At 60.8% G+C, this 166,897-nt stretch carries 164 protein-coding genes, 4 tRNA genes, 2 pseudogenes and 1 riboswitch (1 of these 171 cut by a window edge); of the genes and pseudogenes, 80 read left to right on the plus strand and 90 right to left on the minus strand.

The window, feature by feature from the left end:
* The 3 genes from N5D61_RS17560 to N5D61_RS17570 form a co-directional block, all read left to right on the plus strand.
* Positions 1–115: the 3' portion of a cysteine dioxygenase gene (locus tag N5D61_RS17560; protein ID WP_279893681.1), read on the plus strand. 494 nt of this gene lie to the left of the window's left edge; 115 of the gene's 609 nt are visible here — the last part of the coding sequence; its start codon lies off the left edge, out of view; the stop codon is at positions 113–115.
* Positions 112–1,692 carry a rhodanese-related sulfurtransferase gene (locus N5D61_RS17565; protein WP_279893682.1) on the plus strand — a complete coding sequence of 527 codons (1,581 nt, stop codon included), beginning with the start codon at positions 112–114 and terminating at the stop codon, positions 1,690–1,692. The genes N5D61_RS17560 and N5D61_RS17565 overlap by 4 nt, the downstream gene beginning before the upstream one ends.
* Positions 1,693–1,823: 131 nt before the next feature.
* Positions 1,824–2,834 (plus strand): ABC transporter substrate-binding protein, encoded by a 1,011-nt coding sequence (locus tag N5D61_RS17570; RefSeq protein WP_108237164.1) that lies wholly within the window; start codon positions 1,824–1,826, stop codon positions 2,832–2,834.
* A gap of 131 nt (positions 2,835–2,965) precedes the next feature.
* On the opposite strand, the gene N5D61_RS17575 is transcribed toward N5D61_RS17570, so the two are convergent.
* From N5D61_RS17575 to N5D61_RS17590, 4 genes are all read right to left on the minus strand, one after another.
* Positions 2,966–3,041 (minus strand) — tRNA-Gly (locus tag N5D61_RS17575).
* 4 nt (positions 3,042–3,045) lie between these two features.
* Positions 3,046–3,121, minus strand: a tRNA-Glu gene (locus N5D61_RS17580).
* Positions 3,122–3,234: 113 nt separating this feature from the next.
* Positions 3,235–3,310: transfer RNA gene (locus N5D61_RS17585), tRNA-Gly, on the minus strand.
* A 2-nt stretch (positions 3,311–3,312) separates the two neighbouring features.
* Positions 3,313–3,388 (minus strand) — tRNA-Glu (locus N5D61_RS17590).
* A gap of 263 nt (positions 3,389–3,651) precedes the next feature.
* On the opposite strand from N5D61_RS17590, the gene N5D61_RS17595 reads away from it, so the two are divergent.
* On the plus strand, positions 3,652–4,425 hold the full coding sequence (locus tag N5D61_RS17595; RefSeq protein WP_177411023.1) for a hypothetical protein: 774 nt from the start codon (positions 3,652–3,654) through the stop codon (positions 4,423–4,425).
* A gap of 108 nt (positions 4,426–4,533) precedes the next feature.
* Here the strand turns inward: N5D61_RS17595 and N5D61_RS17600 are convergent, their stop codons facing one another.
* Complete coding sequence (locus N5D61_RS17600) at positions 4,534–5,016, minus strand: GAF domain-containing protein (protein WP_279893683.1); 483 nt, start codon at positions 5,014–5,016, stop codon at positions 4,534–4,536.
* Positions 5,013–5,906 (minus strand): ATP-binding protein, encoded by an 894-nt coding sequence (locus N5D61_RS17605; protein WP_279893684.1) that lies wholly within the window; start codon positions 5,904–5,906, stop codon positions 5,013–5,015. The genes N5D61_RS17600 and N5D61_RS17605 overlap by 4 nt, the downstream gene beginning before the upstream one ends.
* 102 nt (positions 5,907–6,008) lie before the next feature.
* Here N5D61_RS17605 and N5D61_RS17610 point away from each other — a divergent pair, with 102 nt between their 5' ends.
* Complete coding sequence (locus N5D61_RS17610; RefSeq protein ID WP_279893685.1) at positions 6,009–8,345, plus strand: response regulator; 2,337 nt, start codon at positions 6,009–6,011, stop codon at positions 8,343–8,345.
* Between the two features lie 46 nt (positions 8,346–8,391).
* On the opposite strand, the gene N5D61_RS17615 is transcribed toward N5D61_RS17610, so the two are convergent.
* Both N5D61_RS17615 and msrB read right to left on the minus strand, forming a co-directional pair.
* Complete coding sequence (locus tag N5D61_RS17615) at positions 8,392–8,877, minus strand: glutathione peroxidase (RefSeq protein ID WP_108237172.1); 486 nt, start codon at positions 8,875–8,877, stop codon at positions 8,392–8,394.
* Positions 8,878–8,963: 86 nt separating this feature from the next.
* Positions 8,964–9,362 (minus strand): peptide-methionine (R)-S-oxide reductase MsrB, encoded by a 399-nt coding sequence (gene msrB, locus N5D61_RS17620; protein WP_108237173.1) that lies wholly within the window; start codon positions 9,360–9,362, stop codon positions 8,964–8,966.
* Positions 9,363–9,553: 191 nt separating this feature from the next.
* Between msrB and N5D61_RS17625 the strand changes: the two genes are divergently transcribed.
* Complete coding sequence (locus N5D61_RS17625; protein ID WP_108237174.1) at positions 9,554–10,765, plus strand: pyridoxal phosphate-dependent aminotransferase; 1,212 nt, start codon at positions 9,554–9,556, stop codon at positions 10,763–10,765.
* Between the two features lie 220 nt (positions 10,766–10,985).
* Positions 10,986–11,873 carry a protease HtpX gene (gene htpX, locus N5D61_RS17630; protein WP_108237175.1) on the plus strand — a complete coding sequence of 296 codons (888 nt, stop codon included), beginning with the start codon at positions 10,986–10,988 and terminating at the stop codon, positions 11,871–11,873.
* Between the two features lie 81 nt (positions 11,874–11,954).
* On the opposite strand, the gene N5D61_RS17635 is transcribed toward htpX, so the two are convergent.
* Positions 11,955–12,611: a thiopurine S-methyltransferase gene (locus N5D61_RS17635; protein ID WP_279893686.1), complete on the minus strand. Its 657-nt coding sequence runs from the start codon at positions 12,609–12,611 to the stop codon at positions 11,955–11,957.
* Between the two features lie 104 nt (positions 12,612–12,715).
* Between N5D61_RS17635 and N5D61_RS17640 the strand changes: the two genes are divergently transcribed.
* On the plus strand, positions 12,716–13,483 hold the full coding sequence (locus N5D61_RS17640) for a class III extradiol ring-cleavage dioxygenase (RefSeq protein WP_279893687.1): 768 nt from the start codon (positions 12,716–12,718) through the stop codon (positions 13,481–13,483).
* A gap of 134 nt (positions 13,484–13,617) precedes the next feature.
* On the opposite strand, the gene N5D61_RS17645 is transcribed toward N5D61_RS17640, so the two are convergent.
* Both N5D61_RS17645 and N5D61_RS17650 read right to left on the minus strand, forming a co-directional pair.
* A complete protein-coding gene (locus tag N5D61_RS17645) occupies positions 13,618–15,279 on the minus strand; it encodes a DEAD/DEAH box helicase (protein WP_108237178.1) in 1,662 nt (553 codons plus the stop codon).
* Between the two features lie 393 nt (positions 15,280–15,672).
* On the minus strand, positions 15,673–16,428 hold the full coding sequence (locus N5D61_RS17650; protein WP_279893688.1) for a spermidine synthase: 756 nt from the start codon (positions 16,426–16,428) through the stop codon (positions 15,673–15,675).
* Between the two features lie 205 nt (positions 16,429–16,633).
* On the opposite strand from N5D61_RS17650, the gene N5D61_RS17655 reads away from it, so the two are divergent.
* Positions 16,634–17,983: a 3-deoxy-7-phosphoheptulonate synthase class II gene (locus N5D61_RS17655; protein WP_279893689.1), complete on the plus strand. Its 1,350-nt coding sequence runs from the start codon at positions 16,634–16,636 to the stop codon at positions 17,981–17,983.
* A gap of 64 nt (positions 17,984–18,047) precedes the next feature.
* On the opposite strand, the gene N5D61_RS17660 is transcribed toward N5D61_RS17655, so the two are convergent.
* Both N5D61_RS17660 and N5D61_RS17665 read right to left on the minus strand, forming a co-directional pair.
* Complete coding sequence (locus tag N5D61_RS17660) at positions 18,048–19,316, minus strand: winged helix-turn-helix domain-containing protein (protein ID WP_279893690.1); 1,269 nt, start codon at positions 19,314–19,316, stop codon at positions 18,048–18,050.
* 174 nt (positions 19,317–19,490) lie between these two features.
* A complete protein-coding gene (locus tag N5D61_RS17665) occupies positions 19,491–19,724 on the minus strand; it encodes a DUF1127 domain-containing protein (protein WP_108237316.1) in 234 nt (77 codons plus the stop codon).
* 97 nt (positions 19,725–19,821) lie between these two features.
* Between N5D61_RS17665 and N5D61_RS17670 the strand changes: the two genes are divergently transcribed.
* Positions 19,822–20,676, plus strand: a complete 855-nt coding sequence (locus N5D61_RS17670; protein ID WP_279893691.1) for a LysR substrate-binding domain-containing protein — start codon at positions 19,822–19,824, stop codon at positions 20,674–20,676.
* Positions 20,677–20,679: 3 nt separating this feature from the next.
* Here the strand turns inward: N5D61_RS17670 and N5D61_RS17675 are convergent, their stop codons facing one another.
* Positions 20,680–21,426: a sulfite exporter TauE/SafE family protein gene (locus N5D61_RS17675; protein ID WP_177411025.1), complete on the minus strand. Its 747-nt coding sequence runs from the start codon at positions 21,424–21,426 to the stop codon at positions 20,680–20,682.
* A 241-nt stretch (positions 21,427–21,667) separates the two neighbouring features.
* On the opposite strand from N5D61_RS17675, the gene N5D61_RS17680 reads away from it, so the two are divergent.
* The 3 genes from N5D61_RS17680 to N5D61_RS17690 all read left to right on the plus strand — a co-directional run bounded on the left by N5D61_RS17680 (position 21,668) and on the right by N5D61_RS17690 (position 23,879).
* On the plus strand, positions 21,668–22,141 hold the full coding sequence (locus N5D61_RS17680) for a MarR family transcriptional regulator (RefSeq protein ID WP_108237184.1): 474 nt from the start codon (positions 21,668–21,670) through the stop codon (positions 22,139–22,141).
* 274 nt (positions 22,142–22,415) lie between these two features.
* Positions 22,416–22,835: an organic hydroperoxide resistance protein gene (locus tag N5D61_RS17685; protein ID WP_108237185.1), complete on the plus strand. Its 420-nt coding sequence runs from the start codon at positions 22,416–22,418 to the stop codon at positions 22,833–22,835.
* A gap of 24 nt (positions 22,836–22,859) precedes the next feature.
* Entirely contained in the window at positions 22,860–23,879 is a 1,020-nt protein-coding gene (locus N5D61_RS17690) for an alpha/beta hydrolase (protein ID WP_108237186.1), read from the plus strand.
* A 131-nt stretch (positions 23,880–24,010) separates the two neighbouring features.
* Here N5D61_RS17690 and efp read toward each other — a convergent pair whose 3' ends face one another.
* Positions 24,011–24,580: an elongation factor P gene (efp, locus tag N5D61_RS17695; protein ID WP_108237187.1), complete on the minus strand. Its 570-nt coding sequence runs from the start codon at positions 24,578–24,580 to the stop codon at positions 24,011–24,013.
* Between the two features lie 87 nt (positions 24,581–24,667).
* Complete coding sequence (gene earP, locus N5D61_RS17700; RefSeq protein ID WP_279893692.1) at positions 24,668–25,801, minus strand: elongation factor P maturation arginine rhamnosyltransferase EarP; 1,134 nt, start codon at positions 25,799–25,801, stop codon at positions 24,668–24,670.
* 112 nt (positions 25,802–25,913) lie between these two features.
* Here earP and N5D61_RS17705 point away from each other — a divergent pair, with 112 nt between their 5' ends.
* The 5 genes from N5D61_RS17705 to N5D61_RS17725 all read left to right on the plus strand — a co-directional run bounded on the left by N5D61_RS17705 (position 25,914) and on the right by N5D61_RS17725 (position 28,523).
* Positions 25,914–26,306 (plus strand): hypothetical protein, encoded by a 393-nt coding sequence (locus N5D61_RS17705; protein ID WP_108237189.1) that lies wholly within the window; start codon positions 25,914–25,916, stop codon positions 26,304–26,306.
* Between the two features lie 23 nt (positions 26,307–26,329).
* The gene (locus N5D61_RS17710; protein WP_279893693.1) at positions 26,330–26,812 is read left to right on the plus strand and encodes a transcription elongation factor GreAB; all 483 of its coding nucleotides are present in this window, start codon (positions 26,330–26,332) and stop codon (positions 26,810–26,812) included.
* A 121-nt stretch (positions 26,813–26,933) separates the two neighbouring features.
* Complete coding sequence (locus N5D61_RS17715) at positions 26,934–27,140, plus strand: hypothetical protein (protein ID WP_108237191.1); 207 nt, start codon at positions 26,934–26,936, stop codon at positions 27,138–27,140.
* A gap of 190 nt (positions 27,141–27,330) precedes the next feature.
* The gene (locus tag N5D61_RS17720) at positions 27,331–27,861 is read left to right on the plus strand and encodes a DUF1003 domain-containing protein (RefSeq protein ID WP_279893694.1); all 531 of its coding nucleotides are present in this window, start codon (positions 27,331–27,333) and stop codon (positions 27,859–27,861) included.
* Between the two features lie 122 nt (positions 27,862–27,983).
* Complete coding sequence (locus tag N5D61_RS17725) at positions 27,984–28,523, plus strand: PaaI family thioesterase (protein ID WP_279893695.1); 540 nt, start codon at positions 27,984–27,986, stop codon at positions 28,521–28,523.
* An 11-nt stretch (positions 28,524–28,534) separates the two neighbouring features.
* Here the strand turns inward: N5D61_RS17725 and N5D61_RS17730 are convergent, their stop codons facing one another.
* Positions 28,535–28,873: a DUF202 domain-containing protein gene (locus N5D61_RS17730; RefSeq protein ID WP_279893696.1), complete on the minus strand. Its 339-nt coding sequence runs from the start codon at positions 28,871–28,873 to the stop codon at positions 28,535–28,537.
* On the minus strand, positions 28,870–29,274 hold the full coding sequence (locus tag N5D61_RS17735) for a DUF202 domain-containing protein (protein WP_279893697.1): 405 nt from the start codon (positions 29,272–29,274) through the stop codon (positions 28,870–28,872). Before N5D61_RS17735 ends, N5D61_RS17730 begins: the two co-directional genes overlap by 4 nt.
* Positions 29,275–29,572: 298 nt before the next feature.
* Between N5D61_RS17735 and N5D61_RS17740 the strand changes: the two genes are divergently transcribed.
* Positions 29,573–31,057 (plus strand): diguanylate cyclase, encoded by a 1,485-nt coding sequence (locus tag N5D61_RS17740; RefSeq protein ID WP_279893698.1) that lies wholly within the window; start codon positions 29,573–29,575, stop codon positions 31,055–31,057.
* A 4-nt stretch (positions 31,058–31,061) separates the two neighbouring features.
* Here the strand turns inward: N5D61_RS17740 and N5D61_RS17745 are convergent, their stop codons facing one another.
* The gene (locus N5D61_RS17745) at positions 31,062–31,844 is read right to left on the minus strand and encodes a DeoR/GlpR family DNA-binding transcription regulator (RefSeq protein WP_279893699.1); all 783 of its coding nucleotides are present in this window, start codon (positions 31,842–31,844) and stop codon (positions 31,062–31,064) included.
* Positions 31,845–31,998: 154 nt separating this feature from the next.
* Here N5D61_RS17745 and N5D61_RS17750 point away from each other — a divergent pair, with 154 nt between their 5' ends.
* A complete protein-coding gene (locus N5D61_RS17750) occupies positions 31,999–32,793 on the plus strand; it encodes an SDR family NAD(P)-dependent oxidoreductase (protein ID WP_279893700.1) in 795 nt (264 codons plus the stop codon).
* A 139-nt stretch (positions 32,794–32,932) separates the two neighbouring features.
* On the opposite strand, the gene N5D61_RS17755 is transcribed toward N5D61_RS17750, so the two are convergent.
* On the minus strand, positions 32,933–33,874 hold the full coding sequence (locus N5D61_RS17755; protein WP_279893701.1) for a sensor domain-containing diguanylate cyclase: 942 nt from the start codon (positions 33,872–33,874) through the stop codon (positions 32,933–32,935).
* Between the two features lie 292 nt (positions 33,875–34,166).
* Positions 34,167–35,456, minus strand: a complete 1,290-nt coding sequence (locus tag N5D61_RS17760) for a serine/threonine transporter (protein WP_279893702.1) — start codon at positions 35,454–35,456, stop codon at positions 34,167–34,169.
* Between the two features lie 368 nt (positions 35,457–35,824).
* Between N5D61_RS17760 and N5D61_RS17765 the strand changes: the two genes are divergently transcribed.
* On the plus strand, positions 35,825–37,120 hold the full coding sequence (locus tag N5D61_RS17765) for an MFS transporter (protein ID WP_108237200.1): 1,296 nt from the start codon (positions 35,825–35,827) through the stop codon (positions 37,118–37,120).
* Positions 37,121–37,147: 27 nt separating this feature from the next.
* Positions 37,148–37,921: a substrate-binding domain-containing protein gene (locus tag N5D61_RS17770; protein WP_108237201.1), complete on the plus strand. Its 774-nt coding sequence runs from the start codon at positions 37,148–37,150 to the stop codon at positions 37,919–37,921.
* Here N5D61_RS17770 and N5D61_RS17775 read toward each other — a convergent pair.
* Positions 37,907–38,815 carry a LysR family transcriptional regulator gene (locus N5D61_RS17775; RefSeq protein ID WP_279893703.1) on the minus strand — a complete coding sequence of 303 codons (909 nt, stop codon included), beginning with the start codon at positions 38,813–38,815 and terminating at the stop codon, positions 37,907–37,909. The two genes, N5D61_RS17770 and N5D61_RS17775, sit on opposite strands and share 15 nt — an antisense overlap.
* A gap of 121 nt (positions 38,816–38,936) precedes the next feature.
* Positions 38,937–39,791, minus strand: coding sequence for a LysR family transcriptional regulator (locus N5D61_RS17780; RefSeq protein ID WP_279893704.1), 855 nt, complete (start codon positions 39,789–39,791; stop codon positions 38,937–38,939).
* Between the two features lie 74 nt (positions 39,792–39,865).
* Here N5D61_RS17780 and N5D61_RS17785 point away from each other — a divergent pair, with 74 nt between their 5' ends.
* Positions 39,866–40,897: a DMT family transporter gene (locus tag N5D61_RS17785; protein ID WP_279893705.1), complete on the plus strand. Its 1,032-nt coding sequence runs from the start codon at positions 39,866–39,868 to the stop codon at positions 40,895–40,897.
* Positions 40,898–40,917: 20 nt separating this feature from the next.
* On the opposite strand, the gene N5D61_RS17790 is transcribed toward N5D61_RS17785, so the two are convergent.
* On the minus strand, positions 40,918–41,493 hold the full coding sequence (locus tag N5D61_RS17790) for a TetR/AcrR family transcriptional regulator (protein WP_108237205.1): 576 nt from the start codon (positions 41,491–41,493) through the stop codon (positions 40,918–40,920).
* Positions 41,494–41,635: 142 nt separating this feature from the next.
* On the opposite strand from N5D61_RS17790, the gene N5D61_RS17795 reads away from it, so the two are divergent.
* From N5D61_RS17795 to N5D61_RS17830, 8 genes and pseudogenes are all read left to right on the plus strand, one after another.
* Positions 41,636–42,337 carry a glutathione S-transferase gene (locus N5D61_RS17795; protein ID WP_279893706.1) on the plus strand — a complete coding sequence of 234 codons (702 nt, stop codon included), beginning with the start codon at positions 41,636–41,638 and terminating at the stop codon, positions 42,335–42,337.
* A 563-nt stretch (positions 42,338–42,900) separates the two neighbouring features.
* Positions 42,901–43,053, plus strand: a pseudogene (locus N5D61_RS17800) (general stress protein); the annotation flags it as partial.
* Positions 43,053–43,229, plus strand: a complete 177-nt coding sequence (locus tag N5D61_RS17805) for a hypothetical protein (protein WP_279893707.1) — start codon at positions 43,053–43,055, stop codon at positions 43,227–43,229. The pseudogene N5D61_RS17800 and the gene N5D61_RS17805, both read left to right, overlap by 1 nt.
* Positions 43,230–43,479: 250 nt before the next feature.
* Positions 43,480–43,671: pseudogene (locus N5D61_RS17810) on the plus strand (general stress protein); the annotation flags it as partial.
* 210 nt (positions 43,672–43,881) lie between these two features.
* Positions 43,882–44,433 (plus strand): ATP-dependent Clp protease proteolytic subunit, encoded by a 552-nt coding sequence (locus tag N5D61_RS17815; RefSeq protein WP_279893708.1) that lies wholly within the window; start codon positions 43,882–43,884, stop codon positions 44,431–44,433.
* 841 nt (positions 44,434–45,274) lie between these two features.
* On the plus strand, positions 45,275–46,876 hold the full coding sequence (locus N5D61_RS17820) for a hybrid sensor histidine kinase/response regulator (protein ID WP_108237318.1): 1,602 nt from the start codon (positions 45,275–45,277) through the stop codon (positions 46,874–46,876).
* A gap of 172 nt (positions 46,877–47,048) precedes the next feature.
* Positions 47,049–47,273, plus strand: a complete 225-nt coding sequence (locus N5D61_RS17825; RefSeq protein WP_108237208.1) for a DUF6555 family protein — start codon at positions 47,049–47,051, stop codon at positions 47,271–47,273.
* A 231-nt stretch (positions 47,274–47,504) separates the two neighbouring features.
* Positions 47,505–48,266: an SDR family NAD(P)-dependent oxidoreductase gene (locus N5D61_RS17830; RefSeq protein ID WP_108237209.1), complete on the plus strand. Its 762-nt coding sequence runs from the start codon at positions 47,505–47,507 to the stop codon at positions 48,264–48,266.
* A 105-nt stretch (positions 48,267–48,371) separates the two neighbouring features.
* Here the strand turns inward: N5D61_RS17830 and N5D61_RS17835 are convergent, their stop codons facing one another.
* Positions 48,372–49,295 (minus strand): LysR family transcriptional regulator, encoded by a 924-nt coding sequence (locus tag N5D61_RS17835; protein ID WP_279893769.1) that lies wholly within the window; start codon positions 49,293–49,295, stop codon positions 48,372–48,374.
* A 237-nt stretch (positions 49,296–49,532) separates the two neighbouring features.
* On the opposite strand from N5D61_RS17835, the gene leuC reads away from it, so the two are divergent.
* Both leuC and leuD read left to right on the plus strand, forming a co-directional pair.
* The gene (gene leuC / locus N5D61_RS17840) at positions 49,533–50,954 is read left to right on the plus strand and encodes a 3-isopropylmalate dehydratase large subunit (RefSeq protein ID WP_108237210.1); all 1,422 of its coding nucleotides are present in this window, start codon (positions 49,533–49,535) and stop codon (positions 50,952–50,954) included.
* Between the two features lie 2 nt (positions 50,955–50,956).
* A complete protein-coding gene (gene leuD, locus N5D61_RS17845; protein WP_279893709.1) occupies positions 50,957–51,562 on the plus strand; it encodes a 3-isopropylmalate dehydratase small subunit in 606 nt (201 codons plus the stop codon).
* 137 nt (positions 51,563–51,699) lie between these two features.
* On the opposite strand, the gene N5D61_RS17850 is transcribed toward leuD, so the two are convergent.
* From N5D61_RS17850 to N5D61_RS17860, 3 genes are all read right to left on the minus strand, one after another.
* A complete protein-coding gene (locus tag N5D61_RS17850) occupies positions 51,700–51,891 on the minus strand; it encodes a hypothetical protein (RefSeq protein WP_108237212.1) in 192 nt (63 codons plus the stop codon).
* Positions 51,892–51,953: 62 nt separating this feature from the next.
* Entirely contained in the window at positions 51,954–52,838 is an 885-nt protein-coding gene (locus N5D61_RS17855) for a manganese catalase family protein (protein WP_279893710.1), read from the minus strand.
* Between the two features lie 277 nt (positions 52,839–53,115).
* A complete protein-coding gene (locus N5D61_RS17860) occupies positions 53,116–53,616 on the minus strand; it encodes a ferritin-like domain-containing protein (protein WP_108237214.1) in 501 nt (166 codons plus the stop codon).
* Between the two features lie 236 nt (positions 53,617–53,852).
* Between N5D61_RS17860 and N5D61_RS17865 the strand changes: the two genes are divergently transcribed.
* From N5D61_RS17865 to N5D61_RS17880, 4 genes are all read left to right on the plus strand, one after another.
* Complete coding sequence (locus N5D61_RS17865) at positions 53,853–54,368, plus strand: DUF4142 domain-containing protein (RefSeq protein WP_279893711.1); 516 nt, start codon at positions 53,853–53,855, stop codon at positions 54,366–54,368.
* 209 nt (positions 54,369–54,577) lie between these two features.
* Positions 54,578–55,918, plus strand: coding sequence for an iron-containing redox enzyme family protein (locus N5D61_RS17870; RefSeq protein ID WP_279893712.1), 1,341 nt, complete (start codon positions 54,578–54,580; stop codon positions 55,916–55,918).
* 5 nt (positions 55,919–55,923) lie between these two features.
* On the plus strand, positions 55,924–56,910 hold the full coding sequence (locus N5D61_RS17875; protein ID WP_279893713.1) for a class I SAM-dependent methyltransferase: 987 nt from the start codon (positions 55,924–55,926) through the stop codon (positions 56,908–56,910).
* Complete coding sequence (locus tag N5D61_RS17880) at positions 56,907–57,443, plus strand: hypothetical protein (RefSeq protein ID WP_279893714.1); 537 nt, start codon at positions 56,907–56,909, stop codon at positions 57,441–57,443. Before N5D61_RS17875 ends, N5D61_RS17880 begins: the two co-directional genes overlap by 4 nt.
* Before the next feature lie 47 nt (positions 57,444–57,490).
* Here the strand turns inward: N5D61_RS17880 and N5D61_RS17885 are convergent, their stop codons facing one another.
* Positions 57,491–57,988, minus strand: coding sequence for a CinA family protein (locus tag N5D61_RS17885; RefSeq protein WP_279893715.1), 498 nt, complete (start codon positions 57,986–57,988; stop codon positions 57,491–57,493).
* 193 nt (positions 57,989–58,181) lie between these two features.
* Here N5D61_RS17885 and N5D61_RS17890 point away from each other — a divergent pair, with 193 nt between their 5' ends.
* Positions 58,182–59,402, plus strand: a complete 1,221-nt coding sequence (locus N5D61_RS17890; protein ID WP_279893716.1) for a glutathione-dependent formaldehyde dehydrogenase — start codon at positions 58,182–58,184, stop codon at positions 59,400–59,402.
* 97 nt (positions 59,403–59,499) lie between these two features.
* Here the strand turns inward: N5D61_RS17890 and N5D61_RS17895 are convergent, their stop codons facing one another.
* From N5D61_RS17895 to N5D61_RS17905, 3 genes are all read right to left on the minus strand, one after another.
* The gene (locus tag N5D61_RS17895; RefSeq protein ID WP_347881581.1) at positions 59,500–59,892 is read right to left on the minus strand and encodes a response regulator; all 393 of its coding nucleotides are present in this window, start codon (positions 59,890–59,892) and stop codon (positions 59,500–59,502) included.
* Positions 59,893–59,946: 54 nt separating this feature from the next.
* Positions 59,947–61,335 carry an ATPase domain-containing protein gene (locus tag N5D61_RS17900; protein ID WP_279893717.1) on the minus strand — a complete coding sequence of 463 codons (1,389 nt, stop codon included), beginning with the start codon at positions 61,333–61,335 and terminating at the stop codon, positions 59,947–59,949.
* 192 nt (positions 61,336–61,527) lie between these two features.
* Positions 61,528–61,887 (minus strand): response regulator, encoded by a 360-nt coding sequence (locus N5D61_RS17905; RefSeq protein ID WP_108237222.1) that lies wholly within the window; start codon positions 61,885–61,887, stop codon positions 61,528–61,530.
* 179 nt (positions 61,888–62,066) lie between these two features.
* Here N5D61_RS17905 and N5D61_RS17910 point away from each other — a divergent pair, with 179 nt between their 5' ends.
* On the plus strand, positions 62,067–62,300 hold the full coding sequence (locus tag N5D61_RS17910) for a hypothetical protein (protein ID WP_108237223.1): 234 nt from the start codon (positions 62,067–62,069) through the stop codon (positions 62,298–62,300).
* A 149-nt stretch (positions 62,301–62,449) separates the two neighbouring features.
* On the opposite strand, the gene N5D61_RS17915 is transcribed toward N5D61_RS17910, so the two are convergent.
* Together N5D61_RS17915 and N5D61_RS17920 are read right to left on the minus strand one after the other, a co-directional pair.
* Positions 62,450–63,778, minus strand: a complete 1,329-nt coding sequence (locus N5D61_RS17915; RefSeq protein ID WP_279893718.1) for an ATP-binding protein — start codon at positions 63,776–63,778, stop codon at positions 62,450–62,452.
* Positions 63,775–64,458, minus strand: a complete 684-nt coding sequence (locus tag N5D61_RS17920; protein WP_108237225.1) for a response regulator — start codon at positions 64,456–64,458, stop codon at positions 63,775–63,777. The genes N5D61_RS17915 and N5D61_RS17920 overlap by 4 nt, the downstream gene beginning before the upstream one ends.
* A gap of 275 nt (positions 64,459–64,733) precedes the next feature.
* On the opposite strand from N5D61_RS17920, the gene dsbG reads away from it, so the two are divergent.
* Positions 64,734–65,480: a thiol:disulfide interchange protein DsbG gene (gene dsbG / locus N5D61_RS17925; protein ID WP_108237321.1), complete on the plus strand. Its 747-nt coding sequence runs from the start codon at positions 64,734–64,736 to the stop codon at positions 65,478–65,480.
* Between the two features lie 123 nt (positions 65,481–65,603).
* Positions 65,604–66,173, plus strand: a complete 570-nt coding sequence (locus N5D61_RS17930) for a TetR/AcrR family transcriptional regulator (protein ID WP_279893719.1) — start codon at positions 65,604–65,606, stop codon at positions 66,171–66,173.
* Between the two features lie 54 nt (positions 66,174–66,227).
* On the opposite strand, the gene fabF is transcribed toward N5D61_RS17930, so the two are convergent.
* The 18 genes from fabF to mtnA all read right to left on the minus strand — a co-directional run bounded on the left by fabF (position 66,228) and on the right by mtnA (position 89,782).
* Positions 66,228–67,502 (minus strand): beta-ketoacyl-ACP synthase II, encoded by a 1,275-nt coding sequence (fabF, locus tag N5D61_RS17935; protein WP_279893720.1) that lies wholly within the window; start codon positions 67,500–67,502, stop codon positions 66,228–66,230.
* A gap of 40 nt (positions 67,503–67,542) precedes the next feature.
* Positions 67,543–68,349, minus strand: a complete 807-nt coding sequence (locus tag N5D61_RS17940) for an SDR family oxidoreductase (protein ID WP_279893721.1) — start codon at positions 68,347–68,349, stop codon at positions 67,543–67,545.
* A gap of 179 nt (positions 68,350–68,528) precedes the next feature.
* Positions 68,529–68,861, minus strand: a complete 333-nt coding sequence (locus N5D61_RS17945; RefSeq protein ID WP_279893722.1) for a helix-hairpin-helix domain-containing protein — start codon at positions 68,859–68,861, stop codon at positions 68,529–68,531.
* Between the two features lie 198 nt (positions 68,862–69,059).
* Positions 69,060–71,054: a nucleoside-diphosphate sugar epimerase/dehydratase gene (locus N5D61_RS17950; RefSeq protein WP_279893723.1), complete on the minus strand. Its 1,995-nt coding sequence runs from the start codon at positions 71,052–71,054 to the stop codon at positions 69,060–69,062.
* A gap of 103 nt (positions 71,055–71,157) precedes the next feature.
* Positions 71,158–72,183, minus strand: a complete 1,026-nt coding sequence (locus N5D61_RS17955; RefSeq protein WP_279893724.1) for a glycosyltransferase family 4 protein — start codon at positions 72,181–72,183, stop codon at positions 71,158–71,160.
* A complete protein-coding gene (locus N5D61_RS17960) occupies positions 72,180–73,148 on the minus strand; it encodes an SDR family oxidoreductase (RefSeq protein ID WP_279893770.1) in 969 nt (322 codons plus the stop codon). Before N5D61_RS17960 ends, N5D61_RS17955 begins: the two co-directional genes overlap by 4 nt.
* Before the next feature lie 68 nt (positions 73,149–73,216).
* Positions 73,217–74,590, minus strand: coding sequence for a phosphomannomutase (locus tag N5D61_RS17965; protein ID WP_279893725.1), 1,374 nt, complete (start codon positions 74,588–74,590; stop codon positions 73,217–73,219).
* Positions 74,591–74,895: 305 nt separating this feature from the next.
* Positions 74,896–76,335, minus strand: coding sequence for an MBL fold metallo-hydrolase (locus tag N5D61_RS17970; RefSeq protein WP_279893726.1), 1,440 nt, complete (start codon positions 76,333–76,335; stop codon positions 74,896–74,898).
* A 140-nt stretch (positions 76,336–76,475) separates the two neighbouring features.
* Entirely contained in the window at positions 76,476–76,715 is a 240-nt protein-coding gene (locus tag N5D61_RS17975) for a lipopolysaccharide assembly protein LapA domain-containing protein (RefSeq protein WP_108237234.1), read from the minus strand.
* 18 nt (positions 76,716–76,733) lie between these two features.
* Entirely contained in the window at positions 76,734–77,033 is a 300-nt protein-coding gene (ihfB, locus tag N5D61_RS17980; RefSeq protein WP_108237235.1) for an integration host factor subunit beta, read from the minus strand.
* Positions 77,034–77,291: 258 nt separating this feature from the next.
* Positions 77,292–78,977 carry a 30S ribosomal protein S1 gene (gene rpsA / locus N5D61_RS17985; RefSeq protein WP_108237236.1) on the minus strand — a complete coding sequence of 562 codons (1,686 nt, stop codon included), beginning with the start codon at positions 78,975–78,977 and terminating at the stop codon, positions 77,292–77,294.
* 122 nt (positions 78,978–79,099) lie between these two features.
* Positions 79,100–79,789 carry a (d)CMP kinase gene (cmk, locus tag N5D61_RS17990; RefSeq protein WP_279893727.1) on the minus strand — a complete coding sequence of 230 codons (690 nt, stop codon included), beginning with the start codon at positions 79,787–79,789 and terminating at the stop codon, positions 79,100–79,102.
* Positions 79,786–81,993 carry a bifunctional prephenate dehydrogenase/3-phosphoshikimate 1-carboxyvinyltransferase gene (locus tag N5D61_RS17995; protein WP_279893728.1) on the minus strand — a complete coding sequence of 736 codons (2,208 nt, stop codon included), beginning with the start codon at positions 81,991–81,993 and terminating at the stop codon, positions 79,786–79,788. The genes cmk and N5D61_RS17995 overlap by 4 nt, the downstream gene beginning before the upstream one ends.
* A 28-nt stretch (positions 81,994–82,021) precedes the next feature.
* Positions 82,022–83,134 carry a histidinol-phosphate transaminase gene (gene hisC, locus N5D61_RS18000; RefSeq protein ID WP_279893729.1) on the minus strand — a complete coding sequence of 371 codons (1,113 nt, stop codon included), beginning with the start codon at positions 83,132–83,134 and terminating at the stop codon, positions 82,022–82,024.
* A gap of 174 nt (positions 83,135–83,308) precedes the next feature.
* A complete protein-coding gene (gene pheA, locus N5D61_RS18005; RefSeq protein ID WP_108237240.1) occupies positions 83,309–84,403 on the minus strand; it encodes a prephenate dehydratase in 1,095 nt (364 codons plus the stop codon).
* A complete protein-coding gene (gene serC / locus N5D61_RS18010) occupies positions 84,403–85,488 on the minus strand; it encodes a 3-phosphoserine/phosphohydroxythreonine transaminase (protein ID WP_108237241.1) in 1,086 nt (361 codons plus the stop codon). The genes pheA and serC overlap by 1 nt, the downstream gene beginning before the upstream one ends.
* Before the next feature lie 117 nt (positions 85,489–85,605).
* Positions 85,606–88,401, minus strand: a complete 2,796-nt coding sequence (gyrA, locus tag N5D61_RS18015) for a DNA gyrase subunit A (protein WP_279893730.1) — start codon at positions 88,399–88,401, stop codon at positions 85,606–85,608.
* A gap of 304 nt (positions 88,402–88,705) precedes the next feature.
* Entirely contained in the window at positions 88,706–89,782 is a 1,077-nt protein-coding gene (gene mtnA / locus N5D61_RS18020) for an S-methyl-5-thioribose-1-phosphate isomerase (RefSeq protein WP_108237243.1), read from the minus strand.
* Positions 89,783–90,009: 227 nt separating this feature from the next.
* On the opposite strand from mtnA, the gene N5D61_RS18025 reads away from it, so the two are divergent.
* From N5D61_RS18025 to N5D61_RS18045, 5 genes are all read left to right on the plus strand, one after another.
* The gene (locus N5D61_RS18025) at positions 90,010–91,338 is read left to right on the plus strand and encodes a TRZ/ATZ family hydrolase (RefSeq protein WP_279893731.1); all 1,329 of its coding nucleotides are present in this window, start codon (positions 90,010–90,012) and stop codon (positions 91,336–91,338) included.
* 68 nt (positions 91,339–91,406) lie between these two features.
* On the plus strand, positions 91,407–92,105 hold the full coding sequence (gene ubiG, locus N5D61_RS18030) for a bifunctional 2-polyprenyl-6-hydroxyphenol methylase/3-demethylubiquinol 3-O-methyltransferase UbiG (RefSeq protein WP_279893732.1): 699 nt from the start codon (positions 91,407–91,409) through the stop codon (positions 92,103–92,105).
* Between the two features lie 3 nt (positions 92,106–92,108).
* A complete protein-coding gene (gene mupP / locus N5D61_RS18035; protein WP_108237246.1) occupies positions 92,109–92,780 on the plus strand; it encodes an N-acetylmuramic acid 6-phosphate phosphatase MupP in 672 nt (223 codons plus the stop codon).
* A gap of 73 nt (positions 92,781–92,853) precedes the next feature.
* Positions 92,854–93,603, plus strand: coding sequence for a YciK family oxidoreductase (locus tag N5D61_RS18040; RefSeq protein WP_279893733.1), 750 nt, complete (start codon positions 92,854–92,856; stop codon positions 93,601–93,603).
* A 243-nt stretch (positions 93,604–93,846) separates the two neighbouring features.
* Positions 93,847–94,773: a GGDEF domain-containing protein gene (locus tag N5D61_RS18045; RefSeq protein ID WP_279893734.1), complete on the plus strand. Its 927-nt coding sequence runs from the start codon at positions 93,847–93,849 to the stop codon at positions 94,771–94,773.
* Between the two features lie 6 nt (positions 94,774–94,779).
* Here the strand turns inward: N5D61_RS18045 and N5D61_RS18050 are convergent, their stop codons facing one another.
* The 7 genes from N5D61_RS18050 to N5D61_RS18080 form a co-directional block, all read right to left on the minus strand.
* Positions 94,780–95,574, minus strand: coding sequence for an iron-containing redox enzyme family protein (locus tag N5D61_RS18050; RefSeq protein WP_279893735.1), 795 nt, complete (start codon positions 95,572–95,574; stop codon positions 94,780–94,782).
* Between the two features lie 35 nt (positions 95,575–95,609).
* The gene (locus N5D61_RS18055) at positions 95,610–98,087 is read right to left on the minus strand and encodes an EAL domain-containing protein (protein WP_279893736.1); all 2,478 of its coding nucleotides are present in this window, start codon (positions 98,085–98,087) and stop codon (positions 95,610–95,612) included.
* Positions 98,088–98,359: 272 nt separating this feature from the next.
* Positions 98,360–100,183 (minus strand): ABC transporter ATP-binding protein, encoded by a 1,824-nt coding sequence (locus N5D61_RS18060; protein ID WP_279893771.1) that lies wholly within the window; start codon positions 100,181–100,183, stop codon positions 98,360–98,362.
* A gap of 10 nt (positions 100,184–100,193) precedes the next feature.
* A complete protein-coding gene (locus N5D61_RS18065) occupies positions 100,194–100,796 on the minus strand; it encodes a DsbA family protein (RefSeq protein WP_177411026.1) in 603 nt (200 codons plus the stop codon).
* 36 nt (positions 100,797–100,832) lie between these two features.
* Positions 100,833–101,804, minus strand: a complete 972-nt coding sequence (locus N5D61_RS18070; protein WP_279893737.1) for a rhodanese-related sulfurtransferase — start codon at positions 101,802–101,804, stop codon at positions 100,833–100,835.
* A 278-nt stretch (positions 101,805–102,082) separates the two neighbouring features.
* Complete coding sequence (locus N5D61_RS18075; RefSeq protein WP_108237254.1) at positions 102,083–102,379, minus strand: BolA family protein; 297 nt, start codon at positions 102,377–102,379, stop codon at positions 102,083–102,085.
* A gap of 12 nt (positions 102,380–102,391) precedes the next feature.
* A complete protein-coding gene (locus N5D61_RS18080) occupies positions 102,392–102,916 on the minus strand; it encodes a DUF2059 domain-containing protein (RefSeq protein WP_108237255.1) in 525 nt (174 codons plus the stop codon).
* A gap of 237 nt (positions 102,917–103,153) precedes the next feature.
* Between N5D61_RS18080 and N5D61_RS18085 the strand changes: the two genes are divergently transcribed.
* The 3 genes from N5D61_RS18085 to N5D61_RS18095 all read left to right on the plus strand — a co-directional run bounded on the left by N5D61_RS18085 (position 103,154) and on the right by N5D61_RS18095 (position 105,536).
* On the plus strand, positions 103,154–104,548 hold the full coding sequence (locus tag N5D61_RS18085) for a class II fumarate hydratase (protein ID WP_108237256.1): 1,395 nt from the start codon (positions 103,154–103,156) through the stop codon (positions 104,546–104,548).
* Entirely contained in the window at positions 104,541–105,155 is a 615-nt protein-coding gene (locus N5D61_RS18090) for an NAD(P)H-dependent oxidoreductase (protein WP_108237257.1), read from the plus strand. Before N5D61_RS18085 ends, N5D61_RS18090 begins: the two co-directional genes overlap by 8 nt.
* 159 nt (positions 105,156–105,314) lie before the next feature.
* The gene (locus N5D61_RS18095; protein WP_279893738.1) at positions 105,315–105,536 is read left to right on the plus strand and encodes a DUF6316 family protein; all 222 of its coding nucleotides are present in this window, start codon (positions 105,315–105,317) and stop codon (positions 105,534–105,536) included.
* A 3-nt stretch (positions 105,537–105,539) separates the two neighbouring features.
* Here N5D61_RS18095 and N5D61_RS18100 read toward each other — a convergent pair whose 3' ends face one another.
* Positions 105,540–106,130 carry a DTW domain-containing protein gene (locus N5D61_RS18100; protein WP_279893739.1) on the minus strand — a complete coding sequence of 197 codons (591 nt, stop codon included), beginning with the start codon at positions 106,128–106,130 and terminating at the stop codon, positions 105,540–105,542.
* Between the two features lie 13 nt (positions 106,131–106,143).
* Complete coding sequence (locus N5D61_RS18105) at positions 106,144–107,037, minus strand: LysR family transcriptional regulator (protein WP_108237260.1); 894 nt, start codon at positions 107,035–107,037, stop codon at positions 106,144–106,146.
* A gap of 256 nt (positions 107,038–107,293) precedes the next feature.
* Here N5D61_RS18105 and speB point away from each other — a divergent pair, with 256 nt between their 5' ends.
* The 3 genes from speB (at position 107,294) to N5D61_RS18120 (ending at position 110,378) form a co-directional block, all read left to right on the plus strand.
* Positions 107,294–108,244, plus strand: coding sequence for an agmatinase (gene speB / locus N5D61_RS18110; protein ID WP_108237261.1), 951 nt, complete (start codon positions 107,294–107,296; stop codon positions 108,242–108,244).
* A gap of 235 nt (positions 108,245–108,479) precedes the next feature.
* Positions 108,480–109,859 (plus strand): sodium:solute symporter, encoded by a 1,380-nt coding sequence (locus N5D61_RS18115; protein WP_108237262.1) that lies wholly within the window; start codon positions 108,480–108,482, stop codon positions 109,857–109,859.
* A gap of 234 nt (positions 109,860–110,093) precedes the next feature.
* Entirely contained in the window at positions 110,094–110,378 is a 285-nt protein-coding gene (locus N5D61_RS18120) for a hypothetical protein (protein ID WP_108237263.1), read from the plus strand.
* A gap of 147 nt (positions 110,379–110,525) precedes the next feature.
* On the opposite strand, the gene N5D61_RS18125 is transcribed toward N5D61_RS18120, so the two are convergent.
* From N5D61_RS18125 to rmuC, 3 genes are all read right to left on the minus strand, one after another.
* A complete protein-coding gene (locus N5D61_RS18125) occupies positions 110,526–110,651 on the minus strand; it encodes a PA1414 family protein (RefSeq protein WP_256601618.1) in 126 nt (41 codons plus the stop codon).
* Positions 110,652–110,857: 206 nt separating this feature from the next.
* Positions 110,858–112,309, minus strand: a complete 1,452-nt coding sequence (locus N5D61_RS18130) for an NCS1 family nucleobase:cation symporter-1 (RefSeq protein ID WP_279893740.1) — start codon at positions 112,307–112,309, stop codon at positions 110,858–110,860.
* Positions 112,310–112,665: 356 nt separating this feature from the next.
* A complete protein-coding gene (rmuC, locus tag N5D61_RS18135) occupies positions 112,666–114,030 on the minus strand; it encodes a DNA recombination protein RmuC (protein ID WP_279893772.1) in 1,365 nt (454 codons plus the stop codon).
* A gap of 1,079 nt (positions 114,031–115,109) precedes the next feature.
* On the opposite strand from rmuC, the gene N5D61_RS18140 reads away from it, so the two are divergent.
* The 3 genes from N5D61_RS18140 (at position 115,110) to N5D61_RS18150 (ending at position 117,546) form a co-directional block, all read left to right on the plus strand.
* On the plus strand, positions 115,110–115,334 hold the full coding sequence (locus N5D61_RS18140; RefSeq protein WP_108237266.1) for a hypothetical protein: 225 nt from the start codon (positions 115,110–115,112) through the stop codon (positions 115,332–115,334).
* A gap of 275 nt (positions 115,335–115,609) precedes the next feature.
* A complete protein-coding gene (locus tag N5D61_RS18145) occupies positions 115,610–116,101 on the plus strand; it encodes a hypothetical protein (protein ID WP_279893741.1) in 492 nt (163 codons plus the stop codon).
* Positions 116,102–116,241: 140 nt separating this feature from the next.
* A complete protein-coding gene (locus N5D61_RS18150; RefSeq protein WP_279893742.1) occupies positions 116,242–117,546 on the plus strand; it encodes an outer membrane protein transport protein in 1,305 nt (434 codons plus the stop codon).
* A 104-nt stretch (positions 117,547–117,650) separates the two neighbouring features.
* Here N5D61_RS18150 and N5D61_RS18155 read toward each other — a convergent pair whose 3' ends face one another.
* The 18 genes from N5D61_RS18155 to N5D61_RS18240 all read right to left on the minus strand — a co-directional run bounded on the left by N5D61_RS18155 (position 117,651) and on the right by N5D61_RS18240 (position 134,511).
* Positions 117,651–118,202, minus strand: a complete 552-nt coding sequence (locus N5D61_RS18155) for a redoxin domain-containing protein (protein ID WP_279893743.1) — start codon at positions 118,200–118,202, stop codon at positions 117,651–117,653.
* Between the two features lie 197 nt (positions 118,203–118,399).
* Positions 118,400–119,608, minus strand: a complete 1,209-nt coding sequence (locus N5D61_RS18160; RefSeq protein ID WP_108237270.1) for an MFS transporter — start codon at positions 119,606–119,608, stop codon at positions 118,400–118,402.
* Between the two features lie 158 nt (positions 119,609–119,766).
* Entirely contained in the window at positions 119,767–120,498 is a 732-nt protein-coding gene (locus N5D61_RS18165; RefSeq protein WP_279893744.1) for an adenosylcobinamide-GDP ribazoletransferase, read from the minus strand.
* Positions 120,499–121,071, minus strand: a complete 573-nt coding sequence (cobC, locus tag N5D61_RS18170) for an alpha-ribazole phosphatase family protein (protein ID WP_279893745.1) — start codon at positions 121,069–121,071, stop codon at positions 120,499–120,501.
* Positions 121,068–122,120: a nicotinate-nucleotide--dimethylbenzimidazole phosphoribosyltransferase gene (gene cobT / locus N5D61_RS18175; protein WP_279893746.1), complete on the minus strand. Its 1,053-nt coding sequence runs from the start codon at positions 122,118–122,120 to the stop codon at positions 121,068–121,070. The genes cobC and cobT overlap by 4 nt, the downstream gene beginning before the upstream one ends.
* Positions 122,117–122,638, minus strand: coding sequence for a bifunctional adenosylcobinamide kinase/adenosylcobinamide-phosphate guanylyltransferase (gene cobU, locus N5D61_RS18180; protein ID WP_279893773.1), 522 nt, complete (start codon positions 122,636–122,638; stop codon positions 122,117–122,119). The genes cobT and cobU overlap by 4 nt, the downstream gene beginning before the upstream one ends.
* Positions 122,638–124,110 (minus strand): cobyric acid synthase, encoded by a 1,473-nt coding sequence (locus N5D61_RS18185; RefSeq protein ID WP_279893774.1) that lies wholly within the window; start codon positions 124,108–124,110, stop codon positions 122,638–122,640. Before N5D61_RS18185 ends, cobU begins: the two co-directional genes overlap by 1 nt.
* Positions 124,111–124,112: 2 nt before the next feature.
* On the minus strand, positions 124,113–125,117 hold the full coding sequence (gene cobD, locus N5D61_RS18190) for a threonine-phosphate decarboxylase CobD (RefSeq protein WP_279893747.1): 1,005 nt from the start codon (positions 125,115–125,117) through the stop codon (positions 124,113–124,115).
* Positions 125,110–126,018 (minus strand): adenosylcobinamide-phosphate synthase CbiB, encoded by a 909-nt coding sequence (cbiB, locus tag N5D61_RS18195; RefSeq protein WP_279893748.1) that lies wholly within the window; start codon positions 126,016–126,018, stop codon positions 125,110–125,112. Before cbiB ends, cobD begins: the two co-directional genes overlap by 8 nt.
* Entirely contained in the window at positions 126,015–126,665 is a 651-nt protein-coding gene (bluB, locus tag N5D61_RS18200; RefSeq protein ID WP_108237277.1) for a 5,6-dimethylbenzimidazole synthase, read from the minus strand. The genes cbiB and bluB overlap by 4 nt, the downstream gene beginning before the upstream one ends.
* Before the next feature lie 32 nt (positions 126,666–126,697).
* The gene (locus tag N5D61_RS18205; protein WP_279893749.1) at positions 126,698–127,993 is read right to left on the minus strand and encodes a cobyrinate a,c-diamide synthase; all 1,296 of its coding nucleotides are present in this window, start codon (positions 127,991–127,993) and stop codon (positions 126,698–126,700) included.
* Positions 127,990–128,601, minus strand: a complete 612-nt coding sequence (gene cobO, locus N5D61_RS18210; RefSeq protein WP_279893750.1) for a cob(I)yrinic acid a,c-diamide adenosyltransferase — start codon at positions 128,599–128,601, stop codon at positions 127,990–127,992. Before cobO ends, N5D61_RS18205 begins: the two co-directional genes overlap by 4 nt.
* Before the next feature lie 105 nt (positions 128,602–128,706).
* Positions 128,707–128,904: riboswitch (cobalamin riboswitch) on the minus strand.
* Positions 128,905–129,042: 138 nt separating this feature from the next.
* Positions 129,043–129,582, minus strand: coding sequence for a C40 family peptidase (locus tag N5D61_RS18215; RefSeq protein WP_108237325.1), 540 nt, complete (start codon positions 129,580–129,582; stop codon positions 129,043–129,045).
* 208 nt (positions 129,583–129,790) lie between these two features.
* Positions 129,791–130,480 carry an NlpC/P60 family protein gene (locus tag N5D61_RS18220; protein ID WP_108237279.1) on the minus strand — a complete coding sequence of 230 codons (690 nt, stop codon included), beginning with the start codon at positions 130,478–130,480 and terminating at the stop codon, positions 129,791–129,793.
* A 66-nt stretch (positions 130,481–130,546) separates the two neighbouring features.
* The gene (locus tag N5D61_RS18225; protein ID WP_256601705.1) at positions 130,547–131,326 is read right to left on the minus strand and encodes an NAD-dependent protein deacylase; all 780 of its coding nucleotides are present in this window, start codon (positions 131,324–131,326) and stop codon (positions 130,547–130,549) included.
* Positions 131,327–131,328: 2 nt separating this feature from the next.
* Positions 131,329–132,033 carry a DnaA regulatory inactivator Hda gene (gene hda / locus N5D61_RS18230; RefSeq protein ID WP_108237280.1) on the minus strand — a complete coding sequence of 235 codons (705 nt, stop codon included), beginning with the start codon at positions 132,031–132,033 and terminating at the stop codon, positions 131,329–131,331.
* A 307-nt stretch (positions 132,034–132,340) separates the two neighbouring features.
* Entirely contained in the window at positions 132,341–133,414 is a 1,074-nt protein-coding gene (locus N5D61_RS18235) for an AI-2E family transporter (RefSeq protein WP_108237281.1), read from the minus strand.
* Positions 133,415–133,455: 41 nt separating this feature from the next.
* Positions 133,456–134,511: a DUF2066 domain-containing protein gene (locus N5D61_RS18240; RefSeq protein ID WP_279893751.1), complete on the minus strand. Its 1,056-nt coding sequence runs from the start codon at positions 134,509–134,511 to the stop codon at positions 133,456–133,458.
* Between the two features lie 312 nt (positions 134,512–134,823).
* On the opposite strand from N5D61_RS18240, the gene purM reads away from it, so the two are divergent.
* From purM to N5D61_RS18260, 4 genes are all read left to right on the plus strand, one after another.
* Complete coding sequence (gene purM, locus N5D61_RS18245; protein ID WP_108237283.1) at positions 134,824–135,882, plus strand: phosphoribosylformylglycinamidine cyclo-ligase; 1,059 nt, start codon at positions 134,824–134,826, stop codon at positions 135,880–135,882.
* Positions 135,883–135,890: 8 nt separating this feature from the next.
* Positions 135,891–136,544, plus strand: a complete 654-nt coding sequence (purN, locus tag N5D61_RS18250; RefSeq protein WP_279893752.1) for a phosphoribosylglycinamide formyltransferase — start codon at positions 135,891–135,893, stop codon at positions 136,542–136,544.
* A 32-nt stretch (positions 136,545–136,576) separates the two neighbouring features.
* Positions 136,577–137,293 carry a DUF3108 domain-containing protein gene (locus N5D61_RS18255; protein ID WP_279893753.1) on the plus strand — a complete coding sequence of 239 codons (717 nt, stop codon included), beginning with the start codon at positions 136,577–136,579 and terminating at the stop codon, positions 137,291–137,293.
* Positions 137,294–137,639: 346 nt separating this feature from the next.
* On the plus strand, positions 137,640–137,828 hold the full coding sequence (locus N5D61_RS18260; protein ID WP_108237285.1) for a hypothetical protein: 189 nt from the start codon (positions 137,640–137,642) through the stop codon (positions 137,826–137,828).
* Positions 137,829–137,886: 58 nt separating this feature from the next.
* On the opposite strand, the gene N5D61_RS18265 is transcribed toward N5D61_RS18260, so the two are convergent.
* The 7 genes from N5D61_RS18265 to N5D61_RS18295 all read right to left on the minus strand — a co-directional run bounded on the left by N5D61_RS18265 (position 137,887) and on the right by N5D61_RS18295 (position 146,347).
* Positions 137,887–138,429, minus strand: coding sequence for a DUF2058 domain-containing protein (locus tag N5D61_RS18265; RefSeq protein ID WP_108237286.1), 543 nt, complete (start codon positions 138,427–138,429; stop codon positions 137,887–137,889).
* Between the two features lie 37 nt (positions 138,430–138,466).
* On the minus strand, positions 138,467–139,300 hold the full coding sequence (gene mazG / locus N5D61_RS18270) for a nucleoside triphosphate pyrophosphohydrolase (protein ID WP_108237287.1): 834 nt from the start codon (positions 139,298–139,300) through the stop codon (positions 138,467–138,469).
* 94 nt (positions 139,301–139,394) lie between these two features.
* Entirely contained in the window at positions 139,395–141,638 is a 2,244-nt protein-coding gene (gene relA, locus N5D61_RS18275; RefSeq protein WP_108237288.1) for a GTP diphosphokinase, read from the minus strand.
* Between the two features lie 161 nt (positions 141,639–141,799).
* On the minus strand, positions 141,800–143,155 hold the full coding sequence (gene rlmD, locus N5D61_RS18280; RefSeq protein WP_279893754.1) for a 23S rRNA (uracil(1939)-C(5))-methyltransferase RlmD: 1,356 nt from the start codon (positions 143,153–143,155) through the stop codon (positions 141,800–141,802).
* Complete coding sequence (cysM, locus tag N5D61_RS18285; protein WP_279893755.1) at positions 143,155–144,057, minus strand: cysteine synthase CysM; 903 nt, start codon at positions 144,055–144,057, stop codon at positions 143,155–143,157. Before cysM ends, rlmD begins: the two co-directional genes overlap by 1 nt.
* 177 nt (positions 144,058–144,234) lie before the next feature.
* Complete coding sequence (locus N5D61_RS18290; RefSeq protein ID WP_279893756.1) at positions 144,235–145,614, minus strand: histidine kinase sensor domain-containing protein; 1,380 nt, start codon at positions 145,612–145,614, stop codon at positions 144,235–144,237.
* Positions 145,607–146,347, minus strand: coding sequence for a response regulator transcription factor (locus N5D61_RS18295; protein ID WP_279893757.1), 741 nt, complete (start codon positions 146,345–146,347; stop codon positions 145,607–145,609). Before N5D61_RS18295 ends, N5D61_RS18290 begins: the two co-directional genes overlap by 8 nt.
* Before the next feature lie 238 nt (positions 146,348–146,585).
* Between N5D61_RS18295 and N5D61_RS18300 the strand changes: the two genes are divergently transcribed.
* From N5D61_RS18300 to N5D61_RS18315, 4 genes are all read left to right on the plus strand, one after another.
* Positions 146,586–149,339, plus strand: coding sequence for a response regulator (locus N5D61_RS18300; RefSeq protein ID WP_279893775.1), 2,754 nt, complete (start codon positions 146,586–146,588; stop codon positions 149,337–149,339).
* 104 nt (positions 149,340–149,443) lie between these two features.
* Positions 149,444–150,427, plus strand: a complete 984-nt coding sequence (locus tag N5D61_RS18305; RefSeq protein ID WP_279893758.1) for a 2-hydroxyacid dehydrogenase — start codon at positions 149,444–149,446, stop codon at positions 150,425–150,427.
* Between the two features lie 69 nt (positions 150,428–150,496).
* Positions 150,497–150,934, plus strand: a complete 438-nt coding sequence (locus N5D61_RS18310; protein ID WP_108237330.1) for a hypothetical protein — start codon at positions 150,497–150,499, stop codon at positions 150,932–150,934.
* Positions 150,931–151,332 (plus strand): META domain-containing protein, encoded by a 402-nt coding sequence (locus N5D61_RS18315; protein WP_279893759.1) that lies wholly within the window; start codon positions 150,931–150,933, stop codon positions 151,330–151,332. The genes N5D61_RS18310 and N5D61_RS18315 overlap by 4 nt, the downstream gene beginning before the upstream one ends.
* Before the next feature lie 42 nt (positions 151,333–151,374).
* On the opposite strand, the gene N5D61_RS18320 is transcribed toward N5D61_RS18315, so the two are convergent.
* Positions 151,375–151,842: a TlpA disulfide reductase family protein gene (locus N5D61_RS18320; protein WP_108237294.1), complete on the minus strand. Its 468-nt coding sequence runs from the start codon at positions 151,840–151,842 to the stop codon at positions 151,375–151,377.
* Between the two features lie 102 nt (positions 151,843–151,944).
* On the opposite strand from N5D61_RS18320, the gene arsC reads away from it, so the two are divergent.
* From arsC to N5D61_RS18405, 17 genes are all read left to right on the plus strand, one after another.
* On the plus strand, positions 151,945–152,298 hold the full coding sequence (arsC, locus tag N5D61_RS18325; protein ID WP_108237295.1) for an arsenate reductase (glutaredoxin): 354 nt from the start codon (positions 151,945–151,947) through the stop codon (positions 152,296–152,298).
* Positions 152,295–152,900 carry an NAD(P)H:quinone oxidoreductase gene (gene wrbA, locus N5D61_RS18330; RefSeq protein ID WP_279893760.1) on the plus strand — a complete coding sequence of 202 codons (606 nt, stop codon included), beginning with the start codon at positions 152,295–152,297 and terminating at the stop codon, positions 152,898–152,900. Before arsC ends, wrbA begins: the two co-directional genes overlap by 4 nt.
* Positions 152,893–153,306: a DUF2069 domain-containing protein gene (locus N5D61_RS18335; protein WP_279893761.1), complete on the plus strand. Its 414-nt coding sequence runs from the start codon at positions 152,893–152,895 to the stop codon at positions 153,304–153,306. Before wrbA ends, N5D61_RS18335 begins: the two co-directional genes overlap by 8 nt.
* Before the next feature lie 63 nt (positions 153,307–153,369).
* On the plus strand, positions 153,370–154,041 hold the full coding sequence (locus N5D61_RS18340; protein ID WP_108237298.1) for a DNA-3-methyladenine glycosylase I: 672 nt from the start codon (positions 153,370–153,372) through the stop codon (positions 154,039–154,041).
* 92 nt (positions 154,042–154,133) lie between these two features.
* Positions 154,134–154,817, plus strand: coding sequence for a GntR family transcriptional regulator (locus N5D61_RS18345; protein ID WP_256602001.1), 684 nt, complete (start codon positions 154,134–154,136; stop codon positions 154,815–154,817).
* Positions 154,818–154,988: 171 nt separating this feature from the next.
* A complete protein-coding gene (locus N5D61_RS18350; protein WP_279893762.1) occupies positions 154,989–155,939 on the plus strand; it encodes a 4-hydroxyproline epimerase in 951 nt (316 codons plus the stop codon).
* The gene (locus tag N5D61_RS18355; RefSeq protein WP_279893763.1) at positions 155,936–157,069 is read left to right on the plus strand and encodes an FAD-binding oxidoreductase; all 1,134 of its coding nucleotides are present in this window, start codon (positions 155,936–155,938) and stop codon (positions 157,067–157,069) included. Before N5D61_RS18350 ends, N5D61_RS18355 begins: the two co-directional genes overlap by 4 nt.
* Positions 157,062–157,298 (plus strand): (2Fe-2S)-binding protein, encoded by a 237-nt coding sequence (locus N5D61_RS18360; protein WP_279893764.1) that lies wholly within the window; start codon positions 157,062–157,064, stop codon positions 157,296–157,298. The genes N5D61_RS18355 and N5D61_RS18360 overlap by 8 nt, the downstream gene beginning before the upstream one ends.
* Positions 157,295–158,575 carry an FAD/NAD(P)-binding oxidoreductase gene (locus N5D61_RS18365; RefSeq protein ID WP_279893765.1) on the plus strand — a complete coding sequence of 427 codons (1,281 nt, stop codon included), beginning with the start codon at positions 157,295–157,297 and terminating at the stop codon, positions 158,573–158,575. The genes N5D61_RS18360 and N5D61_RS18365 overlap by 4 nt, the downstream gene beginning before the upstream one ends.
* 70 nt (positions 158,576–158,645) lie before the next feature.
* Positions 158,646–159,389 carry an AraC family transcriptional regulator gene (locus N5D61_RS18370; protein WP_108240048.1) on the plus strand — a complete coding sequence of 248 codons (744 nt, stop codon included), beginning with the start codon at positions 158,646–158,648 and terminating at the stop codon, positions 159,387–159,389.
* 305 nt (positions 159,390–159,694) lie between these two features.
* Positions 159,695–160,474, plus strand: coding sequence for a transporter substrate-binding domain-containing protein (locus N5D61_RS18375; RefSeq protein WP_256602005.1), 780 nt, complete (start codon positions 159,695–159,697; stop codon positions 160,472–160,474).
* Positions 160,475–160,557: 83 nt separating this feature from the next.
* Entirely contained in the window at positions 160,558–162,327 is a 1,770-nt protein-coding gene (locus N5D61_RS18380) for an aconitase X (RefSeq protein ID WP_279893766.1), read from the plus strand.
* Complete coding sequence (locus tag N5D61_RS18385; RefSeq protein WP_108240051.1) at positions 162,320–162,985, plus strand: amino acid ABC transporter permease; 666 nt, start codon at positions 162,320–162,322, stop codon at positions 162,983–162,985. The genes N5D61_RS18380 and N5D61_RS18385 overlap by 8 nt, the downstream gene beginning before the upstream one ends.
* Positions 162,986–162,994: 9 nt before the next feature.
* Entirely contained in the window at positions 162,995–163,645 is a 651-nt protein-coding gene (locus N5D61_RS18390; RefSeq protein WP_279893767.1) for an amino acid ABC transporter permease, read from the plus strand.
* A complete protein-coding gene (locus N5D61_RS18395) occupies positions 163,638–164,360 on the plus strand; it encodes an amino acid ABC transporter ATP-binding protein (RefSeq protein WP_108240053.1) in 723 nt (240 codons plus the stop codon). Before N5D61_RS18390 ends, N5D61_RS18395 begins: the two co-directional genes overlap by 8 nt.
* Positions 164,361–164,470: 110 nt before the next feature.
* Positions 164,471–165,508, plus strand: coding sequence for a proline racemase family protein (locus N5D61_RS18400; RefSeq protein ID WP_108240054.1), 1,038 nt, complete (start codon positions 164,471–164,473; stop codon positions 165,506–165,508).
* A 226-nt stretch (positions 165,509–165,734) separates the two neighbouring features.
* On the plus strand, positions 165,735–166,652 hold the full coding sequence (locus tag N5D61_RS18405; RefSeq protein ID WP_279893768.1) for a dihydrodipicolinate synthase family protein: 918 nt from the start codon (positions 165,735–165,737) through the stop codon (positions 166,650–166,652).
* Positions 166,653–166,897: the final 245 nt, after the last annotated feature.

Genomic DNA, 166,897 nt, shown 5'->3' on the forward strand with positions numbered 1-166,897 from the left:
CGTCAAGCGTGCCGTTTTCCAAGCGGACGGCAGCGAAAAGCTGTTCATTTCCGGCTACTCCAACGCTTATCTCCCCAACATTTGGGACCTGTCCAAAGAGAACCCCGCCCGATGAATTACAGCACCCGTTCGTTTACCGATATCCGCGCCGCGCTGCTGGCCCGTGAAGAGGTCGCCCTGGTCGACGTCCGCGAGGAGGCCCCCTTCGCTGAAGGCCATCCGCTTTTCGCAGCCAACATTCCTCTTTCGAAGCTTGAGTTGGAGGTGTTTTCGCGCATCCCGCGTCGCGATACCGCCATCACGTTGTATGACGATGGTGAGGGGCTGGCACAGATCGCGCTGATTCGACTGAAGGACTTGGGCTACGGCAACGTCAGGTTGCTGGAAGGCGGATTACAGGGCTGGCGCGATGCAGGTGGCGAGTTGTTCATCGACGTCAACGTACCGAGCAAAGCGTTCGGCGAACTGGTCGAGCATCATCGTCACACCCCTTCGCTTGCAGCCGAAGAAGTCAAACAGTTACTTGATGACAAGGCCGACGTCGTGGTGCTCGATGCCCGCCGTTTCGACGAATATCAGACCATGAGCATACCCGGCGGTGTCAGCGTACCTGGCGCGGAACTGGTGCTGCGTGCCCGCGAACTGGCGCCTGACCCGCAGACGCGCATCATCGTCAACTGTGCCGGGCGTACACGCAGCATCATTGGCACCCAGTCATTGGTCAACGCCGGGCTGCCCAATCCCGTCTGCGCATTGCGCAACGGTACCATCGGCTGGTTGCTCGCCGGGCAGGCATTGGATCATGGCCAGTCTCGACGCTTTCCTGCCGTCAGTGACCGCACCCTTGAGCTCGCGAGCGCCGACGCTCGCAACGTGGCAGACAAGGCTGGTGTGAAGCGCGGGAGCCTGGCCGATCTGCAGGCCTGGCAGGCCGATGCCACACGCACCACCTACCTGTTCGACGTGCGGACCCCTGAGGAATACGAGGCGGGTCATCTGCCGGGCGCTCGCTCGACCCCAGGCGGCCAGTTGGTTCAGGAAACCGATCACTACGCCAGCGTGCGCGGCGCCCGGATTGCGTTGCTGGACGACAACGGCGTACGCGCCAATATGTCAGCCTCCTGGCTCGCGCAACTGGGCTGGGAGGTGTATGTGATCGATGGCCTCATGCTTTCCGAATTCAGCGAAACGGGCGCCTGGCATGCACCGATTCCGACGCCTTGGCAGGTAGAGGAAATCAGCCCGCAGACCCTGCGCCAGTGGCAGGAACAGGGTCGGGTGGCCGTGCTCGATTTCACCGCCAGCGCCCAGTACGTCAAACACCACATTCCCGGTGCCTGGTGGACGCTCCGCGCCGACCTCTCCAGCGCCCTGCGCAAGATTCCGGCGGCCGAGCACTACGTGCTGACGTGCGGCAGTGGCAAGCTGGCCCGCCTTGCCGTGCCGGAAGTCGAGGCCCTGACCGGTAAGCCGGTGTTTCTTCTCCAGGGCGGAACCGCCAGTTGGATCGCGGCCGGGTTCGACGTCGAAAGCGGCGAAACTCACCTCGCGTCCCCGCGCATCGACCGCTATCGCCGTCCTTACGAGGGCACCGACGCACCGCGTGAAGCGATGCAGGCTTACCTGGATTGGGAGTTCGGTCTGGTGGAGCAACTGGGCCGCGACGCAACCCATGGATTCAAGGTGATCTGATTCCGGCACTCCTCCGTGGTCGTCCGCCAGCCGGACGGCCACAGGCACCGAGCCCGTTCAACCCATCATGCCGACCCCTTCTCCAGGCGGAGGCAGCATTTCTGATTTTCTAACGCCTGGAGACGCGCGTCATGTCCGCCCCGAATCATCCATCGCTGCGAGCCAAACGGCTACTGCTCAGCGCCCTGCTCGCCCTGTCGTTCACTCCGTCCACCCACGCTGCGCAACCCCTGCAGCCGCTGCTGGTGGCCAACCAGAAATCGGCCCTCAAGGTTTTGCTGGAGGTGTCCGGCGAGCTGAAAGACGTCCCTTACGATATCAAGTTTTCCGAGTTTCCGTCCGCCTCGCCGTTGGGCGAGGCCTTGAACGCAGGTGCGGTCGATGTCGGTGCGCTGGGCGATGCTCCTTATGTCTTCGCCCTCGGCGCCGGGGGACCGCTGAAGGTGATCAGCATCACTCATGTCAAAGGGCGTTACACCACGGCGCTGATCGTGCGCGACGACTCGCCGATCAAGTCCGTCGCGGACCTCAAAGGCAAAAGGATCGTCACCGGGCGCGGCTCGATCGGCCATTACCTGGCGATTCGCGCTCTTAACGAAGCGGGTCTGAAAACCAGCGACGTCAGCTTCGTTTACCTGCTGCCGAGCGAATCGCGCCTGATCCTGGACAACGGCGACGCCGACGCCTGGGCCACCTGGGCGCCCTATACCACGGTGGCGACACAGAACGGCGCACGCATCCTGCCCAACGGACCGGACCTGCTGACCAATCATTCCTACCTCGCAGCCACCAGCGCGGCCATCAGCGAAAAACGCGCACAGCTGGATGACTTCGTCGTACGACTGGACCGCGCCTATCGCTGGGTCAATGCCCATCCCAGGGAGTACGCGGTGGCCCAGACCAAGGTCACCGGCCTGCCTGTCGAAGTGCATCTGGCCATCAATCAGGACACCCGAATGGAACGCGTCAGCATCGACGACGGCGTGATCAAGGGACTACAGAACACGGCGAACATCTACGAGCGCGAGGGGATACTGAACAAACACGTCGACGTATCCCACGGCTTCGATCCTGGATTCAACGCCATCCGCTTGGCTGCCGAGCAGGCCGCAGAGAATACCGATTCACACGCGGCGCGTTGAGCGATCGACAACGGGAGAGATGTACGCTGGCCGAAGAGGGTGGCAGTGCGGGTTCTGCGACCCCCTTCGGCCAGGGCAGTTATCGCGAACAAACGAAAACGCCGCTCTGTTGAGCGGCGTTTTCGTGAATTTGGAGCGGGAAACGAGACTCGAACTCGCGACCCCGACCTTGGCAAGGTCGTGCTCTACCAACTGAGCTATTCCCGCAATATGGCGTCCCCTAGGGGACTCGAACCCCTGTTACCGCCGTGAAAGGGCGGTGTCCTAGGCCACTAGACGAAGGGGACACAGCCTGAAACACCATGGTGTTGCGTTTCAGATCCAGAGGTACCTGACGATACTTTCTGGTTTCACTCAGCTTCGCTTCGGCCAGATGACCAAGAGCGAAACTGCTTAAAATTGGAGCGGGAAACGAGACTCGAACTCGCGACCCCGACCTTGGCAAGGTCGTGCTCTACCAACTGAGCTATTCCCGCATTGGCGTCCCCTAGGGGACTCGAACCCCTGTTACCGCCGTGAAAGGGCGGTGTCCTAGGCCACTAGACGAAGGGGACACGCTACAACATTCACTCCTTACTGCGCTTGGCTAGGTGCTTTACGCTGTAAGTGGCGCGCATTCTATGGATGGTTGGGGAGGTCGTCAAGCCCTCAATGAAAATTTATTCAAATCAATGACTTCCCCCTCTAATTCGTTAATGAATGGCCGATACACGAGAACGGGCAGGCAGCTTATTAATAGGTGCGCCGATGACGAGCCTTCCCGCAATAATGCATAGCCACTACACTCGGCGCACATAACTTGATCGAGGCTTGTACGGTGACTCCACTCATTATCACCCTGATGGTTGTAACAGGCATCGTACTCCTGATCGCGATCGGCTATTTGAACCATGTTGCCGAAAGTAAGAAGGTCGAACGCGCGCGCACCCTCGTGGAACTCAACGATCGCTTGCGCCGCTGTAGCGAGTTGTCCGAAACCTTCCCCGGCCAATTGATGAGCCCCGCGCTCAAGCTTTTGCTGGTGCGTCTGGAACTGAACGTGGTCAAGCGCCTGATCGCGCTCGAGCGCCGCAACAACCCCGGCATTCTGGAGCACGCCACCGAGTTGGAAGCGATGGTCGCTCAAGGCGATAACATCAAGGTCAATAATCCGGTGAGCCCGATTCAGACCGAAGCCAAGGCCAAGGACGTGCGTTTTCTGCTGGAGGCGATGCACGGCCAGGTTACCCGCGCGGCGCACGACGGCTTTCTGCAAACCGCCGAAGCGAAGCACTGGATTCGTGAAATCCGCAACATGCTGGTCTTGCTGCATATCGAGTTCTTCAACAACCTGGGGCAGCAGGCGCTGAGTCAGGATCAACCCGGTCAGGCGCGGCTCGCGTTCGAGCGTGGCGTGCAATACTTGAAGAATCAGCCTGAGCCTGCGCCCTGGAAGACTCACTTGCAGGCGATGGAGCGTCAACTGGCGAAGGTCAATGCCGTGGTGCTCGACCAGATTGCGCCCAGCGATGACGACCACAACGAATTGACCCAAGGCTTGAAGGCGGACGACGCCGATGCCGAATGGAAGAAGAAGGCGATTTACGACTGACCGCCTGATCGACATAGGGGGGGCGGCTCAGCTGCTCCCCTACGGACGCTGTCAAACAGCGTCTGGGCGCGGCTTCGACCGTGAGCGCACCCCGCCGCCCAGCGGACCTCAGCAGTCCGTCAGTTTCAGAAAGATCGCTGCCAGTGCTTCGATTCCCACCTGATCCGCTTCGCTGAAGCGCGCCACACTTGGGCTGTCCAGATCCAGCACGCCAATCAGACGGCCTGCCTTGATCAATGGCACGACCAATTCGCTGTTCGACGCACTGTCGCAGGCGATGTGCCCAGGAAACTCATGCACGTCCAGCACCCGCTGAGTCTCGCGAAGCTGTGCCGCCGTGCCGCAGACGCCTTTGCCAAACGGAATGCGCACGCAGGCGATTTGCCCCTGGAATGGGCCGAGCACCAACTCCTCGTTGCGGTTAAGGTAGAAACCGGCCCAGTTCAGATCCTCCAGTTGCGTGTAGAGAAAGGCGGAGAACTGCGCGGCGTTAGCGATGAAATCGCGCTCGTCCGCCAGCAGCGACTCCAACTGTGCCGCCAGCAGGCTATAACCCTCGAGGCCCTGCCCTGCTGCATTCAAATCGATCATGGATGTTGCTCCAGCATTTTCAAACCAACCCAATAACGGGCGAACTGATAGGCACAGCGGCCGTTGCGGTTGCCACGCCCTGTGGCCCAGCGCACGGCCAGAATGTCGAGCGCGTCGTCACGCTGCCATTGCAACCCGGCCTTGCCCGCCAGCTCGCCGATCCAGTGCTCGACCACGTTCAGGTAGTGCTCCTGGGTGAACGGATAGAAGGACAGCCAGAGACCGAAGCGGTCGGACAGGGCAATCTTGTCCTCGACCGCCTCGCTCGGGTGAATTTCACCGTCGTCGCCCCGCTGCCAGTGAGCGTTGTCGCTTTCCTTTTCCGGCACCAGATGGCGGCGGTTCGAGGTGGCGTATAGCAATACATTGTCGGGGGCCTGTTCCAGCGAGCCATCCAGCACGCTCTTGAGCACGCGGTAATCGCCCTCACCGGATTCGAACGAGAGGTCGTCGCAGAACAACACGAAACGCTGCGGCAGCTTCTGCAGCTGCTCGACGACACGGGGCAGATCGCCCAGGTGGTCGCGCTCGATCTCGATCAGGCGCAGGCCGGCCTCGGCATGCTCGGCCAGCAAGGCACGCACCAGGGAGGATTTACCCGTTCCTCGGGAGCCCCACAGCAAGGCATGGTTGGCGGGCAGGCCATCGATGAATTGCTGGGTATTGCGCCCCAGTTGTGCGCGTTGCTGGTCCACGCCGATCAAATCCGACAGACGCATGTCCAGCGTCACCTCCAGTGGCAGCAGGTAACCGCCACGGCCCTCGCGCACCCAACGGGCAGCCAGCGACCGCGTCCAGTCCACTGGCTCGCGCACGGCAGGCAACAGTGGCTCCAGCCGCGCCAGTACCGATTCGGCGCGTTCCAGAAAAGCGTTCAACCGAGAATCCACGTTGTCTCCTTGATTTAACTGGTTAAAGCCGGTCGGCGATCAGCTATGCTTGCCCCGCGATGGACACACGAAGTACGAGTGCCCCCTGGATCAAGTGCCCTTATGGATATACCGATCACTCAACGACTGTCGTTCAAACAGGCCCGCCTGACCGTCTTGATCGGCTTTGTGCTGGGAACCCTGTTCAGTCTGTTCCAGATTGCGATCGATTATGCCAGCGAAGACGCCTCCATCGATCGTGAAATTCGCTCACTGCTGCAAATCAGCCACAATCCCGCCTCGCGCATCGCCTATAACATCGATGCAGAACTCGCACAGGAACTGATCTCGGGCCTGTTGCACTCGCCCGCCGTGGTTCGCGCACGGCTGATCGACAACAACGGGGTCTTGCTCGCGGCGGTGTCGCGCCCGATGACCGAGAGCTCCTACCGCATGCTCAGCGACTCCCTGTTCGGCGAAAGTCGCCATTTCGAAGACGTGTTGCAGCTGGACCACATGCCCCATGAACCCATTGGCAGTCTGCAGTTGGACGTCGACACGTTCGCGTTCGGCAGTCACTTCCTGCAGCGGGCCGAAATCACACTGCTCAACGGTTTTGCCCGCAGCCTGGTGTTCGCCGGCATTCTCATGGGCCTGTTCTACCTGACGTTGACCAAACCGCTGACGAAAGTCATCCGCGCCTTGTCGAGCCGGGACTCACGCAGCCCCCAACAGGCTCCCCTGCCCTGCCCGCCCGGTCATGAGCAGGACGAAATCGGCGTGCTGGTGCAGGTAACCAACCAGCAGTTCGAAAACGTCGCCCTGGAATTCGGCCGCCGAAGGGAAGCGGAGGACCGTCTTACCGATCACCTCAACGAGCTGGAAGACGTGGTCTCGGCCCGCACCCAGGAGCTCAAGGCCAGCAATGCCCGTCTCAGCCAGTCCAATGAAGAATTGCAGGTGGCACGCAGCACGGCGCTGGACATGGCCCACGCGCGCTCGGCATTTCTGGCCCACATGAGCCATGAGATCCGCACCCCGCTCAACGGGCTGCTGGGGATGCTCGCGCTGTCGCTGGACGGCCCTTTGAGTGCCGAACAGCGTCAGCAACTGTCGATCGCCCACGACTCGGGCAAAGTGCTGGTGGAGTTGCTCAACGACATTCTCGACCTTTCGAAATTCGACGCCGGGCAACTGGAGCTCGAATCCATCCCGTTCGACTTGGCCAGCTTGGTCGAGGACACCGCCAACCTGCTGTCGCAGAACGCGGCCGCCAGCGTCGAACTCACCTGCCTGATCGACCCGGACTTTCCCTCACTGGTGCTCGGCGATCCGACGCGAGTACGACAGGTCGTCAGCAACCTGCTGTCAAACGCGCTGAAATTCACGCGCGTCGGGCGCGTTGACGTTCGCCTGAGTCAGCATGCCGGAAAGGCACGCATCGAAGTCTGCGACACCGGGATCGGCATCGCGCAGGAGGCGCAGGCGAAAATCTTCCAACCCTTCACTCAGGCTGAAGCCGCCATCACGCGCCAATACGGCGGCACGGGCCTGGGCCTGACGTTGACCCACAACCTCTGCGGGGCGATGAACGGCCAATTGAACATCGATTCCACCCCTGGGGTGGGCAGCCGGTTCTATGCCGATCTGCCGCTGCCCGCCCACACGCCAGCGCCCGTGTGGCCAAAGCTCAAAGGCCGGGTGGTGGTGGTCAGTTCGGTCAACAGCGGCCTGACGGAACTGCTGAGCAAGCTCTTGCCGGAGTGGGGCATTCATTGTCGGCACTTTTCCGCCTATGACCCCCAGCCAGACGTACAACCCGATCTGTTGATCACCGATTGCCCGGAATGCCTGATCGGCATCCGTCCGGCGACTCAGACACCCATTCTCCTGGTGACCGCGTACGGCAACTTCATGCCCGCCAGTCAAGTGACAGCCCTTGCGCCGCTGCAGCAACAGGCGCGACCGCTTTCCCGCACCGTGTTGCATCAAGCGTTGTCGCGCATCTTGCAAACCGATGGCCTGCTGCCTGCCGATCATCCGAGCGGCCCGCTGACCGTCGCACAACCGGCGCGCATACTGCTGGTGGAAGACAACCCGGTGAACCAGCTGGTGGCCAAGGGCATGCTGAGCAAACTGGGGTGCGAGGTCATCGTCACCAGCCATGGGGGCGAGGCGTTGCAGCAACTGGAACGCAGCCATTTCGATCTGGTGTTGATGGACTGCAACATGCCGGTGATGAACGGTTACGACGCGACCCGCAGGATCCGTCAAAGCGGAAAGTGGCCCGATCTGCCGATCATTGCCTTGACCGCCAATGCCCTCCCCGAGGAGCGCGAACATTGCCGGGCCGCGGGCATGAACGACTATCTGGCCAAACCGTTTCATCGGGAAGAACTGATCGCCGTGCTGGATCAATGGACGGCAGCCGCACGGCCCAAGCCGCAGCCCACCAACTGAGAGACATCACCTTACCGAGCTTTAGCAGGGAACCGCGGCTGCGTTGTCACCTCAACAGCGCTTCGATATCGGACGTCAGCTCTTCAGGCTTGGTCAGCGGTGCATAGCGCTTGACCAGCTTGCCATCCTTGCCGACCAGAAACTTGGTGAAATTCCACTTGATGCGTTCGGAACCCAGCAGGCCGGGGGCTTGCTTCTTGAGCTGGACAAACAACGGGTGGGCATTGCTGCCGTTTACGTCGATCTTCTTGAACAACGGGAAGCTGACCCCATAGTTCAGCTCGCAGAATTCCGAAATCGCGCCTTCGTTCCCCGGCTCCTGCTTGCCGAACTGGTTGCAGGGAAAGCCCAGCACCACCAGACCTTGATCCTTGTAACGCTGCCACAGCGCTTCGAGGCCTTTGTATTGAGGGGTGAACCCGCATTGACTGGCCGTGTTCACCACCAGCACTGCCTTGCCCGCGTAATCGGCGAGGGTTTTCTGCTCGCCTTTGATCGTCTGCACCGGGATGTTCAGCAAATTGTCGCTCATGGCAAGGCCTCGAAAAGGATCAAACCGCCAAACTAACGTGCCGCTGCCCACCGCGCCATTGCATTGTGCGCGGTGATATCCCGGCATCAGGCGTCACGGGGGACCAGGTCCAGGCACACCGAATTGATGCAGTACCGCAACCCTGTCGGCGGCGGCCCGTCCGGAAAGACGTGGCCCAGGTGTGCGTCGCATTTGGCACAGACCACCTCGGTGCGGATCATACCGTGACTGATGTCCCGGACCTCCACCACGGCGCTGCCCTCGATGGGCGCGTAGAAGCTGGGCCAGCCACAGCCGGAATCGAACTTGGTCGAGGAGTCGAACAACGGCTCGTTGCAGCACACGCAATGGTAGACGCCCGGCGTCTTGGTCATGTTGTACTTGCCGGTGAACGGCCGCTCGGTGGCCTTCAGGCGGCAGACTTGATACTGCTCTGGATCGAGCATTTCCTTCCATTCTTCGAGGGTTTTTTCAAGCTTGTCCACGGGTGTACCTCCACACTCAAAAAGCCCGAACTGTGTCTTTTCCACACATCGGGTGGCACGTATGATTGCGCCTTCGTCAGTCGCCAGTCTGTCACCGGCCTTGCAGGCATACAAATTCATTTTGATGGCGTCGTGCTCATAGATTCGCCTTCTTGACTGACGGCGGATCGTTCTCTTCGGGATCAATCACCATGCAGTTCAGCAAATCGAACAAGCTCGCCAACGTCTGTTACGACATTCGCGGGCCCGTGCTCAAGCACGCCAAGCGCCTGGAAGAGGAAGGCCATCGCATCCTCAAGCTGAACATCGGCAACCCGGCGCCGTTCGGTTTCGAGGCGCCAGACGAGATTCTCCAGGACGTCATCCGCAATCTGCCGACCGCTCAAGGCTACAGCGACTCCAAAGGCCTGTTCAGCGCCCGCAAGGCGGTCATGCAGTACTACCAGCAAAAGCAGGTCGACGGTGTGGGTATCGAAGACATCTACTTGGGCAACGGCGTGTCCGAGCTGATCGTGATGTCGATGCAGGCGCTGCTGAACAACGGCGACGAGGTGCTGGTGCCGGCCCCGGACTATCCGCTGTGGACCGCTGCCGTGGCCCTGTCCGGCGGCAATCCGGTGCACTACCTGTGCGATGAGCAGGCCAACTGGTGGCCCGATCTCGACGACATCAAGGCCAAGATCACGCCCAATACCAAGGCGATGGTGATCATCAACCCGAACAACCCCACCGGCGCGGTCTATTCCAAAGAAGTGCTGCTGGGCATGCTGGAAATCGCTCGCCAGCACAATCTGGTGGTGTTCTCCGACGAAATCTACGACAAGATCCTGTACGACGACGCCGTCCACATCTGCACCGCATCGCTGGCACCGGACCTGCTGTGCCTGACGTTCAACGGCCTGTCCAAGTCCTATCGCGTGGCAGGCTTCCGCTCCGGCTGGATCGCCATTTCCGGTCCGAAACACAATGCCCAAAGCTACATCGAAGGCATCGACATCCTGGCCAACATGCGCCTGTGCGCCAACGTGCCAAGCCAGCATGCGATCCAGACCGCGCTGGGCGGCTATCAGAGTATCAACGACCTGATCCTGCCCCCCGGCCGCCTGCTGGAGCAGCGCAATCGGACATGGGAATTGCTCAACGACATCCCGGGCGTGAGCTGCGTCAAACCTATGGGGGCGCTGTATGCCTTTCCGCGGATCGACCCCAAGGTCTGTCCGATCCACAATGATGAAAAATTCGCGCTGGACCTGCTGCTCTCCGAAAAGCTGCTGATCGTGCAGGGCACGGCGTTCAACTGGCCATGGCCGGACCACTTCCGTGTGGTGACGCTGCCACGGGTCGATGACCTTGAAGCAGCGATCGGCCGGATTGGCAATTTCCTCAAGACCTACAAGCAGTAAACTCGAATGGCGCGGATCGTGCTCGCTTCCCCGGGCGCGCACGATCCTGAGCGCACGCCGCCCGACCACTGCACCCCCTGCCCTCTCGCCGATGGTCCATACTGACCGAGGCGCTGAAAACGACACAGTTTGAAATAGTCGGCCGGTTGAATACACCCCGACATCACCTTATATACCCCGCAACGCGTTACACATTCTTCACGAGGAGAAACTCCAGATCATGATGCGCATCTTGCTGTTTTTGGCCACTAACCTTGCGGTCGTGCTGATTGCCAGCATTACCCTGAGCCTTTTTGGCTTCAATGGGTTCATGGCGGCCAACGGGGTTGATCTCAACCTCAATCAGCTGCTGATTTTCTGCGCCGTATTTGGCTTCGCCGGCTCGCTGTTCTCGCTGTTCATCTCCAAATGGATGGCCAAGATGAGTACCGGGACCGAAATCATCACCCAGCCCCGCACGCGCCATGAACAATGGCTGCTGCAAACCGTCGAGCAGTTGTCCCGCGACGCAGGCATCAAAATGCCGGAAGTCGGTATTTTCCCGGCCTACGAAGCGAACGCCTTCGCCACCGGCTGGAACAAGAACGATGCCCTGGTTGCCGTGAGCCAGGGGCTGTTGGAGCGGTTTTCGCCGGAAGAGGTGAAAGCGGTACTCGCTCACGAGATCGGCCACGTGGCCAACGGCGACATGGTGACGCTGGCGCTGGTCCAAGGCGTGGTGAACACCTTCGTGATGTTCTTCGCGCGGATCATCGGTAACTTCGTCGACAAAGTGATTTTCAAGAACGAAGAAGGCCGTGGCATCGCGTTCTATATCGCGACCATCTTCGCCGAGATCGTGCTGGGCTTCCTGGCCAGCGCCATCGTGATGTGGTTCTCGCGCCGCCGCGAATACCGTGCCGACGACGCTGGCGCCCGCCTGGCCGGTACCGGTGCGATGATCAGTGCACTCCAACGCTTGCGCTCGGAGCAAGGCGTTCCAGTGCAGATGCCGGACAGCCTGACCGCTTTCGGCATCAACGGCGGCTTGAAACACGGCCTTGCGGGCCTGTTCATGAGCCACCCACCGCTGGAAGAGCGCATCGAGGCGCTTCGCCGCCGCGGTTGATTACAGCGTCGGATGAAAAAGGGCGACTTCGGTCGCCCTTTTTCATGGCCCGTTTCATCGCCAGTCACGGGAGGTTTGGAGCTAACGCCTGAACAGTCGGTAGGCATGCTCCATCAGGTGCGTGGCGCCCGCCTGTTTGAACTTGGCACTTTTTTCCAACACGTCCCATTCTCCCACCTGCTTGACCCGCCACTCCGGGGAAAGCAGTTGCTGCACCTCGTCTTCGTCCAGCGCAAACGGTGGACCGGCGATTTGCGATTGATCGTAATCCAGCGTAATCAGCAGCCCACGAGAGTCTTGAGCCATCAGACGCTTCAACTGCTCGACGTATCGCCAGCGCATCTCTGCAGGTAGAGCAATCAACGCGGCCCGGTCATAGAACGCTGTGCAGTCGCCGACGTCCTCCGGTTGCAGAGCAAAAAAGTCACCGCACCAGATCTCACAGGCGCCATAGCGATAAACCGTAAAGGCCCCGCGTACCTCAGTCTCCGGCGTCAGCCGGGCCTCGCTGAACCAGGCGGCGACCGCTTTCTCGGACAACTCTGCACCGACCACATGATGGCCCTGGTCCAGTAGCCAGTGCAGGTCGATGGTTTTTCCGCACAACGGCACCAGTACCCGCTCGCCAGGCTTGACCTGCAACTCGGGCCACAGCCGGGTGAGGTAAGGATTCACTTCCGCTTGGTTGAAGCCAATCTGATTGATCGCCCAGCGCTCTAGCCAAAACTCCGGCCCCATAAATACTCCCGATACGTCGATCAAACGGCACAAAAACTTATATTAGATTTAGATCAATGTTCTGCCTGATCATGGTGACATCTTATACGCACAGGACGCCCGACATGCTCCCAAGCCTGTTCATCTCTCACGGCTCGCCCATGCTTGCGCTGGAACCTGGCGAAAGCGGCCCGGCACTGGCCCGGCTCGCGGCCGAGCTGCCACGCCCGAAGGCAGTGGTGATCGTTTCGGCGCACTGGGAGAGCGAAGATCTTCGTGTCAATGGCAATCCGCACCCTGAAACCTGGCACGACTTCGGTGGGTTTCCACCTGCGTTGTTTGCCGTTCAGTACCCGGCGCCCGGCCAGCCGGAGATGACTCGTCGGGTCATGGAGCTGCTCGCGGCTGCGAACCTTCCGGCTCAGATGGACACGCGTCGGCCCTTCGACCACGGGGTGTGGGTGCCTCTCTCATTGATGTACCCCCAGGCCGACGTGTCGATCGTGCAGGTGTCATTGCCGTCGCGCATGGGCCCCGAACTGCAGACCCGCGTCGGCCGGGCGCTCAGCCTTTTGCGGCAAGAACAGGTACTGGTGATCGGCTCCGGCAGCATCACTCACAACCTTCGGGAGCTGGATTGGCACGCCGGGCCGGAAAGCATCGAGCCTTGGGCTCAGATGTTTCGGGACTGGATGGTGGAAAAGCTCACCGCGGACGATGAGGTCGCCTTGCACGATTACCGCCGCCTGGCTCCGAACGCCGTGCGCAATCATCCGAGCGACGAGCACTTGCTGCCGCTGTATTTTGCTCGGGGCGCTGGAGGTACGTTCAGCATCGCCCACCAAGGCTTCACCATGGGCGCACTCGGCATGGATATCTACCGGTTTGGGTAAGGCGCTGAGCCGACGCTGACGCTGGCAGCAACGCTCCACTGCTCTCGCAAGACACCCTGACGCCACGGAAAATCAGACAAAAAAATCCCCGGACACTCCGGGGATTTTTATTCAGACGACCCGCCTGTTGCGGATCAGTCTTCGCGGTAGCGGCGCAGTTTCAGCTGCTTGCCAGCGACACGGGTGTCCTTCAGCTTGGCCAGCAGACGCTCCAGGCCTTCCTCTGGAAGCTCGACGAGGCTGAAGCTGTCGCGCACCTGGATGCGACCGATGGCTTCGCGAGCCAGGCCGCCCTCGTTGAGGATAGCGCCGAGCAGGTTCTTGGCGGCGATACCGTCACGCGCACCGAGCGCGGTACGGCAGCGGGCGCGGCCTTCAGCCAACGGCACCGGCGCGCGACGCTCGCGGTCGCCACGATCAGGACGGTCGCCACTGCGCTCACGCGGCGCACTGTTCGGTACCAGCGGACGCTCTTTCTCGATGGCTGCCAGATTCAGCGCCTGACCATTGGTTGCCTTGCGCAGCAGCGCGGCCGCCAACGCACGTGGGCTGCAGCCGATATCGGCGGTCAGGCGGTCGAGCAGTTCGCCATGGCTGGCTTCGGCATCGGCCACCAGTGGCGCGAGGCTGTTGGTCAACTTCTTGATGCGCGCATCGAGAACGGCTTGCGAGTCCGGCAGGCGAACCTCTGCAACGCGCTGACCGGTCACACGCTCGATCACTTGCAGCATGCGGCGCTCGCGCGGCGTGACCAGCAGCAGGGCACGGCCTTCGCGACCGGCACGGCCGGTACGGCCGATGCGGTGAACGTAGGACTCAGGGTCGTACGGCATGTCGACGTTGAACACGTGGGTGATACGCGGGACGTCCAGGCCGCGGGCAGCGACGTCAGTGGCGACGACGATGTCCAGACGACCATCCTTGAGCGAGTCGATGACGCGCTCGCGCTGGTTCTGGGCGATGTCGCCGTTCAGCGCAGCGGCTTTGTAGCCCTTGGCTTCCAGCGCGCTGGCCAAGTCGAGAGTGGCCTGCTTGGTGCGCACGAACATGATCAGGGCGTCGAAATCCTCGACTTCCAGCAGGCTCAGCACGGCCGAGGTCTTCTGGTCGGCGTGAACCAGCAGGTGAGCCTGCTCGATGGCGGTCACGGTCTGGGTCTTGCTCTGGATCTTGACGTGTTTCGGATCCTTGAGGTGACGCTCGGCGATCGCGCGGATCGACTGCGGCAGCGTGGCCGAGAACAGAACGGTCTGACGGCTCTCCGGCATGGCGTTGAAGATGACTTCAAGGTCATCCATGAAGCCCAGCTTGAGCATTTCGTCGGCTTCGTCCAGCACCAGATGATTCACCGTGGCGAGGACTTTTTCGTCGCGACGCAGGTGGTCGCACAGACGACCCGGCGTGGCGACAACGATTTGCGCGCCGTTGCGGATGGCCTTCAGTTGCGGACCCATCGGGGCACCGCCGTAGACGGCTACGACGTTCACGCTTGGCATCTGCTTGGCATAGGTTTCGAACGCGGTGGCCACTTGCAGGGCCAGCTCGCGGGTCGGCGCGAGGATCAGCGCCTGGGGTTCCCGTTTGGCCGGGTCGATGCGGTTCAGGATGGGCAGTGCGAAGGCGGCGGTTTTACCGGTACCTGTCTGCGCCTGACCGATCATGTCGTGACCGGCGAGAATGATCGGGATCGATTGTTGCTGAATCGCCGACGGCTCTTCGTAGCCGGTCGCGATGACGGCAGCAACAATATTCGGATTAAGGTCAAGAGCGGCGAAGCCGCCGGTTTCCTGGGTCATGGGTCTGCCTCTGAGTGCATCCGCAAAGACCCATGCTTCAAAGCTGCGCGTGCCGTGTAAGACCCGAAGGTCACCCTGGCTGCTTTGTCGGCGGGGATTTGCGAAAACGTATGGATGAATGGATCGTCAAGGATAGCTCGTGAGAGAACCGGTTTACGGAGAGAGCTCCGCAAACGTACGTCTTGACGACGGCCCTATGAAAGACCGGCGCGCACTATACCGGAATTGCCGAAAAAAGTGAGGATTTTTTTCAGCACAACCAGGCGTTGCGTCCAACTGTCACAGGCCCTGCGCAAACCGATCTCGGTGTCGCTTCCCTGAAATGTGCGAGCAGGCACAGGAAGCAGCTTAAACGTTTCACCTCGGGACGGCAGCGTCCACCCGTCGCGACGTTCAAGTCGCAACGCGCAAGGTCTTGATCAATGGCAACAGCGAGTAGCCCAGTTGAGGAGCCAGTGCTTCGGCGCGCAGCATCAAGGCATCGATATCCAGGGTCTGGTCCAGGTCGTGAGGCACGATCAAAATCACATTGCCCTCCTTGACCGGCAGTTCCCAGTAATGGCGGTGATAGAGCCCGCGAAGCAGCGCCGCGCCCAACGGTTTGCCGTCATCGGACGCCCATTGGTTGATGATCAGCCAGCCACCAGGGTTCAGGTGCTGTTGACACTGTTCCAGAAATCCCCACGCCAGGTGCCCTACCGCCGGGCCGGTGTCGGTGTAGAGATCGACGAAAATCAGGTCGGCGTTTTCCGCCGAAGGCAACAATTCGAGGGCATCGCCCACGCGTATGTAAAGCCGCGGGTCATCGGCCAGGCCCATGTACTCCATCGCGAGCCGGGGCACATCCGGGCGCAGTTCGATGGCCTCGACATCTTCCAGTGGCAGGAACCTGAGGCATGCCTGCGTCAACGTCCCTGCACCGAGCCCCATGAAGAGCGCGCTCTCGGGGGCATCGTGGCACAGTGCGCCAATCAGCATGGCGCGGGTGTAGTCGTACTCCAGCCAGCTCGGATCGGCCGTGAACGTACAGCTCTGCTCAATCGCATCGCCGAATTCCAGGAAGCGATAGTCCTCCACTTCCAGCACGCGGATCATGCCGAAGTCATCATGAACTTCGGCCAGTACGCGCTCTACACGCTCCTGGTTCATTACTGCTCTCTGCCGTTTGCCATCAGAACGCCCGGCTCGACCCACAGTGGCCATCAACACCGCCACCGGTCGCCGGACTGCTGCAAGGGATCGCACGACGATCCCGAAGACGCGGGATTGTCAGCCATGCACCCCTGGCAGGTCACGCAAATTATCGGGGCGGCTGCTACCATGGCGGCTCCTTTGCCTTGATTCCGAGTCGACGATGAGCCACCCGTGGAGCCCCGATAGCTGGCGGACCCTGCCAATCCAGCAACAACCTCAATATCCCGACACCGAGCATCTGCTGCGTGTCGAACGGACGCTGGCCAGCTACCCGCCACTGGTGTTCGCCGGAGAAGCTCGAGAACTGCGTCGACAATTTGCCGAGGTCACCGAAGGCCGCGCGTTTTTGCTGCAGGGGGGCGATTGTGCGGAAAGCTTCTTTGAGTTTTCCGCCGCGAAGATCCGCGACACTTTCAAGGTGCTGCTGCAGATGGCGATCGTCATGACCTTCGCTGCGGGCTGCCCGGTAGTGAAGGTAGGACGGATGGCCGGTCAATTCGCCAAGCCGCGCTCAGCCAACGATGAAACCGTGGATGGGATCACGTTGCCGGCTTACCGTGGCGACATTGTCAACGCGATCGGCTTCGACGAGAAAAGCCGAGTGCCGGATCCGGAACGTCTGCTGCAGGCCTATCACCAATCCACCGCCACCTTGAACCTGCTGCGCGCCTTCGCACAGGGAGGCTTCGCCGACCTGCACCAAGTGCATCAGTGGAACCTTGATTTCATTGCCAACTCGGCATTGTCGGACAAGTACAGCCAACTCGCCGACCGTATCGACGAAACCTTGGCGTTCATGCGCGCTTGTGGCCTGGACACCTCGCCGCAACTGCGGGAAACCAGTTTCTTCACGGCGCACGAAGCGCTGTTGTTGAACTACGAAGAAGCCTTCGTGCGCCGCGACAGCCTGACCAACGATTTTTACGATTGCTCAGCGCACATGCTGTGGATCGGCGACCGCACCCGCCAGTTGGACGGCGCACACGTGGAATTTCTACGGGGGGTGAAGAACCCGATCGGTGTGAAAGTCGGCCCGAGCATGAACACCGACGATCTGATCCGCCTGATCGACCTGCTCAACCCGGAGAACGACCCAGGTCGCCTTAACCTCATCGCCCGCATGGGCGCCAACAAGGTAGGCGATCACCTGCCGGGGCTGATTCGCGCTGTCGAACGGGAAGGCAAAAAGGTGCTGTGGAGTTCCGATCCGATGCATGGCAACACCATCAAGGCCAGCAGCGGCTACAAGACCCGTGACTTTGCGCAAATTCTGGGGGAGGTGAAGCAGTTCTTCCAGGTTCATCAGGCCGAAGGCACTTACGCGGGCGGCATCCACATCGAGATGACCGGGCAAAATGTCACCGAATGCATCGGTGGCGCGCGCCCCATCACCGAAGACGGCCTGTCTGACCGATACCACACCCACTGCGATCCACGGATGAACGCCGATCAGTCACTGGAACTGGCGTTTCTGATCGCCGAAACGTTGAAGCAGGTGCGTCGTTCTTGACGTCAGCTTCCCCAACGGGATCGACACAAGACGCGCCCACCGCCACAGGCAGCGAGACGGTGGCTTAGGCATGGACCAGAGAGCGTGGGGCGTGGAAAAGACCGCTGTCGGCCCACGCAGTCCGTAGCCGTGCACCGCTCGTCCGCTGGCAGTTGATCAGCACCTCCGGCAATCCTAGCCAGTCAGCCAGGGTCCTGAGGTGCGAAGCCAGCGCCCGCAAGCCCTCGGTATCAAGACCCGGATCTTCCTCATGCACGGCATGCACCGCGAGCCGTCCCGCGGCACGTTCAGCTCGCAGATCGACCCGCGCCGCGATGCGTTCATGGTGCAGAAACGGCAGCACGTAATAGCCATAGACCCGCTTATGGGCAGGGGTGTAGATCTCCAGCCGGTAGTGAAAATCGAACAGACGCTCGGTCCGGCCCCGCTCCCAGATCAGAGAATCGAAGGGCGAAAGCAAAGCGCTGCTGTGGACCTTTCGAGGAATTTTCAGGTCAGGCAGCGCATAAGCGGGCTGCTTCCAGCCTTGCACCTGAACCTGCTCGATGGCGCCCTCCTCCCTCAGCGTGGCCAGCCCCGCCTTCGCCGGGGCCGGGTCCAAACGAAAATAATCGCGTAGGTCTTTCTCGGTGCCCACCCCCAGTGCGCGGACAGCGTGGAGCAGCAAACCGCGCTGGGCCTGGGCTTCGGTCAATTCCGGCTGGGCAAGAATGGAAGGTGGCAGCACCCGCTCTGGCAAATCGTACAGCCGCTCGAACCCCCGGCGCCCCGCCACGGTGACTTCCCCGGCGGCGAACAGCCACTCCAGCGCGTGCTTTTCATCGCTCCAGTCCCACCAGGGCCCGGCCCGCTCTTGTCGAGTACTGAGGCTGCCGGCGCCCAACGCGCCCTGATCGCGGACCGCTTGCAGCACCCGAGCGATGGTGGGTTGCTGCTCTCGACCGAACCTGGCCATTTGTTGATAGATGCCTTCGCCTTGGGCGGCACGCCGCATCCGCCAGCGCAACAGCGGGTACAACTCGACGGGAAGCAAAGACGCCTCATGGCCCCAATACTCGAAGAGCCTGCGATGCCGCCCTTGGCTCCAGGCCGCTTGGTCGAGCAGCTTTTGCGGGTAGTTGCCCAGGCGAGAGAACAGCGGCAGGTAGTGCGAACGAACCAGCGCATTGACCGAGTCGATCTGCACGACGCCGAGGCGTTCGATCAGTTGGATGACATGACGGGCCGTAATGACTGCAGGTGGCTGCCGGCCGTTGAAACCCTGAGCGGCCAAGGCAACGCGACGGACTTGTTTGAGTGACAATTGCTGTTGAGTCGGCTGGGCGGCGGGCATTCAGGACCTCCGGGTCGAAGCTGCCACGCTACCTGATCCTGGCATCCCTGGGTACCTGTGCGGCGGGTCGGTAGCCCGCCAAGTGCGTCGGTGGGGGTCAATTGCAGCAACGCGGCATGCCGCAGCAATGTCATCGGCATCGCTGTTGGCAAGCCGCGCTCTGCGGGGCACGCTTCAGCGTTTGAGTGGATCGTCCCAGAAGGGCCGTTCGGACTCTTCCGCCACATCCGCCCTAGACAGACCAAGGTCTTTCAAGGCGTCGTCGCTCAAACTGGCCAGTTGTACACGTTCACGGTGCAGCCTGTGCCAGCGCGCGAGTTGCTCGACGACTGCATGCCAACCGCGCTCCAGCGCCGAATCGCGAGACAGGGTTTTCAGGACCAGCACATAACCTTTTTGACGTTTCATCATCTTGCCCTCCAAGTGGGGATGGGCAAATTCTCTCGCCAGGATTAAGATCAATCCAACGAATGTTTCTGATGCACTGCATCTGGGAGATTGATCCATGGCCACCTACCCCAGCATCGACAGCGAGCTGCTGCGCACCTTCGTTGCCATTGCCGATCAGGGCGGTTTCACCAAAGCGGGCGAAGTCGTCAATCGCACGCAGTCGGCCGTCAGCATGCAAATGAAGCGGCTGGAGGATGACGTCGTTCAGCGTCCTCTCTTTCAGAAGGACGGTCGGGTGCTGAATCTGACGGCAGAGGGGCAGGTGTTGCTGGGCTATGCAAGGCGCATCCTCAAACTCCACAGCGAGGTGTTCAATACCCTGCGCGAGCCGCATATGGTGGGCACCGTAAAAATCGGCACGCCGGACGATTACGTCATGCGTTTCCTGCCGGGGATTCTCTCGCGATTCGCTCAGGCCTATCCGCTGATACAAGTGGAGGTTCACTGCGAGTCGTCAGCCCAGTTGCTGCAACGCCAGGACCTTGACCTGAGCATCGTGACCCGCGAGCCGGGCAAGGAGATCGGGCAGATTCTGCGTCAGGAACGCTTCGTCTGGGCTGAGGCGGCAGGTTTTTATCCGCATGAACAGACGCCGATACCGTTGGCCATGTTCAACAGCGACTGTTTCTGCCGACTCTGGGCCAGCAACGCGCTGGACGCCTCAGGCCGCGAATACCGCATCGCTTACACCAGCGCCAGCCTCTCGGCGATCATGGCAGTGGTCAGCGCAGGGCTCGCCGTGACAGCGCAACTGGAAAGCCTCATTACCTCGGACCTGAGCGTGATCGGTGAAGCCGAGGGGCTGCCCCAACTACCCGCGGCGAGCATTGTGCTGTTGCGCAATCCCAACAACCCCTCGCCCATCACCGAATGCCTGGCCGAACATATTGCCGAGGGATTCAAGGTCTAGACCTCAGAGCCTGAAGCACAGCATGACGGCGCAGATCACCAGAAAGCCGCAGAACAGCGAACGCAGCAGACGCTCCGGCAGACTGTGTGCCAGAGCGACGCCCCAGCTGATGCTCGCCAGGCCGCCGATCGCCAATGGAATGCCCATCAACCAGCTCACGTGGCCGTGGGATGCGTAGGTGGCCAGGGTAATCACGGTAGCGGGCGCTGCCAGGGAAAGCGCCAGCCCTTGTGCGACCACCTGGGAGGCGCCGAACACGCTCGTCAGAATCGGCGTGGCAATCACGCCGCCTCCTACGCCGAACAGACCTGCCGTCACCCCCGACCCCACGCCAAGCGCCCACAGCCAGTGCCGATGACGCAACTGGGTGCCCGTGTTGCCCTTATGCCAATACATCTGCGCCAGATTGAACAGCGTGAGCACGATCAGGAACCCCACGAACCCCATGCGCATGCTGTGAGCTTCGACCCGCACGGCCCATAACGAGGTCAGCCAAGAGACAATGAAGCTGGGCCCGATCAACATCAATGCGTTGCGGGCCGAAATCCGATTGCGCTGGTTGTACCGCCAGAGGGCCGCCAACACATTCGGGAGCACCATGAGCAGCGCGGTGCCCTGCGCCAACTGCTGATCGAGGCCGAACAACACACCGAGTGCGGGAATCGCCACCAAGCCACCCCCAATCCCGAACAGACCACCCAGCGTCCCCATGGCCGCCCCCAACAGCAGGTACATCACAACATCGACAATCACACGCGACCCTCGGCCTGAATCCAGCGCGCATGCTACGCAGTCTCCGAAGTCGAATAAACGGCTACAGGGCTTTCCGCTCTCACGGATCGTGGAAAGTCGATTCACGGACTGTGAAGTAAAGAGCTCGCACGAGCGTGATAGAAAGACGTCGCCGAATCGATTAGCAAAATTATTTGGCGCATTAAAGATCATGACGCTAAATTAGCCCTCATTATCGATCACCCCGAGGACACCCTCAATGAATGCCGACCCAAGCTGCACCACGGCGGGTGCTGGCAGTTGCGAAGAGCTGCTGCTGGACAACCAGCTCTGTTTCGCCCTGTATTCCACCTCGCTGATGATGACCAAGGTCTACAAGCCGCTGTTGCAGGAACTCAACCTGACGTATCCGCAGTACTTGGCCATGCTGGTACTGTGGGAACAGGATGGTCTCACCGTAGGGGAAATCAGCACACGCTTGTTGACCGATCCAGGATCGCTGACCCCGCTGCTCAAGCGACTCGAAAGTGAGGGCTTGATCAGCCGGAACCGGAGCAAGGATGACGAGCGGGTGGTCCTGCTGACGCTGACTGACCAAGGCAAGGCCTTGCATGAAAAGGCCCGCCGCATTCCCCACTGCATTCTGGCCGCGAGTGGCATCAGCCTCGACCAGTTGCAAGCGTTGCAAAAGGATCTTCTGGGGCTGCGCGGAAATCTCCACAACAGTCTGTAACGCGACCCTCCTTCCCTGCCCCGTCCAAGGCCAGCGCTCTGCTGGCCTTTTTCGTTTCCAGGCGGCAGCACAGGCGCAAGCCGTACTTATAAAATTTTTTTCTTCTTCTAAATCAGTCAGTTATTCAAAAAACAGGGGATTTACAGAAAAAAAACGAAAAATTACCTTGCGCACTAAACATTAGCGCATTACATTTCATCTCACTTGCTTAGCGCACAAACATTTAGCGCAGAGCTTACCGGCTTCAACCCATACCATTCAGTGAGGAATGATCATGAAAGCACTCTATACCGCAGTCGCAACCGCAACCGGTGGCCGTGATGGCCGTGCTGTCTCCAGCGACAAGATTCTCGACGTCAAACTGGCTACGCCCAAAGAACTGGGCGGTGCCGGTGGTGAAGCCACCAACCCAGAGCAACTGTTCGCGGCGGGTTACTCGGCCTGCTTCATCGGTGCACTGAAATTCGTTGCCGGTCAGAGCAAACGCAGCATTCCTGCCGATGCCTCTATCACTGCCCACGTCGGCATCGGGCAGATCCCTGGCGGTTTCGGTCTGGACATCGATCTGAACATCAGCCTTCCAGGCCTTGACCAGGCGGACGCACAAGCGCTGGTCGATGCCGCCCACCAGGTCTGCCCTTACTCCAACGCCACTCGTGGCAACGTTGACGTCCGTCTGCACGTGACTGTCTGACCTACCGACCTCAAGGAGAAAAACATGAACACATTCGGCAAAATCATGGCGGGTTCGCTTCTCGCCCTTTCGATCGGCAATGCCTTTGCAGCAGGCGATGGCGGCGTCGAGCACAACACTCAAGCATTCCTCGATGCCTTGAACTCAGGCACGGGAAAACCCATCGAGCAGTTGTCGCCCAAAGATGCCCGGGCGGTACTGACCGGCGCACAGGCTGGGGTCAAACTGACACTGCCTAAAGCCGATGTCAGCCAGAAGACCATCAAGGCCGATGGGCAGGACATCAGCCTGACCATCGTGCGGCCCGCCGGCGTAAAAGGCACGCTGCCTGTGTTCATGTTCTTCCACGGCGGCGGCTGGGTGCTGGGCGATTACCCAACCCATGAGCGTCTGGTGCGGGATCTGGTGGACGGCTCCGGTGCGGTGGCGGTCTTCGTCAACTACACCCCTTCGCCGGAAGCGCACTACCCGACCGCGATCAACCAAGCGTATGCAGCGACCAAGTGGGTGGCTGAGCATGGCAAGGAAATCAACGTCGACGGCAAGCGTCTGGCAGTGGCGGGTAACAGTGTTGGCGGTAACATGGCGGCAGTCGTCAGCCTGATGGCCAAAGACAAAGGCACCCCGTCGATTCGCTACCAAGTGCTGCTGTGGCCTGTGACGGACGCCAACTTCGATACCGGTTCGTACAACCAGTTCGCTGAAGGCCATTTCCTCACCCGCAACATGATGAAGTGGTTCTGGGACAACTACACCACTGATCCGAAGCAACGCGCCGAGATCTACGCTTCTCCGTTGCGCGCTACCACGGATCAGTTGAAGGGACTGCCACCTGCGCTGGTGCAGACTGCGGAAGCCGACGTGCTGCGTGATGAGGGCGAGGCCTATGCTCGCAAACTGGATCAGGCAGGCGTCGCGGTCACCGCCGTTCGCTACAACGGCATGATCCACGACTACGGGCTGCTGAATGTCATCAGTCAGGTGCCGGAAGTGAAATCGGCAATGCAGCAGGCGGCCCAGGAACTGAAGGTTCACTTGAAGTGAGGTAAACGGGCCGGACAGGCCGGACGGTACTGTCCGGCTTGCTCACCCGACCTTCAGAGCAGACCCGAAAAAAATCCACAAAAAAGCCCGACGCGATGGTCGGGCTTTTTTGTATGCGCAATCAGCGCATATTACTTCTTGGTGCGGCCCTTGAAAGAGCTGTCGCGGGTGTCGATATCGATCCACTCGTCGATTTCGATGAAGTCAGCGACCTGAATTTCAGTGCCGTTGGCCAGTTTGGCTGGCTTCATGACTTTACCGGAAGTGTCGCCACGGGCCGAGTTCTCGGTGTAGGTCACTTGACGGCTGATGGTGGTCGGCAGTTCTACGGAAACCAGACGGCCTTCGAAGAAAACGGCTTCACAGACGTCCTGCATGCCTTCTTCGATGAACGGCAGAACAGCTTCGATATCCTCAGCGTTCAGCTCGTACATGGTGTAGTCAGTAGTGTCCATGAACGTGTAGGAATCACCGCTGATGAAGGACAGAGTGGCTTCTTTACGGTCCAGGATCACGTCGTCCAGCTTGTCGTCGGCGAAGTAGACGGTTTCAGTCTTGTAGCCGGTCAGCAGGTTTTTCAGCTTGGTCTTCATGATCGCGCTGTTACGACCCGACTTGGTGAATTCAGCTTTCTGAACCAGCCAAGGATCGTTGTCGATACGCAGCACGGTACCGGGTTTAAGCTCTTTACCAGTTTTCATTACGAGTATCCGAATTTGGATTGAAGTTCTTTCTAAGCCCTGTACGAAAAGCCACTTTTCGTACAGGGCTTACTACAAGGCCGCGTATCATAGCCAATTTCGGTAAAAGTGCACCAGCGCAGTCGTCAGATCGTCCTGCAAGGCTCGTTCCAGGCACCAGCGCTCGGCATGGCTCGCCAGTTCCGCGCGGTGTTCCTCCAAAGCGGGCCAACTGTGTGCCATGTCGTGACCCGCATTCCAATCGCGCCAGACGTCAGTCAGCGCCCGTGCCGCAGTGTCCGAAAGGCCGGTCAGGTAAAGCTCCAGGAAAGCGTCCAGCTTGGCCCAGTGGGCATCGTCGTCTTGTGCATAGATATGCCAGATCATGGGTCGCCCAGCCCATTGCGCGCGTACGAACGAGTCCTCGCCACGCACCACGTTGAAGGCGCAACACCAGAGCAAGCGGTCATAGTCCTCCTGACGCACGAAGGGCAGGACTTGAATCGTCAGTCGCTCGCGCACATGCAGCGCCCCGGCTTGCAGGCCGTCGCTGCCCAACCAGCGCTCGACGTCGCCGAGGATGCGCCCTTCCGGCACCAGAAGGTGCGTGGGCGGAAAATCCTCTGCCAAGCGGTCCAGCCACGACCCCAACTGCGGGTGCTCGTAGGCAAACAGTGACATCAAGCGGGCCTGCGGCTGTGGATAAATGCCCAGGCCGGCCAGGAAAGCCTGCCGCGCTGAGGGGTCTTGCTCGAAAGCGTGACGCTGTTCGATCAGGCCGGCCTCCCGCAACAACCCCCCGGTAGTAGGACGAAACCCCGGGAAGAAGAAGAATTTCTGGATGCCGCTCGACTGCAGCGACGGCAGACCGTGACAACCGGTGACCCATTCCTCCGCACTGAGGTAGTCGAGGTTCAGCCACAGAGGCTTCGGATCGCGGTTTTTCATCGCCTCGATCTGCATGGGCGGCAGATGACAACCGAAGGCTTCGATCACAACGTCGGCAGGCTCGACCGGTTGCCAGTCCTTGGCCCACACGCGCACCTCTACCCCCTCGCAATACTGCTTTGCCGCACCGGCATCGGCGTCAGGACACAGCCGGACGAAGGCCGAGAGGTCATCGATCCACAACCGCACGTTCATCTCGTGCTCGGCGACCAACTGCCGGGCCAGACGCCAGGTCACGCCCACATCACCGAAGTTATCCACAACGGTGCAGAAAATATCCCAAGAGGCTTTCATCCCGGCTCCTCAAGGATGCTCAAAAAAGCGGATTGTCCGTCATAACGACGCGGAATCGCCAGCCCGGTCATGCGACAATCCGGCCACGTCCACCGCAATCGGGAAGTCTGCCATGTACGTCAACCACCGCACATTGTCCGTCACGATCAAGCCGCTCACGCTCGTCTTGTCCATTGCCGCAGGCATCTGGCTCGGGGGCCTGGCTGTGATGCTCACGGGCTGGTCGATCTACACGATGCTGCCTGCCGAAAAGGCCCAGGCGCTCAATGACGCAGCCAACCGAATGACCCGTCCCGTCGAACAGACCCAACCTGAAAGCGACAATCCGATGTTCGACCAATACCGCCAGCGGCTGCGCGACAGCGAGGCGCGTCAAGCCCAGGAAGCGGAAGACGCCGAGCGCGCGCGCAGTTTCAATGGCCCGAAATGCCAATTCTGGATGCAGCAGAACCAGACCGCTCCCAGCGAGAAAAGCCGCGCCGCCATTTATCAATTCTGCGGCTGATGGCATTGAACAGGTACGCCCCCATGAATAAGCAACGGGTCCTGGAAAGGATTCTCGATCGCCTCGAAGTGGACCTGGACGTCGCCATTCGCGCCGCCCAGACGGCCTATGAGGCGGCGACCCATGAAGAAAACATCGCCGAGAACAAATACGATACCTTGGGTCTGGAGGCGTCCTACCTGGCAGCCGGTCAGGCGCGGCGCGTCGAAGAGATACGTCAGGCGCTGGCGCTGTATCGGCAGATGACACTCAAACCCTTCGATGGTGAACGGGGCATTCAGCCGGGTGACCTCGTCGCCTTGGCCTCAGCGAATGGAAGTGAACAATGGCTGTTCCTCGGCCCAGATGCCGCCGGCCTCAAACTTCAAATGGATGACAGGTGGATCACCGTCATCACACGCCGTGCGCCACTGGGGCAAAGCCTGTTGGGCAAACTCGACGGCGATGAAGTGGACGTTATGGTGAACGGCAGCCGGCAGAGGTTCGAAATTACCCAGGCACTGTGATCGATCGAACAATTTCAGGGTTGAAGGCCCCCGGTTTTTGTGGGTAAGGTGCACCGTCGCATCACAAAGGTGCACCCGGAATATGGAGCCGGGCACAAGGATTTAACCAAGGAGATATTTCATGACGAACGTCATCACCTTCCCTGACGCCCATGAACGTGATCGCCTAAAGTCCAGTGACCGCCATGGGTTGACGTATTTGAATGAAAAAGAACGCCACCTCATCGACTGCCTGCGCATGACCAGTCATGCCGGCCGCCAGTATGTCTACGACTACGCCAACATCATGCACCGTTCCAAGCCACTCTACCCCGATCGCCGGGATTGAGCCGCACGCCGTCTCAGGCTGCCTTGCTTGGGGCCCGCGGCGCACGCTCCCATCATCAACATCGCCACACCCGGCGGGCACCGGTAGGTGACAGCACTGATGCGCCATGACGTTCAGCGCCGGGTCAGTACAAAGCCAGCGGGCACGGGCCTATAGTGGGCAAACCTCTTTCTGATATCAGGAATGTTCCATGCCCGCCGTACCTCCCGAAGCCCCCGCCCAAACCGACCACCTGCGCTTTCACAAGGCCCACGCCCATCTGGCGCCGACGTTCGGCACTGACGCGTTCGCACTCAAGGCCGAAGCGTTTGCACGATTTTTTGGCACGCCCACGTTCCTGGGGGCGCAGACCTTGGTGGTACTGCTCTGGGTGGGCGCCAACCTCAGCGGCCTGGTGAGCTTCGATGTCTATCCGTTCATTCTTTTGAATCTGGCCTTCAGTCTCCAGTCGGCCTACGCCGCACCGCTGATTCTACTGGCTCAGACCCGCCAGGCCGCGCGGGACAAAGCCAGTGCCGAGGCCGACGCCCAGCACCGTGAAGCCCTCGCGGTGGCCAATGAAGAACGAATGGCCCGGGCTGCCCAGAACACGGCGCAGATGCTCGAATTGCTGGAGCAGAACACGCGGCTCACCGAAATGACCAAAGTGCTGACAGAGCGAGTCGAAGCCCTCACTGCCGATATGCACAAACATGTGTTCCGGGAGAACGGTTCCGCGTAATTGAACGCTTTGGTCACTGCATGGACATTTATGATATTGCGACCGTCATGAATGCACGGGATTATGGGTGTAATTTTTGACATCCTGCGGCTCGTGGGATGCCTTTTCCCGGAGCGCAGTCCATGCAAAACACCTCTCGCGAAGAAACCCTGGCCCTTTGGCACGAACAGGAACACGCCATGCGCGCCCGACTGGGCAAGGCCGGGAGCATGAGCCTGAGTGAGGTCGCCACGCTCACACCCCAGGCGTTTTTCGACGGCATCGGCAATGGTATCTACCCTCATCCACCCATCGGAGAATTGATGGACTTCGTGCCCATCGAATGGACGCCTGGTCGCTTCGTGTTCCAAGGCACACCCGGCCCGCAGCATTACAACCCGCTGGGTATCGTCCACGGCGGGTACGCCGCGACGCTGTTGGACTCCTGCATGGGCTGCTCGATTCACACGCAACTGAAGAAGGGCCAGGGGTACACCACCCTGGACCTGCGCATTAGCTACATCCGCGCCTTGACCGACAAGACCGGGCCGATTCGCGCCGAAGGCACGGTGGTGCACTTGGGTCGGTCGACCGCGCTGGCCGAGGGAAAGATCTACGACGCCGACGGTCGCTTGTTCGCGACCGGGACCACCACCTGCATGATTCTGGACATGAACCGCTGACAAGCCGTGGATTACCCGTATAGCACCCCATAAACTCCGACCAAACCGAGCACGATCACCGTGCTTCCCAGCACCACGACCTCACGCAGCGGCGCGGGAATCCGCTCCTGCTTCAGGCCCTTGGCGCTTTTGCGATAGCGGGCATTGAGGCCGATCTGGATAAGGATGCCCGCCGCCAGCGAAACCATGATCGGCAGCAGCGCTATCAAGCCAAAACGCGGAATCCAGCGCAGAAACAGGGTGCACACCACCAGCAGCGTCATCAACGTCCGACGCCAGGCCAACAGCGTACGCTCCGGTTGCAGACCAGGATCGTCATGGCTCAAGGTTAGCGGGGCGCGGCGGCTCATGGGGTGCCGTAAAGCAGGAACACGATCAGCCCCGCCGCCACCAGCGCGCCACCCAGCGAAAGAATCGGCACCAGTACCGGCAATGGCAGTGGCCGACGCAACCGCATGGCCCGCTCGACCTTCAGCCAGCGAACGCAGGCGCTGGCGCTCACCAGCATTGCCAGCAGCAACAGCGACAGCGCCACGGCCCTTCGCAAGCCAGGGGTGAAGACATCCCCCGTAAAGGCCTCCACCGCAATGCCACCGGCCAGAAACGCCAGCGCGGTGCGGATCCACGCCAGGAACGTACGCTCGTTGGCCAACGTGAAGCGAGGGTCGGGCTCGCAGCCACCGCCCAAGAGGGCGGCAGACACGCGATCGCGATCGGGAGCTGGGATTTTGCCGGAATCCGGAGAGTTCATGTTGCACCGAGGTCGGGTAGATGGCGTCGATCATACCGGTCATCACGACCGATGGCCCACTTTGACTGCGACATGGGTGTATCCATGGCCGCAGGGTGCTGTGACGCACGATTTTTCCCTTCAAAATCCCCGACTTGTCCTACGCTCTGTGTCAGACGGTCGCTGTTGCGATACCGTGTTAGCGGACCCATTAGCGTCCGTCCCACGGCGGGTCTGAAATCGTAGACGTCAGCGAGGGTTGGGTTTGAGACAAGTAGAAGCGACGGACTTCGACGCCAGAAATAGGCGCCTGAAGCGCATGCCTGTGCTGTGGCTGACAGGTTTTTTCACCGTTTTGGTGTGTTTCTCCATTACCAGCATCACCCTGTGGCAGCTGCGCCAGTCGCGCGCCCACGAGCTGGACATCGCCGAAATCAACGCTGCCAACCTGTCACGCTCGATGGCACAGCAGGCAGACGACACCTTCGATCAGGCCGACATTCCTGTCGTCGGTATCGTCGAGCGACTGTCCTATGACGGCCTCGGGGCGGCCAGCAGTTCGCGCATGCACGACTACCTGCGCGCCACCGCGGCCAGTGTCGAACAGATTCAAGGGCTGTTCATTTACGACAAGGACGGCAACTGGGCCGGCACGTCCATGAACCACATCCCCTCCGATGCCAACAACGCCGACCGCGAATATTTCCAGTTTCACAAGGCGATCGACAGCACCTTGCCTCATATCGGTCAGGCCATCCGCAGCCGCAGTACCGGCGACTGGATCATCCCGCTTTCACGGCGCGTGAACGACTCGGCCGGTCATTTCGCCGGGGTGGTGCTGGCGACCATCGACCTGTCCTACTTCGACCGCTTCTTCGACCGCTTCGATATCGGGCATCGGGGCGTCATCACGCTGGCGCTGGCCGACGGCACGGTGCTGACCCGTCGACCTGCGCTGGAAAACGTCAGGGGCGCGTCAATCGCCGATGGCGAACTGTTTCGCACGTATCTGAAGGAGCATTACGAGGGCACCGCCACCGTACGCTCGATCCTAGACCACCAGCTACGCATTTATGGCTACAAGCGCCTGGACCGCTACCCGCTGGTTGTGATGGCCGGGCTGTCGGAGGAGGAAGTGCTGGACGAGTGGCGGCAGTACGCGTGGCGCTCACTGGCGATCATTGTCTGCGTGGTGGTCGCCAACCTGCTGTTCGGCGTGCTGCTGTTTCAACAGATCCGCTTTGGGTTGAACGCCGAATCGCAGCTGCGCATTGCCAGCCATTCGTTGGAAAAGCTGGCGCTGCAGGACGGCCTGACCGGGTTGGCGAACCGACGTCACTTTCAAGAGATTCTCGGACTGGAGTTCGCCAACGGGGGGCCTAACCTGCACCCTTTGAGCCTGATCATGATCGATATCGACTTCTTCAAGAGCTATAACGACAACTACGGGCATGTCGCGGGGGACAAGTGCATCGTGGCGGTGGCCGAATGCATTCGCAGCAACCTCAACCGTACCGGCGACCTGGCGGTCCGGTACGGCGGAGAAGAGATGGCCGTGTTCCTGCCTTACAGCGAGGCGCAAGGCGCGTACGCCCTGGCTGAGAAAATTCGCGTGGCGGTGCTGACCCGAGGGCTCGAACACCAAGGCAACCCCGGCGGTGTCGTCAGTATCAGCCTGGGCGTTTACGGCTGTGCTGCCCAGGCGTGTCCGACCATGGAGACGTTTATCGAGCGGGCGGACGCCGCGCTCTACAGGGCCAAACACGAAGGCCGCAACCGCACAGTGCTGTGGCAGGAGGCGTGAGGGCTCAGTGGCCCGCCTGAGCCTTGACGAGCTGCGCGACCTTGCCTCGAAACAGCTCCAGGCGGTCCTCCGGCGCATCATGCTCCACCACCAGGGCACCGACGTCCTCGCAGGATGCCACCTGATAATGGGCGATGCTGGCCAGTTTTTCGTTGATCACCGCGACCACCACTTGCCCGCTGCGCGCCACGACCGCACGCTTGAACTCGGCCACATCCAGGTCGAACGCAGTCACCCCTTTCATGGCATCCAGCGCGCAAGCGCCAAGAAAGCACAGATCGAAGTTGAAGTGCGTCAGTTGCTGAATCGTCGTGTGCCCATAGGTGCTCCCGGCCACCGGGCTGAGCCGCCCACCTAGCAGGATGACCTCGACACAGGGGAGTTTCATCAACTCCACCGCGATGACCGGCGCATTGGTGGTGACGGTCAGCGTCATCTGCGGGTCAATGGCCCGGGCGATAGCCAGGTTGGTCGAACCGCCGTCGATGAAGACGTGTTGTCCCGCACTGATAAGCCCCGCGCCCGCCACGCCCAGGGTACGTTTACGCTGAGGTTCATGCTCGATCCTCGCGCTGATCGGACCGTCGGACGCCAATGAAATCGCTCCGCCGTACACCCGCTTGCAGACCCCAGACGCCGCCAGCGCACCCAGATCACGACGAATGGAATGCTCCGACACCTTGAATTCGGCGGCCAGATCAGCCGCAATCACTCGGCCATGCATCGCCAGACGCTCAGTGATCAGACGTTGACGTTCGCTCGGGAACGCTTCGGGGTTGGCAGACATAACGGCCCTCGATATCAAGCGGAATCGATCAGAAACGAGCAGGATCATCGAGGGCACGCCTCGAGATGTCAAACGTCATGGCGGATGAAGTCGCCTGAACCCCCGTTCACTGGCGCACTCCCATCTTTCTCTAGATCCCGACAGAGGTTTCAACATGAAAATCGATCTGACCGGCAAAACGGCGGTTGTCACAGGCTCTACGCTGGGTATCGGCTACGCCATTGCCAAGGGCCTGGCCGAAACGGGCGCCGACGTGATCGTCAATGGTCGTAAACAAGAGGCCATCGACGCGACGATCGCGCGCATCAAGAAAGAAGTGCCTGAGGCACGATTGCGAGGGGTCGCCACGGATGTCGGCACCACCGAAGGCTGCGAAGCATTGGTCAAGGCAGTCCCTCAGGTCGACATCCTGATCAATAACGTGGGCATCTACGGCCAGCAGGACTTTTTCGACACCCCGGACGAGGTCTGGCAGCGGTTCTTCGACGTCAATGTGATGTCCGGTATTCGCTTGTCTCGCGCCTACGCCGAGGATATGGCCAACCGGGGGTGGGGACGCATCGTGTTCATTTCTTCGGAATCGGGACTGAACATTCCCTCGGACATGATCCACTACGGCTTCACCAAGACCTCCAACCTGTCGATCTCCCGGGGCCTGGCCAAACGTCTGGCAGGCACGGGGGTGACGGTGAATGCCGTTCTACCGGGGCCGACGCTGTCCGAAGGGGTGGCCGACATGCTCAAGGATGAAGTGGAGAAATCCGGAAAAACGCTGGAAGAAAGCGCAGCTGCCTTTGTGAAGGAACATCGCCCGACCTCGATCATCCAGCGTGCTGCGACGATCGAGGAGGTGGCGAACATGGTGGTTTACGTGTCGTCGACACAGGCCTCTGCGACAACCGGCGCAGCCTTGCGCGTGGACGGCGGTGTGGTGGATACCATCGCCTGACAGCGGGCAGTCACCGTCGGTGACCAGGGGACCACACGCGTGATACCCCTGGCCTTTCCCGGCGATATCAAGGTGCCTATTCCTCCTCTTCTTCCTCGTCGTCCACCAGGGTGAACAGGGTTTCAATGCACTCCGCTCGTTAGAACTCGCCATACTCGGCGCGCATACGCCCGTTGCGCTTGACGTGGTAAAGCAGGCCATCGACTTTCTCGACGAAGGAAAGCGCGCTTTCGCCCGCAGAGGGCACAACGGTGCCGACGCCGAGGCTGAGTGTCAGCAGCGGTGACACCTCGGATTTCTCATGGGCAATCTGCTGCTGACGAACCAACTGCATGCACTTTTCCGCTACGCGATGCGCTTTGTCTTGAGCGGTTTCGGGCAACAGCCAGACGAACTCTTCGCCACCGATGCGGGCGATGAAATCGGCCGGGTCGTTGGCCGCCTCCGACAGCGCCTTGGCAACGGTGCGCAGCGCTTCGTCACCCCTGATATGGCCGTAGTGGTCGTTGTACTGCTTGAAGTAATCGATATCCATCATGATCAGTGTCAACGGCTGGCCGGTCTCCTGAGCGCGCGTCCATTCGCGTTCCAATACGGTGTCGAACATCCGCCGGTTGGCAATGCCGGTCAGGCCGTCCTGGTAGGAAAACGCTTCAAGCTGCTTCTGCAGGCGACTGAGGTGCTCTTCGGTTTTCTTGCGTTCGCTGATGTCGAACATGAAACCGATCAAAGCTTCAACCTCACCATCCTTGCGCACGACATGCACCACGTCGCGGATCCACACGTATTCGCCATCCTTGGTCAGAGCCCGATAGTCCGCTTCATGATCGACCCCGGCCTTGGACTGGGAGACGCAAAAGTTGACCACGTAATCCCGGTCATCCGGGTGCATGCGCTCCACCCAGTCATTGATCCCCATCCAACTCCCCTGCTCCCACCCCAGCAGGCTTTCAATCTGCGGCCCGATATAGCTGAAGGTGAGTGTCTGCCAATCGATACGCCATGGGATGGCCTTGGTTGACTCAAGGAGTGTCTTGTACACGTCGCTGTCAGTGCCTGACGGCAGGGATTCATCACTCATGGACGATCACGCTCGCTCAGTGAAAAGGAGTGATGACAGCATGTTGCCATCCTTCAGGGCGCGCAAGTATGGCGTCCCCGGGTTGCGAGCGCCGAATACGGCTTTGGGCTTGCCGCCTGATATCGTAGGAGCGCACTTGCCCGCGGTGGCTGGTCGTGATTCCACTAATCGTTGCTGACGACACTCAATCGCGGGCAAGCGCGCTCCTACAACGTATGTGCAAGTGCGTTTCAGTGCTCCGAGACTCGGTGAGCAAGGCGGCAGTGACGCAGGGGCACTGCCGCGCAGCGGGTCAAGCGATCAGCGAGTAGACCAGTGCCGAAATCGACACGAGACCGACGCCGACGACGAAGACGTTGGACAACGTGCCCGCGTACCGACGCATGGCAGGCACCTTACGCACGGCGTACATGGGCATCAGGAAGAGCAGCGCGGCGATGACCGGGCCGCCCAGGGTTTCGATCATCCCCAGAATGCTCGGGTTGAGGGTGGCTACCAGCCAACAGACCACGAGCATGAAGCCTGCCGTGAGGCGATCCAGCGCACGGGGCGAAGGCTGACGACCCGCCTTGATCACCAGGCCTTTCAGGCCTTCGCTGGCGCCGATGTAGTGGCCCAGGAACGACTTGGTGATCGCCACGAAGGCAATCAGTGGCGCGGCGAAGGCGATGGTCGGGTTACTGAAGTGATTGGCCAGGTAGGACAGGATCGACAGATTCTGCGCCTTGGCTTGCGCCAGTTGGTCGGGTGACAGGGTCAACACGCAACTGAAGACGAAGAACAACACCATGACCACCATCAGCAGATGGGCGCGGGCCAGGATCTGCGCGCTGCGCGTGTCGGCCTGCGCGCCGTACTGACGCTTCTGATCGACCGCAAACGCCGAAATGATCGGAGAATGGTTGAAGGAGAACACCATGACCGGGATCGCCAGCCACAGCGTGTGCACGAAGGCCGAGGGCGCAGGGATGTGGGTGGCCGTGGCGAGGATACCGCCGGTCCAGTGGGGAACGAGGAACAGTGCCAGGAACAACAAGGCGGCGATGAAGGGATAGACCATCAGGCTCATCGCCTTGACGATCATCTGCTCGCCGCATCGCACGACAGTCAGCAGCCCCATGATCAGCAAGAAGGCCAGCAGCGCGCGAGGCGGGGGCTGGATGTGCAATTGATGCTCCAGAAAACTGCCGACGGTGTTGGTCAGCGCCACGCTGTAGATGAGCAGAATCGGAAACACCGCGAAGAAGTACAGCAGGGTGATCAGGGCGCCGGCCTTTTTGCCGAAATGCTGTTCCACCACCTCGGTGATGTCCGCGCCTTCCCGACCGGACAGCACGAAACGGGTCAGGCCACGGTGGGCATAAAACGTCATGGGGAATGCCAGCACCGCCAGGATCAACAACGGCCAGAAGCCACCGATGCCTGCATTGATGGGCAGAAACAGCGTGCCTGCGCCGATGGCGGTCCCGAACAGACCAAGCATCCAGGTGGTGTCCTGGCGCTGCCATTGGGGGGTGCTCGTCGTTACGCACTCGGGCGCGGTGTCGAGGCGTGGCTCGACGCTGTTGGCCTGATCGTTCATCCGGTCGATTTCTCCGTTGCCGGTGATAGCTACAAGGTCAAAAGCGCGTCGAAAAGCTCGGCAGTCAGCGCTCCTGACCGGTTCTCTACAAGGAAAGGGGCGCGATTGTCCGGGATTGGCGTGCAGAATCAAAGGCTTGTCGGAGTAACGGTCATCGTGCTTGCTGGGCGTGGCATGTTCTGGGCAAGCGGCCACCTAATTCACGACGTGGGCTTGGAACGAGGCTGCCCTTTCCAAGCACCTGCGACAATTGATCGCAGATGCGCATCAATCGATGAAAAATCAACGTTTATCGCTGGGCTCTTTTTCCTTGAAAATCTCCGGTTACAAGCGCTTACAAAACACTCTAAAAAACGCTGGAGAACAATATGTCTCACCCAAGCCTATCTGCTAAAGGGACGTCCAAGGCCGGAATGGTCTTTCGGGTCACGTCCGGCAACTTCCTCGAACAGTTCGACTTCTTCCTCTTCGGCTTCTACGCCACACAGATCGCCGCCGCCTTCTTTCCGGCGACCAACGAATTTGCCTCGCTGATGATGACCTTCGCGGTGTTCGGAGCCGGGTTCCTGATGCGCCCGCTCGGCGCGGTGATCCTCGGGGCGTACATCGATGACGTCGGCCGTCGCAAAGGCTTGATCGTCACGCTGGCGATCATGGCCAGTGGCACTTTACTCATCGTGTTGGTGCCGGGGTACTCGACCATCGGCCTCTGGGCACCCGCGCTCGTGTTGCTGGGGCGGTTGCTCCAGGGCTTCTCCGCGGGAGCGGAAATGGGCGGCGTGTCGGTCTACCTGGCCGAAATGGCGACGCCAGGCCGCAAGGGCTTCTTCGCCAGTTGGCAGTCCGCGAGCCAACAAGTCGCCATCGTCGCGGCGGCGGCCCTGGGTTACATGCTCAACCTGTGGCTGGCACCCGCGGCCCTGTCTGAGTGGGGCTGGCGGATTCCGTTCGCCGTCGGGTGCCTGATCATCCCGTTCATCTTTCTTTTGCGCCGCAGTCTGCAGGAAACCGAAGCATTTGAAGCCCGCACCCATCGACCGACGATGAAAGCCGTGTTCGCTACGCTCTACAGCAATGCCGCCATCGTGATCCTGGGCATGCTGATGGTGGCGATGACCACCACTGCGTTCTACATGATCACCGTCTACGCGCCGACGTTCGGCAAATCGGTCTTGCAACTCTCGACCAGTGACGCGCTGATCGTCACCCTGCTGGTGGGCGTTTCCAATTTCTTCTGGCTGCCAATCGGCGGCGCCTTGAGCGACCGCTTCGGCCGCAAACCCTTGCTGATGGCCATGTCGCTGTTGACCTTGCTGACGGCCTATCCAGCCCTCTCGTTTCTCGCGCAAGCCCCCAGCTTCTCGCACATGCTGGAGGTGCTGTTGTGGTTTTCGTTCCTCTACGGCCTGTACAACGGCGCGATGATTCCAGCCCTGACGGAAATCATGCCTGCCGAAGTCCGGGTCGCGGGCTTCTCGCTCGCATACAGCCTGGCGACCGCGGTGTTCGGGGGCTTCACCCCCGCCGTCTCCACTTGGCTCATCCACACCACCGGCGATAAAGCCGCGCCTGCGTACTGGATGATCTTCGCCGCCGCCTGCGCGCTCGCAGCAACGCTGGTGCTCTACCGCCGCCTGGCGACCCGTTCTCCCGTCGCTGCATGACCCCTGTTTGAAATGAAGGAAGTCGTTATGAAACCGTTGATGAAACCCCTCACTGCCTTGCTGATGGCAGGCGTATTCAGTGCCGCAGCGCAGGCAGAAGAATTGACCGTCATGACCTCGGGAGGCTTTACCGCGGCTTACCAGGGGCTGGCGCCGCAATACGCGAAAACCACTGGCGACACCCTCAAGACCGTTCTGGGCCCGTCCATGGGCAAGGCGCAGGAAGCCATCCCGAATCGCCTGGCTCGGGGCGAGCACGCCGACGTAGTGATCATGGTTGGATACGCGCTGGATGAGTTGATCAAGCAAGGCAAGGTCGACCCGGCTTCCCGCGTCGAACTCGCGGATTCGCGGATCGGCATGGCCGTCAAAGCCGGGGCTCAGAAGCCTTCGATCGCAACGGATGCAGAACTCAAACAGGTGCTGCTGTCTGCCAAATCCGTCGCTTATTCCGACAGCGCGAGCGGCGTCTACATCCAGAACCAGTTGTTCAAGAAGCTGGGGGTCGAGGCACAACTGGCGCCCAAGAGCAGCATGATCGAACGCATCCCGGTCGCCTCTGTCGTGGCCAAGGGTGATTACGAAATCGGCTTCCAGCAGGTCGCCGAATTGCTCCCGATTCCGGGTATCACTTTCGTTGGCAAGATTCCGGAAGACGTTCAGTCGGTGACTCGCTACGCGGCGGGCATCCCGAAAAACGCCGAGCATCCGGCCGAGGCGAAAAAGCTGCTGGCTTACCTGGCCTCCCCTGAAGCGCAAGCCACCGTGCGCGCCACCGGCCTGGACTCAGTGCCTCGCTAAACGCTCGGGCAGTTCCCGAATCAAGCGTTCCAGCTCCAGCGCCGCGGGTGTCAGCGTACGCCCGCGGCGTTTCAACAAGCCCATCTGACGCACCACTTCCGGCTCGGTCAGCGCCACACTGGCGAGTATGGGGTGAGGGGGAACGGGCATCGCAATCGACGGCACTGCCGCCACGCCCAGCCCCGCCTCGACCAGCCCCAGCACCGTGGTCACATGCCGTGCTTCGCAGATACTCTCCTTCGCGGCCCTCAGGCCGGGCAACGCGCGGTCCATCACCAGCCGGTTTCCCGACGAACGATCAAGCGTGATGTAGTCGTGCTGGTAGGCCTCGGCCCAAGTGACCGACGTTCGCCCCGCCAAGGGATGATCATTGCGACAGGCGATGACGTAACGCTCTTCCATCAGCAGGTCGAATTCCACCTCGGGCGCGAGATTACCGGTGAAACTCACGCCCAGATCCGCCTCGCCCGATGTCACGGCCGCGCTCACCTCATTTGCAGAGGCGTCGATCAGCTTGAGCTTGATCTTCGGGTACTGCGCATTGAAGCTGCGAATCGCATGGGGCATGAAGTAGTACGCGGCGGAAGGCACGCAAGCGATGGTCAGCGTTCCGGTGCGCAACGCAGCGCCCTCCCCCACACTCAACAGTGCCAGATCGAGATCGTCCAGCAGGCGTTCGACCTGTGGCAGAAAAGCCCGTCCGACGTTGGTCAACGAGACCTTGCGCGTGGTTCTTTCGAACAGCTTGACGCCCAAGGCCGACTCAAGCTTCTCGACGCGTCGGCTCAGCGCGGATTGGGTGATCCCAATCGAATCGGCGGCCCGTCGGAAACTGCCTTGTTCCACGACGCCGCGAAACGCCACGAGGTCGTTCAAATCAAAGTGGATGCTCACCCGCTGCTCGGCTCTTTTGATCGCACATGAGCATCAATGGTAGTGGATCGAGGATGGCGTCGCCAAACCGGTCGCACTGGGGATTGAGCACGCAGGCGGATTCGTAGAAAGGTTCCATCCGTTACAACCGAAATGACTGCTGCATGGCGCGCGAAAGTAACCCCACCGCTTCGTCCTCTCGGCAGCCAGGATGGCGCACGAAAACGATGTCGTAATCGGGAATGGGTGGCAGGCCCTCGAGAATCTGCATGTGCGAAGTCACCTTGGCCCGGTCGATCAGGCTGATCGCCAAACCCGCTTCGACGCAGGCTTTCACCGCCTGATTCGAATGGCTTTCGAGAACGATCCGCGATGATCGACCCGACATTTTCAGCGCGTCGGTCATCGCTTCGCGATAAGGACAATCCACAGCGTGAACTGCCAGGGGTAACGGGTCGGTAAGCGTCAGGGCGGAATGCGTCGGCCCCACCCAGACGGGTGTGGTCGATGTCAGATGCACGCTGTCAGCCTCCAGCGTTCCCTTGGGCTGCGCGACGACAGCCGCTTGCAATTTGCCCCGCCGGACCCTGTCTCGCAATGCGGAACTCGGGCCAGTCTGCAGCTCCAGGACCACGTTCGGCCAAGCGGCGTTGAACGCTGGCAGGATGTCCCGAATGACATGGGCGGCGTATTCGTCCGGGACGCCCAGTGTGATCCGTCCCGCGAGGCGGGTGCCCTGCAGCTCGGCCACGGCCTGGTCATGGGTGCGCAACAGTTCAGTCGTCGAGAGCAGCAGACGTTTGCCGAGTACGGTCAGAGAAACCGACTGATTGTCACGATTGAGCAGCCGTCCTCCTGCGACCGCCTCAAGGCGCTGGATGTGAACGCTGACCGCCGCCGCGCTTTTATGCAGGTGCTCGGCCGCCGCGCTGAATTTCCCGATGCGCACGACCGCATGAAAGGTCCGCAGCAGATCGATGTCGAGGATGGCTGTCATGATTCAATATCCGTAAATAACTTCTGCATGATATTTTGATTTATTAGATTACGCCTGTTTTGTAGCCTGTGGAAATGAACACATTCCCACAAGCACGACACGACGATCTCGCCCCTCCGTCCAAACACCGGCGGCTGCCGCTGCCCCTATTAGAGGCTGGGCTTCTGCTGACTTGGAGCTCCGGGTTCATCGGCGCACGATTTTCCATCGATTACGCCCCGGCCTTACTCGTGGTGTTCTGGCGTTGCATCGTCGTGTGCCTGGTGCTGCTGCCCTTCGTCTACAAAGCGCTGCTGAACACCCCACCGCGGGTGCTGCTGTGCAATGCGGGGATCGGCCTGCTGGCGATGGCCGGGTACCTGACCGGCGTGACGCAGGGGATCCAGCTCGGCGTTCCCGCAGGTCTGGCGGCACTGTGCGCGGACCTGTTACCGCTGGGGATGGCGGTGCTGGCTGCCGTGTTTCTCGGCGAGCGACTGGTGCGTCAGGTTTGGCTGGGCCTGATCATCGGATTGGCCGGCGTGATCTGGGTCACCCAGGGTGCCTTGGCGTTGGGCGATGCGCCGTTGTGGGCCTACGGATTGCCAGTGGCCGGCATGCTGTCGTTGGCGATTGCGACCTTATGGCAGAAAAAAGCGGGCACATCGCTGTCGATGGGTTTGCTGCCTAATCTCTGGTGGCAATGTTTCGTCTCCAGTTTCGCCTTTGCCGCCATTCAGGGCAGTCAGGGCAGCCTGGCCCCCATTCCCACCGCGGGTTTTGCGCTCAGCGTGCTATGGACAGTCGTCCTGGCGACCTTCGGCGGCTACGGACTGTACTGGGTCTGCCTGCGCCGGAGCACGGCGACTCGCGTCGCCAGCGTGCTGTACCTCAGCCCTTCTATCACCTTGCTGTGGGCCTGGGCGATGTTCGATGAAGCGTTGTCCTGGCAAATGGCGTCCGGCATGGCGATAAGCGCGGTGGGCATTTGGCTGGTCGTGCGCGGCGAAGCCCGACCCGCCCAGGCAGCGCCGGCCCCTTCGGCTGCGCCGCCTTCCCCCCCAAGCAGTCAGTTGCAGGTTACGGCTCGCGCCCCGGCAGTGGCCGAAGCGCAGCGAGGGCCGTGAGCGCCTGGGCGCCTGGGCGCCTACGCGGAGGGGCCAACGGGAATCAGGCCCGCTTCCTGGTAGCTCAGGATCAGATCGTCGAACACCTCGACATTCGCTTGTGTGCGCGCAATCAATTGCGCTCCGGCCACGGCCGTGTAGATGGCCCTGGCGCGTCGCGCGCATTGCTGGGGGTCGCCCAAACCGGCTCGCGCCAGCACCTCGGCAAGCCACTTCACGTTCACTTCTGCAAACGCCTGGACCTCCTTGGAAACCTGTTCAGGCAGGTCTTCATGTTCCGCCGCCATGAAGCTGGACAGGCACAGCCTGTTCTCGTCCTTCAGCGTTTTGCGGAAGACCGAAGGGTAGCGCTGCAAACACTGGTAAGGATCCGCTTCATCGGCCCCGATGGCCTCTAGCGCTGCCTGAGTGTCTTGCCAGTAACGCTGCGCCACGGCAGCACCCAATTCGGCCTTGCTGGGGAAGTGGTAGTAGATGCTGGCGTTCTTGATGCCGACCTCATCGGCAATGCTACGGAAATTGATCCCACTGTAGCCGTGTAACTGCGCCGCTGATTTTGCGGCAGCCAAGATGGCTTCTCGGGCGTTTTCGCTCACAGGCCCCCCTCATGCATGACTGGTTGAATTGACGCGAGTCTACGGGAAAATGATTTACCTGCCAATTGACAGGTAGGGTATTGACGCGGGCAATTTAAATGCGCACTCTGCTACCTACCAATTGACAGGCAGGTACCACCCCATGACATCCTCATCACCCTCTCTGGAAGCATCGAACGCTTCTCTGCTCACCATCTACGACTGGTTCGACGGCCCTTACCCGGCACGAGTACGCATCGCCCTGGCGGAAAAAGGGCTGTTATCGAACACTCGGTTCGTCTCGATCAACCTGTGGACGGGCGAGCACAAGACGCCGGAATTTCTTGCGATCAATTACTCCGGCACCCTGCCCGTCCTGGCTTTGGGAGACGGCACGCTGATCGCGGAGTGCACCGCCATTACCCAATACTTGGATGCCTTGGACGGCAACCCCACGCTCACCGGCGCAACCCCCCTGGAAAAAGGGTTGATCCACATGATGACCAAACGCGCCGAGATCGAAGTGTTGGATGCGGTGAGCGTCTATTTCCATCACGCTACACCTGGACTGGGCCCTAAAGTCGAGCTTTACCAGAATGCCGAATGGGGCGAGAAGATGAAGGAAAAAGCCGTCAGGGGCATGCGCTATTTCGACGGCTTGCTGCAGACTCAGGCTTATGTGGCCGGGCCTACTTTCTCGATGGCGGATATCGCGTTGCTGGGCGGGATGATTTTCGCTTCGCTGGTGAAGCTGCCGATCCCTGAGGAATGCCAAGCGTTACGGGCATGGCACGCCAAGGTACGGGAGCGCTCCAGCGTTCAAACTTGGCGGGCGATGGTCTCGCGAGGTGCGCCGGCGGACTGAACCGCGTCACGCCAACCGCACTCTGCTCGGGCGGAGTGCGGCTAACGCTCGATTGATGTCGACGTGATGCAGAAAAGGGAGCCGCTTGCTGGAGGCGGCTTGCGCCGAGACGCACAATCACAGTGAAGGTGGCCACGCGACTCAGGTCTCTGATTCAGCGCACGCGGACATTACCGTTCGGCCTATCGACCAGTCCTTTCAAACATGCCCTTCAACGAGCGACGTTCGTTCGCCAATTCAGCGCAACATGTCTCCTGACGAACCTGGCCTGTCAATAAACAGACTGGGGAATATTTAGCGCACTCACTTGGCACTGGATACTTACACAACATGGCGATATACAACCATTCAAAATCTTGGAAAAACTTATACAAAGCCGCCAATCGAATAGGCTATTTGTACAACTTTTAAATGAAAATCGCCGTTCATCGGCCTTTTCAAAGTTTATAAACGTCATTTCGCTTCCGCTGTTATCGGAAACAGTATCCATCGTGCGTGATGGACGACAAATGAAACCTAAACAGCATGAGGGGTCTATGATGACTACTAGTAACAAGAATCCAGGCAACTTCGCTAACGATCGTCAGAAAGCGTCTGAAGCCGGCCGCAAGAGAGGTCAGGCATCTGGAGGAAATTTCGCCAACGATCGTGAAAAGGCATCTGAAGCAGGGAGAAAAGGCGGACAGCATAGCCACGGCGGTGGCCGATCCTCCTGATGAAAGCTGACGCTTCTCCTGCACTGACCAAACAACGATTTTTTGGAAAGGGCGACGATCACATCAACTACCGGCGTTTGAAAGTGGCCACGGAAGTTATCAACGGCTCACTGAGCAGTCATTATGATGCGACGGAAAAATCACTGCTCAGTGCGCCAGGGATGCCCAATTCCTGAACGAGAAAGTCATGTGCGAGAGAAGCATGCGTCTCAACAACAGGTACAAGGCCGTTATTACACGACGATCATAGCGCGCGACTGCCAGATAGACGGCCGTGTGAGTGATCGCACTTCGGCTCACAGCGAATTGATGACGGTGCATGGGTTTATCAGCCTACGCGTTGGGTCACGGTCAAAAGTGCAACTCAATCATTCTTTGTTGAGGTAAATGAAAATGACACAAGATAAAAAAAGCAGCATGTCGGACAGTGAGTCGAGCAGTAAAGGCGGCCAGACCCCTGGCGGCAACTTCAAAAACGACCCTGAACGCGCCTCGGAGGCGGGCAGCAAAGGGGATCAGAACAGCGGGGGCAATTTCGCCAATGATCGCGAGAAAGCGTCCGAAGCCGGTCGCAAGGGCGGACAGCACAGCCAAGGCGGCGGGCGCAGTAACTCCTGATTCATGCGCAGGAGAGCCATACTCTCTTGCACGCTGAATTGACGAGATGCCGCGACGACGCCAGACGCACCTGGAGGTCCGTTGCGGCATTTTTTGAGTGCTGTTCGATGTCCGATCCACCCGTCATATCATCCGACCCAATCAATACGCCATCGTCATTCAGGCCCTGACCTTGCCGTCCTGACTTGTCGTCGTGAACAGGAGGCACGCATGACTGTTCATATCATCAACTTCACCGGCCCTATCAATTCGTCCACATGCGGCCAAGTGATTGAAAAAGCATCGCTGGCCATTGAACGCAATGCATCTTCTCTGGTGCTGAACATTGCCACCATGGGAGGAGAATGCAGCTATGGATTCACTTTCTACAACTTTCTGCTTTCATTGCCTATCCCCGTGCACACCCACAACCTGAGGACCGTGGAATCGATGGGCAATATCATGTTCCTTGGCGGCAAGCGACGCACAGCCTGTCTGCACAGCAAGTTTCTATTCCATCCTTTCCATTGGCATTTGAACGGTTCGATCGACCATTCCCGAATGTCAGAATATGCAATGAGTCTGGACTATGACCTGATGCTCTATGCGCGGATTGTGGCTGAGCGAACGTCCGGAGGGCAGGAATCGCTTGAAACCGAAACTTACCTGAAGGCATCGCCCCGCATACTCGACCCGCACCAGGCATTGCGCAGCGGGATGATACAGGGTATCGAACTGCCCCAGATAAACGGCGCCTGCGTGAGCTACGGAATTCACAGTTAATTCGGAGCGTGCGGAAAGTGCTGTTAAATGAAACCACAGCACGACAATTGAACTACCCTCCATTTGGCAACTTCCGATCAATGTGATCCATTCGGCTGACGCTTGCCGACACATTCGCGCTGGATAAAACTGACCATCTACTCAATTCCTTCGGAAATGGAGACCGAAAAGTTGAACACGAGGTCACGACGTCAACAGGAAAGTTTACGGCACGCCCGCGACTGGCATTTGAGCATGGCTTTGCGAGCGAAGCTGGAAGGTAAAACAAGCGAAGCCGACTTTCATATGCGCTATTACCACTTGCTGGGGCCTGCGGTTGAGATGGAAGACGAGTCGTCTGATTCCTCCGCCCAATTCCCCCCAGGGACGCCCCACGACGACCACACTCAGTGGTAAAACATCACGTTAACGAAACAGGGCCGGGGTGGCGTCGACTGCCACGGCCTGCACGGGCGGGCGACGCCCACCCCCCCTCTGCGCCGAGAGCAAACCCTGGCTGACGGCCGCAGAGCCTCGGTCGGAACGGCACCCGCGCTGCCCCATCGACCATGCCCGCTCACCACAAGGGCGGGTGTTATCCCTCGTCGTCGAGGACGTCGAACAGAGCCTGTCTTTTCTCGGTAACCGGGCTGCTCATACCTCGGGTGAACCCGGCACAACCGACTCGGTCATAGCTTTCGTGCCAGTACTGCACGGGTTGAAAGGCTCATGGGTCGGGATTCGAAGGCGAGGTCGCGCGAGACTTGCCCTACAGCTCCCAGCATGACGCCACCCACTCGGTGCGAATGATTCGCTGCCGGTCAGCGGCTTAATCCCATCAATGTTTTGAGTGAACATGAGCATGTCGAAAGAAAAAGCCCGAGTCGATAACGCCGCCACCGGCGACATCAGCCATTCGGGGAAAAACATCTTTTTCGCAGCGGTCGAAACCACCCGCATGCCCATGATCGTGACCGATCCGAACAGGGACGATAACCCGATCATCTTTGCCAACCGGGCGTTTCTGGAGATGACGGGGTATGAACAAGACGAGATCCTCGGCCATAACTGTCGCTTCCTGCAGGGGCCGGACACGGACCGGTCGGTGGTCGCCGAGATCCGCCGGAGCATTGAAGAACGCGTCGACGTGTCGACCGAAATTCTGAATTATCGCAAAGACGGCTCGTCTTTCTGGAACGCGCTCTTCATCTCGCCGATCCTGAATGACGACGGCGAACTGATCTATTTCTTTGCCTCCCAGCTGGATGTCAGCCGTCGACGCGATGCCGAGGACGCACTCAGGCAAGCTCAGAAAATGGAAGCGCTGGGGCAACTGACCGGAGGCATCGCCCATGATTTCAACAACCTGTTGCAGGTGATGGGCGGCTATATCAACCTGATCGGCACGGGCCTGGACAAGCCGGTGGTCGATCGCGACCGGCTGCAGCGAAGCGTTCACCACGCCAAATCCGCCGTGGATCGCGCCAGCACCCTGACCAAGCAACTGCTGGCCTTCTCGCGCAAGCAAAAGCTGCAGGGCCGGGTGCTCAACCTTAATGTGCTGGTGCATGAATCCTATTCGTTGGCCGAGCGCACGTTCGGCCCCGACATCACGATTCGCACTGACCTGGAACCCAGTCTCAACAACTGCCGTATCGATCCCACGCAGGCGGAAGTTGCCCTGCTCAATGTATTCATCAACGCACGAGACGCCCTGATCGGTCGGCCCAACCCGACCATTTCGATCGAGACGCGAAATGTGGTGGTGAATGACTACGCCACCGTGTCCTACGACGGGTTGCTGCCTGGCCGTTACGTCAGCATCGCCATTACCGACAACGGGATCGGCATGCCCGCCAGCATCAAAGACCGCGTCATGGACCCGTTTTTCACCACCAAGGAAGAAGGCAAGGGATCTGGCCTAGGCCTGTCGATGGTGTACGGTTTCGCCAAGCAGTCAGGTGGCGCCGTGCGCATTTACACCGAAGAAGGCGTAGGCACCACGCTTCGGCTGTACTTCCCGGTCGACGACGCGGGTGTCACTCAGATCGACAAGCCGCGTGTGCCAGCCAGCCGTGCGGGTAGCGAACGGATCCTGATCGTCGAGGATCGGCCGGACGTCGCGGAACTGGCAAAAATGGTCCTGGAGGATTATGGCTATGTGGCGGACATCGTGCTCAATGGCCGGGAAGCGTTGAAGAAGTTCGAAAGCGGCGAACGGTACGACTTGCTGTTTACCGACCTGATCATGCCGGGCGGCATGAATGGCGTGATGCTCGCTCGCGAAGTGCGCCGGCGGCATCCGAAAATCCGCGTGCTGCTCACCACTGGCTACGCCGAAAACTCCATCGAGCGCACAGACATGGGTGGCTCCGAGTTCGACGTGATTTCCAAGCCGTGCATGCCTGAAGACCTGGCGCGCAAAGTCAGGCAAGTGCTGGACGGACCGAGCGGCATCGCCTGAAACCTGGGCCAGCCGCCTGCAATCCTGCACTTGCGGGACACTCGGTTGAGTGGTCCCGCCGGGAAGGTGACGGTCAATTGACCAGTTGTCGCAACCCACTGTTTTAAAAATGGAATCTTTTCATTTCAGCAGCATCTTTGATGTGGACGTTCACCACACAAGGAGCTGGTTTATGGCGCAGGAACATCATTACCGAATCGATTATTTGCTCGACGGCGCTTACAAGACCTTCTTCATCCGCACGTCAAAAATGGACAACGCCGAAGCTTGGCACTGGGCGGCGGTGGATGCTGGGTTCGGCCAGATCCCCAAGTACCGCAGTGATCCGGTCGAACGGTTCACCAAGCCCAAGGCGGAGCGGTGCGGCATCTCAAACGTCGAATGGTCCAAGGCGTGACCGGGCCGGCGAGGCAGAAAGACAGCGAGTGCGGCAAGACTTTCTGCGCAACGAGGAAGATCGCCCCGCCCTGCGTGAGGCCCTTGACGCCTCAATGGCAAGCGCCGTTGAAACGGCCGACCTAACCTATCGTATAAATTGACCGGTTCGCGGGACTCGGCGACCTTTCAAGCCACGCTCTCGTGTCTTCACGAGAACTCAATGCGACCTTGAATTCAGAGGAAACCGGTCATGCAAGTCACCGACAATACAATCTTCATCACAGGCGGCGGGTCTGGTATCGGCCGCGGTTTGGCCGAGGCGTTCCACAAGCTGGGCAACAAGGTCATCATCGCCGGCCGTCGCAAAGCAGTCCTCGAGGAGGTCGTGGCAGCCAACCCTGGCATCGAGTCGATTGAACTGGACATCAATGACCCGGTGAGCATCCAGAATGTCGCCAAGACGCTGATCGCGCGTTATCCGGCGCTCAACGTGCTGATCAACAACGCAGGGATCATGCCCTTCGACGACGCGGCCGGTGAAATCGATGAAGCGACCATGATTAGCACGGTCACCACCAACCTGTACGGCCCGATTCGAATGACCTCAGCCTTGATCGACCATCTGAAGGCCCAGCCTCGTTCGGTGATCATCAATAACACGTCAGTACTGGCCTATGTCCCGCTCGCGGGCAATGCGGTCTACTCAGCCACCAAGGCGGCATTGCATTCCTACAGCCTGTCCCAGCGCTTCATGCTGCGCGACACCTCGGTGACGGTTCAGGAAATCGCGCCACCGTGGGTCAATACCGACCTGATCCACAAGGGCGACGATCCGCGCGCCATGCCGCTCGATGCCTTCATCGAGGAAACGATGGCAGGCCTGGCCACCGATGCGCACGAGGTGGTCGTGGAGGCCATTCGTCCACTCAGGGACAATCCGGGGTCCAAGGAACACGCCCTTATCCACGGTTTCAACCAGTCAGTGGTCGACAATCCCATCCCTGTCGGCTGATCCCTCTGCGTGATACCGAACGCCAGGCACATTGCCTGGCGTTCGCATTCATGCCCCGAGTCGATTCGCGCTGTTGTCGGCTCAGACTGGGTGGGCCGCCCGGTATCAAACGGCCTGGTGTTTCGGGGCCGCCAACACCATCTCATCGCACTTGGCCGCCAAGTAGCTGCGCAGCTTGTGAATGGCCGGCGTCAGAAAGTGACGGTGGGCACAGACCATCTGCAACGGCGCCGGCTGGCCGACTCCGGCCGGAAAAAGCTCCACGAGGTTTCCGGCCCTGAGATCGGCGGTGACATCGATCCTCGATTTGTAGACGATCCCGGCCCCTGCCACGCCCCAGCGGCGGACGATATCCGCGTCATCGCTGATGCGGTCGCCGGTGACCGCCACGGTCTTGATGCCTTCGGGCGTGTGGAAGGTCCAACGTTCGTATGTCTGTTCGCTCATCACGAAGCGGAGGCAATTGTGGTTGGCCAGGTCCTCCAGCACTTCGGGCATGCCGTGCCGGGCGATGTAATCGGGCGACGCACATACGGTGCGGGTGTTCAGCGGCGCCAGGGGCAGGGAAATCAGACTCGAATCGGCCAGTTGGCCGTAACGAATGCTGACGTCGATCTGGTCCGTGAAAAAGTCGGCCATCTGGTCGCTGATCCGCAACTGCAACTGGACCCCGGGATGAAGCTGCTGAAACTCGTTCAGCCAGGGCAACAGGACATTGCGGCCAAGGTCCGAGGGCATGGATAAGCGGATCGGCCCTGCCAGGTCGTGCCGTCCCTCATCCAACACCGTTTCGCCGTTCGTCAGTGCATTCAACGCCGCTTCAGCGTGTGGAAGGTAGCGTTCGCCATCGTCCGAAACGCGCAGTCGCCGCGTCGAACGGACGAACAGTCGAACGCCCAGACTCCCTTCCAGTCGTTGTATGGCTGCGCTGGCGAATGCCGGCGATGTGTCCAGAAACCGGGCGGCCGCTGAAAAGCTGCCCAACTTGACGGTGGTGACGAAAACCTGAAGGTCATCCAGGCGCACGATTTTCTTCATGACAGCGAAAGAGGTTCGAGGTGAGGACTGATTTCGAGGGTATCCCATGCTGCCGAGGATTGCCTTGCCTTTTTCATAGCGCATCGCAGGTGCACTGAGGCGTTCTTCATCGACCACGAAACGTGGCTTGTGCAATCACTCGCCAGCCGTTGATGGGGTTTCGCTGCAACCTATCCTGTGGGCCTCAATCCGTGATTCTGCACCCCACAATGAGCACAGTGACCTGCGATGACCTGCCCTCGGACCCTTTACCAGAAACACATCGATAGCCACACCGTCTGCACACTGGACGATCAGGGGCATGTGTTGCTCTATATCGATCGCCAAGTGGCCAACGAATACACCAGCCCCCAGGCGTTCAGCGGCCTGCGGGAAGCCGGTCGAAGCGTGTGGCGCCCCGCTTCGACCCTTGCCGTGGTCGACCACGTCAACCCGACCGCACCTGACCGCGTTGCCGAGATGCCCGATGCCGGCGGCGCGCTGCAGGTGTCCTATTTCGAAGAGAATTGCCGTGACTTCGGGATCGAGCTGTTCGACGTGTTGGACAAGCGCCAAGGCATCGAGCATGTGGTCGCCCCTGAACAAGGTTTCATTCTTCCCGGCATGGTGGTCGCGGCCGGCGACAGCCACACCACGACCTATGGCGCCTTGGGCGCGTTTGGCTTCGGCATCGGGACGTCCGAAATCGAACACCTGCTCGCCACGCAGACGCTGGTCTACAAGCGCCTTAAGACGCTGCGCGTGACGGTGACAGGCAAGTTGGGTGATGGGGTGACGTCGAAGGACGTCATCATGGCGCTGATTGAAAGGATTGGCGCATCCGGGGCGACCGGGTACGCCATGGAGTTCGCCGGTCCGGTCATCGATGCCCTGAGCGTCGAGGCACGGATGACCCTGTGCAACATGGCGGTGGAAGCCGGCGCGCGAGGTGCGTTCATGGCACCTGATGAAAAGGTCTTTGCCTACCTCAAGTCCCGCCCACGGGCTCCCCAAGGGGCCGTCTGGGAAGCCGCCGAAACGAAATGGCGGGAATTGTTCACTGATGAGGAGGCGGTGTTCGACCGCGAAGTGCAGATCGACGTCAGTGCCCTGACGCCCATGGTGACCTGGGGCACGAGCCCGGATCAGGCTGCGCCGGTGGGCGGTACCGTCCCCGATCCGGCCTCGGTCGAAGACCCGATACTGCGTCAGGGCATGCAGCGCGCGCTGACCTACATGGGCCTGACAGCCGGGCAGCCCTTGAGCGAAGTGGAGATCAGCCATGCGTTCATCGGTTCATGCACCAATGCACGCATCGAGGACCTACGGGATGTCGCCCGCGTCGTGAGGGGCCGTAAAGTCGCGCCGACGGTGCGCGCGATGATCGTTCCGGGGTCGACCCTCGTCCGCACTCAGGCGGAAGAAGAAGGACTGGCACGCATCTTCATTGACGCAGGGTTCGAATGGCGCCAGTCGGGATGTTCGATGTGCCTGGCGATGAACGACGACGTGCTTGCTCCAGGCGATCGCTGCGCATCGAGTACCAACCGGAATTTCGAAGGCCGCCAGGGCGCGGGCGCACGCACGCATCTGATGAGCCCTGCCATGGTCGCGGCCGCCGCCATCCGCGGTCGCTTGACCGACGTCCGTCTGCTCGCCGAGGAGGCCTGAATATGCAACCGTTTGACACCGTCACTGGCGCCGCTGCCCCGCTGCTCGCCGCGAACATCGACACCGACGTGATCATGCCCAAGCAGTTTTTGAAAGGCATTGATCGCAGCGGCCTGGACAACGGGGTGTTCTTTGACATGCGGTTCTTGAAATCGGGTGCGCCAAACCCCGATTTCGTGCTCAACCAGCCGCAATGGCACGACGCCCGTTTCCTGGTAACCGGGCCGAACTTCGGCTGCGGCTCCAGCCGGGAGCATGCCGTATGGGGCTTGAAGCAATTGGGCATCCGTGCGCTCATCGGCACGCACTTCGCCGGCATCTTCTTCGACAACTGCCAGCGCAATGGCGTGCTGGCCATCGAGCTGCCAGAACGCGAGTGGCGCCAGCTCGCTCGTACCGTCAGCGAACAAAACCCGGCCATCAGCGTCGACCTGCCCCGTCAGCAGATACGACTAGGCGACGGCTCGCAGATCGACTTCACCATTGACGCCTTGCGCAAGCAGTCACTGATGCAAGGCCTGGATGCGATTGGAAGCACGCTGCAACGCGCGGCGCAGATTCGGGAATTCGAGGCGTCCTATCATGCCGCGCATCCATGGTTGAGGTAAGGTCGAAGGCGGTTCGCTCTGAATCAGCCTGAAAAAAAGCCCGCGAACGAGGCGGGCTAAAGGAGATGAATCAAGGTCGAGACGCGCGCGCCGGGGTCAGCTCAACGCCCGGAGACCGCTCATCCGCGCGACGCTATCTAGTGGATATCCAACGCTCGTGGATTGATCTTGTGCAGCAGGCCTGCGCGAAACTGCTGAATGAATAACGCTGTTTTCATCCCTTTTCCCAACACCGCCGCTTCAGCTTCGAAACGCTGTACGTACTGGCTCAGCGTTTCCACAGGCGCAAGCGCTCCGCGCGGTGTCTGATGACTCGATGATCGGCTCATGTCTGTCTCCTGTTTCGGGTTCGATGAAGAGGCTTCCAGAAAGGAAGCCTCCAGGTCGCCTGTCACTCGGGTGTGCCCTGCGCCAAGCCCGAACCCAAGTCTGCACCGGTCACCGGGTCGACCGTCAGATCGGACTGTGTACGCTCTTTCATCATGGTCAGGGTGACCGAATCCTGCTCGTTGAGGGTCACCGACGCAGTCCCGTCGCCGCCATCCACCGCAGGCGTCGGGTTCTCCACGTACTCGAACTCTTCGTCGCTGTTCCACGGGCCACGAACGTTCGGCTCGCCGCTGGACATGCTGAAGTAGGTGCGGCTGAATTCCGGCATGCCCGGCAATTTGCCCTGCGGGAAGTTAGGCTGGATCGAATGCAGGGCTTTTTCGAAGGAAATCTGATGCGCGATCTCTCGGGTCATCAGGAAGCCCAAAGCGTCTTTCACCCCAGGGTCCGTGGTCACGTTCATCAGGCGCTCATAGACGATCTTGGCCCGCGCCTCGGCAGCGATGTTCGAGCGAAAGTCCGCCGTGGGCTCGCCGATCGTGTCGATGTACGCTGCCGTCCAGGGCACCCCGGCAGAATTAACCAGCGGTGCACCGCCGCCATACAGCAGGCTGGTGATGTGCGAATCGTTCCCTGCACCATTGATGTCCCTGTAAAGCTCGCCCTCCTCCTGAACGCCCTCGGCCACCTTGCCCTTCGCCCCTTTGTTGAGCATGACGATGATCGAACCGATGATCTCGAGGTGGCTCAATTCTTCGGTGGCGACATCCAGAAGCAGGTCCTTGCGCCCTGAATCTTCCTCGCTCAATGCCTGGGTGAAATAACGCGTAGCGGCAGCAAGTTCGCCTTGGGCACCCCCAAACTGCTCCAGTAGCAAATTGGCCAACCCCGGATTCGGTTCAGCGACTCGAACGGTATATTGCAGACGTTTATTGTGCAGAAACATAGTGTGACTCCCACTTCTGGCTATTTTTAGGCAACAGCAAGCCAAAACCTGCCATTACTCACGGTTTGCTTCGTTGGTAAGTTGCTGTTTACGCCAATACTTCACTGCAAGTTAGCGACTGGACCAAACTTTCCAGACAAATCCAATTGAATAGGCCTACTGAGCCAGCCATCATTCAAATGAATAAGCATCATTACGTTGGTCAGCGACCCTTGTTACAGACGATCATTTAAATCCTGAACGGCGGCAAAAAAGGGATGTTCGAACAGGCGGCAACTTATTTCTTGGCCAAGGTCGCGGCCTGGTTGCCCCCTTGCTCAGCGATTGCACTCAGCTTTTCGTCCGCGGACTTTTCCTCGGTCAGCGTTTGCGCCAGAAGGTCAGCGGCATCGGTCATTCCCAAGTGCTTGGCCATCGCGATCAGCGTGCCGTAGGCAGCGATCTCGTAGTGCTCTACCTTCTGGCAGGCCCCGATCAACGCGGCGTCCAGCACTTCGCCCTTCTCGATTTCATCGAGCAGCTCCTTGCTCTCTTCCACCAGCCCTTCCATGGCCACGCATTTCATCCGTTTGAGCTTCAACCCTGCTTGCTCCACCAATTGGTCGATGCGCTCGATCTGCCCCTGGGTTTCCTCCAGGTGAGCCGAGAATGCCTCGGCGAGTTTCGGATTGGTCGCAGCACGGGCCAGCCTTGGCAACGCCTTGGTAATTTGTTTTTCCGCACTGTAGACATCGGAAAGTTCATGAATGAAAAGATCATCTACCGTTTTTCTGGCCATGTTTCTAATCCTCGCCTCGTGGCGTCCGGTTGATAAAAGCAGCGGGTAATGCGCGTTGCTATGTACTCGACCGAGTGCAAACGGCGACGGTTCTTCCCGATCTGCAAGCCGCCCGACAGGTGGTAGCGCTCCGCGTTTTAAATGACCAACTGGCCAATATCATTGAACGTTTCTCAAGGCGCTATTTCGTATAGGTTGGGCGCTAATGCCCAATTGAAAATAATGAGGAAATGGATATGGCCAAGTTCGTTAACGTATGTGCACTGAGTCTGCTTGTGGGGTTGAGCGCGCAAGGCGCTTTTGCAGCACAGGACAACGACGACTTTGTGGAAGATGCCTCGGCGAAAGGCGTTGCCGAAGTCGAAGCCGGTAAGCTCGCCCAGGAAAAAGGAACGGCCGCTGACGTAAAAAGCTTCGCCGACATGATGGTCAAAGACCATACCGCCGCCAACGCCAAACTCAAATCCATCGCAGACGCCAAGAAATTGGAGGTCTCCGACAGCGCTGAACTGCTGGACAAGGCTAAATCCATGATCCTTGAACTGCGCAGCGCCAAATCCTTCGACCAGGCCTACGCCAACAATCAGGTGAAGGCGCACGAAGCCACGATTGAACTGTTCGAGAAGGAAGCCACCGACGGCAAGGACGCGGAGCTCAGGGCGTTTGCCCAGGAAACCTTGCCCAAACTGAAAGCGCATCTGGAGCAGGCCAAAGCCTTGGCCAAAGCCCATGGTGGTGACGCCGCCAATTGATGTATGGGCTGGCGGCTGCTAGAAACTCGGGCCGCCCGGCCGCCGATACCACCCGTCGCCATGGCGACGGGTTTTGCGGGCCAACCATCGGTGCCCGCACGGGTATCGTGAACCGCCGGAGGTCACTTATCCGACGCAGCGCAATTAGGTTGAATTTATCCCGCTCGGCCCGCCTCTCACCTGCATAACCAAGAATATGTAGGCTGCCCATGACCTCTCTGCGAAACCTTACCGACCGCCTGACTCCCGACCAGTCCCTCGTCACCGACGCCGCCTCGTTGTATCGAGCTTTATTGCATGCGCCCGATCAAGTCGATCGCGATCAACTTCGCAGCTTTCTCATTGAACGTCTGAAGCAGGCCAGCACGGTGCAGGTCGATCTTCCAGAAAATCTGAACGATCTTGCCGACTGGATCGAGCGCAACGCGAGCACGGTTGCGGGAGCCTATCGGGCGTATCTGGAACAGCGCCGCGCCGGGGCCGGAAGGCGTTTCTTCAGCAACAAGGCCCATGCGCTGAACTTTTTGCAGCAGGTCTCTCCGACCAAGCTGGTTGACGGCGCCTGGCTATACGGAGCGCTGAACCACGTGGGTGACTGGCGCTACCACCATCTTATTCGCACGTATCTGGAGGAATTGGGCGACGGTGATCCCACGCTCAACCACGTGGTGCTCTACCAACAGTTGCTGGCGGATCACGACTGCGCGCCCACCGAACAGCTTGAAGACGCGCTGTACGTGCAAGGTGCGATTCAGTTGACGCTCGGCTGCATGGGCGACGAATTTCTTCCCGAGCTGCTCGGCTACAACCTGGGTTACGAACAGCTCCCGCTGCATCTGCTTATCACCGCGTTCGAACTCAACGAACTGCGCATCGATCCCTATTACTTCACGCTCCATGTGACCGTAGACAACGCCAGTAGCGGGCATGCGCACAAGGCGGTCGAGACCGTGCTGAACCTCATGCCGAAGGACGCCTCCCGCGCTGAGTTCATCGAACGCGTCAAGGCTGGCTACCAGCTGAACGAATTGGGCAAAGGCACTCAGGCGGTGATTGCGGATTTCGATCTGGAAAAAGCCGTTGTCGCCATGCTCGAGCGCAAACGTACGTTCGGCCAATACATGCACTCCGACTACTGCCGCCTCGAAGGTCTGACCGTCAACGAGTGGCTCAGCGAACCGGGCCGCAGCAAGGACTTCCTGACCGCGCTAGAAAATCGGGGTTGGATCAAGCGCAATCACCCTCCTGAAGAAAGCCGGTTCTGGCAGCTCATCGCCGGCCCCAAGGCGGTCATGTTCGGCGTGTTCAGCGGCTACGAAATGCAGCTGCTCGGGGACTGGATCGCGGGTGACTGGCAATCGGAAGAAACGCACGACCCTTTCCGGGCGCATTTTCGCAGGCGCACCGCAGCCACGACTGTGCCCACGGACAGCAATGGACCCGTCCCGGGCGAGCACCTCATTTCGCTGTTGTCGCCTGCGCTGCATGCCACGCCTGAAGGCCTGAAGGCCACCCGACTCTTTTCCCGTCAACTCGTAAAAGGATTTTAAGTCCGATGAGCCAAGCCACTCTTCCTTCTCAGCCGATTGAAACGGTCAACCCTGACGATCGGACCCATGACCTGGCTCTCGTGCAGCTGGGCAGGCGCCTTCAGGCGGATCAGTATCAGTTCACCACCGTCACGCCCCTCACTCACCAGCGCAACAATGCGCGCGAGCGAAACCATCAGGCCCAGAGCTTGCGAGATATCTTTGGCTGGAATCGGCCCTTCGCCAGCGACCTGCTTCCCGAAGCCGAACTTCAGGCGCTGCTTTCCCACGCCATCATCCGCGCCCATGCCGGGCTGTGGATCAGCGAAGTGCGGTGGTCCAGCCTGCATGACCATCTGTTCGTGCATTCCGCGTTTCCCACTGTGTCAAACGACTCGGTGTTCTTCGGTCCTGATACGTATCGGTTTGCTCAAGCCATTGAAGAACATCTGCGCACCTCGACCCATCCGATTCGGACGGCCGTCGACATCGGTTGTGGCAGTGGCGCGGGGGCCATCCTGATTGCCAAGGCGCGACATGATGCGCAGGTCCTGGCACTCGATATCAATCCCACTGCCCTGCGATTCACCGCCGTCAACGCCGCGCTGGCCGAAGTGGATAACGTGTCGGCATGGCACAGCGACCTGCTTGCCAGTGCCTCTGGCGAGTTCGACCTGATCGTCGCCAACCCGCCTTACATGCAAGACACCCAGAAGCGCGCCTATCGCCACGGCGGTGAGCGGCTGGGTTCGGAACTGTCGGTGCGAATCGTCGAGCAGGCCATCGGACGTCTCACAGTGGGCGGGAGCCTGGTGCTCTATACCGGTTCGCCGTGGGTCGAAGGCGTCGACCTGTTCCTCGAACACGCGCGGCTACTGGTAGACAAGCCTGGATTGAGTTGGTCCTACCGCGAAATGGACCCCGACGTATTCGGCGAGGAACTGGATACCGAAACCTATGTCAGCGCCGAGCGCATCGCCGCTGTGGTGCTTACGGTCACTCGAACCTCATGACCAATATCATCACCCAGCGCTCTGATATCGATGCTCAGAACGCTGCCGATGCGATCATGTTCGGGTCGCTCAAGGACCGACTGGATTTCTATCGCAAGGAAATCCAGTACGAAACGACCATGCTGTCGAACCGGACCAACGCCTACTTGGGTGCCCAGTCGTTTCTGGTGATCGCGTACGCGTCTTCCATGGCCAACGTCAACCCGGACTGGGGTAGCCTGTTTTCCCTGGTCGTTTCGGTGCTGCTCTCCGTGCTGGGGCTGATCACCTCGCTGCACGCCTGGTCGGGCATCAAGGCCGCTTATGAAATCATCGATCACTGGTACCTGAAACAAAGCCACCTGTTGCAGAGCCAGCCGCGAATGGGCGACGTGTACGACGATTCTCCGCTGTTCGCCAAGCGGGAATCCAATCAGCGCGGGTACCGCGACGCACTTAAGTTTTCCATGCGTTCGCCGTGGATCTTTTCAACCCTGTGGATCATCCTCGGGGGCTTTTCGGCGCTCATTCACCTGGTGCCGTTCAAACACTGAAGCCGCCGAGTGGGGAGCATCAAGCGCCGAATGCGGGAACTGGCGCTTCAGGCGGTCTCGCCTGCAAGCACACGTCGATGAAACACCGGTAAATGCTCCAGTGCGTGGAGCGCAGCATCCTGCTGCATGGCGGTGCGGTCGCCGAAGAACCGGTGCCGTCGGGTGAATACGCTCAACTGTCCATCGTTCATGAAGGCCCACGCGAAACACACTGTCCCTGCCGGAATGCCGTCCATATCCTCGTTACCACACAAGCCCGTGGTGGCAATCGCAACCTTGGCCGGACTGTCCCGGAGCGCGCCGATGGCCATTTCTCTGGCAACCTCGACGCTGGTCAGATTGAAGGTCTTGATCGTCGTTGAACGTACCCCGAGCAATCGCTGCTTTGCCTCCGGGGAATACACCACGTACCCGCATTCGACCAATGCGCCGCTTCCCGGAATCTCGGCGAGCAGTGCGACGATACGGCCGGCCGTGCAGGACTCGGCCGTAGTCACGACCAATGCGTGCTCGTTCAAATACTTCACCGTCTCTTCAACAATCATCGGGCACCTCATCCCATAGGTTTCGTGATTGTGGGTATGACAGAACCGGATCGCGTTCCTCTCGGATTTCATCGCCCATGCAGCATGAAAGGCGCGTTGCCCACCGCTTGTCCCCGCTGCGGACAATGCCCTGAACTAACGTCTGCCGCAGGGGCTCCGCTGTGTACACCCCCTGAAGCAGCGGAGATATTTCATGCGAGCACTCACTTATCACGGCGCCCACAACGTCAAGGTGGATACGGTTCCCGACCCGGTGATCGAACAGCCTGACGACATCGTTCTGCGGGTCACTGCGACGGCCATCTGTGGCTCGGACTTGCACCTTTACCGCGGCAAGATCCCAACCGTGGAACACGGTGACATCTTCGGGCATGAGTTCATGGGCATCGTCGAAGAAACCGGCTCGGCAGTGACGGCCGTGCAGCCGGGGGATCGCGTTGTGATTCCTTTCGTGATCGCCTGTGGACAGTGTTTCTTCTGCCAACAGGATCTCTTCGCCGCGTGCGAGACGACCAATACCGGGCGTGGCGCCATTCTCAATAAGAAGGCCATTCCGCCAGGGGCCGCGCTGTTCGGTTTCAGCCATCTGTACGGCGGCGTGCCGGGCGGACAGGCCGAATACGTCAGGGTGCCGAAGGCCAACACAGGCCCGTTCAAAGTGCCAGGCACGCTCGCCGATGAGAAGGTGCTCTTCCTCTCTGACATCCTGCCCACTGCCTATCAGGCAGTCACCAATACCGGTATCGGGCAAGGGTCGAGTATCGCCATCTATGGCGCAGGCCCGGTCGGTCTACTGTGCGCGGCGGTGGCGCGGATGCTGGGCGCCGAGCGTGTCTTCATGGTCGATCACCATCCCTACCGCCTCGCCTACGCACAAGCGACCTACGGCGTGATACCGATCAACTTCGATGAGGATGATGATCCAGCCGACTCCATCATCCGGCAGACGCCGGGGATGCGCGGGGTCGACGGCGTGGTGGACGCGGTAGGTTTCGAAGCCAAGGGCAGCACCACCGAAACCGTGCTCGCCACGTTGAAACTGGAGGGCAGCAGCGGCAAGGCGCTGCGTCAGTGCATCGCCGCCGTCCGGCGTGGGGGCACGGTGAGCGTGCCAGGGGTGTATGCCGGCTTCATCCATGGCTTCATGTTTGGCGATGCCTTCGACAAAGGGTTGACGTTCAAGATGGGCCAGACCCACGTGCAGCGCTTTCTTCCTGAACTGCTCGAGCACATTGAAGCCGGCCGCCTTGCCCCGGAGGCGATCATCACGCATCGAATGTCGCTGGAGCAGGCGGCCGAAGGCTACAAGATCTTCGACAAAAAACAGGAGGATTGCCGAAAGGTCATTCTGACACCCGGCACCAGTGCGATCCCGCTCACGGAACCTGACGATTCAGTGAGCGTGCCCGCGTAACGACCCTCACCCCTGCAGGCCGTTCAGGGCGCGCTGCGCAGCGCTGAACCGGCCTTGCACTGCGGCAACAATGAGAGGGCACTTTGCTCTCTCTGCATCAAGGGCGTTTTGAATCGAGGGCCAGCCGGATCTGCCGGACCACGGCCGGTGTATCGAAGGGTTTCAAGAACACGGCGGTGAACAGGTCAGGCCGGGCAATGCCCAAATGCGCTTGAGCGCCGCTCATGAGCATCATCGGGGTCCTCTCGAAGCCCGGAGTGGATTTGACCTTCTCCGCGAATTCGACGCCCGTCATCCCAGGCATCATGAAATCCGTGATGATGAGGTCAGGCCTTTCCCGTTCGAGGATATCCAGCGCCCTCAACGCGCTTGCCGCAGTGACCGGCAGGAAACCCTCCTCTTCCAGCGCGAAGCTCAGGATGTCTGCAATCAGGTATTCGTCGTCGACGATCAAGACGGTCTTCATAGCCGACGAGCGCTCAAAGGCCATGGAAACTTTCCGAATAGCGCTGAAGGCCCGTTCATTGTTATTACCCGCATTTCTTCACACCCTTTTAACCTCGATCCCGTCCCGGGACATCACCACCTCTAGCAGCGAGGGGTCGAACGCGCTGTCTCTGACCTTGAGAATTCTCAGTTGCCGTTGGAGTTCAGCCTGGCTGCGGCTGATCTCGACGAGCAGCAGGTTATCTGCAGTACTCGCGAAATCCGGAGTCAGGTAGTGAGGGTCGGTGACTGCCATGTGGCTGAGTTCATAGCTGGCCAGAACGGTCACCCCTTGGGCCCGAAGGGCTTCGAGCAAGGCCACGGTAACGCCTTGCACCCGGCCAGGATCAGCCGAGACTTTGCCTAACCCGCGCAAGCTGTCCAGAAAGACGCGCTTGATACCGTGGCGCTCGACTGCTTCCAGTAACTCGTAGGCGACTCGATCAATAATCGCCGGCGCTGACGGGCGCCAAAGCATATGCAACGCGCCTCGGGATTCGAGCTGATCAGACGCGAGGCCCAACGCAGTCGCCTTCATCCGGAGGCGGTATGGGGACTCATGAAACCCGAAATGCAAGCCAGGCTCATCAGGTGTGCTGGCGGACAGAAACTGAAGCCCCAACGACGTCTTGCCAGCACCCGACGGCCCAATCAGTAGCGAGATGGACGACTCCATCAAGCCGCCACCCAGGCTGACATCGAGCGCGGCACTGCCAGACGTGACACGCCGAAGCGGCACCTCAGCTGCCACTGATGACGTTGCCGCCTGGCTGTCCAGACGTGGGTAGATCGCTATTCCCTTATCGGTGATTTCGAATTCGTGTGCCCCGGCAATGGCACCACTGCCGCGGGTCTTTCTGAGTTTTAAGCGCCTGATGGGCACCGCGCTGATGCTCTCCTCACTCATCTCGATGACGCCATCGACCATGGTGTGCTCAGGGCTGCCCTCGTCGAGCTGCGAGCTGGTAAGAAAGAGCACGGTGCAGCCCGCGAAAGCCGCATGCCCCTGCAACGCGGCGATGAATTTCTTGGTATCGATCGGGGCCTCGGCTTTGGAGCGAGCGTTCAAGAGCCCGTCGAGGATCAACAGGGATGACTTCTGGCGCGAAATTTCTCGGCGCAACAACTTGACCACTTCGTCCAGCCCGTCATTCTCCAAGGTGTCGAAGGCGCTGACGAATTGGATGCTGTCGCCCAATGCGCAGCTGTCGAAAAACGTCAACGTGGACAAGAACTGAAAGAGACGGTCATGAGGCTCGGCGAGCAGAGAGGCGAACAGCATACGCCCACCGCGCTTCACATGGTTGAAGCCAATCTGGTTGGCGAGGATGGTTTTCCCTGACCCAGGTCGCCCCTGAATGATGTAGGAGGCCCCCGAAATGAGCCCTCCCTTGAGCAACGTATCAAGACCAGGAACTCCCGTTTCTAGACGTTCAAGCTGTTTCACGTTTCGTTTCCTCGTACGGCATCACAGCCATTCATTCGGCTCGGAAAACACCGAGGGGCAGTCGGTATCAGCTGAGGATGACCTCATCCGTCGCAGGGCGCCTGCCTTGCGCTCTCAAGGACCTGCCCCCAACGACCACTCTTTCTATCCGCCAGGGCAGCGTTTCTACGGCGCTCTCTCGGCATGAGAGGTTCAACGCTTCAAATGTGAACCGACGACCTGATGCAGATCATCGAGCGACCAGGGTTTGCGTAGAAATGAGGCGTTGTCGGGGAGATGGCTATCGAGAACGATGCGATTACCGGAAGAAAGAATCACCGGCAAGTTCGGCCATTTCGCCCATATGGTCCGGGCCAGCTCAAGACCATCGCATGCGCCTGGCATGCAGATGTCCGTAATCACCAGGTTGAAAGCATGGGGCTGACCGAGCAGGCGCAGCGCGTCGTCAGCACTGACGCACTCGACCGTTTCAACTTCGATCAGCGTCAGCGCTTCGGTAATGAGCGTCCGGAGTGCCTCTTCGTCTTCGACCAGCAGAGCAGTAATGGCCATCGTTCAAATCCGCAGCGATATGCATGCTTAGTAACGGTCAGGGATGGCCCGTTTCGTCGACCGGACAAATGGTGCTTTGCCGTTCCATCGAGCTGTTTCGCCTGCAGAAAGAGCGAACTCGATGGGGCGCGGGCTCTCCAATCTTGAAATCACCGGCGTTAAACCCATGGAGGTCCGAAATGAACGATGATCATAAGACTCACGCGAGCACGCCCCCTGCCAATGCACCTGTCAAAGATGCAGCGGGCAAGCCTGTCGATGTCGTGGAAAGAGACCTGGCAGATCGCGCGGGTAAGACGCGTGGCATCGACGAGACGGTGACGCCGTCGTCAATCCGCACAAAAGAGCAGGAAGCGGAAGAGCTCCAGCGCGCGACGGATGAGATCGAAAGAAAGGTTGCCGACGGCAACTGAACCTTGAAGCACTGCGCTGACGCTGAACAGCGTCGAGAATAAGCTCCATGCTGCCATGGCCCCCCCCGTGGGCCGCGGCACCATGGGCGCGCGGGGCGACTGAAAGCTCGTTGCTCCTTCAACTCGGGCTCCTTCAATTCGTAGCCCCTTCAAACCTTAGGCCGGAGCGGCATGCTCAGGTCCACTTTTAAGCCGTCGTCCAGGCTGTCGAATGTCAGCGAACAGCCGCAGCGTTGCACAATCGCTTGAACGATCGCCAGCCCCAGCCCCGCGCCAGGGCTTTTGCCGTTGCGCCAAAAACGCTGGGTGAGCTTGTCCAGGTCGGCGTGCGCGATGCCTGGCCCGTGATCCCGCACGCAAAAACGGGCATGTCCGTCGACCGTGGCGACACTCAGTTCCACCTGTGTTCCGGCCTGCGTATGCCGCAGGGCGTTGTCCAGAAGGTTACGCAACGCTGCCACGGCCAGCGCAGCAGGCATTGCCACAGGTGCCGCGGACAACGGCGCGGCCAACTTCAACTCGATCCGGTGTTCTTCGCCATGACTGGCATCGTGGATGGCCAGGCGAGCAACTTTCTGCGCGTCACATTGCACCCCATCATCGAACGACAGGCTGCCTTCCACGCGCGCAAGCAGCAAAAGCTGTTCAAGGGTCCGGTGCATCCGATCAGCCCCTTCCTCGGCGTGGGCCAGCGCCCGGTCACGCTTGTCGCCCTCGGTCATGCGCGCGACTTGCAGGTGAGTCTTGATGGCGGTCAATGGGCTGCGCAACTCATGGGCCGCATCCCCGGTCAGCCGACGCTCGCGCTCCAGGGTTTGAGCGATGCGCCCAAACAGCTGGTTCTGGCTGATCAGCAGCGGCTGCAGTTCGCTGGGGAGATTGGGCACGTCCAGCGGCTCGACCGAATCGGCGCTGTGCCTGTTCAGCGCATCACGCATCCGGTTCAGCGGCGCCAAGCCGCGACCGATCCCGAACCAGACAAGGATCAGGCTGCCGAACAATGCAACCAGCACCGGCACGGACGCCGCCAACAATACCGACTGCCCTAGCAGATCGCGTTCGATCTGCCGATCAGCGGTACTCACCCGCACACTGCCATGCATCATGGTGTACACACGCCAGTGCTCGCCGTTGATCATCTGATCGACGAAGCCGCTGGAGTCCGCTTTCAACGGCTCGGCAGGCGAACTTTCGGTGCGCGCCAAGACCTGCCCGCGCGATGAACTGAGTTGGCAAGCCATGCCATTGGGAATGCCCAGGTCCGCAGCCCTGAGCGGCTGGCCTTCGCCCTGGCGCTCGGGCATCTGCATCTGCTCCAGCAGGCCAGCGACCATGCGCGCCGATGCTTCCAGACGCTGATCGAGCGATTGCATCATCTGGGTGCGCAAGTCGCGCAGCATCCAGGCCGCCGCCAATACCCAGATCACGATGAAGGCCGAACCCAGGATCAGACTCAGGCGGGTTCGAAGACTCATCATGGGCGACGCTCCAACGCCTCGCCTGCCGGCCCCAGGCGATAGCCAAGCCCGCGCACGGTTTCGATGATTCGCCCGCCGAGCTTGCGGCGCAGGTGGTGAATATGGACATTCAACGCGTTGCTTTCCACTTCGTCCCCGAAGCCGTACACGCAATCCTTGAGCTGTTCGCTGGAGAGCACCCGTCCCTGATTGTTCAGCAATGCCTGGAGCAGGGCCTGCTCGCGTCGTGACAGATCGACCGGCTGCCCGGCCAGGCGGGTTTCGCGGCTGCTTGGATCATAGGTGAGCAGACCATGCTCGATGACATTGACACTGCGCCCGGCCATGCGCCGGACCAATGTGTGCAGACGGGCGCTGAGCTCACGCAGGTCAAAGGGTTTGAGCAGGTAATCGTCGGCCCCGGCCTGCAGCCCGTCGACGCGATCGGTGACGGTGTCGCGCGCCGTCAGGATGAGCACGGGGATGTCATGCCCCTGTTGACGCAGTTGCCTCAGGAGCTTCAGGCCGTCTTCGTCAGGCAGCCCCAGGTCGAGCACCATGACATCGAAGTGCGCTGCCGACAGCATCGCGCGGGCAGCCGACGCCGTGGCCACCCGGTCCACGGTCAGCCCCTGCGCGTCCAGCCCGGCAACGATGCCGCTGGCGATCAGGTCGTCGTCTTCACAAACCAGTACGTGCATGGGGCGGCCCCGAAAAAAAGGAAATTGAAGCAATGCGGGATTAAGGCGCGATTATGCACAGACTCCACCCGGCGAGGTACTGAAGGCGGTTAATCAGGCCTTAATCGCCTCACGTCACGCTCGAACCTCTTATGCAAAGGACGGTCTTCGACAGGTGATCCACGTCTTTCCCCGGCCGGCCGTGCTGCTCATCCAGGCGGCTACGCCATGGCTGCCGAGGTATCGTGGGCCAATTCATACTCAAGGAGCATTCAATGAGTTTCACGCGCTTTTCCATGTTCCCGGTGGCAGGTCTGCTGACCCTGAGCAGCGCGCTCGCCCTGGCTGAAGACCTGCCCGCGCCGATCAAGGCGCTGGAAGCCAAGGGTGCAACCATTCGTGGAGCCTTCGATGCCCCCGGGGGGCTCAAAGGCTACGCCGCCGAGTATCAGAAGCAGGGCATGGCGCTCTACCTCACTCCCGATGGCAAGCATGTGCTGGCAGGTAACCTGTTCGACGAAAAGGGCGAAGACCTCAGCGAAGCGCCGCTGCAAAAGCTCGTCTATGAACCCATGACCCAAGCCATGTGGAGCCAGATGGAGAACAGCACCTGGATCCCCGATGGCGCCAAGACCGCACCCCGGGTCATCTATCTGTTCAGCGACGCCAATTGCCCTTACTGCAACCTGTTCTGGGAGCAGGCCCGGCCGTGGGTCAAAGCAGGCAAGGTGCAGTTGCGCCACATCATGGTCGGCGTCATCCGTGAAGACAGCGCCGCCAAAGCCGCCACGCTGCTGAGCGACGCCAATCCCGAGGTCGCCCTGCAGAAACACGAACAGGCAGGCAAAAGCAGCACGCTCAAGGCCATGGCCACAATTCCGAAGGACATCCAGGCCAAACTCGATGCCAACATGAAACTCATGGACGACATGGGACTGTCGGCCACGCCCTCGATTTTCTACAAGGACGTGAACGGTCATGTGAAGCAACAACAGGGTGCGCCCAGGCCGGATGTGCTGGCGAAAATGATGGGACCCAAGTAAGCGACGCACCTGTGACGTTCTGACCGATGGCAACCTTGCTCCAAACGTGGATACTGCACAGTCGTGTCATCCATGTAAGAATGTCGACTACCATTTCAAGAGCCAAGTCGGGAGGCTCGTTCAATGCGTTACGCCGAAGATCACAAAGCCCAGACCCATCAGCGTATCCTTCACGAGGCGGCCGCTCGCTTCCGCCGTGACGGCATTGGCGCGACCGGTTTGCAGCCACTGATGAAGGCACTGGGCCTGACCCATGGCGGGTTCTATGCCCATTTCAAATCCAAGGACGATCTGGTCGAAAAGGCGCTGCGTTGCGCGGCGGATCAGTCGGCTGCCGTTGAGAAGGCTCCCCTTCCGGCAGAAACGTTCATCGAGAAATACCTGTCCGCGGGGCACTGCGCGGCCCCTGAAAACGGCTGCCCTCTGCCGACGATGTCCTCGGAGCTGGGCCAGCGTGGTCAGCCCAGCGAGATCACCGACGAAGTGATTCACCGCATGTTGGCCAAGCTGGAGGCTGGCCTGCCCGCTGGACGCCAGACCAGCGAACAGCAAGATCGCGACATGTGCGTGATGATCATGTCCAGCCTGGTGGGGGCGATCTCCCTCGCCCGCAGCACAAAGGATCCCGCACTGGCTGAACGTATTCTGGAGACCACCTGCGCACAGCTCAAACAGCAAATCGCGCTTGTCTGATACGCCTGCGCCCGTCTGAAATGAAACGCCCTTGACGTCAGGGGCGTTTTCGTATCATGCCTGCCAGCGACGGAAGATGATGCTGGCGTTAACCCCTCCAAACCCGAAACCGTTGGATAACGCGTAATCGATCGTCATCGGCCGGGGCTGACCGCGAACGAGATCGATGCCTTCGGCAGCCTCATCGGGATGTTCCAGGTTCAACGTCGCGGGCGCGATCTGGTCGCGGATCGCCAACGCAGTGAAGATGGCCTCGATCCCGCCTGCTGCGCCCAACAAATGACCCGTAGCCGATTTGGTCGCCGTGACGGCCACACTGTTCTGATCGCCAAACACCGTCTTGATCGCCGCCATTTCGCCTTTGTCCCCGACAGGGGTCGAGGTCGCATGAGCATTCAAGTGCTGAATGTCCGAGGGCTCGATCCCGGCCTGCCGAATCGCTGCCTGCATCGCACGACGGGCACCGCTGCCGTCTTCCGGTCCTGCCGTCAGGTGATAGGCATCGGCGCTGGTGCCGTAGCCCACCAGTTCGACGATGGGCGTCGCGCCTCGCGCAAGGGCATGCTCCAGGGTTTCGATCACGACGATACCGGCCCCTTCCCCCATCACGAAACCGTCACGATCCCGATCGAACGGACGGGAAGCCCGCTCAGGCGTTTCGTTGAAGCCGCTGGACAACGCCCGAGCGGCGGCAAAACCGCCCAACGAAACACGGTCCACACAGGCCTCCGCGCCACCACAGATGGCAATATCGGCTTCACCGGCGCGAATCAGTCGCGCGGCATCACCGATGGCTTGCACCCCCGCCGCACACGCTGTGACCGGCGCGCCGAGTGGGCCCTTGAAGCCATGCTGAATCGACACATGGCCCGAGGCGAGATTGACCAGAAAGGCCGGCACCGTGAAAGGCGAAAGCCTGCGCGGGCCGCGGCTATCCGTGGTGCGCACCGCATCGGCAATGGTCACAAAACCGCCGATTCCCGAACCAATGATCGTCGCCGTGCGCTCGCGCTGCTCCTCGGTGGATGGCGCCCAACCCGCCTGGGCGATCGCTTGCTGGGCGGCCGCGAGCGCGAACAGGATGAAGCGGTCCATCTTCTTCTGCTCTTTGGGTGGTGCCGCCAGATCGGCATCGAAGCCCGCCTCCGGGTCGTCGGCCAATAAAGGGACCAAGCCGCCGACCTTGCCCGGCAGATCGGCGACGGTATCTTCGGGCAATTGCACGATACCCGAGCGGCCCTGCAGCAGACGCTGCCAGACCGCCTCGACACCGGTGCCCAGTGGCGTTACCAAACCCATCCCCGTCACCACAATGCGACGTTCGCTCATGCCTTCACCTTTCCACTTTCCGGACTGTCACGCGCACCGCTCAGGCGCCCGTGGTCTTGTAACGCGCTGCCGCATGCTGCAATGAAAGATTCGGCCCCAGTGCCAGACGCGCGTCGACGAAAGCCTGCCAATCCGCGGCATTGGGCAGCGACGGAATGGTCACTTGCTCTTTCTGGTCGAAACCGCTCAGCGCGGCGTCCACCATCTCGTTCACGTCCATGACCATCTCCGGCGGGAAGGCAGCGATGTCAATGCCTGAGCGCTCCCAGATCTCGGTGCGAGTCGCGCCTGGCATCACCGCCTGGATCTGCACGCCCCTCTCGCCGACTTCGGCGCTAAGCGATTGCGTCAAGCTAAGCACATAGGCCTTGCTGGCCGTGTACACCGCATTGAAGCGTTCCGGAATCATCGGCACGACCGAAGCGATGTTCACAATGGCGCCATTCCCACGGGCCACGAACGCCGCGGCGCCGGCCGACGCCAAGTGGGTCAATGCCACAATGTTCAGTTGGATCAGCCGATCGACCTCGCCCAGGTTCGCTTCCGACAGTGGCGTGCTGAGGGCCACCCCCGCGTTATTGACCAACAACGTGATCGACGCGTCGTCACGCAGGCGCTTCTCCAGCGATGAAACGTCCGATGCCAAGGTCAGATCCGCCTTCACCACTTCGATCTTGACCGATGTCTTCTCACGCAAGTCAGCCGCGATCTTTTCCAGTCGCGTTTGATCCCGCGCTACTAGAAGCAGGTCATAGCCGCGCTTGGCCAGGCGGTCGGCATACGTGGCGCCGATACCAGACGAAGCCCCGGTGATAAGGGCGGTGCCGAGGGTGCAGGTGGTGCTCATGAGGCAGTTCTCCGAGGACAATGAAAGAAGCGAGACAAGATATTACAAACGTAATATTGCCATTATATGGCGACTGACATTTTTTATGTCAAGCGGAGAAATCAGGTGAAGGGCGAGGCGAAGGGGTCCGAAAAAAAAGACCGATCATGTGATCGGTCTTTTTTGGGCTCCTCGTGCCGTTATTCCAATGCAAGCTTGTCGCGGTTCTTGTCCAATAGCGCCTTTCCGATGCCCTTGACCTCAATCAATTCGTCTACTGATGTGAACGCTCCATTCTCCTCGCGATAGGCGACGATCGCAGCAGCTTTGGAGGCGCCGATCCCAGAGAGTTCTTTTTGCAGCGTTTCGGCGTTAGCGCTGTTGAGGTTGACCTTACCGGACTGCTCGGCAGCGGCGGTGGCCGTAGCGGCGGCAGGCGGTTGCGACGGAAGGGCCGCGGGGGCGGCGGTGGCAGCGATCGACGTACTTGCGATGAGGGCAAACAGCAAAGATGAGAGGTAAGGCATACGCATCGATTCATGCTCCATGACATCGTGGATTTGGAAAGCAGCATTCCTGAGCTGCTTCCCAAACCTAGACGATGGAGATGCCGCGTCAATCAAGGCTTCGGTGACAGCATGTGTACCGATCCGGATCGCGCCCAATCGAGGGGCTTACGCCCGCGGAATCGACTGTCGAAACTCCGTAAGCGGACGTTGCAGCCTGGACAATCAAGGTTCCTGACGGCGCTGCTGATGTATCCAATCCACGATATCGCCATCGGGGGCATAGCCGCTGACAGTGTCACCGAGAATCTGGCGCACCTTGTCGTAGTCGTCCTCAGCCAGTGCTTTGAGCAGAAGGGACAGGCTGTGTTTGAACGCATCCCAGCTCAGGCAGTCTTCCTGCGCGCTCATGATCATCGGGTGGCGTGTTTCGGAGACGTTATCGCCGATCAACAGTTCCTCGTAGAGCTTTTCGCCCGGGCGCAATCCGGTGAACTCGATGGAAATATCGCCGTGAGGGTTCTTTTCCGAGCGAATGCTCAGGCCGGACAGATGCACCATCTTCTCCGCCAATTCGATGATGCGGACGGGCTCACCCATATCCAGCACGAAGACGTCCCCCCCCTGCCCCATGGAACCGGCCTGGATGACCAGTTGAGCGGCTTCAGGAATGGTCATGAAGTAACGGGTGATCTTCGGGTGCGTGACGGTCAGCGGTCCACCGGACTTGATCTGCTGGTGAAACAGCGGAATCACTGAACCGGACGACCCCAGGACGTTCCCGAAACGCACCATGATGAAGCGGGTTTTGTTGACCTGATGCACGTTGGCGCGATCGCCGAACATCACAGGTGCGGTTTCGCGACTCAGCGCCTGCAGGATCAGCTCCGCAAGGCGTTTGGTGCTGCCCATGACATTGGTCGGGCGCACGGCCTTGTCCGTTGAAATCAGCACAAAGTTGGCCACACCCGCCTGCAGCGCCGCCTGAGCGGCATGGAGGGTGCCCATCACGTTGTTGATGACACCTTCCTCGATATTGTGCTCAACCATCGGCACATGCTTGTAGGCTGCTGCGTGGTAAACCGTATCGACCCGCCATGTCTTCATCACGTCGAGCAACTTTCCGTGATCACGCACCGACCCCAGAATGGGCAGTACTTTCACTTTCAGCGACTCACGGGCGACTCGCCGCTCGAGCTCGGTGAGAATGGTGTAGAGGTTGAATTCGCTGTGGTCCAGCAACAGCAGCGTGGTGGGCTTGAGCAAGACGATTTGCCGGCACAGCTCGGAACCGATTGACCCACCCGCACCGGTCACCAATACGCATTGGTTCTTGATGCACCGCTCGAGCAATTCGTCTTGCGCCGGCACAGGGTCCCGCCCGAGGAGGTCGGCGATATCGACTTCCTGAAGGTCGTCGACTTTCACCCGCCCGGCGGCCAGATCCGAAAAGTTCGGCACGCTGCGCACGTGCAGGGGGAACCCCTCCAGGAATCCGAGAATTTCGCGGCGCCGCGCTCGGGCAGACGAGGGTATCGCCAGGAGGATCTCCTGAGCCCCCGTGACATCGATCATCTGCTGGATGTGCTTGGGTTTGTAGACCTGCAAGCCGGAGATCACCCGGTTGGAAATCGAGTCGTCGTCATCGATGAACGCCACCGGCCGCATTGCGCGGCCCATTCTCAGTGCCGCGACCAATTGATTGCCCGCCGCCCCAGCGCCGTAGATCGCGACTTTCGGCAGGCCGTCATCGCGGGCGGCAAATGGCATGTGCTGTGCCGCGGAAAACCAGTCACCGAGAAAGTATTGACGCATCGCCAGGCGCAGGCCACCGATCATGACCAGGCTGAGCCACCAGTAATTGAACATGACCGAGCGGGGCACGACATGCTGGTGATTGCTGTAAAGGTAAACGACAACGCCCAGAATCAGCGCGGAGAGGCTGACCGCCTTGATGATGGCAATCAGTGCGTCGTTGCCGAAATAACGCATGACCGCGCGGTACATGCCAATACGGATGAACAAAGGGATCGCAACGATAGGCGCGCTGATGAACAGCCACGTATGCACTTCCAACGGGTTGATGAGGTCATCGATCCCCAGCCGGACAACGAACGCCATCCACAGCGCGAGCCACACCAGGCAAATGTCTGTGGCGACTTGTATGACCCGCTTTCTGCGGCGCGGCAGCCCCAGCAGCAATGCCCGCAATCTGTCCATGTTTCCCTCGAACACGCGTTCAAAACTCCCTTCTATCGACCAGCAGCCCGCCGGTTCATTCCCGAACGCCGCGAAAAGCCGATCACTTGCCCAAACCCGATAGTCAGGCCTGGACCCGTTCCAACTGACCTGCGTTGAACCTGATGGCAAGAAGGACCAACGGCACATATGCAATGACCACGCCGATCGCGCCATCCAACCCGAAACGGATGACGCAGAGCGCTACTGGCAGAAGCCAGCACAGATTGATTACACCGACTGCAGACGTCACAGGGAGATGCCGACCGAACCTTCGAGAGGCATATTGGTAGGCGTGACTCCTGTGAGCCTCATAGACCTTGTCGCCTCGAACGAGCCGACGAATGAGGGTAACGGTAGCGTCAACGATGAAAACGCCTAGAAGAATAAGCCAAGCCCACAACAACTGCGAGGAAATCCACGCAGCCTGAAGCGACAGCAACCCCAGAACGATGCCTAGAAAGCCACTGCCTGCATCACCCATGAAGATTTTCGCGGGAGGGAAATTCCATAACAGAAACCCCGCCACCGCAGCGGCCAGTAGGACCAGTAGCCAAATAGGCCCGAACGCGCCTTCAACTGCGTACAGCACCGAGGCCCCGAGGCAAACGGTGATCGCCTCGACGCTGGCAATGCCGTCGATGCCATCCATGAAGTTGTAGAGATTGAGCAGCCACACCAGATAAAACACGGCGAGCACATTGCCCACCATGCCCAGATCCATCGTCATTCCCCATACGGAGACCGCTGGAAAACCACCCAGCCAGTACAGTCCCCACCCAGCCGCAACAAAATGCCCTAACAAGCGCCAACGTGCGGCGATGTGACCATGATCGTCGAGAAAACCCAAGCCTGCGATAAACGAGCCCGCGCCAAACAGCCCCAAGAACGTGGAGAACGGCAACGCGTCCACCCCGAATGCCACGGCCAGAACGACCAAGTAACCAACGACGATCGCCACCCCGCCCCCGCGGGGTGTTGGGACCGTATGCGAACTTCTGCCGTTTGGAATATCGAGCAGACTTTTATGCAATGCGTATCGGCGCAGACCGTAGGTCAGAACGAATGTAAAACCGATTAATAGAGGCGCAGCCAGCCACCAGTGATTCATTTTCGATCCGTAGCTAAAAAATGGTCGACGGTTTTTTTGAGGCCAGCTTCGACCGTTACAGGGGGCACCCAGCGCAATAAAGCCTGGTTTTTTGAAATATCCACCTGGAGGGACCCCAGTACACGCTGAGCCGCCGCCCGCCGGTTCAACAGTGCGGCTCCTACTCGAAGTACCACCGACGGAACGGGTATCAGCCATCCAGACGAGGGCATGTGGGCCCTCAACCCTTTGATCAGGTCGGTGGTGGACAAATCCCGGCCGTCGCTGACCAGAAAGACTTCATTGGCCGCTGCCGGATGGTCGATGCAGACGCGAATGAAGTCGACGAGATTATCCAGCGACACCAGGCTGCGGGCGTTGGCGATGGCGCCTAACGGCAGGGGGACGCCTCGATGCACCCACCGCATCAATTGGGCAAAGTTAGCCTTCACCCCCGGCCCGTAAACCAACACGGGACGAATGATGACGACCTCCATGCCACTTTGCCTCGCGACCGCCAGCAACCCCTGCTCCGCCTCATGTTTTGAAAGGGCGTACGGATCGGTGGGATTGGGTTCGGCATCCGGTGTGAACGCACGGCCCTTTTCCGTTGACTCCCCGTTGACCTTGATCGAACTGAGGAAGACAAACCGCCGAACGCCAGCTTCCGCGGCCTGCCTGGCGAGATTGAGCGTCCCGGCAGTATTGACCTCTCGGAACAAGGCGAGCGGGTTTTCTGCCGTTTCCTGCATGACATGCACCCGAGCGGCCGCATGAACGACGCAGTCGATGTTCTGAAGCAGGGGTTGCCACGGCGTATGGGCACCGATGTCCCCCACGAAGCCTTGATCCACATGGACCGTAGGAGGCGTGCCGCGGTTTCTGGAGACCGCAACGACACGAGTGTGGGGCAGATCCGCCAGCGCCTCGACGAGCGCGCGACCGACCCACCCGGCACTTCCTGTCACCAGGATCTTTCTGGTCATAGTCCATCCATTCAACAAAAAGCACACGGCCCTGAGTGAAGCACTCAGGGCCGTGCCGTCAGAAGCGATTACTGGTTGTTGAGCAATGCTTCGATTTCCCTGACTTTCGACGCCACCAGTTCAGGATCACGCCGACTCTCGACATTCAAACGCAACAACGGCTCGGTGTTCGAACCGCGCAAGTTGAAACGCCATTGATCGAACTCAAGGCTGATGCCATCGGTTTTATCGATGTTAGAGCAGGATGGGGAGTAGTGCTCCAGCACCCTGTTCAAGACAGCTTTGACGTCATTCACTTTGTAGTTGATTTCACCACTGCATGGATAGGCGGCCATGCGCTCATCAACCAATTGGGAGAATGACTTGCCGGAGACAGACATCAGGGCAGTCACGAGCAGCCATGGAATCATGCCGCTGTCGCAGTAGGCGAAATCGCGGAAATAATGGTGGGCGCTCATCTCTCCACCGTACACCGCGTCTTCTTTGCGCATGCGTTCTTTGATGAAGGCATGGCCCGTCTTGCACAGTACGGGGGTACCGCCCGCCAGACGCACTTGGTCGATGGTATTCCAGGTCAGCCGTGGGTCATGAATGATCTTGGAGCCTGGGTGCTGCTTGAGCAGCATCTCTGCCAGAAGCCCGACCAAGTAATAGCCTTCGACGAAACGCCCTTTTTCGTCGAAAAAGAAGCAACGGTCAAAGTCGCCGTCCCACGCCAGCCCCAGATCGCAACCATGCTTGATCAGCGCGTCACGCGTGATGGTGCGGTTTTCGGGGAGCAGCGGATTTGGGACGCCATTAGGGAAATTGCCATCTGGCTCGCCGTTGATGATGACCCACTCGAACGGCAAACGGGATTTGATCGCTTCCAGTGCAGGGCCGACAGCGCCGTTGCCAGGATCGGCGAGAATTTTCAGTGGGCGAAGGTCGGCCCCTTTTACGTAGCCCAGCAGATGCTCGATGTAGGCAGACTTGTCGGGTGCCTGTTTGACACTGCCCGGTTGCGCGGCGGGGCTGCCGAAATCACCTGCATCCACGCGCTGACGAATCGCGTCGAGCCCCGTGTCACCGCTGATCGGCCGCGACTCGCGCTGGACCAGCTTCATGCCATTGTAACCCTTGGGGTTGTGGCTGGCTGTCACCATCACCCCCCCGGAGGCCCCATAGTGGCTGGTCGCGAAATAGACTTCTTCGGTGCCGCACAGGCCGATGTCGATGACATCCGCACCGGCATCCTGAATACCTTGAATCAGCGCTTGAGCCAAGGACGGGCTTTCGAGACGCATGTCTCTGCCGACCACGATATTGGTTGCGCTCAGCTCGACCACCATCGCCCGCCCAATGCGGTAGGCGATGTCGGCATCCAGATCGACAGGAACCTGACCACGGATGTCATAAGCCTTGAAGCAGCGTGTCTGAATAGCGGGATAGACGGAATTCATGTGTAGAAACCTATGCGACGAAAGAAATCCAGGGATTTCCTTGCTCAGAATGAAGCAACCTGCCATCAGGCTGCGCGCACCCTCGCGTAAAGCTGAGGCGAGGGTTTAGGCAGTGAAAACGAAGATTAGTTAACCGCGCGCCCATAAAAATTCTTCGTCTTCCGGATCCCTGTTCACCCGGTCAACGAAGGCCTTGGGAATTGCGGGATGATACCAAAAAGACGGCGGCCTCACGCAGGGATACTGCGAGCCAGAGCGCTCCCGGCTTAGCGCGTGCGATGGGCCGAACAACGGAGCGCCTCTGTTTATTCGATGTGCACTGTTTTCGATTGTGCGCGGTATTGCCTCTCCAGTACCTGCCCCAGCTTTTTCCTCGCTTCGCTCTCCCCATGAACCAGCCGAATGCGCGCTGGCCACTGCGCCATGCCTGTGACGAACTTCACCAACTCGTGCTGATCGGCGTGTGCCGAATAGCCGCCAAGGGTCTCGATGCCCGCCTTGATGGGATAGCGCTCCTTGTCGAGCTCTACGTAACCGCCAACAGCGCCATATTTCTGAATGGCGGCGCCTGGCGTCCCCTTCGCCTGGTAGCCGACGAACACCACATTGTGTCGAGGGTCCCCCAGCATCGCTTTGAGGTAATTGACCACGCGGCCGCCCGCGCACATACCGTGACCGGCGATGACGATGGCGGGTCGCCCGGTGCTCGCGAGATAATTCACGACCTGAAGGTGCTTGGCATGGGTGTCCACTGTGATCAATTGTCTGAAGCCCAGCGGTTTGCGCCCCTCCTTCACGCGCGCCGCACCCTCCTCATCCCACAACTCGTCGAAAGCCTGGTAGATGCGGGTCATCTGCTCGGCCAACGGTGAGTCCAGAATGACCGGGAGCTGAGGCCAGTTGACCGGAAGTGACGCGTCGCAGCCGTCTTCGACGCGGCAGGACAAGGCTCTTTGATGGAGGATATCTTCGATCTCGTACAGCAACTCCTGGGTTCGGCCAATGCTGAAGGCGGGAATCAGCACCGTGCCGTGATCGAGCAAAGCCCTGTCAATGACGGCTTCGAGACGTGCCTGTCGCGTGGCCCGATCCTCGTGCAATCGATCCCCATAGGTGCTTTCCAATACCAGAAGATCGGCTCTCTCGGGCGACCGCGGCTCGGGCAGGATGGGCATGTGGGAAGACCCCAGATCCCCCGAAAAGACGACGCGATAAGGGGCCTCGGTGTGTGTGTAAATCAAATCGCACTCGACATAGGCCGAGCCCAGCACATGACCGGCGCGTTGCAGGCGGACTCGACAATGGGCCTCGGGCGCCTTGATGACGTCGAACCAGGTGTCGAACGGCAGTGCGATGATCCGTCGCTCGACTTGCTTGAGGCAGCGCTCAATGGACTGACTGTCGTAACGGGGATTGAGTCTCAGCGAATCCTCGAGCATGACCGGCAGCAATTTGGCAGAGGGCTCACTGCACAGGATCGGCCCCTTGAATCCGGATGCCAGCAATTCGGGGATACGACCGATATGATCGGCATGGACATGGGTGATGATCAGCAGCTTGAGAAGCGATACATCGAAATCGATTGCGCTGGCGGATCCACACAAGCGCCCTATCAACGCCGCTTCCTCGCCTTGAAACACGCCACAGTCGATCAGCAGACGATGGTCGGCGCAAACGCGCAGTTCGTGACAGGATCCAGTGACGCCATCCCCGGCGCCATGATGGATGACTTCTGGATATTTCATGAGGTTCCCTCTCGACCACTTGCTGAAAGCGGCGCAGCTTAACCGGAGTGAACAGTGCGTTCAGCCGTTAAGTTTTTCGAGATCTTTCGGAAACACTCGGGGACATTTTTCTTCCAGCGGCCAGCTGGAAAAGGCGTTGATCACACTACGCGCGATGGTTTTGTTTTTTTGCGCGAGCGTGTAAACAGAGCCAACACAGGACCGATGGCCAAACCCACCAGTAAAGCCAGAATCACCGGCACGGCCACGGGGAGCTCGGGGGCCGACCAGCCAAACAGCACCAAGGTAGCGGGCTGCTGATTTTCCAGCATGAAGACTACCGTCGCCGAAGCAATCAGCACGACGACGACAAAAAACAGCAGACGTTTCAGATTACGCATCGGGTTCTCCTCGGACGGCTATTGGAGCCCGTGCTCCTCCTCTTCGTTCACTCGGTCACGAAGCTCTTTACCCGGTTTGAAGTGAGGCACGAATTTACCATCGAGACTGACGGATTGCCCGGTTTTGGGGTTGCGCCCGACACGTGGAGCGCGATAGTGCAGAGAAAAGCTGCCAAAGCCCCGAATTTCAATACGGTCGCCTGTGGCCAGGCATTGCGACATCTGTTCAAGCATGGTCTTGATGGCCAACTCCACATCCTTGGATGAGAGCAGTCCTTGATGGGTGACAATTCGTTCGATCAACTCCGACTTCGTCATATTTTTCCCTTCTTTTTCAAGCAGCTAGGTTAAGCGCTTTGAAGGTTTTAGCACGCCGGAAGGTATTTGAACAGCCCGTATATGCACATATCTAAACGGGAAGTCCAGGCAAGAGGCCATTATTTTTTGCAGCCCAAGCCAGCCGGGGCTTACAGGCAACTGCACCGGCCGGATACGACGCCCAGCTTCCTTCTGACAAACCGAGCGCGCACAAAAAAGGGCGACCGAAGTCGCCCTTTTTCAATGGTCAATCAGAACTCAGTTCTGCTTTTCCATCTGTGCACGCAACAGGTCACCCAGCGTGGTAGGACCGGTGTTCTCAGCGGTGTCAGGCTTGCTACGCAGGCTCTGAATCGCTTCTTTCTCGTCTTCAACGTCTTTCGACTTGATGGACAAGCTGATCACGCGGCTCTTACGGTCAACGCTGATGATCTTCGCTTCGATCTCTTCGCCTTCTTTCAACACGTTACGCGCGTCTTCAACGCGGTCACGGCTGATTTCGGAAGCTTTCAGAGTCGCTTCGATGTCGTCGGCCAGGGTGATGATCGCGCCTTTGGCATCAACTTCCTTCACGGTACCGCGAACGACTGCGCCCTTGTCATTGACAGTGACGTACTCGGAGAACGGATCGCTTTCCAGTTGCTTGATGCCCAGGGAGATGCGCTCACGCTCTGGGTCAACGGAGAGGATGACGGTATCCAGCTCGTCGCCCTTCTTGAAGCGACGTACGGCTTCTTCGCCGACTTCGTTCCAGGAGATGTCCGACAGGTGAACCAGACCGTCGATGCCGCCGTCCAGACCGATGAAGATACCGAAATCGGTGATCGACTTGATGGTACCGGAGATCTTGTCGCCCTTGTTGAACTGGCCAGAGAAGTCTTCCCATGGGTTCGACTTGCACTGTTTGATGCCCAGGGAGATACGACGACGCTCTTCGTCGATGTCCAGAACCATGACTTCCACTTCATCGCCAACCTGAACGACTTTAGATGGGTGGATGTTCTTGTTGGTCCAGTCCATTTCGGAAACGTGAACCAGACCTTCGACGCCTTCTTCCAGCTCAGCGAAGCAGCCGTAGTCGGTCAGGTTGGTGACACGCGCAGTCACGCGGGTACCTTCTGGGTAACGTGCCTTGATAGCGACCCATGGGTCTTCACCCAGTTGCTTCAGGCCCAGGGAAACACGGTTGCGCTCGCGATCGTATTTCAGGACTTTTACATCGATCTCATCGCCAACGTTGACGATTTCCGATGGATGCTTGATGCGTTTCCAAGCCATGTCGGTGATGTGCAGCAGGCCATCGACGCCGCCCAGATCCACGAATGCACCGTAGTCGGTGAGGTTCTTGACGATACCCTTGACTTGCTGGCCTTCCTGCAGCGATTCCAGCAGCGCTTCGCGCTCGGCGCTGTTCTCGGCTTCCAGGACACTGCGACGGGAAACGACAACGTTGTTGCGCTTCTGGTCCAGCTTGATGACCTTGAATTCCAGCTCTTTGCCTTCCAGGTGCGTGGTGTCGCGCACTGGACGGACGTCAACCAGAGAACCTGGCAGGAACGCACGGATGCCGTTAACGTCGACAGTGAAGCCGCCCTTAACCTTACCGTTGATAACGCCCTTGACCACTTCTTCGGCTGCGAAAGCGGCTTCCAGAACGATCCAGCACTCGGCGCGCTTGGCTTTTTCGCGGGACAGTTTGGTTTCGCCAAAGCCGTCTTCGACCGCGTCCAGCGCAACGTGAACTTCGTCACCGACCTTGATGGTCAGCTCGCCAGCGTCGTTGTAGAACTGCTCGAGCGGGATGACGCCCTCGGACTTCAGGCCAGCGTGTACGGTAACCCAGTCGCCGTCGATGTCGACAACGATACCGGTGATGATAGCGCCCGGCTGAAGATTGAGGGTTTTCAGGCTTTCTTCAAAGAGTTCTGCAAAGCTTTCGCTCATTTTAATTCCTGTTGATAAAGGCGAAGTATCCGCCTATCTGCCACGCTCCAGACAACGTGGGTTTCGTTCATATGAAAGAAAGCCTGCGGGACTTCGACTGGTCTTCCCACATGGCTTTCAAATCACCCGGCGAGGTCGCGAAGCGCGACTTCACTCATGATGCGTTCCAACACCTGTTCGATGGACAATTCGGTGGAATCCAGCTGAATGGCGTCAGGCGCCGGCTTGAGCGGGGCAACCGCTCGCTGGGTGTCGCGCTCGTCGCGGACACGTATCTCATCTAGCAGACTCGACAGACTAACATCGTCACCTTTGGCCTTCAACTGCAAATATCTGCGACGGGCCCGTTCCTCGGCGCTGGCGGTCAGGAAAATCTTCAATGGCGCGGCCGGGAACACGACGGTGCCCATGTCCCGCCCATCGGCGATCAACCCCGGAAACTCCTGAAAGGCCCGCTGCCGCTGCAGCAGGGCTTCACGGACGGCGGGCAGGGATGCGACCTGCGACGCGCCGCTGCCGACCCGCTCATTGCGGATGGCCATCGTCACCTCTTCGCCTTCGAGAATGATGCGCTGACCGTGGTCACCGGTCGCCGCCTCGAACTGCACATCCAGATGCGCAGCCAGCAGCTTCAGCGATTCTTCGTTGGTCAGGTCGACACCATGGTTGCCCGCCGCGAAGGCAAGCAGTCGGTACAGCGCGCCCGAATCCAGCAGGCACCACCCCAGACGCTTGGCCAGCAAACCGGCTACCGTCCCCTTTCCGGAACCGCTTGGTCCGTCGATCGTAATGACCGGAGCTTGAGCTTTCACGATTGCCCCTCTTGCGCTACACGAATACCCACCTGGCCACACAGCGCCAGGAAATTGGGAAAAGATGTCGCCACATTGGCGCAGTCCCGAATACGAATCGGGGCTGCCGCGCGCAGCGACGCGATACTGAACGCCATGGCGATGCGATGATCGCCGTGACTGTCGACTTCACCACCACTGAGGCTTGCGCCTTCAATAATGAGGCCATCGGCACTGGCTTCAACCGGTACGCCCAACCTTGTCAGACCGTCGGCCATGGCCTGAATGCGATCGGACTCCTTGACGCGCAACGCCTGTGCCCCTCGCAGCACCGTCCGCCCCTCGGCACAGGCTGCCGCGACAAACAGCACCGGAAATTCGTCGATGGCCAGCGGCACGAGTGCTTCTGGAATGACGACGCCCTTGAGCCGGGCGTGACGAACCCGCAAGTCAGCGACCGGTTCGCCGCCCACTTCCCGGAGGTTCTGCACCGAGATATCTGCACCCATCAGACGCAGGATGTCGATGACTCCCGTTCGCGTCGGGTTGACGCCGACATGTTCGAGCAGCAGATCCGAACCCTCCGCGAGCGACGCGGCGACCAAGAAAAAGGCAGCCGAGGAAATGTCGGCCGGGACTTCGATGCGGGTAGCCTTGAGAGAACCACCCGGCTGGACCGACGCCGTGGCGCCGTTGCCGGAGACCGGGTAACCGAATCCGCGCAGCATACGCTCGGTGTGATCGCGCGTGGGCGCAGGCTCGGTCACGGTTGTAGTTCCTTGGGCATACAGCCCCGCCAGCAGCAGGCTGGACTTCACCTGGGCGCTGGCCATGGGCAGGACATAACCGATGCCCTTGAGTGACTGCCCGCCGCGGATCGTCAATGGCGGCCGACCGTCGGCAGCGGTTTCGATGACCGCCCCCATCTCACGCAGAGGTTCGATGACTCGCCCCATCGATCGCCTGGATAGCGACGCGTCGCCGGTCAGGACACTGTCGAACCGTTGCGCCGCCAGCAAACCGGCCAACAAACGCATGGAGGTACCGGAGTTGCCAAGGTAGATCGGGCCTGGGGCGGGCTTGAGCCCGTGAAGACCCACGCCATGGACGGACAGACGACCATGATGCGGACCCTCGATGACCACGCCCATGTCGCGAAACGCTTGCAAGGTCGCCAAAGCGTCTTCACCTTCCAGAAAGCCTTCCACTTCCGTCGTGCCATTTGCCAGCGACCCCAGCATGATCGCCCGATGAGACATCGATTTGTCGCCAGGCACGCGCAGCCGGCCGGTGACGCATCCTCCCGGCTGGGCAACGAATGTCACAGCCCCCGCAGCGGCTCTGTCGACATAAGCACGGCGGGCGAGAATCTTGCCGAAATGTTCCCGCGCGACACGGGCCCGGGTAAAGACACCGAGCAGTTGATGGCCGTCCCCAGCGTCCACCGCGTCACGCAGGGCATCCAGGTCGCTGCGAAAGGTGTCGAGAGTACGTAAAACAGCCTCGCGGTTGGCGAGGAAGATGTCATGCCACATCACCGGATCACTGCCGGCGATGCGGGTGAAATCCCGGAAACCACCTGCCGCGTAGCGGAAGATCTCGAGGTTCTCGTTGCGTTTGGCCAGCGAATCCACCAGGCCGAACGCAAGCAGGTGGGGCAAGTGACTGGTGGCAGCCAGCACTTCGTCATGCCGCTCGACCTGCATGTGCTCCACATCGGCACCCAGTTCGGACCACAGGCGGTCGACCACGGCCAGGGCAGCCGCATCCGTTTCCAGAAGGGGCGTGAGAATGACCTTGTGACGGCGGAACAACTGGGCATTGGACGCTTCGACGCCGCTTTGCTCGGACCCGGCGATGGGGTGCCCCGGTACGAAACGCACGGGCACCGCGCCGAAGGCTTCGCGCGCCGCGCGCACGACGTTGCCCTTGGCGCTCCCCACATCCGTCAGCACGGCATTCCCAAGGTCGAGCGTCGAGAGCACGCCCAACAATTTTTCCATGGCCAGGATCGGCACTGCCAACTGAATGACATCGGCACCGACACAGGCTGCAGCAATATCTTCTTCACAACGATCGACGACACCCAGTTCGACAGCCAGTCTGCGGGATTGCGGGTCGAGGTCGACACCGACCACTTCGCGGCAAAGACCGCTTTGCTTCAAACCCTTGGCGAACGACCCCCCGATCAGACCGAGGCCGACCACCACCAGGCGGCCGATCATAGGTGCAATCGGTTGCACTGCTGTGACATCAACCACGCGCCAGGACCTTGCTCAATGCTTCGAGGAAGCGGTTGTTCTCCGAAGGCAGGCCGATGCTGACACGCAGGTGGTGAGGCATGCCGTAACCGCCGACCGGACGCACGATGACACCCTCACGCAGCAAGGCATCGTAAACCGGCCCTGCTTCACGTCCGACGTCGACCGCAATGAAGTTGGCCTTCGACGGGATCCAGCCCAAGCCCAGCGTACGCAAGCCCTCTTCCAGTTGCTGCATGCCGGCCTCGTTCAGGCGACGGCTTTCAGCTACGTATTCGGCATCGCCCAGCGCAGCGCAGGCCGCCGCCAACGCGAGGCTGTTGACGTTGAATGGCTGACGCACGCGGTTCAGCACATCGGCCACTGCGGGCGACGACAGGCCGTACCCCACACGCAACGATGCCAGGCCGTAGGCTTTGGAGAAGGTGCGCGACACCAGCAAATTCGGGTAAGTGCCGAGGAAGTCCAATCCGTCCGGCAGATCGCTGCCTTCGGCGTATTCAATGTAGGCTTCGTCCAGCACCACCAATACGTCTTTCGGCACATCGGCGAGGAAATCAGCCAGTGCCTGCGGGCCGAACCAGGTGCCGGTCGGGTTGTTCGGGTTGGCGATGAATACCACGCGGGTATTGCTGTCGATGGCCGCGAGCATCGCGGGCAGGTCATGCCCCCATGCCTTCGCTTTGGCCACTCGCGCGTTGGCGCCAACGGCTTGCGTGACGATCGGGTAAATGGCGAACGCGTGCTCGCTGAAGACAGCATTCAGGCCCGGAGCCAGATAGGCCCGGGCGACGATTTCCAGAATGTCGTTGGAACCGTTGCCCAACGTCACTTGATTGGCTTGCACGCCGCATCGCTCGGCCAACGCCTGCTTGAGATCAAAGCCGTTGCCATCGGGATAGCGGGTCAACTCGGCCAGTGCATCGCGGATGGCCTGCAGTGCCTTGGGGCTTGCGCCCATCGGGTTCTCATTGCTGGCCAATTTGATGATGCTGGCCGGATCGATATTCAGCTCACGTGCCAGTTCGTCCACCGGCTTGCCGGGAACGTAAGGCGAAAGTTTTTGCACGCCGGGCTGCGCCAGCGCGAGGAAGTCGCCGCTCATTTACCGCTGTACCTCATGAAAAATTGACTCAGTTCGTCGCCGTGAGCGTGTCGGGGTGCGCTCGCGATCGCAGTGTGTCAGCCACCCGCTGGGAGGCCGGTCTGATGCAGCGCGAGCACATCACTCCCATAGGTTTCGATCCAGATGCCCCGACCTGTCGGACGACACCCGAGATCAGAGGACCGCTTTGGGATAGGAGCCCAATACCTTCAGGGCAACAGCTTCCTGGCTGATACGCTCCAACACGGCCTTGATCAACGGGTCACGGTGGTGGCCGACGAAATCGATGAAGAATACGTAGGTCCATTTCCCACTGCGCGAGGGACGCGTCTCGATGCGGGTCAGGTCGATTCCATTCTCATGGAAAGGCACCAACAGTTCATGCAACGCCCCCGGCTTGTTGCTCATCGATACGATGATCGACGTCTTGTCATCGCCGGTCGGAGGCACTTCCTGATTGCCGATCATCAAGAAGCGAGTCGAGTTGTCGGGGCGGTCTTCGATCTTCTCGGCAATACGGGTCAGACCGTAGAGACTGGCCGACATGTCACCCGCGATCGCCGCAGAGTTCCATTCGCCCTTGACCCGCTTCGCGGCCTCGGCGTTGCTCGACACCGCTACGCGCTCCACGTTGGGGTAATGCGCGTCCAGCCACTTGCGGCATTGGGCCAGCGACTGGGCGTGGGAGTAAATTCGACTGATGCTGTCAGTCTTGGTGTTTTCGCCCACCAGCAAGTGATGGTGAATACGCAGCTCGACTTCGCCACAGATGACCATGTCATGCTCGAGGAAGCTGTCGAGCGTGTGGTTGACCGCACCTTCAGTGGAGTTTTCCACCGGGACCACACCGAAATTGACCGCCCCCGCTGCCACTTCGCGGAAGACTTCATCGATCGCCGCCATCGGTTTGCTGATCACGGCGTGACCAAAGTGTTTCAGCGCAGCGGCCTGGGTGAAGGTGCCTTCCGGACCGAGATACGCAACCTTCAACGGCTGCTCCAGCGCCAGGCATGACGACATGATCTCGCGGAACAAGCGCGCCATTTCCTCATTGCTCAATGGGCCGCGATTGCGCTCCATGACCCGCTTGAGCACCGCCGCTTCACGTTCGGGGCGATAAAACACAGGCTCTTCACCTTCGGCGAGGCCGGCCATCTTGACCCGAGCCACTTCCTGGGCGCAGCGAGCGCGTTCGCTGATCAGTTCCAGAACCTTTTCGTCCAGGCTGTCGATGCGCACCCGCAGCGCTTTGAGTTCCTGCTCGGACATCAGCCGTGCTCCTTCTCGAATTCAGCCATGTAGGCCACCAGCGCCTCTACGGCGTCCAGGCCCAAGGCGTTGTAGATCGACGCGCGCATGCCGCCGACCGAGCGGTGACCCTTGAGATTGAGCAGATCGCGGGCCTCGGCACCGGCCAGGAACGGCTTGTCCAATCGCTCGTCCGCCAGACGGAATGGCACGTTCATCCAGGACCGGGCGTTAGGGCTGATCGGGTTGGTGTAAAAGTCGCTGCCGTCAATGAACCCGTAGAGGCGGTCTTTCTTGGCTCGATTGCGTTTCTCCATCGCCTCGACACCGCCCTGCTCTTTCAGCCACTCGAACACAAGGCCCGAGAGGTACCACGAATAGGTGGCGGGGGTGTTGTACATCGAGCCGTTGTCGGCGGAGATCTTGTAGTCGAGCATGGTCGGGCAACTGCTGCGGGCCCGCCCTAGCAGGTCTTCGCGCACGATGACCACCACCAGACCGCTCGGACCGATGTTTTTCTGCGCGCCCGCATAGATCAGCCCGAATTGAGAGACGTCGATAGGGCGTGACAGGATGTCCGAAGACATGTCGACGACCAACGGAACATCACCCGTCTCGGGGACCCAGTCGAATTGCAAGCCACCGATGGTTTCATTGGAAGCGTAGTGGACGTAGGCAGCGTTTTGGGTCAGTTGCCATTCGTTCTGGCCAGGAATCGCCAGGTAATCGTAGGGCTTGGCGCTGGCGGCCACGTTGACGTTACCGAATCGGCGAGCTTCCTCGATGGCCTTTTTCGACCAGATGCCGGTTTCGATGTAATCCGCCGTGCCGTTTTCCGGCAGCAGGTTGAGCGGGATTTCGGCAAACTGCTGGCTCGCCCCCCCTTGCAGGAAGAGAATCCGGTAGTTGGAGGGAACGGACAGCAGCTCGCGCAGATCCTGCTCGGCCTTCACGGCGATGGCGGTGTAATCGTCGCTGCGATGACTCATCTCCATCACTGACAAGCCCTTGCCATGCCAATCCAGCATCTCGGCCTGGGCGCGCTGCAGGACGGCATCAGGAAGCGCGGCAGGGCCGGCACAGAAGTTAAAGGCTCGCTTGCTCATATCCACTCTCGTCAACTCGTTGAATTCGAAACGGCTGCAGCCTGGGCCTTCACGGCGCGGCGGCAGCTCTGGCCAAAGCCAAGAGGGCCCGCGAAGGGCCCTCTCATACAACGTCTATCAGTCCTGCGACTCTTCTTCGTCGGCGGCGCCATCGACTTGGAGATCACCACCGGCCTCGTCGGCGTCGGCCAGGTCGATCGCTTCACCTTCCAGCGTCTCGCCATCGATGCCTTCGCCATCCAGCTCATCGCCCTCGACTTCCGAAGGCTCCTGAACCCGCTCAAGCCCCACCAGCGTTTCATCTTTGGCCAGCTTGATCAGGGTCACGCCTTGAGTGTTACGCCCCAGGCTCGACACTTCGCCGACGCGGGTACGGACCAACGTGCCCTGATCGGAAATCAGCATGATCTCCTCACCGTCCTGCACCTGAACCGCGCCGACCAGACGACCGTTACGCTCATTGCTGACCATGGCGATCACGCCCTGTCCGCCACGCTTGTACTCAGGGAACTCGGTGATCGCCGTGCGCTTGCCGTAGCCACGCTCGGAGGCGGTAAGGATCTGGCTGCCCTCTTCCGGAATCAACATGGAGATCAGCTTCTGGCCTTCCTGGAGACGCATGCCGCGCACGCCGCGGGCGGTACGCCCCATGGCCCGCACTTCGGATTCCTTGAAGCGCGTCACCTTGCCCCCGTCGGAGAACAGCATGATTTCCTGCTCGCCATCGGTGATGGCGGCGGAAATCAGAATGTCGCCTTCGTCCAGTTCCAGCGCGATCAAGCCCGAGCTGCGCTGACGGCTGAAGGCCACCAGCGGCGTCTTCTTGACGGTGCCGTTGGCGGTGGACATGAAGATGAACGGCGCCTTCTTCTTGTCCGCGGCCTTGAGACGCGCCTTGCGTTCCTCTTCACTCTCGTTGGCGTTCTCGATGTCTTCGACATCCACGTCCACGCCTTCAGCCTCTTCCTCGTCAGCCCGCTTGCGCATGGCTTCGAGATCGACCGGCAGCATGGTGGTGATGTACTCACCTTCGGTCAGCGGCAACAGGTTGACCAGCGGACGACCGCGGGCGGCGCGTGACGCCTCCGGAATCTCGTAGGTCTTGAGCCAATACACCTTGCCCTTGCTGGAGAACATCAACAGCGTGGTATGGCTGTTGGCGACCAGCAGATGGGCGATGTAGTCCTCGTCCTTGATACCGGTGGCCGACTTGCCTTTGCCGCCACGGCGCTGGGCCTGATAGACGGCCAGCGGCTGAGTCTTGGCGTAGCCCCCGTGGGAGATGGTCACGACGCGCTCTTCTTCCGGGATCATGTCGCCGAGGGTCAGGTCCAGGCGCGCATCGAGGATTTCGGTGCGGCGAGCGTCGCCGTATTCGGCACGGATCAGTTCCAGCTCCTCGCGGATGACTTCCATCAGGCGCGTGGAACTGTTGAGGATGCGGATCAGCTCGCCGATCTGGGTCAGGATTTCCTGATATTCGGTCAGCAGCTTCTCGTGTTCCAGCCCGGTCAGGCGGTGCAGTCGCAGCTCCAGAATCGCCTGAGCCTGCTCAGGTGAAAGGAAATACTTGCCGTCACGCAGGCCGTATTGCGGGTCGAGGTTTTCCGGACGGGACGATTCGGCGCCAGCGCGCTCGATCATCTCGACCACCGCGCTCGACTCCCAAGGCGTATTGATCAGCCCTTCCTTGGCTTCGGCCGGGGTCGGCGAGGCCTTGATCAGCTCGATCACCGGATCGATGTTAGACAGGGCCACCGCCTGACCTTCGAGAATGTGCGCACGCTCACGCGCCTTGCGCAGTTCGAACACGGTCCGGCGGGTGACGACTTCACGGCGATGGCGAATGAAGGCTTCCAGCAGATCCTTCAGGTTCAGGATGCGCGGGCGACCATCGATCAACGCGACGATGTTGATGCCGAAGACGCTTTGCAGCTGGGTCTGAGCGTAGAGGTTGTTGAGGATGACCTCAGGCACTTCGCCTCGACGCAACTCGATCACCACGCGCATGCCGTCCTTGTCGGACTCATCGCGCAGTTCGGTGATGCCTTCGAGCTTCTTCTCTTTGACCAGTTCGGCGATCTTCTCGATCAGCCGCGCCTTGTTCAACTGGTACGGCAGCTCGGTGACGACGATCTGCTGGCGGCCACCGACCTTGTCGATGTCCTCGACGACGGAGCGGGCACGCATATAGATGCGGCCACGACCGGTCTTGTAGGCTTCGACGATCCCCGCGCGGCCGTTGATGATGCCGGCGGTCGGGAAATCAGGACCGGGGATGTATTGCATCAACTCATCGACGGTCAGGTTGTTGTTGTCGATGAGGGCCAGGCAACCATCGATGACTTCACCGAGGTTGTGCGGCGGAATGTTGGTCGCCATGCCCACGGCGATACCGCTGGAACCGTTGACCAGCAGGTTGGGAATACGGGTCGGCATGACTGCCGGAATCTGTTCGGTGCCATCGTAGTTGGGCACCCAGTCGACGGTTTCTTTATGCAGATCCGAGAGCAGTTCGTGAGCCAGCTTGGTCATGCGCACTTCGGTGTATCGCATGGCGGCGGCGTTGTCGCCATCCACCGAACCGAAGTTGCCCTGACCGTCTACCAGCAGGTAGCGCAGGGAGAAAGGCTGGGCCATACGCACGATGGTGTCGTAGACCGCAGTGTCACCGTGGGGGTGGTATTTACCGATGACGTCACCGACCACACGGGCGGATTTCTTGTACGGCTTGTTCCAGTCGTTACCCAGTTCGCTCATCGCGTAGAGGACACGCCGGTGCACGGGCTTCAAGCCGTCGCGCGCATCGGGCAGAGCACGTCCGACGATGACGCTCATCGCGTAGTCGAGGTAGGACTGCTTCAGCTCGTCTTCGATATTGACCGGGAGGATTTCTTTGGCCAGTTCGCCCATGAGAAGCCTGATTCCTTTTTCTGGTGAAACCTCGCCCTCCCCTCCGGGATGAACGAAGCTCGCCGCTGCCGACAATTGCCTGGCAGCGACTTACGACAAATCAGCGAGTTAAGCCATGGATTTGCGCAGTGAAGGGAGCCGCAACGCGCCCCCTTGGAAACCGCCGGATGTTACCACAACCGTGGTCAGGCACGAAGCGTTTGAGCACGTCGAAAACGCGCCATTTCGCCAGCAGGGGCCTGAGAGGCGCCTACAGGGCGCGCCCGCCATTGCCCGGCACACCGTAGCGCCCGTGCCGAAATGCTCAATGGAGGCGTTTACGGCACATCAACTGCGCGATTTTGGCCGTATCGGGCCGCTCGACGACGCCCTTTTCGGTCACGATGACATCGATCAGGTCCGCCGGCGTCACGTCGAAGACCGGATTGATGGTGTCAACTTCCGCACCAAGACGCTGACCGCCGAGCGACAGGAGTTCGGCGCCAGCCCGCTCTGGCACAGAGATGTCCTCGCCACTGGCCAGGTTCAGGTCGATGGTCGAACTCGGTGCCACGACCATGAACCGCACACCATGGTGCATCGCTGCGACCGCCAGTTGGTAGGTACCGATCTTGCCGGCCACGTCACCATTGGCCGTGATGTGATCGGCTCCGACCACGACCCAGGTGATGCCCTTGGTCTTCATCAGGTGCGCGGCAGCCGAGTCGGCGCTGACAGTGACCGGAATCCCCTCGTTGGCCAGCTCCCAGGCCGTCAATCGCGAACCGTTCAGCCAAGGCCGGGTTTCTCCGGCGTAGACTCGCTCGATCATGCCTTCTATATAAGCGGCACGAATCACCCCCAGCGCGGTGCCGAAACCGCCTGTGGCGAGGGCACCGGCGCTGCTGTGAGTGAGGACGGTCTGCAGGTTGCCCTGCTGCTTGCGAATCAGCTCGGCGCCCAGTTGCGCCATGGTCAGGTTGGCCTCGCGGTCGCTTTCGTGAATGGCCATCGCCTCGGCCTCCATCACCGCGACCGGGTCCTCATGCGGCTTGATCCGGTAAAGCCGCTCGCGCATGCGGTTGAGCGCCCAGAAAAGGTTGGCCGCCGGGGACCAGGCATTGGCCAGCCTGTCGAAATCCTCCTCCAGTGCCATCTGCCAGTCACCGCCGGCCGCGATACGGTCCACCACCGCCAGCACCAGACCATAGGCCGCAGCGATACCAATGGCGGGCGCACCGCGCACCACCATCGCCTGAATGGCCGCGGCCACCTCATCTGCCGTGTCGTAGCGCAGCCAGGTCTCCTCGAAGGGCAAGGCCCGCTGGTCCAGCAGATACAACGCGCGGTCCCGCCAATCGATGGCTTTCACCTTCTCCGCAGCCAATAGTCGATCGCGCATTGCACACCCCACATAAAGAATTACCAAAGTCAGAGCATTCGGACCGCTCGTACCTCAAGCGATCACCGAACCTCAGCTTTCGCGCGCCACCTGGCTCGCACCATTTCACATGGCGCCTCGGATCAAATGGCCAGCGGCCAAAAAAGCCGCCGATTATAACGAGCCGCGAGTCAAGGTGCTCGGGTATACTTCGCCCTCCGCGTATTGCGCCACTGGAAGCCCGCGCCATGCCTCGTTCCGACGCCCCGCTTGACCTCCTCCTGTTGCCGGACTGGCTGGTGCCGGTCGAGCCCGCAGGTGTCGTCCTGCAACAGCACGGAATCGGCATTCGCAATGGCCTCGTCGCTTATATCGGCCCCAAGGCCGAAGCCTTGCGTCAGAACGCCGTCGAGGTTCGTGAGCTGCCAGGCATGCTGCTCGCCCCGGGCCTGATCAACGCCCATGGCCATGCGGCGATGACGCTGTTTCGCGGCCTTGCCGATGACCTGCCACTGATGACCTGGCTGCAGGATCACATCTGGCCTGCCGAGGGCAAATGGGTGGACGAAGACTTCGTTCGTGACGGCACCGACATTGCCATCGCCGAGCAGCTCAAAGGCGGCATCACCTGTTTTTCTGACATGTATTTCTTTCCAAAGGTCGCCTGCGACCGGGTGCACAACGGTGGCATTCGCGCACAGATCACCGTGCCCGTGCTCGACTTTCCGATACCAGGTGCTCGGAACGCCGACGAAGCGCTGCACATCGGCGTCGAACTGTTCAACGATCTGGCCCACCACGACCGCATCAAAGTCGCCATGGGGCCTCATGCGCCCTACACCGTCAGCGATGAGAACCTGGAGAAGATCCGGGTCATCGCCGACGAGCTGGATGCCGCGATCCACATGCACGTGCACGAAACGGCGTTCGAGGTGAACGAAGCCGTCAAGCAGCGCGGCGAACGCCCACTGGCACGCCTCAAGCGCCTGGGCCTGCTGGGGCCGCGCTTTCAGGCCGTGCACATGACCCAGATCAGCGACGAAGATCTGGCGATGCTCGTCGAGAGCAACACCAGCGTGATTCATTGCCCTGAATCGAACATGAAGCTGGCCAGCGGATTCTGCCCGGTCGAACGGCTGTGGCAGGCCGGGGTCAATGTCGCCATCGGCACCGATGGCGCAGCCAGCAACAATGATCTGGATCTGCTGGGGGAAACCCGCACCGCCGCCCTGCTGGCCAAGGCGGTTTCCGGTTCGGCCACTGCGCTGGACGCCCATCGCGCGCTGCGCATGGCAACGCTCAACGGGGCTCGGGCACTGGGCATCGAGGACCACACTGGCTCACTGGAGCTTGGCAAGGCTGCCGACATGGTCGCCTTCGACCTTACCGGGCTCGCGCAGCAACCGATCTACGATCCGGTCTCCCAACTGGTCTACGCCAGTGGCCGCGATTGCGTCACCCATGTCTGGGTCGCGGGCAAGGCGCTGCTGCAAGACAAGCGGTTGACCCGCATGGACGAGTCCGCGCTGATACGCACCGCCAAGGCCTGGGGCAACCGGATTGCCGCCAAGGGCTGAACCGATTTTCAACGTCACGGCACTGGCCGTGGCCTGACACCGAATCAAACGTTTCAGAGGGATCACATATGAGCAACGTCGACCACGCCGAAATCGCCAAATTCGAAGCACTGGCCCATCGCTGGTGGGACCGCAACAGCGAATTCAAACCGTTGCACGACATCAACCCGCTGCGGGTGAACTGGATCGACGAACGGGTCAGCCTGGCGGGCAAGAAAGTGCTCGACGTGGGTTGCGGCGGCGGCATTCTGAGCGAGGCGATGGCCCTGCGGGGCGCGTCCGTGACCGGGATCGACATGGGCGAAGCGCCGCTGGCCGTCGCGCAGCTGCATCAATTGGAGTCGGGCGTGAACGTCGAGTACCGCCAGATCACCGCCGAGGCCCTGGCCGAGGAAATGCCCGAGCAGTTCGATGTGGTGACCTGCCTCGAAATGCTCGAACACGTACCGGATCCTTCTTCGGTCATCCGTGCGTGCCACAAAATGGTCAAGCCGGGCGGGCAGGTGTTTTTTTCCACGATCAACCGCAATCCGAAGGCTTACCTGTTCGCGATCATCGGCGCCGAGTACATCATGAACCTGCTGCCGCGCGGCACCCATGACTTCAAGAAATTCATCCGCCCATCCGAGTTGGGCGCCTGGAGCCGCAGCACGGGCCTGACGGTCAAGGACATCATCGGACTGACCTACAACCCGCTGACCAAGCACTACAAACTGGCCGCCGACGTCGACGTCAACTACATGATCCAGACGCTGAGAGAGGGCTGATCCATGCGTTTGAGAGCAGTTCTTTTCGACATGGACGGCACGCTGCTCGACACCGCGCCGGACTTCATCGCGATCTGTCAGGGGATGCTGGCGGACCGAGGTTTTCCGGCGGTGGCGGACAAATTGATTCGGGACGAAATTTCCGGCGGGGCAAAGGCCATGGTGTCGGCCGCCTTCGCGATGTCGCCCAACGAACCGGAATTCGAGGCGCTGCGCCTGGAATTCCTCGAGCGTTACCAGCAAGACTGCGCGGTGCACACAGCCCTGTTCGAAGGGATGCCCGAGTTACTGGCCGATCTCGAAAAGGCCAGGTTGATCTGGGGGGTGGTCACCAACAAACCGGTACGCTTCGCTCAACCGATCATGGAGCGGCTGGGCCTGGATCAACGCTCGGCAGTCTTGATCTGTCCAGACCACGTGTCCAAGAGCAAGCCGGACCCCGAGCCGCTGTTGCTGGCGTGCAAGATGCTCGATCTCGACCCGGCCAGCGTGCTGTTCGTCGGTGACGACCTTCGCGATATCGAATCCGGCCGCGACGCCGGGACCAAGACCGCCGCCGTGCGCTACGGCTACATCCATCCCCACGACAACCCCGATCACTGGGGGGCAGACGTGGTCGTGGACCATCCGCTGGAGCTGCGCCGCGTGCTCGACAACGCACTGTGTAGCTGCTGAGAAGCCTGATCTGCCTCCGGCCCGAAGGGGCAGGAGGCAGAGGCACACCGGCTATCCATTCAAGGACCCTCCCATGTTCAACTACTCCGCCCGCCCCGATCTGCTCAAGAACCGCATCATTCTGGTCACCGGCGCAGGCCGTGGGATCGGTGCCGCAGCAGCCAGGACGTACGCCGCCCACGGCGCAACCGTGCTGTTGCTGGGCAAGACCGAATCGAACCTGACAACCGTCTACGACGAAATCGAAGCGGCCGGCCACCCGCAGCCGGTCGTCATCCCCTTCAATCTGGAAACCGCGCTGCCTTACCAGTACGACGAACTGGCCGCCATGATCGAAGCCCAATTCGGGCGCCTGGACGGGCTGTTGCATAACGCGTCGATCATCGGCCCTCGGACCCCGGTCGAGCAGTTATCCGGCGAGCACTTCATGCGCGTGATGCACGTCAACGTCAATGCGATGTTCATGCTGACCGCGGCGTTGTTACCGCTGCTGAAACTGTCGCAAGACGCTTCGGTGGTCTTCACGTCCAGCAGCGTGGGACGCAAGGGTCGCGCTTATTGGGGCGCGTATGGCGTGTCCAAATTCGCCACCGAAGGGTTGATGCAAACCCTGGCCGATGAACTGGAAGACGTGGCCTCGGTTCGCGCCAACAGCATCAACCCCGGAGGCACTCGCACCGAAATGCGCGCCCAGGCGTACCCGGCGGAAAACCCACTGAACAACCCGCCCCCCGAAGCGATCATGCCGGTCTACCTGTACCTGATGGGCCCCGACAGCAAAGGCGTCAACGGCCAGGCGTTCGACGCGCAGAAAAAGACATGACCTGCTGCGCGTCCCGCCCGGGCGCCATCACCTTTCATCCGCTCGACGGTTTTCCGTCGCTTCGCCGTAGTGGCTGGGTCACAGACCGGTTACGTTAGTCAACTCCAAGGCGCCGGAAATGTTCCTTGCCACTGTGAATGACGCTAACCCATTGATCTACATGACGGCTTTCGAAAGCAGGCAAACTGGCATGACTTTCGCTCCGTGCTCGTCAAGCCCTATTAAAGGTGCAGGAGCGAAAACATGAGTTTTCCACCCCCGACGAACGCCATCGATTTTGACAGCGCACGGCTTCAGCGCCTGGGCCTGGTCAGCGTCAACAGCACCGTGCAGCCACCGCTGGATGAAGAGCAATTGCGGCGCAAACTGGCCCTGCAACTGCAGAGCAGTCTGGAAGCGGACAAGATCCTTTCGATGTTCTTTGACAGTGTTCAGCCCTTGATCCCGCTCGGCGCGCTGATTTACCAGCACGGGGACACCGATCTGCGCCTTGAGCTCGGCGAGCGCGGGCGGCATAGCGCCAGCTACCGCATGAGTTTCGAGGGCGAGCCTCTGGGAGAATTCGGCTTTCAACGAGACCGACGCTTCAACGAGCCGGAACTGGCGCAACTGGAGTCCCTGCTGGGCAGCCTGCTGTACCCGCTTCGCAACGCTTTGCTGTACCGCCATGCCAGCCTCAGCGCCCTGCGCGACCCGTTGACCGGGGCAGGCAATCGCATTGCCATGGAGCAATCGCTGACACGGGAAATAGAAATTGCGCGCCGCCAGCAGCAACCGCTATCGGTGTTAATGCTGGATATCGATCATTTCAAGACCATCAACGACACCTATGGCCATGCCACGGGGGATGGGGTTTTGAAAGTTGTCACCCGCACCATCAAGGATCGTCTGCGCAATATCGATCAGGTGTTCAGGTTTGGCGGAGAAGAATTTCTGATCGTGCTGACCAATACCGGTCGTGAGTCGGCTGCGCTGGTCGGCGAACGCCTGCGTCACGCGGCTCTGCAGCTTACCCTTCCCGTCGAGGGTTCTCCGATCGAGTTGACTGTCAGCCTGGGTTGCTCGACGCTGCTGCCGGGAGAGTCCCCCGACAGCCTGTTGCGTCGCGCCGACAGCGCCCTTTATGCGGCCAAGCGTCAGGGCCGGAACCGTCTTGAAATGGCAGGTTAAGCGGGTTCAGGCACGCGCGAAACGACGCTCTCGCAACGCCCCGCTCGCTTCCTGCGGGCGTTCCAGAACCATGCAGCGCTCCAGAAACAAGTACATGTACTCATAACTTTTGCAGATTGCCATTCTCAGGTCGGCCTGCAATTGCTCGCTGGGGTTGTTGCCCGCCAACGTGCAAATGATCTCCAGGGCTTCCCAAGGGTGCGAATCGTCATACTGCGCGTGCATCTTCAGCCATTTCATGGCGCGCTTGCGGATCTCCGGCGGGAACAAATCTGCGTAGGTTTCTTGTGAACATACGACAGCAGACCACTCACCGGTAGCGCCCTCGATGGCGTAGTTGGTGGCTGCGATGGCAACGACCAGCGGCTCCGACGAACAACTGTGCCAGCACCAGTGATTGAGTGCGTGCAGCTCGGACGGAACCCGTTGCGCTTGCAGGTCTTGCAGGGTGACCCCGTGGGCCGCGCTCCAATTTACCCAGTAATCGGCATGGTTGAGCTCGACCCTGATATTGCGCATCAACCAGCGACGCGCCATGTCTTCTCCCGGATGCCGGGCGAAACGGGTTTTGGTCAGGTTCTGAGCCATATAGACCGCAAACTGTTCGACAACAGGCCATCCACCAATCAGGTATTGGCGCATGGTCCTCGAACTGAGCTGACCATCTCGCATGCGTTGATAAAGTTCATGCCCTACCACGCGAGCCTTGGCTTCACTGCAATCCTCGATCAATTGCTGTGCCCAAGCCGGGTAACTGCTGGCATCCATCAGCGGACCGGTTCTAATGAACATATCGATCACTGTGTAGCTCCTAGTTTTATGTTGCATGGGGTCGCTCAGCGAAAAGTCCCAGGTGCGCTGAACAACATGGGGGTCTGCCTCGCGGGCCGTGCGTGCAGACATTCACAGGTGAATAATTGCGGCCGCTCAATAACATACCCCTGAGCGTAGTCCACCCCGATTTCCAATAACGCCTGCTCTATCTGAGGGCTCTCGACGAACTCGGCGATCGTCTGTTTGCCCATCACGTGCCCGATATGGTTAATCACTTCCACCATCGCCCGGTTGACCGGATCGTCGAGCATGTCTTTTACGAAACTGCCATCAATCTTGAGAAAATCCACAGGCAAATGTTTCAAGTAAGCGAATGACGACATGCCTGCACAGAAGTCATCCAAGGAAAACCGACATCCCAGACTTTTGAGCTCGTTAATGAACCGAATGGCGCTGCCCAAATTGGCGATCGCACTGGTTTCGGTGATCTCGAAACAGATAAGTTCAGGAGGAATTGCATAAATCTGGAACTGCTGTCGCAAATATTCGAGAAAAGCGTCATCGCCGATGCTGGAGCCGGACAAGTTGATGGCGCATACCGCCATCGGCCCTTGCCGGTGATTGTCCTGCAAACAGTCGGCGATCACCTTGAACACGTTCTGCACCACCCAGCGATCCAGCGTCGTCATCATGCCGTATCGCTCGGCGGCAGGAATGAAACTGTCCGGCAGGATCAGGCGGCCGGATTCATCCTTGAGCCGCAGCAAAATCTCGACATGGCCGCTGTCCGCGTGGCCATCCAACGCCCCACGGTTACCCAGGTAGGCGATTTCCTGAGAGTAGAGACAGAAGCGATTGTCCTCTAGGGCCATATGAAGACGCTGAATCCACGCCATTTCGCCAAAGCGGGTCGACAGCTCCGAGTCGTCATCGTGATACACCTGCACGCGGTTGCGACCTTTCTCCTTGGCCATGTAGCAGGCCATGTCCGCCGCACGTAGGGACGCCTCAAGGGTGGTGGGTGAGTTCGATACATGAACCAGACCGATACTGACCGTGGTCATGAACGGTCGGCCCTTCCATACGAAATGCAGGCTTTCGACGGTCTGTCGCAGACCTTCAGCGATTTTCTCCGCCGCATCCGGCGCGCAATGCTCCAGCAGGATCCCGAACTCGTCGCCCCCCAGCCTGGCCAGGGTGTCCCCGTCACGGATGCCTTGCTGCAGCAAAGCACAGATATGCCGGAGTAATTCGTCGCCCGCCGCGTGGCCGCAGGTGTCGTTGACCAGCTTGAACTGGTCCAGGTCAAGGAACATCACCGCATGGTGCCCCGGCTGATGGGCCAAACCGTTCAAGGCCAGTTCGAGCCGGTATTCGAATTCACGACGGTTGGCCAGCCCGGTCAATGCATCGTGGGTCGCTTGCCAGGACAGATTAGCGATGTATTGCCGCTCCTGGGTCATGTCATGGAGCACCAACACTGCCCCGCTGACGTTGCCGTCGGTGCGGATTGGAGAGCCCACCAAGGCAACGGAAACCGTGCTGCCATCCAGCCGCTGAATGAGTTTGGAGTTTTCGCTGCCGCCAGCCAGCTTTCCACTCAAAATGTGCTCAATCAGGGTGGAGCTGTCTTTCTGGTCGTTTTCATCGAGCAGGTTGAACAACGCAGCGAGGGGCAGCCCGGTTGCCTGGTCGCTTTTCCAATGGGTCAGCAGTTCAGCCGCAGGATTAAGGTAGGTGATGCCGCCATTGACGTCTGTGGTGATGACCCCGTCGCCGATGGATTCCAAGGTGATCTGCGCCCGCTCCTTCTCGACCTGCAAGGCTGCGGCAAAGGCATGACGCTGCTCCAGCAATTTATGGGTCCGCAACAGCGCGAGAATGATCAGCAGCACGGCAGTGGTGAGATTGACCACCACCAGGATCCGCAAGATGAGGCGTGAGCCTTCCCCCAGCGCATCGCTGAAGGCCATCGCCGCGGGTGTAACACCTTCATTGATCGCGTTGATGCGCTGTCGCCAAGCCAGCACATCGGCATTGGTGGCGCTGCCATCGACGATGCGCCCGTGCATTTGCCGAGCGACTTCATCCAGCTCCACGAGGTAGTTGTCACCGATCTTCCACAGGTCGATGGCTTTTTCCAAATAGCTGAAATGCCGGAAATTGAGGTAGAGCCAAATGATGCCTCGGGCATCGTCGGGATGGTTACCACCCTGCAGAATGCCTGCATTGGCGCGCGCGATGTCGGGAACCGGCTGATCCATGGCCACCCGCAGGTCGTGCCCGCCCTGAGGAATGGCAATGGCCTTCTGATATTTCAGGTAATCGATCTCGTCGCGACTGTTGGCGTAGAGATTCAAATAATAAATGGCATCTTTTTGGCCCTTCGACCAGAGGCTCTCTCCCCCCACATAACTGCGCACAGCCGACATCATGTACAGGCTGATGCAACCCAGGAGTGCCTGTAACAGCACCACTGCGATGAATGGCCAGACGATGCCCAGAAGACGGGGCTTCTCGAGAATCCGCTTTTGCTTCATGGTGTCCCTTTCATCAGCACTGCCAGATACTCACTTCCCCGACTCAGGCGACCTCCTGAGAACCCGGGACTCGGCTAATTTCCACGATGCAGCGGCTTGCCTCTAATCGCCACCCGAATGAGCCGATGCCACCACTCAAGGGGATAGAGACGTAAATATGACGCTTTTTACACTTTCATTGAATACAGCGCTCAAGCATAGCCCAAGAATTGACGTGTTCCACTGGCGATACGCCATTTGAGAGAAGGATTGAAAAAAACCGACAGGCTGTATCACACCTGTTGCAGGTGACCGTACAAGCGAGCGTAGAGACCGCCTTCGGCGATGAGCTGTTGATGATCACCGTCTTCGGCAATTCGACCGCCGTCGAACACTAGCACCCGATCGGCTTGCTTCACGGCGGACAGACGGTGCGCGATGATCAATGTCGTGCGCCCCATGAGAAAGCGGTTGAGCGCCTGATGCAGGTTGTACTCGGTGGCCGCATCCAGCGCCGAGGTGGCCTCATCGAGGATCACCACCTTTGGATCGGCAAGCACCATCCGCGCAATGGCCAGCCGCTGCCGCTGGCCGCCGGAGAGGCGCACCCCGGAACGGCCAACCACGCTGTCCAACCCTTGCGGCAGCGCCCGAATCGTGTCATCCAGTTGAGCAATTTCCAAGGCTTGCCAGCAGGCCTCGTCGCTGCGCTCGCGTCCCATCGACAGGTTGGCACGCACGGTGTCGTTGAACAGCGCCGGGTGTTGCAGCACCACGGCGACATGCTCGCGAACCGTTTCCAGGCCAATCTCTTCCAGGGTCGCGCCGCCGAAGCGGATACTGCCCGCCCGAGCGCTGTACAAGCCAAGCAGCAATTGGACCAGCGTGCTCTTGCCGCCGCCGCTGGCGCCGACGATGGCGACCTTCTCCCCTGCTGTGATGCTGAGGTCGAGGTGGTCGAGCACCGGCTCTTCGTGGTAGCCGAAGCACAGGCCTCGCACATCGATGCCCACCGTCTTGCGACCGAGAAAAGGGTTGATGCGAGCTTCATATCGCGGCTCATCGGCGCGGGCCAACAGCTCGTTGATGCGCGTCAGTGCGCCGCCCGCCGCATAGAAGGCGTATTGCAAGTTCAGCAGTTGCTCGACCGGCCCGATCATGAACCACAGGTAGCTGAACACAGCCAGCATGTGGCCGATGGAGAGGTCCGAGAACAGGACGGTCAACATCGCCGCTGCGCGAAAGATGTCGATGCCGAACTGGAACAGCAGCCCACTGGCACGGCCTGACGCATCGCTTTTCCATTGCGAAGACACCGCGTAGTCGCGGACTTCCCTGGCGCGCCCGCCCAAAAGCCCCAGGAAATAGCCCTGCCGATTTCCGGCACGGATCTCCTGAATGGCGTCGAGGGTTTCGGTGAGCGCCTGGGTGAAGCGCGAAGTGCTGTCATTCTCAAGCTTCTTGAGGTGTTTGACGCGCTTGCCCAGCTTGACGGTGGCGTAAATCACCAACGGGTTGAACAGCAGGATGAGCAGGGCCAGTTGCCAGTGCATCCACACCAGGATCGCCGCCGTGCCCGTCAGCGTCAGCATCGCCACGAGGAACTTGCTCAGGGTTTCGCCAACGAATTTGTCCAGCGTGTCCAGGTCAGTCACCAGATGCGCTGTCACCGTACCGCTGCCCAGGCTTTCATATTCTCCCAGGGAAATCCGTTTGAGCCGCTCGATCAGGCGGACACGAATCCGATAGACAATGTCTTTGGACAGGCCCGCGAACAGCCGGGCCTGAATGACGTTGAACAGCAACGCCCCCAAACGTAGGCACAAGGTGGTTAGCAGCATCAAGCCGATATAGCCCACCGGCTTGTGCAGGCTTTCCGGCAAAAAGTGATTCATGAACAACAGGGCGCCATTACCTTTGCCCAGTAACACTTCATCGACCAACAGCGGCAGCAGCAGAGGGATCGGCACCGAGCACAGCACCGCCAGAACCGCGACGCCGTTGGCGATCCATAGGGCTTTCTTGTGGGTCAGGGCCAGGCGGCGAATCTGCGCCCAGTCAAGGCGATCGCCCCGCCCAGCGGCACCCTCTACGACCGCTCTGTCCGAAGTCTCGATGTCGGAAGCGTCACGCACAGGCCGCGCGCTCCAGCCACCGACCGAGCAACGGCGCCAACGCTTCCAGAGGCTGGTAGCCGTTGGTCAGCAAGGCCAACTGGCCGTCGCGCTCGGCCAGCAAGGTCGGGAAACCGGCAATGCCCAGGTCTTGCACCCAAGCGAAATCCGACGCGGTGGCGGCGTGCTGCTCGGCACTGTCGAACGCTGCGGCGAACTCGATCCGCGGCAGCCCCGCCCGTTCGGCCAGCTCGGCCAGCACCGAGGCCTTGGTAGTGTCCCGCCCCTGGAGGTAGAACGCCCGCTGGATTTGCCCGACCAGTTTCCAGGCGATGTCCGGCGCCAGGCTGCGAGCAGCAACGATGGCGCGGCAGGCCGGTTCTGTGTCATAGACAAAACCGTCAGGCAAAGCGTCTTCGAATTTGAACGACTGACCCGTCGTTTCCTGAACGGCACGCCAGTGTTCCAGGATGTAGCGTTTGGTCGTGGGTTCCAGGGCTGCCCCACTGCCGGTGCGCAAACCGCCCAGCACCAGGTGCAACGGCACGCCAGCCGCATCCGCCTGCTCGACCAGTGCTTCGGCGACCGGCGCGAAGCCCCAGCACCATGAACACATCGGGTCCATCACATAAAGCAGGCGAGCGGGCATGGTTCAAGCCTCGTGGGTCTGTTTTTCTTCCGTTTGAGCATCCAGCAAGCGGTAGTTGCGACCGATGGGGTGCGGCTGATTGCGTGCCTTGGCCAGTTCGATCTGCTTCTGCCGGTCGATGGCGCTGCGACGGGTCTTCTCGCTCAGCGTATCCCAGCAGTGCGGGCAACTGACGCCCGGCGAATAATGCTCGCTGGCACGGTCTTCGGCGCTGATCGGCGTGCGGCAGGCGTGGCATTGATCGTAGTCACCCTCGCTCAGATCGTGGCGCACGGTCACGCGGTTGTCGAACACGAAGCAGTCGCCGCGCCAGGCGCTTTCTTGCTGCGGGACTTCCTCGAGGTATTTGAGGATGCCGCCCTTGAGGTGATAGACCTCTTCGAAGCCCTCACCGAGCATATAGCTCGACGCCTTTTCACAGCGAATGCCGCCCGTGCAGAACATCGCGACCTTCTTGTGCTTCGCCGGGTCGAAGTGCGCCTTGATGTAGTCCGGGAACTCGCGGAAGGTGGTGGTTTTCGGGTCGATGGCGCCTTCGAAGGTGCCGATGGACACTTCGTAGTCGTTGCGGGTGTCGATCAGCAGGACTTCAGGGTCAGCGATCAAAGCGTTCCAGTCTCGCGGTTCGACGTAGGTGCCCACGGCCTTGTTCGGATCGACGCCGGGTACGCCCAACGTGACGATCTCTTTTTTCAGCTTCACCTTGGTGCGATAGAACGGCTGCTCGTCACAGTAAGATTCCTTGTGGTCGACGTCGACCAGACGCGGATCGTTGCGCAACCAGGCCAGCAGACCATCAATGCCCTCGCGGGTACCGGACACTGTGCCATTGATGCCTTCTTCTGCCAGCAGCAAGGTGCCTTTGACGCCGTTGTCAACCAAGGTCTTGAGCAGGGGTTCACGCAGCTCGACGTAGTCAGTCAAGGTGACGAATTTGTACAGCGCCGCGACGACGATAGGTGCGGGTTGAGTCATGTTGCATCTCCAGGTGGTGACCCTCGCAAAGGGCCTACCGGATGAAAATTCGATGGAAAGCGCGCTGATTGGGCAACGCGGCGCGGATTCTATCAAACATCGGCGACGAGCAGACAGGGTGGTGATCGATGGGGAGATTGACGCAAATCAATAGAGAAGAGAGCAGCGCACCGCAGGAGCGTGCTTGCCCGCGATGGCGTCGTGTCAGTCAACTGTCCGACATAGACGATAGCATTCGCGGGCAAGCACGCTCCTACAGGACTCAGCGCGACTAAGGCTCAGTCATGCCCCCCGGCACAGGTCGGCGACGCGGGCGCGGCGCCCAGCTTCGCCCACTCTTGCGGGGTATAGGTGTGCAGCGCCAGGGCATGAAACTCACCCATCAACCCCCCCAGCAGGCCATAGACCTTCTGGTGGCGCTTGACGGCATTGAGGCCAGCGAACTGTTCGCTGACCACCACGGCCTTGTAATGGGTGTCGGTGCCACGGCTGTGCATATGGCTTTCGTTGAGCACCTGCAGGTACTCAGGCTGAAAGACCGCCAACGCCGATTCGATACGCTGTTGCATGCTCATGTGAGGTTTCGCTTATGGCTTCTTGGCCGGGGCGCCCTTGGCGGCTGCCGGGGTCAGCTCCTTGGTCATCGACTCCAGCAGACCGGTGACCACAGGTACTGCCGGTTGCAGTTTGTCCTGAGTCAGCTGGAACGACTGCTGGCTGATCTGCGGCATCTTGGCCTGGACCTTCTTGCCCAGTGGCGATTCATAGAACGCGACCAGGTCCTTGAGCTCCTGCTCGGTGAAGTTGTCGGTGTACAGCTTGACCATGTCAGGCTGCAGCTTGTCCCAGCCAATGGCCTTGTCCAGTGCAGCGTTGGCCTGGGCCTGGTATTTCTCCAGCACGGCTTTCTTGGAATCCGGGGCTTTGGTTTCGGCGAAGCGCTGAGCGAACATTTGCTGCGCTTGCATGTAGATAGGCGCACCCAACTGGTCGGCGTGAGCCAGTTTGAGGAACGCTACGGCACTGGCCTCATGGCTGGCGGTGGCAGCAAAAGCCTGGCCGCTGGCACATACCAGAGCGACCGCAGCACAGAGAGCGCGAAGACGGGTCATCGAGTTTCCTTATCTAGCAGGCGAGGCTGAACCCCAAGGGCCGACATTCTGCGCCCCTTTTCCCCCCGCGCTCAACCCCCGCCGCTACGAGCGGTCGTACCATCGCCGGATCCACTACAGTTCATCGCTGCATGAGCCGCTTTTTCGCACACCCGTGCTACCGCGCAGCCGCCGATGGGAACCGAACCGGCCTGCGGGGTACTAAACTGCGCTATTCGACCCCAAGGAGTGATTCCAGTGAGCCGTACCGAAACCGACAGCATAGGTCCGATCGAAGTCCCCGAAGACGCTTACTGGGGGGCTCAAACGCAACGCTCTCTGATCAACTTCGCCATCGGGCAGGAGCACATGCCGCTGCCCGTACTGCATGCGCTGGCGCTGATCAAGAAGGCCGCCGCCCGGGTCAACGACCGCAACGGTGACCTGCCGGCCGACATCGCGCGACTGATCGAGCAGTCTGCCAATGAAGTGCTTGGTGGCAAATTCGACGACCAGTTCCCTCTGGTGGTGTGGCAGACCGGCAGCGGCACGCAGAGCAACATGAACGTCAATGAAGTGATCGCTGGACGTGCCAACGAACTGTCGGGGAAAGGCCGTGGCGGCAAATCCCCGGTGCACCCCAACGACCACGTCAACCGCTCGCAGAGCTCCAACGATTGCTTCCCGACCGCCATGCACATCGCTGCGGCGCAAGCGGTCAAAGAGCAGTTGCTGCCCGCCATCGCCGAGCTGTCCGCCGGTATTGCCGAGCAGTCGGCGCGCCATATGAAGCTGGTGAAGACCGGGCGCACCCACATGATGGACGCCACGCCTATCACCTTCGGGCAGGAGCTGTCGGCCTATGTCGCACAACTGGACTACGCCGAAAAGAGCATTCGTGCGGCCCTGCCGGCTGTTTGTGAGCTGGCCCAGGGCGGCACGGCAGTGGGCACGGGACTGAACGCGCCCCACGGTTTCGCCGAGGCCGTCGCGGCCGAACTGGCGGCGCTGTCGGGCCTGCCGTTCGTGACCGCACCGAACAAATTCGCCGCGTTGGCCGGCCATGAGCCACTGACAGCACTGTCCGGGGCACTGAAAACCCTGGCCGTGACCTTGATGAAAATTGCCAACGATTTGCGGCTGTTGGGCTCCGGCCCACGGGCTGGCCTGGCGGAGGTCAAGCTGCCTGCCAACGAGCCGGGCAGTTCGATCATGCCCGGCAAGGTCAACCCCACCCAATGCGAAGCGCTGTCAATGCTGGCCTGCCAGGTCATGGGCAACGACGCCACGATCGCCTTCGCGGCGAGCCAGGGCCATCTGCAACTGAACGTGTTCAAGCCGGTGATCATTCACAACGTGCTGCAATCGATTCGACTGCTGGGCGACGGTTGCCGCAACTTCAATGAACACTGCATCGCCGGCCTGGAGCCTGACGCCGGAAAAATGGCCGAGCACCTGGAACGTGGCCTGATGCTGGTCACCGCGCTGAACCCGCACATTGGCTATGACAAATCGGCACAGATTGCCAAGAAGGCTTACAGCGAGGGGCTGACGTTGCGCGAAGCGGCCCTGCAACTGGGCTTCTTGACCGATGCCGAATTCGACGCCTGGGTACGCCCGGAAAAAATGCTCGAGGCGGGCAGCAATGGCTGACCCGATCAGCGGTGCCACTCCCCTGGAGGGCTATGGCAAACGCATTCTGATGGTCATTGGCTCGCCGAAGACCATCAGTCTTTGCCACGCGCTGGGCGACGCCTACGCCCAGGGCGCGCGCAGTCAGGGCCATGTGGTGCGCGTGCTCAAACTGGAGGAGCTGCAATTCGACCCCACGCTGCACAACGGCTATGCGTCGAGCCAGACGCTGGAGCACGACCTGCTCGAAGCCCAGCGAGAAATCCACTGGGCCCAGCATCTGGTTTTCGTCTATCCGGTATGGTGGGGCGGGCTGCCCAGCCTGCTCAGCGGGTTCTTCGAACGGGTGCTGATGCCCGGTTTCGCATTCAAGGCCCACGGGCGTCATCACCCCAGCAATGAATTGCTCAAAGGACGGACTGCGGAAATGCTGGTCACACTGGACACGCCTTCACGCTATTTCCGTTGGGTGTTCAAAGCGCCCGCCCACCGGCAGATCAAACACGCGATCCTCGAGTTCTGCGGCATCAAGACCACTCGACTGACAGAATTTTCCCCGGTCAGAACGTCGTCGGAGGAACAACGCCAGCAGTGGATTCACCAGGCGGAGGCTCTGGGCAGGCGTTGACGCATGGCCACCACAGGCCAGTACGCAGGCCTGCACAAACGGAGTAGAGTAGCCATCAGCCAGCTGAGCGATCCGTGTCACGCTGTGGATTGCTCATCGCACTGCCCGTTCAGGTCGACCCGGCCTGATCGCCCCTTCAACGCCATGCCGGAGCAGGCCATGTTGAACAAGCGTGAGCAAGACCCCACCCCTGCCGTGCACTTTCGCACTGACCGCGTCTCTCGCGTCAATGGCCTGTATTTCTTCAGCACCCGTGAAAATACCCTGGAAGGGCCGTTTTTCACCAAGGAAGACGCCGAACGCGAAACTGACGCTTACATTCGCCGGATGCAGGCCCAAAAGGGCGTACTGCTCGACCCGCCCTCCTCTCTCAATGGCTGACGCTCAGGCGTGATTACGGCGAAACGTGTCCTCGCCCATCGCCTCGATCTGCCCTTCGATCAACGCATCGAACGGGCGCAACAGCGCGTCGAATGCCCTTTCAGGTTCGAGCGTGTGCAGCGCGTGGACGATGGCTTCCAGTGTCGACAAGGCGTCAGGGCCCGGCGCCTTGCGCAGCCGATAGCGTGACGCCGGGGCGCTGTGGAGGGTGACGCGCGGCAATGCGGCCAGCGACGGATTGAGGTGCAAGAGTTTGCGCGCCTTGCGCCAGGTGCCATCCGGCACGACCAGCAGTACGGGGCTGCCATCACCGCCCCCTGCCTCCAGCGGCGCCGCACCCTCCCCCGGAAACAGCAGGCGGGCCTGATAACCCGCCACGTTGAGCCACTGGTCGAGGTGATCGAACACTTCCCCCACTTCATACTGCACGCTGGTCAGGCCCAGGGCTGCGAAACGGGCCGTGTTCAGGGCGTGGTTGACTTCGCTGGGGTGCTGCAGAATCAACACGCGGGTTTGGCTGTCCAGCCGTGGAATCAATGGACAGAGGCAGTGCGTTGCAGGGCGATGGCAGCGTTCACAGCGGGCGCGGGACATGATCGAAGTCTCCTCAGAGCGGGTTGAGCTGAGCCTTGAGCAGATCGCGGAACGTCTGAATCAACGGCTCACGGCTGCGTCCGCGCCGCAGGATCATTGAGAACGGGGCCTGATAGCCGAACGTGGCGGGCAGCAAGACGCGCAGGTGCCCCGAATCCACCCAGGATTGCGCGTAGTGTTCGGGCAGGTAACCGATGTAGGCGCCGGACAGCACCAGAATCAACTGCGCCTCCATACTTTCCACGGTGGCCGCACTGTGCTTGAACCCGTGCCGAGCGAGCTCCGCCTGACTCCAGTAACCGCGACCGACCATGCGTTGCTGAGTGATGACCGGCTCCGGAATCCGCCGCTCATTGAACAACGGATGCCGATTACTGCAGTACAACCAGTGCTGCTCGCGATACAGCGGTTGATAAAGCAGACCGTTCATCCGGGTCGAAAAGGAACCGATGGCCAGATCGAGGCGGTTGTCCAGCACCCCCAATTGCAGCTCATAGGGGCTCATGACCGAGAGGTGCAGGTGCACCGCCGGGTGCTCTTCGCTATAGGCGCCGATCACTTCGGCAAACGGCAGTGCCCGGTCGCTGACGGTCGAATCGAGAACCCCCAGGTTCAGCGTTCCCCGCAGCTCACCCTTCAGTGCGGCGGCGTACAGTTCGAACCCTTCCAGTTCCCCCAGCAGGCGGAGCGTCTCCTGATGAAACAGCTCACCTTTGCTGGTCAGACTGAAACCACCGCGCCCGCGATGACACAGCACGATGCCCAGCGTCGCTTCCAACTGACTCATGTACGTACTGATGGCCGAGGTGGACAGGTTCAATTCCTGCTGAGCGCTGGCAAAGCCTTGATGGCGCACGACACAGGTGAAAATACGCAGCAATTTGAGGTCGGGTAGTGCGCTGGCCATGGAAGTACCGAGAATCAGAGTGTGCCAAATCGTCCGGGTGGCGATCCTTGCCCTCGAAGTGACCGCGGCTGACGACGCGACGGCCCCGCTCCATGGGGTTGAGCAAGCATTGCGGGCGGCAGCTTAACCTGAATTTCACGATAGTTCAGAAATCTCTGAACTAAGTATTTTGCCTGACCGATTGTTCACCGCCTGCCGGATTCGCAGAATCCCCTCAGACCTATAACGTTCCATTACCCACCGATGAGGCAATCCCGTGGACAAGATTTTTCACCAACCACTGGGCGGCAACGAGATGCCGCGCTTCGCCGGCATCGCCACCATGATGCGTCTGCCCCACCTGCAAACGGCCGCTGGCCTGGACGCTGCCTTCATCGGCGTGCCTCTGGACATCGGCACGTCGTTGCGGTCCGGTACCCGTTTCGGTCCTCGGGAAATCCGCGCCGAGTCAGTGATGATCCGCCCGTACAACATGGCCACGGGAGCAGCCCCATTCGATTCCCTCTCGGTCGCTGACATCGGCGACGTCGCCATCAACACCTTCAACATGCTCGAAGCGGTGCGCATCATCGAAGAGGCCTACGATGGCTACCTCGAACACGGCATCATCCCCCTGACGCTGGGCGGCGACCACACCATCACCCTGCCGATCCTGCGCGCCATGCACAAGAAACACGGCAAGGTCGGGCTGGTTCACATCGACGCCCATGCAGACGTCAACGACCACATGTTCGGCGAGAAGATCGCCCACGGCACGACCTTCCGCCGCGCGGTGGAGGAAGGCCTGCTGGATTGCGACCGCGTGGTGCAGATCGGTTTGCGCGCCCAGGGCTACACGGCAGAGGACTTCAACTGGAGCCGCAAACAAGGGTTCCGCGTCGTGCAGGCCGAAGAGTGCTGGCACAAATCGCTGGTGCCACTGATGGCCGAAGTCCGCGAGAAAGTCGGGGGCGGCCCGGTTTACCTGAGCTTTGACATTGACGGTATCGACCCGGCGTGGGCACCGGGCACGGGCACCCCCGAGATCGGCGGCCTGACCACCATTCAAGCCATTGAAATCATCCGCGGCTGCCAGGGCCTGGACTTGATCGGCTGCGACTTGGTGGAAGTCTCGCCACCTTACGACACCACCGGCAACACGTCGCTGCTGGGCGCCAACCTGTTGTACGAAATGCTGTGTGTGCTGCCAGGCGTGGCTCACCGCTGATTGGCTTGCGCCCGATTCAATAACGGCTCGCTAACATCACTGGCCCCTGGGATTAAGCGTGTTCGCGACAAGGGCCAGTCCGCAGCGGGCGTGTTGGCTGACAGAGTGCAATCCCCGGCAGACACACGCCCATAGCACACCGTTCACCACACAACGACCTTCCGCGCTGGTAGCCTGCATGATGCCAGCCGGATGAGTCGCGTTTCACTATAAAAACAATGACTGGAGACACTCCATGGCTTTAGATATTTTCGTCGTGCTGATCTACGCGGCCGGCATGTTGATTCTGGGCTGGTACGGCATGCGCAAGGCCCGCACCCATGAAGACTACCTCGTCGCTGGGCGCAACCTGGGCCCGAGCCTGTACATGGGCACCATGGCCGCTACCGTCCTGGGCGGCGCGTCCACCGTCGGTACCGTGCGCTTGGGTTATGTCCACGGCCTATCAGGCTTCTGGCTCTGCGCCGCGTTGGGCGCCGGCATCATCGCGCTGAACCTGTTTCTCGCCAAACCGCTGCTCAAGCTGCGGGTCTATACCGTCACTCAGATCCTCGAGAAGCGCTACAACCCCATGGCACGTCAAGCCAGCGCGGTGATCATGCTTGCCTATGCGCTGATGATCGGGGTCACCTCGATCCTGGCGATCGGCACCGTCATGCAGGTGCTGTTCGACCTGCCCTTTTGGGTGTCGGTGGTCTTGGGCGGTGGCGTGGTCGTGGTGTACTCGACCATCGGTGGCATGTGGTCGCTGACCCTGACGGACATCGTGCAATTCATCATCAAGACCGTCGGGCTGATGTTCATCCTGTTGCCGATCTGCCTCTATCGCGTGGGCGGCTGGGACGATCTGGTGGCCAGGCTGCCGGCTTCGAGCTTCCAGTGGACCACCATCGGCTGGGACACCATCATCACGTACTTCCTGATCTACTTTTTCGGCATCCTGATCGGCCAGGACATCTGGCAGCGCGTGTTCACCGCACGCACCGAAAAAGTCGCCCGGTATGCGGGATCGGTCGCCGGTGTCTATTGCATCCTCTATGGCCTGGCCTGCGCACTGATCGGCATGGCCGCGCACGTCTTGCTGCCGGATCTGGAAAACGTCAATACGGCGTTTGCCGCGATCGTCAAGGCGTCGTTGCCTGATGGGATTCGCGGCTTGGTCATCGCTGCAGCGCTTGCCGCCATGATGTCCACCGCCAGCGCAGGGCTGCTGGCCGCATCCACGACCCTGACCGAGGACCTGCTGCCGAAATTGCGTGGCGGCAGACAATCGAGCCTGGCGATCAATCGACTGTTCACCGCGCTGACCGGCCTGCTGGTGTTGGGTATCGCCCTGGTGGTCAATGACGTGCTCAGCGCCTTGACCTTGGCCTACAACCTGTTGGTGGGTGGGATGCTCGTCCCGCTGATAGGCGCCATCTTCTGGAAGCGAGCGACCACTGCCGGGGCCCTCACCAGCATGGGCCTGGGCTTCGTCACCGCCTTGGTGTTCATGCTCAAGGACGGTCTGGACGCAAATACGCCGATTTACTACAGCTTGGCCGTAGGCTTGGTGAGTTTTGTGGTCGTCAGCCTGGCATCGCCCCGGCAGGTCGCGGTTGCACGCACCGCCTGAACCGCACCTGTGCTGCACTTCACAGAGAGCGCCTTCGGGCGCTCTTTTTCATTCGCGGTAACACTTCGTCCGCTGCCGTGTGTTCCGCTGAGGCGGCGAAGTTGAACTAGCCTTAACCATGACAGCGCACCGCATAGATGAACACTCATCGCGCATAGCGGTCATGGCTGTCCAGCGACAGCCTCTGTTCATGGAGTCGGGGGATTTTTGGGCACGTCAATGCAGAGGCTTCCCATGGACCGACGCGAAATCCAGCAGCACGTCTTCGACACCCTCGGGATCATTCTGGTCGACAAAGACCCGATCCAGGACGATGCCTTGCTCGCCGACCTGGAGCTGGACGAAGAAGACTTCGCGGAGTTCTTCAGCCACTTGCAGGCCGATTTCGGCATCGTCATGCCGATCAAGGTGAAATCGCAAATCGCCCACCTGCCAGAGCATTCACCTTACCGCCAACTGACACTGCAGGGTTTGGTTGACCTCATTCTTGTGCAGATGAGCGACCGCACACGCCCGTAGTGACGGCACACGGGACAGCGTTTCGCAGATGACAGTACAGGGTGAGTGATGCGGCTGCGGCGAAGGGCGCACGCAATGCGTCGTGCGAAGGCACGGGCGGGCTATCGGACGATAGCGCCGCTGTGATGATTGACCCCAGATCAGGATTCAGCGGCGAGGGCGACGGCGCTCGTCATCGTCGGTCCTGACGGGAATGGGTTGCAGTTTCGGGCGCTCGATCAGGCCCAGTGCAACGCCGACATCGTGAAGCCACTCTTGCAATTTGCTGTTCATGTGTACGCCCCCCTTCAGGGAATGCTGGCAGCTGACTGTTCGTAAAACCCGGGTCCGCATAAAGCAGATCATAGTGCTCAATGACACTTTACGCCTGCTACGAAGTGTCGCGGCAGGAAATTTTCCCTCCCCTTACGTTTTAACGTCGCCATCCCGCAAACCCTGAGTGGCGCTCGACCAGCGGCAGTGCCACTGGTCGTCCAGCTCTAGCCTGCGGCCACTGGGCTTAGCGCGGTCCCTTCGTGGGCCTGACTGCGTCGCGCAAAGAGGAAAAACAGCACGCCGCCCAGGAAACATCCTGTAAACCATGCGAAATTCGCCATCGGTTGCAGAGCGGGGATGAAGGTAATCGCAATGCCCGCCAACGTCGCGAGGATCAGCGCCTTGACGGCCGTGTAATTGACACCGCCGTTGTACCAGTACCGTCCCGAAGGACCATCGTTGAACAGGGCATCGACATCGATCTGCTGTTTCTTGATCAAGTAATAGTCCACCAGCAGGATGCCGAACAGCGGACCGATGAACGCGGCCAGTACATCGAGGGTGTAGTGGATCACCTGCGGGTTGTTGAACAGGTTCCAGGGCGTGATGAAGATCGAGGCCACGGCGGCAATCATGCCCCCCACGCGCCAACTGATCTTGCTTGGTGCGACGTTGGCGAAATCGAACGCCGGAGAAACGAAATTGGCCACGATGTTGATGCCGATAGTCGCCGTGACGAACGCGAATGCCCCCAGCAATACCGCCACATCGTTGTCGATGCGCGCCACTGTCGCGATCGGGTCATGCAGCATTTCGCCGAACACCGGCAGGGTTCCGGAGACGATCACGACCGTCACCAGCGAAAAAGCCAGGAAGTTGACCGGCAAGCCCCAGAAGTTGCCACGGCGCACTTCAGCCATGCTGCGGCAATAGCGGCTGAAGTCACCGAAATTGAGCGTGGGCCCGGAAAAGTACGACACCACCAGAGCCGTGGCCATGATCACTTGGGACACCGCCTCCCAACCGCTCAACGATTTTTCTGACAGAGTGAAACTGATGTTCGCCCAACCAGCCTTCCAGACGATCCAGCCTGCCAGCAGAAACATGACGGCGTATACCACAGGACCGGCCCAGTCGATGAACCGACGAATCGAATCCATCCCGGTCCAGAACACGGCGGCCTGTACCAACCACAGCACCAGGAAACCGAACCAGCCCAGGTAGGACAAGCCAGCGAAATGAGGTTCGGCGTAGACCGACATCTGCGGGAAGAATCGCAGAACCACGATGATCAGCGCGCTGGAGGCCAGATAGGTTTGCACACCGTACCAGGCCACGGCGATGAGGCCGCGAATGACGGCCGGGATGTTCGCACCGAATACGCCAAACGCCAGGCGGCAGACCACCGGGTAAGGCACGGCGGCTTGCTGGCTGGGTTTGGCCAGCAGATTGGCGACGACTTGGATGATGCAAATGCCGGCCAGCAATGCGATCAATACCTGCCAACTTGCCAGGCCCAGCGCAAAGAGGCTCGCGGCGAAGACATAGCCGCCGACGCTGTGCACATCGCTCATCCAGAACGCAAAAATGTTGTACCAGGTCCACTTCTGCGGCAGCGGCCCCAGGTCCTGATTATAGAGGCGGGGGCTGTAGCCCTTGGGCATTGGCTCGGTCATCACGGGTCTCCCTGAAAGGATGAACAGGCTCCCGAGGCATGCCGCTAACCACACTGCGTACGGGAGCAAGCATGGGTTGTATACGCGTTGACACGCAGAATGCGTGCCATACCGTATACCTGGGGCAACCAAACGCGGAATAGACGGTACGCTGCAAAGCGCGAGTGAAGAGGCGAACGGAGAATCACGGTGCGACAACGCCCGATCAATGCGCGCTCGCAGTGCAGGTATGCTTGATCACGGTGCATTCGAGGGAGGCTAAGGGAGCAGTTGACCGTCGAAATCCTGTATACAATTTTCTCGTTAAACAGAAGCGCAGCGCTATTTCGGCCCCGCGCTCCATGACGCTGGTCTATCTATTCAGGCAACTGCACCAGCCCATCTTCATCGGTCATGGCACGCTCCAACAGGTCCGCTGGCAGATGCTTGCTGGCCCGAGCGCCCAGCAACTTCAGCTGCTCGCTGCGGCTGACCAGGTTACCCCGCCCCTCCACCAACTTGTTGCGTGCGGCGCCGTAGGCCTTTTCCAGCTGTTGCAAGCGACTGCCCACCTCGTCCAGGTCCTGAATGAACAGCACGAACTTGTCGTAGAGCCATCCTGCACGTTCGGCGATCTCCCTGGCGTTCTGGCTTTGACGCTCCTGTTTCCACAGGCTGTCGATGACCCGAAGCGTCGCCAGCAAAGTGGTCGGACTGACGATCACGATGTTGCGGTCGAAAGCGTCCTGAAACATGTTCGGCTCGGCTTGCATCGCGGCCGAAAATGCTGCCTCGATAGGCACGAACAGCAATACGAAGTCCAGACTGTGCAAACCTTCGAGCCGCTTGTAATCCTTGCCGGACAGCCCTTTTACATGGTTCCGCAGCGACTGCACATGCTGCTTGAGCGCCGCTTGGGCAATCACCTCGTCCTGCGCTGAAACGAACTGTTGGTACGCCGTAAGGCTGACCTTAGCGTCCACCACCACCTGTTTGTTTCCCGGCAGCATGATCAGGACATCGGGCTGGAAGCGCTCGCCGTCAGGTCCCTTGAGACTGACCTGCGTCTGGTATTCACGTCCTTTTTCCAACCCGGCATGTTCAAGCACCCGCTCTAGGATCAGCTCGCCCCAATTGCCCTGGGTCTTCTGCCCTTTCAGGGCTTGGGTCAGGTTGGTGGCTTCATCGCTCAGTCGCTGGTTGAGCTGTTGTAGCCGCTCCAGCTCTTTGCCCAGCGAAAAACGTTCCCGCGCCTCTTGCTGGTAGCTCTCCTCGACACGCTTTTCAAACGACTGGATGCGCTCCTTGAGCGGGTTGAGCAACTGCCCCAGTTGCAGTTGACTGGTCTCGGCAAAGCGCTGCTCGCGCTCATCAAAAATCTTCCCGGCCAACTCTGCGAACTGAGCACGCAACTCATCGCGCGAACCTTGCAGGTCACTCAGGCGCTGCTGGTGGCTCTCCTGCTGCTCACGAAGTTCGGCACCTAGCGACGCGCACTGGGCGCTCAGGCGCCGCAGCTCGTTCTCTTTATCTTCGCGCTCCTGGTTCCAGTCCCCCTGCGCCAGCCGCGCTGCCTCCTGCTGCTGCCGAAGCAGCTCGACTTCCCGACGCAGGGCTGCGAGGTCAGCCTGCTTGACGGCATTGGCCTGACTCAGGTCGCTGATTTCGTCGCGCCCCGCGTCCAACTGCGCCGCGAGGCCGTCCTGCGCCATCTGGGCATTGACCAGACGCTCGTCGAGCAGAAGCAAATCCGCTTCGCGCCGCGCAACTTTACGTTGCAGCTGCCACGCCAATGCCAGCAACGGCACCCCCGCTATCCCCAATCCCAGCAGAAGGCTGGTGAGGTCAAAAGCCATGAACATTTCCCTACTCCACAATCGTGCTGGCGGCATTATGCGCAGAAGCGGCGCCCACGTCAGAGGCCGATCAGCGATGAGTGGGCGGATTCGCGTTGAACACCCGCGCAAAGGCGCGTCCTAGAGCAGGGGGCAGGGACAATCCACAGATCCTGTGGATAACTCAGTGGACAACGACTGTCCAACCCCCGCAAACGCAGGCAGAACGCGGCCTGCGTTCAAACTGACGATTTTTTCACCAACCCAAAAAAGCGAAGATTTTCATTGACTTAATAATTCGTTACCGGAAATCAACCTCTTACGGGCGAATGTGACAGTGGGATGGCAGCTAAAGGTTTTAATGTGCACAAGTCAATTTCCAATCGCTATAAAGCGCCGTTTGGGAAGTGCCAAAACGTGCTTGATAGAGGGCAAAAAGGCCAAAGGCCATCTTTTGCCAAGGGCGTCAGACGCTGAGCACCTCGATTCATTGCCAGGGAGGTGACGGATTTACGGCCCTAAACGGCGCTATGCAAAAGGCACTTCCCAATTCCAACTGGATCAGTTAACATCCGCGCCGTTAGTACCAAGCTGAAATCAATTCTGATCGACGACATCCTTGACCTGAACCCTTAACGCTCAGGCCCTCCAGGAACCGATCACCTCGTTGGTTGACCTGTCATGCCTTCCCGATCTGCCCGTAACCGCAGACGAGATGAAGCCCACATGGCCTGCTCGAACCACCCTGCAAATTGATCAGGATCTTCACCCGGAGCACCGAACCTTTGCTCCTGTTGTGTCGCCTGCCCTCCGAAGTACCTACCAGTCAGCCCAGCGCCAATCGATAACCGCGCTTCCCTGGCTGCCCTGTTCCAGACAGGTTCTGCGCTCTGCCCCTGGCTCTCGATTGAGCATTGGTCCGCGTTTACTGGAACGATTTTAGCTGGCGCGCTTCATATAGCGTGTCGATTCAGGAAACACCTTACATGACTACCCAAATCCAGGCTCAAGAAGCCATTCGTACCCTTACCCATGCCTTCGCACCCATGGACTGTCTGATCATGGCTGCCCGCAAAGGCTGCTTCAGCTTCACGCTTGTCAATGAGCACGGCATCGCCCGCCACAGCGAGCGTTTGTACCCCGACCAGTATTCCAGCCCTGTGCCGCTGCAGGCTGTGATCGAGCGAACGCGCCAAGCGCTGGCCGCGTAACCGTTCGTCGGCAAAATCAGTCCTCATCAAGCCTCGCCCTCAAACGGCGAGGCTTTTTTTGTGCCTGTTTTTGCTATGAAAAAACCTTCGGGTTAATTCCGGAGCGAAATATCGGCGCCGAGGCACATGGGGAAATATTTTAAAAACAGCCCTTTACGCAGCAAATATGAGACTACGCTTCAACTCAAGCGGTCTTAGCCGCTTCCGGCGGACCCGAATTCCATCCCGCTGCCAAGCGTCAGGGTCCACCGGCTCATTCACTTCCTGAGGGTGTTATGGGAATCGCTGCCAGTGAACTGCGTCGATACGTGATCCGCCCTACGCTGATCTACCTGGATCGACACCATCCCCGGGCGGAAGCTTTCCTCCTGGCCGTTGCCGCCAGCCAGTCCGCGCTAGGCTTCGCCCTCGACAGTCAACGCGGCCATGGGCTGTACGGGATTTCCGACACGCTGCACTACTCATTGTGGGACAGCTACCTGGCCAAAGACCCCGATCTGGCCAGCCGTGTCAGAGGGCTGGCCAGCCAGCACGCCTTCCTGACCGGGCCGGACCTGGAACTGACTGTCAATCTGCGCTACGCCACTGCCATTGCCTGGATGATGGTCGAAGCGAGTCGCCTCTCACTCCCTAACCTCGACGACGTCATCGGCATGGCACGCATTTGGCGCGAGGTATTTCAGCCCCAGGGCCGACTGATGGATTTCGCGACCGCTTGGCAGGCTTCTGTAGTCCCCGTGCTTCAAGGCGAACCGGCCATTTTGTGACTTGCCGGTTTCGCTGAATAAGGCAGCAATTTTCGCAAGATTGTCCTACAAAAACTGCTCTAACTCGGGTGATCCAGCCTATAGCGCGTTGTGGAAAATGTTGGTAATTTCCGCGCGGTGATCAACAAGGAGTTCTAACAATGAAAAAAACAATGATCAAATCCAGCCTCAGTCTTGCCGTTACCCTTGCCTCCACTCAACTCTTCGCATCCGGTTTTGCCCTCAACGAACAAAGCATCAGCGGCATGGGCACCGGTTTCGCGGGGCGGTCCTCCTCCGTTGACGATGCGAGCATTGTGTATGGCAACCCGGCAGGCATGTCGCGCCTCAAACGCCAACAAGTGACTGTGGGCGTGGCCGCGATCGATGCCAAGACCGACATCAGCGACGCCAGTGGTAGCCGCGCCGGCACCAACAAAGGCGACATGGTTCCGTTCACTGCCGTTCCCATGGGTTTCTATGTCAACCCGGTCGACGATCATTGGGCCTTCGGTCTGGGCGTCTACGCTCCTTATGGTCTGATCACCGACTACGAGAGCAGCTTCCAGGGCCAGAATTTCGGCAGCAAGAGCATCGTGAAGGTCGTCACCTTCCAGCCGACGATCAGCTACGCGTTCAATGACAAGGTTTCGATCGGTTTCGGTCCGACCATCAACCGCATTTCCGGCGCACTGGAGTCGACCCTCAATGTAAGCGGCCTCACGCTTCCTGCCACAGGTCGTCCATCCGGGGATGGCCGCATCCAGGTGAAGGGCGACGACGTCGGTTACGGCTTCAACGCGGGTATTCTGGTACAAGCCACCGACAGCACCAGCCTGGGCCTGACCTACCACTCGAAAGTGACTTACAAGCTCGACGGCCATACCGAAGTCCGCACCGGTGCAGGCGTTCCTCCCCAGATTCTGGGAAGCGGTCGCTACGATGCCAAACTCAGCCTGGATACGCCGGAGTCGGTTGACTTCTCCATCACTCAGAAGCTGGACGATGCCTGGAAAGTCTACGCCGGTGCTACCTGGACGCGCTGGAGTCGCCTGCAAGACATCACCGTCCGCAACTCGGGCGTGACCCGCGCTGGAGGCGTGGCAGCCCCGGCATTGGTCGGGACCATCACCGAAGAACAGAATTGGCACGACACCTGGGCGTATGCCGTCGGCACGTCCTATCAGTTGAACAAACAGTGGGTCCTGCGCACGGGCCTGACGTTCGATCAGTCGCCAACCAACAACACTGATCGCTCGCCACGCATCCCGACCGGTGACCGGACCATCTTCAGCGTCGGCGCTGGTTACAGCCCAACCGACGACATCACCATTGACGTGGCCTACTCCTACCTGGATGAGGAAACCGTCAAGGTGAACCGCACCAACGCCCTCGGCCAGCGCTACTCGTCCAAGTACGACAACAGCGCGAACGGTTTTGGCCTGGGCTTGACCTACCGCTTCTGATGACGTTGGCGGGACCGGCCGACACCGGTCCGCCATACAGAAAACCCCGCAGCCAGCGATGGATGCGGGGTTTTTCGTTCAGCGCATGCGACCCGAGGTGTGTCTCAAGGCTTGGACGCGATGGCCTTTTCCACGGCGGAAATCAGCTCGGGGTCATCCGGCGCTGTGGTGCTGGAAAAACTGGCGACGACGTTGCCCTTGCGGTCCACCACGTATTTATAGAAATTCCAGCGTGGTGCGCCGCTCTGTTCAGCCAGCGCCTTGAACAGCGGAATGGCATCGGCACCTCGAACCGGCTGAGGCTCGGTCATGGTGAAGGTCACGCCGTAATTGACGTAACAGACCTTGGCCGTCTCTGCCGTGTCATTGGACTCTTGCTTGAAGTCGTCCGAAGGCACTCCCAGCACTTCAAGCCCCTGCCCCTTGAAACGTTGGTTCAACGCTTCCAGGCCTTTGAATTGAGGCGCAAAGCCACAAAAACTTGCGGTATTGACCACCACCATCGGCTTGCCTGCGAATTGCTGGCACAGGTCGATCGTTTGCCGGGCGCGCAGCTTGGGCAATTCGCCGTGCAATAAAGGAGGACAATCCGCGGCGGCGACGGCACCGCTCATGGCCAACAGCAGAATAGGCAGCACGGTCCAGCGAGTATTCATGGAGGCATCCCTTCGAAATAGACATTCGGCGTCTGCGACACACGCTACTCCCTGCGCCCCCGAATGCCTAGACGCCAGCCTTCAGCAGGTCATGCCCAGTTGCAAGGCCCCAAGGCCGACGCGGTGCCACCCCCACCAGGCCACTGCCATCAGCGTCGCCATCAGAATGACGCCCGCCAGCCAGGGAATCAGCCGCGTCACAGCGTCACCGGTTGAACGCTCAGACGCGCTACTGGCCGCTCGCGCACCGGCCAGTTGAGGGCGGCCGCGATCAGACTAAGGGCTATCGAGACCTGCCAGATGATGTCGTAACTGCCTGTGTGGTCATACACCACCCCGCCCAGCCAACCGCCGAGGAAGGCGCCCAGTTGATGGAAAAGAAAGACGATCCCGCCCAGCATCGACAAATTGCGCACCCCGAACAGCGTGGCCACGGTCCCGTTGGTCAGCGGGACGGTCGATAGCCAGAGCAGGCCCATGGCAATCCCGAACAGGTAGGCCGTGGTTTGCGTCAAAGGCGCCCACAGGAACAGGACGATCACCACCGCGCGTAATAAATAGAGGCCGGTCAGCAGACGAGGTTTGGACATCCGTCCGCCCAGCCACCCCGCGATGTAGGTGCCAAAGACGTTGAACAGGCCGATGAGCGCCAGCACGGTGGTACCGACCGTGGCGGGCAGGTGTTGGTCGACCAGATAGGCGGGAAGGTGAACGCCGATGAACACCACCTGAAAACCGCAGACGAAAAAGCCGAATGCCAGCAGCCAAAAGCCGGTATGGCTGCAGGCCTCCTTCAGCGCTTCGCGCAATGTCTGCTCGCCCACTGCGGCGGGGGCGGGTTTGTCCTTGAGCATGGCCACCAGCGGCAGGATGAAAGCCACCAGCAAGCCCAGCGCCACCAATGCCATGGACCAGCCCAGCCAGCCAATCAGCCCGAGGGTGCCAGGCAGCATGGCGAACTGGCCAAAGGAGCCGGCTGCACTGGCCAGCCCCATGCCCATGCTGCGCTTCTCGGGAGGCAGCGCACGGCCGACGACGCCGAGGATGATCGAGAAAGTCGTGCCGGACAAACCGATGCCGATCAACAAGCCGGCGCTCAGCGACAATGAGGCGGGCGAATCGGCCATGCTCATCAGTGCCAACCCTACGGCATAGAGAATGCCGCCGATGAACACCACTCGCGCCGCGCCGAAGCGGTCTGCCAGCGCGCCCGTGAACGGTTGCGCAAGGCCCCAGATCAGGTTCTGCAAGGCAATGGCGAACGCGAAGACTTCACGCCCCCAGCCGAATTGCGCACTCATCGGTGGCAGAAAGAGCCCGAAACCGTGACGTGTCCCCAGCGACAGCGCCAGAATCAGCGCGCTGCCCAATAGAACCCAGCCACTGGCACGCCAGACCGATGTCATTCCGTCCTCCCGAGACCAAGGGCAACTCAATAGATGTATAGGCCCACAAAAGGCGTCAGCGAAGCTACGCCCAAGGCGGAAGGGGTGTCAATCGACGGGGCGGAGATGAGCATGGGCGCTTCGCATTGGGCCCGCCTGGCGAGGCTCGGTCCAATGGATCAGCTTAGCGCCAAGGTCACCAGCACCAAGACTTCCAGCAACTCCAGCAGCGCACCGGCGGTGTCGCCCGTGCTGCCCCCCAGGCGCTGAATCATCAGCCGACGCAATCCGAAAAAGCCGGCCGTAGCGATCAAGACGGCCAGCCCCCCTGCGACACCCGCCACCGCGACGCAGCCGACCAGAGAGGCGATGAGGATCTTGATGCCGAGCGGACGTGGCAAATGATCCGCCAGCGCCTGCCCCAATCCTCCGGAACGGACATAAGGCGTATTGAGGAACAATCCCAGCATCGCCGCCCGCCCAAGCACCGGCGCGAGCAACAACCCTATCGACCGATGCGCGTCGATCAACGCCAGGATCGCCGTGAACTTCAACAGCAGCACCACCACCAGCGTCACCACTGCAACCGGCCCGCTGCGCGGGTCCTTCATGATCGCGAGGGTTCGCTCACGGTCACCGAACCCGCCTAGCCAGGCATCGGCGCTGTCCGCCAGGCCATCCAGGTGCAATGCGCCACTGAGCAGCACCCAAGCGGACAACAGCAGGGCGGCATGCAGCAACAGCGGTGCCCCGGTCAATAACAGATTCAGTCCCATCAACATCAGGCCGAACAGGACACCCACCGCGGGATAGAACAACAGTGAGCGCCCCAACTGCTGGGGCGTCGGCATGCCAGGCAGGCGAATGGGCAGGCTGCTCAAAAACTGCAGGGCGATCCAGAACGGCAACATTCACACCTCCGTCAGCGTGCCCTGAGCGTCGACCTGAAGGGAAAAGCGCTCGCCGTGACCCACCACCACCTGCAATAACTGCTCCCGCGGCACGCCGCGGGCCAACGCCAACAGCAAGCGCATGACACCTCCATGACAGATGAGCAGCACCCGTTCGCCCTGGTGCGCCGCGTAAAGCCGTTGGATAGCTTCGGTCACACGTTCGGAAAAAGCTTTTACCGGCTCGCCATTCGGCGGCGTGAAGGTGTAAGGATTTTCCCAAAAAAGGCCAAGACCTTCGGCGTCGGTGGCCATCAACTGGGCCGTGCTCAGACCTTCCCAATCCCCGAAATGCAGCTCCTTGACATCCGCCTCCAGATGCAACGGCACACCGAGTTTCGCGGCCAGGTCCTCTGCGAAGCGCGCGCAGCGTTGCAGCGGCGAGCTGACGATCCGATCCCAATCGCGGCCCACACTCACGGCATCCTGCATTTGCTGCCAACCCAGCGGTGTCAGTGCGTCGTCCAGACTGCCCCGCAGCCCGCCACCGTGCTCGGTCTCACCATGACGCAACAGGTCCAGGTGCAGCGTCATGCCGGTCGATCCGCCACGGCTGCCTCAGCGAAAGTTGCCATGCCGTTGTGCAGCTCACACGCCATGCGCAATAGAGGCGCTGCCAGCGCGGCCCCACTGCCCTCGCCCAATCGCAGGCCCAATTCCAGCAGCGGCTCGGCTTGCAAGGCCTCCAGCACATGGCGATGCCCGGGCTCTGCGCCGCGATGACCGAAAACCAGGGCTTGCCGAGCTGTCGGATTCAACCGCACGGCCACCAATGCAGCGACCGAGCAAATGAAGCCGTCCACCAATGCTGCAACGCCTTCCTGTGCACAGGCCAGGTAAGCGCCGACCAGCGCAGCGATTTCGAACCCGCCGAGCGCACGCAGGCTGCCCAAGGCGTTGCCCGCTTCGGCGGCATGGACCTGCAGCGCTCGCTCGATCACCTGCGCCTTATGCAGCACGCCTTCGCTGTCGAGCCCGGTACCAGGGCCTACCAGCGCCGAGGCCGGGCAGTTCAGCAATGAGCAGGCCACTGCGCTGGCGGACGTGGTGTTGCCGATGCCCATTTCGCCGCCGATGAACAGTTCGGCACCGGCGGCCTTGGCCCGCAACACACTGTCACGGCCGGCACTCAGGGCGCTCTCCAACTGGGTGGGAGTCAACGCTTCGCGCTGGACAAAATTGGCCGTTCCAGGCCCCAGGTTCAAGTGCCGTACCCCCGGCAGACTCACGCTGGAAACCGTGCCCAGATCCACGACATCCAATTGCGCCGACAGATGCCGGGCCAGTACGCTGATCGCGGCGCCGCCCGTGATGAAGTTATGCAGCATCTGCCCGGTGACTTCTTGCGGATAGGCCGAAACGCCTTCTGCGACCACACCGTGGTCCCCTGCAAAAATGCCGATCCATACGTGATCGACCTTGGGCTTTGCCCTGCCCTGAATGGCGGCCAGTTGCACGGCGAGGGCTTCAAGTTGGCCCAATGACCCGGCGGGCTTGGTCAACTGCTGCTGTCGGGCCAATGCCTCCTCGCGAATGGCCGGATCGGGTTGGGGAGCGGGTACGAGCCACCAGGCTTTACTCATAGTGCGGATCCTTTCAAGGTCATGGGCAGCCCTGCGACAGTGAACACCACGCGCTGGCAACGTTCGGCCAGCGCCTGATGCAACCACCCGGCCTCATCGACGTAACGACGGGTCAGCTCACCAAGCGGCACCACGCCAAGCCCGGTTTCGTTGCTGACGAAAATGATGTGGCCCGGCAACGCGGCCAGGCCCTCCAGTAATGCGTCGCGCTCCTGAGCCAGTCGCTGCGGATCATCCAGCATCAGCAGGTTGGTGAGCCACAGCGTCAGGCAGTCCACCAGCAAGCAATGCTCTGGGCTAGCGTTCTCCTTCAATACGCGGGCCAGTTCGAGCGGCTCCTCCACCAGCCCCCAGCTCGCGGGGCGGCGCTGACGGTGCAGCGCCACTCGTGCATTCATTTCACCGTCCAGCGGCTGGCTGGTAGCGATGTACACGACGTCAAGCCCGCTATCGACGGCCAGTTTTTCCGCCAGTCGACTCTTGCCGGAACGTGCACCCCCGAGGATAAGCTCCTGCATCATGCCGCCTCCACACCGCAGAGTTCACGCAGCAATGTGCCATCCAGGTGCTTGTCCACCAGATCCGCCAGGCGCTCGATGTCACGCTCGCGCAGGCCGTGATAATCGACCGGCTGCACGTCCTGCAGGCCCGCCCAACGTAACAAGGCGCTGCTGGACGCCGCGTGTTCGAACAGCCCATGCAGATAGGTTCCAAGCACCTGGCCATCGGCACTTATCGCGCCGTCGCAACGGCCATCGCTGAGTTGCACCAAGGGGGCCTCCAGCGCTGGCCCCTGTGTCACGCCCGCGTGAATCTCGTAACCCACGACGTCCGCTCCCTCAAGGAGCAAACGCCCCTTGACGTTGCGTAGCTGCTTTTCCTTTTCCAGCACGGTACTGAGGGCCAACAAACCCATCCCGGGGCTCGATCCAGCCGGGCCCTCCAACCCCAACGGATCGTGCAGGTGTTCACCCAGCATTTGCAGCCCGCCGCAGATGCCCAATACTTTGCCGCCATAACGCAGGTGGCGTTGAATGGCGGTGTCCCAGCCGTTAAGGCGCAGATAGGTCAGGTCGCTGCGCACGCTCTTGGAGCCCGGCAGGATGATCAGGTCAGCGGCGGGAATGGGCTGGCCGGGGCCAACGAACTGCAGGTTCACCTGCGGATGCAGGCGCAACGGGTCGAAATCAGTGTGGTTGCTGATGCGCGGAAGGACCGGCACCACGACATTGAGCACACGTTCGGCCTTGTCGATCTGGCGTCGATCGAGGCCATCCTCAGCCTCCAGATGCAAATCCATGACATAAGGCAACACGCCTACCACCGGTTTGCCGGTGCGCGCTTCCAGCCAATCGAGGCCCGGTTGCAGCAAGGCGATGTCCCCTCGAAAACGGTTGATGACGAAACCCTTGACCCGAGCCTGCTCGCTCGGCGATAGCAATTCCAGCGTGCCCACTAAATGGGCGAAAACACCGCCGCGATTGATGTCGGCCACCAGCAACACCGGGCAATCGACGGCTTCGGCGAAACCCATGTTGGCAATGTCGCCTGCGCGCAGGTTGATTTCCGCTGGCGACCCGGCGCCTTCCACCATCACCACCGCGCCGGTTTCGCTCAAGCGCCGATGTGAAGCGAGCACCGCCTGCATCGCGATGACCTTGTAATCGTGATACGCCACCGCGTTCATGGTGGTGACGGCGCGACCGTGAATGATCACCTGCGCGCCAGTGTCGCTGTTGGGTTTGAGCAGCACGGGGTTCATGTCGGTGTGAGGTTCCAGGCCACAGGCCTGGGCCTGGACGGCTTGCGCGCGGCCGATTTCGCCGCCGTCGGCGGTGACGGCACTGTTGAGTGCCATGTTTTGCGGCTTGAAGGGCACGGTCCGAACGCCTTGACGGGTCAACCAGCGGCACAACGCGGTCACCAGCGTGCTCTTTCCAGCGTCCGATGTGGTGCCTTGCACCATCAACGTTCGCCCAGTGCGGGAAATAGTCATGCACGCTCCTGGGTAAATTCGCACAACGCTTGTTCCAGGCGTGTCCAATCGGACTCGTCCCGCGGCAGACCGAATCGCAGGCTGCTGTTGTGCGGGCCATCATTCAAGAAAATGCGCAAGAGAATGCCCCGCTGGGCACAGAACTCATAGAGCTCGGTCGCCCGCGCAGTAACCAGCCATTGGAACAGTGCGCAACCCCCTTGAGGCGCCCAGCCAAAGTGCGTCAGCAGCGCCACCAGCCGTCGGGAAGCGAACTCGGTGCGCTCGCGCTGCACACGATGCCCGTCGAGGTCCTCAAGGCATGCCTGCCCCAGCACCCTCGCAGGGCCACTGACCGACCAGGGCCCGATCTGCCGGGCAAGTGTTTTGAGAAAGCGCGATTCGGCGAGCACGAACCCCAGACGAACACCGGCCAGCCCAAAGAACTTGCCGAACGAACGCAGGACGATCAAGCCCGGACGCTGCGTCTCTGCCGCCAGGCTCAGCCCCGGCGTGTTATCCATGAAGGCTTCGTCGACCACCAGCCACCCACCGCGCTGTGCCAGACGCGCGTGCCACTCCAGCAGACGCGCCGGAGGCACGCTCAGGCCAGTGGGGTTGTTGGGGTTCACCACCACCAGCACGTCAAGGACGTCGATGAAGCGGTCGACCTCGTGCTCCAGCACTTCACGCACCAGAAATCCGGTGCTGCGCCACGCCTCGGCGTGTTCGGCATAGCACGGCGAGAGAACGCCAACCTTGCCTGCCTGACGCAGACGCGGCAGCGCCTGGATCGCGGCTTGGGAGCCAGCCACGGGCAGCACGTCAGGTGCGCCATAATAAGCGCGAGCCGCGTCTTCCAGACCGTCCTCGGTTTCCGGCAAACGCGCCCACGCCGCGGCCGGAATCGGCGGAATCGGCCATGACCATGGGGAGATGCCACTGGAAAGATCGAGCCAGTCCGCTTGATCGATCCCGTACTTCGCGACTGCGCCGCGCAAGCGCCCACCGTGCTCAAGCATAGAATTCAGCTCCCAGACACAGCACCAGTAACCACAGCCAGACCCCACGTTGTACCAGGCTCCAGCCACGATCGATGGCATCGGCATCGGCGGCAGCGCCTTCGCCCAACGTTGGCCGCTGATGCAGCTCGCCATGATAAATCGCAGCGCCTCCCAATTCGACGCCCAGTGCACCGGCCCCCGCCGCCATCACAGGACCGGCATTGGGGCTGTCCCATTTTGGCGCCTGAGTGCGCCAGCAGCGCAGCGCCAGACGGGTCTTGCCCAACAACGCGTAAGTCAGGGCCACCAAGCGCGCGGGAAGGTAGTTGAGCAGGTCGTCGATTTTTGCCGCCGCCCAGCCAAACCGTTCGAAGCGCTCGTTGCGATAGCCCCACATGGCATCCAGGGTATTGCTCAACCGGTACAGGACCACCCCAGGCGCACCGAGCACCGCGAACCAGAAGATCGCCGCGAACACCGCATCACTGCCATTTTCCAATACCGACTCAGTGGCTGCGCGGGCCACTTCGGTGGCGTCCAACTCTGACGTCTGGCGGCTCACCAGGTAACCCACGCGTTGGCGGGCCGCTTCGATGTCGTCGCCTCGCAGCGCCTGTGCCACGGGTTCGACATGTTCGCCGAGGCTACGTAGGCCAAGGGCGCAGTACAACGCTGCCACCTCGACCAGCCAGCCAACGTACGGCAGCACGCTGAGCAGCGTCACCAGAAGGGTCAATGGCACGACCGCTAGAAACCAGGCGGTGACGCCGTGGCTGCGCCAACCACGACCGCCGGAATTGAAGCGTTGCTCAAGGCGCTCGGCGTATCGACCAAACGCAACCAGCGGGTGATTACGTTTCGGCTCGCCCAGCAACGCGTCCAGTGCCACCCCGGCGACACTCAACAGGGCCACGCTCATGACTTCACCCCCCAGGTGTTATCAAAAACCAATTCCTGCAGCGGACGCGCTTGCGCCCAGCCTTCCAATACCAGCATCGGCGCCGGGTAAAACGCCTCGACCGGCCCCAGACAGAGAATGGCCAACGGTTTCGATCCGGTCGGCATGTGCAACAGGTCGGCCAGCGCCGCCGGGTCAAACAACGATACCCAGCCCATGCCCAGCCCTTCGGCGCGAGCCGCCAGCCACAGGTTCTGGATGGCGCAGGACAGCGAAGCCATGTCCATTTCCGGCAAGGTACGACGGCCGAAAATGTGCTTCTCACGGTCGTCCATCAGGGCTGCGACGAGCACTTCGGCGCAGTCGTTGATGCCCTCGACCTTGAGCTTCATGAAATCATCGGAACGTTCGCCCAGCGCTTCCGCCGTGCGCAGCCGTTCCTCTTCGACGAGTGCTTGAATCTGCCCACGCAACGCGCGATCACTGATGCGGATAAAACGCCAAGGCTGCATCAGGCCGACACTGGGCGCGTGGTGGGCCGCTTCAAGCAAGCGGGCCAACAGCGCCGGCGCGACCTCGCCGCCGCTGAAATGACGCATGTCGCGACGCTCGGCGATGGCCCGGTAGACCGCCGCGCGCTCCTGCTCGCTGAAAGCCGGGTCAGTCATGGCGCCCTCAAGCGGGCGTGGTGGATGGACCGTCATGGCAAGAACAGCGCCGCCATCGCCTGTGGGTTGGAAGGGAAATAGAAATGCACGTAGGACGCGGTCATCCGTCCATCGCGGTACACCGCTTCCGCGCCGCGCCCACCATTGGGGCTGATGCCACGGGTGATCGGCACCTGCTCGGTGCTGGTCAGCGAGTGGTGATAGGTGTGCCCGCGCAATACGCCTTCCGGTAGCTCTACCGACTGCAGCGCCAAGGCTGCAAGACGCTTTTGCATCACCGCCTCGCCATCGAGCAAGCCGACGAGTTCGGCACGCAGCCCTTGCACGTCGGTCAGTGCGTTGAGCAGATACAACATGCCACCGCACTCGGCCAACAACGGTTTGCCCGCAGCATGATGGGCACGAATGGCCTGAAGCATCGGCCGGTTCTGCCCCAATGCAAGATGGTGCAGTTCGGGGTAGCCCCCAGGCAGGTACAGGCTGTCGGCCTCCGGCAACTGCGAATCATGGATCGGCGAGAAAAACGACAATTCGGCGCCCATTGCCCGCAGCAGATCGAGGCTGGCACCGTAAATGAACGCAAAGGCCTCGTCACGGGCGACGGCGATCCGCACGCCCGTCAACAACGGCGCTGCCGCGACGAACTCAGGGGCCTCGAAAGTGACGGCGGGCGGCAGGGTTGCATCACAGGTTTCGGCCAGTGCTGCTGCAGCAGCATCCAGCCGCATGTCCAGATCGTTGAGTTCGCTGGCTTGAACCAGCCCGAGATGACGACTCGGCAGCTCAATCGCGGTCTCGCGAGACAGCGCCCCGTACCAGCGCAGCCCTTCGGTCAGGCTGCCTTCGAGCAACTGAGCATGACGCACCGTGCCGACGCGGTTGGCCAGCACGCCTGCGAATGGCAGGTCCGGTTGATAGCGCGCCAGCCCCAATGCCAGTGCACCGAAGGTTTGAGCCATGGCCGTGCCGTCGATGACCGCCAGCACCGGCACGCCGAAACGCCTGGCCAGATCGGCACTGGAGGGCGTGCCGTCAAAAAGCCCCATCACGCCCTCGATCAAAATCAGATCCGCTTCGGCGGCAGCTTCCCACAGCAAACGGCGGCTCTCGGCTTCGCCCACCATCCACATGTCCAGTTGATACACGGGATGACCGCTGGCGCGTTCGAGAATCATCGGATCGAGAAAGTCCGGCCCGCACTTGAACACGCGCACGTCGCGGCCCTGGTTGCGATGAAGGCGAGCGAGCGCTGCGGTGACGGTGGTCTTGCCCTGGCCAGAAGCGGGTGCGGCGATCAGAACAGCGGGGCACTGACGGGGCTCTGTCACCACTCGATACCCTTCTGCGCCTTGATTCCGGCCTGGAAGGCATGCTTCATCACGCCGATCTCGGACACGGTGTCGGACAAATCGATCAGCTCCTGCTTGGCACCTCGGCCCGTGATGATCACGTGCTGCATGGACGGACGGGCCTGTACGTCACTGAGTACCTGGTCCAGTTCGAGGTAGCCGTGTTTGAGGGCAATGTTCAATTCGTCGAGAATCACCAGGCCGATCGCGGGGTCCCGCAGCAGCGTCTGGCTCACCGCCCAGGCGGCCTGCGCAGCGGCGATATCACGCTGGCGATCCTGCGTTTCCCAGGTGAAGCCTTCGCCCATGACGTGGTAGTGCACTTGTTCGGGAAAGCGGCGGAAGAACAGCTCTTCCCCGGTGGCGTTGCGACCCTTGATGAATTGCACGACACCGCATTGCATACCGTGGCCCATGGCACGCGCCAGCATGCCGAACGCCGAGCTGCTCTTGCCTTTGCCGTTACCGGTCAGTACCAGTACCAGGCCACACTCATTGGGCGCACTGGCAATGCGTTCGTCCATCACCGCCTTTTTGCGCTGCATGCGCGCCAGGTGGCGTTCGTCACGTTCGGGGGATTCGCTCATCTCAGCTCTCCGCTTGAGGGCAGGTGTGGCAAACGGAGAACACGCGCAATGACTGGCGGCAGGCATCGAAACGAATCGAGCCTGCGCAGAGCATCGCCCTCCGTGATGCTGTGGAATGGATCAGGCCGGTCTCCGGACTCATGAAAAACCACGCGCCTTCCCATGTCCTTCGGACACAGTGGCATTGTGCGGGCCTTGGCTCATTTACCGTTGCGGAGGCAGTGCCGGGATGGATCGCAGAGCGTTCGCACCGGCTTCCCTGTTTCACCCGTGTTCTCGGGCACCTGAAACAATCGGCGAAGGTTAGAGGGTTGACTACGGAGCGTCAATCAAAGCGTCGTGCGTCTGTCGCTGAAAGCCGCTGGCTTGGGCATCCCCTGTCGGCACCAGGCCGGCCTGCTGCTGGCGCAACAGCAAACCGACACAGTGCACTTGAGCAGCTCAGTTACTGCGCGCCAGGTTCGAAGGCTGGATCACCCGTTTGGCGTTCAGCCAGGCCTTCTGCCAATACGGCTTGTCGAGGCTGTCGAGCTTGACCGTGCCACCGGTGGCCGGCGCATGAACGAACCGCCCCTCACCGACATAGATACCGGCGTGGCTCACGTTCGACCCGCCGTTGGTGGCAAAAAATACCAAATCCCCTGTTTGTAGCTGGCTGCGATCGATGTCCGGGCCCCGCAGGCTGATCATCTCGCGCGTCGACCTCGGCAACAGGATCCCCGCGGCATCGCGGTAGACATAGCCGATCAGGCCGCTGCAATCGAAGCCGGAATCAGGCGTGTTGCCACCCCAGCGGTACGGTGTCCCCACCAGCCCAATGGCGCGCAACAAGACGTCATCAGCGACAGGCGAAGAAAATTGAGAGGGAGCGGAAACCACAGGCCGGGAAACGACCTTCGGTGGAGAGGGCGGAGGATGGCTGGAGCACGCTGCCAGTAATACCGCCAAAGAAGCTACAGCCAGACGAACCGTATACGACATAAACACAACAACCTTCATAGGATGCGGCTTGCTCTGCCGGGAGCCGGGTTCATTCAAGACTGCGCAGAATCGGCTGCGTTCGGTGCCAGCCCGGTAAAACAGCAAAAAAACCGGGGCCGAACATCCAAACCCGGCCCTTTCGCCTGTCTTGCCTTGCCAAACCCGTATCGCGACGTTTCACAGTCCGGGCCAAACCCGGTAACAACGGTTATTTACGATGTTGGCGCTTGATTGTAGTCGAGGTCATCGCAGTCGTCGTTTCAGGCACATGGGAAGGTGCCATGGCCAACGCACGCTTGGCTTCGATGAACGTCCGAGCCCAGTACGCATCGTCGAGGCTGTCGACGCGTACACCGCCACTGCGACGGCTGCTGGAATGAATGAACTGGTCATCACCCAGGTAGATACCCGCGTGGCTCACACGACCACGGCCAGCGGTGCTGAAGAACAGCAGATCACCAGGCTTGAGGTCGTTGCGTTTGACCAGAGGGGCATCGATGTTGATCATCTCGCGAGAAGAGCGTGGCAGGCTCATGCCTGCTTCTTCACGGAACAGATAACCGATGAAGCCGCTGCAATCGAAGCCGGAGGCGGTCGAGGTGCCGCCGAACCGGTAACGGGTGCCGATCAGCGACTTGCCACGTTCCAGAATACTGTCGGCCAGCAGGGGCAATTGATAAGGTTTGTTGTCGGCAAACTGCGCCAGCTCGTCTTCGGTGGCGATTTCGTCATCCAGGGCGGATGCCGAATACCCAGCGCGGTTGGCGGTTTGAGCGGTGGCAGAGTCCTTGAACGGTGGAATCTGCGCCTGCTGTTGCGATGCTGGCATCTGGGCCGCGCAGCCGAACAGCAGGGTCACGAGTGCGAGAGGCACGAGGGGTGCGAAGCGATTCAGCATGGGCACGACCGTGGCTAAGGTGTAAAGAAGCCGAGACTATGCCTTCAATCGTCGTCATTTGCAAATTCAATCGAAACAAATGTGACTTGCCAGTGTCCCCATCACATCTAAGGCTCGGCACCTCATAACAGCGTCCATGTGCCTGGAGTGATCGGTCGGCGAAGGGTTGATCTCAGCGGTAAAGCCTCCCGTAATTCGCGTTCGCACCAGCGGCTCGTGAATGTACGGGAAACTGGCCGTGGTTCCAACACTGAGTACAGCGTCAAAGCCTTTTGCCATCTCTGCATACAGCACATTCAATGCCAGCTCCGGCAACATCTCCTCGAACAAGACGACCGGCGGTCTGAGGACACCCTCACAATGCGCGCACAACGGCGGCAGCGCACGTTGCAAGTGAGCGCTCAGCTCCGGGTCCTGCGCGCCGCAGGACTGACAGTAGAGCGGTGCGATCTGCCCATGAATCTCGATCAACCGTTCGGGCGGGCTGCCCGCCGCCCGATGGTAACCGTCAACGTTCTGAGTCAGCACCCAGCATTCCGGCTTATATCGCTGCAGTTGTGCGATCGCAAAATGCGCCGCATTGGGCTGTCCACCCAGGCAAGCGCTACCTAATTGGGCAATGTATTTCCAGCACAGGGCAGGATCACGTCGCAGCATCGGCCCGGAAAGCGCCCTTTCGATCGGCAGCCCATCGTCGGTCTGGCCGTTGTACAAGCCGCCAACACCACGATAGGTCGGCAGACCCGAATCCGCCGACAACCCGGCGCCCGTGATGATCAGGATGCGGTCCGCGCGGCGCAGGGCGGCGACCGTCTGCTGCACCACCGCCGGGTCCACCTCTGGCAGCGTCACCAGCCGAGCGTTTCTTTAAGGAAGGGGATGGTCAGCTTCCGCTGAGCCTGCAGCGAGGCCTGATCGAGTTGCTCGAGGAGATCGAACAACGCGCTCATGCTGCGCTTGCCTCGAGTCAGAATGAAATGCCCGACTTCATCCGTCAGGTGCAAACCGCGGCGAGACGCGCGCAATTGCAGCGCACGAAGCTTCTCTTCGTCGGACAGCAGCCGCATTTGAAAGACCAGTGCCATCGTCAGGCGCGATTTGAGGTCTGCCAATTTGACCGGCAGCTCCCGTGGCGAACAGGACGCCGCGATCAGCAGGCGTCGACCACTGTCGCGCAGGCGATTGAACAGGTGGAAAAGGGCTTCCTCCCATTCGGGCTTGCCCGCCACGACCTGAAGATCGTCAAGACAGACCAGTTCGTACTGCTCAAGGTGATCGAACAGCTCGACGCCCTCTTCCAGCAGCTCGGCCATCGGCAGGTAGACGGCCGGTTCGCCCAATTGCTTGAAGCGCAGGCAGGCAGCCTGCAGCAGGTGTGTGCGCCCTACCCCGTTCTTGCCCCACAGATAGATGAGGCTCTCGGTCCACCCGGCATCGGCCTCGCACAGGCGCTCGACGTAGCCGAGTGCAGCGGCATTGGCGCCTGGGTAGTAATTGATGAAGGTGGCGTCATCACGCAGACGCACACTCAGGGGCAGCTGAACTGGTTTCATGCTGGCTGACCGGTTCGATGACGAACCGCCAAGGGGCCTCTGTGTAAAGTGTGCAAAGTTTATACCCGAGAGGCCAGCCGCACAATCCGCCAGTCGGCCTGCAAAATCAACGAGTTGCATCCGCTCCCGGCAAGACGCCGGATTCGGCGCCATGACAGGTGACCCAATGCGCCTGCTCTTACGGTTCACGGTCAGATCACGAAAGGGGGCAGGTCGACTCCGGCATGCGGCCTCGTTGCCACAGGCTTGTGATCGACCCGCCCCGCCCTTTAGCCCTCTCATTTCACTGCAAGCGAGCATCGGTCCCTTATAGCTCAGGATCCTCCATGCCACCGTAGATGTCCGAATCCTTGTACAGGTCGTGTACGTGCCGTACCAGAACCATGATCACCGCGGCAACCGGCAGCGCGAGGAGAATGCCGGTGAAACCGAACAACTCTCCGCCCGCCAGAATCGCGAAAATGACCGCCACAGGGTGCAGACCGATACGGTCGCCCACCAGCAGCGGTGTGAGGACCATGCCTTCGAGCGCCTGCCCCACCATGAACACGGCCACGATGCCCAGCATCGGATACAGGTCGCCGCCGAACTGAAAGAAGCCCGCCAGGATCGCCGACCCGATACCGATCACGAACCCCATATAAGGCACGATGGCGGCCAGCCCGGCGATCACGCCGATCAGCAGGCCCAGCTCGAGACCGACCAGCATCAGGCCGGCCGCGTAAATGACCCCCAGTGCGACCATTACCAGCAGTTGCCCGCGAATGAACGCGCCTAGCACTTCGTGGCATTCGTCAGCCAGGGCTACGATCTTCTTCTCACGATGACGCGGCAGCAGACTGCGAACCTTGGCCATCATCACATCCCAGTCCCGCAAGAGGTAGAAGCAGACCACCGGGATCAGCACCAGGTTGGTCAACCAGCCAATCAGCGCAAGCGTCGATGTGGTGGCCTGGGCCAGGACGATTCCGACGATGTCACCGGTCTGCCCCATGTGCTCGGAAATCGCCGCCTTGACCTTGTCGAACTTCCAGAACCCTTCCGCCAGTCCCAGCTTGGCCTGCACCCAGGGCAATGCCGTGTGTTGCAACCAGTCCAGTATCTGCGGCGCCAGCTCGTAGAGCCGATAGAGCTGCTTGGCGAGCATTGGCACCAACACCAGCAGCAAGCCCATGAAGATGAGTGTGAACAGGACGAAAACCGTCACCACCGCCCATGTCCGGGACATCTTGAGTTTTTCCAGCCGATCGGCCAGAGGGTCGCCCATGTAAGCCAACAGCAGCGCCACCAGAAACGGCGAAAGAATGGCATGCAACAGCCAGACGAACAGGCACAGCAGGACCACCCCGCCCAGCCAGAACCAACGACGCGTATCAATCATTACCGACCCTCGATCCATTCATGGTGCATCGTCTCATTCACTTACCAACGAAAATGCAGCGTTTGCGCTGCGGTCGGGACGGGCACCGGCGCGGCTCCGCCCGCAGGGACTTGCCCTGCATCGACGGGGGTCGGGCTCAGCTCGCCCGCGGGGACTTCCTGCAATTTGGCCAACGCCAATTGCGAACGCAGTTGGTCCGCGCTGCCGCTGACATCGAACACGACCTTGTCGCCTTGCGCCGACTTCAGACGCCCGCCGAAGGGCTCCAGCAAGCGACCCAACTGCGCGTAACGCTCCAGCGTCATACCCTGCACTTCCAGCGCCATGCCCGACGAGGCCCCCGGCTTGACCACGAAACGGGGGGCCAGCCGCTGACTCACCGCCAGCAACACCGCATCGGCCAGGTCGGCAGAGGACGCAGCCGATGCGCTGCCTTGCTCCATCTTGTCGCCTAGCCACAGATGCCATTTGCCCTGCCACTGTTCACCATTCTGCTGGGCATGAACGGCAAGGATCGCATCGGAACCGTAACGCTCGGAGGCCTGTTTCAACGGCGTCACGTCGTTGCCATCGAGGGTCTTGGCATTGCCAATGCCCTGCTCGCCCAGATCAGCCAGCGGCAAACGCAGCGGCAAGCCACGGTGCTGGGCCGCGCGGCGCAGAGGTTCGGCAGTCGCCTGACCATCGCCCACCAGGTTCGCGCCATCGGTTGCATCGTTCAGCCACCAGGCCATGATCACCGGGCGGTTGGAGCCCCACAGGGCAAGCCCTGCCTGGCGTAGGGCGCGGTCGGTGCTGGCCGGGTCAAAATCCACCTGCAGCGACTCAGGGGGACCGGCGTCGTAACCGAACTGGCTGATGATCTGCTGCGGATCCTTGCGTACATCTGCCAGACCTGCGCCCTGGGCGGCCTTCGCATCCCCCGTCAGACGAATGACCAGGGTTTCCAGCGCAGCCTGGGTGGCGCGGGCTTTTTCATCGGGGGTCTGACCGCTGACCGGCTCACGCACCTGGTACAGATTGTTCACCGTCTCGGCCAGGGCCGGGAGGCTGATGAGGGACAGACAACCTATCAACAGGCAGTTCTTCAGGCGCATAAAAATTCCCACGAAGCAAAAGGTGCAGCCTATAAATAGCTGCGTGAAAAATGACTCGCTCGACTCAGACCGCAACGCCGCCCGAATCGCTCACTCTGGGGATGAACTTACACCTTTTATCGCGGCCGACGAACGGCTGAAGCCTGAACGACCGCGTTATTTTTTCTGATCGAGGCCCTGCCTGTCGGGCCAAGGATGGCCGGTGGAGTCCAACCCTGATAAAATCGCGCGCCTTCGCAGACCGGCGATGACACAGCCACGAGCCGTCTCCACCCCGGTCGTTACCCCGAATCCCCCCTAAAGGCCTGGATAATGAGCAAGCAACCCTCCCTGAGCTACAAAGACGCCGGTGTAGACATCGACGCCGGTGAAGCATTGGTCGAACGCATCAAGGGCGTGGCCAAGCGCACCAAGCGCCCGGAAGTGATGGGCGGCCTGGGCGGGTTCGGCGCGCTGTGCGAAATTCCTGCCGGCTACAAACAACCCGTGCTGGTGTCCGGCACCGACGGCGTCGGCACCAAGCTGCGCCTGGCCCTGAACCTCAACAAGCACGACAGCATCGGCATCGATCTGGTCGCCATGTGCGTGAACGATCTGGTGGTGTGCGGCGCCGAGCCTCTGTTCTTCCTGGATTACTACGCCACCGGCAAACTGAACGTCGACACCGCGGCTCAGGTCGTGACCGGCATCGGTGCAGGCTGCGAACTGGCGGGTTGCTCGCTTGTCGGCGGTGAGACCGCTGAAATGCCTGGCATGTACGAAGGCGAAGACTACGACCTGGCCGGCTTCTGTGTCGGCGTGGTTGAAAAGGCCGAAATCATCGATGGCTCGAAAGTCGCCAGCGGAGACGCGTTGATTGCGCTGCCATCGTCCGGCCCACACTCCAACGGCTATTCGCTGATTCGCAAGATCATCGAAGTCGCGGGTGCCGACATCGAAAACATTCAACTGGACGGCAAACCTCTGACCGACCTGCTGATGGCGCCGACTCGCATCTACGTCAAGCCGTTGCTCAAGCTGATCAAGGACACCGGTGCCGTGAAGGCCATGGCCCACATCACCGGTGGCGGTCTGCTGGACAACATCCCGCGCGTGCTGCCTGAGGGCGCCCAGGCGGTCATCGACGTGGCGAGCTGGACCCGCCCTGCGGTGTTCGATTGGCTGCAAGAGAAAGGCAACGTCGACGAGCACGAAATGCACCGCGTCCTGAATTGCGGCGTGGGTATGGTCATCTGCGTTGCACAGGAACACGTCGAAGCGTCGCTGAACGCGCTGCGTGACGCGGGCGAGCAGCCATGGGTGATCGGGCAGATCGGCGTTGCGGCCGATGGTGCTCCACAGGTCGAGCTGAAAAACGTCAAGGCGCATTGATGCCCGACATGCCCCAACCCTGTGATGTAGTGGTGCTGCTGTCCGGCACCGGCGGTAACCTGCAAGCGATGATCGACAGCTTTCAGGACAGTTCGAGCCCGGCTCGCATCTGCGCGGTGATTTCCAACCGCGCCGATGCCTTCGGCCTGGAGCGGGCTCGAAACGCAGGCATCGCGACCCGCGTTCTGGAGCACACCGCCTATGAGGGTCGCGAGGCCTTCGACACCGCGCTGGTCGAACTGATCGACTCGTTTGCGCCGAAGCTGGTGGTCCTTGCTGGCTTCATGCGCATCCTCACTCCGGGCTTCGTGCGCCATTACCACGGACGCTTGCTGAACATACATCCGTCATTGCTTCCGCGTTACAAAGGCTTGCACACCCACCAGCGGGTGCTGGAGGCTGGCGACACCGAGCATGGGTGCAGCGTGCACTTCGTCACCGAGGAACTCGATGGTGGGCCTCTGGTCGTACAAGCTGTTATTTCGGTACAGTTGCACGACACGCCTGCCACGCTGGCGCAACGGGTTCACACCCAGGAACACCTGATTTACCCGCTGGCCATCCGCTGGTTCGCCGAGGGCCGCCTGGCCTTGGACGTATCGGGTGCTTCACTGGACGGGCAGCCCCTGGGGCCAAGCGGTCATGTGATTCGGGCCGTCTAAGTCGGCCCTTCCATTCAAAGACAGGAGATACCATGCGTCGTGCTTTGCTCTTCGCTTTCGCTCTGCTCGCACTTCCTACGGTTCACGCGGCAGACCCTCAACCGTTCTCCGCGAGCTACACCGCCGATTTCAAACAACTACCTGTAGGGGGCGGCAGCGCCACCCGCAGCCTGGAAAAGAACGCCGACGGCACCTGGACCTTGAACTTCCAGGCGTCAATGATGATTGCCAGCCTGACCGAAGTCAGCACCTTCAAGGCTGACAAGGGCACGCTGTTGCCGCAGACCTACCACTTCGAACGTGGCGGCCTGGGCAAGAGCAAGACCGTCGATCTGGTGTTCGACTGGTCCACCAAGTTCGTCACGGGCACCGATCGCAAAGGCCCGATCAAGATCCCACTGAATACCGGGATTCTTGACAAGTCCACGTACCAGTTGGCGCTGCAGAACGATGTCGCCGCGGGCAAGAAGACCATGAGCTACCAAGTGGTCGACGGTGACGAAACGGACACCTATGATTTCCGCGTCCTGGGCACCGAAAAAGTCGACACCAAGGTGGGTTCGGTCGATGCCATCAAGGTCGAGCGCGTGCGCGACCCGACTCAGACCAAGCGTATTACGGTGATGTGGTTCGCCAAGAACTACGACTACCTGCTGGTCCGCCTGCAACAGGTCGAGACCGACGGTAAGGAATACAACATCATGCTACAAGACGGCACCGTGAACGGTAAGTCGGTGAAAGGCAGCTGATCGCAGCGCCTGTAGACGCCTCTGAACCCCGCTACGGCGGGGTTTTTTGTGCCCTGACCCTTCGAAATAACGCGCTCGGGACCTGCCCAATCCGCGGTCGAAGGGCTGAAGCCTTCGTAGCGGTTCGCCTGTGGTCCTGGCCAGCAAAAAATGAAACATTCTTCATCCCGCCTTCCGTGTGCGACAAATCGCCACAGCACCTTGCAAAACAGCGATTTACCCACTCTTACGAATTTCGCAAAAAACCTTTACAGAAAACGAACGTTTACTTAGCAAGCTACGGAAATTTATAAAGAAGTCACTGCGACGTCCTGCCGCAGATATCCAAGAGTCAGGAGTTTTCGATATGACGGTAACGGTTACTGAACGCGACGAAGCCCACAAATCACACGAAAGCATTGCCGACGGCATTCAGATCTGGGATGTGCGACAGCAGGGTGAGCTGGTTGGGATGTTCCATCAAGAATCGGACGCGCAGAGCTATGCCGCAGAACTCGCGGCTCTAGAGGCCAAGAAGGCCGAAAGCATGCAATAACGGAATCGCAGCAAAACAAAACCCGCCTTGGCGGGTTTTGTCATTCAGGGGTAGCGGATTACCACATCAGATCGTCGGGGATCTTGTAAGCCGCGTACGGATCGTCGGCATCCGGCTCTTCGGTGGTCTCGCTGAGCAGCACGATACGCCGAGGATCACGCTCCTGAACCTTCAACGCCGCCTCACGCGGGATGACCTCATAGGTGCCACCGTGGTGCACGATCGCCAGCGAGCCGTTGCTGAGCTTGCTGCGCATCAGAGCGTTGACGGAAATACGCTTGACCTTCTTGTCGTCGGCAAAGTTGAAGTAATCCTCGGTGGTCAGCTTCGGTAGCCGGGTGGCCTCGATCAATTGCTTGACCTGAGCGGCACGGGCTTTCTGCTCGGCTTTTTCCTGCTGCTGACGGTTCAGTTCCTGATCGCGCTTGGCTTTCTCAGCCATGGCTTCCTGGGCTGCGCGCTGATGAGTGTCATCCGCCACTGCCTGACCCTTGTGTACGAGGCGCTGCTCTTTCTGCTTGCTCTTGGCGACCTGTTTGGCCTGCTTCTCATTGACCAGACCGGCTTTGAGCAGTTGGTCACGAAGGGATATACCCGCCATTGATGTTCTCTCTCTGACTTCTTGCTAAACCGACGACTCAACCGCAGTCGGGCGTGTTCTTTTCCTGACGCTTGGCTTGACCCCAGAGCGCGTCCATTTCTTCGAGACTGCAATCTTCGATGGGACGCCCCGCCTCGCGCAAGGCTGTTTCGATAAAACGAAAGCGCCGCTCGAATTTGCCGTTGGCGGCGCGCAATGACTGTTCCGGATCGACCTTGAGATGACGTGCCAGGTTGACCACGACGAACAGCAGGTCACCCACCTCCTCCTCGATGGCTTCGCTGTCGTTGTCGGCCATGGCCTGAAGTACTTCGTCGAGCTCCTCACGCACTTTGTCGATCACCGGCAGCGCTTCGGGCCAGTCAAAGCCGACCTGAGCCGCGCGCTTCTGCAATTTGGCGGCCCTCGACAGCGCAGGCAGGACATTCGGCACATCGTCGAGCAGGGAGAGCTGCTCCGGCACATGCGCTTTCCCGGCTCGCTCTTCGGCCTTGATTTCCTCCCAGCGATGCTTGACCTGATCCTCGCTCAAGCGCGGCGTTTCCAGCGGGGCGTAGAGATCGCCCGTGGGAAAGACATGGGGATGGCGACGGATCAGCTTGCGAGTAATGCCGTCGACCACACCGTCGAAGGCGAAACGGCCCTCTTCCCGAGCCAACTGGCAGTAATACACCACCTGAAACAACAGGTCGCCCAGCTCACCCCGCAAGTCATCGTAATCCTCACGCTCGATGGCGTCGGCCACTTCATAGGCCTCTTCGAGGGTGTGCGGGACGATGGTCGCGTAACGCTGCTTCACATCCCATGGGCAGCCATATTGCGGATCGCGCAGGCGGGCCATGAGGTGCAGCAGATCATCTAGCTTGTACATGGATTTCCTTGGATCAGAGCGGCAAGCGACACACCACAACCTTCAGGCAGTCTGTGGACGCCTTGAGGCCTGTGGTGTGCCGCTCTCGTTGCTGTCAGGGCGTGCGGTTACGCCGCGTCTCGATGATGTTCGGCAACTGCGAGATGCGCCCCAGCAAGCGTCCCAGCGCATCCAGCCCGGGAATCTCGATGGTCAGCGACATCAATGCGGTGTTGTCTTCCTTGTTCGAACGGGTGTTGACCGCCAGCACGTTGATGCGCTCGTTGAGCAACACCTGAGACACGTCACGCAGCAGCCCCGAGCGGTCGTACGCCCGAATGATGATATCCACCGGATAGGTGAGCACCGGCACCGGCCCCCAACTGACCTGAATGATGCGCTCCGGCTCGCGTCCGGCCAGTTGCAGCACCGACGCGCAGTCCTGGCGGTGAATGCTCACGCCACGCCCTTGAGTGATGTACCCGACGATGGCATCGCCCGGCAGCGGCTGGCAGCAGCCCGCCATCTGGGTCATCAGATTGCCCACGCCCTGGATCTGGATGTCGCCGCGCTTGCCGGGTTTGTAACCCGAGGCCTTGCGCGGGATCAGCTCCAACTGCTCGTTGCCCCGCTCTGGCTCGACCAACTGTTGCGCCAGGTTCACCAACTGCGCCAGGCGTAGATCCCCCGCCCCCAGAGAGGCAAACATGTCTTCGGCGGTTTTCATGTTGGCCTTTTCCGCCAACCGTTCGAAGTCCACCTGTGGCAACGCCAGGCGAAGCAACTCGCGCTCCAGCAGCACCTTGCCCGCCGCCACGTTCTGGTCGCGCGCCTGCAACTTGAACCAGTGGACGATCTTGGCCCTCGCCCGCGAGGTGGTGATGTACCCCAGGTTCGAGTTCAACCAGTCGCGGCTCGGCGTACCGTGCTTGCTGGTGATGATCTCGACCTGCTCACCGGTCTGCAGGCTGTAGTTCAGCGGCACGATGCGCCCATTGATCTTGGCGCCCCGGCAGTTGTGGCCGATTTCGGTGTGCACGCGATAGGCGAAGTCCAGCGGCGTTGCCCCCTTGGGCAGGTCGATTGCATGCCCGTCCGGGGTAAAGACGTAGACCCGGTCCGGCTCAATGTCGACCCGCAGCTGCTCGGCCAGTCCCCCGATGTCCCCCAGTTCTTCGTGCCATTCCAGCACCTGACGCAGCCAGGAGATCTTTTCTTCGTAATGGTTGGAACTGGACTTGACGTCCGTGCCCTTGTAGCGCCAGTGAGCACAAACCCCCAGCTCGGCTTCCTCATGCATGGCGTGGGTGCGGATCTGCACTTCCAGCACCTTGCCTTCAGGGCCGATCACTGCGGTGTGCAGCGAGCGGTAGCCGTTCTCCTTGGGGTTGGCGATGTAGTCGTCGAACTCCTTGGGAATGTGCCGCCACAGCGTGTGGACGATACCCAACGCGGTGTAGCAGTCGCGCATCTCCGGCACCAGCACCCGCACTGCCCGCACATCGTAGATCTGGCTGAATTCCAGCCCTTTGCGCTGCATTTTGCGCCAGATCGAGTAAATGTGTTTGGCCCGACCGCTGATATCCGCCTTGACACCGGTCGCCAGCAACTCGTTTTCCAGCTGAGACATCACGTCGGTAATGAAACGCTCCCGATCGAGGCGACGCTCGTGGAGCAACTTGGCGATCTGCTTGTACTGTTCGGGTTCGAGGTACCGGAAGGACAGGTCTTCCAGTTCCCATTTGATGTGACCGATCCCGAGACGATGGGCAAGGGGGGCGTAGATGTCGAAGACTTCGCGAGCGACACGATTGCGCTTTTCGTCGCTGGCGTTTTTCACCGCACGGATGGCGCAGGTCCGCTCGGCAAGCTTGATCAACGCGACGCGCACGTCGTCGACCATGGCCACCAGCATCTTGCGCAGGTTCTCGACCTGCACCTGGCTACCCAGCACCAGGGACTGACGCGGGCTGAGGCTGGCGCTGATCGCCGCCATGCGCAGCACGCCATCGATCAGTTTGGTGACCGTCGGGCCGAAACGCTGACTGACATCGGGCAGCGAAATCTTGTTCTCACGCACGCCGCGGTAGATCACCGCCGCGATGAGCGAATCCTGATCGAGCTTGAGGTCGGCCAGAATTTCCGCGATTTCCAGCCCCGTCTGAAAGCTCGACGTGCCTTCTGCCCAGAGGTTCTTGGCGGCGTTGTCCTGCTGCTCGGCCAACCGCGCGAACTCGCAGGCCTCCTTTAGCGCCTGTCGGTCCACTGCGAGGTCGACGCTGACCACATGATCGAGCCATGCGTCGAGGTTGATACTGCCGTCGGTGTTTATCGGCTGGTGTGCTCTCACCTGTACCATGTTGCTTACCTTCCCTACGGCGCGATGAAATGCGCCATCAGTCGCTGGCCTTCTCGGCGCATGCTCCTTGCGGGCCTTGCAAGGGCTGGCATACGCGGGCCAGTCGGATTAAACGAGACTCCTTGTAAGACGCTGGCTCAGTTCCTCGAGCCCTGCTTGCCTCACTTACTCGCTTCAAATAACGCCATCGCCTCGACATGCGCTGTCTGTGGAAACATATCGAGGATTCCGGCACGTTTTAATCGGTAGCCCTGCCGGATCAGTTCGACCGTGTCGCGCGCCAGCGTGGCCGGGTTGCAGGACACGTAAACCAGCCGCTCGGCGCCGAGCTTGCGTAGCCTGCTTACCACTTCGAACGCCCCGTCACGCGGGGGATCGAGCAACACGGCTGAGAAACCTTCCACGGCCCAGGTTGCCTTGTCCAGCGGCTGCGACAGATCCGCCTGATGAAACCTTACATTATGCAAATTGTTACTGACTGCGTTATCGGCAGCCCGACGCACCATGGCATCGACCCCCTCCACCGCTACCACTTCGCGGGCGATCCGTGCCAGTGGTAGAGCGAAGTTACCAAGCCCGCAGAACAAGTCCAGCACTCGTTCGTCCGAACGGGGTGCAAGCCACGAAAGCGCCTGCTGGATCATCGCAGTATTGACCTGCGCGTTGACTTGCACGAAGTCACCAGGGCGATACGCCAGCATCAGGTTCCACGGCTCAAGGGTATACCCCAGTTGCGCACCGGCATCCACCGGCTGCGGCTCGCCCTCGCCGTGCAACCAGAGCTGCGCGGCATGGGCCTGGCAAAAAGCGTCGAGAATGTGCAGGTCGGCGTCGACCAATGGAGCCGTGTGACGCACGAGCACGGCATTGGCCGACCCGCTGAACAATTCCACGTGGCCCAGCGCCTGGGGCTTACTCAAGCTTTTCAGCATGGCCGGTAACGCTTTGATGATCGGCTGCAAGGCCTGTACCAGCACCGGGCATTGGTCGATGGCGACGATGTCCTGACTGGACGCGGCGCGGAATCCAACATCCAGCCGCTTGGCTTTCGCATCCCAGCGGACCGCGACACGCGCGCGACGGCGGTAGGCGTACTCATCACCGGTCAGAGGGGCAGCCCACTCTTCAGGTTCGACACCCGCCACCCGACTCAACTGATCGGCCAGCATGCGCTGTTTCAGGGCAAGCTGCTCGTCATGGGGCATGTGCTGGAGGCTACAGCCGCCACACTGGCCGAAGTGCGGACAAGCCGCCGTGCGGCGCAAGGCGCTGGTTTCAAAGACTCGCTCGGTGCGCGCTTCCACGACTTTGCCATGGGCGCCCAGTACCCTGGCTTCGACGTCCTCCCCCGCCAGACTGCCGGACACGAACCAGGTGCGACCGTCGACGAAGCCGACACCGCGGCCGTCGTTCGCCAGCCGCTCGATGTTCAAGCGCTGTTTTTTACCGGTAGGGACCTGCGTTGCCCGTGTGCCGCCACTGGGCTGGAAACGCAGGCCCGAATCACGCCGGGCCATCAGTTGGGCGCATCGTAGACGCCGGTCGACAGGTATCGGTCGCCTCGGTCACAAATGATCGCGACCATGACCGCGTTCTCGACTTCCCGAGACAAACGCAGCATGCCCGCCACAGCACCGCCCGACGACACGCCACAGAAAATACCCTCTTCGCGAGCCAACCGACGCATCACGTCCTCCGCCTCGCTTTGGGCCATGTCCATGATTCGGTCGACACGGTCAGCCTGATAGATTTTCGGCAGGTATTCCTGTGGCCAACGGCGGATCCCGGGAATCGCCGAGCCGTCCATAGGCTGAAGGCCGACGATCTGGATGTTCGGGTTCTGTTCCTTGAGGTAACGCGAGGTGCCCATGATGGTCCCGGTGGTCCCCATGGAACTCACGAAATGGGTGATGGTGCCACCGGTCTGTCGCCAGATTTCCGGCCCGGTTCCCACGTAATGCGCCTCCGGGTTGTCGCCGTTGGCGAACTGGTCGAGAACCTTGCCACGGCCTTCGGCCTGCATGCGTTCGGCCAAGTCCCGGGCGCCCTCCATGCCTTCCTCCTTGCTGACCAGAATCAGCTCGGCACCGTAAGCAGTCATCGCAGCCTTGCGCTCGGCACTGGAGTTGTCGGGCATGATCAGGATCATGCGATAGCCTTTGATGGCAGCAGCCATGGCCAGCGCAATGCCGGTGTTGCCGGAGGTCGCTTCGATCAGGGTATCGCCCTGATGGATCTGGCCGCGCAGTTCGGCGCGGGTAATCATCGACAGCGCCGGGCGGTCCTTCACGGAACCGGCCGGATTGTTGCCTTCGAGCTTGAGCAGCAAGGTATTGCTGGTATTCCCGGCCATGCGTTGCAGACGCACCAGCGGGGTGTTGCCGACGCAGTCGGCGATGGTTTGATACTGCAGGGTCATGGCGTGTTCGCGGTCCAGACGTGCGGGGGTCGCCTATCATACCGGCAATCGAGGCCAGCCCATATCACGCAAAGTGAGTTCGCTAGGACCAAATGGAATAAGGCGCCCCTCGGCATGCTTCCAATCCCTTGGTCGTCGATGAACCGGCCTGCTGCGCAGACCGGCCCGCCGGCCGACTTACTCGACCGTTTCCCTGTCCGCGGCCGGTAGTCGCATGATGATACGCAAACCTTCCAGAGTGTTTTCCGCCCACATGTCGCCGCCCTGCAGCCGCAAGGAGTTGCGGGCGATACTCAGCCCCAGACCGAACCCTCCGTCGCCAGGGCGTGCGCCATCGAGACGAATGAACGGTGCGAAGATCCGCTCCAGGTCACCGTCATCCACCCCGCCGCCCTGGTCGTCCAGCCAGATCAACCAATCGGCGCCATCACGACGCCCACCCAGCCGCACCAGCCCACCGGGCGGCGAATGTCGGATCGCGTTGCGCAGAATGTTTTCCAGCGCCTGTGCCAGGGTGTTCAAATGCCCACGGACCCAGCATTCGCTGCCTAAGTCGCAGCTCAACTGACGGGGCGACCAAAAGCTCTCGAAGCAGGCGTCGTCGACCAGCATGTCCCACAGCGCCAGCAGTTGAATGTCCTCGTCCGGCAGTTTCTCCCGCTCGGCGTCCAGCCAGGCCAGGTGCAGGGTGTCGTCCACCAGTCGCCGCATCCCTTCGACCTCGCGGCTCAGGCGCTCGCGCAGTTCCGGCAGGCTCTGCTCGCTGTCGCAGGCCACGCGCAAGCGGCTCAGCGGTGTGCGCAGCTCATGGGAAAGATCGCGCAGCAATTGTTGCTGGATCTGCACGGTGGATTGCAGCCGCGCGGCCATGTGGTCGAACGCCCGGTTGAGCTCTCCCAACTCGTCCTGTCGAGAAGTCATCTGAGGCGAGAGCCGGCTGGAGAGGCGATCGGCGCGCCAGGCATTGGCCTGTTCCCGCAACTGATTGAGGGGGCGAATCAACAGCCGGTACAAACCGACGCACAACAGCAGGGTGAACAAGGCCGGAATCACGGCGTTGGTCAACATCTGCCACAGCAAGGCGTGGCGGCCGGGGGTGAAGCGCTCGGGCAGTTCGATGACCAGGCTGCCGACGGCCGGGTGCTGGGGAAACGGAATCTTTAGCCAGGGCGCGGACTTCTGGCGCCTGCTCATCGGCCAGTCCACCCCCCGCATGAAGGTCAGGCGCTGCATTTGAACATCGTCCAGCGGCACGCTGCCCAGGGATTGCAGATCACGCCCGATCACGCCCACCCAGCCCTTCTCATGGCGGCGGACTTCGCGCAGCCACGCATCGACCCCCTGCTGTCGCCCAACCTTCCAAGCCTGCTCGGCCTCGGCAGCGTAGCCGTTGAGCACGCGGCGGGATTCAGCAGACAGATAGGCATTCTGCGTTTCCAGGTAACGCCCCCAGTACCAACTGAGCCAGATCATCAGCAGGCAGAAGCCCACCAGCAGAACCACCAGTTTCCAGAACAGCGAATGCCTGCCAGGCAGGCCAGGATTGCTTTCAGCCATCGACAGCTGCCGTTGTCAGCACGTAGCCCTTGCCCCACACCGTGCGGACGTGGCCCTCTTCATAGCCGACGGCCTTGAGCTTGCGGCGGATCTGACTGACGTGCATGTCCAGGCTACGGTCATGCTGCGAATAGCCCCGTTGCAGCACATGCTGATAAAGGAAAGGTTTACTGAGCACTTCCTCGGGGCTGCGCCACAAGGTCTCCAGCAGCCGGTACTCGGTAGGGGTCAACTGCGCAGCCCTGCCCGCGAACGTCACGTCGCACACCCCTTCGTCGAAGGCCAGCGCCCCAGGCTTCGGCAGGTCGGCCGGAGGAGGCATGCCTGGGCGCGCGTGGCCACTGCGGTCCAGCGCCACGCGCCGCAGGATGGCCTCGATGCGAACCCTCAGTTCATCGACGCTGAAAGGCTTGGGCAGGTAATCATCGGCGCCGTTGCGGAAGCCACTGATGCGGTCCGCTTCGGCGCCGAGGGCCGACATCAGGATGATGGGCACGGTGTGGTGACGGCGCAGGTTCACGAGGATGTCGAGGCCGTTCATGCCCGGCAGCAGAATGTCCATCAATACCACGTCGAAAGGCTGGGACTGCGCCCTTTCGAGCCCTTCCACGCCGTTGCGACACCAGGTGACATGGAAGCCACAGCGGTCCAGTTGCTCATGAACGAACGCGCCGAGCACGGGATCGTCCTCGATGGCGAGGATGCTGGGGCGGTGAATGGTGGCGGGATTCATTGGCGTCTGCGATTGATTCTCAAGGCCGTGATTATTCAAGATTGCCCTGTGCCGAGCAATGGTGACTGATCGCCAAAGCCGGTAGGACGCTTCGCCGATCGCCATTTAGCCGCCAATCCTTGCGCGCAACTAGCTACACTGCGCAGACGACCATAGGGCTGTATGCCGAACATCAGGGCACGCTGGCGCAGGACTTGCCATGCAACGACGGATAACCGCGCGTGCCGGAGAACACAATGTGCTGAACAGACTGGGCATAAAAGGCCGCGTGCTGCTCCTGACTCTGCTGCCGACCTGCCTGATGGCGGGGCTGCTGGGAGGCTATTTCACCTGGATGCAGCTTTCCGAGTTGCAGACCCAGTTGGTCAAGCGCGGCGAGATGATCGCCAACGAACTGGCTCCGCTATCGGCGGCGGCGCTGGCCACTGCCGACAAACCGATGCTCGACCGCATCGCCGGGCAGGTGCTGGAACAGGCGGACGTGCGCGCGGTGTCGTTCCTGGACGCCGAGCGCAACGTGCTCGCCCACGCCGGGCCGACCATGATCAACCAGCCACCGATCGGCAGCGGCACCCACCTGTTGCAGCGCTCCGAGAACGACGCCACGCGTTACCTCATGCCGGTATTCGGTCGCAATCGTCATCTCACCGGTGATGTGGTCCCGGCAGAAGCCGACCGGCTGTTGGGTTGGGTCGAACTGGAACTGTCCCACAGCGGCACCCTGTTGCGCGGTTACCGCAGCCTGTTCGCCAGTCTGCTGCTGATTGCCGCCGGGCTGGGCCTGACCGCAATCCTCGCGCTGCGCATGAGCCGCACCATCAACGGGCCAATCAGTCAGATCAAACACGTCGTCGCCCAGTTGAAAGAAGGCAACCTCGAAGCACGACTGCCTCCGATGGGCAGTCATGAGCTGGACGAACTCGGGTCAGGGATCAACCGCATGGCGGCGACCCTGCAAAACGCTCAGGAAGAGCTGCAGCACAACATCGAGCAGGCCACCGAGGACGTGCGCCAGAACCTGGAAACCATCGAAATCCAGAACATCGAACTGGACCTGGCGCGCAAGGAGGCCCTGGAGGCGAGCCGGATCAAGTCGGAATTCCTGGCCAACATGAGCCACGAGATCCGCACGCCGCTCAACGGCATCCTGGGGTTCACCCACCTGCTGCAGAAAAGCGAGCTCACACCGCGTCAGCATGATTATTTAGGCACCATCGAAAAGTCGGCCGACAGCCTGCTGAGCATCATCAACGAGATTCTGGACTTCTCGAAGATCGAAGCAGGCAAGCTGGTGCTCGACACCATCCCCTTCAACCTGCGGGACCTGTTGCAGGACACGCTGACGATCCTCGCCCCGGCGGCCCACGCCAAACAGCTGGAGCTGGTGAGTCTGGTGTACCGCGACACGCCTCTATCGCTGGTGGGCGATCCGCTGCGGCTCAAACAGATCCTGACCAACCTCGTCAGCAATGCCATCAAGTTCACCCGCGAAGGCACCATTGTCGCTCGGGCGATGCTGGAGGAAGAACATGAAGACGCTGTGCAACTGCGCATCAGCGTGCAGGACACCGGCATCGGTCTGTCCAGTCAGGATGTTCGCGCGCTGTTCCAGGCGTTCAGCCAGGCCGACAACTCCTTGTCACGCCATTCTGGCGGCACCGGGCTGGGGTTGGTGATCTCCAAGCGGCTGATCGAGCAGATGGGCGGCGAAATCGGTGTGGAAAGCACGCCCGGCGAAGGCTCGGAATTCTGGATCACCCTGACATTGCCGAAAACCCGCAATGACATTGAGGACCTGCCCGCCCCGCCGCTGCTGGGTCGCCGCGTCGCGGTCCTCGAGCACCACGACTTGGCGCGTCAGGCATTGGAGCACCAACTGGAAGACTGCGGCTTGCAGCCGATGGTCTTCAACAACGTGGAAAACCTCATCAATGGGGTGACGGTGGTGCACCAGACGCCGCACGCCATCGACATGGCGGTGCTCGGCGTGACTGCGCACGAACTGCCGCCAGAGCGCTTGCGTCAGCAGATCTGGGACCTGGAAAACCTCGACTGCAAAGTGCTGGTGCTATGCCCGACCACCGAACAGGCGCTGTATCAGGCCTCGGTGCCCGATGCCTATACCCAATTGCAGGCCAAACCGGCGTGCACCCGCAAGCTGCGCCGGGCGTTGTCCGAATTGATCAACCCCAAGCAATTGCGCAACGAAGCACCCGAACCGGTTTCCAGCAGGCCTGCGCGGATCCTGTGCGTGGACGACAACCCGGCCAACCTGTTGCTGGTCCAGACCCTGCTCGAAGACATGGGCGCCAGAGTGATGGCCGTGGACAGCGGCTATGCGGCGGTTCAGGCCGTGCAGGAAGAACCCTTCGATCTGGTGCTGATGGACGTCCAGATGCCCGGCATGGATGGCCGCCAGGCCACCGAGGCGATTCGCAGTTGGGAAACCGAACGGCAGATTACGTCGCTGCCGATCGTTGCCCTCACCGCCCACGCCATGGCCAATGAAAAGCGTGCCCTTTTGCAAAGCGGCATGGACGATTACCTGACCAAGCCGATCAGCGAACGACAACTGGCGCAGGTGGTGCTGAAGTGGACGGGTCTGGCCTTGCGCAATCAAGCTCCCGAACGTCACCACGAGATCAGCCACGGCGGCATCAACCTGCAAGTGCTCGATCATGAAGAAGGCTTGCGCCTGGCCGCCGGAAAGGCGGATCTTGCCGCAGACATGCTGGCGATGCTGCTTGCCTCGCTGGACACTGACCGTCAGGCAATAAGGGCTGCCCGTGAAGAAAACGACCACGTCGCGCTGATCGAGCGGGTTCATCGCCTCCATGGCGCAACCCGTTACTGCGGCGTGCCACAGCTTCGCGCAGCCTGTCAGCGCAGCGAAACCCTGCTCAAGCAAGCGTCGCCGGACAGCGGTCAGGCACTGGACGACCTGGAGAAAGCCATTACCCGCCTCGAGACCGAGGCACGAGTGAGTGCTTGATGTGGATCAATACCGCCAAAACCAACCCTGCCATGTTCTTGGGTAGGCGCGTGGCGCCCCCCGTTCCAAAGGATCGATCCGCATTCAAGTCGTGAGGAGCCCCAATGCGCACCCTTCTCTATAGCAGCCAGGCCTACGATCGCGACAGCTTCCTCGCCACGCCCAATGACGGTGGCATCGAGCTGTATTTTCAGCCTGCACGGCTGACGCTGGATACGGTCGCGCTGACTGACGGCTATCCGGTGATTTGCGCATTCATCAACGATGACTTGAGCACGCCGGTGCTGGAGCGTCTCGCGGCCGGCGGCACACGCCTGGTCGCCCTGCGGTCGGCCGGTTTCAACCATGTCGACCTGCCCGCCGCCCGGCGGCTGGGGCTGACGGTGGTGCGGGTCCCCGCCTACTCGCCCCATGCCGTCGCCGAACACGCGGTGGCGCTAATCCTTTCGCTCAATCGGCACCTGCATCGCGCCTACAACCGCACCCGCGATGGCGACTTCACGTTGCATGGCCTGACCGGGTTCGACCTGGTGGGCAAGACCGTCGGCGTGGTGGGCACCGGACAGATCGGGGCGGCGTTCGCCCGGATCATGGCCGGGTTCGGCTGCCGATTACTCGCCTACGACCCCTATCCGAATCCTGACGTCCTGGCCTTGGGCGGGCGCTATCTGCCGCTGGAGCAGGTGTTGTCACAGGCGCAGATTGTCAGCCTGCATTGCCCGCTCAACGACGACACGCGCCACCTGATCAACGCCGACTCACTGTCCCGAATGCCGCGCGGGGCAATGCTCATCAACACCGGTCGCGGTGCCCTGGTGGACACCCCCGCATTGGTGGATGCGTTGAAAACCGGGCAACTGGGCTATCTGGGGCTGGACGTGTACGAGGAAGAGGCGCAGTTGTTCTTCGAAGACCGTTCGGACTTGCCCCTGCAGGACGACGTGCTCGCACGGCTGCTCACGTTTCCCAACGTAGTGATCACGGCGCATCAGGCGTTTCTGACCCACGAAGCGCTGGGCGCAATTGCCCAGACGACGCTGGAGAACATCAGGCAATGGGCAGCGGGCACACCTCGGAATTTGGTGTGAGCGACTGCCCTGCGGCAGCCAGACAACACCCACTAAAGTGTTAGCATGCGCGCCTATTTGGAGACCCTCATGGCCGAACACGATTTTCGTTACAGCATGCTCACCCCGCAACATACCCTGATCGAATGCCGCAGCCTGGCGGTGGGACGTTACCAAGTCACTGGCAACGGAGGCTCGATCAAGCACGATGACGTCTTGCTGGTGACGGTCAAAGGCAGCAAGGACCTGTACATGCGCCTGAACGTCGAAAAGGTTCGTCACCTCATCAATCCGCCGGGTCAATGGGTGGCGGTGGCCAATGGGCCGGCCTTCACGGAACTGGCGATCCACCAATGGAAAGTCACCTGCAACGGCTGCGGGAAAGTGCAGGACGTCGAGTTCATGGTCGACGGCAAGGAAGGCAAGAAAGCCCTGAAGCCCGCGGCCACGGCACGCATTGCCGAACTGGGCTGGGTGACGTCTGGGGAACGGCACCTGTGCCCCGCCTGCGCAAAAGACGCCGCATGAAACGGCTGCTGGTAACCCTGGCCATCTCGCTGCTCAGCGGTTGTGCCCATGACAGCGATGCGCTCAGGCGTGACCACGGGTATGTGCTGGAATGGATCGGCGAACGCCCCTTGATCGACAACAGTCACTTGACCATGACCTTGGGCGAGGATGGCCGAGCCTACGGCAGTGGTGGCTGCAACCACTGGTTCGCGGCGTACCGGCTGGAGGGTGATGCGATCAGCTTCGGCCCGGTTGGCAGCACCCGCAGGCTCTGCGCCCCGGCGCTGATGGAACAGGAGCGTCGATTCTTCGACGCCCTGGGCCACGTGCAGCGTTGGGACCTGTCGAACGTCCAGCAACTGCAACTCTGGCCCGCCGAGGGGTTGCCGCTGCGGTTGTGGCTTGAAGAAGACTGAATCATCCGCCTGCCGACAAACTGCCGTGGCTGAGCGAGGGACTCAACCCTTGCCTTTGAGCTCAGCCAGTTTCTGCGCCACGCCTGCTGCGGTCTGCTCCCCCATCAGTTGTTCACGCACCTTGCCCTTGTCGTCGATGATGTAAGTCACGGGCAATGCTTCGCTCTTGGGCAGGTCGTATTGCTCGGCGGGGTCCTGGGCCAACACGGTGAACTTGATGCCCAGCGCGTTGGCAGCGCTTTTCAGGTCTTCGCCCTGCAGGTTATCGAAATTGACCCCGAACACGCTGACGTTCTGCCCTTGCGTCTGCTCGGCCAACGCATTCAATTCGGGGATTTCCGTTCGGCAGGGCCCGCACCATTCCGCCCAGTAGTTGATGACCAGCCAGTGTTTGTCCACCCGGTCGCTGGCGACCTTCTGACCGTTCTGGTCGGTGCCCAGATCCACCCCGCACCCACTGAGCAACATACTGCCGAAAAGCACTACCGCTGCTGCCAACCGCCTTGCCATGATGCATGTTCCTTTCGAAGAAAACCCGATGCAGGCGCTCGCTTGGCCTTTACCGTCACCGCTGTAGAATAGCCGCCACCTCATGAAAGATGCGACCTGCAAATGACCGATCTGACGCTTTATCACAACCCGCGCTGCTCCAAGTCACGTGGCGCGCTGGAATTGCTCGAAGCGCGCGGGCTGGCTCCGACCATCGTCCGCTACCTGGAAACCCCACCGAGCGCCGCCGAGCTGTCGAATCTGCTCGGCAAGCTCGGCATCGCTGCCCGCGATCTGCTGCGCACCGGCGAAGACGAGTACAAGACGCTCAACCTGGCCGATGCGGGTCTCGACGAGGCCGCACTGATCGAGGCCATGGTAAGCCACCCCAAGCTGATCGAGCGCCCGATCCTGATCGTCGGTGACAAGGCAGTGATCGGCCGGCCGCCCGAAAGAATCCTGGAGATTCTGCCGTGAGCGCGCCTTATATTCTGGTGTTGTTCTACAGCCGCAACGGCTCGACCGGCGAGATGGCCCGACAGATCGCCCGTGGCGTGGAAATGGCGGGCATGGAAGCGCGTCTGCGCACGGTCCCGGCGGTTTCGAGTGACTGTGAGGCGGTGGCCCCAAGCATTCCTGACACCGGTGCGCTGTACGCGACCCTGGATGACTTGAAGAACTGTTCAGGCCTGGCTCTGGGCAGCCCGACCCGTTTTGGCAACATGGCCGCGCCGTTGAAATACTTTCTCGACGGCACCAGCAACCTGTGGCTGACCGGCGCATTGGTAGGCAAGCCCGCCAGCGTATTCACCTCCACCGCCAGTTTGCACGGAGGTCAGGAAACCACCTTGATGTCCATGCTCCTGCCGCTGTTGCACCACGGCATGCTGATCACCGGCCTGCCCTACAGCGAGGCGGCACTGGTCGAAACCCGTGGCGGCGGCACGCCCTATGGGGCCAGCCATCACGCCGGTGCTGACGGCAAACGGCCGCTGGATCAGCACGAGACCACCTTGTGTCGTGCACTCGGCCAGCGTCTGGCGAAAACCGCGCAGTTGTTGGACCCATCGCGTGGCTGAAAAGCCCCGGCGACTGCCCCCACTGAAATGGTTGGAACCCCGGCTGCGCTGGAGCCGGGCAGCTGCCTTGCTGTGTTTTTTTGCGTTGATTGCGCTGCTGTGCCTGTACTATCTGGGTTTCGCCGACCTTCACGGCGCCCGGCCGTGGGTCATTCTGTCGATCGAACTGGTGCCTTTGCTGCTGCTCGCACCGGGCATGCTGACCGCCAGCGCGCGTGGGCACGCCTGGATGTGTTTCGTGGTGAACCTGTATTTCATCAAGGGCGCACTGGCCGCGTTCGATCCGGGCCGCGCCCTGTTCGGCGTGCTGGAAATGATGGCGAGCCTGGCTGTGTTCGTGAGCGCCCTGCTATATGCGCGCTGGCGGTTTCAGTACCAGCGCACACGATCGGAACGGCAGGCGTAAGCTTGCGTGCGCCTGTCCAACCTCGCACTTCAAACCCCTATCAAGATTCTCCCTGGAGAGGGCATGCAAGACTACAAATGGCTCCATGAATACTGCCTCAACCGTTTCGGCTCCGCCGCCGCGCTCGACGCCCACCTGCCTGAACCCGCCACCCCCACACAGCTCAAAGCGCTCAGCGACGACCGTTACTTGTCGACGCTGGCACTGCGGGTGTTCCGCGCGGGCTTGAAGCACAGCGTCGTCGACGCCAAATGGCCGGCGTTCGAGCAGGTGTTCTTCGGCTTCGACCCGCAGAAGGTCACGCTGATGGGCGCGGACCATATCGAGCGCCTCATGCAGGATGAACGCATCATCCGCCATCTGGGCAAATTGAAAAGCGTGCCGCGCAATGCCCAGATGATCCTCGATATCACCCAGGCACACGGCAGCTTCGGCCAGTTCATCGCCGATTGGCCAGTGACCGATATCGTCGGCCTGTGGCGCTACCTGGCCAAGCACGGCAATCAGTTGGGTGGGCTGTCGGCACCGCGCTTTCTGAGAATGGTGGGCAAGGACACGTTCATCCCCAGCGACGACGTAGTGGCCGCGCTCAACGCGCAAAACATCGTCGACAAGGTGCCGACCAGCCAGCGCGATCAGGCAGCGGTGCAGGCAGCGTTCAACCAATGGCACGCCGAAAGCGGCCGACCGCTTTGCCAGTTGTCGATGATGCTGGCCTACACGACCAACCACTGATCTTTTTTTCACCCGACCGCATCGGCACGGCGCGTAACTAATTGGAGGTCGTATACAATATCCGGCATCCGCCCACAGCCCGAGTCCTGCGCGTGCCCTTTCTCCTCCCTGACGCACCCAACCTCGGCGTCGCCCCGTCGGCGTCCGAGGTCATTGCCAAGTTCCTCCGCGAGTCGATCATTTCCGGCCAGTTCGCCGAAGACGAACCCATTCGGCAGGACGACATCGCCCGCGTGTTCAATGTAAGCAAGATTCCGGTGCGCGAAGCCTTGAAACGGCTGGAAGCCGAGGGCCTGGTGCAATTCCAGCGCAACAAGGGCGCGGTGGTCACGCGCATTTCCGAGCCGGAGCTGGCGCAGATTTTCGAAGTCCGGGTGCTGCTGGAGGTCCAGGCGATTCGCTTGGCCGTGCCGCGCTTGACCCAGGCCCAGCTTGACCGGGCCAGGGCCATCTGTGACGAGTTCGTCGGCGATGACGACATCGGCCGCTGGGCTGAGCTGAACTGGGCTTTCCATACGTGCCTCTACGAAGCCGCGCAGCGCCCGTTTCTGCTGAACATGATCCGCTCGATTCACGACAAGGTGGAACGCTATCTGCGGGTGCAGATGAGTTTTGACGAGGGCAAGGAACGCGCCGACCAAGAGCACCGTGAAATCCTCAAGGCCTGTGCCGATCGTGACGTGGAGACCGCCGCCGAACTCATCGAACATCACATCATCGGCGTCTGCCGAGCGCTCTACGCGCATCTGCCCCACGCCGAGATCAGCGAAATCTGACCGCTCGGGCACTGTGCCGATTTCGTCATCGCCGAGGGCGAAATCGGTCAAGACCCGTTATCCCGTTCCCGCCAATCTGTTGCCGGTCGTCAACGACTGTCGCCGATCCAGCGCGTTGTCCGTATCCGGGGCGCGCAGCGATTCGCGCAACTCACTGGCAGGGGGTAGCACATGAAACGCATCCAGATCCTCGACTCCCACACCGGCGGCGAACCCACTCGTCTGGTGCTGGATGGCTTTCCCGACCTCGGCCACGGCAGCATGGCGGAGCGGCGACAGCTGTTGGCCGATGCCTATGACGACTGGCGCGCGGCCACGGTCCTCGAGCCTCGCGGCAGCGACGTGCTGGTGGGTGCGCTGTTGTGCGAGCCTGTCGATCCCCAGTCCTGTGCCGGGGTGATCTTCTTCAATAACTCGGGGTATCTGGGCATGTGCGGCCACGGCACGATCGGCCTGGTGGTGTCACTGGCACATCTGGGCAGGATCGGACCAGGGGTCCACCGCATCGAAACCCCGGTGGGTACCGTCCAGGCGACCCTGCATGAAGACCGTTCGGTCAGCGTCGACAACGTCCCGTCCTATCGCTATCGCAAGAACTTCATCGTTGACGTGCCGGGCGTGGGCAGCGTGACCGGCGACATTGCCTGGGGCGGCAACTGGTTCTTTCTCATTGCCGACCATGGCCTGAGCGTGTCGAGCGATCACCTCGACGCACTGACCGACTACACCTGGAAAGTCCGTCAGGCGCTGGAGAGCCAGGGCGTTCGGGGTGAAGACGGCGGCATTATCGATCACATCGAACTGTTCGCCGATGACGATCAGGCTGACAGCCGCAACTTCGTCCTGTGCCCCGGCAAAGCCTACGACCGCTCACCCTGCGGCACCGGCACCAGCGCCAAACTGGCTTGCCTGGCCGCAGACGGCAAGCTGGAGCCGGGCGCCGTCTGGCAACAGGCAAGCGTCATCGGCAGCCAGTTCGAGGGCAGTTTCAAGTGGCAACATGGCGAACGGCAGTTGGGCGACCGCATAGTCCCTACGATCCGCGGGCGAGCCTACATCAGCGCTGAAGCGACCTTACTGTTGGACGATGCCGACCCGTTCGCCTGGGGCATTCGCCTTTGATCGAGGGCAAGGCGGCCGACGTGATCGTGATCGGCGGCGGGATCATCGGGGCCGCTTGCGCGGACGAACTGGCTCGCCACGGCGTCAACGTGCTGGTGCTCGATTGCCAGCGCCCGGCCGCGACGGCGGCAGGGATGGGCCATCTGGTGGTGCTGGACCACAGCCCGGCCGAACTGGCCTTGGGGAATTACTCCGTCGGGCTGTGGCGCGAGCTGGCGCCGCACATGCCCGATGACTGCGCCCTGCGCACCAACGGTACGTTATGGCTGGCCTGCAACGATCAGGAAATGGTCGAGGCCGAGCGTAAACACGCGGCGTTGAACGAATGCGGCATGGCGTGCGAGTTGCTGACCGGCGCCGCGGTGGCGGACGCTGAACCCGCGCTGCGTCCAGGACTTGCGGGCGCGCTAAGGGTCGCGGGCGACGGAATTCTCTACGCACCGAATGCGGCGCGCTGGCTGTTGCAACGCCAGCCCCATCAGGTGCGACAGCAGCGGGCGGAGGTGGTGGACGTCGAGGGTCCTCGCGTACGGCTGGCGGACGGCCAATGGCTGCAAGCCGACGCCGTGGTGCTGGCCAACGGCATCCACGCCAGGACGCTGTGCCCTGAGTTGCCACTGGAACCGAAAAAAGGTCATCTGTTGATCACCGACCGCTACCCGGCCCGGATCACCCACACCCTCGTGGAACTGGGCTATGTCACCAGCGCGCATCAGGGCAAGGGCCCGTCGGTGGCGTTCAACGTCCAGCAGCGTCCCACCGGGCAACTGTTCGTCGGCTCGTCCCGGCAGTTCGATCAAGATGACGCGGCCATCGATGCCGCGATGTTGGGCCGGATGCTGCGGCGTGCCATGGAATTTCTGCCGGACCTGGGAACCCTGAACGGCATCCGCAGTTGGACGGGCTTGCGTGCTGCCAGCCCGGACGGGCAGCCCCTGATCGGGGAACATCCCGCGCAACCCGGCCTGTGGCTGGCCGTGGGGCATGAAGGGCTGGGTGTGACCACCGCCACGGGGACGGCCCGTCTGCTGGCTGCGCAATTGCTGCGCGCGCCGCTGCCCGAACCTCTTCAGGCGCACCTGAACGCCTTTTTGCCGCAACGCTTCATTGGAGCCTCCGCCCATGCCTGAGCTGAATATCGATGGTCAACCGGTTCGTTTCAGCCCTGGCACCACGGTGGCGGCCGCCTTGATGTCCAGTGGCGACCATTGCGCCCGCACATCGGTGAGCGGGCTGCGGCGTGCGCCGCTGTGCGGGATGGGCATCTGTCAGGAATGCCGGGTCAACATCGACGGCCTGCGCCGGTTGGCCTGCCAGACGCTGTGCCGTGAGGGCATGCAGGTGGAGACACGCTCATGAGTGACAGCGTCGACCTGCTGATCGTCGGCGCCGGCCCCGCCGGAATGGCTGCAGCCCTGGCAGCGGCCCCCAGCGGCATGCGTATCGCGATCCTCGACGACAACCCACAGCCCGGCGGGCAGATATGGCGAGATGGCTCGCAAGCGCGGCTACCGGCGCAGGCCATTGCGATGCGCGCCGCGCTGGCTCGGTACCCCCATGTTCAGGTGCACAGTGGCACCCGAGTCGTGGCGCTGGCGGGCCCCAGGCAGGTGCTGCTGGAAAACGCCGAACGTGGCTGGGTGTTGAAATACGATGCGTTGATCCTGTGCACCGGCGCCCGCGAGCGCCTGCTGCCCTTTCCGGGCTGGACGCTGCCCGGCGTCACCGGCGCAGGCGGCCTGCAAGCCTTGATCAAGGGTGGCTTGCCGGTGGCGGGCGAGCGCGTCGTCATCGCGGGAAGTGGTCCGTTATTGTTGGCCACGGCAGCCACCGCCAGCCAGCACGGCGCCGTGGTCGTGCGCATCGCCGAACAGGCGGCTCTGAGCGCGGTCAGCCGATTCGCGGCAGGTCTGTGGCGATGGCCGAACAAGGCGGCTCAAGCCTTGACGCTGAGCAGTACCCGCTACCGGACGTCCGCCTATGTCATTGCCGCCGTGGGCTCGGACCGGCTTGAGTCGGTGCGAATCCAGGCGGGAACCAGCGTCCAGGAAATACCCTGCGACCGCCTGGCCTGCGGCTTCGGGCTGGTGCCCAACGTCGAGATCGCTGCCGCCCTGGGCTGTCGCATCGAACAGCAGGCGGTCGCGGTGGACGCCTGGCAGACCACCAGCGTCGCAGGCCTGTACGCAGCAGGAGAATGCACCGGTTTCGGCGGCAGTGAGCTGGCCCTGATCGAGGGGCGGATCGCAGGGTTGGTCGCCAGCGGCCAGAAGGACGAAGCGCAGGCCTGCTGGTCGCAGCGTCAGCGTTGGCAACGCTTCGCCGACACCTTGAACCGCGCATTTTCACTCACGCCAGCCGTGAGACACCTGGCCGCGGCGGACACACTGGTCTGTCGCTGCGAAGACGTGCCCTACTCGGCCCTGGCGCCTCACGGCGACTGGACGAGCGCCAAGCTGAACACCCGCTGCGGCATGGGCGCGTGCCAAGGCCGAATCTGCGCCACGGCTGCCCAGACGTTATTCGGCTGGGAAGCCCCATGCCCACGGCCGCCCTTCAGCCCGGCGCGCATCGCGACATTGGCGTGTCTCGACGACGCCGACGGTTCCAGCGCTGCGCCTTCCTGTATCGGCTGATTCGGAGCAGACGCGCGGGGCTAGAATCCGGCATCATCGGCGATGTCTCTCGATGCCCTGCGGCGCCTAAATGCTCGACTTGATTCCCACTTCCCCCCTCGACAGCCTCGACCAGTTGCTGAGCAGCCTGGAACGGGTTGCACCGCTGTTCGACGCGATCCCCGGCGTGGTGTTCTTCGTCAAAGACACGCAGGCGCGGTACGCGCTGGTCAATCAGACGCTGGTGCAACGCTGCGGCTGCAAGGAGAAGCGCCAACTGGTCGGGCGCACCGCAGAGGACGTATTCCCGGCCAGATTCGGGCCGCTGTACACCGCCCAGGACCGACGCGTCCTGGCTGACGGCAGGCAACTGAGCGACCAACTGGAACTGCACCTTTATTACGGCAACCGGCCTGTCTGGTGCTTGACGCACAAGATTGCCCTGCGCGACAGCCGGGGCACTATCATCGGCCTGGCGGGCATATCGCGCGACTTGCAGACCCTGCACTCACACCCCGCCTACCAGAAACTGGCCGAAGTCGATGGCTACATTCGCGAGCATTTCGCCCGCCCGATCACCCTGGAAGAACTGACGGCAATCGCCGGGCTTTCCGTCGCGCAACTGGAGCGCTACTGCAAGAAAATTTTTCAGCTCACCCCTCGGCAGATGATCCACAAAGCGCGCTTGGGTGAAGCCTCTCGGCTGCTGCGTGAACACCTCTCGATCACTGAGGTGGCGTTACGTTGCGGCTATACGGACCACAGCGCCTTCAGTCGCCAGTTCCGGGCTCTGACCGGCGTTTCACCGAGCCAATACCGCGAGTCCCAACAGTAACGGCTAGGCCTGCTGCTCCCCCCCGCCCTGGCGTCGGCCCTCATCAGCAGAACCGTCCGGGCCGTGCCTCGATAGAGCATCGCCCTGCTTTTTTGCTCCCTTATGTAACACCGCCACCCGATCCGCCGGACGCCCGCGTCCCGTAACCCACTGATCCTCCGACTGAATTGCGACGAGGGCCAAAGAGGCACGCCCCATGCATAGAAAATATCGTATACGAAATCACTTATCCGGCTGTTTCCTTACGTGCATCCATCGAGGCATCTATGAAAAAGCATGCTGTTGCAGTAGCCCTCCTCGCCGTCATGAGTTCGTCCTTCATCAATGCAGCCTTGGCCGACAAGCTCGATGACATCATCGACTCCGGCAAACTCCGCTGCGCCGTGACACTGGATTTTCCGCCGATGGGCTCGCGGGATGACAAGAACAACCCGGTCGGATTCGACGTCGATTACTGCAACGACCTGGCGAAAGTGCTGGGCGTTACCGCCGAAGTGGTGGAGACACCGTTCCCTGACCGGATTCCGGCCCTGGTCTCCGGGCGTGCCGATGTCATCGTCGCCTCCACCTCCGACACCCTGGAGCGGGCCAAGACGGTAGCCATGACGATCCCTTACTTCGCCTTTCAGATGGTCGTGCTGACCCGCGACAACACCGGCATCGGTAAATACGAAGACCTCAAAGGCAAAAACGTCGGCAACACCAGTGGCACTTACGAGGCGATCGCTCTGGAGAAGGACCAAAAGGCCTGGGGCACCGGCAGCTTCCGCGCTTATCAGACCCAGAACGACACCATACTGGCGGTTGCGCAAGGCCATATCGATGCGACGGTCGTGACCAACACCGTTGCGGCCGCAACACTCAAATCCGGCAAGTACAAGGGGCTGAAAGTCGCCGGTAACGCGCCTTACGTCATCGATTACGTGTCCCTGGCCGCCAAGCGCAACGAGTACGGCTTGATCCATTACCTGAACCTGTTCGTCAACCAGCAAGTGCGCACCGGCCGCTACGAAGAATTGTGGAAGAAGTGGGTGGGCGATGACATCAAGCCCGCAAACCTGACGGTGCCAGGTGTGTATTACTGAGTCCCGTTACACCCTGGCGTCGATCAGCCGGGCCGATGTCGCCTGTCGGCGTGACGCATGAAGCTCTCATTCAGGAATCCACGATGTCTGAAGTGTCTTTGAACGGGCGTTGTCTGGTCTCAGGCAGCGCCCAGGGCGAGCTGTTGTATGCCGATGTCGCCTTGAGCTTCTGGGGCGGCGTCGAGCCCTTCACCGGTGAGGTGATCGACCGCCACCACCCCCTCAGCGGCCAGTTCATCACGGGCAAGGTGCTGGCGATTCCCAGCGGGCGCGGGTCGTGCACGGGCAGCAGCGTGCTGCTGGAATTGATCCTCAACGGGCACGCGCCGTCCGCTCTGGTGTTCGAGCGCGTCGAGGACATACTCACGCTAGGCGTCATGGTGGCCGAGCAGATGTTTGGTCAATCGATCCCGGTGGTCAGCCTCGGCGAGGCAGGCTTCACGGCGCTGCGCGAGGCCAGCTTCGTGCGGATCGAGAACAGTCGGGTAACCGCGTTCGAAGCGCCGCCCCCGGCGCTGCCGCCAACCCGAAGGGTCCAGAACACCGGGTCATCTCCCGCCATCACCCTCACCGAAATGGATCGGGCGTTTCTGGATGGCGCGTATGGCAAGGCTGCGCAAGTGGCAATGGGCATCATCCTGCGCATGGCCGAACTGCAAGGCGCCACGCAGTTGCTCGACATCACGCAGGCGCATATCGACGGCTGCATCTACACCGGCCCGGCTAGCTTGCGCTTCGCCCGGCAACTCGTGGATTGGAACGCCAGGGTGCGGGTCCCGACCACCCTTAATTCGATCTCCGTGGACAAGCGACGCTGGCGGGCACTCGGCGTCGATCCGGCCATCGGCGAGCCAGCGAGTCAGTTGGGCGACGCCTATCTGGACATGGGCGCGCGGGTCAGTTTCACCTGCGCACCGTATTTGCTGGACAGCGCGCCGGAGCTGGGCGAGCAGATTGTCTGGGCCGAGTCCAACGCGGTGGTCTACGCCAACAGCGTGATCGGCGCGCGCACCTTGAAATACCCCGATTACCTGGACATCTGCATTGCCCTGACGGGACGGGCGCCAAAGGTCGGTTGTCACCTGACCGAGCAACGCCTGGCCACCCTGCGCATCGATGTGCCCGAGGTCGGTGTGCTGGATGACAGTTTTTATCCGCTGCTCGGCTACCACGTCGGGCTGCTCAGCGGCGCAGCCATCCCCGTGGTCTGCGGCCTGGAAAACCAGGCGCCGACGCTCGATGACCTGAAGGCCTTCGGTGCGGCCTTCGCGACCACGTCCGCCGCCCCGATGTTTCATATCGCCGGTGTCACCCCGGAAGCAACCACCGCTGAACTGGCCCTCGGGGGACACCCTCCCGAAAAAAGGCTGGTGATCAGCGCGCTGGCGTTGCTGCACAGTTGGAGGGAGCTGAACAGCGCGCAGAGCCCTGAAGTCGATGCCGTCACGCTGGGCAATCCGCATTTTTCCCTGAGCGAATGCGCGACCCTGGCCGATCTTTGCCAGGGACGGCGCAAGCACGATGACGTGACGGTTGTCATCACCTGTGGTCGCGCCACGTTGGAGGCGGCGCAGTTGGCCGGGCACGTCGAGACGCTGGAAGATTTCGGCGTGCAGTTCGTGAGCGATACCTGCTGGTGCATGCTGGGCGAGCCGGTCATTCCGCCGACCGCACGCAACCTGATGACCAACTCGGGGAAATACGCCCATTACGCTCCGGGGCTCGTGGGGCGTCGCGTGCATTTCGCCAGCCTGGCCGAATGCGTCGACAGCGCCTGCACCGGCTTTGCCAGCGCGAAGCTGCCGCCGTGGCTGCGGGGCGCCGAACGCGCGGAGGCGACGCCGCATGTTTGACTACACCTTTCACTGGCGTGCTGCATTCAAAGCGCTGCCTGACATGCTCAACGGCGCGCTGGTGACCTTCCAGACGGCTGCGCTGTCGATGATCCTCGGGGTGACCATCGCGCTGTTTCTGGTCTTCATGCGCCAAGGCAGCAACCCTGTGCTGCGCGGGTTCGCGGCGGCCTGGATCTCCATTGCGCGCAATACCCCGTCGCTGTTTCAGGTGTACATCCTCTACTTCGGCCTGGGCTCGTTCGGCGTGCACGTCAGCTCGTGGGTCGCTCTGCTCGCCGGGATCACCCTGAATAACGCGGGCTACCTGGCGGAAAACTTCCGAGGCGGTCTCAAGGCCGTGCCTGACACCCAACTGCGTGCCGCCCGCTCGCTGGGGATGAACGCCTGGCAGGCGTATCGGCTGGTCGTGATTCCACAACTGCTGCGCGTGGTGTTCTACCCGTTGACCAACCAGATGGTCTGGGCGGTGCTGATGACGTCCATGGGGGTCATCGTCGGCTTGAACAATGACCTCACGGGCGTCACCCAGGACTACAACGTCAAGACGTTCCGCACCTTCGAGTTCTTCGCCATAGCCGCCGTGCTTTATTACCTGATCGCCAAACTGATCGTGGCCGTTGCGCGGCTGCTGTCGTGGCGTCTGTTCCGGTACTGAGGAGTGGCCATGTTCAACAGCACATTCAGCTGGAACGACTTGCAGTTCATGCTTCAGGGGGCATGGGTCACCCTGGCGCTGACGATCGTGTCGATGATCATCGGCACCCTCGCCGGCGTGGTGTGCGGCATGGCCCGTGCGCTGTTGCCACGCAGCACCATTGCGTTGGCCTGGGTGCTCGATGTGTTTCGCAGCGTGCCCCTGTTGATCCAGTTCGTTCTATTCAACGCGCTGAAAAGCATCGCCGGGCTCAACTGGAGTGCCTTCACGGTGGCCTGCATCGTATTGGGCCTTTACGTCACAGCGTACTGCACCGAGATCGTCCGCAGCGGTGTGTTGTCGGTACCGCTCAGCCTGCGCCGCGCCAGCCGCTCGCTCGGCTTGAGTTACTGGCAGGACCTGCGCCGGATCGTCATGCCCATGGCGACCCGGGTCGCCTTTCCCGGCTGGGTCAACCTGCTGCTCTCAGTAATGAAAGACACCGCCCTGGTGATGTGGATCGGCATCGTCGAACTGCTGCGCGCGTCGCAGACCATCGTCACGCGTATTCAAGAACCCCTGCTGGTACTGTGCATCGCGGGTCTCATTTATTACGTCATGAGCCTGGTGATTGCCCGGTTCGGCGCCCGGCTTGAAGCAAGGTGGCAAGAACATGATTGAGATCGACAACGTTCACAAATCCTTCGGCACGCTGGAAGTCATCAAAGGCGTGAGCCTGCAAGTGGAAAAAGGCGAAGTGGTGTCGATCATCGGCGGCTCGGGTTCGGGCAAATCGACCTTGCTGATGTGCATCAACGGTCTGGAGTCGATCAAGAGCGGCAGCATCCGCGTCGACGGCACCGAAGTGCACGCCAAGGGGACCGATCTGAACAAGCTGCGCCAGAAGATCGGCATCGTGTTTCAGCAATGGAACGCGTTTCCCCACCTGACGGTGCTGGAGAACGTGATGCTGGCGCCGCGCACCGTGCTGGGCAGGAGCAAAGAGGAAGCCGAGGCGCTGGCGGTCAGCCAGCTTCGCCATGTAGGGCTGGGCGATAAGCTCAAAGTGTTTCCCGGCAAACTTTCAGGCGGCCAGCAGCAGCGCATGGCCATTGCCCGAGCGCTGGCCATGTCGCCCGATTACATGCTCTTCGACGAAGCGACCTCGGCCCTGGATCCGCAATTGGTGGGCGAGGTGCTGGACACCATGCGCATGCTCGCCGAAGACGGCATGACCATGATCCTGGTGACCCACGAAATCCGCTTTGCCCGGGACGTGTCCGACCGTGTGGCCTTTTTCCGCAACGGTCTGGTGCATGAAATCGGTACACCGGATCAGGTGATCGGCCACCCGCAGCGGCCGGAGACGGCGGATTTTCTGAAGTCGATCAATTGAAGGAGCCGGGCGCCGTGCAAGCCAGGCAGCTTCACGTGGGGGTGTGTCGTTTGAATGTCCAGTGTTTGTGTATTCCCCCAACGACATCTTTGACAGGAGGGCTTTGAAGCATGCGCTCATCGAAAGTGATTCACGTGGTCAGTTGTCACGCGGAGGGAGAGGTCGGCGACGTGATCGTCGGTGGCGTCGCACCACCGCCGGGCGACACGATTTGGGCGCAGTCGCGCTGGATCGAGAAGGACAATGTCCTGCGCAATTTCATGCTCAACGAGCCTCGCGGCGGGGTGTTCCGTCACGTCAACCTGCTGGTACCGCCCAAACATCCCCAGGCGCAGATGGGCTGGATCATCATGGAACCGGCGGATGTCCCGCCGATGTCCGGTTCAAACTCGTTGTGCGTGGCCACCGTCCTGCTCGAGAGCGGCATCCTGGCGATGACCGAGCCGCAGACCCGACTGGTCCTGGAAGCGCCGGGGGGCCTGATCGAGGCCATTGCCCAATGCCGCGACGGCAAGGTGGAGCGCGTCGAAGTGCACAATCACCCCTCCTTCGCCGACCGCCTGGATGCCTGGATCGAAGTGCCGGGCCTTGGGTCGATTCAGGTCGACACCGCCTACGGCGGAGACAGCTTTGCCATCGTCGACGCCACGACACTGGGCTTCTCGCTGACCGCCGACGAAGCGAAGGATCTGGTCGAAACGGGCTTGAAGATAACCCTGGCGGCCAACGAACAGTTGGGCTTCACCCATCCACTCAACCCGGACTGGAACCACATTTCCTTCTGCCAGATCGCCGCGCCGGTGAGCCGAGCCGGTGGCATCGCTCATGCCGCCAATGCCGTGGTGATTCGTCCCGGCAAGATCGACCGCTCGCCCTGTGGCACCGGGTGTTCGGCGCGCCTGGCGGTGCTTCACGCCAAGGGCCAACTGCAAGTCGGCGAACCCTTCATTGGCCGCTCGATCATCGGCTCGGAATTTCATTGCAAGATTGAGCGCATAACGGACGTCGCGGGGCGGCCAGCCATCGTGCCGAGCCTGTCAGGGCGTGCGTGGATCACTGGTACGCACCAGCACATGCTCGATCCGAGCGACCCTTGGCCTGAGGGCTACAAGCTCACGGATACCTGGCCGGTAGGGTTGGAGTTGTAACCGAAGGGCGACGCCATGCCTGTCGGAGGGTGGCTGGCTCACGATCGGGCGCGCAGCGGCGACCCGCGACCTGCGCCCCGCCTGTTGCATCGCGGTGGCTGAGTCCACGCTGCTGCGCAGCGGACCAAGGGCTAGCAGCCTTGCGACAAGGAGCACGTTTCACCGGGCGACATTTGCCCAAACCAGAACGTATACGAAATACATTTAATCCAAACAGGAGTCACTCATGAATCAATCCGTATCCTGGAGCGGCGTTTTTCCGGCCGTCACCACGCAGTTTCGCGAAGACTTTTCAGTGGATGTGGAAGCCACGCACACGGTCATCTCTAATCTGGTGCGCGATGGTGTGTCGGGGTTGGTCATCTGCGGCACGGTGGGCGAAAACACCTCGCTCAGCGTGGCCGAGAAAATCAGCCTCGTCGAAGCCGCCAAAGATGCAGCCGCAGGCCGTGTGCCGGTGATTTCCGGCATCGCGGAATTCACCAGCGCCCATGCCTGCGCCGTGGCCAATGAGGTCAAGAAAGCAGGGGCGGACGGCATTATGTTGATGCCTGCGCTGGTGTATTCCTCGAAACCCTTCGAAACCGCCGCGCATTTTCGGACGGTGGCCTCGGCCTGCGATCTGCCCATGATGGTTTACAACAATCCGCCCATTTATAAGAACGACGTCACGCCAGACATCCTGATCTCCTTGGCCGACTGCGACAACGTGGTCTGCTTCAAGGATTCGTCGGGCAACACCAACCGTTTCATCGACGTACGCAATGAAGTCGGCGACCGTTTCGTGTTGTTCGCCGGTCTGGACGACGTATTGGTCGAAAGCGTGGCCGTAGGGGCGGTGGGCTGGGTCTCGGGGATGTCCAACGCCTTCCCGAAAGAGGGTGAAACGCTTTTCCGGCTGGCCAAGGCAGGACGGTTTGCGGAGGCGATGGCGCTCTATGAGTGGTTCATGCCGCTGTTGCACCTGGATGCGCGTCCGGATCTGGTGCAGTGCATCAAACTCTGCGAGGCCATCATGCAGCGCGGCAGCGCCCTCACCCGTCCACCGCGCCTGGCGCTGCCAGACAGTGATCGGGTTTATGTGGAGGGGCTGATGAAGGCAGCGCTGGCGAGCAAGCCGGTGCTGCCGGATGTGGGGCTGTGATCGGAAAAACCCGATCAACCCATGCCTGAATCCAACGACACTTTGCTCTTTGCTCTTGCTCTTCCTACACAAACAGCCCAGCCACCGCCGAACGCGACTTGGGTGCAACTGAGCGGAGGTGGGCGCTCAAGGCAGGGTTGAGCGGTCCCGACACCGAGGGCTGATCCATTGACGAGGGTGACGCCGATTCACCGTTCCGCTTTTACAGCGGGTCACTTTCCTTTCGGGGAAAGTAACCAAAGCCA

Source organism: Pseudomonas sp. GD03842 (genome assembly GCF_029841165.1).
Lineage (GTDB): Bacteria > Pseudomonadota > Gammaproteobacteria > Pseudomonadales > Pseudomonadaceae > Aquipseudomonas.

Coding starts and splice junctions, on each gene's coding strand:
- N5D61_RS17770 (WP_108237201.1), top strand. CDS start 37,148: ATGAAACCGTTGATGAAACCCCTCACTGCCTTGCTGATGGCAGGCGTA.
- N5D61_RS17610 (WP_279893685.1), top strand. CDS start 6,009: ATGGATATACCGATCACTCAACGACTGTCGTTCAAACAGGCCCGCCTG.
- N5D61_RS18090 (WP_108237257.1), top strand. CDS start 104,541: ATGGCTGACCCGATCAGCGGTGCCACTCCCCTGGAGGGCTATGGCAAA.
- N5D61_RS18145 (WP_279893741.1), top strand. CDS start 115,610: ATGGGAATCGCTGCCAGTGAACTGCGTCGATACGTGATCCGCCCTACG.
- mazG (WP_108237287.1), bottom strand. CDS start 139,300: ATGTACAAGCTAGATGATCTGCTGCACCTCATGGCCCGCCTGCGCGAT.
- N5D61_RS17890 (WP_279893716.1), top strand. CDS start 58,182: ATGCGAGCACTCACTTATCACGGCGCCCACAACGTCAAGGTGGATACG.
- arsC (WP_108237295.1), top strand. CDS start 151,945: ATGACCGATCTGACGCTTTATCACAACCCGCGCTGCTCCAAGTCACGT.
- leuC (WP_108237210.1), top strand. CDS start 49,533: ATGACCTGCCCTCGGACCCTTTACCAGAAACACATCGATAGCCACACC.
- N5D61_RS17710 (WP_279893693.1), top strand. CDS start 26,330: ATGAATAAGCAACGGGTCCTGGAAAGGATTCTCGATCGCCTCGAAGTG.
- N5D61_RS17635 (WP_279893686.1), bottom strand. CDS start 12,611: ATGGGGCCGGAGTTTTGGCTAGAGCGCTGGGCGATCAATCAGATTGGC.
- N5D61_RS17730 (WP_279893696.1), bottom strand. CDS start 28,873: ATGAGCCGCCGCGCCCCGCTAACCTTGAGCCATGACGATCCTGGTCTG.
- N5D61_RS17665 (WP_108237316.1), bottom strand. CDS start 19,724: ATGAAACGTCAAAAAGGTTATGTGCTGGTCCTGAAAACCCTGTCTCGC.
- N5D61_RS18120 (WP_108237263.1), top strand. CDS start 110,094: ATGGACCGACGCGAAATCCAGCAGCACGTCTTCGACACCCTCGGGATC.
- N5D61_RS17805 (WP_279893707.1), top strand. CDS start 43,053: ATGAAAGCTGACGCTTCTCCTGCACTGACCAAACAACGATTTTTTGGA.
- N5D61_RS17650 (WP_279893688.1), bottom strand. CDS start 16,428: ATGAACCAGGAGCGTGTAGAGCGCGTACTGGCCGAAGTTCATGATGAC.
- N5D61_RS17870 (WP_279893712.1), top strand. CDS start 54,578: ATGACCTCTCTGCGAAACCTTACCGACCGCCTGACTCCCGACCAGTCC.
- N5D61_RS18130 (WP_279893740.1), bottom strand. CDS start 112,309: ATGACCGAGCCAATGCCCAAGGGCTACAGCCCCCGCCTCTATAATCAG.
- N5D61_RS18340 (WP_108237298.1), top strand. CDS start 153,370: ATGCAAGACTACAAATGGCTCCATGAATACTGCCTCAACCGTTTCGGC.
- N5D61_RS17880 (WP_279893714.1), top strand. CDS start 56,907: ATGACCAATATCATCACCCAGCGCTCTGATATCGATGCTCAGAACGCT.
- N5D61_RS18095 (WP_279893738.1), top strand. CDS start 105,315: ATGTTGAACAAGCGTGAGCAAGACCCCACCCCTGCCGTGCACTTTCGC.
- purM (WP_108237283.1), top strand. CDS start 134,824: ATGAGCAAGCAACCCTCCCTGAGCTACAAAGACGCCGGTGTAGACATC.
- N5D61_RS18155 (WP_279893743.1), bottom strand. CDS start 118,202: ATGAATACTCGCTGGACCGTGCTGCCTATTCTGCTGTTGGCCATGAGC.
- N5D61_RS18070 (WP_279893737.1), bottom strand. CDS start 101,804: ATGACTCAACCCGCACCTATCGTCGTCGCGGCGCTGTACAAATTCGTC.
- N5D61_RS18105 (WP_108237260.1), bottom strand. CDS start 107,037: ATGGCCAGCGCACTACCCGACCTCAAATTGCTGCGTATTTTCACCTGT.
- N5D61_RS17865 (WP_279893711.1), top strand. CDS start 53,853: ATGGCCAAGTTCGTTAACGTATGTGCACTGAGTCTGCTTGTGGGGTTG.
- N5D61_RS18315 (WP_279893759.1), top strand. CDS start 150,931: ATGAAACGGCTGCTGGTAACCCTGGCCATCTCGCTGCTCAGCGGTTGT.
- N5D61_RS17975 (WP_108237234.1), bottom strand. CDS start 76,715: ATGCGTAATCTGAAACGTCTGCTGTTTTTTGTCGTCGTCGTGCTGATT.
- cysM (WP_279893755.1), bottom strand. CDS start 144,057: ATGACCCTGCAGTATCAAACCATCGCCGACTGCGTCGGCAACACCCCG.
- N5D61_RS17655 (WP_279893689.1), top strand. CDS start 16,634: ATGAGCCACCCGTGGAGCCCCGATAGCTGGCGGACCCTGCCAATCCAG.
- N5D61_RS18265 (WP_108237286.1), bottom strand. CDS start 138,429: ATGGCGGGTATATCCCTTCGTGACCAACTGCTCAAAGCCGGTCTGGTC.
- N5D61_RS18150 (WP_279893742.1), top strand. CDS start 116,242: ATGAAAAAAACAATGATCAAATCCAGCCTCAGTCTTGCCGTTACCCTT.
- N5D61_RS18310 (WP_108237330.1), top strand. CDS start 150,497: ATGGCCGAACACGATTTTCGTTACAGCATGCTCACCCCGCAACATACC.
- cobC (WP_279893745.1), bottom strand. CDS start 121,071: ATGACGCTGCACCTGGACCTGTTGCGTCATGGTGAGACCGAGCACGGT.
- N5D61_RS17570 (WP_108237164.1), top strand. CDS start 1,824: ATGTCCGCCCCGAATCATCCATCGCTGCGAGCCAAACGGCTACTGCTC.
- N5D61_RS18290 (WP_279893756.1), bottom strand. CDS start 145,614: ATGGCTGAAAGCAATCCTGGCCTGCCTGGCAGGCATTCGCTGTTCTGG.
- N5D61_RS18320 (WP_108237294.1), bottom strand. CDS start 151,842: ATGGCAAGGCGGTTGGCAGCAGCGGTAGTGCTTTTCGGCAGTATGTTG.
- N5D61_RS18395 (WP_108240053.1), top strand. CDS start 163,638: ATGATTGAGATCGACAACGTTCACAAATCCTTCGGCACGCTGGAAGTC.
- N5D61_RS17660 (WP_279893690.1), bottom strand. CDS start 19,316: ATGCCCGCCGCCCAGCCGACTCAACAGCAATTGTCACTCAAACAAGTC.
- N5D61_RS17755 (WP_279893701.1), bottom strand. CDS start 33,874: ATGAGTGATGAATCCCTGCCGTCAGGCACTGACAGCGACGTGTACAAG.
- N5D61_RS18220 (WP_108237279.1), bottom strand. CDS start 130,480: ATGCTGAATCGCTTCGCACCCCTCGTGCCTCTCGCACTCGTGACCCTG.
- N5D61_RS18045 (WP_279893734.1), top strand. CDS start 93,847: ATGAGTTTTCCACCCCCGACGAACGCCATCGATTTTGACAGCGCACGG.
- N5D61_RS17995 (WP_279893728.1), bottom strand. CDS start 81,993: ATGATCGGCCGCCTGGTGGTGGTCGGCCTCGGTCTGATCGGGGGGTCG.
- N5D61_RS17905 (WP_108237222.1), bottom strand. CDS start 61,887: ATGGCCATTACTGCTCTGCTGGTCGAAGACGAAGAGGCACTCCGGACG.
- N5D61_RS17760 (WP_279893702.1), bottom strand. CDS start 35,456: ATGAACGATCAGGCCAACAGCGTCGAGCCACGCCTCGACACCGCGCCC.
- N5D61_RS17785 (WP_279893705.1), top strand. CDS start 39,866: ATGAACACATTCCCACAAGCACGACACGACGATCTCGCCCCTCCGTCC.
- N5D61_RS18400 (WP_108240054.1), top strand. CDS start 164,471: ATGCGCTCATCGAAAGTGATTCACGTGGTCAGTTGTCACGCGGAGGGA.
- N5D61_RS18390 (WP_279893767.1), top strand. CDS start 162,995: ATGTTCAACAGCACATTCAGCTGGAACGACTTGCAGTTCATGCTTCAG.
- N5D61_RS18260 (WP_108237285.1), top strand. CDS start 137,640: ATGACGGTAACGGTTACTGAACGCGACGAAGCCCACAAATCACACGAA.
- N5D61_RS18080 (WP_108237255.1), bottom strand. CDS start 102,916: ATGACCCGTCTTCGCGCTCTCTGTGCTGCGGTCGCTCTGGTATGTGCC.
- N5D61_RS18255 (WP_279893753.1), top strand. CDS start 136,577: ATGCGTCGTGCTTTGCTCTTCGCTTTCGCTCTGCTCGCACTTCCTACG.
- N5D61_RS17920 (WP_108237225.1), bottom strand. CDS start 64,458: ATGCACGTACTGGTTTGTGAAGACGACGACCTGATCGCCAGCGGCATC.
- N5D61_RS18305 (WP_279893758.1), top strand. CDS start 149,444: ATGCGCACCCTTCTCTATAGCAGCCAGGCCTACGATCGCGACAGCTTC.
- rlmD (WP_279893754.1), bottom strand. CDS start 143,155: ATGGCCCGGCGTGATTCGGGCCTGCGTTTCCAGCCCAGTGGCGGCACA.
- N5D61_RS17970 (WP_279893726.1), bottom strand. CDS start 76,335: ATGAAATATCCAGAAGTCATCCATCATGGCGCCGGGGATGGCGTCACT.
- serC (WP_108237241.1), bottom strand. CDS start 85,488: ATGAGCAAGCGAGCCTTTAACTTCTGTGCCGGCCCTGCCGCGCTTCCT.
- N5D61_RS18125 (WP_256601618.1), bottom strand. CDS start 110,651: ATGAACAGCAAATTGCAAGAGTGGCTTCACGATGTCGGCGTTGCACTG.
- N5D61_RS17705 (WP_108237189.1), top strand. CDS start 25,914: ATGTACGTCAACCACCGCACATTGTCCGTCACGATCAAGCCGCTCACG.
- hda (WP_108237280.1), bottom strand. CDS start 132,033: ATGAAACCAGTTCAGCTGCCCCTGAGTGTGCGTCTGCGTGATGACGCC.
- N5D61_RS18075 (WP_108237254.1), bottom strand. CDS start 102,379: ATGAGCATGCAACAGCGTATCGAATCGGCGTTGGCGGTCTTTCAGCCT.
- efp (WP_108237187.1), bottom strand. CDS start 24,580: ATGAAAACTGGTAAAGAGCTTAAACCCGGTACCGTGCTGCGTATCGAC.
- rpsA (WP_108237236.1), bottom strand. CDS start 78,977: ATGAGCGAAAGCTTTGCAGAACTCTTTGAAGAAAGCCTGAAAACCCTC.
- N5D61_RS17875 (WP_279893713.1), top strand. CDS start 55,924: ATGAGCCAAGCCACTCTTCCTTCTCAGCCGATTGAAACGGTCAACCCT.
- N5D61_RS17715 (WP_108237191.1), top strand. CDS start 26,934: ATGACGAACGTCATCACCTTCCCTGACGCCCATGAACGTGATCGCCTA.
- N5D61_RS17670 (WP_279893691.1), top strand. CDS start 19,822: ATGGCCACCTACCCCAGCATCGACAGCGAGCTGCTGCGCACCTTCGTT.
- N5D61_RS17750 (WP_279893700.1), top strand. CDS start 31,999: ATGAAAATCGATCTGACCGGCAAAACGGCGGTTGTCACAGGCTCTACG.
- N5D61_RS17735 (WP_279893697.1), bottom strand. CDS start 29,274: ATGAACTCTCCGGATTCCGGCAAAATCCCAGCTCCCGATCGCGATCGC.
- N5D61_RS18055 (WP_279893736.1), bottom strand. CDS start 98,087: ATGAAGCAAAAGCGGATTCTCGAGAAGCCCCGTCTTCTGGGCATCGTC.
- pheA (WP_108237240.1), bottom strand. CDS start 84,403: ATGTCCGAGCAGGAACTCAAAGCGCTGCGGGTGCGCATCGACAGCCTG.
- N5D61_RS18025 (WP_279893731.1), top strand. CDS start 90,010: ATGCCTCGTTCCGACGCCCCGCTTGACCTCCTCCTGTTGCCGGACTGG.
- N5D61_RS17745 (WP_279893699.1), bottom strand. CDS start 31,844: ATGTCTGCCAACCCCGAAGCGTTCCCGAGCGAACGTCAACGTCTGATC.
- N5D61_RS18350 (WP_279893762.1), top strand. CDS start 154,989: ATGAAACGCATCCAGATCCTCGACTCCCACACCGGCGGCGAACCCACT.
- N5D61_RS18040 (WP_279893733.1), top strand. CDS start 92,854: ATGTTCAACTACTCCGCCCGCCCCGATCTGCTCAAGAACCGCATCATT.
- N5D61_RS18160 (WP_108237270.1), bottom strand. CDS start 119,608: ATGACATCGGTCTGGCGTGCCAGTGGCTGGGTTCTATTGGGCAGCGCG.
- N5D61_RS17740 (WP_279893698.1), top strand. CDS start 29,573: ATGCCTGTGCTGTGGCTGACAGGTTTTTTCACCGTTTTGGTGTGTTTC.
- N5D61_RS17720 (WP_279893694.1), top strand. CDS start 27,331: ATGCCCGCCGTACCTCCCGAAGCCCCCGCCCAAACCGACCACCTGCGC.
- N5D61_RS18115 (WP_108237262.1), top strand. CDS start 108,480: ATGGCTTTAGATATTTTCGTCGTGCTGATCTACGCGGCCGGCATGTTG.
- N5D61_RS17915 (WP_279893718.1), bottom strand. CDS start 63,778: ATGATGAGTCTTCGAACCCGCCTGAGTCTGATCCTGGGTTCGGCCTTC.
- N5D61_RS17615 (WP_108237172.1), bottom strand. CDS start 8,877: ATGAGCGACAATTTGCTGAACATCCCGGTGCAGACGATCAAAGGCGAG.
- dsbG (WP_108237321.1), top strand. CDS start 64,734: ATGTTCCCGGTGGCAGGTCTGCTGACCCTGAGCAGCGCGCTCGCCCTG.
- N5D61_RS17950 (WP_279893723.1), bottom strand. CDS start 71,054: ATGGACAGATTGCGGGCATTGCTGCTGGGGCTGCCGCGCCGCAGAAAG.
- N5D61_RS18065 (WP_177411026.1), bottom strand. CDS start 100,796: ATGTGTTCATGGTGCTGGGGCTTCGCGCCGGTCGCCGAAGCACTGGTC.
- cobD (WP_279893747.1), bottom strand. CDS start 125,117: ATGCTTGAGCACGGTGGGCGCTTGCGCGGCGCAGTCGCGAAGTACGGG.
- N5D61_RS17930 (WP_279893719.1), top strand. CDS start 65,604: ATGCGTTACGCCGAAGATCACAAAGCCCAGACCCATCAGCGTATCCTT.
- cbiB (WP_279893748.1), bottom strand. CDS start 126,018: ATGAGCGTGGCCCTGTTGAGTGTCGCCGGGGTGGCACTGGACGCGTTG.
- N5D61_RS17910 (WP_108237223.1), top strand. CDS start 62,067: ATGAACGATGATCATAAGACTCACGCGAGCACGCCCCCTGCCAATGCA.
- N5D61_RS18385 (WP_108240051.1), top strand. CDS start 162,320: ATGTTTGACTACACCTTTCACTGGCGTGCTGCATTCAAAGCGCTGCCT.
- fabF (WP_279893720.1), bottom strand. CDS start 67,502: ATGAGCGAACGTCGCATTGTGGTGACGGGGATGGGTTTGGTAACGCCA.
- N5D61_RS17825 (WP_108237208.1), top strand. CDS start 47,049: ATGGCGCAGGAACATCATTACCGAATCGATTATTTGCTCGACGGCGCT.
- N5D61_RS18375 (WP_256602005.1), top strand. CDS start 159,695: ATGAGTTCGTCCTTCATCAATGCAGCCTTGGCCGACAAGCTCGATGAC.
- N5D61_RS17830 (WP_108237209.1), top strand. CDS start 47,505: ATGCAAGTCACCGACAATACAATCTTCATCACAGGCGGCGGGTCTGGT.
- N5D61_RS17765 (WP_108237200.1), top strand. CDS start 35,825: ATGTCTCACCCAAGCCTATCTGCTAAAGGGACGTCCAAGGCCGGAATG.
- ihfB (WP_108237235.1), bottom strand. CDS start 77,033: ATGACGAAGTCGGAGTTGATCGAACGAATTGTCACCCATCAAGGACTG.
- cobT (WP_279893746.1), bottom strand. CDS start 122,120: ATGAGTAAAGCCTGGTGGCTCGTACCCGCTCCCCAACCCGATCCGGCC.
- N5D61_RS17860 (WP_108237214.1), bottom strand. CDS start 53,616: ATGGCCAGAAAAACGGTAGATGATCTTTTCATTCATGAACTTTCCGAT.
- N5D61_RS17955 (WP_279893724.1), bottom strand. CDS start 72,183: ATGAATCACTGGTGGCTGGCTGCGCCTCTATTAATCGGTTTTACATTC.
- N5D61_RS18215 (WP_108237325.1), bottom strand. CDS start 129,582: ATGTCGTATACGGTTCGTCTGGCTGTAGCTTCTTTGGCGGTATTACTG.
- N5D61_RS17965 (WP_279893725.1), bottom strand. CDS start 74,590: ATGAATTCCGTCTATCCCGCTATTCAGACACGCTGCTTCAAGGCTTAT.
- N5D61_RS17600 (WP_279893683.1), bottom strand. CDS start 5,016: ATGATCGATTTGAATGCAGCAGGGCAGGGCCTCGAGGGTTATAGCCTG.
- N5D61_RS18380 (WP_279893766.1), top strand. CDS start 160,558: ATGTCTGAAGTGTCTTTGAACGGGCGTTGTCTGGTCTCAGGCAGCGCC.
- N5D61_RS17895 (WP_347881581.1), bottom strand. CDS start 59,892: ATGGCCTTTGAGCGCTCGTCGGCTATGAAGACCGTCTTGATCGTCGAC.
- N5D61_RS17685 (WP_108237185.1), top strand. CDS start 22,416: ATGAAAGCACTCTATACCGCAGTCGCAACCGCAACCGGTGGCCGTGAT.
- cobU (WP_279893773.1), bottom strand. CDS start 122,638: ATGCAGGAGCTTATCCTCGGGGGTGCACGTTCCGGCAAGAGTCGACTG.
- N5D61_RS17960 (WP_279893770.1), bottom strand. CDS start 73,148: ATGACCAGAAAGATCCTGGTGACAGGAAGTGCCGGGTGGGTCGGTCGC.
- hisC (WP_279893729.1), bottom strand. CDS start 83,134: ATGAGCGGCGACTTCCTCGCGCTGGCGCAGCCCGGCGTGCAAAAACTT.
- N5D61_RS17645 (WP_108237178.1), bottom strand. CDS start 15,279: ATGACCCAGGAAACCGGCGGCTTCGCCGCTCTTGACCTTAATCCGAAT.
- N5D61_RS17945 (WP_279893722.1), bottom strand. CDS start 68,861: ATGCGTATGCCTTACCTCTCATCTTTGCTGTTTGCCCTCATCGCAAGT.
- gyrA (WP_279893730.1), bottom strand. CDS start 88,401: ATGGGCGAACTGGCCAAAGAAATCCTCCCGGTCAATATCGAAGACGAG.
- N5D61_RS18140 (WP_108237266.1), top strand. CDS start 115,110: ATGACTACCCAAATCCAGGCTCAAGAAGCCATTCGTACCCTTACCCAT.
- N5D61_RS17820 (WP_108237318.1), top strand. CDS start 45,275: ATGTCGAAAGAAAAAGCCCGAGTCGATAACGCCGCCACCGGCGACATC.
- N5D61_RS17690 (WP_108237186.1), top strand. CDS start 22,860: ATGAACACATTCGGCAAAATCATGGCGGGTTCGCTTCTCGCCCTTTCG.
- N5D61_RS18365 (WP_279893765.1), top strand. CDS start 157,295: ATGAGTGACAGCGTCGACCTGCTGATCGTCGGCGCCGGCCCCGCCGGA.
- leuD (WP_279893709.1), top strand. CDS start 50,957: ATGCAACCGTTTGACACCGTCACTGGCGCCGCTGCCCCGCTGCTCGCC.
- N5D61_RS17815 (WP_279893708.1), top strand. CDS start 43,882: ATGACTGTTCATATCATCAACTTCACCGGCCCTATCAATTCGTCCACA.
- N5D61_RS18360 (WP_279893764.1), top strand. CDS start 157,062: ATGCCTGAGCTGAATATCGATGGTCAACCGGTTCGTTTCAGCCCTGGC.
- N5D61_RS17725 (WP_279893695.1), top strand. CDS start 27,984: ATGCAAAACACCTCTCGCGAAGAAACCCTGGCCCTTTGGCACGAACAG.
- N5D61_RS17850 (WP_108237212.1), bottom strand. CDS start 51,891: ATGAGCCGATCATCGAGTCATCAGACACCGCGCGGAGCGCTTGCGCCT.
- N5D61_RS17565 (WP_279893682.1), top strand. CDS start 112: ATGAATTACAGCACCCGTTCGTTTACCGATATCCGCGCCGCGCTGCTG.
- relA (WP_108237288.1), bottom strand. CDS start 141,638: ATGGTACAGGTGAGAGCACACCAGCCGATAAACACCGACGGCAGTATC.
- N5D61_RS18165 (WP_279893744.1), bottom strand. CDS start 120,498: ATGTTGCCGTTCTGGATCGCCCTGCAGTTTTTGAGCAGCCTGCCCATT.
- N5D61_RS18235 (WP_108237281.1), bottom strand. CDS start 133,414: ATGATTGATACGCGTCGTTGGTTCTGGCTGGGCGGGGTGGTCCTGCTG.
- N5D61_RS17940 (WP_279893721.1), bottom strand. CDS start 68,349: ATGAGCACCACCTGCACCCTCGGCACCGCCCTTATCACCGGGGCTTCG.
- N5D61_RS17780 (WP_279893704.1), bottom strand. CDS start 39,791: ATGACAGCCATCCTCGACATCGATCTGCTGCGGACCTTTCATGCGGTC.
- cobO (WP_279893750.1), bottom strand. CDS start 128,601: ATGAGCGAATCCCCCGAACGTGACGAACGCCACCTGGCGCGCATGCAG.
- mupP (WP_108237246.1), top strand. CDS start 92,109: ATGCGTTTGAGAGCAGTTCTTTTCGACATGGACGGCACGCTGCTCGAC.
- N5D61_RS17680 (WP_108237184.1), top strand. CDS start 21,668: ATGAATGCCGACCCAAGCTGCACCACGGCGGGTGCTGGCAGTTGCGAA.
- htpX (WP_108237175.1), top strand. CDS start 10,986: ATGATGCGCATCTTGCTGTTTTTGGCCACTAACCTTGCGGTCGTGCTG.
- N5D61_RS18295 (WP_279893757.1), bottom strand. CDS start 146,347: ATGAATCCCGCCACCATTCACCGCCCCAGCATCCTCGCCATCGAGGAC.
- N5D61_RS17795 (WP_279893706.1), top strand. CDS start 41,636: ATGACATCCTCATCACCCTCTCTGGAAGCATCGAACGCTTCTCTGCTC.
- N5D61_RS17640 (WP_279893687.1), top strand. CDS start 12,716: ATGCTCCCAAGCCTGTTCATCTCTCACGGCTCGCCCATGCTTGCGCTG.
- purN (WP_279893752.1), top strand. CDS start 135,891: ATGCCCCAACCCTGTGATGTAGTGGTGCTGCTGTCCGGCACCGGCGGT.
- N5D61_RS17855 (WP_279893710.1), bottom strand. CDS start 52,838: ATGTTTCTGCACAATAAACGTCTGCAATATACCGTTCGAGTCGCTGAA.
- N5D61_RS17625 (WP_108237174.1), top strand. CDS start 9,554: ATGCAGTTCAGCAAATCGAACAAGCTCGCCAACGTCTGTTACGACATT.
- ubiG (WP_279893732.1), top strand. CDS start 91,407: ATGAGCAACGTCGACCACGCCGAAATCGCCAAATTCGAAGCACTGGCC.
- bluB (WP_108237277.1), bottom strand. CDS start 126,665: ATGACTGACCCGGCTTTCAGCGAGCAGGAGCGCGCGGCGGTCTACCGG.
- earP (WP_279893692.1), bottom strand. CDS start 25,801: ATGAAAGCCTCTTGGGATATTTTCTGCACCGTTGTGGATAACTTCGGT.
- N5D61_RS18100 (WP_279893739.1), bottom strand. CDS start 106,130: ATGTCCCGCGCCCGCTGTGAACGCTGCCATCGCCCTGCAACGCACTGC.
- N5D61_RS17885 (WP_279893715.1), bottom strand. CDS start 57,988: ATGATTGTTGAAGAGACGGTGAAGTATTTGAACGAGCACGCATTGGTC.
- mtnA (WP_108237243.1), bottom strand. CDS start 89,782: ATGCGCGATCGACTATTGGCTGCGGAGAAGGTGAAAGCCATCGATTGG.
- N5D61_RS18405 (WP_279893768.1), top strand. CDS start 165,735: ATGAATCAATCCGTATCCTGGAGCGGCGTTTTTCCGGCCGTCACCACG.
- N5D61_RS18240 (WP_279893751.1), bottom strand. CDS start 134,511: ATGCGCCTGAAGAACTGCCTGTTGATAGGTTGTCTGTCCCTCATCAGC.
- N5D61_RS18370 (WP_108240048.1), top strand. CDS start 158,646: ATGCTCGACTTGATTCCCACTTCCCCCCTCGACAGCCTCGACCAGTTG.